Source organism: Nonomuraea sp. NPDC049714 (genome assembly GCF_044465295.1).
In the GTDB taxonomy this organism is placed as follows: Bacteria; Actinomycetota; Actinomycetes; order Streptosporangiales; family Streptosporangiaceae; genus Nonomuraea.
In genome coordinates this window covers 443,574-672,941 of sequence record NZ_JBITLM010000001.1, presented here as the reverse complement: position 1 = coordinate 672,941, position 229,368 = coordinate 443,574, and the positions used below count along the sequence as shown (strand labels likewise).

The 229,368-nt window shown below is 71.0% G+C and carries 198 protein-coding genes, 4 pseudogenes and 1 riboswitch (1 of these 203 cut by a window edge); of the genes and pseudogenes, 114 read left to right on the top strand and 88 right to left on the bottom strand.

The genetic code is table 11. The features are described 5' to 3' along the window. Positions 1-30 carry the beginning of an extracellular solute-binding protein gene (locus ACIBQX_RS03235; RefSeq protein WP_397000052.1) on the bottom strand. 1,371 nt of this gene lie to the left of the window's left edge, so only the first 30 of its 1,401 coding nucleotides appear in the window; its start codon is at positions 28-30; the stop codon falls past the left edge of the window. Positions 31-34: 4 nt separating this feature from the next. Further along, positions 35-1,246: a PfkB family carbohydrate kinase gene (locus ACIBQX_RS03230; protein ID WP_397000050.1), complete on the bottom strand. Its 1,212-nt coding sequence runs from the start codon at positions 1,244-1,246 to the stop codon at positions 35-37. A 132-nt stretch (positions 1,247-1,378) separates the two neighbouring features. On the opposite strand from ACIBQX_RS03230, the gene ACIBQX_RS03225 reads away from it, so the two are divergent. The 5 genes from ACIBQX_RS03225 (at position 1,379) to ACIBQX_RS03205 (ending at position 7,657) form a co-directional block, all read left to right on the top strand. Then, the gene (locus ACIBQX_RS03225) at positions 1,379-2,137 is read left to right on the top strand and encodes a DeoR/GlpR family DNA-binding transcription regulator (RefSeq protein ID WP_397000048.1); all 759 of its coding nucleotides are present in this window, start codon (positions 1,379-1,381) and stop codon (positions 2,135-2,137) included. Positions 2,138-2,147: 10 nt separating this feature from the next. Beyond that, a complete protein-coding gene (locus ACIBQX_RS03220; RefSeq protein ID WP_397000046.1) occupies positions 2,148-3,494 on the top strand; it encodes a 6-phospho-beta-glucosidase in 1,347 nt (448 codons plus the stop codon). A 90-nt stretch (positions 3,495-3,584) separates the two neighbouring features. After that, positions 3,585-4,778 carry an ROK family protein gene (locus ACIBQX_RS03215; protein WP_397000044.1) on the top strand — a complete coding sequence of 398 codons (1,194 nt, stop codon included), beginning with the start codon at positions 3,585-3,587 and terminating at the stop codon, positions 4,776-4,778. A gap of 37 nt (positions 4,779-4,815) precedes the next feature. Further along, positions 4,816-5,241: a hypothetical protein gene (locus tag ACIBQX_RS03210; protein ID WP_397000042.1), complete on the top strand. Its 426-nt coding sequence runs from the start codon at positions 4,816-4,818 to the stop codon at positions 5,239-5,241. 4 nt (positions 5,242-5,245) lie between these two features. After that, the gene (locus ACIBQX_RS03205; protein ID WP_397000041.1) at positions 5,246-7,657 is read left to right on the top strand and encodes a tetratricopeptide repeat protein; all 2,412 of its coding nucleotides are present in this window, start codon (positions 5,246-5,248) and stop codon (positions 7,655-7,657) included. A 9-nt stretch (positions 7,658-7,666) separates the two neighbouring features. Here ACIBQX_RS03205 and ACIBQX_RS03200 read toward each other — a convergent pair whose 3' ends face one another. The 3 genes from ACIBQX_RS03200 to ACIBQX_RS03190 are packed head-to-tail and all read right to left on the bottom strand — an operon-like array spanning position 7,667 to position 9,883. Further along, a complete protein-coding gene (locus ACIBQX_RS03200) occupies positions 7,667-9,082 on the bottom strand; it encodes a serine hydrolase domain-containing protein (RefSeq protein ID WP_397000039.1) in 1,416 nt (471 codons plus the stop codon). Positions 9,083-9,140: 58 nt separating this feature from the next. Continuing rightward, on the bottom strand, positions 9,141-9,386 hold the full coding sequence (locus ACIBQX_RS03195) for a helix-turn-helix domain-containing protein (protein WP_397000037.1): 246 nt from the start codon (positions 9,384-9,386) through the stop codon (positions 9,141-9,143). After that, a complete protein-coding gene (locus ACIBQX_RS03190) occupies positions 9,386-9,883 on the bottom strand; it encodes a DUF2975 domain-containing protein (protein WP_397000035.1) in 498 nt (165 codons plus the stop codon). The genes ACIBQX_RS03195 and ACIBQX_RS03190 overlap by 1 nt, the downstream gene beginning before the upstream one ends. Before the next feature lie 179 nt (positions 9,884-10,062). On the opposite strand from ACIBQX_RS03190, the gene ACIBQX_RS03185 reads away from it, so the two are divergent. From ACIBQX_RS03185 to ACIBQX_RS03175, 3 genes are read left to right on the top strand one after another with little or no spacing between them, the layout of a single operon-like run. Then, on the top strand, positions 10,063-10,893 hold the full coding sequence (locus ACIBQX_RS03185; RefSeq protein ID WP_397000033.1) for a hypothetical protein: 831 nt from the start codon (positions 10,063-10,065) through the stop codon (positions 10,891-10,893). After that, positions 10,875-12,500 (top strand): PQQ-binding-like beta-propeller repeat protein, encoded by a 1,626-nt coding sequence (locus tag ACIBQX_RS03180; RefSeq protein ID WP_397000031.1) that lies wholly within the window; start codon positions 10,875-10,877, stop codon positions 12,498-12,500. Before ACIBQX_RS03185 ends, ACIBQX_RS03180 begins: the two co-directional genes overlap by 19 nt. Before the next feature lie 42 nt (positions 12,501-12,542). Continuing rightward, the gene (locus ACIBQX_RS03175) at positions 12,543-13,244 is read left to right on the top strand and encodes a DUF4429 domain-containing protein (protein ID WP_397000029.1); all 702 of its coding nucleotides are present in this window, start codon (positions 12,543-12,545) and stop codon (positions 13,242-13,244) included. Here ACIBQX_RS03175 and ACIBQX_RS03170 read toward each other — a convergent pair. Next, a complete protein-coding gene (locus ACIBQX_RS03170) occupies positions 13,228-14,163 on the bottom strand; it encodes a GlxA family transcriptional regulator (RefSeq protein ID WP_397000027.1) in 936 nt (311 codons plus the stop codon). The genes ACIBQX_RS03175 and ACIBQX_RS03170 overlap by 17 nt on opposite strands. A 357-nt stretch (positions 14,164-14,520) precedes the next feature. Between ACIBQX_RS03170 and ACIBQX_RS03165 the strand changes: the two genes are divergently transcribed. From ACIBQX_RS03165 to ACIBQX_RS03125, 9 genes and pseudogenes are all read left to right on the top strand, one after another. Continuing rightward, on the top strand, positions 14,521-15,513 hold the full coding sequence (locus ACIBQX_RS03165) for an ArsR/SmtB family transcription factor (protein WP_397000025.1): 993 nt from the start codon (positions 14,521-14,523) through the stop codon (positions 15,511-15,513). Between the two features lie 40 nt (positions 15,514-15,553). Continuing rightward, a complete protein-coding gene (locus tag ACIBQX_RS03160; protein ID WP_397000023.1) occupies positions 15,554-17,023 on the top strand; it encodes a hypothetical protein in 1,470 nt (489 codons plus the stop codon). A gap of 15 nt (positions 17,024-17,038) precedes the next feature. Then, positions 17,039-17,224: a hypothetical protein gene (locus ACIBQX_RS03155; RefSeq protein WP_397000021.1), complete on the top strand. Its 186-nt coding sequence runs from the start codon at positions 17,039-17,041 to the stop codon at positions 17,222-17,224. Between the two features lie 222 nt (positions 17,225-17,446). Continuing rightward, positions 17,447-18,658 (top strand): P1 family peptidase, encoded by a 1,212-nt coding sequence (locus tag ACIBQX_RS03150; protein WP_397000019.1) that lies wholly within the window; start codon positions 17,447-17,449, stop codon positions 18,656-18,658. Further along, positions 18,541-18,999 (top strand): annotated as a pseudogene (locus tag ACIBQX_RS03145) (ADP-ribosylglycohydrolase family protein); the annotation flags it as partial. The gene ACIBQX_RS03150 and the pseudogene ACIBQX_RS03145, both read left to right, overlap by 118 nt. 9 nt (positions 19,000-19,008) lie before the next feature. Beyond that, positions 19,009-19,161, top strand: coding sequence for a hypothetical protein (locus ACIBQX_RS03140; protein ID WP_397001568.1), 153 nt, complete (start codon positions 19,009-19,011; stop codon positions 19,159-19,161). A 48-nt stretch (positions 19,162-19,209) separates the two neighbouring features. Further along, complete coding sequence (locus tag ACIBQX_RS03135) at positions 19,210-19,482, top strand: hypothetical protein (RefSeq protein ID WP_397000017.1); 273 nt, start codon at positions 19,210-19,212, stop codon at positions 19,480-19,482. Between the two features lie 31 nt (positions 19,483-19,513). Then, positions 19,514-19,915 carry a hypothetical protein gene (locus tag ACIBQX_RS03130; RefSeq protein WP_397000015.1) on the top strand — a complete coding sequence of 134 codons (402 nt, stop codon included), beginning with the start codon at positions 19,514-19,516 and terminating at the stop codon, positions 19,913-19,915. Positions 19,916-20,007: 92 nt separating this feature from the next. Next, positions 20,008-20,286 carry a hypothetical protein gene (locus ACIBQX_RS03125; protein ID WP_397000013.1) on the top strand — a complete coding sequence of 93 codons (279 nt, stop codon included), beginning with the start codon at positions 20,008-20,010 and terminating at the stop codon, positions 20,284-20,286. Positions 20,287-20,363: 77 nt separating this feature from the next. Here the strand turns inward: ACIBQX_RS03125 and ACIBQX_RS03120 are convergent, their stop codons facing one another. Continuing rightward, positions 20,364-20,873 carry a DinB family protein gene (locus tag ACIBQX_RS03120; RefSeq protein ID WP_397000011.1) on the bottom strand — a complete coding sequence of 170 codons (510 nt, stop codon included), beginning with the start codon at positions 20,871-20,873 and terminating at the stop codon, positions 20,364-20,366. A gap of 38 nt (positions 20,874-20,911) precedes the next feature. Continuing rightward, entirely contained in the window at positions 20,912-21,562 is a 651-nt protein-coding gene (locus ACIBQX_RS03115; protein WP_397000009.1) for a class I SAM-dependent methyltransferase, read from the bottom strand. A 65-nt stretch (positions 21,563-21,627) separates the two neighbouring features. Between ACIBQX_RS03115 and ACIBQX_RS03110 the strand changes: the two genes are divergently transcribed. Continuing rightward, the gene (locus ACIBQX_RS03110; protein ID WP_397000007.1) at positions 21,628-22,302 is read left to right on the top strand and encodes a helix-turn-helix domain-containing protein; all 675 of its coding nucleotides are present in this window, start codon (positions 21,628-21,630) and stop codon (positions 22,300-22,302) included. Between the two features lie 915 nt (positions 22,303-23,217). Next, a complete protein-coding gene (locus tag ACIBQX_RS03105; RefSeq protein ID WP_397000005.1) occupies positions 23,218-23,520 on the top strand; it encodes a hypothetical protein in 303 nt (100 codons plus the stop codon). Positions 23,521-23,709: 189 nt separating this feature from the next. Here the strand turns inward: ACIBQX_RS03105 and ACIBQX_RS03100 are convergent, their stop codons facing one another. Continuing rightward, entirely contained in the window at positions 23,710-25,239 is a 1,530-nt protein-coding gene (locus ACIBQX_RS03100) for a carboxylesterase/lipase family protein (RefSeq protein ID WP_397000003.1), read from the bottom strand. 391 nt (positions 25,240-25,630) lie between these two features. On the opposite strand from ACIBQX_RS03100, the gene pglW reads away from it, so the two are divergent. Together pglW and pglX are read left to right on the top strand one after the other, a co-directional pair. Then, positions 25,631-30,142 (top strand): BREX system serine/threonine kinase PglW, encoded by a 4,512-nt coding sequence (pglW, locus tag ACIBQX_RS03095; RefSeq protein ID WP_397000001.1) that lies wholly within the window; start codon positions 25,631-25,633, stop codon positions 30,140-30,142. Then, positions 30,139-33,735, top strand: a complete 3,597-nt coding sequence (pglX, locus tag ACIBQX_RS03090; protein ID WP_396999999.1) for a BREX-2 system adenine-specific DNA-methyltransferase PglX — start codon at positions 30,139-30,141, stop codon at positions 33,733-33,735. Before pglW ends, pglX begins: the two co-directional genes overlap by 4 nt. 15 nt (positions 33,736-33,750) lie before the next feature. Here the strand turns inward: pglX and ACIBQX_RS03085 are convergent, their stop codons facing one another. Continuing rightward, entirely contained in the window at positions 33,751-34,017 is a 267-nt protein-coding gene (locus ACIBQX_RS03085; RefSeq protein ID WP_396999997.1) for a winged helix-turn-helix domain-containing protein, read from the bottom strand. Positions 34,018-34,191: 174 nt separating this feature from the next. On the opposite strand from ACIBQX_RS03085, the gene ACIBQX_RS03080 reads away from it, so the two are divergent. Next, positions 34,192-34,593 carry a hypothetical protein gene (locus tag ACIBQX_RS03080; protein ID WP_396999995.1) on the top strand — a complete coding sequence of 134 codons (402 nt, stop codon included), beginning with the start codon at positions 34,192-34,194 and terminating at the stop codon, positions 34,591-34,593. Positions 34,594-34,645: 52 nt separating this feature from the next. Continuing rightward, complete coding sequence (locus ACIBQX_RS03075) at positions 34,646-34,930, top strand: hypothetical protein (protein WP_396999993.1); 285 nt, start codon at positions 34,646-34,648, stop codon at positions 34,928-34,930. 340 nt (positions 34,931-35,270) lie between these two features. Here the strand turns inward: ACIBQX_RS03075 and ACIBQX_RS03070 are convergent, their stop codons facing one another. Both ACIBQX_RS03070 and ACIBQX_RS03065 read right to left on the bottom strand, forming a co-directional pair. Next, positions 35,271-35,888 carry a DUF6461 domain-containing protein gene (locus ACIBQX_RS03070; RefSeq protein WP_396999991.1) on the bottom strand — a complete coding sequence of 206 codons (618 nt, stop codon included), beginning with the start codon at positions 35,886-35,888 and terminating at the stop codon, positions 35,271-35,273. A 71-nt stretch (positions 35,889-35,959) separates the two neighbouring features. Continuing rightward, positions 35,960-42,562 (bottom strand): DNRLRE domain-containing protein, encoded by a 6,603-nt coding sequence (locus tag ACIBQX_RS03065; RefSeq protein WP_396999989.1) that lies wholly within the window; start codon positions 42,560-42,562, stop codon positions 35,960-35,962. 127 nt (positions 42,563-42,689) lie between these two features. On the opposite strand from ACIBQX_RS03065, the gene ACIBQX_RS03060 reads away from it, so the two are divergent. Continuing rightward, positions 42,690-43,055: a hypothetical protein gene (locus ACIBQX_RS03060; RefSeq protein WP_396999987.1), complete on the top strand. Its 366-nt coding sequence runs from the start codon at positions 42,690-42,692 to the stop codon at positions 43,053-43,055. 312 nt (positions 43,056-43,367) lie between these two features. On the opposite strand, the gene ACIBQX_RS03055 is transcribed toward ACIBQX_RS03060, so the two are convergent. The 4 genes and pseudogenes from ACIBQX_RS03055 to ACIBQX_RS03040 form a co-directional block, all read right to left on the bottom strand. Further along, entirely contained in the window at positions 43,368-43,499 is a 132-nt protein-coding gene (locus ACIBQX_RS03055; RefSeq protein WP_396999985.1) for a hypothetical protein, read from the bottom strand. 97 nt (positions 43,500-43,596) lie between these two features. Continuing rightward, positions 43,597-43,902: a hypothetical protein gene (locus ACIBQX_RS03050; RefSeq protein WP_396999983.1), complete on the bottom strand. Its 306-nt coding sequence runs from the start codon at positions 43,900-43,902 to the stop codon at positions 43,597-43,599. Continuing rightward, positions 43,815-44,234: pseudogene (locus tag ACIBQX_RS03045) on the bottom strand (transposase); the annotation flags it as partial. The gene ACIBQX_RS03050 and the pseudogene ACIBQX_RS03045, both read right to left, overlap by 88 nt. 52 nt (positions 44,235-44,286) lie before the next feature. After that, complete coding sequence (locus tag ACIBQX_RS03040) at positions 44,287-44,757, bottom strand: DUF6444 domain-containing protein (protein ID WP_396999981.1); 471 nt, start codon at positions 44,755-44,757, stop codon at positions 44,287-44,289. A 291-nt stretch (positions 44,758-45,048) separates the two neighbouring features. On the opposite strand from ACIBQX_RS03040, the gene ACIBQX_RS03035 reads away from it, so the two are divergent. The 7 genes from ACIBQX_RS03035 to ACIBQX_RS03005 all read left to right on the top strand — a co-directional run bounded on the left by ACIBQX_RS03035 (position 45,049) and on the right by ACIBQX_RS03005 (position 57,874). Next, positions 45,049-48,975 (top strand): hypothetical protein, encoded by a 3,927-nt coding sequence (locus ACIBQX_RS03035; RefSeq protein WP_396999979.1) that lies wholly within the window; start codon positions 45,049-45,051, stop codon positions 48,973-48,975. Then, complete coding sequence (gene pglZ / locus ACIBQX_RS03030) at positions 48,972-51,755, top strand: BREX-2 system phosphatase PglZ (RefSeq protein ID WP_396999977.1); 2,784 nt, start codon at positions 48,972-48,974, stop codon at positions 51,753-51,755. The genes ACIBQX_RS03035 and pglZ overlap by 4 nt, the downstream gene beginning before the upstream one ends. Before the next feature lie 5 nt (positions 51,756-51,760). Continuing rightward, complete coding sequence (gene brxD / locus ACIBQX_RS03025; protein ID WP_396999975.1) at positions 51,761-53,074, top strand: BREX system ATP-binding protein BrxD; 1,314 nt, start codon at positions 51,761-51,763, stop codon at positions 53,072-53,074. Continuing rightward, positions 53,074-55,167 (top strand): DEAD/DEAH box helicase, encoded by a 2,094-nt coding sequence (locus ACIBQX_RS03020; RefSeq protein ID WP_396999973.1) that lies wholly within the window; start codon positions 53,074-53,076, stop codon positions 55,165-55,167. Before brxD ends, ACIBQX_RS03020 begins: the two co-directional genes overlap by 1 nt. A 115-nt stretch (positions 55,168-55,282) precedes the next feature. Continuing rightward, the gene (locus ACIBQX_RS03015; protein WP_396999971.1) at positions 55,283-56,521 is read left to right on the top strand and encodes an amidohydrolase family protein; all 1,239 of its coding nucleotides are present in this window, start codon (positions 55,283-55,285) and stop codon (positions 56,519-56,521) included. Between the two features lie 90 nt (positions 56,522-56,611). After that, positions 56,612-57,049, top strand: a complete 438-nt coding sequence (locus tag ACIBQX_RS03010) for a calmodulin-binding protein (RefSeq protein WP_396999969.1) — start codon at positions 56,612-56,614, stop codon at positions 57,047-57,049. Between the two features lie 381 nt (positions 57,050-57,430). Continuing rightward, positions 57,431-57,874: a calmodulin-binding protein gene (locus ACIBQX_RS03005; protein WP_396999967.1), complete on the top strand. Its 444-nt coding sequence runs from the start codon at positions 57,431-57,433 to the stop codon at positions 57,872-57,874. A 58-nt stretch (positions 57,875-57,932) separates the two neighbouring features. On the opposite strand, the gene ACIBQX_RS03000 is transcribed toward ACIBQX_RS03005, so the two are convergent. From ACIBQX_RS03000 to ACIBQX_RS02970, 7 genes are all read right to left on the bottom strand, one after another. Further along, positions 57,933-58,559, bottom strand: coding sequence for a restriction endonuclease (locus ACIBQX_RS03000; RefSeq protein ID WP_396999965.1), 627 nt, complete (start codon positions 58,557-58,559; stop codon positions 57,933-57,935). A 1,373-nt stretch (positions 58,560-59,932) separates the two neighbouring features. Then, a complete protein-coding gene (locus ACIBQX_RS02995) occupies positions 59,933-60,931 on the bottom strand; it encodes a hypothetical protein (RefSeq protein ID WP_396999963.1) in 999 nt (332 codons plus the stop codon). Between the two features lie 120 nt (positions 60,932-61,051). Continuing rightward, positions 61,052-62,266 carry an exo-alpha-sialidase gene (locus ACIBQX_RS02990; protein WP_396999961.1) on the bottom strand — a complete coding sequence of 405 codons (1,215 nt, stop codon included), beginning with the start codon at positions 62,264-62,266 and terminating at the stop codon, positions 61,052-61,054. Between the two features lie 164 nt (positions 62,267-62,430). After that, positions 62,431-62,808 carry a GntR family transcriptional regulator gene (locus ACIBQX_RS02985; protein WP_396999959.1) on the bottom strand — a complete coding sequence of 126 codons (378 nt, stop codon included), beginning with the start codon at positions 62,806-62,808 and terminating at the stop codon, positions 62,431-62,433. Continuing rightward, positions 62,805-63,311: a hypothetical protein gene (locus tag ACIBQX_RS02980; RefSeq protein ID WP_396999957.1), complete on the bottom strand. Its 507-nt coding sequence runs from the start codon at positions 63,309-63,311 to the stop codon at positions 62,805-62,807. Before ACIBQX_RS02980 ends, ACIBQX_RS02985 begins: the two co-directional genes overlap by 4 nt. Before the next feature lie 27 nt (positions 63,312-63,338). Beyond that, on the bottom strand, positions 63,339-64,082 hold the full coding sequence (locus tag ACIBQX_RS02975; RefSeq protein WP_396999955.1) for an SDR family NAD(P)-dependent oxidoreductase: 744 nt from the start codon (positions 64,080-64,082) through the stop codon (positions 63,339-63,341). Positions 64,083-64,099: 17 nt separating this feature from the next. After that, positions 64,100-65,077, bottom strand: a complete 978-nt coding sequence (locus tag ACIBQX_RS02970; protein WP_396999953.1) for an aldo/keto reductase — start codon at positions 65,075-65,077, stop codon at positions 64,100-64,102. 98 nt (positions 65,078-65,175) lie between these two features. Here ACIBQX_RS02970 and ACIBQX_RS02965 point away from each other — a divergent pair, with 98 nt between their 5' ends. Beyond that, a complete protein-coding gene (locus ACIBQX_RS02965) occupies positions 65,176-67,773 on the top strand; it encodes a DUF6493 family protein (protein WP_396999951.1) in 2,598 nt (865 codons plus the stop codon). Positions 67,774-67,877: 104 nt separating this feature from the next. Next, entirely contained in the window at positions 67,878-68,030 is a 153-nt protein-coding gene (locus ACIBQX_RS02960) for a hypothetical protein (protein WP_396999949.1), read from the top strand. 11 nt (positions 68,031-68,041) lie between these two features. Here the strand turns inward: ACIBQX_RS02960 and ACIBQX_RS02955 are convergent, their stop codons facing one another. From ACIBQX_RS02955 to ACIBQX_RS02940, 4 genes are read right to left on the bottom strand one after another with little or no spacing between them, the layout of a single operon-like run. Further along, positions 68,042-69,037: a LacI family DNA-binding transcriptional regulator gene (locus ACIBQX_RS02955; protein WP_396999947.1), complete on the bottom strand. Its 996-nt coding sequence runs from the start codon at positions 69,035-69,037 to the stop codon at positions 68,042-68,044. Beyond that, positions 69,034-69,927, bottom strand: coding sequence for a carbohydrate ABC transporter permease (locus ACIBQX_RS02950; protein ID WP_396999945.1), 894 nt, complete (start codon positions 69,925-69,927; stop codon positions 69,034-69,036). The genes ACIBQX_RS02955 and ACIBQX_RS02950 overlap by 4 nt, the downstream gene beginning before the upstream one ends. Beyond that, positions 69,927-70,820, bottom strand: coding sequence for a carbohydrate ABC transporter permease (locus ACIBQX_RS02945; protein WP_396999943.1), 894 nt, complete (start codon positions 70,818-70,820; stop codon positions 69,927-69,929). The genes ACIBQX_RS02950 and ACIBQX_RS02945 overlap by 1 nt, the downstream gene beginning before the upstream one ends. Further along, on the bottom strand, positions 70,817-72,139 hold the full coding sequence (locus tag ACIBQX_RS02940; RefSeq protein ID WP_396999941.1) for an ABC transporter substrate-binding protein: 1,323 nt from the start codon (positions 72,137-72,139) through the stop codon (positions 70,817-70,819). The genes ACIBQX_RS02945 and ACIBQX_RS02940 overlap by 4 nt, the downstream gene beginning before the upstream one ends. 166 nt (positions 72,140-72,305) lie before the next feature. On the opposite strand from ACIBQX_RS02940, the gene ACIBQX_RS02935 reads away from it, so the two are divergent. Next, positions 72,306-74,285 (top strand): beta-galactosidase, encoded by a 1,980-nt coding sequence (locus ACIBQX_RS02935; RefSeq protein WP_396999939.1) that lies wholly within the window; start codon positions 72,306-72,308, stop codon positions 74,283-74,285. 81 nt (positions 74,286-74,366) lie between these two features. Here ACIBQX_RS02935 and ACIBQX_RS02930 read toward each other — a convergent pair whose 3' ends face one another. After that, complete coding sequence (locus ACIBQX_RS02930; RefSeq protein WP_396999937.1) at positions 74,367-75,509, bottom strand: acetate/propionate family kinase; 1,143 nt, start codon at positions 75,507-75,509, stop codon at positions 74,367-74,369. A 134-nt stretch (positions 75,510-75,643) separates the two neighbouring features. Here ACIBQX_RS02930 and ACIBQX_RS02925 point away from each other — a divergent pair, with 134 nt between their 5' ends. Beyond that, complete coding sequence (locus ACIBQX_RS02925) at positions 75,644-76,468, top strand: alpha/beta fold hydrolase (protein WP_396999935.1); 825 nt, start codon at positions 75,644-75,646, stop codon at positions 76,466-76,468. 47 nt (positions 76,469-76,515) lie between these two features. After that, entirely contained in the window at positions 76,516-77,058 is a 543-nt protein-coding gene (locus tag ACIBQX_RS02920) for a DUF6328 family protein (RefSeq protein WP_396999933.1), read from the top strand. Positions 77,059-77,065: 7 nt separating this feature from the next. Here the strand turns inward: ACIBQX_RS02920 and ACIBQX_RS02915 are convergent, their stop codons facing one another. Genes ACIBQX_RS02915 through ACIBQX_RS02890 form a run of 6 tightly spaced genes read right to left on the bottom strand, consistent with a single transcriptional unit; the run spans position 77,066 to position 83,075 of the window. Beyond that, positions 77,066-77,359 (bottom strand): monovalent cation/H(+) antiporter subunit G, encoded by a 294-nt coding sequence (locus tag ACIBQX_RS02915; RefSeq protein ID WP_396999931.1) that lies wholly within the window; start codon positions 77,357-77,359, stop codon positions 77,066-77,068. Next, positions 77,356-77,616, bottom strand: a complete 261-nt coding sequence (locus ACIBQX_RS02910) for a monovalent cation/H+ antiporter complex subunit F (RefSeq protein ID WP_396999929.1) — start codon at positions 77,614-77,616, stop codon at positions 77,356-77,358. Before ACIBQX_RS02910 ends, ACIBQX_RS02915 begins: the two co-directional genes overlap by 4 nt. After that, on the bottom strand, positions 77,613-78,134 hold the full coding sequence (locus ACIBQX_RS02905) for a Na+/H+ antiporter subunit E (RefSeq protein ID WP_396999927.1): 522 nt from the start codon (positions 78,132-78,134) through the stop codon (positions 77,613-77,615). Before ACIBQX_RS02905 ends, ACIBQX_RS02910 begins: the two co-directional genes overlap by 4 nt. 8 nt (positions 78,135-78,142) lie before the next feature. Then, positions 78,143-79,693 carry a Na+/H+ antiporter subunit D gene (locus tag ACIBQX_RS02900; protein ID WP_396999925.1) on the bottom strand — a complete coding sequence of 517 codons (1,551 nt, stop codon included), beginning with the start codon at positions 79,691-79,693 and terminating at the stop codon, positions 78,143-78,145. After that, complete coding sequence (locus tag ACIBQX_RS02895) at positions 79,693-80,322, bottom strand: Na(+)/H(+) antiporter subunit C (RefSeq protein ID WP_396999923.1); 630 nt, start codon at positions 80,320-80,322, stop codon at positions 79,693-79,695. Before ACIBQX_RS02895 ends, ACIBQX_RS02900 begins: the two co-directional genes overlap by 1 nt. After that, positions 80,319-83,075 (bottom strand): Na+/H+ antiporter subunit A, encoded by a 2,757-nt coding sequence (locus tag ACIBQX_RS02890; RefSeq protein ID WP_396999921.1) that lies wholly within the window; start codon positions 83,073-83,075, stop codon positions 80,319-80,321. Before ACIBQX_RS02890 ends, ACIBQX_RS02895 begins: the two co-directional genes overlap by 4 nt. 174 nt (positions 83,076-83,249) lie before the next feature. On the opposite strand from ACIBQX_RS02890, the gene ACIBQX_RS02885 reads away from it, so the two are divergent. Next, positions 83,250-83,537 (top strand): hypothetical protein, encoded by a 288-nt coding sequence (locus tag ACIBQX_RS02885; RefSeq protein ID WP_396999919.1) that lies wholly within the window; start codon positions 83,250-83,252, stop codon positions 83,535-83,537. A gap of 3 nt (positions 83,538-83,540) precedes the next feature. Here ACIBQX_RS02885 and ACIBQX_RS02880 read toward each other — a convergent pair whose 3' ends face one another. Continuing rightward, complete coding sequence (locus ACIBQX_RS02880; protein WP_396999917.1) at positions 83,541-83,963, bottom strand: hypothetical protein; 423 nt, start codon at positions 83,961-83,963, stop codon at positions 83,541-83,543. Between the two features lie 72 nt (positions 83,964-84,035). Between ACIBQX_RS02880 and ACIBQX_RS02875 the strand changes: the two genes are divergently transcribed. Beyond that, on the top strand, positions 84,036-84,593 hold the full coding sequence (locus tag ACIBQX_RS02875; protein WP_396999915.1) for an NADAR family protein: 558 nt from the start codon (positions 84,036-84,038) through the stop codon (positions 84,591-84,593). Positions 84,594-84,597: 4 nt separating this feature from the next. Continuing rightward, complete coding sequence (locus tag ACIBQX_RS02870) at positions 84,598-86,910, top strand: DEAD/DEAH box helicase (protein ID WP_396999913.1); 2,313 nt, start codon at positions 84,598-84,600, stop codon at positions 86,908-86,910. Between the two features lie 26 nt (positions 86,911-86,936). Here the strand turns inward: ACIBQX_RS02870 and ACIBQX_RS02865 are convergent, their stop codons facing one another. Beyond that, complete coding sequence (locus tag ACIBQX_RS02865) at positions 86,937-87,893, bottom strand: carbohydrate kinase (protein WP_396999911.1); 957 nt, start codon at positions 87,891-87,893, stop codon at positions 86,937-86,939. Positions 87,894-88,064: 171 nt separating this feature from the next. On the opposite strand from ACIBQX_RS02865, the gene ACIBQX_RS02860 reads away from it, so the two are divergent. The 4 genes from ACIBQX_RS02860 to ACIBQX_RS02845 are packed head-to-tail and all read left to right on the top strand — an operon-like array spanning position 88,065 to position 91,856. Continuing rightward, on the top strand, positions 88,065-89,057 hold the full coding sequence (locus tag ACIBQX_RS02860; protein WP_396999909.1) for a sugar ABC transporter substrate-binding protein: 993 nt from the start codon (positions 88,065-88,067) through the stop codon (positions 89,055-89,057). Between the two features lies 1 nt (position 89,058). Continuing rightward, on the top strand, positions 89,059-90,030 hold the full coding sequence (locus ACIBQX_RS02855) for an ABC transporter permease (protein WP_396999907.1): 972 nt from the start codon (positions 89,059-89,061) through the stop codon (positions 90,028-90,030). Beyond that, positions 90,027-90,827 (top strand): ATP-binding cassette domain-containing protein, encoded by an 801-nt coding sequence (locus tag ACIBQX_RS02850; protein ID WP_396999905.1) that lies wholly within the window; start codon positions 90,027-90,029, stop codon positions 90,825-90,827. Before ACIBQX_RS02855 ends, ACIBQX_RS02850 begins: the two co-directional genes overlap by 4 nt. An 18-nt stretch (positions 90,828-90,845) precedes the next feature. After that, positions 90,846-91,856, top strand: coding sequence for a LacI family DNA-binding transcriptional regulator (locus ACIBQX_RS02845; RefSeq protein ID WP_396999903.1), 1,011 nt, complete (start codon positions 90,846-90,848; stop codon positions 91,854-91,856). 151 nt (positions 91,857-92,007) lie between these two features. Here the strand turns inward: ACIBQX_RS02845 and ACIBQX_RS02840 are convergent, their stop codons facing one another. The 3 genes from ACIBQX_RS02840 to ACIBQX_RS02830 are packed head-to-tail and all read right to left on the bottom strand — an operon-like array spanning position 92,008 to position 95,311. After that, positions 92,008-92,829, bottom strand: coding sequence for a PIG-L family deacetylase (locus ACIBQX_RS02840; protein ID WP_396999901.1), 822 nt, complete (start codon positions 92,827-92,829; stop codon positions 92,008-92,010). A gap of 11 nt (positions 92,830-92,840) precedes the next feature. Beyond that, positions 92,841-94,259 (bottom strand): tetratricopeptide repeat protein, encoded by a 1,419-nt coding sequence (locus ACIBQX_RS02835; protein ID WP_396999899.1) that lies wholly within the window; start codon positions 94,257-94,259, stop codon positions 92,841-92,843. Between the two features lie 47 nt (positions 94,260-94,306). Continuing rightward, positions 94,307-95,311: a glycerophosphodiester phosphodiesterase family protein gene (locus tag ACIBQX_RS02830; protein ID WP_396999897.1), complete on the bottom strand. Its 1,005-nt coding sequence runs from the start codon at positions 95,309-95,311 to the stop codon at positions 94,307-94,309. A 53-nt stretch (positions 95,312-95,364) separates the two neighbouring features. Here ACIBQX_RS02830 and ACIBQX_RS02825 point away from each other — a divergent pair, with 53 nt between their 5' ends. Further along, complete coding sequence (locus ACIBQX_RS02825) at positions 95,365-95,970, top strand: TetR/AcrR family transcriptional regulator (protein ID WP_396999895.1); 606 nt, start codon at positions 95,365-95,367, stop codon at positions 95,968-95,970. Next, on the top strand, positions 95,967-96,644 hold the full coding sequence (locus ACIBQX_RS02820; RefSeq protein ID WP_396999893.1) for a VC0807 family protein: 678 nt from the start codon (positions 95,967-95,969) through the stop codon (positions 96,642-96,644). The genes ACIBQX_RS02825 and ACIBQX_RS02820 overlap by 4 nt, the downstream gene beginning before the upstream one ends. On the opposite strand, the gene ACIBQX_RS02815 is transcribed toward ACIBQX_RS02820, so the two are convergent. From ACIBQX_RS02815 to ACIBQX_RS02795, 5 genes are all read right to left on the bottom strand, one after another. Then, positions 96,632-97,699 carry a spore photoproduct lyase family protein gene (locus tag ACIBQX_RS02815; RefSeq protein ID WP_396999891.1) on the bottom strand — a complete coding sequence of 356 codons (1,068 nt, stop codon included), beginning with the start codon at positions 97,697-97,699 and terminating at the stop codon, positions 96,632-96,634. The genes ACIBQX_RS02820 and ACIBQX_RS02815 overlap by 13 nt on opposite strands. Positions 97,700-97,718: 19 nt before the next feature. Continuing rightward, a complete protein-coding gene (locus ACIBQX_RS02810; protein WP_396999889.1) occupies positions 97,719-98,483 on the bottom strand; it encodes a DNA-formamidopyrimidine glycosylase family protein in 765 nt (254 codons plus the stop codon). 118 nt (positions 98,484-98,601) lie between these two features. After that, positions 98,602-100,119, bottom strand: a complete 1,518-nt coding sequence (locus ACIBQX_RS02805; RefSeq protein WP_396999887.1) for an acyl-CoA synthetase — start codon at positions 100,117-100,119, stop codon at positions 98,602-98,604. A gap of 40 nt (positions 100,120-100,159) precedes the next feature. After that, on the bottom strand, positions 100,160-101,305 hold the full coding sequence (locus ACIBQX_RS02800; protein WP_396999885.1) for a hypothetical protein: 1,146 nt from the start codon (positions 101,303-101,305) through the stop codon (positions 100,160-100,162). A gap of 55 nt (positions 101,306-101,360) precedes the next feature. After that, the gene (locus ACIBQX_RS02795) at positions 101,361-102,395 is read right to left on the bottom strand and encodes a helix-turn-helix domain-containing protein (protein WP_396999883.1); all 1,035 of its coding nucleotides are present in this window, start codon (positions 102,393-102,395) and stop codon (positions 101,361-101,363) included. Positions 102,396-102,648: 253 nt separating this feature from the next. On the opposite strand from ACIBQX_RS02795, the gene ACIBQX_RS02790 reads away from it, so the two are divergent. After that, positions 102,649-102,903 (top strand): hypothetical protein, encoded by a 255-nt coding sequence (locus ACIBQX_RS02790; RefSeq protein ID WP_396999881.1) that lies wholly within the window; start codon positions 102,649-102,651, stop codon positions 102,901-102,903. Between the two features lie 11 nt (positions 102,904-102,914). On the opposite strand, the gene ACIBQX_RS02785 is transcribed toward ACIBQX_RS02790, so the two are convergent. The 5 genes from ACIBQX_RS02785 to ACIBQX_RS02765 form a co-directional block, all read right to left on the bottom strand. Continuing rightward, a complete protein-coding gene (locus ACIBQX_RS02785) occupies positions 102,915-103,895 on the bottom strand; it encodes an LLM class flavin-dependent oxidoreductase (RefSeq protein ID WP_396999880.1) in 981 nt (326 codons plus the stop codon). Positions 103,896-103,914: 19 nt separating this feature from the next. Beyond that, complete coding sequence (locus tag ACIBQX_RS02780) at positions 103,915-104,928, bottom strand: hypothetical protein (RefSeq protein WP_396999878.1); 1,014 nt, start codon at positions 104,926-104,928, stop codon at positions 103,915-103,917. Continuing rightward, entirely contained in the window at positions 104,925-105,401 is a 477-nt protein-coding gene (locus tag ACIBQX_RS02775) for a SigE family RNA polymerase sigma factor (RefSeq protein WP_396999876.1), read from the bottom strand. The genes ACIBQX_RS02780 and ACIBQX_RS02775 overlap by 4 nt, the downstream gene beginning before the upstream one ends. A gap of 129 nt (positions 105,402-105,530) precedes the next feature. After that, complete coding sequence (locus tag ACIBQX_RS02770; RefSeq protein WP_396999874.1) at positions 105,531-106,508, bottom strand: adenylate/guanylate cyclase domain-containing protein; 978 nt, start codon at positions 106,506-106,508, stop codon at positions 105,531-105,533. A gap of 110 nt (positions 106,509-106,618) precedes the next feature. Beyond that, on the bottom strand, positions 106,619-107,383 hold the full coding sequence (locus ACIBQX_RS02765; RefSeq protein ID WP_396999872.1) for a FadR/GntR family transcriptional regulator: 765 nt from the start codon (positions 107,381-107,383) through the stop codon (positions 106,619-106,621). Between the two features lie 86 nt (positions 107,384-107,469). On the opposite strand from ACIBQX_RS02765, the gene ACIBQX_RS02760 reads away from it, so the two are divergent. The 10 genes from ACIBQX_RS02760 to ACIBQX_RS02715 all read left to right on the top strand — a co-directional run bounded on the left by ACIBQX_RS02760 (position 107,470) and on the right by ACIBQX_RS02715 (position 118,430). Continuing rightward, complete coding sequence (locus ACIBQX_RS02760) at positions 107,470-108,969, top strand: ABC transporter substrate-binding protein (RefSeq protein WP_396999870.1); 1,500 nt, start codon at positions 107,470-107,472, stop codon at positions 108,967-108,969. Then, positions 108,966-109,913, top strand: coding sequence for an ABC transporter permease (locus ACIBQX_RS02755; RefSeq protein ID WP_396999868.1), 948 nt, complete (start codon positions 108,966-108,968; stop codon positions 109,911-109,913). The genes ACIBQX_RS02760 and ACIBQX_RS02755 overlap by 4 nt, the downstream gene beginning before the upstream one ends. Beyond that, positions 109,910-110,752 (top strand): ABC transporter permease, encoded by an 843-nt coding sequence (locus tag ACIBQX_RS02750; RefSeq protein ID WP_396999866.1) that lies wholly within the window; start codon positions 109,910-109,912, stop codon positions 110,750-110,752. Before ACIBQX_RS02755 ends, ACIBQX_RS02750 begins: the two co-directional genes overlap by 4 nt. Beyond that, entirely contained in the window at positions 110,749-111,687 is a 939-nt protein-coding gene (locus tag ACIBQX_RS02745; protein ID WP_396999864.1) for an ABC transporter ATP-binding protein, read from the top strand. The genes ACIBQX_RS02750 and ACIBQX_RS02745 overlap by 4 nt, the downstream gene beginning before the upstream one ends. Continuing rightward, positions 111,650-112,450: an ATP-binding cassette domain-containing protein gene (locus tag ACIBQX_RS02740; protein WP_396999862.1), complete on the top strand. Its 801-nt coding sequence runs from the start codon at positions 111,650-111,652 to the stop codon at positions 112,448-112,450. The genes ACIBQX_RS02745 and ACIBQX_RS02740 overlap by 38 nt, the downstream gene beginning before the upstream one ends. Beyond that, the gene (locus tag ACIBQX_RS02735) at positions 112,447-113,625 is read left to right on the top strand and encodes a M20 family metallopeptidase (RefSeq protein ID WP_396999860.1); all 1,179 of its coding nucleotides are present in this window, start codon (positions 112,447-112,449) and stop codon (positions 113,623-113,625) included. The genes ACIBQX_RS02740 and ACIBQX_RS02735 overlap by 4 nt, the downstream gene beginning before the upstream one ends. After that, the gene (locus ACIBQX_RS02730) at positions 113,625-114,869 is read left to right on the top strand and encodes a P1 family peptidase (RefSeq protein WP_396999858.1); all 1,245 of its coding nucleotides are present in this window, start codon (positions 113,625-113,627) and stop codon (positions 114,867-114,869) included. The genes ACIBQX_RS02735 and ACIBQX_RS02730 overlap by 1 nt, the downstream gene beginning before the upstream one ends. A gap of 112 nt (positions 114,870-114,981) precedes the next feature. Continuing rightward, positions 114,982-116,409 carry an aldehyde dehydrogenase family protein gene (locus ACIBQX_RS02725; protein WP_396999856.1) on the top strand — a complete coding sequence of 476 codons (1,428 nt, stop codon included), beginning with the start codon at positions 114,982-114,984 and terminating at the stop codon, positions 116,407-116,409. A 231-nt stretch (positions 116,410-116,640) separates the two neighbouring features. Beyond that, a riboswitch (cyclic di-AMP (ydaO/yuaA leader) is annotated at positions 116,641-116,788 on the top strand. Positions 116,789-116,799: 11 nt separating this feature from the next. Beyond that, positions 116,800-117,456 carry a CHAP domain-containing protein gene (locus ACIBQX_RS02720; protein WP_396999854.1) on the top strand — a complete coding sequence of 219 codons (657 nt, stop codon included), beginning with the start codon at positions 116,800-116,802 and terminating at the stop codon, positions 117,454-117,456. A 134-nt stretch (positions 117,457-117,590) separates the two neighbouring features. Beyond that, complete coding sequence (locus ACIBQX_RS02715; RefSeq protein WP_396999852.1) at positions 117,591-118,430, top strand: fumarylacetoacetate hydrolase family protein; 840 nt, start codon at positions 117,591-117,593, stop codon at positions 118,428-118,430. Between the two features lie 4 nt (positions 118,431-118,434). On the opposite strand, the gene ACIBQX_RS02710 is transcribed toward ACIBQX_RS02715, so the two are convergent. The 3 genes from ACIBQX_RS02710 to ACIBQX_RS02700 form a co-directional block, all read right to left on the bottom strand. Beyond that, a complete protein-coding gene (locus tag ACIBQX_RS02710; RefSeq protein WP_396999850.1) occupies positions 118,435-119,199 on the bottom strand; it encodes an SDR family NAD(P)-dependent oxidoreductase in 765 nt (254 codons plus the stop codon). Positions 119,200-119,270: 71 nt separating this feature from the next. Beyond that, a complete protein-coding gene (locus ACIBQX_RS02705; RefSeq protein ID WP_396999848.1) occupies positions 119,271-120,437 on the bottom strand; it encodes a MalY/PatB family protein in 1,167 nt (388 codons plus the stop codon). Beyond that, on the bottom strand, positions 120,434-120,907 hold the full coding sequence (locus tag ACIBQX_RS02700; protein WP_396999846.1) for a DUF664 domain-containing protein: 474 nt from the start codon (positions 120,905-120,907) through the stop codon (positions 120,434-120,436). Before ACIBQX_RS02700 ends, ACIBQX_RS02705 begins: the two co-directional genes overlap by 4 nt. Positions 120,908-121,009: 102 nt before the next feature. On the opposite strand from ACIBQX_RS02700, the gene ACIBQX_RS02695 reads away from it, so the two are divergent. Next, complete coding sequence (locus tag ACIBQX_RS02695) at positions 121,010-121,564, top strand: CGNR zinc finger domain-containing protein (RefSeq protein WP_396999844.1); 555 nt, start codon at positions 121,010-121,012, stop codon at positions 121,562-121,564. A 15-nt stretch (positions 121,565-121,579) separates the two neighbouring features. Here ACIBQX_RS02695 and ACIBQX_RS02690 read toward each other — a convergent pair whose 3' ends face one another. Next, the gene (locus tag ACIBQX_RS02690) at positions 121,580-122,134 is read right to left on the bottom strand and encodes a GNAT family N-acetyltransferase (RefSeq protein WP_396999842.1); all 555 of its coding nucleotides are present in this window, start codon (positions 122,132-122,134) and stop codon (positions 121,580-121,582) included. 108 nt (positions 122,135-122,242) lie between these two features. Beyond that, the gene (locus tag ACIBQX_RS02685; protein WP_396999840.1) at positions 122,243-125,659 is read right to left on the bottom strand and encodes a S8 family serine peptidase; all 3,417 of its coding nucleotides are present in this window, start codon (positions 125,657-125,659) and stop codon (positions 122,243-122,245) included. A 130-nt stretch (positions 125,660-125,789) separates the two neighbouring features. Between ACIBQX_RS02685 and ACIBQX_RS02680 the strand changes: the two genes are divergently transcribed. After that, positions 125,790-126,773 (top strand): helix-turn-helix domain-containing protein, encoded by a 984-nt coding sequence (locus ACIBQX_RS02680; RefSeq protein WP_396999838.1) that lies wholly within the window; start codon positions 125,790-125,792, stop codon positions 126,771-126,773. Positions 126,774-126,825: 52 nt separating this feature from the next. On the opposite strand, the gene ACIBQX_RS02675 is transcribed toward ACIBQX_RS02680, so the two are convergent. Further along, on the bottom strand, positions 126,826-127,356 hold the full coding sequence (locus tag ACIBQX_RS02675) for a hypothetical protein (protein ID WP_396999836.1): 531 nt from the start codon (positions 127,354-127,356) through the stop codon (positions 126,826-126,828). A 32-nt stretch (positions 127,357-127,388) separates the two neighbouring features. Next, positions 127,389-128,084 carry a L,D-transpeptidase family protein gene (locus ACIBQX_RS02670; RefSeq protein ID WP_396999834.1) on the bottom strand — a complete coding sequence of 232 codons (696 nt, stop codon included), beginning with the start codon at positions 128,082-128,084 and terminating at the stop codon, positions 127,389-127,391. Positions 128,085-128,372: 288 nt separating this feature from the next. Here ACIBQX_RS02670 and ACIBQX_RS02665 point away from each other — a divergent pair, with 288 nt between their 5' ends. The 3 genes from ACIBQX_RS02665 (at position 128,373) to ACIBQX_RS02655 (ending at position 133,850) form a co-directional block, all read left to right on the top strand. Beyond that, a complete protein-coding gene (locus tag ACIBQX_RS02665; protein ID WP_396999832.1) occupies positions 128,373-128,951 on the top strand; it encodes a hypothetical protein in 579 nt (192 codons plus the stop codon). A gap of 163 nt (positions 128,952-129,114) precedes the next feature. Further along, positions 129,115-129,621 carry a methyltransferase family protein gene (locus ACIBQX_RS02660; RefSeq protein WP_396999830.1) on the top strand — a complete coding sequence of 169 codons (507 nt, stop codon included), beginning with the start codon at positions 129,115-129,117 and terminating at the stop codon, positions 129,619-129,621. Between the two features lie 161 nt (positions 129,622-129,782). Further along, complete coding sequence (locus ACIBQX_RS02655) at positions 129,783-133,850, top strand: hypothetical protein (protein ID WP_396999828.1); 4,068 nt, start codon at positions 129,783-129,785, stop codon at positions 133,848-133,850. A gap of 3 nt (positions 133,851-133,853) precedes the next feature. On the opposite strand, the gene ACIBQX_RS02650 is transcribed toward ACIBQX_RS02655, so the two are convergent. Continuing rightward, positions 133,854-134,129, bottom strand: coding sequence for a hypothetical protein (locus tag ACIBQX_RS02650; RefSeq protein ID WP_396999826.1), 276 nt, complete (start codon positions 134,127-134,129; stop codon positions 133,854-133,856). A gap of 213 nt (positions 134,130-134,342) precedes the next feature. Here ACIBQX_RS02650 and ACIBQX_RS02645 point away from each other — a divergent pair, with 213 nt between their 5' ends. The 4 genes from ACIBQX_RS02645 to ACIBQX_RS02630 all read left to right on the top strand — a co-directional run bounded on the left by ACIBQX_RS02645 (position 134,343) and on the right by ACIBQX_RS02630 (position 137,952). After that, positions 134,343-134,609: a hypothetical protein gene (locus ACIBQX_RS02645; RefSeq protein ID WP_396999824.1), complete on the top strand. Its 267-nt coding sequence runs from the start codon at positions 134,343-134,345 to the stop codon at positions 134,607-134,609. A gap of 28 nt (positions 134,610-134,637) precedes the next feature. Further along, positions 134,638-135,465 carry an alpha/beta fold hydrolase gene (locus ACIBQX_RS02640; RefSeq protein ID WP_396999822.1) on the top strand — a complete coding sequence of 276 codons (828 nt, stop codon included), beginning with the start codon at positions 134,638-134,640 and terminating at the stop codon, positions 135,463-135,465. 31 nt (positions 135,466-135,496) lie between these two features. Next, positions 135,497-136,492 carry a helix-turn-helix domain-containing protein gene (locus tag ACIBQX_RS02635; protein WP_396999820.1) on the top strand — a complete coding sequence of 332 codons (996 nt, stop codon included), beginning with the start codon at positions 135,497-135,499 and terminating at the stop codon, positions 136,490-136,492. 479 nt (positions 136,493-136,971) lie between these two features. Then, a complete protein-coding gene (locus ACIBQX_RS02630) occupies positions 136,972-137,952 on the top strand; it encodes an acetylxylan esterase (RefSeq protein ID WP_396999818.1) in 981 nt (326 codons plus the stop codon). 60 nt (positions 137,953-138,012) lie between these two features. Here the strand turns inward: ACIBQX_RS02630 and ACIBQX_RS02625 are convergent, their stop codons facing one another. Continuing rightward, on the bottom strand, positions 138,013-138,300 hold the full coding sequence (locus ACIBQX_RS02625; protein ID WP_396999816.1) for a HesB/IscA family protein: 288 nt from the start codon (positions 138,298-138,300) through the stop codon (positions 138,013-138,015). Positions 138,301-138,499: 199 nt separating this feature from the next. Between ACIBQX_RS02625 and ACIBQX_RS02620 the strand changes: the two genes are divergently transcribed. Both ACIBQX_RS02620 and ACIBQX_RS02615 read left to right on the top strand, forming a co-directional pair. Next, the gene (locus ACIBQX_RS02620; RefSeq protein WP_396999814.1) at positions 138,500-139,069 is read left to right on the top strand and encodes a DUF4142 domain-containing protein; all 570 of its coding nucleotides are present in this window, start codon (positions 138,500-138,502) and stop codon (positions 139,067-139,069) included. 152 nt (positions 139,070-139,221) lie between these two features. Further along, a complete protein-coding gene (locus ACIBQX_RS02615) occupies positions 139,222-140,253 on the top strand; it encodes a DUF2382 domain-containing protein (RefSeq protein WP_396999812.1) in 1,032 nt (343 codons plus the stop codon). Between the two features lie 230 nt (positions 140,254-140,483). On the opposite strand, the gene ACIBQX_RS02610 is transcribed toward ACIBQX_RS02615, so the two are convergent. After that, complete coding sequence (locus ACIBQX_RS02610) at positions 140,484-142,163, bottom strand: exo-alpha-sialidase (protein WP_396999810.1); 1,680 nt, start codon at positions 142,161-142,163, stop codon at positions 140,484-140,486. A 444-nt stretch (positions 142,164-142,607) separates the two neighbouring features. Here ACIBQX_RS02610 and ACIBQX_RS02605 point away from each other — a divergent pair, with 444 nt between their 5' ends. From ACIBQX_RS02605 to ACIBQX_RS02585, 5 genes are all read left to right on the top strand, one after another. After that, positions 142,608-142,883, top strand: a complete 276-nt coding sequence (locus ACIBQX_RS02605; RefSeq protein ID WP_396999808.1) for a hypothetical protein — start codon at positions 142,608-142,610, stop codon at positions 142,881-142,883. Between the two features lie 83 nt (positions 142,884-142,966). After that, complete coding sequence (locus ACIBQX_RS02600) at positions 142,967-144,373, top strand: FAD-binding oxidoreductase (protein ID WP_396999806.1); 1,407 nt, start codon at positions 142,967-142,969, stop codon at positions 144,371-144,373. Between the two features lie 196 nt (positions 144,374-144,569). Next, positions 144,570-146,126: an MFS transporter gene (locus ACIBQX_RS02595; RefSeq protein ID WP_396999804.1), complete on the top strand. Its 1,557-nt coding sequence runs from the start codon at positions 144,570-144,572 to the stop codon at positions 146,124-146,126. Further along, complete coding sequence (locus ACIBQX_RS02590; RefSeq protein WP_396999802.1) at positions 146,117-147,250, top strand: FAD-dependent monooxygenase; 1,134 nt, start codon at positions 146,117-146,119, stop codon at positions 147,248-147,250. The genes ACIBQX_RS02595 and ACIBQX_RS02590 overlap by 10 nt, the downstream gene beginning before the upstream one ends. 219 nt (positions 147,251-147,469) lie before the next feature. Then, positions 147,470-148,531 carry a fatty acid desaturase family protein gene (locus ACIBQX_RS02585; protein ID WP_397001516.1) on the top strand — a complete coding sequence of 354 codons (1,062 nt, stop codon included), beginning with the start codon at positions 147,470-147,472 and terminating at the stop codon, positions 148,529-148,531. On the opposite strand, the gene ACIBQX_RS02580 is transcribed toward ACIBQX_RS02585, so the two are convergent. Further along, the gene (locus ACIBQX_RS02580) at positions 148,511-148,867 is read right to left on the bottom strand and encodes a hypothetical protein (protein ID WP_396999800.1); all 357 of its coding nucleotides are present in this window, start codon (positions 148,865-148,867) and stop codon (positions 148,511-148,513) included. The two genes, ACIBQX_RS02585 and ACIBQX_RS02580, sit on opposite strands and share 21 nt — an antisense overlap. A 67-nt stretch (positions 148,868-148,934) precedes the next feature. Here ACIBQX_RS02580 and ACIBQX_RS02575 point away from each other — a divergent pair, with 67 nt between their 5' ends. After that, positions 148,935-150,068 (top strand): hypothetical protein, encoded by a 1,134-nt coding sequence (locus tag ACIBQX_RS02575; protein ID WP_396999798.1) that lies wholly within the window; start codon positions 148,935-148,937, stop codon positions 150,066-150,068. A gap of 56 nt (positions 150,069-150,124) precedes the next feature. Here ACIBQX_RS02575 and ACIBQX_RS02570 read toward each other — a convergent pair whose 3' ends face one another. The 3 genes from ACIBQX_RS02570 to ACIBQX_RS02560 all read right to left on the bottom strand — a co-directional run bounded on the left by ACIBQX_RS02570 (position 150,125) and on the right by ACIBQX_RS02560 (position 152,542). After that, positions 150,125-150,754 (bottom strand): pentapeptide repeat-containing protein, encoded by a 630-nt coding sequence (locus ACIBQX_RS02570; RefSeq protein WP_396999796.1) that lies wholly within the window; start codon positions 150,752-150,754, stop codon positions 150,125-150,127. Positions 150,755-150,890: 136 nt separating this feature from the next. After that, positions 150,891-152,051: a cation:proton antiporter gene (locus ACIBQX_RS02565; protein WP_396999794.1), complete on the bottom strand. Its 1,161-nt coding sequence runs from the start codon at positions 152,049-152,051 to the stop codon at positions 150,891-150,893. Positions 152,052-152,059: 8 nt separating this feature from the next. Continuing rightward, positions 152,060-152,542 (bottom strand): cation:proton antiporter regulatory subunit, encoded by a 483-nt coding sequence (locus ACIBQX_RS02560; protein ID WP_396999792.1) that lies wholly within the window; start codon positions 152,540-152,542, stop codon positions 152,060-152,062. Between the two features lie 200 nt (positions 152,543-152,742). Between ACIBQX_RS02560 and ACIBQX_RS02555 the strand changes: the two genes are divergently transcribed. The 4 genes from ACIBQX_RS02555 to ACIBQX_RS02540 all read left to right on the top strand — a co-directional run bounded on the left by ACIBQX_RS02555 (position 152,743) and on the right by ACIBQX_RS02540 (position 155,752). Then, positions 152,743-153,405: a response regulator gene (locus ACIBQX_RS02555; RefSeq protein ID WP_396999790.1), complete on the top strand. Its 663-nt coding sequence runs from the start codon at positions 152,743-152,745 to the stop codon at positions 153,403-153,405. 70 nt (positions 153,406-153,475) lie between these two features. Beyond that, positions 153,476-153,898, top strand: a complete 423-nt coding sequence (locus ACIBQX_RS02550; RefSeq protein WP_396999788.1) for an ATP-binding protein — start codon at positions 153,476-153,478, stop codon at positions 153,896-153,898. 46 nt (positions 153,899-153,944) lie between these two features. Then, on the top strand, positions 153,945-155,375 hold the full coding sequence (locus ACIBQX_RS02545; protein WP_396999786.1) for a PAS domain S-box protein: 1,431 nt from the start codon (positions 153,945-153,947) through the stop codon (positions 155,373-155,375). Then, positions 155,372-155,752: a response regulator transcription factor gene (locus ACIBQX_RS02540; RefSeq protein ID WP_396999784.1), complete on the top strand. Its 381-nt coding sequence runs from the start codon at positions 155,372-155,374 to the stop codon at positions 155,750-155,752. Before ACIBQX_RS02545 ends, ACIBQX_RS02540 begins: the two co-directional genes overlap by 4 nt. Here the strand turns inward: ACIBQX_RS02540 and ACIBQX_RS02535 are convergent, their stop codons facing one another. Then, positions 155,753-156,937 carry an acetate/propionate family kinase gene (locus tag ACIBQX_RS02535; protein WP_396999782.1) on the bottom strand — a complete coding sequence of 395 codons (1,185 nt, stop codon included), beginning with the start codon at positions 156,935-156,937 and terminating at the stop codon, positions 155,753-155,755. It abuts the gene before it with no gap. After that, entirely contained in the window at positions 156,913-159,216 is a 2,304-nt protein-coding gene (locus tag ACIBQX_RS02530; protein WP_396999780.1) for a phosphoketolase, read from the bottom strand. The genes ACIBQX_RS02535 and ACIBQX_RS02530 overlap by 25 nt, the downstream gene beginning before the upstream one ends. Positions 159,217-159,327: 111 nt before the next feature. Here ACIBQX_RS02530 and ACIBQX_RS02525 point away from each other — a divergent pair, with 111 nt between their 5' ends. The 5 genes from ACIBQX_RS02525 to ACIBQX_RS02505 all read left to right on the top strand — a co-directional run bounded on the left by ACIBQX_RS02525 (position 159,328) and on the right by ACIBQX_RS02505 (position 164,729). Then, the gene (locus ACIBQX_RS02525) at positions 159,328-161,034 is read left to right on the top strand and encodes an IlvD/Edd family dehydratase (RefSeq protein ID WP_396999778.1); all 1,707 of its coding nucleotides are present in this window, start codon (positions 159,328-159,330) and stop codon (positions 161,032-161,034) included. A 72-nt stretch (positions 161,035-161,106) separates the two neighbouring features. After that, a complete protein-coding gene (gene pgi, locus ACIBQX_RS02520; RefSeq protein WP_396999776.1) occupies positions 161,107-162,771 on the top strand; it encodes a glucose-6-phosphate isomerase in 1,665 nt (554 codons plus the stop codon). Positions 162,772-162,988: 217 nt separating this feature from the next. Beyond that, positions 162,989-163,405 (top strand): VOC family protein, encoded by a 417-nt coding sequence (locus ACIBQX_RS02515; RefSeq protein ID WP_396999774.1) that lies wholly within the window; start codon positions 162,989-162,991, stop codon positions 163,403-163,405. A gap of 299 nt (positions 163,406-163,704) precedes the next feature. Further along, positions 163,705-164,058, top strand: a complete 354-nt coding sequence (locus tag ACIBQX_RS02510) for a GerW family sporulation protein (RefSeq protein WP_396999772.1) — start codon at positions 163,705-163,707, stop codon at positions 164,056-164,058. A gap of 89 nt (positions 164,059-164,147) precedes the next feature. Further along, positions 164,148-164,729 (top strand): LysE family translocator, encoded by a 582-nt coding sequence (locus ACIBQX_RS02505; RefSeq protein ID WP_396999770.1) that lies wholly within the window; start codon positions 164,148-164,150, stop codon positions 164,727-164,729. 122 nt (positions 164,730-164,851) lie between these two features. Here the strand turns inward: ACIBQX_RS02505 and ACIBQX_RS02500 are convergent, their stop codons facing one another. The 3 genes from ACIBQX_RS02500 to ACIBQX_RS02490 form a co-directional block, all read right to left on the bottom strand. Beyond that, positions 164,852-165,574 (bottom strand): VIT1/CCC1 transporter family protein, encoded by a 723-nt coding sequence (locus tag ACIBQX_RS02500; protein WP_396999768.1) that lies wholly within the window; start codon positions 165,572-165,574, stop codon positions 164,852-164,854. A gap of 138 nt (positions 165,575-165,712) precedes the next feature. Next, positions 165,713-166,396, bottom strand: a complete 684-nt coding sequence (merB, locus tag ACIBQX_RS02495; RefSeq protein ID WP_396999766.1) for an organomercurial lyase — start codon at positions 166,394-166,396, stop codon at positions 165,713-165,715. Between the two features lie 124 nt (positions 166,397-166,520). Beyond that, positions 166,521-167,171, bottom strand: a complete 651-nt coding sequence (locus ACIBQX_RS02490) for a hypothetical protein (RefSeq protein ID WP_396999764.1) — start codon at positions 167,169-167,171, stop codon at positions 166,521-166,523. Between the two features lie 165 nt (positions 167,172-167,336). On the opposite strand from ACIBQX_RS02490, the gene ACIBQX_RS02485 reads away from it, so the two are divergent. From ACIBQX_RS02485 to ACIBQX_RS02460, 6 genes are all read left to right on the top strand, one after another. Next, positions 167,337-168,086, top strand: coding sequence for a Clp protease N-terminal domain-containing protein (locus ACIBQX_RS02485; protein WP_396999762.1), 750 nt, complete (start codon positions 167,337-167,339; stop codon positions 168,084-168,086). Between the two features lie 308 nt (positions 168,087-168,394). Next, entirely contained in the window at positions 168,395-170,569 is a 2,175-nt protein-coding gene (locus tag ACIBQX_RS02480; RefSeq protein WP_396999760.1) for a hypothetical protein, read from the top strand. Positions 170,570-170,718: 149 nt separating this feature from the next. Beyond that, entirely contained in the window at positions 170,719-174,069 is a 3,351-nt protein-coding gene (locus ACIBQX_RS02475) for a phosphodiester glycosidase family protein (RefSeq protein WP_396999758.1), read from the top strand. Positions 174,070-174,205: 136 nt separating this feature from the next. Beyond that, positions 174,206-175,357, top strand: a complete 1,152-nt coding sequence (locus ACIBQX_RS02470; protein WP_396999756.1) for an amidohydrolase family protein — start codon at positions 174,206-174,208, stop codon at positions 175,355-175,357. Then, positions 175,354-176,577 (top strand): M20 family metallopeptidase, encoded by a 1,224-nt coding sequence (locus ACIBQX_RS02465; protein ID WP_396999754.1) that lies wholly within the window; start codon positions 175,354-175,356, stop codon positions 176,575-176,577. The genes ACIBQX_RS02470 and ACIBQX_RS02465 overlap by 4 nt, the downstream gene beginning before the upstream one ends. 76 nt (positions 176,578-176,653) lie before the next feature. Then, on the top strand, positions 176,654-179,533 hold the full coding sequence (locus ACIBQX_RS02460; RefSeq protein ID WP_396999752.1) for a glycoside hydrolase family 2 TIM barrel-domain containing protein: 2,880 nt from the start codon (positions 176,654-176,656) through the stop codon (positions 179,531-179,533). A gap of 90 nt (positions 179,534-179,623) precedes the next feature. Here the strand turns inward: ACIBQX_RS02460 and ACIBQX_RS02455 are convergent. Continuing rightward, a pseudogene (locus ACIBQX_RS02455) lies at positions 179,624-180,281 on the bottom strand (NADP-dependent oxidoreductase); the annotation flags it as partial. Between the two features lie 261 nt (positions 180,282-180,542). Here ACIBQX_RS02455 and ACIBQX_RS02450 point away from each other — a divergent pair. Both ACIBQX_RS02450 and ACIBQX_RS02445 read left to right on the top strand, forming a co-directional pair. After that, a complete protein-coding gene (locus tag ACIBQX_RS02450; RefSeq protein WP_396999750.1) occupies positions 180,543-181,301 on the top strand; it encodes an SDR family NAD(P)-dependent oxidoreductase in 759 nt (252 codons plus the stop codon). A 225-nt stretch (positions 181,302-181,526) separates the two neighbouring features. Continuing rightward, positions 181,527-181,970: a hypothetical protein gene (locus ACIBQX_RS02445; protein ID WP_396999748.1), complete on the top strand. Its 444-nt coding sequence runs from the start codon at positions 181,527-181,529 to the stop codon at positions 181,968-181,970. Between the two features lie 136 nt (positions 181,971-182,106). Here the strand turns inward: ACIBQX_RS02445 and ACIBQX_RS02440 are convergent, their stop codons facing one another. Together ACIBQX_RS02440 and ACIBQX_RS02435 are read right to left on the bottom strand one after the other, a co-directional pair. Continuing rightward, on the bottom strand, positions 182,107-183,318 hold the full coding sequence (locus ACIBQX_RS02440) for an esterase/lipase family protein (protein WP_396999746.1): 1,212 nt from the start codon (positions 183,316-183,318) through the stop codon (positions 182,107-182,109). Positions 183,319-183,456: 138 nt separating this feature from the next. After that, the gene (locus ACIBQX_RS02435; RefSeq protein WP_396999744.1) at positions 183,457-184,299 is read right to left on the bottom strand and encodes an oxidoreductase; all 843 of its coding nucleotides are present in this window, start codon (positions 184,297-184,299) and stop codon (positions 183,457-183,459) included. On the opposite strand from ACIBQX_RS02435, the gene ACIBQX_RS02430 reads away from it, so the two are divergent. After that, on the top strand, positions 184,298-185,023 hold the full coding sequence (locus ACIBQX_RS02430; protein WP_396999742.1) for a DNA-binding response regulator: 726 nt from the start codon (positions 184,298-184,300) through the stop codon (positions 185,021-185,023). The genes ACIBQX_RS02435 and ACIBQX_RS02430 overlap by 2 nt on opposite strands. Before the next feature lie 69 nt (positions 185,024-185,092). Further along, positions 185,093-185,512, top strand: coding sequence for a hypothetical protein (locus ACIBQX_RS02425; RefSeq protein WP_396999740.1), 420 nt, complete (start codon positions 185,093-185,095; stop codon positions 185,510-185,512). Between the two features lie 329 nt (positions 185,513-185,841). On the opposite strand, the gene ACIBQX_RS02420 is transcribed toward ACIBQX_RS02425, so the two are convergent. Further along, entirely contained in the window at positions 185,842-186,048 is a 207-nt protein-coding gene (locus ACIBQX_RS02420) for a hypothetical protein (protein ID WP_396999738.1), read from the bottom strand. A gap of 208 nt (positions 186,049-186,256) precedes the next feature. Here ACIBQX_RS02420 and fxsT point away from each other — a divergent pair, with 208 nt between their 5' ends. From fxsT to ACIBQX_RS02405, 3 genes are all read left to right on the top strand, one after another. Beyond that, positions 186,257-191,326, top strand: coding sequence for an FxSxx-COOH system tetratricopeptide repeat protein (fxsT, locus tag ACIBQX_RS02415; RefSeq protein WP_396999736.1), 5,070 nt, complete (start codon positions 186,257-186,259; stop codon positions 191,324-191,326). 117 nt (positions 191,327-191,443) lie between these two features. Then, complete coding sequence (locus ACIBQX_RS02410; protein WP_396999734.1) at positions 191,444-192,379, top strand: DUF2332 domain-containing protein; 936 nt, start codon at positions 191,444-191,446, stop codon at positions 192,377-192,379. Between the two features lie 37 nt (positions 192,380-192,416). Further along, positions 192,417-192,953 (top strand): hemerythrin domain-containing protein, encoded by a 537-nt coding sequence (locus tag ACIBQX_RS02405; protein WP_396999732.1) that lies wholly within the window; start codon positions 192,417-192,419, stop codon positions 192,951-192,953. Positions 192,954-193,118: 165 nt separating this feature from the next. Here ACIBQX_RS02405 and tuf read toward each other — a convergent pair whose 3' ends face one another. Further along, positions 193,119-194,285, bottom strand: coding sequence for an elongation factor Tu (gene tuf, locus ACIBQX_RS02400; protein WP_396999730.1), 1,167 nt, complete (start codon positions 194,283-194,285; stop codon positions 193,119-193,121). Positions 194,286-194,586: 301 nt separating this feature from the next. On the opposite strand from tuf, the gene ACIBQX_RS02395 reads away from it, so the two are divergent. The 8 genes from ACIBQX_RS02395 to ACIBQX_RS02360 all read left to right on the top strand — a co-directional run bounded on the left by ACIBQX_RS02395 (position 194,587) and on the right by ACIBQX_RS02360 (position 205,397). After that, positions 194,587-196,515, top strand: a complete 1,929-nt coding sequence (locus ACIBQX_RS02395) for a S9 family peptidase (RefSeq protein ID WP_396999728.1) — start codon at positions 194,587-194,589, stop codon at positions 196,513-196,515. Continuing rightward, positions 196,479-197,801 (top strand): serine hydrolase domain-containing protein, encoded by a 1,323-nt coding sequence (locus ACIBQX_RS02390; RefSeq protein ID WP_396999726.1) that lies wholly within the window; start codon positions 196,479-196,481, stop codon positions 197,799-197,801. Before ACIBQX_RS02395 ends, ACIBQX_RS02390 begins: the two co-directional genes overlap by 37 nt. A 1-nt stretch (position 197,802) precedes the next feature. Then, on the top strand, positions 197,803-198,645 hold the full coding sequence (locus ACIBQX_RS02385; protein ID WP_396999724.1) for a serine hydrolase: 843 nt from the start codon (positions 197,803-197,805) through the stop codon (positions 198,643-198,645). Between the two features lie 26 nt (positions 198,646-198,671). Then, the gene (locus ACIBQX_RS02380) at positions 198,672-200,270 is read left to right on the top strand and encodes a PucR family transcriptional regulator (protein ID WP_396999722.1); all 1,599 of its coding nucleotides are present in this window, start codon (positions 198,672-198,674) and stop codon (positions 200,268-200,270) included. Between the two features lie 95 nt (positions 200,271-200,365). Further along, positions 200,366-201,949, top strand: coding sequence for an ABC transporter substrate-binding protein (locus tag ACIBQX_RS02375; RefSeq protein ID WP_396999720.1), 1,584 nt, complete (start codon positions 200,366-200,368; stop codon positions 201,947-201,949). Continuing rightward, positions 201,950-202,915 carry an ABC transporter permease gene (locus ACIBQX_RS02370; RefSeq protein WP_396999718.1) on the top strand — a complete coding sequence of 322 codons (966 nt, stop codon included), beginning with the start codon at positions 201,950-201,952 and terminating at the stop codon, positions 202,913-202,915. Beyond that, a complete protein-coding gene (locus ACIBQX_RS02365; RefSeq protein ID WP_396999716.1) occupies positions 202,915-204,714 on the top strand; it encodes a dipeptide/oligopeptide/nickel ABC transporter permease/ATP-binding protein in 1,800 nt (599 codons plus the stop codon). Before ACIBQX_RS02370 ends, ACIBQX_RS02365 begins: the two co-directional genes overlap by 1 nt. After that, complete coding sequence (locus ACIBQX_RS02360; RefSeq protein ID WP_396999714.1) at positions 204,711-205,397, top strand: ABC transporter ATP-binding protein; 687 nt, start codon at positions 204,711-204,713, stop codon at positions 205,395-205,397. Before ACIBQX_RS02365 ends, ACIBQX_RS02360 begins: the two co-directional genes overlap by 4 nt. Before the next feature lie 72 nt (positions 205,398-205,469). Here the strand turns inward: ACIBQX_RS02360 and menC are convergent, their stop codons facing one another. The 7 genes from menC to ACIBQX_RS02325 all read right to left on the bottom strand — a co-directional run bounded on the left by menC (position 205,470) and on the right by ACIBQX_RS02325 (position 212,108). Further along, on the bottom strand, positions 205,470-206,570 hold the full coding sequence (menC, locus tag ACIBQX_RS02355; protein WP_396999712.1) for an o-succinylbenzoate synthase: 1,101 nt from the start codon (positions 206,568-206,570) through the stop codon (positions 205,470-205,472). Continuing rightward, positions 206,567-207,334 (bottom strand): GNAT family N-acetyltransferase, encoded by a 768-nt coding sequence (locus tag ACIBQX_RS02350; protein ID WP_396999710.1) that lies wholly within the window; start codon positions 207,332-207,334, stop codon positions 206,567-206,569. The genes menC and ACIBQX_RS02350 overlap by 4 nt, the downstream gene beginning before the upstream one ends. Before the next feature lie 153 nt (positions 207,335-207,487). After that, positions 207,488-208,501 (bottom strand): M24 family metallopeptidase, encoded by a 1,014-nt coding sequence (locus tag ACIBQX_RS02345; protein ID WP_396999708.1) that lies wholly within the window; start codon positions 208,499-208,501, stop codon positions 207,488-207,490. A 10-nt stretch (positions 208,502-208,511) separates the two neighbouring features. Further along, positions 208,512-209,435 carry an ABC transporter ATP-binding protein gene (locus ACIBQX_RS02340; protein ID WP_396999706.1) on the bottom strand — a complete coding sequence of 308 codons (924 nt, stop codon included), beginning with the start codon at positions 209,433-209,435 and terminating at the stop codon, positions 208,512-208,514. After that, a complete protein-coding gene (locus ACIBQX_RS02335; RefSeq protein WP_396999704.1) occupies positions 209,432-210,217 on the bottom strand; it encodes an ABC transporter ATP-binding protein in 786 nt (261 codons plus the stop codon). The genes ACIBQX_RS02340 and ACIBQX_RS02335 overlap by 4 nt, the downstream gene beginning before the upstream one ends. Then, positions 210,214-211,089 (bottom strand): ABC transporter permease, encoded by an 876-nt coding sequence (locus ACIBQX_RS02330; RefSeq protein ID WP_396999702.1) that lies wholly within the window; start codon positions 211,087-211,089, stop codon positions 210,214-210,216. Before ACIBQX_RS02330 ends, ACIBQX_RS02335 begins: the two co-directional genes overlap by 4 nt. Continuing rightward, positions 211,086-212,108, bottom strand: coding sequence for an ABC transporter permease (locus tag ACIBQX_RS02325; RefSeq protein ID WP_396999700.1), 1,023 nt, complete (start codon positions 212,106-212,108; stop codon positions 211,086-211,088). Before ACIBQX_RS02325 ends, ACIBQX_RS02330 begins: the two co-directional genes overlap by 4 nt. Between ACIBQX_RS02325 and ACIBQX_RS02320 the strand changes: the two are divergent. Then, positions 212,068-212,202 (top strand): annotated as a pseudogene (locus ACIBQX_RS02320) (hypothetical protein); the annotation flags it as partial. The gene ACIBQX_RS02325 and the pseudogene ACIBQX_RS02320 overlap by 41 nt on opposite strands. 47 nt (positions 212,203-212,249) lie before the next feature. On the opposite strand, the gene ACIBQX_RS02315 reads toward ACIBQX_RS02320, so the two are convergent. Beyond that, the gene (locus ACIBQX_RS02315) at positions 212,250-213,824 is read right to left on the bottom strand and encodes an ABC transporter substrate-binding protein (protein ID WP_396999698.1); all 1,575 of its coding nucleotides are present in this window, start codon (positions 213,822-213,824) and stop codon (positions 212,250-212,252) included. A gap of 109 nt (positions 213,825-213,933) precedes the next feature. Here ACIBQX_RS02315 and ACIBQX_RS02310 point away from each other — a divergent pair, with 109 nt between their 5' ends. Next, positions 213,934-214,572, top strand: a complete 639-nt coding sequence (locus ACIBQX_RS02310) for an Lrp/AsnC family transcriptional regulator (protein ID WP_396999696.1) — start codon at positions 213,934-213,936, stop codon at positions 214,570-214,572. Positions 214,573-214,656: 84 nt separating this feature from the next. Here the strand turns inward: ACIBQX_RS02310 and ACIBQX_RS02305 are convergent, their stop codons facing one another. Beyond that, positions 214,657-215,016 carry a hypothetical protein gene (locus tag ACIBQX_RS02305; RefSeq protein ID WP_396999694.1) on the bottom strand — a complete coding sequence of 120 codons (360 nt, stop codon included), beginning with the start codon at positions 215,014-215,016 and terminating at the stop codon, positions 214,657-214,659. 364 nt (positions 215,017-215,380) lie between these two features. Between ACIBQX_RS02305 and ACIBQX_RS02300 the strand changes: the two genes are divergently transcribed. The 3 genes from ACIBQX_RS02300 to ACIBQX_RS02290 all read left to right on the top strand — a co-directional run bounded on the left by ACIBQX_RS02300 (position 215,381) and on the right by ACIBQX_RS02290 (position 217,726). After that, on the top strand, positions 215,381-216,148 hold the full coding sequence (locus ACIBQX_RS02300) for a hypothetical protein (RefSeq protein WP_396999692.1): 768 nt from the start codon (positions 215,381-215,383) through the stop codon (positions 216,146-216,148). A gap of 2 nt (positions 216,149-216,150) precedes the next feature. Then, the gene (locus tag ACIBQX_RS02295) at positions 216,151-216,864 is read left to right on the top strand and encodes a hypothetical protein (protein ID WP_396999690.1); all 714 of its coding nucleotides are present in this window, start codon (positions 216,151-216,153) and stop codon (positions 216,862-216,864) included. Between the two features lie 163 nt (positions 216,865-217,027). After that, on the top strand, positions 217,028-217,726 hold the full coding sequence (locus ACIBQX_RS02290; protein ID WP_396999688.1) for a DUF4291 domain-containing protein: 699 nt from the start codon (positions 217,028-217,030) through the stop codon (positions 217,724-217,726). A 64-nt stretch (positions 217,727-217,790) separates the two neighbouring features. On the opposite strand, the gene ACIBQX_RS02285 is transcribed toward ACIBQX_RS02290, so the two are convergent. Beyond that, positions 217,791-218,129, bottom strand: a complete 339-nt coding sequence (locus ACIBQX_RS02285; protein WP_396999686.1) for a TetR family transcriptional regulator C-terminal domain-containing protein — start codon at positions 218,127-218,129, stop codon at positions 217,791-217,793. Positions 218,130-218,220: 91 nt separating this feature from the next. Next, on the bottom strand, positions 218,221-219,069 hold the full coding sequence (locus ACIBQX_RS02280; RefSeq protein ID WP_396999684.1) for a LysR family transcriptional regulator: 849 nt from the start codon (positions 219,067-219,069) through the stop codon (positions 218,221-218,223). Positions 219,070-219,145: 76 nt separating this feature from the next. Here ACIBQX_RS02280 and ACIBQX_RS02275 point away from each other — a divergent pair, with 76 nt between their 5' ends. Further along, positions 219,146-219,916, top strand: coding sequence for an NADPH-dependent F420 reductase (locus tag ACIBQX_RS02275; RefSeq protein ID WP_396999683.1), 771 nt, complete (start codon positions 219,146-219,148; stop codon positions 219,914-219,916). A 210-nt stretch (positions 219,917-220,126) separates the two neighbouring features. On the opposite strand, the gene ACIBQX_RS02270 is transcribed toward ACIBQX_RS02275, so the two are convergent. From ACIBQX_RS02270 to ACIBQX_RS02260, 3 genes are read right to left on the bottom strand one after another with little or no spacing between them, the layout of a single operon-like run. Beyond that, the gene (locus ACIBQX_RS02270; protein WP_396999681.1) at positions 220,127-220,948 is read right to left on the bottom strand and encodes an MBL fold metallo-hydrolase; all 822 of its coding nucleotides are present in this window, start codon (positions 220,946-220,948) and stop codon (positions 220,127-220,129) included. Positions 220,949-221,001: 53 nt separating this feature from the next. Beyond that, a complete protein-coding gene (locus ACIBQX_RS02265) occupies positions 221,002-221,652 on the bottom strand; it encodes a TetR/AcrR family transcriptional regulator (protein ID WP_396999679.1) in 651 nt (216 codons plus the stop codon). Then, complete coding sequence (locus ACIBQX_RS02260) at positions 221,649-222,473, bottom strand: class I SAM-dependent methyltransferase (protein ID WP_396999677.1); 825 nt, start codon at positions 222,471-222,473, stop codon at positions 221,649-221,651. The genes ACIBQX_RS02265 and ACIBQX_RS02260 overlap by 4 nt, the downstream gene beginning before the upstream one ends. A gap of 141 nt (positions 222,474-222,614) precedes the next feature. Here ACIBQX_RS02260 and ACIBQX_RS02255 point away from each other — a divergent pair, with 141 nt between their 5' ends. Beyond that, positions 222,615-223,478: an SMP-30/gluconolactonase/LRE family protein gene (locus ACIBQX_RS02255; RefSeq protein WP_396999675.1), complete on the top strand. Its 864-nt coding sequence runs from the start codon at positions 222,615-222,617 to the stop codon at positions 223,476-223,478. A 13-nt stretch (positions 223,479-223,491) separates the two neighbouring features. Here ACIBQX_RS02255 and ACIBQX_RS02250 read toward each other — a convergent pair whose 3' ends face one another. Continuing rightward, complete coding sequence (locus ACIBQX_RS02250; RefSeq protein WP_396999673.1) at positions 223,492-224,055, bottom strand: DUF305 domain-containing protein; 564 nt, start codon at positions 224,053-224,055, stop codon at positions 223,492-223,494. 133 nt (positions 224,056-224,188) lie between these two features. Between ACIBQX_RS02250 and ACIBQX_RS02245 the strand changes: the two genes are divergently transcribed. From ACIBQX_RS02245 to ACIBQX_RS02230, 4 genes are all read left to right on the top strand, one after another. After that, complete coding sequence (locus ACIBQX_RS02245) at positions 224,189-225,271, top strand: FAD-dependent oxidoreductase (protein ID WP_396999671.1); 1,083 nt, start codon at positions 224,189-224,191, stop codon at positions 225,269-225,271. Positions 225,272-225,394: 123 nt separating this feature from the next. After that, entirely contained in the window at positions 225,395-227,077 is a 1,683-nt protein-coding gene (locus tag ACIBQX_RS02240; protein WP_396999669.1) for a protein kinase, read from the top strand. Positions 227,078-227,220: 143 nt separating this feature from the next. Then, positions 227,221-228,243, top strand: coding sequence for a coiled-coil domain-containing protein (locus ACIBQX_RS02235; RefSeq protein WP_396999667.1), 1,023 nt, complete (start codon positions 227,221-227,223; stop codon positions 228,241-228,243). Between the two features lie 7 nt (positions 228,244-228,250). Next, a complete protein-coding gene (locus tag ACIBQX_RS02230) occupies positions 228,251-229,246 on the top strand; it encodes an RNA-guided endonuclease InsQ/TnpB family protein (RefSeq protein ID WP_396999665.1) in 996 nt (331 codons plus the stop codon). The last annotated feature ends 122 nt before the right edge of the window (positions 229,247-229,368 follow it).

Here is a 229,368-nt window from a genome sequence, read left to right as displayed (position 1 = left end):
GAGCATCGAGGCGAGCATCGAGGCGAGCATGGTGCTACTCCTTCTGCGCAGGCACGCGAGGCGTGTTCGGGCCCCCGTTCTCGGGCTCATCGGGCTCATCAGGGGTCTCGGCCGCCTTCTGCGGCGTCCCCCCGACGTCGGCGTACCGGGCGATGGTGGCGACCGCGCGGCGTACGGCGCCCACCGGGACGGTGGGCACCAGCCGGTCGAGGAAGGCGTAACGGCGGGCCAGCGAGCTCCCGTAGGCGCCGCCGCGGTCGGCCGCGCTGCGTGCCTCGTGCCACCAGTCGGCGATGTCCCCCCAGCCGGGCGCGGCCAGCGAGCCGCCGAACTGCTGCACCGCCAGCGCGGCGCAGAGCCCGGCGAACGCCAGCCGGTCGGTCAGCGGCCAGCGGCACAGGGTGCCGAGCACGATGCCCGCGCCGAAGACGTCGCCCGCGCCGGTCGGGTCGAGCGCCGTCACCCGCGGCGCGGGGATGAACGCCTCCTCGCCGGTCGTGGAGTCGATGGCCATGGCGCCGTTCGCCCCGTCGGTCACCACGGCCAGCGGCACCCGGTCGGCGATCGCGTACAGCGCGTCGCGAGGGGTGTCGGTGCGGGTGTAGGCCATCGCCTCGCTCGCGTTGGGCAGGAACGCGTGGCAGACGGACAGCTGGTCGAGCAGGGAGCGCGGCCAGGCGCCCGACGGGTCCCAGCCGACGTCCGCGAAGATGAGCGCGCCGTCACGGTGCGCCGGCTCGGCCCAGTTGCACGGGGAGCCGGGCGAGCCGAGCGGCTCCTCGGGCGAGAGCGTCACGATCGCGGCCCTGGAGCGGGGCGGGGTGCCGATCATCTCGGCGGCCGGCAGCGGCGCGGGATGGCCGTGCGTCACCATGCTGCGGTCGCGGTCGACCGCCATGGACACCGTCACCGGCGAATGCCAGTGCTCGAAGCGCCGTGACCGCGACAGGTCGACCGCTTCCTGCTCCTCCAGGGTGCGCCAGCAGAAGTCGCCGTAGTCGTCGTCGCCGAACGCGGCGGCCAGCGACGTGCGCAGGCCCAGCCGGCTCGTCGCGATGGCCAGATTGGCGATGCCGCCAGGGCACGAGCCCATCCCGTCGGCCCAGATCTCCGTCCCGGCGGCGGGCATCGCGGGCAGACCGGTGAAGACGATGTCGAGGAAGACGGTGCCCGCCAGGAACACGTCGAACTGCGGCCCCTCTGGGGTCCGCTCGTGGGCGAGAGGGTCGTACGCCTGGGCAGCCACGGGATTGGATCCTCCTCGACACAGCGAGATGTGCGCAATCTTGCACGTTTACTCGCACAGTTCAAGTCTCCCGTGAGAGTTTGTGAAGCAAGATGCTCGCATGTGCGCGAATTTGCCTGATACACTCGCGCCGTGCTTCAGCGCCTCAGGCATGCCGAGATCATGCGCCGGGTGCGCCTGTCCGGCGCCACCAGCGTTCGAGATCTCGCCAGCCAGCTCGGCGTGAGCCCGTCGACCATCCGCAGGGACCTTGAGGTGCTCGACCGCGACGGCACCCTGCGGCGCGTCCGTGGCGGCGCCCTGGCCGACGCCGACACCGACACCGACCGGCCCTTCGCCGAGGTGGCGGCGGTCGACGAGCAGGACAAGGAGGCGGTGGCCGCCCGCGCCGCGCGGCTGGTCGGCGACGGAGACGTGGTCCTGCTCGACATCGGGACGACGACGATGCGGCTGGCCCGCCGGCTCCGCGGCCGCCGCGTCACGGTCGTCACCTCCAGCCTCGCCGTCCTCGACGCGCTCCGCGCCGACCCGGTGGTCGAGCTGCTGCTGCTCGGCGGCATGGTCCGCAGGCCCTACCACTCGCTGGTCGGCGTGCTGACCGAGGCCGCGCTGAGCCAGGTGGTCGCCGATCGGGTGTTCCTGGGAGCGAGCGGCGTGCGGCCCGACGGGCAGCTCGTCGACACCACGCTCGCCGAGGTGCCGCTGAAACGCGCCATGATCGCGGCGGCCGGGCAGGTCGTGCTGCTCGTGGACCGGCACAAGTTCCCCGGCACCGGGGCCCTGCGCGTGTGCGGGCCCGAGGACATCGACGTGATCGTCACCAACGAGGGCGCCGACGAGACCACCCTGCGCAGCTGCGCCGCCGCGGGCGCCGAAGTGCTTCTCACGTGAAGGGGGCCGGATGAGACTGGCCGTCCTCGGCGGCGGGGGCTTCCGGGTCCCGCTCGTCTACGGTGCGCTCCTGCGCGACACGGGCAAGCCGCGGGTGGAGGAGGTGATCCTCCACGACGTGTCCATCGACCGGCTGGAGGCCATCCGGCACGTCCTGCGCCGCCTCGCCGCAGGGCATGACGACCCGCCCCGGGTCTCGATCACCACCGACCTCGACACCGCGCTGCGCGACGCCGCCTTCGTCTTCTCCGCCATCCGTGTCGGCGGCCTGGCGGGCCGCACCGCCGACGAGCGGGTCGCGCTGGAGCTCGGCCTGCTCGGCCAGGAGACGACCGGCCCCGGCGGCATCGCCTACGGCCTGCGCACCGTCCCGGTCGCGACGCACGTGGCCGAGCGGGTGGCCGCCGTCGCCCCGCAGGCCTGGGTCATCAACTTCACCAACCCGGCCGGCATGATCACCGAGGCGATGCGGCGGGTGCTCGGCGACCGCGTGATCGGCATCTGCGACTCGCCGGTCGGCCTGATCCGGCGGGCCGCCACCGCGCTCGGCCTCGACCCGGGCCGCGTGTCGCCCGACTACGTGGGGCTCAACCACCTGGGCTGGCTGCGCGGCCTCACCCACCAGGGCCACGACGTGCTCCCCGGCCTGCTCGCCGACGACGTGGCGCTCCGCGAGGTCGAGGAGGCCCGCGTCTTCGGCGCCGACTGGGTGCGCACGCTGGGCGCGATCCCCAACGAATACCTGTACTACTACTACTTCACCCGGGAGTCGATCGCCGCGATCTCCGGCCGGACCCGCGGCGAGTCCCTGCTGGGGCAGCAGGAGCGGTTCTACGAGGCCGTACGGGCCCGCCCGGACGACGCCCTCGCCTCGTGGCGGGCGGCACGCGAAGAGCGCGACGCGACGTACATGGCGGAGACCCGCGACGTCGCCGACGCCGGTGAGCGCGACGCCGCGGACCTGGCGGCGGGCGGCTACGAAGGCATCGCGCTCGCCCTGATGGCCGCCATCGCCCGCGGCGGGTCCACCACCATGATCCTCAACGTGCGCAACGGCACCGCGGTGGCCGGGCTGCCGGCGGAGGCCGTGGTGGAGATCCCGTGCGCGGTCGACGGCGCCGGCGCCCGGCCGCTGGCCACCCGCCCGCTCCCCGGCCGCTTCCTGGGCCTGATGCAGCAGGTGAAGGCCGTGGAACAGACGGCCATCGAGGCCGCCCTCTCGGGCTCGTCCCGGCTGGCCGTCGAGGCGTTCGCGCTGCACCCGCTGGTCGACTCGGTCACCACGGCGCGCAGGCTGCTGGACGGCTACCGGGCCCGCCTCCCGGACCTCGCCGCCGTCCTGCCCGGCTCCGCCTGACGAGATCCGAACGCATCCGTCCGCTCGGCAGGCCTGCCGGAGTATCGTCCGGTTGAGACGCGCGCCACCCAGATATTTCCGGAGGTCGGGTTGGTCCAGGAGGAGATCCGCCGGCGTAACGTCGGCGCGCTGCTCCGGCACGTACATCTGGGCGGTTCGGTGTCCCGCACGGAGCTGGCCGAGCGGATGAAGCTGAACCGCAGCACCATCCTGGCCCTGACCGCGGAGCTCACCGCGGCGGGGCTGGTCCGCGAGGAGCTGCCCGCGGACACCGGCCGGGCGGGACGGCCGTCGCTGGTGGTCCGGCCCGAGCCCGGCCGGGTGTACGTGCTGGCCTTCGACGTCGCGGTGGACCGGTTGGTCGCCGCCCGGGTCACGTTGGGCGGGACCATGCTGGACCGCAGGGAAGCGGTCCGCCTGCGCGCCGGGGCCGACCTCGACCGCGTGGTGGAGGTGCTCGCCCGGTTCGGCCGCCAGTTACATGAGTCGGCGCCGCCCGATTCCGTGTGCGTCGGCGTCGGCGCGTCCTACTGCGGCATGATCCGGCCCGGCGACGGCCTGGTGCGGTTCGGGCCCGACATGGGCTGGGTGGACCAGGCGTTCGGCGCCGAGCTCGACCGCCGGCTGGGGCTCGGCCTGCCGGTGTCGGTGGGCAACGAGGCCCACCTGGGCGCCCTGGCCGAGCAGCAGCGTGGCGCGGGCGCGGGTTTCCAGAACCTGATCTACCTGCACGGCGACGTCGGGGTGGGCGGCGGCATCATCGTCGGCGGCGACCTGCTCGACGGTGAGAGCGGCTACGGCTGCGAGCTCGGGCACATGGTGGTGAACCCGTACGACGGACGCCCCTGCGGCTGCGGCTCGCATGGCTGCCTGGAGGCGGAGGCCGGCGAGCGGGCCCTGCTCGACGCCGCCGGCCGGCCCGCCGACCTGTTCGGCCGCGACGCCGTGCGGGCCGTGGTGGACGACGCCGACCGCGGCGATCCCGCCGCCCAGGAGGCGCTGCGCCGCATCGGCGACTGGCTCGGCATCGGAGTGGCGAACCTGTGCAACCTGTTCAACCCCGGCATGGTGATCTTCGGTGGCATGCTGCGGGACATGTACCCGGGCGCGGCGGCCCAGGTGCGCGCCCGGATAGCCGCCAACGTGCTGCCCGTCGCCCGTGAGCGGGTCCGGCTGCGCACCTCGGCGCTGGGCGACGACGCCACCCTGGTCGGCGCCGCCGAGCTGGGCTTCGCCGAGCTGCTGGCCGACCCGCTGGGCGTACTCACCCGTACGGGGGCGTAGGGCTCGCGTGCGGCGACCGGTCCAAGACGATGGAGGCATGGTGAGGCGGAAGAGTCCGTGGGCGTGGATCCTGCCGGTGGCCGGCGGGTTGGTGGCAGGCGCCCTGGGGGTGACCTTCATCGTGCTGGATCTGGAGGAGGCCGACCAGCTGGCAAGCGTGGTCGGCGTGTTCGTCGCCCTGGCCGGGTTGGGTGTGTCCGTTCACGGAGTGATGCCGGCTCGACGCGGCGAAACGCGGAACCGGCCCTCTCCTCCGGCGTCGGCCGGCGACGACCTCGCCACGAGCGGAGACCGATCGGCCGCACCACCGCAGGCCGGTGAGGCAGGCGGGCAGGCCGCGATCGGGCGGACGGGTGACACGCACAACACGATAAGCGGCGGCACCTTCCACGCGCCCGTGACGATGGGCCGGGACTTCACCGGGCCCGCCGCGCCCGCTGACGGTCGGGACGGCGCGGAGTAGCCCGATGAGTGAGCGCGCGGACGGCGATGAGACCGGTGGCGACGCCACCCGCAACGAGATTCACGACGGGACGTTCTACGGGCCGGTGACCTTGGCGCGCGACGTCACCATGCGGATGAGCGGCCCGGCTCCGCAGGCTCTGGCGGGCCTGCCGGCCGCGCCGGCGGGCTTCGTCGGCCGCACCGACACCCTTCGCGAGGTGCTGGCCTTTCTGGATCCCCAGGGGCCGGGCGAGCCGGGGGTGCTGGTGTCGGCGGTGGCGGGAATGGCGGGGGTGGGCAAGACCGCGCTGGCGCTGGTGGCCGCCCATCAAGCGGTGGAGCGGGGCTGGTTCGGGGGTGGGGTGTTCTTCCTCGACCTGCGCGGCTACACCCCCGATCCGGCCGAACGGGTCTCGGCCGCCGCCGCGGCGGGCCAGTTGCTGCGCGCCATGGGCATCCGCGACCACGACCTCCCGCCCACCGGCCCGGAGCGGCTGGCCCTGTACCAGTCGGTGCTGGCCGACCGGGCCCGGCGGAAGTCGCCGGTGCTGGTGGTGGCCGACAACGCCGCCGTCAGCGGCCAGATCGAGCCACTGCTGCCGGCCCAGCCGTGCCACCGGCTGCTGGTCACCTCCCGGCATTCCCTGACCCTGCCCGCCCACCTGATCGACCTGGCCGTCCTGCCCGAAGCGGAAGCCCTCGACCTGCTGCGCGCCGCTCTGTGCGTAGGAGGGCACGACCAGCGTCTCGAAGCCGAATCGGAACACCTGGCGGAGATCGCCGGGCTCTGCGGCCGGCTGCCCCTCGCCCTGCGGATCACCGCCGCTCTGCTCCGCACCGAACCAGGCCGCCCGCTGGCCGACATGGCGGCCGAGCTCGGCGACGCCCGCCGGCTGGACGCCCTCGACAGCGATGACCTGGATCAGCACGGCCGGCGCATCGCCGTGCGTGCCACGTTCGACCTGTCCTACCAGCACCTTCTGGACAGCCGGCCGGACCAGGCCCGGCTGTTCCGGCTGCTGCCGCTCAACCCCGGCCCTGACATCTCCCTCGAGGCCGCCGCCGCTCTCGCCGGCACACCCGAACGCGTGGTGCGCAAGCAGCTGGCCGCGCTGGTCCGGGCCCACCTGCTCAGCACGCCGACATACGCCCGGTGGAGCATGCACGACCTCATCCGTCTGTATGCCGGCGAACTCGGCCACGCCCAAGCCACCGCGAACGATCGCGACAGGGCGCTGGAGCGGCTGCTGAGCCATTACCTCTCCGTTGCCCGCGCCGCCCGCGCCCACCTCATCGCCCTGCCCCGTCATCCCGTCCCCGGCCGCTTCACCGGGCGGGACGCCGCCATGGCCTGGCTGGACGTCGAACGCGCCAACCTGGTCGCCGCCGTCACCTTCGCCGCGGGGGCGGCCGACCGCCACGAGTCCGCCATCGAGCTGGCGTTCTGCCTCAACGAGCATCTGGAATGGCGCCGTGCCCTCAACGATCGCCTGACCGTCAACACCGCCTCCGTCACGGCCAGCATCCGGCTGGGCGACAGGCGCCGTGAAGGCGGATCGCTGAACAACCTCGGCAACTCCCTGTATGAGATGCGCCGCTTCGACGAGGCCGTCACGGTCCATCAGTCCGCCATCACCATCTTCCGGGAGCTCGGCGACCGTCGTGGCGTCGGGACGGCCTCGGCCAATCTCGGCAACGCCCTGCACCAGGTGGGCCGCTTCGACGAGGCCATCACCGCCCACCGGACCGCGGCCGCCATCTTCCGGGAAGTCGGCGACCTTTACACCCTGGGCCTGGTCACGGGAAACCTCGGCACCGCCCTGCAAGAGGTGCGCCGCTTCGACGAGGCCGTCACGGTCCATCAGTCCGCCGTCGCCATCTTCCGGGAGCTCGGCGACCGTCGTGGCGTCGGCACCGCCTTGGACAATCTCGGCAACGCCCTGCACCAGGTGGGCCGCTTCGACGAGGCCATCACCGCCCACCGGACCGCGGTCGCCATCTTCCGGGAAGTCGGCGACCGCCGCGGCGAAGGCATGGCGCTGAACAACCTCGGCACGGTTCTGCGCGAGCTGGACCGCTGCGACGAAGCCCTCGCCGCTCACCGGCAGGATCTGCTCATCTGCCGCGAGATCGGCGATCGCCACGGCGAAGCCCAGACACTGAGCAACCTCGGCAGTGTCCTGCGCCAGATGCGGCGCTTCGCGGAGGCCTTCAACGCCTTGCGAGACTCCGTCGCCATCTTCCACGAGCTCGGCGACCGCCGCCGCGAGGCCGCGGGGCTGATCAACCTTGGCGACGCCCTGAAGGAGGCGGGTCGCTCGGACGAAGCCGCCGCTGTATACGAGAAGGCCGAAGAGGTCCTGGCCGCCATGACGGCCCACGGGAGCCGCGAGCCACCGCCGGCAGCCGGTCCAAGGGAGGCAACCCCCAGCTGAGAGAGCGGGTCAAGGGCGACTGCGAGGGGCTCCGCGCGTCCGTACGGCTCCGTACAGGCGTGCCGTCACCACCGCCGTGCCCGCGATCGCGGCGGTCACCAGCCACAGCATGAACGTCGGATAGAGGTAGACCACCTGAATCCACATGATGTCGCCGCCCCGGGCGAGCACCCGGAAGATCGGGGCGATGGACGCGCACAGCGCGAGCGGCGTCAGGTAGGGCAGGAGCCGCCACCGCTGCAGGCCCGTACGACGGATGGCCCACCGCCGGGAGCGGGCCACGCCGCGCACGGCCAGGCCGGCGGTCACCAGGGTGAGCAGGACGAACAGGAGGTCGGTGGCGAGGTAGTGCGGCGCGGAGGGGATCTCCGGGGTGCCGCCCTCGATCATGGTGACGATGCCGTCCATGAGAGCCTCGGCGTCGGCGAAGGCCATGCCGGTGTTGGCCATGACGGCGACGCCGTACCCGGAGCCCGGCATCAGCAGCTGGCCGGCCGTGGAGGTGAACAGGTCGCCGCCGTGCTCGATGACGGGGGTGCCGCGTTCGGTCTCGCCGACGAACCAGCCGAGGGCGTAGGTCCCGCTCTGTTCGGAGGGGGTGCGCATCTCCTTGACGCCGGCGGGGGAGAGGATGCCCTCGTTCTGCGCGATCAGCCACCTGGCCATGTCGCCGGCGCTGCTGAGGACCCCGCCGGAGCCGTTGCCGAACCCGGCCGGCTCCGGCAGGGCGATCGCCTGGCCGAGGACGTACAGGTGGCCTCGGGCTGCGGCGGGCAGGTCGCGGTCGGTGTCGATGGTGCTGCTGTGCCGCATGCCGAGCGGCGTGAACACGTGCGCGCGCAGGTAGGCCGCGAACGGCTCGCCGCTCACCACCTCGACCAGCCGGGCGGCGACCTGGTAGTTGGTGTTGTGGTAGCTGAAGGCGGTCCCCGGTTCCGTGGCCAGTCGTGCCCCCTTGAGCCGTGCCACGGCGCCTTCGAGCGTGTCGGGCTGGGGCAGGCTCTTCTCGTGGAAGGTCGAGTCGGCCATGCCGGACGTCTGGTGGAGCAGCTGCCGTACGGTGATCCGGGCGGCCCGGGGATCGGCCATGGCGAACTCCGGCAGATACGCACGCACCGGCCTGTCGAGCTCGACGTCACCCCGCTCGACCAGCTGCATGACGGCCAGTGAGGTGAACGACTTGCTGACCGACGCCACGGCCATGGGCGTGTCCGCCGTCACCGGTTCGCCGGACGAGGTCTCGCCGTACCCCGCGACGTGGACGACCCGGGTCCCCTTGGTGATCGCGAGTGCGACGCCGGGCAGTCCGGTCGCCTCCCGGTAGCTCTCGACGAAGGCGTCCACCGACGCGGGGGTGATGGCGGGTGCGGGCGCGGGGACGGGGAGGAGGGCCAGGAAGATCCCGGCGAGGGTGGTTCTGAGCACCAGCCGACGCTAGTGACGACCCGCCTCCCGGCACCATTGCGGCGCTCCTCCGCGTTCTTTACGGGAAACCCCCACCGGAGGCGTCGGAGACCGCGCTCTTCTCGGACTCCCAGCGCAGCAGGTCTCCCGGCTGGCAGTCGAGCACCTCGCAGAGCGCCTCCAGCGTCGTGAAGCGCACGGCCTTGGCGCGGCCGTTCTTGAGCACCGCCAGGTTGGCGGGCGTGATCCCGACGCGCTCCGCGAGCTCGCCCACCGACATCTTCCGCTTGGCCAGCATCACGTCGATGTCCACGGCGATCGGCATCAGATCACCTCTTCGAGCTCGGCCTGCAGCTGCGCCGCCTCAACGTCGCGCGCGACGGCCTGTGCGAGCAGCATCCGCAGCACCAGCACGACGAGCGCGACTCCCATGATCGCCAGGGAGGCCCCGCAGATCAGCAGCACGATGCCCGGCGCGACGGCCTCGCCCGGCGCCAGGACGACCGCGAGCGCGAACATCAGGACGGCGGCCGCCACGACCGCGCCGATCACGATGTGCACGTACCTGAAGGCGGCGTGGGAGAACACGGTGCCGCGCCGCACCATCGTCACCAGCCGCCACACGCAGACCAGGACGACCTGGACCGTCACGATGCCCAGCAGCGTGATCGTCAGGAACGGGACGCGCAGGTGCGCGACCTCGGGGCCGAGCTCCTCCAGATCCTTCGCCAGCAGCGGCACCATCACCGCCTGCACGAACACCGACCCGGCGCCCAACGCCGCGAGCACGGCGCGCAGCGCGAGCACTGTCAGCTTTCCCATCGACTCTCCTCCGATCGATCAACGATGGAAATATATCGATATTCGATAGCCTTGGCAAGGAGGCGTCCGCCGTCGCCGGGCCGGGCTCGGCGACGTTCCCGGACTCATCGTCACCCTGTGTGGTCGATGCACTACATTGTTGCTCCGAAAGTCAGCCGATCTGCGAGGAGACCGTTCCCGTGCCGGAGAGCGACGACAAGGGGCCGGGCAAGCTCGCCAAGGTCCTGCTGTGGCTGGGCGCGCTGCTCACCGCGGTCGTCACCGCCTGGCTGACCGACGCGTTCAGCCTTCTCGTCCGGCCGGCCGACCTGATCGGCGCGGGACAGCCGCCGATCCTGGCCACGGTGCTCAACGGCACCGGCGGCGAACAGGACCTGGCCGTGACCGCCCTGCCCACCGCGCCCCGTGACCGCGCGGCCTTCCTGGGCGGCCGCTTCGGCGACCGGGCGTTCGGCGACGTGGTGGCGCGGCTGGGCGGCGCCCGGGTGGGCCGGACCAAGGTGCGCGTGATCTTCGAGTCCCGGCGCGACCTCGTCCGCGTCACCGATGTCCGGGTGAAGGAGGTGGCCCCGGAGCAGCCGGTCGTCACCGGCGCCTTCGTCGAACACCCCCGTCAGGGCGGGACGGACAACCCGCAGCTCACCGTCAGCCTCGACTCCCCGGACGCGTTCTTCGCCCGCGTCGGCGAGCCCGGCCGCCCCTTCTTCGGCCCGCACAGCCTGCCCCTGAAGCGGGGAGAGCAGACCGAGCTCAGCCTCCAGATCGAGGCGCGCAAGCACAGCCACACCTTCCTGCTGGAGGTCGAATACGTGGAAGCCGGGAGCGGGCAACGGCGGACCTTCACCGTCGAAGACCCCGACGGACGGCCGTTCCGGGTCACCGGCGCCCCGGCGGCCTACACCGGCTACGGAACGATCTACCGCAACACCGGCGCCGGTCTGCGGGCCGTCACCGGGCGGGCCGCCTGCGAGCTCTTCCGGCCGGAGCGGGCATGCGTCTCCGCGCGCTGATCGCCGGCCTGCTCGCCGCCCTGTGCGTGCTCGCCGGCGCCGCCGGGAGCGGGGTCGCCCCGCAGGCACGCCCCGCGTTCACCGTCGCCTGGAGCGCCGAGCTGGGCGACCTCGGCAGCGACGGCGCCCACCTCAGCGTGCCCGTGGCCACGATCGGCGGCCGGTCCCTGCTGGCGCTGCCGTCGGTGCGAGCCTCCGCCATCCAGCTCCATGACGCGGCGACAGGCGCGGTCGTCCGCGCCTTCCCGTTCGCCCGGCCGTGGGAACATACGGGTTTCGTCGGTGAGCTGCTCGCCGTGCGCACCCGCGAGGGCCTCAGGGAGCGGATCACCGTTCACGATCCCGTCACCGGCCGGACGACGTGGTCGCGGCTGCTCCCGTACGCGGACGCGGCGACCCGCTCCTACTTGAGCAGATCGGTCATCACCCCCACCGGCATCGCGTGGGCGGCGAACGACGGCCTGCACGGGCTCGACCCCGCGTCGGGCCGGGACGCCTGGACGGTGCCGTGGCCGGGCGGGTGCCGCGACCGCCAGCTGTTCGCATCCGAGCTCGCGGTCATCGCCGCGCATTGCGCGGACGGGACGCTGACCTTGCACGGCGTCGACATGCGCGCCGGGCGTCTCATCTGGACGCATCGGGTCCGAGGCTCTCGCGAGAACCTCGCGGACGCGAAGATCTCCACCACCCGCCTGATCGTCGCCAGGGAGCCGGGGAACGTCACCGTTCTGGACGCGTACGGCCGCCGGGTCGCCCGGTCGCGGATCACGTACCCGGACGTCACGTCGCCGACCGCGGTCGGCGACGCCGGCCTTACCCTGCTGATCCGCAGCGTGGGCGGCGTCCGGGAGATGACCGCGACGCGCCCCCGTGACGGGCGGGTGATCTGGCACGCCTCTCTCCGGCCGCGGACCACGCCGGGCACCCCCGAGGGATACGCGGGCGACGCCGACACCCTGACGGCCGGCCACACCATGGGCTCCATGGCCACCGAGCTCGCACCCCTCATGATGGAGGTCATCTCGCTGCGGGACGGCACGCGCGACGTGCTGCCCCTGCCCGTGGGCGGGCGTGCGGGCATGGTCGTCGCGGGCACGTCACGCGACGTGCTGGTGTACGAGAGGCACCCCGGCGGCGACCGGGTGACGGCCTACACCTTCCACGACGGACCGGGCGCGTCCTCGCCGCTGGCCGTGCCACCGGACCGCTGGCCCGACGCGTGCGCGCTGCTCGACACCGCCGCGCTGCCGGGATACGTGCCGGTCCCGGCCACCGTGGAGCATCTGCGGGTGCGCTGGCCGAAGCCGAACGTGTGCGAGTTCGTACCGTCCGACGACGCGGGGGCGCTGGTGCGGGTGGCGGTCACCTGGGTCGCCGCGACGGACGCGGACGCCGCGCGACTCGCCCGCACGACCCTCGCCGCGGACGCGGGCGCCCTGCGGCTCGGGGAGGGGGCGTACCTGAGATCCGACGTGGGCAACGACGATCGGCGTACGTTCGCGTGGGTCACCGGCGGGCGGGTGCTGGCCGAGGTCCAGGCCACCGGGGACTCGGCGCTGACCCGTCGCGCCGCCCTCGCGGTGGCCGCCCGTCTGCGCGGCCCCTGACCCTGCGTGAAGCCGGTGCTCAGGCGCCTATCCTTGGGTCCCATGAGTGACGTACTGAAGGGGCGAGGTTGCGCATGGGAGTTCGAGGACGGGGGGCTGCGCATCACGCCTGAGCCGGGTAAGGCGTCGAAATTGAGCATGGAGCTCGGTGAGCGGTTCGTGCCGTACGACGCGCTGGCCGATGTCGTGCTCGCGCCGGATGCGCGCGGCAGGGTGGTGCTGCGGGTGGTTCCCCGGCAGGGAGCCGATCCGGTCACGTCCGCGGCGGCGGGGCAGCTCCAGGACTCGCTCGATCCGTACCGGCTGGTGCTGCCCGCCGCCAAGGAGACGCTGGCCGACCACTACGCCGAGAAGATGCGGGCGGCCCTCTCCGAGCGCGGCCCGGCCGAGCGGTTCCTGATCGCAGGCCCTTCGGTGCCGCGCGCTTTCAAGGCATGGGACGGCGAGGCCGCCTTCGACGGGCAGGCCGTCACGTTCACCTGGTTCCTGTCCGGAGCTTCCCCGGCCAAGTACACGGCAGGTGACCGGCGCTATCCCGTTACGGAGATCGAGGACGTCGAGTGGCACGCGCTGGAGGACGCCAGCGGGTCGTTGCGGCTGCACATCCGTGGCCACCAGGCCCCTTCCGACCCCAACAAGGATCCCGCCTCGGTGGTGTTCGGCATCGGCCATGGAGCCACCCATCACTCTCTGCCCTTCGCCGCCGCCGTGCTGGCCGCGGTACAAGCTACTTCTGCTCCTTGAGCCGATCGGACCGAGGGCTGCGCATTCCATGGGCCGGTGCTCGTAGGCCTTGCTGGAAAGCGTTGCGATAAGCGCTCGGGGAGACGCCATGGTGTTTCGTGAACTGAGCCCGCAGGACATTGCTGGAATGAAAGCCGACCCGTGCCGTGATGGCCTGAATTGACAAGTCGGTCGTTTCCAGCAGCTCTCTCGCGCGGTCGAGTCGCTGGGCGGCCAGCCAGGCGTAGGGGGTCGTGCCGGTGGCGGCCCGGAACCGGCGGGCGAAGGTGCGGGAGCTCATCAAAGCCTGTCTGGCCAGGTCGTTGACGGTCATGGGCTGGTGCAGGCGAGTGCGGGCCCAGGCGAGCAGGTCGGCCAGGCGGTCGGCCTCGTCGCCGGTGCCGGTCAGGGCGGCGTCCGAGGGGCTGGGCAGATACTGGGGGTGCCCGCTCCCGTGCCGAGGCGCGACCATCCCCTCCCTGGCCACCGCGTTGGAGACGGCCGGGCCGTGTTCGCGGCGCAACAGATGGAGGCACATGTCGATGCCCGCGGCTCCACCGGCGCCGGTGATCACCTGGCCTTCGTCGACGTACAGGACGTCAGGCTCCACGGTGATGGCCGGATGGCGTCGTACCAGCTGGGCGGCGAGGTACCAGTTGGTGGTGGCGCGGCGGCCGTCGAGCAGGCCGGTTCCGGCCAGCAGGAACGAGCCGGTGCAGTAAGCCGCGATGACGGCCCCTCTGCGGTGGGCATCGACGATCGCCTCTTCGACCGGGACGGGCAGGGTGAGCGGCCCGTCCTCGGCGGGCAGCACGATGATCAGGTCGGCGTTCGCCATCGCCTCCGGCCCATGCTCGACCTGCAGGCACAGGCCGAGGTCGGTGCGCAGGGTGCCCACGCGGTCGGCGCAGATGGCAAGGTCGAACCGGGGCAGACCCATGCCGCTTCGATCGGCGAAAATGTTGCTGACCGCGCTCAGACCGAACGAACTGACCCCCGGCGAGGCGTACGCGAGCACCCTCCGGAAAGGCGTCCGCGCTTTTCCGGTGAACCGTGCGGGCGGCCCTTCATCGTTCCACTGCCGTAAGCCGGCTCTTCTCGCAGGGGATCGCCATTGCACTTCTTGCAGGTCGCTCATGGTGTCCTCCAGAAGGCGAATGCCGGGCTCGGCTCACGCGTGGGCTCACTACGATCAATGCGCTCACTTTGGCAGGAAGAAATGGCGCGCCGCGAGGCTTGTAAGTCATGGCTTAACGGTGCCGGTCGGCGGCATGCCGCCGGGCGCGTGGGGGAGCGGATGCACAGAATTCACTTCACGACCGCCGACTTGGCACGGGTGCGGGTGGCGTCGACGCTGGGGCCCATGGGCGAGGCCCTGTTCAGCCTGACCACGTTACGCGGGCGGAGAGAGGAGACGCTGTTCGGCGCGTGGCGGCGACGGGTGCGCGGGGCTCTGGACGCGCGGTTCGCGGTCCTGGCCGCCATCGCGCCCGCGCGACCGCCGAGGTTCGACATGGCCATCCTCGCCGCGCCGGGCCGCGACCTGGCCGAGAGCGCCGAGGCCTTCCTGTCCAGCCCCCGGCCCGCCGTCCAGGCGGAGCTGGACCACTACGCCGGCCATCATGCTCGCGTGCCGGCCGCGCTGGCCGGGCTCGTCGACAGCCTCGCCGTCCGGCGGGAGCTGCTGGCCACGGTGGAGGCGTACCATCACGCCGCCGTCGGCCCGCATTGGACAGGCATTCGCGCCCATCTTGACGCCGAACGCGCCCGGAGCGGCACGATCCTGCTCGACCAGGGCGTCGACGGTCTGCTGTCCAGCCTGCACCCGAGCATCCGGTGGACGTCGCCGACCCTCCACGTCCGCTGCAGCGACCACCTCGACGCCGACCTCTTCCTCGACGGGCAGGGGCTCCTGCTGGTGCCGTCGTTCTTCGTACGAACTCCCACCGTCATGTACGACGCGACCGATCCCGCCGACTGCATGCTGCTCTACCCGGTCACGGTCGGCCTCGACCATGCCACGGGCATATGGGCGGGTGGCGCATCGAAGGGAGCGCTGGCCAACCTCCTCGGGCGCACCCGCGCATCGGTGCTCACCGCCATCGCCGACGGCGTGGTCACCACCGGCGCCCTGGCCCGCCGCCTGGACGTCTCCTCGGCGGCGGTCAGCCAGCACACGGCCGTGCTCCGCGAAGCGGGGCTGATCACGACGCGCAGGCATCACAGCAGCGTCCTGCACAACCCCACACAGGTCGGCCTGACCCTCCTCGACCGGCGCGACACGCCGTGAGCGGGTCGAAGGACCAGCTGATGTGCGTACGATCGGCCGCGTGGGTGAAGACATCGCGGGACTCATCTGGCTGCTGGGTGTCCTTGCGGCGTTACTGAGCATCCCCGCGCAGGCGGGCGGATCCGTCGCGCTGGCGATGCTGTCGGCGCCCCGCGACCGGCGCACACCGGTGCAGGGGAGCCGCCTGCTGTGGGGAGCGGTTATCGCCGTGGCCGGTCTCTCGGTGCTGGCACGCATCGCATGGGCCACGCATGAGGAACGCTTCTACGAAGAGCTCGAACCGGGCTTGCTCATGCTGGCAGGCATGGTGGGCGGCTCGCTGCTCCTCCTCGGCCTGGGCCCGTTCGTGTCGTGGGCGCTGACACTCCCCGCCCGGCTCGCCGTACGGCTGCCGCGTCCGTTACGGTTGCCGGCCCGCCGGCTCGCCGATCATCAGCCCGGTACGGCCGGCGGGGTCGCGATGACGATGGTGGCCACCGCCGTGGCCACCGCGGTAATGATCGTCGCGGCGGCCCAGACAGCGCAGGACAGGTCCTTCTCCCCTCCCCAGGCCCCGTACGGAGCCCTTGTCGTGCGGGTGTCCTCCGAGCAGGAGGCGAAAGCCGCCCGCGCGGCCCTCCGGGAGGAGATTCCCTCGGCCCCCATCGTCCAGAGCGAGGGCACGGTCAAGGGATACCTCGTCTACCTTCACAATGACCTGTCGGGGATGGACCCCCACATCGGTGACCAGGCTTTGCTCGGCTACCTGACAGGCGACCCGTCCACGCCGTACGACGAAGGCACGGCCGTACTCGTCACCTCCGAAGACGTCGGCGACACCCCACTGGATATCGGCTACAGCCTGGACACCCCTTCGGGTGAGACGTTGCGCAGAACCCTCCCCGCGATCGCGGTGAAGCCCGCGGACCCAGGTAGGACGGACCTCTTCATCCCCGCGAAGGTCCTGCGCGACCTCGGCGTCGGCTTGGCGCCGAATCGACTGATCATCGACCCCGCCTTTCATCGCACGTCGGCCGCCGAGCAGGAACGCCTCGATCACCGGTTGGGCGTCGGCATGCCCAGCTACGTGGAGCGGGGATTCGAGGCTTCGACCGGTTGGCTGTTCGTCTTCGTGCCGATGATTCTCGTGGCCCTCGTCGGTGCGCTGGTCGCGACGGGCTCGGTGGCCGACAGCCCGCGGTGGCGGCGCGTGCTGCTGCGCGTCACCGGTGGCTCGAGCGTCCGGCTGAGGTCGTACGCCATCTGCCGCACATGGCTGGCCACAGCCTGCGGAACGGCGTTGGGCGTGGCGGCGGGCACCGCCACGGGACTGCTGCTGGCGTGGCCCGGAACCGCTGAGAACGGATATGACCCATTGCCACGCGTGGCCTTCGACACCCCGTGGCTGCCGATCGCCGCCCTGGTCGTGGGCTTCCCGCTGCTCGCCGCGGCATTCGCGGCCCTCCTCCCGATCGGATCACGGCCGCCGATCGAGAGCGGGCACGGTCGTCCGACTTCACGTTCAGCGTAGGAAGACCTCGTTCAGGTGCCCCAGGGCATCGCGGTGCGGGCGATCACGGCTCTGCTGGGGGAGCGCGATCCGCTCCCCGGCGCGTTCGTAGAACTGGCGGCCATTGCCGAACTCCTTCCGGGCGGGGAGAAGGAGGTGTCGCGAAGTAGTACGCACCCGATCACCGGATCGCCGGCCGGGGCGATCGGCTGCTCGCGGTAGCGGCCGACCCGGCTGATGGGGCGGCGCGCAGGAGCCGAATCCCAGAACTTCCCAAAAAGGGATCTTTACCTAGGCTGGTCTGACCAGTAGCCTCAGTGCACTCAGTAGCGCTCTCGCTCCCGTACGACCTCAGCCCCATACCCCCACACCCCACCCCCCGCGGGGTGAGCCCACGGGCACGGGCGGCCCCCTTGCCCGGCACCTCACTGGAATGAGGGATCCATGAAGCCACGCCTCGTCGCACTACTGGCCGGAGCACTGATGCTCACCGTCCCCGGAAGCGCGTCCGCACACGCCGCCGCGGCGAACACCCCCGGACTTCCCGGCCCCCACAACGCGATCACCGACGTGCCCGGCATCAAGGTCGGGCAGGTCCAGTCGGCCAGGGCGCCCTATCTCACCGGCACCACCGTGATCTACACCCCGACGATGTCGGTGACCGGCGTCGACCAGAGCGGCGGCGCGCCCGCCACGAAGGAGACGGACCTGCTCGACCCGCTCAACTCCAACCCCGGCGTGAACGCGGTGATGCTCGGCGGCAGCAGCATGTACGGGCTGTCCGCCACGGACGGCATCATCCGCTGGCTGGAGGAGCGCGGCGAGGGCGTCAGTGTCGGCTCGGGAGTCGCGCCGATCGTCCCGGCCGCCGACATCTATGACCTCGGCAGGGGCGGCGACTTCAAGGCCCGCACCACGCCCGAGTGGGGCTACCTCGCCGCACAGGCCGCCAAGGAGGGGCCGGTACGGCAGGGCGTCGTCGGCGGCGGCACCGGTGCCCGCGCCGGCGGGCTGAAGGGCGGCGTCGGCACCGCCAGCATGGTCCTCAGCGACGGCACCATGGTCGGCGCCATCGTGGTGGTGAACTCGGCCGGCTCGCCGGTCGACCCGCGGGACTGCTCGCTGTTCGCGGCCCGGTACGAGGTGGCGGGCGAGTTCCGCGGCCTGGAGACGCCGAAGGCGAAGGAGTGCCGGCAGGAAGCCAAGACGGACGCCCCGTCGTTGAACACCACGATCGCCGTGGTGGCTACGAACGCGCCGCTGGAGAAGGCCGCCGCCGCGCGGATGGCCGGCAACACCCAGGACGGTCTGGCCCGCGCGATCAGCCCGATCCATACGCTGGGCGACGGCGACACGATCTTCGGCATGTCGACCGGCACCGGCACCCCGCTGCGGGTCAACAACCCGGCCGACTCGCGCCGGCTCAACGAAATCTTCAACGCCGCCACCGACACGCTGACCCGGGCCACCGGCCACGCGATGCTGAACGCCACGTCCGCCGGTACGACCCTGAACTACTGCGACCGGTACCCGTCGGCCTGCAAGAAGGTGAAGCCGCTGCCGCAGAACAAGCAGGGCGAGGCGCCGGAGGTGACCCAGGCGTCGCTGGTCGCCACCGCGGAGAAGTTCCGCAACGCGCCCGCCGTGCCCGAGTAGCCAACCCTGGAGCAGGTCGTGCCGGTGGTCCGGCACGATCTGCTCCACGTACGGGCGCTCACGAACCGAAATCGCCGACACAACGGGTCGCTTCCATCGAAAAGACCTTAAAGTGGCGGCATGTCAGGAGTGACGTACCGGAGCCGGGTTCGCGGCTGCGTGCTGGGCGGGGCGATCGGCGACGCGCTCGGCGGGGCGATCGAGTTCGACTCCATCGGCGGTGTCCGTTCCCGTCACGGCGGGGCCGGGGTCATATCGCCGTCTACTGCGCGCTCGCGTACGAGAAAGACTTCCCGGCGGCGCTGCTGCTGGCCGTCAACCACTCCGGCGACAGCGACTCCACCGGCTCGATGGCCGGCAACCTGCTCGGCGCGGTGCACGGCGAGGACGTTCTGCCGGAGAGCTGGCTGGACGTCCTGGAAGGCCGCGGCACCATCGCCGAGTTGGCTGACGACTTCGCCGGCCGCGGGCGCGCCGACCCGGCCAAGTATCCGCCCGGCTAGAACCCGTACAGGGCCGAACGCGTCCTCAGCCGGAACCCGGCGGCGAGTGTGGAGCAGATCACCGAGGCCGCCGGGATCGCCCGTACGATTGTGCACCGCCGCTTCGCCTCACGCGACGCGCTCGTGGACGCGATGGCCGCCTGGGCGATGCGGCGGTTCGCCGAGGCCGTTGAGCCGGCCTGGACGACCACGACCACGGCTCCGGCGCTGGTCACGCTGCATCAAGCGACCGCCAACGTACTTCGCGTCAAGATCGACTGGGGATACGTGATGAGCCTGGCCGCTTCGGCACCTTGCTGCACCGTTTCGGCGATTAGCTAGTGGTTCGCCTTCAGCGTAGGAGCGGCTGAGCATGCATTGGCACGCGTACCAATGGGTCGATGCGGGAGCAGGCCGGGGCGATGAGGCCGTGCGGCGGACGTTGCCGCCTGAGCGTGTGACGTCGGTGCTGTCGCCGGTGCGGGCTGGTGTCCGGCGGGCCGGGCCGGGGTCGGGGATGGCGGCGACCTTTGGGGAGGTGTGGCTGGCGGTGGTCTGGCTGGCCGGTGCGTACGGCAAGATCCGCGAGGAGTTGCCACTGCCGGGGGTCCTGCTGGAAGAGCGGCTGGAAGCCGCCCTCGACCTGCTGCCCCGTGGCGTGGACGTGCGATGGGGCGAGTGGCTGCACGACGGCCGGTTCGTCACGATCGGCGTGGCGTGCCGCCCGAACCGGCACGTCCCCCATCCCTGCCCGATGCGCCGCCCCGCCCGTTAGCGACCAGGCGACCAGGCGGCCTGGCACGTCGTCCCGCGCGTCGCCGGCCTGGTTCTTCGACAGCACGATCAGCCTTGGAGGTCGGCACGGCCATGATGGAATTGCACGGCGTTCACCTGAAACCCCTGCGCGAGGGCTACGTCCCGATCGATTGGTCCGACCTGTCGCCCAGATGCGACTCGGTCAGGGTCCGGGCCCACACCTGCGACTGCGTGCTGACCACGTACGAGTTGTGCTCGGCAGGCGGCCTGGCCCACATCCGCCGAACCGTGCGGTCGGCCAAGAGCGCCCGGATCAGTGAGAGCCCTTGGCTGCGGGCCGCCGAAGCGCCCCGGTTGTGGGAGGGGCTGCTCGACGACCGCGCCCGATGAACCGCGTGCGGGCCGATGGCACAGATGGTGGCAGACGACGGTGTCGTGAACGTCGTCCTGCCATGCGCGATGAGCTGTCAGCGGCCGGTGGAGCCGTCGATCTGCTCGCGGAGGATGTCGGCGTGGCCCGCGTGCCGGGCGGTCTCATCGATCATGTGCACCAGGGTCCACCGCATCGTCGGCGCCGGTCCCCGGCGCGGAGGCCGTGGGCCGGGGTGGGTGAGGTCGGTGCAGGCGTCGATGACCTGGTTCGCTCGTACGATGGCCTGCCGGTAGCCGGCGAGCACGCTCTCGATCGTGTCCTCGGGGGACGGACGCATGGTCTGGCCCCAGTCATCGGCTTCCTCGCCCAGGAAGTAGAACCGCTCGACGAAGGTCAGGTGTTTGACCAGCCCCAGAAGGCTGGTGCCAGAAGGCACGCCGCCGGTCCGGACCTGCGGTTCCGGCACGCCCGCCGCCTTGTTCGCGATCGCGTCCCGGAGGTGGTCGAGGAATCCCCGCAGGGTGGCCTTCTCATCGGCGCCGGTCCGTGGGGGGCCGGTGTCCCTGGCCCGTGGCCTGGGCTGCCGCGTACTGCCTGGTGGCATCGTGTCGCTCCGTATCGCTTCGTGTGGTCAGGCGGTCATCAGGGGTTCCGGCGGAGGACGAGGACGTTGTCGGTGACCGTGGCGGCCTCGCCGGCGGGTCCGGTCGCCCGGCGTCGGGGCATGTCCGCGCGCAGGACCGGCCACTGCTCGGGGTCCAGGTTCAGCTCGGCGGCGATCTCGGTGGGTGTGGGGTAGTGGGTGTCGGGATCCTGGTTCCAGGACCAGGGCGCGGTGGAGCCGTGGTCGACGATCAGCAGCAGGCCGCCGGGGCGCAGGGCATGGGCGGCGGTGCGCAGTACTTGGCTGCGGGGCAACGTGAACGAGGTGTGGAAGTACTGCGCGGAGACGAGGTCGAACTCTCCGCCGGGGAAGCTTCGGGCCAGGTCGTGCTGTTCGGTGGCGACCTGGTTTTCGAAGCCGAGCTCGCGGGCGCGCTCCCGCACCTGTTCGACGGCGGTGGTCGAGATGTCCACGGCGGTGACCTGCCAGCCGTGCCGGGCGAGCCAGATGGTGTCGCCGCCCGCGCCGCAGCCCAGATCCAGAGCCGCGCCGGGAGGCAGGTGCTCGACGGTCTCGACGAGCAGCGGGTTGGCGCGCTCACCCCACGTGCGCCGGGCCGCGTAGTGCTTCTCCCAGAACGACTCGGCCTCGTCGCCTGCGGCATCCCTGTGATTTCGGGTGGTGTCCATGCGGACATCGTGGCCACGATGATTCCTGGCTTGCAAGAAAAGTTGCGGATCCGCAAGATAGCGTCATGAGCAGAACTGAACAGGACGTGCTGGCCGGGGTCGGGCCACGCCTTCGGGCCCTGCGCCGGGCTCGAGGAGTGACGTTGGCGGGCCTGTCCGCGGAGACCGGCATCACGTCGAGCACGCTGTCGCGGCTGGAGAACGGGAAGCTCCGGCCTACGCTGGAGCAGCTGCTCCCGTTGGCACGGGCGCACGGCGTCCCGATCGAGGACCTGGTGGAGGCGCCGCTCACCGGTGACCCCCGCATCCACCTGCGGCCGATGCGGCGTTTCGGGCTGACCGTGGTGCCGCTGACCAGGCGCGCCGGGGGGATCCAGGCTTACAAGGTGATCTACCCGCCCGCCTCCCGGGCGCGGACGACGGGCCTGCAGACCCACGAGGGATACGAGTGGTTCTACGTCCTCAACGGTCACATCCAGTTCGTGCTCGGCGACCAGGAGTTCCGGCTCGGCCCCGGCGAGGCGGCCGAGTTCGACACCCGGGTGCCGCATCGGATCGGCAGCGCCGGAGAGGAGCCCGCGGAACTGCTCACGTTGTTCGGCCCGCAGGGAGAGCGCGCCCACCTGTCGACGGACAGGACTGACCAGCCGCACCGGCGGCGGCTCTGGTCATCAGGCGCGCGTGCGGCCGACCCCCACGTTCCGGGTGGGGAGGCGGGCGTCCGCGGTAGCTCCGGGTAACTGCTCCGCCCAGCCGTCGTCGGCCTCGCCCTCCAGAGCGGACGCATTGGAGCCCATCGGCAGGTTGATGATGAGCCACATGGGGATGCCGGCACAGCGGGGCGTGCGGGTGGTGCGAGCTGAGCCCCGGCGACGAGGGCAGCCGGTCACCGTCGAAGAACGACTTCTCAATTCTCAGAGGATCGTGATGGAGTCGACGTGCGGCGGCCTGTTCGGAAATTTCATAATGGTCCGGCGCTATATGCGGACCTTGGCGCCGTTGTAGTCGAGGTACCGCAGTCAACCATGTTGATGGCGTGGGCGGTGCCGGCCGGTAAATTCACGGCGAAAACGGCGGCTCAGGCCGCCGCGGCGAAAGATTGCGTATCTTCTCGATCCCAGACATTCTAAGGTTCGCCGCCGCGCTGCCGGAACGGCTGGCGGTGACGACGGTAGCGGCCAGGCCGGCGGACTTCGAGGGGGCGCGGGCGGTGTTGGCGGAGCCGACCCGCCTTCAGTTCGCGTGAGCCGCTCACCGAGCTGTCCCCGGACCGCTTCACGATGGCTCGCCCTTCTAACGCGGCATGGTGTCCGCCGCGACGTCTCCTCGCCTGCCTCGAAGTGGTGCCGGAAGGTACCGCAGAGACGGCGATGGGGTTCGGATGCCACGGTTGAGCGGCCGGTGGAGCCGCCGATCTGCTCGCGGACGATGTCGGTGCGATGGACCCGTTCACCGTGACTTTCGCTGTCCGGCCGTCGACATCGATGTGGCGCTTCGGCTAAGTGCGATCAGTCGCAGTGATGCGCCTGATGCCCTGGCTCATCAATTGACAGAGACTGTCGATTATATCGTAAATCTCCCTCATGGCGCGGCGGGGATCGCACGCCCCCTCTCGTACGCTGGGCGAGTCGGAAATCGAATGATCAGGAGGCGAAATGGTGCAACAAGTCCAACTCGACCAGCAAACCTGCCCGGGTATGTACAGTCAGTGGATCTCCTATCCCCTGAGCGCGAGCGCGCTGGGGATAGGCTTCCAGAATCACGATTATGCCCAGAACTTCTGGGTGTCTCAGATGTTCATCTCAGCCGATGGGTCATATGCTTTCTGGCAGGTGAACAACACAAGCCTGACGGACACCTATTGGTGGCCGTACATCACCATTGATGTTTCAGAAGACTTCGACGCCAGGAAAGCGGTCTCTGAACCCACGATGCGGACGCAGCAAATAGTCAAGTGATCCTTCTTCGCCTCCGCATCCGCGCCAGGGGCGGCGCGTTCTCGGTTGGCGCGACGGTCACATAAGGGCGCCCCGGTGCGGAGATGACAAACCCGGCCCCTCCTGATCGCCGATCGTCCAGGCAAGTCGATCAGGAACAGGGGCCGCGTTTGCCTATCGTCGCGGACGAGGTGGCGAGAGCTGCCGCATTCACCGCGCGAGCAGCGGGAGCGCCGGGAAGATGTGGTCCTGCCACAGCAGTCGCGAGGTCTCTTCCGGGTAGGCGGTGACCAGCGACGGCGTGTCGAAGAGCTGTGCGAGGCGGTGGCCGGTGTCGTACGGAGGCCAGCCCGGGTCGCCGTGAGCGGCGAATGCTGTCCACGCCCTGCGGATCTGCGCGGACAGCTCCTCTGCCGCGGGGGAGGGCGGGTCGCCGATCAGCATGGCGGGCTGACCGCTGCTCAGGTTGCCGAAGACGAGCGGCACGTCCAGGCCGTGGCAGGCGCCGAGGTCACCGCCCAATCCCGGGGCGGACCAGGTCAGCTCGTAGACGTGGGCGTGGCCGCCGCCGGCGATCTGCGCGTCGGCGAGATGAAGGCTCGGCATGCGGAACAACCAGTCCGCGTTGACCAGCTCGTACAGCTCCTCTTCGGCCGCGCCCGGGAATGCCTCCCGGTAGCGGCGTGCGCCGTCCGGGCCGGGGGCGAGCATGTGCAGAGCGGTTTCGGTCTGCTCGTGCGTGACCTGGCCGAGCACGCCGTCGATCAGGCTGAACAGCCGGTGCTCGTCACGAGTGTGCCCGACGAGAAGCCCGATGTCCCGGGCGGCCCCGTCGGCCAGCGCCTGCCAAGGCGTCGCCGGCAGGACGTCACCGTCGACGACCGGCGCGAACGGGATCGGCCGGTGGGTGATCTGCCCCCAGCGCTCCCGCCACTGGACCGTCCTGGCGAGGATCGCGTCGCCCGCGGCGGGCAGCCGGGCCGGGGCCACCGCCGACAGACCGGACACCGTGGGCCGTACCCCCAGCTCGGCGGCGCAGGCGGCGGCGATGTCGGCGGCCAGTTCGGGGGAGAAGAACGTCCCCGGCACGCTCTGCGCGACCGCCCGGCTGAAGAGCCCGGCGGCACGCGGCATGGCGAGCAGCGCGGCGACCGATCCGCCGCCCGCCGACTGCCCGAAGACCGTGACCCGGTCCGGATCGCCGCCGAACATCCGGATGTTGTCCCGTACCCACTGCAAGGCCGCGACCTGGTCGAGCAGCCCCCGGTTGGCCGGGGCTCCGCCGATCTGCGCGAAACCCTCGATGCCGAGACGGTAGTTGAGGGTCACGACTACGACTCCGCTCCCGGCCAGGTGGCCGGCGTCGTACTCCGGGAGGCTGGAGCCGCCCATGGCGTAACCGCCGCCGGGGATCCACACCATCACCGGGAGTCCTGCCGTCGGATCCGGTTCCGGTGTCCAGACGTTGATCGTCAACCAGTCGTCCCCGGCGGTGTCCTGGGACACCCCGAGCACGCCGGACTGCGGGGGCGGCGGGCCGTACGCGACCGCCGGGCGCACACCGTCCCAGCTGCGCACCGGCTGCGGCGCGGCGAAACGGAGGGCGCCGACCGGCGGCTCGGCGAACGGGATACCGCGAAAGACCGCCAGGCCCGCCTCCCGGCCGCCGTGGAGGACGCCGGCGGTCGTGCGGACTTCCGGCTCGGACTCGGACGGCTTGCTGGACGAGGTGACGGCCACTTCGCGGCTCCCTCTTCGTTCCGGCTACGGCCGAGCATCCCAGTCCGCGCCATCCGCGGGCAAAGCATTTAGGGAGTGGCCATGCCGAACTGGTCGTGAGGAAGGCTCGGGAGCTGAAGGATTGGTCCCCAAAGGGGTACCGACCTGGTGCGAACCAGGTGAGAAGGAAGCCCGCGAATGGCCTCACGACCAGGATGCGAGGAGAGCGGGAAGGCTAGAACTTTAAGGAGTGTGAGGAGGAAGCCCTCCCATGGCCTCACGATCGTCACCGTATCAGGCGGGGATCAGCTCGAGAGGTCCGCATTCGTCGCACCCGGCCGATACGATCCAAGCCTGAGGATCCGGCCCGGTGCGGCGGCCGATCACACCTCTCGATCAGCGGAGTGAGCGCATGCTCGAAGGCCGGTGGACCACCGTCACCGAGTCCGAGTTCGACCATGAGCGCCGTGGCCTGGAGGCCATCCGCGAGCGACTGCCCGACGCCGAGCCCTGGCGGGCCTGGTCCAACTTCACCTTCACCGCCCAGACCGGCCACGTACGCGAGGTCGACCTGCTGATCGTCGGCCCCGGCGGCGCGTACATGATCGAGCTCAAGGACTGGCACGGCAGCCTCACCACCGAGAACGGCACCTGGGTGCAGACCGCCCCCAACGGTCGCCGCATCTCGCACGGCAATCCCCTGCACCTGGTCAACAAGAAGGCCAAGGAGCTGGCGGGCTTGCTGGCGCGGCACGGCAAGCGCGTGTGGATCGCCGAGGCCGTCTGCTTCACCGACGACGCCCTGCGGCTGCGCCTGCCGGCCCACGACCAGAACGGCGTCCACACGGTCGGCCAGCTCCTGGACGTGCTCCGGCAACCCCCGCGAGACGAGCGCTGGCGGATCACCGCGACCGACTCCCGCATGATCAAGGGCGCGCTGGAGCAGGTCGGCATCCGCCGCAGCGACGCCGAGTACAAGGTCGGCCCCTATCTGCTGGAGCGCAAGTCCTTCGACACCGGCCCCACCTGGGCCGACTATCTGGCCAACCACAGCGAGCTGCCGGAGCCCGCCCGGGTCCGCGTCTATCTGCGCGAGCGGGGCGCCGACGCGTCGATCCGCAGGTCGGTGGAGAACGCCGCCCGGCGTGAGGCGGCGGTGCTGCGCCGCTTCCGCCACCCCGGCGTCGTCCAGCTCAAGCAGTACGACCCGTCCGGGCACTCGGCCGGCCCCGCGCTGATCTTCGACTATCACCCGCACACCCTGCGCCTGGACGAATACCTCGTCCAGCACGGCGACAAGCTCGACATCCTCGGCCGGGTGGCGCTGGTCCGGCAGCTCGCCGAGACGATGCGGTCCGCGCACTCCAGCCGGATCCACCACCGCTCGCTCGCCGCCCGGTCGGTGCATGTGATTCCGCGCAACCGGGGCCGCGAAGGTCAGGCCATCGGGGAGGAAGCGGCCTGGCTCGCCCCGTACCTGCAGATCTCGGACTGGCAGATAGCCACGCAGCGCGCGCCGCAGGGCGTGACCAGGCACGCACCCACCGCCCTGTCGGCGATCCACCTGGCCGACGACGCCGACGCCTACCTCGCTCCCGAGCTGACCGCGGTCAGCCCCGATCCCATCGCCCTGGACGTCTACGGGCTGGGCGTGCTGACCTACCTTCTGGTGACCGGCGAGGCCCCGGCCTCCAGCCAGGCGGAGCTGCTGGCCAGGTTCGAGGCGGGGGAGGGGCTGCGGCCGAGCGCGATCGTGGACGGCCTGTCGACCGACATCGACGAGCTGGTGCAGGCGGCCACCGCCTACAAGCCCGAGCAGCGGCTCGCCACAGTCGCCGAGTTCCTGGACATGCTCGAATGCGTCGAGGACTCGCTGACGGCCCCCGAGCCCGAGCTTGAGGAGAAGGACCCGCTGGAGGCGGTCACGGGCGACGTGCTGGCCGGCCGCTGGGAGGTACGCCGCCGCCTGGGCACGGGTTCGACGAGCCGCGCGTTCCTCGTACGGGATCTGCACGCGGGAGAGCGAGGACGGCCGCTGCGCGTGCTGAAGATCGCCCTGTCCGACGGTCGCGGCGAGATCCTCGTCCGTGAGGCCGAGGTGATGGGCCGGCTGCCCGCGGACTCGCGCGTCATCCGCCTGGTGGAGCCGGAGCCGCTGGTCATCGGCGGCCGCACCGTGCTGGCTCTGGAGTATGTCGGCATCGAGCGGGAGGACGAGGATCCGGCCGAGCCCGGCAGCAGGCCACGCCGCCGCGAGGAGACCGTGGCGCGGCAACTGCGTGAGAGCGGCCGTCTCCAGATCGACCAGCTTGAGGCGTACGGCGACTACCTGTTCGGCGCGGTCGACTTCCTGGAGGGCGAGGGCGTCTGGCACCGTGACATCAAGCCGGACAACATCGCCATCCGGGTGCGCCCCAACCGCACCCGCCAGCTCGTGCTGATCGACTTCTCCCTGGCCGGTTATCCGGTGCAGGAGACCGACGCGGGCACCGACGGCTATCTCGACCCGTTCATCGGGACGCTGACCCGTTCGGTGTACGACGCGCACGCCGAGCGTTACGCGGTGGCCGCGACCCTGCACGAGATGGCCTCGGGCGAGCTGCCCCGCTGGGGTGACGGCAAGGTCTCACCCCGGCAGACCGACGAGGCGTATCCGGCGGTGGCGGCCGACGCGTTCGATCCGGCGATCCGAGACGGGCTCGTCGGCTTCTTCCGCAAGGCCATGCACCGCGACGCCGGGCAGCGCTTCGGCGAGCTCAAGAAGATGCAGGACGCCTGGAAGAAGATCTTCCTGGACCTGGCGGAGACCACCCCGTCCGCGGGCCGCGCCAGCCGACATCCGGCTCCCGAGCAGGCCCCGGCCATCGCGGACGCCGAGCCGGAGTCCGTCGAGCGGCAGCGTGACCGGCTCGCCGCCGAGGCCACCCCGCAGACCCACCTGTCCGCTGCCGGGCTGACCCCGGCCGCCGAGTCGTTCCTGTACGGCCTGGGCCTCACGACAGTCGGCACCTTGCTGGACTACAGCCAGCGCAACCTCGTCAACGCCCCCGGCCTGGGCGCCAAAACCCGCAGTGAGATCCAGCACCGGCTCAGCGACTGGGGCAGACGCCTGCGCGAGACGCCCGTCTCCCCGCTCAGCCCGGAAGGCCGGCGTGAGGCCAAGGAGGAGCTCAGCGCCGCCGAGTCCGTCCTCGTCGGCGATCTGGCCGCCGCCGAAGGCGCTGAGCTGCTTCCCCAGCGCGCCTTGCGCTCGGTCAGCCTGGACACCCTGGCCACACTCTTCGTCCCGCCGCTGAAGAAGGACGGCGCCAACCGCAACGAGGTCGAAGCCGTACGGCTGCTGCTGCGCCTGCCCGACGAGCACGGCGAACTGCCGGGGCAGACGGTGTGGCCCAATCAGAGGGCCGTCGCCGAGACGCTGGGGCTCAGCCGCCAGCGCATCCCCCAGATCGTCAAGAGCCAGCGCACCCGGTGGAAGAAGTCCCCCGCCGTCCAGGCGCTGCGCGAGGAAATCCTGGAGTTGCTGGCCGGGCTCGGCCGCGTCGCCTCCGTCGCCGAGATCACCGATGCGCTGACCGTACGGCGCGGCACCCGCCTGCACCGGCGCGACCAGCGGCGGGCACTCGCGCTGGCCGCCGTGCGAGCGGTCGTCGAGGTGGAGCAGCTCATCCCCGAGGAGGGACGCTTCCGCCACACCGCCAACCGCGAGGCGGCCGACTCCGGGCTGCTCGCCCTGGAGGTGTGCGAGGACGACCCGCCCAACACGCCGTCCGCGCCGGGCCTGCTCGACTACGCGCACCGGCTGGGCCGGGTCGCCGACCGCCTCGCCAGGCTCGACACGCTGCCCACCGCGAGCACCGTGCTGGCCGAGCTGCGCGCCATCACCCCGCCGCAGGGGGTGCTCGACTGGGACGAGCGCCGCACGGTGCAACTCGCCGTCGCCGCCTCCAGGAACGCCGCCGCCACCCCGCGTCTGGAGATCTACCCGCGCGACCTGCTTCTGGTACGCGCACTCCGGCTCACCCAGGCGGGCCTGGTGCGACTGATTCCGGGGGTGCCCGAGCCCCGGCAGCCGGGGCTGACCGTCGAGGAGGTTCATGAGCGCGTACGGGCCCGCTTCCCGGAGCTGACGGACGGCGGGCTGCCCAGCGGGCCGCCGTTGACCAAGGCGCTGCGGGAGGCGGGCTTCGACCTCAACCTGTCCATGCGGGAAGGCACCGGCACGCAGCGCTATCTGCCCGCCCGCCTGGATCTGGCCTCCAGTTACCTGACCGCCTACGCCGGGCGGCACGCCACCCGGGCCGGCGCGATCACCCGCTACGCCGACGACCCGCAGCTCGCGGCAGCCGTCCGGGCGGAGGAGCGGCTGACCGCCGCGGCCCGGCGGGACGGCTTTCGTGCGTTGACCGTACGAGCGGGGCTGACCAGGGAAGCGGTGGCCGAGCTCATCGGGGAGCGGTTCGGCGCGCGGCAGGTCTCGGTGACCAGGTTGTTCCTGGAGGCGATGCACGAGCTGGTGCCGCCGGGCACGAAGCCGACGTGGGACACGATCCTGCGGGCGGACGTCGCCGAGCCGGGCAGCCGGGCGGCGCTGAAGTTCGCCGAGTACGCCCGCACGTCGTGGGGGCGGATCGAGCCGGAGGTCCGCGCGCTGCTGGAGTCGGGCGCGGGGCCGGTGCTGCTGACCGAGGCGGCGGTGTTCGCGCGGTACGACGCGATGGGCGTGCTCGACCGGCTCGCGGCGGCGGCCCGGCTGGGCGGGCGGGGGCTTTGGCTGCTGTGCCCGCAGGGCGACCCGGCGCGTGAGCCCCGGCTGGGCACGGTCGCCGTGCCTCACCAGGCGGGGCTGGGGGAATGGATCGAGCTTCCGGACTCGTGGGTGACCAACACCCACCGGGCCGGCCTGACGTTGGAGGCCAGATGATCGACCGTAAAGCGGTGCTGGACGACCTGAAGCAGCAGGTCAAGGCGGTCGAGGCCGATCTCGGCAGGCAGGTGAAGGCGCTGCCCGAGGTGGGGGCGCGGCTGCGGGCGGAGTACGACCAGGCGCGCAAGCTGGGGCGGACCGCCGCCACCTGGGGGTCCTGGCTCGACGAGCGGGTCACGCAGGTCGCGGCGGCGTGGGTGCTGGGGACGGTCTTCGTACGGTTCTGCGAGGACAACCGGCTGATCGAGGAGCCGTATCTGACGGCGCCTGAGCCGGATCGGCGGGATTTGGCGCAGGCGCGGTATGAGGCTTATGTCGAGACTGACGAGGACCCGACGTATCGGGGGTGGCTGCGGCGGGCGTTCGAGGAGCTGGGGGAGGGGCAGGCCGGGAAGCTGCTGTTCGATCCGGTGCACAATCCGCTGTTCCAGATTCCGCTCAGTCATGATGGGGCTGGGGAGCTGGTGGAGTTCTGGCGGCGGCGGGACGAGGCGGGGGAGCTTGTCCATGACTTCGCGCATCCGCTGAACGAGGACGGGACCGAGGGGTGGGACACCCGGTTCCTGGGGGATCTGTATCAGGATCTGTCGGAGGCGGCGCGGAAGACGTACGCGCTGTTGCAGACGCCGGACTTCGTGGAGAAGTTCATTCTCGACCGGACGATGGATCCGGCGGTGCGGGAGTTCGGGTATCGAGAGCTGAAGATGATCGACCCTACGTGTGGGTCGGGGCACTTTGTGCTGGGAGCGTTCCAGCGGCTCGTCCGGCTGTGGGGGGAGCGGCCGTTGGGGTTGGAGCGGCGTGAATGGGTGCGGGCGGCGTTGGATTCGGTGCACGGGGTTGACCTGAATCCGTTCGCGGTGGCTATCGCGCGGTTCCGGCTGTTGGTGGCGGCTATGGCGGCGGCTGGGGTTCGGACTATGAAGGAGGCTGCCAAGTATGAGTGGCCTATTCATTTGGCTGTGGGGGACTCGCTGATCAAGGCTCGGCAGCTTCCACTGACCTTGGGTGATGAGGTGCCCGGGGATCCGCTGGCTGACTTCGCTTATGCGACGGAGGATGTGCACGAGCATTCGCGGATCCTGGAGGAGGGGCGCTACCACGTTGTGGTGGGGAATCCGCCATATGTCACTGTCAAGGACAAGAGGCTGAATGAGCTATACCGGAGGTTGTATAGCGCCTGCGGTGGGAAGTACGCGCTCTCCGTGCCGTTCGCCCAGCGATTCTTCGAGTTGGCCGCGCGAGGTGACGCAGACGGGCGCGGCTACGGCTTGGTCGGGCAGATCACAGCCAACTCGTTTATGAAGCGGGAGTTCGGTGCCAAGCTGATCGAGGAGTTTTTCGCCCGCAAGGTCGAGATTACAGAGGTCATCGATACTTCTGGGGCATACATTCCTGGGCACGGCACGCCGACGGTCATCCTTATCGGCACGCGGCGTATGGGGCGCGATCGATCGGCGACTGTCCGGACAGTACGTAGTGTTCAAGGCGAGCCTTCTACGCCTGAGGCAGGAGAGAAGGGGTTGGTCTGGCGCGCGATTGTTGACCAGGTGGACAAGCCAGGTTCAGTCAGCCAATGGGTCTCTGTAGACGATCTCGGGCGCGAGCGGTACTTCGGCAAGCAGCCGTGGATTCTCAAGGACGGCGGTCTAGAGATGGCCGAACAGCTTTCCAAGCACGCAGTTTCAAGCATTAAGGCCGTCGCGACAGAAGTCGGTATAGCGTCGGTGACAGGCGAAGATGATTTGTATCTATTGCCTCGCAATGGCAGCGCCACACGCCACGGCCTAGAAGGTTCTACCCCGATGATTTCGGGTGACATCGTTCGCGACCATCAGTCAACGGTAGCTCTCGACGCCGTGTGGATCTATGACTCCGGCTTCAAGCTTCTTCCACTAACGCAGCTTCCTGCCACCGCTAGATACCTGACCCCATATCGAACCAGTATCTCGCGCCGTCGGCGCTTTGGTACACCCATGCTAGAGCGTGGACTGGCCTGGTATGAATGGCAGGAGCTCTACGCAGCGAAGCTTAGAACGCCACTGACAATCGCGTTCGCCGAAGTAGCGACGCATAACCACTTTGTGTTGGATCGAGGTGGGAAGGTCTTCAACCGGACTGCACCTGTGATCAAGCTGCGAGAGGGGGCGAGCGAGAAGGAGCATCTGCGCTTGCTCGGGCTGCTCAACAGTTCCACGGCTGCACTGTGGCTGAAGTTGAACTGCCACGATAAGGGGATTCGTGGTGAAGGGGGTGGTTTCACCAGCGGCGAGTGGGAGCGCTTTTATCAGTTCAACGGCTCCAATATCGAGCGTTACCCGCTTCCCGCCGAATATCCCACTGAGCTGAGTGAAGCCCTGGAGAAGCTAGCCCAGCAGTTCGCCGCCACGGCTCCATCCTCGATGGTCGCCATTCAGACTCCAACAGCAGCAGGCCTCCGCGATTCCAGTGCCCAATGGAAATCCTTGCGCGCCCAAATGATCACGCTTCAGGAAGAGCTGGACTGGCAGGTCTACTCGCTTTATAACCTTTTCCCTGAAGATCTGCGCGCGCCTGAGGATGATTTGCCGAAGCTGGCGCTTGGGGAGCGAGCCTTCGAAATCGTGCTCGCTCGCCGGGTCGCCAAGGGTGAGGCGCCCGACGAGTGGTTCAGGCGGCATGGGTCAACGCCGATCAAAGAGATCCCCGCCCACTGGGCGGAGTCGTACAAGCAGGTCGTTCAGAAGCGCATCGACGCTATCGAATCGTCCCGTGCCATCGGCATGGTGGAACGTCCCGAGTACAAGCGGCGCTGGGCGACCGAGGGTTGGGATGTCCTTCAGGAGAAGGCGCTGCGGTCCTGGCTGTTGGATCGGATCGAGGCGCGCGAGCACTGGTATGACGAGAACGGCCAGCCCGCCATTCTCACCCTTGGCAGGCTCGTTGATGCGCTCTCCCGTGACGAGGACTTCGTCTCCGTGGCTACCATCTATGCTCCTCGTCGTGAGTTGTCGACCGTCGTCTCCGATCTGGTGGCCGAGGAGCATGTCCCGTTCCTCGCCGCGTTGCGGTACAAGCCGACCGGCCTGAAGAAGCGGGCCGACTGGGAAGAGGTCTGGGACCTTCAGCGCAAGGAGGATGCCGCGCCGGACGAGCCCGCCAAGCGGAAGATCCGGGACTCGATTCCCGTGCCGCCGAAGTATGGGCAGGCTGACTTCCAGCGGACGTCGTACTGGAGAGCACGCGGCAAGCTCGACGTGCCCAAGGAGCGTTTCATCTCCTACGGCCAGGTGAACACCCAGACCCCCGACCTGTACGGCTGGGCCGGTTGGGATCATCGGGAGCAGGCGCAGGCGCTGGCCACGTACTTCACCAACCAGGCCTTGACCAGCGAGGAGATCACCCCGTTCCTCGCCGGCCTGCTCGAACTCCAGCCCTGGCTCTACCAGTGGCACCACGACTTCGACCCGATGTACAGCGGCTCCCCGGCGGACTTCTTCGCGGGTTACCGCCAGCAGATCCAGGGAGAGCACGGACTTACGGACGACACTCTGCGTGAGTGGCGTCCGACTGTGGTTGCGCGCGGAGGACGTACCAAGAAGAGCAGTTGAGCTTGTACGTGAGGCTCAGGATCCGGCGTCGCTACGGCGCACGACGGATCCTCTGCCGGGCTTGGTGATGATCAGCCCGCGCTCGCGAAGGATCGCGAACGCCTTGCGGATGGTGCCACGGCCGACGCCGAAGTACATCTGAAGCTGTATTTCCGACAGCACGGTACGCGGCGGATAGACCTCGTCCTGGATGCGCTCCGCGATCCAGTCGGCAATCTGCTCGTAGCGGTAGAACTCTGGGTTCCAGTCGTCGGCGTTCCAAGCCTTGTCGGGCACGATCATAGGCCGGACTCTAAACCGCCATTGACGTCCATAGGTAGACCAACCAGTATAAGAAACGGTCGGCCTGGGACTAGACGGCACGGTACAGGTCGGCCTAGGATTTGCTCGTGACGGTATCGCATGCCCAATGCGGAGACCCGCCACAGTCCGGAGAATCTACGGGAGCGGCTGAGCATGCATTGGCACGCGTACCAATGGGTCGGTGCGGGAGCCGTCCGGGGCAACGAGGCCGTGCGGCGGCCGTTGTCGCCTGACTTTCCGACGTCGGTGCTGTCCCCGATGCGGATCGGCGACTGGCCGGCCGGGCCGGGGCCGCAGGTGGCGGTAACCTTTGCGGAGGTCTGGCTGGCAGTGGTCTGGCTGGCCGGTGCGTACGGCAAGATCCGTGCGGAGTTGCCGCTGCCGGGGGTCCTGCTTGAGGAGCGACTGGAGGCCGCCCTCGACCTGCTGCCTCGCGGCGTGGACGTGCGCTGGGGCGAGTGGTTGCGCGGCGGCCGTTTCGTCACCATCGGCGTGATCTGCTGCCCGAACCGGCACGTCCCCCATCCGTGCCCGATGCGCCGCCCCTGCCCGTAGCGTGCGGCGGCCGTACTGACTCTGACCGCACGATCGGCCTTTGGAGGTCGGCATGGCCATGCAGGAATTCCACGGTACGCACCTGAAACCCCTGCGATGGGGATACATCGTGATCGACTGGTCGGAGTCGGTGCCCAGATGCGGTTCCGTCAGGATCCGGGCCTCCACCTGCGACTGCGCGCTGACATCGTACGAACTGTGCTCGGCAGGCGGCCTGGTCCACATCCGCCGGACGGTGAGATCGCTCGACGGCAACGACGTCAGCGAAAGCCCCTGGCTCCGGCCCGCCGAGGCGGCCCGGCTCTGGGAAAGCCTTCATGACGGCTTCGCCGGGTGACCACGCAGCCAAGCTCCAGCGAAACGGCCTGCGGCTCGTCTTGGCGTCACCGGGTCAGCCTGCAGGCGGCACGGTCTTCTGGTCGCGGATCTCTGTCCGGTGCATAATGATTGAACGTTTCCCGGTGATCGTTGATCACGCTGTGTAGTTTCTGGCACTCCGCGTCTTCTGGCCTCAGACATAGGCGAAGCCCCGCAGCCGCTGCGCCTCCGCTGGGAAGTCCGCGCCGACATCCACGAGGCCTTCCTCGAACTGGCCTGCGCGCTCGTCTTCTGGCGACGCCTCACTTCATTGCGTCAGGCGCTCTTGGGACCAGATTGATCAGGTACAGAGGCTGAGGCTACTCGAAGTCGTTGGCCGGCACGACATACGTCGTGTGGATGGCTTCCAGCCATTCCCGGTCGAGTTGGTGGCCGACAACACGGCCGATGGCGGTCAGCGCGGAGGTGAAGCTCTCGTCGAGGTAGATCGGGGGTTCGCCGGGCAGGTCGTCGTCGATGTTGAAACGGAGGCCATGAAGGTAGGGGTCGAGCGCGTCCGGAGCGCTTCCGGAGCGTTCATCGGTGTCGAGGACATCGAGAACGGTGATCAGCTCACCGTCCTTCGCATACTTGAGCAACGTTTGGCTGTCACAATCCCACTCAATGGCCAGAACCCGAGCACCGTGACGCGACAAAGCAAGCAGAGTATCGTCCATTGTCAAACGGTAGTCGCCGATCATCAGTGTCCATTCGCCGATCGGTCCCACCAGCAGACCGCCCGGCTCATCGCCGCTACCGTCGGAGCCGGAACCCCACCCGGCGAAGCTGTCGGGTGTGCCGGTGGCCGGATCGCCATTCAGCACGACGATTGCTTCCTCGACAGGGATGGCTTCCACCCATACGGCGTAGAACTGCTGCATCGAGACGTCGCTGGGGTCGTATGAGCGGAGCAGTTGATACAGAGCGTCTTCCGGCATGAGATCAGCCTCCTGATCGATCGGTCACGAGGAACCCACCCGGCCCGCTCGGGCCGGGTGGGGTAACTGGGTCAGGGCGAAGGAGTGCCCTTAACGCTCACCCAGAATCGGTCGCCGGTAGGCCGCTTTATGCCTTCCGGGATAAGAACCCGGTATCGAGCATAGAACACTGAGAGATACCAGCCGTCACTCTTGTTGTTACTTGCGGGAACGCCCTGAACAGAGAAATTGCCGTCCCCCCATCCAGGACCCTCCTTGACTGAATTGAAGGGGAATTCGTCGCAGTCTCCGACCACCTTTGCGGTCCGACATGCCTTACGGCGTTCCGATACCTGGACCTGCTTCCATGTGCGATTCTTGGGGTCGCCGGGACGTAGCTCGTTCTCGTTGATCCTGGTCAGTGCAGCTCGAGTGCCGGGTGTCTTCCCGTTCCAGTTCCCTGGGATCACTTTCTGTCCCGGCGCCTTCTGGGGATTGGTGGCGTCGGGGGTGTTGAACGCGGCCCAGATGTGCGCGGCGACCGGTCCTCGTTTGACGTGATCCACGTCCGTCTGGTAGATGCGGCTCACATCAGGGAAGATGCAGGCACCCGTATACCGGACCCGCTTCTCCTCCGGCCAGTTCCCGGGAGAGCCTGGGCCCAGGGTCTCGTCGTCGCAGCGAACGGTCGGCGGAGTCCAGATGCCGTTCTGCCGGTCGTTCTTGAGTTTGTCCCAAAGCGGGAAGCTCGACGGCCCGACATTGGTGACAAGGTCCTTGATCTTCGCCGAGGGGAATACCGTACACCTGCGTATGTCCTTGCCAGGACTCTGCGACTTGAAGCGGTAGTACCGTATCGTGTTGTTCCAGTCCCTGATGCGGGCTTCCCTGTCGCCGTTCACCGTCTTCTGACACGTCGACGTGCTCGAGTCTGGCTTGGACGTCACCGACAGCTCGAGACGCGCATTACCGATGCCGGTCAACTCGTCGTAATCGACCTGATCGAACGCGACCCACATCGAGAATTCATGAGGGGTCAGCGGACCGGTCACGCCATCACTTCCCGGTTTGCGAATTCCGGCTCCGTCACGCGTGCCCAGATAGGTGTTCATGACGGTGGTCGAACGCATCATGAGGTCCATGCCGTCTTGGCCGTCCGGCAACTTCAGCCTGACCTTCTTCTTCATGCCGGTGTCGGGGTCGATGTCGTCGAACCACATACTGATCCCGAACCATCGAACGGAGCAGCCACTGAAAACGGTGGCGTCCGTCCAGATCCCCCAAATGGCCTCCTTGGGAGCCTTCGTCCGGCAGGTGTCGAGGGTGAAGTGCCGATACTCGACCTCGTACGGATTGGGCTCGTCCAGAGCGGCGAGTCCGCTCACCGCGGCTCTCGGGACGGACGTCGGCGCGGCCGGACCCGTGGCGAGGGCACCGACCTCGCTTGCGCTGAGCGCCCGCTGATACGTGCGTGCCTCGTCCAGATCTCCTCGAATGCTGGTTCCCAGCGTCAGGGCCTGCGGGGCGTGCCATGCTGCGAGGTTCAACGGCTGGGCCTTGACGAGATATCCGTTGAGGTACAGCGAGGCGGTCTTGGCAGTCGCGTCGTACACGCCGACCAGGTGGAACCACTCATTGACCGGTGGCTCGACATCGGACAGCACGCCTTCGACCGTCGCATCCGTGGTGTCGGCGCTGGTGAAGGTGAACACCAGACCATGATCGGCGGTGTTGCCGAGCCGGAAGGGTGCCTGGTGGGTGCCCTTCTGCTCGAGGACGGTGTAGTCGCCGTCCTTGTCGCTCCAACGCAGCCAGGCGGCGGCGGTGAAGCTCTGGTCAGTGCGGATCACCGGTCCGGCCGTACGGGCCAGGGGCTCTTCGCCGGGCTGGGTGACGTCGACGGTGACCTGCTGCCAGTCCGACCATGCCGAGGCGGCCTGGTCGGTGACCGCGCGCAGGCGCCAGCGCACCTTCCACCCGTCGGCCAGCTTGTCCGCCGGGACCGCGATGCTCGCCTGGGTGCCGGAGGCCACGTTATCTACGGCACCGGTCCAGATCTGGCCGGGGCCCTGCCCAGTAGCCGTCGGGTCGTGTTCGATTTCGGCTTCGGCCCGTAAGGCCTGGCCAGTCGGGTGGGTGAGGGTGGCCCGCAGCGTGGGGGTGAGCGTATCGGTCACCGTCACGCCGTCCACCACCTTGGACGGGGTGACGGCCAGGCCGGTGGCGGTGGGCCTGGGCAGGCCGACGGTGAAGGACTGCCAGTCCGACCAGGCGGAGGCGGCGGTGGTCGAGACCGCGCGTGCCCGCCAGCGAACCTTCCAGCCGTCGGCCAGGGTGCCAGCCGGGACGGTGATACTCGTCTGGGTGCCAGCCGGGATGTTGTCGGCGTTGCCGGTCCAGATCTGGCCGCTTCCCTGGCCTTCAGGTGCGGCCGGGTCATGCTCGAGTTCGGCTTCGGCGCGCAGCGCCTGGCCAGCTGGGTCGCTCACCTGGGCCAGCAGCGCCGGAGTCAACGTGGGGGCGACGGTGACGCCGTCCACCTGCACGGACGGGGTGACCTGCAGCGCTCCTACGGCCGGTTCGGAGACCGGGTCCGGCAAATCCACGATCAGAGCCTGCCAGTCCGACCACGGCGAGCCGACCGTGGTGGCGGTATTGACCGCCCGGACCCGCCAGCGCACCTTCCACCCGTCGGACAGCTTCCCATCCGGGACGGCAAGGCTGGCTTCGGAGCCCGAGGCAATGCCGTCCACGGCATCGGTCCAGATCTGGCCGGTGCCCTGCCCCGTCGCGGCCGGGTCGTGCTCGACCTCGAACTCAGCCCGCAGCGGCTGCGCAGCCGGGTCGGTGACCATGGTGCGCAGGGCCGGAGTCAGGCTGGTGGCCACCGTGACGCCGTCGACCACCTGGGAGGGGGTGACCTGAAAGGCGCCGACTGTCGGGTTCGGCACATCGACCGTGGCTGTCTGCCAGCCCGTCCAAGCCGAGGTGGTGGATGCGGCGGCGTTGGCCGCGCGGGCCCGCCAGCGGATCTTCCAGCCGTCGGTCAGCATGCCCGCCGGGACACTCACCGTGGCCTGGCCTCCGGAGGTGACCTCTGATGAGGCGCCGGTCCAGATCTGGCCACTGCCCTGTCCAGTGGCGGCGGGGTCGTGCTCGACCTCGAACTGGCCGGTGAGGTTGCCGCCCGCGGTGTCGGCGACGGTCGCAGCGAGTTGCGGGGTGAGTGAGGTCGTCACCGTGGTGCCGTCCACCGTGTGCGCCGGTGTGATGGCCGGGGCCGAGACCGCCGGTTGCGATGCCGGTCCACTGGTGGTGACGGTCAGCGTCGGCGGCAGGTTGAAGTCGGTTTCTTCGGAGGAGGTGAACACCCGGTAGTTGTTGATGTTCGCCTCGCCGGGCGACTTGAGCACGAGGCCGTGGTTGGCGGCGCCGGCGGCCCAGTCCTGGGCGATGCCCGTGACGTTCCAGTCCATGCTGTCCGGGTAGGTGTCGCAGTTCTGGTCGACGCCCTTGAAGTTGGTGGAAGCGTCCTCGGTGGTGTGGGCTGGCTTGTTGGCCCAGTACAGGTTCGCGGGGTCCCACGCGCCGGTGAGGCGGGCGACTTGGATGCCGTTGGCGAGTGCGGCGCCGCAGTTGTGGCTGTCGATGGTGTTCATCGACAGTGTGGCGTCGGTCACCGTGGTGCCCTGCAGACCCGTGGTATCGAACCGCAGGTGCACCCGGGCCTTCGTGCCGCCCGTCATGGTGCCGGCGAGCATGTACGGGTTGTCCGGGAGTGCGGGCAAGCCGTCCGAGCTGACGTCGATGTCGGCACCGAGGGGCAACGTGACCGCTGCGGCCACCCGCACCGGATAGGTGGTACCGGCGTTCACCAGGAACGCCTGATCTGGCTTGACCACCAACTCCGTAAGACCACCCTTGGTGACCACATCCGTGCCTGCCTTGACACGCTTGGCCATCGCGGGGCGGTCCTTGCCGCTGCCGTCCGACACGATCGGACGTGTCCCTGTGACCACCAGCTTCTTGTCCTTGCCCTTCAGCAGCAGCCGGCCGCCCTTTCCTTCCGACAGGGTCAGCCCTTCATCTTCGACGCCGATCCTCAGCTCCACCTGCTTGGCGGGCCGCTGTCGCAGCACCACCTCATGCCGGAACCCGGTCGGCAAGGCCGTTACTACCAGATCGGCCCCGACACCTGCGGCGTCGGTGTAGGTGGCGACACTACCCTTGACCGTCGGCTTCTGCAGCGGCGTCGGCCAGCGAAGCGCGTAGGACTTGCCGTCGGCGGACATCTTCACGAACGGATCCGTGCCACCTGCGGAGAGCTCCACGAGAGCGCCCTCGGCGAGGGCCTTAGGCCGCAGTTTGCCGCCCTGCTCGGCCAGGGTGGTGTCGACCGGCACCCAGCCGTCGCCCTGCCTGGCCCGCACCGGACCGGCCGCGACCTCGGTCTTGAACGTCTTCCCGTCTGGCTGGGCGTAGGTGATGCTGGTCGCGGTCGTCTCGTCGGCGACCTCGACCGCCTTGCCCTGCTGGGCGGCGGACCGGGAGGCGGCGATCCGCGCCTGCGACGGCAGGTTGGAGACCGCGTTCCCACTCTTGCCGTCGATCCAGGCTGCGGTGTCGCTGAGGGTGGCCGGATGCCTGCCGAACGAATCAGCAGCAGTCTTCCCCATACCCTCATCGAAGGACCAGCGCGCACCGCCTTCTGTCTGGAAGGACCATCGGAAGGGGGTCATAGGGTTCGCCGAAGCGTCGGTCGCTTCCGAGACTTCCACAGTGTAAGTGGTGCCGACCTTCAGCGGTTGTGCAGGAGTAAAAGTAAAAACCTTGTCGGCAGAGTCACCGGATACCGTCCCGTCAATGACCGTCCCATCCATGTTCTTCAATGAGAACGCCGGCTCCCACACCGGCTCGTCAAACGTGGCCTGGATGGGGGTGCCTACCGGGGCTTGCCGCGATTCGGCGACGGGAACCGTACTCGTCACCGTAGGAGGGATCGTGTCGGCAGGACTGCCATCCTCGACGGTGGTGCCATCCCATGAGTCCTCACCGGACTCACCGGTGAAGGGCTCCAACTCGGCGGGCGAGATCTCCACCGCATGGTTGGGGCGAGCTGCGAGAGCCTGCTCGTCAGCGACGGTCATCGGCGGGAGGTCCGGGATGTCTCCCGGTGTGTCGACTCGCATGGCCACGGCTTCTTCGTACGTGGGCTGCGTCGCCCTTCGGGGCCCCTCGTAGGAGTAGACGATCACCTCCGGAGGTGATGCGGGCACCTCGAAGTCGACGGTGAGGATGGGCGGGTGGAGGGTGCCCAGGCAGTCTTGCCGCGGGGGCGTATTGCAGCCGCCGGCCTCGTTGGTCCGGTAGCGTCGCCAGTTCCTGAGGTCCGACTCGTTGCCGGCGGTGAGTTGGAAGCCGTAGTTTGGGTCGCCATCCGCCCATTTTTGGACGATGTCGTCAACGGAGTGGATGAGGTCCCATGGGTGGTTCATGGAGCTGGTGCAGTTTTCGCTGGCGTAGCCGCCGTATTCGGTGTCTGCTCCGGTGGTGGTGACGCGCGGCTGGGAGCTCCACGTCAGGGTGGAGACGTCCCATCGTTCCGTCACCTGATAGGCGGTGATGCCGGATCCGACGAAATCGCCACAGTCGCTGGAAAAATAGTTCCACAGGGCCAGGTCAGCGTTCTGGACCGTTGCGCCCCGTAGCGGGTGGTCGGCCGGGATCTCGTCGAACCGGAGGTAGCCACGCCAGCGGACGGTTCCGCTGTCGGACTTTCCGACCAGGATCCGGTCCAGCCCGCTGTTGGCGTAGCCGTCGGGGTAATCGGCGTTGTTGACGAAGGTGTCGTTGCCCAGGTCGGGCTCCCACCAATCGTCGTCGAACGCGGTCAGCGTGACCGGGTAGGCGACGGCAGGGTCGGTGAGGTAGGCGGGGTCGGGCGTATAAACCAGCGCCGAACTGCCCTTGTCCAGGGTGACGGTGGCTTTGCCTACCTTGCCCGCGTCGATGTCGCTCTCGGGGTCGGTCGCGACCGAGTCGAGAAGCAGTGCCGGCGGCAGATCGGCGAGCTTCTTACCGTCAGTAAGCAGTGTCGGCTTGCCTGCGGTGTCCTTGCCGAGGGCCATGTTCTTGGGCACCGTCGTAGGGATGCGGAAGCTGACCGGGCCGGTGATCCGCTCACGCAGGACGATCTCCTGCTTGAAGCCCGTCGGGGTGGCGGTGACGACCAGGTCTATGCCGTTGCCGTATACCGAGGGGTAGGTTGCGGTGCTGCCGTTGATCGTGGGTTCGGGGAGTTTGCCGGGGGTGCCGATCGTTGCCGAGCCCTTGGCGCTCTTGCTCTTCACCACGAATGCGTCGTCGCCGGCTGACAGGGTCAGATCGCCTTTGACGACTTTCGGCTTGATGACACCGTCGGTCTCGACCAGCGTGGTGTCAACAGGTATGAAACCGTCGCCTTTGGCGTTCTTGACCCGGATGGGCTGCAGGTGCTGTTCCATCCGCAGGGTCTTGCCATCGGGATTGGCATAGTACGTGGTGGTTTCGGACTGTATCGACTCGATCTCGACGCGCCGGTTGTCCTTCTTGGCCTTCGCCAACGCCTTGCCGGTGGGAGTGGTGGGTGTGCTTGGCGGCGACGTCGTGGCGGTTGGGGCTGGCGTGGGGTCCTGGGCGATCGCGGGCGCGCTCATCAGTGAGAGCGGCAGCGTCAGAGCCGCGATCAGGGCAGCGTGGCGGCGCGTCCGGGCGGATAAGCCGGACGCTGTTCGTAATGTGTTCACTCCAGCCTTTCGAACAGATGTGCAAAACGGAGTGATCATGACACGTGTTGTGATCTATGTAAAGATCTTTTCAGTGAGGGAAAAGGTGGATTCCGTGACCGCGGGACGTGAGGGAGCGTCAACGCTGCAGAGGGTCTGTGGGCAGGTTGCGAAGGAGACGTCCAAGCCGGATATGGATGCGGGCTTTAGGCGCTTTCCGGTTGTGGTGCTTGGGCTTGGCAGGAGTGGGAGCCCGGTCTTCTGGGTAGATTTCTTTTTCATGCTCGGTAATGAGAGTCGCCCGAATCGTGCGGGCCTGCCGGTAGAGCTCTCTGCCGGTCTCTTCATGGCCTTGTTGATATCTGGCCCGGAGGATCAGGAACTGCCCGGACTGGCAGGCCCATTCGTACTTTCCGCAGCATGAGGTCTCGGTGACACGGATGCGGTGCCTTGCGGGACGTAGGTACGGCTCCCACGGCGGGACCGGCTCGTCGGGAAGCCGCACCACGTCACTTTGATGCTGAATACAGTCAGGTGGCGGAAGGCTGTGCGCCGGCTCCGCTGCCACGCGCAGGACGCCAGGTGCTGGTGTGTGTTGGCCATTAGTTCCAACCGGAGGGTAGGCATTCACGCCCTGCGCATTCTGGTGCCGGATGATCGCGGGGACTGATCGTCTTTAGGCATGGCTGGCCGTAAGCAATCAGAAGGATCTGTGACGCTGGGCGATTTGCGCTGATCAGGCGTCGAAGGCCGACAGGCCGTGCTTGCGGGCGCTGTCGAGGTAGGACCGGATGGTCAGCCAGGCGGCGGCACCGGCCTCGGACTGGTGGCAGCCCGAGATCTTCGCCTGGGTCTTGACCGGACGCATCGCTCCGCTCAGCGGCGTTGTTCATGAACGCCACCCAGCCGGGAAATCGGCGAAGCGCAGCGCGTCAGCGGCCCGGCGTTGGAGGCGTTCCAGCAGGTTACGGGCCGGGGACTGTTTGCATCCGGGCGCACGAGGATGAAACGACAGCCCGACGCGGATGCCGTGGTGGAAGGATTCGAGGTAGACCTTGGCCCGTTCGGGTGGAATCTCGATCAGTCCGTCCGCGCGCGCTGGCGGCCCGTTCGTTCAGCTCCGCGAGAGCCCAGCGGATCTGGGTGGGCCGCCGCTGGCCGGGATGGTCCTCAGCCACGGCCGTCAGCTCTCTGACCAGATGTGATCCGCACAGTTGGTGGCGGGCACCGGGGTAGCCGTTGTAGAGCGACAGCGAATCGTGGACCAGCACCCCCGAAACTCGGGCGGGACGCCAAGGGCGTTCGCGCCGTCGCGGGAGCGGTCGCCCAGGCCGAGCAAGGTCAGTGTGGTTGTACAGGCCACGTGCAGCCAGCGGCGCGTCGTCCTGATCCTCGTGGTGGTCTCATCGCCGTGCAGCACATGGGTGAGCGTCGAGCGGATCAGCATGACACTGTCGGCGACCAGAGTCTCCGCCTCGCCGAGGACCGAGCTTACCCAGCCGGGCGAAACCTGCGCTCCGGTGACGTCGGCGATCAGCCGCGCGCAGCGCTCCACCGGAATGTGCTGGAAAACGAGCAGGTAGGCGGCGAGTGCGCGCAGGTTCGGCCGTACGACGACGGCGACCTCGCCGCCTGCTCAGGCAGAACCACCGCCGTCACCCGGCCACAGTCGCCACACCGGTACCGATGCGCGCGATACTCCCCCTCACGGTGACCAGGGGAATGTCGCGGACCTGACGCCGCGCGAAGCCAATGCTGTCGTCCGCCGACAACCTCTTCCCGCAACCCCTGCACGCGTCCGGGACATGCTCTCCGACCTGGTCCGGGGTCTCGACCATGGCCAGACCCGCGCGCGGCGCGCCCGGCTGACGGCCCCGCTTCCTCCCGCTCTTGACCGGCGGCTTGCGCTTCGGCCGGACGAAGGTGTCGCTGGACGGACGTAATGAGGAGTTCTCCGAGTTGCGGCCCAGCCTGCGCTCCAGCTCCGCGATTCGCGAGGTCAGCCGATCGACCATCGCCTCCAGCTGAGCGACCGTCTTGCGCTGGGCCTCGATCGTGGCCATCTGCCGGACCACCAGCGCAGCCAGCTCGTCATATGACGGGCGGCGATCCGGGGTCTTCGGCACCACAAGATCATCCCACCGCGAGAGCGGGGTCCCGCCATCACGATCTTGAGCTGCTGAATGCTTACGCCGAAGCGCCCCGGGGACATTGGCCGGCACACGCTGAACCGGTCCATTGTCACCTGCGGGAGGAGTAGGCTGAGACGGCCGTTCGAGCGGCACAGGCTTATCCGGGGCCACGGCCCCCCAGAGGGCGCGATCGTCGAGATCGCGCCCTCTGTTTTTTGCCTCTGGCCCCAGTGTCGGGATCGTTCGGTATCGTCGAGCGCGGCGTCGAAGGAGAGGTCACCCCCCATGGTTCAGCAGCCCCTGCTCCGCGAGGTCATCGACATCAAGGAGTCGATCTCCACCTCGGATTTCGTGCTGAGCCTGGCGGAGGCGGTGACGCCCGAAGGGGCCGAGCGGGCGCTCAAGGACTACGTGGTCACCGAGCGCCTGCTGGAGAACTTCGACGAGGCGATCGGGCTGATCAAGTCCGCTCTCGACGGGCGTACGTCGAAGGCGGCCTACCTGCACGGCTCGTTCGGCTCCGGCAAGTCGCACTTCATGGCGGTGCTGTACGCGCTGCTCAGGCACGACCGGGCCGCCTGGCGGCGCTCGGAGTTCGATCCCGTCCTCACCAGGCACGAGTGGCTGGAGCGCGAGGGTAAGAAGTTCCTGCTCGTGCCGTACCACATGCTGGGGGCCAAGGCCCTGGAGCAGCGGGTGCTCGGCGGCTACGTCAGCCACGTCAAGAAGCTGCACCCGGACGCGCCCACCCCGCAGGTCTACCGGACGGACGCGCTGTTCGCCGACATCCGGGCCATGCGCGAGCGGATGAGCGACGACGCCGTCGTCAAGGGGCTGGGGTTCGGCGACGAGGGTGACGACGAGTGGGGGGAGTCGTTCGCCTGGACGCCCGCCCTGCTCGACACCGCATTGGGCGCGGAGGAGGCGCACGACGGCGGTGCCCCGCTGGACCTGGTCCATCCGGCCACGCCGGCCGAGCTGCGGGCCAAGCTCGTGCAGGACGCGAGCACCAGCCTGCTGCCCGGCTTCGCACGGAACGCGGTCGAGGACGAGCATGGGTTCATCTCGCTGGACGCCGGACTGTCGGTGATCGCCGAGCACGCCAGATCGCTCGGTTATGACGGGCTCATCCTCTTCATGGACGAGCTGATCCTCTGGCTGGCGACGCTCATCCACGACCAGCGGTTCGTCGCCCGCGAGGCCAGTAAGATCACGAACTTCGTGGAGGGCGGCGACGCCCGGCGGGCCATTCCCATCATCTCGTTCATCGCGCGCCAGCGTGACCTGCGCGAGCTGGTCGGCGAGGAGGTGTCGGGCGCGGCCGAGGCGTCCATCCAGGACACGCTCAACCTCGCCTCCGGGCGCTTCGACAAGATCACCCTGGAGGATCGCAACCTCCCGCAGATCGCCCACGCCCGCGTGGTCAGGCCGATGGACGACCAGGCGGCGGCGCTGGTCACCGCCGCGTTCGAGCGGACCAAGAAGGTCGGGCCGCAGGTCTGGGACACGCTGCTCGGCTCGGACAAGGGCAGCACCGGCGCGGACGAGGAGTCGTTCCGGCTGACCTACCCCTTCTCGCCCGCGTTCATGGACACGCTGGTGCACATCTCCTCCGCATTGCAACGTTCCCGGACCGGTCTGAAGCTGATGGGACAGCTCCTCGCCGACCACCGCGACCACCTGCGGCTGGGCGATCTGGTCCCGCTGGGCGACCTCTACGAGGTGATCGCCGCGGGCGGGGACAAGCCGTTCGTGGACAGCCTGAAAGTGGTCTTCGAGGCCGCCGACCGGCTCTACAAGACCAAGCTCCGGCCCTACCTGCTCGGCGTCAACGAGGTCACCGAAGACGACGTCGAGCGCTTCCTGCACCGGCCCGAGACGGTCACCGATCCCGGGCTGGCCCAGCGCTGCCGGGTGTTCGTCGGGGACAACCGGCTGATCTGCACGCTGCTGCTGTCCGCGCTCGCGCCCAGCGTGCCCGCGCTCAGCGACCTGACGATCCGGCGGCTCGGCGCGCTCAACCACGGCTCGGTGACCGCGCCCATCCCGGGCAGCGAAGTCGGCATCATCAAGGCCAAGGTGGCCGACTGGGCGGCCCGCTTCCCCGAGATCAAGGAGACGGGCACCGACGCCAACCCGGCCGTGCGGCTGGAGCTCACCGGCGTCGACGTGGACTCGGTCCTGGCCAACGCCGCGGTCAACGACAATCCGGGCAACCGGATCGCGCTGGCCAAGAAGCTTCTCGCGGCCGAGCTGGGCGTGGACCGTCCCAACGGCCGGCTGGGGGCCGACGAACTGCGTCTGGTGTGGCGCGGCTCCGAACGCACCGTCGAGGTGATCTTCGGGAACATCGCCGACGAGAGCGAGATCGAGGACCACGACCTGCAGCCACAGCTCGACGGGCAGTGGCGGATCGTCGTGGACCTGCCCTTCGACGAGGGCGACTACGGGCCCGTCGACGACGTCAACCGCATGCGCGACCTGCGCGAGCGTCCGCGCATGGGCAAGGCGCCGCTGACCGTCGGCTGGGTGCCCGCCCACCTGTCAGTGCAGCGGATGGCGGACTTCAAGCGGCTGGTCGTCATCGACAAGGCGCTCTCCGACGAGCACCGCTTCGCCACCCAGTACGCCGGCCACCTCAACGCCGACAACCGCGCACGGGCCAAGGGCCTGCTGGAGACGCAGCGCGACGCGCTGCTCAAGCAGGTCCGTACCGCCTTCAAGGGCGCGTACGGCCTGGACGCGAAGAAGGCGGCCGACGTCGAGCTGGGCTTCGACGAGCATTTCGCGCCCCTGCCGGACCTGGCCGGGCTGACTGTCTCCTTCGGGCAGTCGCTGCGCGACGCCATCCGGCACGTCGCGGGCCAACTGCTCGCCCACCAGTTCCCCGCCCACCCCGAGCTGGACCGGGACGCCACCGGCGTCGCGGTGAAACAGTCCGACGCCAGGACGGTGTTCGGCCATGTCCGGGCCGCCGCCGAGGCCCGTGACGGGCGCGTGGAGGTGCCGGCCAAGGACCGCAAGCTGATGGAGCGGCTCGCCGGGCCGCTCGGGCTCGGCCGGCAGAAGGAGGCGTACTTCGAGCTGTCCACCCGCTGGGCCGACCACTTCCGGCGGGAGGCGCAGCGCGAAGGCGTCACCGGCGACCTCAGCGTGATCACGCTCACCGACTGGACGGACCGGCCGGAGCGGCGCGGCCTGGAGACGTTCCTGGCCAACCTCGTGGTCGCGGCCTTCGCCGAGATGGACGACCGGGTGTGGGTGCGTGAGGGCGTGCCGCTGGAGCCCGCGCCCGAGCTCTCACAGATCAAGCCGCGTGACGGGCTGCGCAGCCAGCCGCTGCCGGACGAGGCCGACTGGACCGAGGCCCGGCAGCGGTTCGAGGTAATCTTCGGCAACAAGGCGCCGACGCTGCGTCGCGGCCGCATGGTCAACCAGTTCGCCCGGCAGATCTCCGAAGCCGCCCGCGAGCACCGCGAGACCGCTGCCGGACTGGTCCGGCAGCTGGAGGCGCACGCGGGCTTCCTCGGGCTGGACGACACCGACGAGAGTGGGCGGCTCGCGCTGGCCCGCCGCTCGGTGGACCTGCTCGCGGCGCTGCAGGAAGCCGGACGTGGCGCGGGTGGCGCGAAGAAGGTCATCGAGACGCTGGCCCGCTTCGACCTGGGGCAGGTGAGCGCCGACCGCTACGGCAGCTCGGTCAAGCGGGCGCAGGAGGTCGAGCGGGCCCTGGCCGGAGCAGCCTGGGACACGCTGGAGCTGGCGCAGGGGCAAGGCGCGGAAGGACTGGCGCTGCTGGAGTCCCTGCGCCGGGTGGCGAACGCCGACCCCCGGACGGCGGACCTCGCCGATGCGCTCAGCGGCACGCGGGGCAAGGTCACCGCCCTGATCAAGCGCAACCAGCCGCCCGTCGTCAGCCCCCGCCCAGCCTCCGTCGGCACGGCGAGCGGGAACGGCTCTGCGGTTGAGACGGGCCTGGTGGGGGAAACCCGCCCGGCAGGCGGAAGTGGACCGGCAGGTGATGCGGGTGGGCTCGACGACATGGACCAGTCCGGCCGAACGCCGGACAGAGCCCATACACCCAGCCGTTCGGGACGGAAGCGCATGAAGGCCTCTCAAGTCGTGGCGGAGCTGAGAGCGGAGCTGGCCGAGCTGGTGGACGCCGAGCCCGATGCCCTCATCGAGGTCTCCTGGCAGGTCGTGGAGCGATGAGCACAACGATCACCGTCGCGGTGCGGCTGAACGCCGTGACCGTCGCCCAGTATCTGTCCTCCCAGTCATCACTGACCGGCTCTGCCGGTGAACGGCGGCGCGTCGTCCTCCTGCGCTCCGCGCCCGCGTGGGACGGGCCGGGCGAGCTGGAGTTCGGCGACGGGCTACGCGCGCGGGTGGCCACCGCGCCGTCGCCGCTCGCCGTACACGAGCTGGCGCTCGGCCACCTGGCCGGAAAGGCCGGGCCCGCGGTGCTGGTCGTGCTGACCGACCGGGAGCAGACCGAGCTCGACCCGGCGATTCTCGCTCGGGCGCACAAGCAGCGCGTTCAGACCGTGGACAGCTGGAGCGTCGTACGGGAGGCGTTCGGCGCCGAGCAGGTCGACCCGCGACTGCGTGCGGACGACTGGGCGGCCGAGGCGCTGCTGGACGCCACTCCGCCGGGCGGCTGGCCACCACTAGCGGGCGGGGTGCTGTCCCGGCACACCGCACTGTCGACGCTGGCCCTGCGCCGGCTCGGGCTCGGCCGCTACAGCGAGGATCCGCTGGCTGACGACGAGGGCCTCGACACCCACGCCCTGCTGCGGTGGTCGCTTCTCCCCGGCGCCCCGGAGCGGCTGCTGGCTCTGCGCGGGCCGGAGCGCGCAGGTCTCGTGGCGTTCCTGGGTGAAGAGGATCAGGCGGGCCGGGCGCTGTTCGCGCTGGTGGCGGCCGAGCACGGGCCGGACGCGGTGGCGTTCGGGCTGGTCTGCGCGGCGCTGTGGCTGCGATCCGACGCCGACGAGCAGACCTACCGTGCCCGAGGCCGGGCCGAGCGCTACTTCGGCGACGCACCACCCGCGACGGGAGAGGCCCTGGACGCGCTGGTCGTCCCGTTCGGCAGGGCCTGTGAGGAGTACGTGACCGCGCTGCTGGCGGCAGGCCGGGTCGACACCGACGAGGAGCACACCCGCCAGGTGCGGCGGATCACGAGCAGGGTGCTGGACCGGGCCGGCGGGCTCGCCACGCACTTCGGCGCCGAGAGCGCGGTGGCCGCGAGCCTCGTCCTGACCGCCGGACTCGACGCCCGGTTCGCGGCGGCGGGCCGCGCACTGGCGGGCGGGGACGCGCGAATGATCGCTCGCGCCGTCCGGGAGCTGGGAGCACACAGTCTGGCCGCCGACCCGGACCCGCGCGTGCGGATCACCCGGGCCCGGATGGGGCAGCGGCTCGCCCAGTGGCTCGCCACCGACCCGCCTGCGGAGGCGGCGACGGTGGCGGCGGCGATGGAACGCCACCTGTCCGAAACCGGATGGGTGGACCAGGCGCTGGAGCACCTTGAGTCGGGCGGCGACCCCGAACCCGCGCTCAGGGCGGCCTACGACCGGCTGGGTGCCCGCGTCCGCGAGCGACGGCGGGCGATCGACCACTCCTTCGCCAGGAGACTCGCCGCGAGCACCGACCCCGGTGGCATGCTCGCCGTCGAGTCCTTCCTGACGCGCGTGGTCAAGCCCGTGGCCGTCAAGGGGGAGCGGCGGGTGATGCTGCTCGTCCTTGACGGGATGAGCGCAGCGATCGCCACCGAGCTGGGGGAGGAACTGCGGCGGGACTGGGCCGAGTACGATCCGCTGCCGGACGAGAGGGCACCCCGGCGGCGAGCGATGGCCGCCGCCCTGCCCACCCTGACCACGATCTCCCGCACCTCCCTGTTCGCCGGGAAACTGATGAAGGGCACGCAGGCCGAGGAGAAGCGGCTGTTCCCCGCGCACCGCTTCTGGGGAAGCGCTCAGGCGGCCGTGTTCCACAAGGACGACCTGCGGGGTGACGGCGTTGGCGACGCCTTCGGACCGGAGCTCACCCAGGCGCTGGCCGATGAGGACACCCACGTCGCGGTCGTGCTGAACACGATCGACGACCGGCTCGGCAAGGAGCAGAAGCTGGGGGACGCCGCCTGGCGGCTCGACCACATCGGCAAGCTGCGCGAGCTGCTGCGGGTGGCCGCCGACCAGGGCAGAGCCGTCATCGTCGTCAGCGACCACGGGCACGTCGTGGACCGGCACGGCATCAAGCTCGACGGCGACGGGATCGCCTCCGCCCGCCACCGCACCCCCGGCGGGCCCGTACGAGAAACCGAGATCACGCTCTCCGGCCCCCGGGTGGTGTGGCCGCAGCCGGGCGCCGAGATCGTCGCGCTGTGGGACGCCGACTCCCGCTACACCTCGCAGAAGGCCGGCTACCACGGAGGCGCGGCGGTCGCCGAGTTCACCATTCCGGTGCTGGCCTTCCTGCCCTTCGGCGCGGAGCCGCCCAAAGGCTGGCGCGAGCTGGGCGACCAGCGCCCAGCCTGGTGGTCCCTGGAAGAGGTACGGCCCAACGCCCCGGCGACACCGCCGAAGAAGGCGCCGAAACGGTCGAAGTCACAGCCCGCACTCGGTGACGCGCTGTTCGACGTGACCCCCGCACCGGCCCCCGCACCCGGGCTTCCATCGCCCGCCGACCGGCTGGCGGACGCGCTCCTGAGCTCGCAGACCTTCGAGGAGCAGGTGAACACCCTGGCGCGCAAGCCGCCCATGGACAAGGTCGACCAGGCGATCCGCGTCCTGCTCGACGCGGGCACCCTCCCAGCCACCGCCCTGGCCCAGCGCATCGGCTACCCGGTGACCCGGGCCGACGGCTTCGCCGCCGTGCTGCGCCAGCTCCTCAACTACGACGGGGTCCAGGTCCTGGAGACCCTTCCGGACGCGCGGACGCTGCGACTGCACACGACACTGCTGCGGGACCAGTTCGAGCTGGGACACTGACCTACGTGAGTGTCACCAGATCTGCCCAGGTCAGCGCCGGGCGCCGGCGAGCGGTGATCGACGCGTTGCGGCGCGGCGCGGTGCCGGAGAGCGGGCTCGACCTGCTCGCCACCGGCCTGGGCCGGTTCGAGCCGGCGCTCGACGCGGAGCTGGACGCCGTCGCGGGAGGCGGATCGGTGTTCAAGGCGGTCCGGGGAGAGTACGGCTCCGGCAAGACGTTCTTCTCCCGATGGCTCGGCGAGCGCGCCAAGCGCCGGAACTTCGCGGTCGCCGAGATCCAGATCTCCGAGAATGAGACGCCGCTGCACAAACTGGAGACCGTCTACCGGCGGCTGACCGAACGGCTCACCACCGCCAGCTTCCCGCCGAGCGCGGTGCGGCCGGTGGTGGACGCCTGGTTCTACGCGCTGGAGGAGGACGCGCTCGCCGCCGGAGCACGTGAGGACGAACTTCCCGGTGAGGTGGACAAGCTGCTGGCCGCGCGCCTCGCCGAGGTGTCCCGGCAGGCGCCCTCCTTCGCGACCGCGCTGCGCGGCTACCGGGCCGCGCTGCTCGACGGGGACGAGGCGACGGCTGCCGCCGTACTGGCGTGGCTGGGCGGGCAGCCCCACGTGGCCGCGGCCGCCCGCCGATCCGCGGGAGTGCGCGGCGACCTCGACCACTTCGGCGCGCTCGGCTTCCTGCAAGGGCTGCTGACCGTGCTGCGCGACAGCGGCCATCCCGGGCTTCTCGTCGTGCTCGACGAGGTCGAGACCCTGCAACGCGTACGCTCCGACGCCCGCGACAAGGCGCTCAACGCGCTGCGGCAGCTCATCGACGAGGTGCACTCAGGCCGCTTCCCCGGCCTCTACCTGGTGATCACCGGCACTCCGGCGTTCTACGACGGGCAGCAGGGCGTGCAGCGGCTCGCGCCCCTCGCCCAGCGGCTGGCCACCGACTTCAGCACCGACCCGCGCTTCGACAACCCACGCGCCGTGCAACTCCGGCTGCCCGGCTTCACCCTGGAGTCGCTGGTGGACCTGGGGCTGACCATCCGCGACCTGTACGCAGCCGGTGCCGTCGAACGCGTCAAGGTCCTCGCCGACGACGCGTACGTCTCCGAGCTCGCACGGGCGGTCGGCGGGGCGCTCGGCGGCAAGGTCGGGGTGGCGCCCCGGCTGTTCCTGAAGAAACTCGTGGGAGACGTACTCGACCGGATCGACCAGTTCGAGGACTTCGACCCGCGACAGCACTACCGGCTCACCCTGGCGGGCAGCGAGCTCACCGACCTTGAGCGCAACCTCATCGCCTCGGCCGACGACCTCGACCTGGACCTGTGATGACCGACCCGGTCGAGCGGCTCGACCCGGTCCTGCTGCACCACATCGTCAACACCCTCGGCTGGCCCGATCTCCGGTCCATGCAGCGAGCGGCGATCGAACCGCTGATGAACGGCGAGGACGCGGTGCTCCTGGCCCAGACGGCCGGCGGCAAGACCGAGGCGGCCTGCTTCCCGCTGCTGTCCGCGATGACCGCACAGCGCTGGACCGGCGTGTCAGTGCTGTACCTGTGCCCGCTGAAAGCCCTGCTCAACAACCTGGTCACCCGGATCGACGGCTACGCGCAGTGGCTCGGCCGGCGGGCCGCTCTCTGGCACGGGGACACGCGCGAATCGCAGCGGCGCCGGATCCGTACCGACCCGCCGGACATTCTGCTCACCACGCCCGAATCTCTTGAGGCGATGCTGATCGGGTTCACGACCGATCACGATCACCTGCTGGGACAAGTCCGGGCGGTGGTGGTGGACGAGGTGCACGCCTTCGCCGGAGATGATCGCGGCTGGCATCTCCTCGCCGTGCTGGAGCGGCTGGAGCGGGTCACCGGGCGTCCCATCCAGCGCATCGGCCTGTCGGCCACCGTGGGCAATCCGCAGCATCTGCTCACCTGGTTGCAGGGCGCCGCCGTAGGCCGGCGGGCCGGGCAGGTGATCGCGCCGGACCTCGCCGCGTCGTCTTCGCCGGGTGACATCGAGCTCGACTACGTCGGCTCGCTCGACAACGCGGCGAGGGTGATCGCGGCGCTGCATCGTGGCGAGAAGCGGCTGGTGTTCTGTGATTCGCGACGGCAGGTGGAGCACCTGGGGGCGGCGCTGCGTGCTCGTGAGGTGAACGTGTTCCTGTCCCACGCCTCCCTCTCAGCCGATGAACGGTCGCGTTCGGAGCAGGCGTTCGCGGAGGCGCGCGACTGCGTCATCGTCTCCACCTCGACGCTCGAACTCGGTATCGATGTGGGCGACCTGGACAGGGTCATCCAGATCGACGCGCCTCGCTCCGTCGCGTCGTTCCTGCAGCGCCTCGGCCGCACGGGGCGCCGCGCGGACACCGTACGCAACTGTCTGTTTCTCACCACCAGCAAGGAGAGCCTGCTCCAGGCGGCAGGGCTGGCGGTGCTGTGGGGGAGGGGATGGGTGGAGCCGGTGTCAGCACCCCCCGAACCTCGCCACCTGGTCGCGCAGCAGCTGCTCGCCGTCACGCTCCAGCGGCACACGATCGGTGATCGGGTGTGGCCCGCCGAATGGAACGGGCTCGCGCCCTTCGACCGCTCGGCCGAGCCCATTCTGCGGCACCTGGTGAGCCAGGGCTACCTCGAAGAGGACGGCGGGCTGCTGTTCATCGGCCCCGAGGCCGAGCGGCGCTTCGGCCGGCGGCACTTCATCGAGCTGACCTCGTCCTTCACCGCTCCACCCCAGTTCACCGTGCTGGCGGGACGCCAGGAAATCGGGCGGACCGACCCCTCGGTGCTGACAGAGGAACGGCCAGGCCCCAGGCTCCTGCTGCTCGGCGGCCATAGCTGGCGGGTGACGTTCATCGATTGGACCCGCAGGAGAGCGTTCGTCGAACCCGCGGACAGCGGTGGCGTCGCCAAGTGGACCGGTGGCGTGGTCACCGGACTGTCGTACGCATTGGCTCGCGCCATGCGCGAGGTGCTCCTTGGCGCCGATCCACCGGTGACGCTCACCCGTCGCGCGCAGGCGGTCCTGGCCGAATGGCGCGAGGACCAGGCGCCCGGCCTCGTTCATCCGGGCGGGACGCTGGCGACCAAGGTCGGTGCGGACATCCGGTGGTGGACGTGGGCCGGCTACCGTGCCAACGCGACGCTCGCCGCCACGCTGCCGTCGGTCGCCGATCCTGTCCAGCGGGCGACCGACCTTTTCGTACGGCTTCGTACAGATCTCACGGTGGCCGCCTGGCGCGAAGCCCGCACCGGAGCCGCGCTCGTCCTGCCGGAGGTCGATCGGCGCGCCGCGCATGGGCTGAAGTTCGCCGCCGTGCTGCCGGAACGGCTGGCGGTGGCCACGGTGGCGGCCAGGCTGGCGGACTTCGAGGGGGCTCAGGCGGTGCTGGTGGAGCCGGTGCGGCTGCAGCTCGGGTGAGCCCCCGGTTGTGCCGCGCCACGAAGAACGCGGCCCGTATTGACCCCCAGCCCGTCGCCGCAGCACCCTTCGGTGGGCGATCCTGGGCCCACCATCACCTGAGGAGGAGCGACCGATGCTGGTACTGCATGGCGGCACGATCATCGACGGAACGGGCGGCGACCCGGTGACGGGGTCGGGGCTGCGGCTCGACGGCGATCGGATCGCGGGCTTCGGCGCCGACGGCGGCACGGTCACCCTCGACGCCGACGGCTTGACCGTGCTGCCTGGACTGATCGACCTGCACTCCCACCTCGGCCTGGTCGACTTCGGCGAGGTGGGGACGCCGCCCGCGTTGCTCGCGGCGGCGGCCTTCGCCAACCTGGAGTTGTGCCTGGACGCCGGGTTCACCACGGTGCGCGAGCTCGGCGGGCTGGACGGTGGCATGGTGGGGGCGCTGCGGCAGGGGCTCGTCCGAGGGCCGCGCCTGCTGCCTTCCGGGCCGTTGCTGTGCCAGAGCGGCGGGCACGGCGACCTGGGGCCGTCGTTCCTGCCGCACAGCCACGACGTGCCCAGCATCCCCGGCCTGATCCAGCGCAGCCAGGTCTGCGACGGCCCCGACGAGGTGCGCAGGGCCGCGCGGATGGCGTTCCGGCACGGCGCGACGCAGCTCAAGATGTGCGTCTCCGGGGGAGTGGTGTCGCACAACGACGCGATGGAGGACACGCAGTTCAGCGTCGCCGAGATGCGGGCGGCGGTGGAGGAGGCGCGGGCCAGGGGAACGTACGTGACCGCGCACGCGCACAACGCCGCCGCCATCCGGATGGGGCTCGAAGCCGGGATCGAGTGTTTCGAGCACGCCACCTACCTCACGGAGGAGGTGGCGGCGCAGGTCGCCGCCGCGGGCGCCGCGCTGGACTTCACCGTCTCGATCTGCGAGCTGCTGCGCGAGCAGGCCCCCGAATGGGGAGTGCCGGAGACCGGGCTGCCCAAGCTGGAGGGCGCGGCGAAGGCCGCCGGAGAGTCGCTCCTGATGGCCCGCGAGCACGGCATTCTCGTCGGCTCCGGCTCCGACCTGCTGGGCAGGAGGCAGAACCGGCGCGGCCTGGAGATCGCCCACCGCGCGCGGCTCGTCGGCGCCATGGCGGCCATCGTCACCGCGACCGCGTCCAACGCCCGCATCCTCCGCCTCGATGACCAGATCGGCACACTGCAGGCGGGCAAGCGCGCGGACGTGATCGCGGTGAGCGGCGACCCGCTGGCCGAGCCGGAGCTCTTCGACGACCCCGCCCGGGTGGTGCTGGTGATCCAGGACGGCCGGATCGTCAAGGACACGCTCAACCTGGCCGGCAAGAGCCCCGTCGTCGGGTCGTGAAGCAAAAACCATAGACACTTACGGTAATCGTCAAGTTACAGTGTGTGACAAGCGGCCGTGCTCACGGCCCGACACGCACCGGAGATGCCCATGCGACGTATCATCCCCAAGGTCGCCGCGCTCGTAGCGATCGCGATGCTCGCCCTCGCCGCCCCCGCCCAGGCCCAGCGCGCCGCAGCCGCTACGGAGGCCTACTTCGAGTTCACCGACATCACCCGTTCGACGGCCGTCCTCAAGCTCACCGACCCCGCCAAGATCCAGCACGCCAGGGACCTGGTGAGCGGCGCCACCACCGACAGGCCCCACGTCCTGGGCAGGATCATCAAGCGCTCCGCCCCCTATAACCCCCGGTGGTCCTACCACTACAGCCCCGAGACGGTCGACTTCTTCGACGTGGCCATCGAGGTGTGCGACGCCACCATGCCCTACGTCGAAGACCACCTGGACGAGGCGGGCGGCGCCTTCCTGCCCGGCCTGGTGTGGTGCCCCTGGAGCTCGCGCCTGGTGCGCGAGGTCCCCGCACCGTAAGACGCTGACGTGAGCCCGGGCCAGTGTGTCCGGGCTCACACAGGACGCCTCGGCACGCTGAATTCGGGCAAGCGCGCGGACATGATCCGGTGGCTGAGCTGGAGTCCTTCGACGGCATCCCGAGTGGGTTGTGGTGATCCAGGGTGGCCAGATCGTCCAAGAGGCACTTCTGGAACTGGGCGGAATGGGGCTGATCGGTGGTCTCGTCGAGGATTTGATGGTTTGCTGTTAAGGCAGTTGCGAAGGGGTGTCAAGCGACGGGGTTTCGGGGCAACCGCAGGGGGCCTGACCCCGCTTCGCCATGGGCGCCCTGAGTAATGGCATGGTAACCGTACGCCACGTATGGCCGCGCTCGCGGCCCGAACACGCACGGGAGATGCAATGCGACGTATCACCTCCAAGATCGCCGCCCTCGCGGCGATGGCAATGCTCGCCTTGATCGCACCCGCCTTACCCGCCCAAGCCCAGCAGACAGCCGCTGCGGAGGCCTACTTCGAGTTCACCGACGTCACCGGTTCGACCGCTGTCTTCCAGCTCACCGACCCCGTCAAGATCCAGCACGCCAGAGACCTGGTGAACGGCACCACTACCGAGAGAGCCCAGGTCATGGGCACGATCGCCAAGACCACCGCTCCTTACAACCCGCAGTGGTCCTACCACTTCGTGCCCGAGACGGTCGACTTCTTCGACCTCGCCGTCGAGGTGTGCGACGCCACGATCCCCTACGTCGAAGAGCACCTGGACGAGGCAGGCGGCGCCTTCCTGCCCGACCTGCGGTGGTGCCCCTGGAGCTCACGCCTGGTGCGCGAGGTCCCCGCACCGTAGGACGTTGAGTGAGCCCGGGCCGGCGGTCCGCGGCCCGGGCTCCCGCGGTCTCGCTCGCTCAGGGAATCTCGACGGACAGGGTCCGGCCCCGGCGCAGCCGCGCGAGCCACGACAGCGACGACCTGCCCGGCCCGAGCCGGTAGACCTCCAGCAGCCAGTCGGCCAGCCTGTCCCGGTCGATGACGATCAGGTCCTGCTCGCGGGCCGTCTCAGCCGCCTGCGTGCTCAGGTAGTGGGAGATCACCAGCACCCCGCGATGCTCTCTGTACGGAGCGGCGCGCAGGGCCCCCACGAAGTCGCGCACGCCACCCGGCCCCAGCGGGCGGGTGTAGTACTTGCATTGCACCGCGTACGGCCTGCCGTCCGGCGCGACCCCCAGGACGTCGACACCCCGATCCCCGGCCCCGCCGACCACCCGCACCTTGCGGAACCCGTCGCGGCGCAGCAGTTCCGCCGTCAACTCCTCGAAGCGCCGGGGGTCGAGCCGATCCAGCCCGGCGCGCAGCAGTGCGTCCCGCCGGTAGCCCGCCCCCAGGCGGCGCACCACGACGACGGCCGCGACCAGCAGGGCGACCAGTGAGACCAGGGCGGCGGTCAAGGGCACCCACGACGATTTGAGGAAGTCGAGCACCCAGGGCAGTGCGAAGGCGGCTGCGATCGGCAGGGCGAGCCACCCCGGATGCACCTGCCCGCGGCGTCTCCTGCGGGTGGGACGTCCGCGTGCTGATGTCCGGCGCCTCGCCATCGCGACCTCCAGGAAGAAGGGAAGACACTCGCGAGTGTGAACGGCGGGACCGACAGAATCCACCGCCTCGCTGGCGGGACCTGTGTTCCGGCCCGAGTCAGCTGATCAGAGCGGGGTGGACGGCTTTCGGGCAGGTTCTGTGCGCCGGATGAAGGGCTGTGCTCGGGAGACGGCCTGCCGAGTGAACCGGGCCGGTGGTAGGGACCGATTCCTTTTTCGGAGATCCGCCGTCATATGGGCAAGAAATCTGACATCACGCCCGAACGGAGCACCACCCCATGCCCGCGACCACCTCCGACACGGTCATCTCCCGCGACGGCACCGAGATCGCCTTCGAGCGGCTCGGCGCCGGTCCCGCCGTCATCCTGGTCTCCTCGGCGCTCGCCGACCGGAAGGACACCGCCAAGCTCGCCACCCTGCTCGCCGCCCACTTCACCGTGATCAACTACGACAGGCGAGGGCGAGGAGCGAGTGGCGACAACTACGACAGGCGGGGGCGAGGGGCGAGTGGCGATGCCGCTGACAAGCGGGGCCCGAGCGGCGACGTCTACGACGGCCACGGGCGGACGGGGAGCGGCGACGCCGCTGACCTCGTCGTGGAACGCGAGGTCCAGGATCTCGCGGCGCTCATGGACCACGTCGGCGGCTCGGCGTCGCTGTTCGGCAGCTCATCCGGTGCGGTTCTCGCCCTCCGCGCCGCCGCTGCGGGGCTGAGCGTCGACCGGCTGGCCCTGTACGAGCCTCCGTTCGTGGTCAGCGGGGACGGCTTCGGACCGCCCGAGGACTTCGGCCGGCACATCGACGCGCTGCTCGCCCGGGGAAAGCGCGGTGAGGCGGTCAAGTACTTCATGACCCAGGCACAGGGCATGCCGGCGTTCGTGGTGGCGATGATGCGGCTGATGCCCGGCGTGTGGTCCGGCCTCACGAAGCTGGCGCACACGCTGCCGTACGACATCGCCGTCATGGGCGGCACCCAGCAGGGCAGGCCGCTGGAGGCGGCCGAGTGGGCGGGCGCCACCGCGCCCGCCCTGGTGCTGACCGGCGGTAAGAGCCCGGCGGGGTTCCACGACGCCGCGGGCGCTCGCCGAGGCGCTGCCCGGCGCCACGCACCGCACCCTGCCCGGACTCGACCACGGCGCCGTGATGATGGCGCCGAAGAAGCTCGCGCCCACGCTTATCGAGTTCCTCGGGCCCTGGCGCGCGTAGCGGCCCGGCCCGGCAACGACCGAGATGACGGGACGGCCCCGCCCCCTGATCGAGGCCCCGGCCGCCTGATCGGGGCCCGGCACCGGTCGGCGGCGTGCGTACCCGGATCAGGAGGTGGCGCGCGCTACCGCGATCACGCTGGAGCCGCGCTGCCCGGCCTCGTAGAACATGTACGCGACGCCGCGGTCGGTGCCGAACGCGGGAGCCGCGGACCGCGCCGAATCGGGAGCCCCGGTCAGCGGGGTGTGGAACACGCCGAGGTGCACCTCCCTGTCGAAGGAGTCGCCCACCTCGGTGAGGTACATCTTGCCGGAGCTGCCGTGATAGACCACGTATGTGGTGTTGTTGCGGCGTAACAGGTGAGGCCCGCTCAGGTCGGTCAGCCCGTCGCCGGCCGGGGAGACGAGCGGCTGGGGGTCGAACCGCCAGGTCCGCGCGTCGGCCGACCAGCCCCAGAAGATCTTGCGCGTGCCGCCCTGGTTGCCCATGAAGACCATCGCGTAGCGGGAGCCCAGCGCGGCGATCGAGTGGTCGAAGACCCGCGCGTAGGAGGCCTCGGAGATGCCGGGCACCATCGAGGTGTCGAGCACCACGCCGTGGTAGGTGAAGGTGATGCCGTCGGCGGACGTGGCCAGGCGGGTCGTGCTGTTCTCGCCGTGGAAGTACATGTACCAGCTCCGGCCGGCCGTGTGCCAGAGCACGTGCGGGGAGGAGACGTGGCTGACCTTGTAGTGGCCGGCCCAGGTCGAGCCGATGATCGGGTTGGCCGGGTACTCGGTGAACGGCCCGGCGAGCGAGTCGCCGTACGCCAGGCAGATGCCGCCGGGTCTGTCGTGCGGCGCGTAATAGAGGTAGTACCTGGCGCGTGCGCCGGACATGCGGTCGTAGGTGCCGCGCACGCAGGGGAAGATCAGCTCGCCGGTCGGGTTGTACCGCAGGGCCGCGGAGTTCAGCGGCCGGCCGAGGTAGGCATAGGAAGGGAAGCCCGCGGGGCCGGCGGCCAGCGCCGTCGCCGGGGCGGAGAGCGCGGTGAGGCCGGCCGCGGTGAAGGTGGTGCCGAGGGCGGCGCGGAGGACGGTGCGGCGGTCGAGGACCGGTTCGGACATGCTCTGCCCTTTCGTCGTCACACCGCGAAGGTGTGGCTGTGATCACAGAGCATCGATCAGCGAAAATCGCCCGTCAACCTGATAATACGAATTACCTCAGCGGGAACGTGCGCCCGGCGATCAGTCTCGCAAGCCGATGGCGCTCTCCCAGAACCAGTTCCAGCGGATCTCGTCCCGGAAGCGAGCCGCGCCCGCCTCGTACAGGACACCGATCGCGCCGTTGCCGATGAGGGTCATGTCGGAGTATCCGGCGTGGTCGCCGTCGATCCGCACGCCGGCCTCGCCGGCGGTGTCGTCGTGGTCACGCCAGGTCGTGCCCTCGTCGAAGGAGGAGCGTACGTTCATGCCCACGGGGTTGTTGCCGGTCTTCGGGGTCGCGGGAGCCGACAGCAGGATGCGGCTGTAGGGGCCGCCGTCCCAGCGCTGGCGGAGCAGCGCGGGGTGGGTGGGCGGCGCGGTGATGGCGGGGTCCGCCCGGAACTCGCCGTCGAAGGACTCGCCGCCGTCCGTGCTGACGCCCCGGGCCAGCCCGTGCACGGAGGTCTGGTCCGGCACCGCGCCGTTGCGTGCGATCACCAGGATGCCGCCGTCGGCCCGCTCGACCAGGGTCTGCTCGCCCAACTGCAGCACGGACTTGTCGTACGTCGCCGTCGCGCCGATCCGCCAGGTGCCGCCGTGGTCGTCGCTGTAGATCAGCCGTACGCTCTGCCGCGCGCCCACGGCGTAGTAGACCGGCACCACCAGGCGTCCCGCGTGCGGGCCGCGGGTCAGCTGGATCCCGTGCCCCGGCCCGGTGGCGAACCAGTCGCCGTCGCCCGCCGGCGCCTTGATGACGCCCGACAGGTTCTTCGGCGCCGACCAGGTGCGCCCGTCGTCATGGCTGACCTGGACCCACGGGGTGCGCGGGGTGGTCCGGGTCGCGGTCGGCTCGGACGTGGTGAACAGGAACACCGGCCCGGCCGAGTCCGCGACCAGGGTGGCGTTGCCCTGCAGGACCGCACCCTGGGTGCTGGCCAGGACCGTCCGGCTCGCCTGCCAGGTGACGCCGTCGTCGGTGGAGCGCCGCATGACGACGTCGAACGCGCCATGGTCGGCGCAGTTGTTCCGGTTACGCCGCTCGGCGAACGCGAGCAGCACGTCGTTGCCCGTCCTGACCACGGCGGGGAGCCTGAAGCAGGTCGTCACCCGCGCCCCGGTGCCCGGATCCGTCGTCGTGTACTGCTTCCACAGGGTCTGCCGGTGGAAGGTGTACGTGGGCGGCTCCGCCAGTGCGGGCGACGTGCTGACCGCCAGGACGACGACGAGCGCCGCCCCGAAAAGCCGTAATCCAGCCATGCGCGCTCCCTCGTCCCCGTCATGATGGCACCTAGATCTTTAGTTGGACATACGCGCGCCGACCCGCGCTCCGCGGGACCACGAACAGGTAGGCGTTCGCCCCGGTCGGGCGACGGCCTGGCCGGAGGGTTGGGCAAGGTCGCCATGGATCCGCCGGATCCCCGTCAGCGAGCGGTCGGTGTCGTCCTGCCGGATGCCAGCGCCGCCTGGACGATGCGGATCGCCTCCCCCGGGCCGAGGCCGACGCTGGCGATCACGGCCGCGTAGTCGGCGGCGGCCCGGCGCGCGCGTTCGAGCCCCTCCTCACCGGCGGCCGAGACGAACGAGCCCGCCCGTCCGCGCGTCTCGATCAACCCCGCCTCCTCCAGCTCCCGGTAGGCCCTGCCGACCGTGTTGACGGCAAGGCCGAGGTCGGCCGCGAGATGCCGGATCGTCGGCAGCCGGGCGCCCACGGCCAGCTCGCGGTCCTGGATCTGCCTGGCCAGCTGGGCGCGTAGCTGCTCGAACGGCGGAACGGGTGAGGCCGTGTCGATGACGATCATCGGGCGTCCATGGCCTGCCGGGCCACCGTCGCGATCGGCGGAGTCCTCGCGGGGACGAGGAAGAGCGCGACCAGCCACAGGACCATGAGGCCGAGCGCGGCGACGTTCCACCAGCCGGGCGCCGAGCCGAAAAGCAACACCATGGGCAGCACCCACGCCACCGTCGTCCTGTTGAGGTCGCGGGCGTCCTCGACGCGCATGACGACGTCCGCCATCAGCGATGTCTCGTCCTCGGCGACGATCGGGCGCAGCAGCACGTCGCGCAGCCGCAGGACGAGGCCCGCGGCGACTCCGGCCAGCCCGACCAGCGTGATGAAGGCCGCGTACCCGACGGTGAAGTCCCGGATGGTCAGGGCGCTCACCGCCAGCGCCGCCGCGCCGGTGAGGGTGGCGGCGGTGAAGAGGGCGTGCGGCAGGCCGAGCAGGGCTCGCCAGCCGGGCTGAACCGGATGGGCGGCCCGCCGGGACAGCGCCGCGCCGGCGCGCCGGTCGACACGCCGCACCCACCAGTTGCGACAGAGTCAAGCCGCCTACCGGAGGTAACTGGCGCCGTTGAGGTCGATGATCGTGCCGCTGGCCCATTCGGCCAGGGGAGAGGCGAGGTAGACGACCGCTGCGGCGATCTCCTCGGGCCGTGCCACCCGGCCGTACGGGCTCTGCGCCCGGATCGCCTCCCCGCGAGGCGGCTTGAGGTGCTCGTTGGTCATGTCCGTCGCCACGAAGCCCGGCGCCACCGTCCCCACCGCGATGCCGCGCGGGGCCAGCGCCACGGCCAGGGACTGGCCGAGCGCGTTGAGGCCGGCCTTGCTCGCGCCGTACGCCGGGCTGTCCGGCTCGCCGCGGAAGGCGCCGCGCGAGGACACGTTGATGATCCGTCCGCCGGACGGCATGTGCTGGAGCGCGCACCAGATGACGTTGGCGGCCCCGGTCAGGTTGACGTCGAGCGTCCGCCGCCAGGCCGCCTGCCACTCCTCGTAGGACAGCTCGGTCACCGGGTGGTGCAGGAAGACGCCGGCGTTGTTGACCAGCACGTCGATCCCGTTCAGGGCACTCGCCGCCGCGTCCACCATGCGCCGCACCTCGTCCGGGGCCGCCAGGTCGGCCCGCACGATGGCGTGCCCGGTGCCGGGGAGCTCGCCGAGCAGGCTCTCGGCCGGCTCGGGCGAGTCCCGGTGGTGGATCGCGACCCGGTCGCCCTCAGCGGCGAACGCGGTCGCGACCGCCCTGCCGATCCCTCTCGACGCCCCCGTCACCAGCACCGCACGTCCGCTCATGCGGGCACACTAGGGCACTACCAGCGGTCGTGCACCTGCGGACGGATCAGCTCGTCATAGACATCCTGTACGGCCTGCGTCGTCGACGCGGGAAGCGGCTCCAGCGCGGCGGCCGAGGCGTTGGCCTTGGCCTGGTCCGGGTTGCGGGCGCCGGGGATGACGACGGAGACGCCGGGCCGGTCGAGGATCCAGCGCAGCGCGAACTGCGCCATCGTCGCCCCCTCCGGCACCAGCGGCGCCAGGCGGCGGACCGCCTCCAGGCCGGTGGCGAAGTCCACGCCGGAGAAGGTCTCGCCGACGTCGAACGCCTCACCGTGCCGGTTGTAGGTGCGGTGGTCGTCGGGTGCGAACGTCGTCCGCTCGTCGTACCGGCCGGACAGCAGCCCGCTGGCCAGCGGGACGCGCGCGATGATGCCGACGCCCGCCTCGCGGGCGGCGGGCAGCACCCGCTCCAGCGGCTTGAGCCGGAAGGCGTTGAGGATGATCTGCACGGACGCGACGCCGGGGCGGGCGATGGCGGTCAGCGCCTCCTCGCAGGTCTCCACGCTGACGCCGTACGCGGCGATCTTCTCCTCGGCGACCAGGGTGTCGAGCGCGTCGAACACCGCGTCGGTCGAGTAGACGGCGGTGGGCGGGCAGTGCAGCTGGACCAGGTCGATGGTGTCGACGCCGAGGTTCTGGCGGGAGCGCTCGTTCCAGGCGCGGAAGTTCGCCATGACGTAGTTGTCCGGCAACTGCTCCACGCGGCGGCCCATCTTGGTGGCCACGGTGAGCTCCGGCCGTCCCTTGGCGAAGCGGCCGACGATCTGCTCGCTGCGGCCGTCGCCGTAGACGTCGGCGGTGTCGATGAACGTCACGCCCTCGTCTACCGCCGCCGACAGCGTGGCGACGGCGTCGTCCTCGCTCACGTCGCCCCAGTCGGCGCCGAGCTGCCAGGCGCCGAGTCCGACCACGCCGACCTGGCGTCCAGTGCGTCCCAATACGCGGTGTTCCATAGGCCGTAACTCTTCCACATGGCCGTGAACGCTCAACACGGCAAGGTGCAAGGTTCGGGAAAGCGGGATTGTCGGGAGGCGTCGGTAGGGTCCGCGCCATGGCTGACGCAGTGGCGCAGGAGACCGCGCCGACGACCCCCGGGACCGCGACGGTGTCCCACAGGCCCTGGCCGGAGCTGGTCAGGCTCGTCCGGGCGGGTGACACCCAAGGGACCGTCCGGCTCGTGGCCGGACTGGACGAGGCGGGGCGCAGGGCCGTCGCCGCCGAGCTGCCCGCGTACATCACGGCGCGGAGACGGATGATGGCCGGCTGGTGGGAGTGGCGGCGGGAGTTCTCGCCGCTGCTCATGGCCGGGGTCGGCTGCTTGGGCGGCGCCGCGGCGGTGACCGGCTGGCTGTTCCGGCGGGAGTTCAGGTGGCGGCAGGAGGATGCGCGTGACGCCCGATGGGTGCTGGAGCTGCTGCGGGACCGGCCCGAGCAGTGGCGGGCGGACGCGGCGAGCCGGATGGTCGTGGGGCTGCGCACGGATGACGCCCAGCAGTGGGACATCGTCGCCGCCCTGGTGCGGGAGACCGGGATCGAGCCGCCCGCCGGCGACCTGTTCGCGACCGGCTGGCTGCGCAGGCTCGATCCGGTCACGGCAGGCGCGGATCCGCTGTTCCCCCATCTCGCTCCGCGCCTGTTCGAGATCGACGGCCTCGCGGAGGCGTTCTCCGGACGGCAGAGCCGGGGCATCCACCGGCTGGTGGAGGACGGGCTGCTGAAGCGGGCCGACGTCATCGACGGCATCCTGGGGCGGCTCCTGCGCGACGGGCCGTCCGCGGTGGTGCCGCTCGCGGACCTGCACGATCGGCTCGGGCTCGGCCTGGAGGAGGTGACGCCGCGGGTCAGGGACTACGTCCGGCTGCTGCCGGTGGCTCCCGTCGCGGTGGCGAGCCTGGCGCTGGCCCAGGTCCAGCGGGTGGAGGCGGCGGGTCTGCTGGCGGACGAGCTGTTCGCGGAGGCGGTCGACGGGCTGGCGTTCCGGCCGGAGAAGAAGCTGCTGCGGGCCACCGTCACATGGATCGGGGAGGCCGTGGGCAGGGTGCCCGGCCGCGCCGACGCCGGGCTCGGCGCGCTGGCGGTGATCCTCGGGCAGGACGTGCTGGATCTCCAGGAGCGCGCGACCCGGCTGGCCGTACGGCTCGCCGCGCGGGCGGGCCGGCAGGGGCGCGAGGCGATCACCGAGGCGGCGGGCGGACTGCCCGCCGACCTGCGCGAGAAGATCTCCACGGCGTACGGCGAGCCGATCGCGGAGGAGGCGGCCGAGGCGCAACCCCTGGTGGCCAGGCCGGGCCCGGGGCTTCCGCCGCCGATCGCCTCGCCCGAGGAGCTCGCGCGGCAGGTCGCCGCCATCAGGTGGCCTCTGGGGGTGTACGAGTTCGAGCGCGTCCTCGCCGGCCTCGTCGAATGGGCGGACCGGGAGCCCCAGGAGCTCCGCGAGGCGCTGCGGCCGTGGGCGCGGCGGATCGACCCGGGGAGCCTCGGCTTCTACGGCCGGCAGTCCATGGAGCGGACGTACGAGCTGCTGCACCGGGTCGTCTACGCGTTCGCCGAGCCGGAGGAGAGCGCGAAGCTCTCGGGGCAGGTCGCCGCGAGCGACGTGCAGGTGGACGGGTCGGGGCCGCTCGACCGGCTGTTCCAGCGACGGGCACGGGAGCTCGTGGCGTGCTTCGAGTCGGGGGGCCGCTGTCCCGTCCTGCTGGCGGTGCCGACGTCGGGCACCGGGCAGGTCGATCCGGTCGTCCTGCTCGACCGGTTGGAGCGGCTGGAGGCCGCCGGGGTGGAGGCGCTGCCGGTCGATCTCGCGCAGGCGATGCTCCGGCTGCCCCGGGAGATCGCCCCGGCGGTGGTCGAGCGGGCCGGCACACTGACCTCGGACGCGGGGCGTGCCTGCGCCGCGTGGCTGCGGGGCGGGAGGCCGGCCGACCCCGACGTGACGTGCTGGGTGCACAGGCAGCGTGGCTATCAGGGGCACGATTTCGCGGAAGTCCGCGCCGAGCCGAGCCGGCCTCCGGCGGAGACGCCCGCCCCGCTCGGCGAGCTGTTCACGCCGGGCAGCGGGCACTCCTACTCCGTGGCGTGGTGGCCGCTGGTGCTGCCGTCGCACCGCGAGGTCGTGGCGGCGCACCTGCTGTCCTCTCTGCCGGCGTCCCTGGAGAGCAACGATCGCCAGGTCAGGGTGCTGGCCGACCTGGCGCACGGCGAAGGGCCGGTCGGTCCCGCGATGGCGTGGGCGCTCGCCTGCGGCATGGGCCACCGCAACGCGGCGGACCGGGCGGCGGCCGTCGACGCCCTGGTGACGCTCGCGGCCCGCGGCGAGGCGCCGGTCGCGGCGCTGGGCGAGGCGGTGGCGGAGCTGGTCGCGGCGGAGGTCGTCAAGCTCAGCCGGGTGATCTCCGCGCTGGACGAGGCGACCCAGTCCGGCGCCCACGCGGCGGTCTGGGCGGTGATCGCGGACCTGCTGCCCCGCCTGCTGCCCGCCGAGGGGGAGCGGCCCCGCAGTGGCCTGGCCGACCTGATGGCGGCCGGCGCGAGGGCGGCCAGGCTCGCCGGCACGCGCGGCGACCTCCCCGCGCTCGCGGCGGTGGCCGCGCGCAAGGGATCGAGCCGGCTCGCGCAGGAAGCGCGGAGGTTACGAGCCTTGCTCACCTAGGACGGGTGAGTCCGGCCCTGTTCCGCCGTGGCCGGAATAGGGCGCGGGAGGGCGCTGTTAAGGAGGCCAAGTTTAAAATTAAACTTCTTTGCGAAGGGAACGTCATGGAGATCGTCTTCATGTTCGTCATGGTAGGCCTCGTCGGCACCCTCCTCACCGGCGCCACGGCGGCCCTCGTGCTGACCGGCATCAGGGACCACCAGTGGCCGGTGCTCCGGCGCCGGCGGGTCGTCTACCGCGGCTTCGTGCCCCGCTGACCCCGGCGCCCCTACGCGGACTCGCGGATCACCAGCTCGGTGGGAAGTATCACCGGCTCCACCTGACCGGCGCCGTCGATGAGCGCCAGCAGCAGATCCATCGTCCGATTGGCCATCTCCGCCAGCGGCTGCCTGATCGTGGTCAGCGGCGGAAGGGTGGAGGTGGCCACCGAGGAGTCGTCGAAACCGCCCACCGCCACGTCGCCCGGCACCGAGCGGCCCGCGGCGCGCAGCGCGGTCAGCGCGCCGGCGGCCATCAGGTCGGAGGCGACGAACACCGCGTCGAGGTCCGGGGAGCGCTCCAGCAGCTCGGCCATGGCGCGCTCGCCGCTGGCCTGGGTCCAGTCGCCGTGCGCGATGAGCTTGCTGGACGCCTTGCGGCGCAGCACGTCGGCGAAGCCTTCGAGCCGCTGGATGCCGCCCGGCGTGTCCATCGGCCCGGTGATCATGGCGATGCGGCGGCGGCCCTGGCTCACCAGGTATTCGGTCATCTGCCGGGCGCCGAGCCGATCGTCGGCGCCCGCGTACGGGATCACGCTCTCGCGGCCGATGACGGCGCCGCAGGAGACCGCGGGGGTGACGGAGCCGAGCGCGCTGACCAGCGGGTCGCCCGCGTGGGTGGAGACGAGCAGGACCCCGTCGGCGTGGCCGCCGCGCACGTAGCGCACCACGCGTTCGCGGTCGCCCTCGTCGCCCGCCAGCATCATCACCAGGGACAGGTCGCGCTCGGCGAGCCGGCGGATGGCGACCCTGATCAGGGTGCTGTAGTTGGGGTCCTCGAAGAGCTTCTCGTGCGGCTCCGACAGCACCATGACGATCGAGCCGGTCCGCTGGGTGACCAGGCTGCGGGCGGCGCGGTTGACGACGTAGCCGGTCTCCGAGATCGCCCGTTCGATGGCGACGCGGGCCGCGGGGCTGACGTAGCGGTCGCCGTTGAGCAGCCGGGACACCGTGCCGCGGGAGACTCCCGCGGCGGCGGCGACGTCATGGATCGTGGGGCGTTTCATTTCACGGCTCCGGAGGACAGGTCGGTCCTCCAGTATCGCTGCATGGTGAGGAACAGTGCGATCAGCGGGATGATCGAGAGCAGTGTCCCGGTGAGGATCAGGTTGTACAGCGACGGCTGGTTGGCCCCGGCGGCGAGCAGCGTGTAGAGCCCGACCGTGAGCGGGAACTTGCCGTCGTCGCCCAGCATGATGAACGGCAGCAGGAAGTTGTTCCAGATGGCCACGAACTGGAACAGGAAGATCGTCACCAGCCCCGGCACCATCAGCGGCAGCGCCACCCGCGCCAGCAGTCGCCCCTCGCTCGCCCCGTCGATCCGGCCGGCCTCCAGCAGCGAGTCCGGGATGGCGGCGGTGGCGTAGATCCGGGCCAGGTAGATGCTGTACGGATGCAGGATCTGCGGCAGCAGGACCGCCCAGTAGGTGTCGGCCAGGCCGATCTCGGAGAACAGCAGATACTGCGGGATGGCCAGCACCACGGCGGGCACCAGGATGCCGCCGATGAGCAGGTTGAAGATCAGCGTACGGCCCGGGAAACGGTACTTGGCCAGCGCGTACCCCGAGATCGCCGAGACCGCGGTGGACAGCAGCGCGCCGCCGCCCGCGTACACCAGCGTGTTCCCCAGCCACAGCCAGAACACCCCGTCGCGGTAGGCGAACAGCTCCGTCACGTTGCCCAGGAAGCCGGTGCCGAACGCCAGCGTGGGCGTGGTGAACAGCTCGCCCGGCGACTTGGTCGAGGCGATCAGCACCCAGCCCACCGGGAACAGGCAGTAGAGCGCCCCCAGCAGGAGCAGCGCCGTGGGCACGAGCCCCGCGCCCCGGCGTGCCCGACTGCCGGCGCCCCGGCGTGCTCGACTGCCGGCGCCCCGGTGTTGTGCGATGGCGGCCATCAGCCCTCCCCGAAGGCGCGGTCGCGGACCACGCGCAGGAAACCGAACGACAGGACGAGCGAGATCGCCGCGATGAGGATCGAGGTGGCGGCGGCCGAGTACAGGTCGCCGGTGACGAAGGCGTCGCGGTAGACCTTCATCAGCGGGCTCCACGTCGAGCTGATCGTGTTGCTGAACGGCCGCAGCGCGGTCGGCTCGGTGAACACCTGGATCGTCGCGATGATCGAGAAGACGGTCGTCAGGATGATCGCCGGCACCAGGATCGGGATCTTGATGCGTAGCGCGATCTGCAGTTCCGAGGCCCCGTCCAGCCGCGCGGCCTCGTAGTAGTCGCGCGGGATCGCCCGCAGCGTGGTGTAGAGCACCAGCATGTTGAACCCGGTCCCGCCCCACACCGCCACGTTCGCCATCGAGTACGTGACCGTGGTCGCGCCGAGCAGGTCCACGTCCAGGACCGCCCGGATCGGGCTGAGCGAGGGAAGGTACAGGAACCCCCACATCAGCGACGCGGCCACACCCGGCACCGCGTACGGCAGGAAGATGGCGATCCGGCTGAACCGGGCCAGCCGCACCCGCGCCGAGTCCAGCAGCAGCGCGAACAGCAGAGCCAGGCCCAGCATCACGACCAGCACCAGCGCGCCGTACCCGAGCACCCGCAGCCACCCGGCCCACAACTCGCCGTCGGTCACGGCGGCGGCGAAGTTGTCGAAGCCGACGAACACCTCACGCCGCGCCCCCGCGCCCAGGCCCAGCCCGGACACCTGGGTGCGGCGCATCGCCAGATAGACCGTGTAGCCGATGGGCAGCGCCAGGAACAGCACGAACAGGACCAGGGCAGGGGTGAGGATGACGTACGGGGCGAACGGGACGCGCCTCTTGGGGGTGGGCGTCATGACGCGAGCGTGAACCCGGACTTGCGCATGTCGGCGACGGTGGCCTCGTGCATGGCCCCGACCGCGTCCGAGAACGACGTCCCGTCCTGCAGCGCCTTGTCGAAGCCGTCCTTGAAGGCGTTGTACGTGACGCTCACGTTCGGGCCGAAGGTGAAGCCGCGCGCCCCGGCCGAGACGGTCGCCGCCTGCTGCCAGAAGTCGGGCTGGTTGGCGAAGTACTCGGGCGCCGTGCCGAGCGCCGACTGCGCCTTGGCGGCGGCCGGGTAGATCGCCGCCTCCTTCACCAGCAGGTCGAGCGCCTTCGCGTCGGTGTTGAGCCAGGTGGCGAACCGGGCGGCGGCGGCCTTGTGCGGCGTCTTGGCGGCGACCGCCACCGAGGAGCCGCCCCAGAAGCCGCTGAGGCTCTCACCGGCGTTCCACTGGGGGAGCGGGGCGACGGCCCACTTGCCCTTGGCCTTGGGCGCGTTGCTCGACAGCACGCCCGGCGCCCACACGGCGGACGGCCAGGTCAGCAGCTTGCCGTCGTTGAGCGCCTTGTTCCACTCGGGGGTGAAGAACGGCGTGTCGTCGATGGCGCCCTCCTTCACCAGGCCGCCCCAGAAGTCGGCGACCTTCCTGGTGGGCTCGTCGGCGATGTTCACCTTCCAGGATTCGCCGCTGATCGACCACCACTGCGCGCCGGCCTGCTGGGCCAGCCCGGTGAAGGCGCCGGGGTCCTTGCTGGAGAAGGTGCCCAGGTGCGCCTTGGGATCCTTCTTCCTCAGGGCACGGGCGGCGTCGCCGTACTCCTGCCAGGTCTTCGGCACCTCCAGGCCGTACTTGTCGAACAGGTCCTGGCGGTAGAAGAGCATCATCGGGCCGCTGTCCTGCGGCACCGCGTAGACCGCGTCGGTGCCGAGCGTGACCAGCCCCCAGACGCCCTCGCCGAACTCGCCCTTGATCGCCGCGGTCTCCGCCTTGAGGTCGGCCACGGCGCCGGCGGCGATGAACGACGGCAGGTGCTGGTACTCCGCCTGGACCAGGTCGGGCGGGTTGCCCGCCTTGGCCGCGGTGAGGAACTTGGCCGCCGCGTCGTCGCCGCCCGCCTGCTTGCTGACGGTGACCTGGATGTCGGGGTGGTCCTTGTTCCAGACCGCGACGATCTTGTCCATGTTCGGGGCCCAGGTCCAGTAGGTGAGCTTGACCGGTCCCTGCGGGGCCGCCGGGCTCTGCGACGCCGCCTCGGAACCACCGGCGGGCTCGCTGGAGCCGCACCCGCCGATCGTCAGGGTGGCCGTGAGCGTGGCGGCCAGGACGGCTCCGAGGCGTGTGGCACGCATGCATACCTCCAGAAGTCTCTGTGAACGTGCACAGAGTGGAACAGTGCCGCATCTCCGGTCAATGGTCGTTACGTTCTCGTTAACCCGGGGAAATTCGCCCGGATGTTCTCAGTCGAGGCGTGGGACGCTACTGTGCACGTTCACAGAGTTTTCTCAAGGGGGATGGATGTACCCGGAGCGTCCGGCCGGTATCGCCTTCGGCGGGGATTACAGCCCTGAACAGTGGCCACGCGAGGTGCACGAGGAGGACGTGGCGCTGATGCGCGAGGCCGGGGTCAGCCTGGTCAGCCTCGGCATGTTCACCTGGGCGCTGATGGAGCCGGAGCCGGGCCGCTACGAGTTCGGCTGGCTGGACGACGTCATCGACCGGCTGCACGCCGCCGGCGTCTCGGTGAACCTCGCCACTCCCACCGCCGCGCCGCCCGCCTGGTTCGTCGCCGAGCACCCCGACGCGTTGCCGGTGACCAGGGACGGCACCCGCATCGGCTTCGGCGGCAGGCAGAGCGCCTGCTCCAGCGCGCCGGCCTTCCGCGCCGCCACCGCCGCCCTGGTGCGCGCGCTCGCCGAGCACTACCGCGGCCATCCCGCCGTGGTCATGTGGCACGTGCACAACGAGTACGGGGCGCCGCTCGGCGAGTGCTACTGCGAGCACAGCGTGCGGGCCTGGCGCGACTGGCTGCGCCACACCTACCTGGATCTGGCCACGCTCAACGACGCCTGGGGCACCGCCTTCTGGGGACAGCGCTACACCGACTGGTCGCAGATCGACGCCCCCCGGTTCAACCACACCGCGGTCAACCCCGCCCAGCGGCTCGACTACGCCCGCTTTAGCGACGGCCAGCACCGCGAGCACTACATCCTCCAGCGCGACCTGCTCAAGGAGATCACCCCCGGTCTGCCGGTGACGACCAACTTCGCCGGGACGGTCAACTGCAAGTCCACGGACCTGTGGCAGTGGGCCCGAGAGCTCGACGTCGTCGCCAACGACCATTACCTGCGGGCCGAGCAGCCGGACAACCACATCGACCTGGCCATGTCCGCCGACCTGGCCCGCTCGGTGGCGGGCGGCAAGCCGTGGATGCTCATGGAGCACTCGGCCGGCGCGGTCAACTGGCAGCCGCGCAATCTCGCCAAGCGGCCCGGCGAGATGCGCCGCAACAGCCTCGCGCACGTCGCCCGCGGCTCGGACAGCGTGCTGTTCTTCCAGTTCAGGGCATCGCGGTACGGCGCGGAGAAGTTCCACTCCGGGATGGTGCCGCATGCCGGCACCGGGTCACGGCAGTGGCACGAGGTGCTGGAACTGGGGGCCGACCTGCGCAGGCTCGCCGGCGTCCGGGGCAGCGAGGTGACGGCGGACGTGGCGATCGTGTGGGACTGGGAGTCCTACTGGGCGCTGGAGCTGGACTGGCGGCCGTCGGTGGACCTGACGTTCCGGGAGCGGGTGGACGCCTTCTACGAGGCGCTGTGGCGGGAGCACGTCACCGTGGATTTCGTACACCCTTCCGCCGTTATTTCGGGATATCGGGTGGTCGTCGCGCCGAGTGCCTACCTGCTGACCGACGCCGCCGCCAAGAACCTGCACCGGTACGTCGAAGCGGGCGGGCACCTGCTGGTGTCGTACTTCTCCGGGATCGTGGACGAGCACGACGCCATCCATCCCGGCGCCCACCCCGGCGCACTGCGCGAGCTGCTCGGCCTGTCCATCGAGGAGTTCCACCCGCTGCGCGAGCACGAGACGGTGACGACCACCGCCTCCGAGGGCCGGATCTGGTCCGAGCGGATCCACCTGGCGGGCGCGCGGGCCGTGCAGTGCTTCACCGGCGGCCCCGACGCCGGGCACCCCGCCGTCACCCGCCACGACCTGGGCGGCGGCGCCGCCTGGTACCTCGCCACGGCCCCGGTCACCGGCCTGCGCGAGCTGCTGTGCGAGGTGCTCGACCGCGCGGGAGCGACCCGGCCGCGCGACCTGCCAGACACCCTGGAGCTGGTACGGCGCGGCCGTCACCTGTTCCTGATCAACCACGGCGACGAGCCGGTCACGGTGGAGGGCGTGACCGGCACCGGAGTGCTGGACGACGCACGCCACGAGGGGACGGTCACCGTCGCGGCCGGTGGCGTCGCGGTCATCCTGGAAGAGCACCCATGACCTTCGCCGCCGGTAAGCCCCCGGTAAGCCCCCGGTCGCCCCCGGTAAGCCCCCGGTCGTCCCTGGGAAGGCTCGGGACAGCTAATCCTTCGCGGGACCGTACAGCTCCTCCAGGCACTCGCGCGCGAGCTGGAGCTCCTCGTGCACCTCGACGACCAGCACGGGGACGGTGGCGCCGGGCGCGCTGACCGGCCCGTCGTCGTCGCGGTTCCCCTGGACGGGCGGCTCGACGCCGAGCAGCCGCAGGCGGCGGCAGATCGCCTCGCGCACCTCCGGCTGGTCCCAGCCGATCTCGCCGGTGAAGACCAGCGCGTCGATCCGGCCGAGCGAGGTGGCGACGGCGGCGATCTCCCGGCTCACCCGATGGCAGAACACGGCCAGCGCCAGCGCCGCCCGCTCGTCGCCGTCCCGTTCGGCGGCGACCAGGTCGCGGGTGTCGCCCGAGCGCCCGCCCGACAGGCCGAGCAGCCCCGAGCCACGTTCGAGGCCCTCGCGCAGCTCCTCCCGCGTCAGCCGGCCCTCCTCCAGCAGCCACAGCAGCATGCCGGGGTCCACCCCGCCCGACCGCTTGCTCATCGGCACGCCGTCCAGCGGGGTGAAGCCCATCGAGGTGTCCAGGCTGCGCCCGCCCGACACCGCGCACACCGACGAGCCGCCGCCCAGGTGCGCGAGCACGAGCTCCAGCTCGGCGGCGGGGCGGCCGAGCAGCTCCGCGGCCCGATCCAGCGCCCAGGCGTAGGACAGGCCGTGGAAGCCGTAGCGGCGCAGGCCCCACTTCTCGCGCCAGGGGCCGGGCAGCGCGTAGACGGCGGCGGCGTCCGGCAGGCCGGCGTGGAAGGCGGTGTCGGGGCAGAGCACGTGCGGGACCGCGGGCAGCAGCTCGCGGGCCGCCTCCAGCAGCGCCAGCGCGGGTGGCAGGTGCAGCGGCGCGAGGTCGGTGACGCCGCGCAGCGCCCGTACGACGGCGTCGTCGGCGACCGCCGGGGCGCGGACGAGGTCGCCGCCGTGCACCAGCCGGTGCGCGACGGCCGCCACGTCGCGGTCCAGGTGGCGGCCGAGGAACTCCGACAGCTCGGCACGGGCCGCGGCCGGGTCCATGGCCCGCTCGGCGTGCGCGCTGTCGACCACGCTGCCGCCGTCCACCAGATCAAGGCGCAGGCTGGACGAGCCGGCGTTGACCGTGAGCACCGCCGTCGACTCGCCTGCCGCCCACTCCTGACCCATCTCACCCCTTGTGCCGTTTGTCGCCATTCCCGCGATACCCGTCAGAGATGTGGCGACACGTTCACCCGCTGACGTCTTTACAGGGTGCGCCGGAGGTACATGATGGGGACGCGGACGGTGCCGGAAGGGGCGCGATGATCGAGTTCGGCTATGCCAGGACCCCCTACGGGCAGATCCACTACGCCGAGTGCGGCAGCGGGGACCCCGTTCTGCTGCTGCACCAGACGCCCCGGTCGTGGGACGAGTACCGCGAGGTGCTGCCGCTGCTGGGCGGCTCGCGCCGGGTGGTCGCGATGGACACGCTCGGCTTCGGGGCCTCGGCGGCGCCCGCCGCGCACACCATCGAGGACTACGCGCAGGGCGTGCTCGCCCTGATGGACGCGCTGGGCCTGGACTCCGCCGCGGTCGCCGGCCACCACACCGGCGGCGTGATCGCGATCGAGGTCGCGGCCCGCGCCCCGGAGCGGGTCACCCGGCTGGTGCTGTCGTCCACGCCGATGGTCGACGCCGCGTCCAGGGAGCGGCGGCGGCGCGGCGGCCGGCCGGTCGACAACGCCACCGAGCGGGAGGACGGCGCGCACCTGACCGAGCTGTGGGCGAGCCGGGCCGCCTTCTACCCGCCCGGCCGTCCCGACCTGCTGGCCCGTTACGTGCGCGACGCGCTCACCGTCTGGCCGGGCGTCGGGCTCGGCCACCAGGCGGTCGGCGCCTACCTGATGGAGGAGCGCCTCGGCCTGATCCGCTGCCCGGTGCTCTGCGTCGGCGCCACGGGCGACCCGTTCGGCTTCCCCGAGCTGCACCGGCTGGCCGTCCCGCTGAACGCGGCCACCGCCGTCATCGAGGGCGGCATGATCCCGCTGGAGCTGCGGGCCGACGAGTTCGCCCGGGTGGTGGCGGCGTTCCTGGACCGGCCGGGCCGCCCGGATCACCGTGCTCAGCAAGCGGATCACAAGTTTTGATCTCCGTCGCCAAGGAAGTGGTAGTGCCTGGGTGACGATGGTGGGAGGTGTTGGACGTGGAGCAGGTGCCGGAGTCGGACAGGGAGACGAGCAAGGAACGCGCCGACCGTAACTTCACCGAGCTGCTGCAGGGCGCCAGGGTGGCGGTGACCGGGGTCCAGGTGCTGTTCGCCTTCCTGCTGACCGTGCCCTTCTCCCAGGAGTTCGTGAAGCTGCGCGAGTTCGACCGATGGCTGTTCTACGTGGCCCTGGTGAGCGCCGCGATCGCGTCCATCTGCTACATCGCCCCCGCGAACCAGCACCGGATGCTGTTCAGGCAGGGGCTGAAGGAGAAGCTGGTCCGCCGCTCCAACTACTACGGCATCGCCGGCGCGCTGGCGCTGGGCCTGTCGATGACGGCGGCCACCATGCTCGTGGTCGACTTCCTGTTCCACTCCACGCTGGCGCTGGTCACCGCCGGTGGGCTCGCCCTGCTGGTGGTGTGGGCCTGGTTCGGCCAGCCGGCGATCAACCGCCTCAGCCGCTCCGACGACGTGCCCACGCGGGAGCAGGAGGAAGGCCGGCGAGGAGACCCCCACAGGACGGAGTGAGCGCGTGTCACTCGGACCCGTCGTCACGCCGGTAGGCGGCGCGGGCCACCACGTAGGCGGCCACCGAGATGGTGATGATCTGGGCCACGCCCGCGATGATCAGCGGCCCGGCGGTGGCCCAGGTGGGGCGGTGCAGCCACATCGCCAGCAGGACCAGCAGCACGCTCAGCACCTGCGGTTTGGTCGCCACGTGCATGCGGTCCAGCAGGGTGCGGAAGCGGATCAGCCCCACCCCGGCGGACAGCGCGAGCCCGGCGCCCGCGAGCAGGCAACCGGCGGCGGCCATGTCCAGCACGCTCACCGGGCGCCGCCGGAGAAGTAGCGGGCGATCGTCACCGAGCCGACGAACCCGAGCAGCGACAGCACCAGCAGGATCGGCAGGTCCGCGTAGTCGTCGGTGACCACCGCGTACGCGCCCACGGCGCACATGGACAGCGACGTCAGCACGTCCAGGGCGACCGCCAGGTCCAGCATCGAGGGCCCGCGCCCCGCCCGGTACAGCGTGGCGGCGGCGCCGCAGGCCAGCAGCCCGAGCGTCACCAGGCCGACGACCGTCATCGCAGCTCCTCCCGATCGGCGCGGGTGCCGAAGGCCGACACGATGCGCGACTCCAGCCCGCTCACGTCCCGCTGGGCGAGCGTCGTCAGGTCCCCGGTACGGCCGAGGACGTGCAGCACCAGCTCCCGGCGGTCCGGGTGCACCTCCAGGACGAGGCTGCCGGGCACGGTGGACACCGCCACCATGATCATCATGACCATGGACTCCGACGACGTCCGCAGCCGCACCCGGACGATCCCCGACGGGGGCGAGCCGGTGCGCAGCACCCAGAACACCACCCGCGCGGTGGAGCTCACCAGGTCGGCGGTGAACCACAGCAGGAACGACGCGGCCTTGAGCGGCCGGATCCTGATGCCGGGATCGAGCACGGGCAGCGGCAGCAGCCACGTGGTGATCGCCCCGGTCAGCAGCCCGCCCAGCACGGTCCCCACCGACACCTCGCCCCACAGCATCACCCAGATCAGGGCCAGCCACCCGACCAGCGCCGGCGGCACCGGCCTGCCGAACGGCCGCGGCACGAACCCCTTCACCCGCCACCCCCCAGGACGGCCGAGATGTACGGCCCCCGGGCCATGAGCTCCGCGGCGGCCCGCGCCGCGAGCGCCGACAGCGGCCCGGCCAGCACCGTGAACGTCAGGCCGAGCACCACCAGCGCCGCCGTGGCCCCGAGCAGGGGAGCGGGCATCGCCGTCGTGGTGACGGTCGCATCCGCCCCGGTGGCCTCGTCGCTCTCCACCACGGTGCCCGCCCGGCTCACCTGCGGCGCCCGCCAGAAGGCCTTGTTCCAGACCTTCGCGACGGCGTACAGGGTGAGCAGGCTGGTGACGAGGCCGGCCGCGACCAGGGTCAGCGCGAGCGGGCTGCCCTCGGCGAGCCCCGCCTGGACGAGCGTCAGCTTGCCCAGGAAGCCCGACATGGGCGGGATGCCGGACAGGTTCATGGCCGGGACGAAGAACAGCACCGCGATCAGCGGCGTGGCCCGCATCAGCCCGCCGAGCCGGTTCACCGATGTGGTGCCGGTGCGCCGCTCGATCAGTCCGGTCACCAGGAACAGGCCCGTCTGCACGGTGATGTGGTGCACCACGTAGAAGACCGCGCCGGCCAGGCCCTGCACGGTGGACAGCGCGACCCCGAAGACCATGAAGCCGATGTGGCTGACCAGGGTGAAGGAGAGCATCCGCTTGATGTCGGTCTGCGCGACCGCGCCGAGCACCCCCACCAGCATCGTGGCCAGCGCCGCCCACATGAGCAGCGTCGCGACCGGCCCGCCGGGGAACAGCAGCGCCTCCAGCCGGATGATGGAGTAGACGCCCACCTTGGTCAGCAGGCCGGCGAAGACCGCAGTGGCCGGGGCGGGCGCCGTCGGGTAGGAGTCCGGCAGCCACGCCGACAGCGGGAAGATCGCCGCCTTGATCGCGAAGGTCAGCAGCAACGTCAGCTCGATCAGCAGCCTGACGTGCACGTCCAGCAGAGCGAACCGGACGGCGAGCTGCGCGATCGACAGGGTGCCCGTGGCGGCGTACACGATGGCCAGGGTGAACAGGAACAGCATCGAGGAGGCCAGCGCCATCACCGTGTAGGTGGCCCCCGCCCGGATCCTGGACAGCGTGCCGCCGAACGTGAGCAGCACGTACGACCCGCTCAGCAGCATCTCGAACGCCACGAACAGGTTGAACAGGTCGCCCGACAGGAACGCGTCCGCCACCCCCGCGATCATGATCAGGAACGCCGGATGGAAGATCGCCATCGGCGCGTCGTGCTCCTGGTCGGCGTAGGCGTTGACCACCGAGTACGCCATGACGCAGAGCGTCACGGCCGACGACACGACGAGCATCAGCGCCGACAGCCGGTCGGCCACCAGGCAGATGCCGACCGGGGCCGCCCACCCGCCGAGATCGGTGACCATCGGCCCGTGCGCGTCGGCCTCGACCAGCAGCGCGAACGACACCAGGACGGTGACGGCCAGCGTCGCGATGCTGATGAGCGCCTGCAGGCGGCGCAACCGGCCGCCGATCGCCAGCTTCACCCCCGCCGCCAGCAGCGGCAGCAGCACCGGCACGGAGATCAGGCTCTCCACTAGTCGTCGCCCTCCGTCTCGGCGTCGAGGGCCAGCGCCTGGCGCTCCCGCTCGGCTCGGATGGCGTGCCGCATCTGCCTGCGCGCCTCCCGCTGGCGGATGCGCAGTTTCCGCCGCTGCGCCTTCTCCTGCGCGTCCTGAACCCCCTGGGCGCGCTCTGCGTGCTCGGCGCTCCCGGCGGACAGCCGGTCCAGCTCGGCGCGCTGCTCGGCCACCAGCCGCCGATACTCCTCCCGCCTGGCCCGCACCGCGTCGATCAGCTCGCCGCGCCGGGCGCGCAGCCGCACCCGGCGGTCCTCGGTGTCGTCCTGGACCTCGTCGCTGCCGGTGAGCTGCCACAGGCGGTGCACCATGGCCAGCAGGAACGCCGAGACCCCCAGCGTGAGGACGATCGCGGTGAGCACCATGGCCTGCGGCAGCGGATCGGCCATCAGCGCCGGGTCGGACCGGCCGAGCAGCGGCGGGGCGCCCGCGTCGCCGCCCGCGGTGACGATCAGCAGGTTGATCCCGTTCCCCAGCACGATGACGCCCGCCAGGACGCGGGCCAGGCTCCGCTCCAGCAGCAGCGTCACCCCGGTGGCGATCAGCGTCCCGGAGGCGGCCAGCGGCGCCAGCGCGATCGTCGTCACCGCTCCTCCATCTGCCGGTCCAGCTCGGCCCCCAGGGCGCGCAGCACGTCCTGCACCATCCCCACCACCGACACGTACACGCCGAGGTCGAACAGCAGGCTCGTGCTCAGGTGCAGCGTCCCCACCAGCGGGATCGTCACGTCGGCGGCCAGCATGCGCAGCGCCGCCCCGCCGAACAGCAGGCCGGCCAGGCCCGTGCACGTGGTCAGCGTCAGCCCGGCCCCGAGCAGCACCCCCGCGTGCACCGGCAGCGCCCTGGCCAGCTCGTAACGGCCGCCCGCCAGATAGCGGACGGTGATGGCCAGGCCCGCCACGATGCCGCCCGCGAACCCGCCGCCCACGCCGCTGTGCCCGACGAACAGCAGATACACCGACAGCACCAGCACCGTGTGGAAGGTGAGCCGGGCGGCGACCTCGAACGCCAGCGCCCGCTCCGCCCGCGGCAGCACCGAGGCCAGCCACGGCGTGCGCGCCGGCTCCACGTCGTCGTCCCGCTCGATCGCGTACGACCTGCGCCGCAGGAAGACCAGACTGGTGACGCCCAGCGTGAGCACCACGATCACCGTGCTCTCGCCCAAGGTGTCCCAGGCCCGGATGTCCAGCAGCAGCGCGCTCACGATGTTGCCGCCGCCCGCCGCGCCGGCCATGAGCCCGCCGACGGGCGCCTGGGTCCGGGCGTTCATCGCCAGCATGCCCGCACCCATCGCGACCACCCCCACCACGACCCCGAGCGTCAGCCGGAACCAGAACGGCAGCCTGCCCGTCACCGGCCGCATCGGCAGCCGGCGCAGCACCAGCACGAACACCACCAGGCTCAGCGTCTCGGCGAGGAACTGGGTGAGCGCCAGGTCGGGGGAGCCGTGGGCGAGGTACAGCAGCGCGGTGCCGTACCCGGTGAGACCGGCGAAGACGGCCAGCACCACGTACGCGCGCGCCCGCAGCGCCAGCACGACCCCGGCCGCGATCAGCACGGCGAGCACCGCCTGCTCCGGCCGCTCCCAGGCGACGACGGGCGCCACCAGGCCCGTCAGCGGGTCGTACAGGAGGGAGAAGACGCCGACGGCGGCCAGGGAGGCGAGCGTGATCAGCACGTAGTCCGGCACCGAGCCGCGCTGGGTGATGCCGGTGACCTGCAGTGCGACCAGGTCCAGCCGCCTCAACGCGGTCCAGAACACCACCCCGGAGTCGGTCACGTACAGCGTCGAGCCGAGCCTGGCCACCGGCTCCCGCGCCAGGAACAGCAGCCCGCCCGCCACGAAGATCAGCAGTGACAGCAGGAGCGGCACCGGCGCGCCGCTCCACAACGCCAGGTGGGTGACGTGCCCCGGGTCGCGGAAGCCGCCCGTGTACGCCGCCATGGCCGCGCCGTACACGCCGGCCAGCGGCGCCAGGACCAGCCCGAGCGCCGACAGCAGCGCCGGGGGAGCGAACATGGCGGCTCCGACGCGGTGCGCCGGGGTGGGGTCCAGGCCCGGCTTGGCGGCGAACGCCCCCCACAGGAAACGCAGCGTGTACGCGACGGTCAACGCCGACCCCAGCACCACCGCCGCCAGGGCGAACAGGCCGGCCGGGTCCCCGGTCAGCAGCGACTCCAGCGCCGCCTCCTTGGCGACGAACCCCGCCAGCGGCGGCAGGCCCGCCATCGAGGCCCCGGCCAGCACCGCCACCGCGCACACCCACGGCATCGCCCGCCCCACGGCGCTGAGCGAGCGCAGATCCCGCCCGCCCGCCGCGTGGTCCACGACTCCGACCACCAGGAACAGCGCCGCCTTGAACAGCGCGTGCGCCAGCAGCATGGCCACCCCCGCCAGCGCCGCGGCCTCGGTGCCCGCCCCGAACAGGATGGTCAGGAAGCCGAGCTGACTGACCGTGCCATAGGCCAGCAGCCGCTTGAGGTCCGTCTCACGCAGCGCCCGCCAGCCGCCCAGCGCCATCGTCACCGCGCCGAGCAGCACGGCCGGCGCCCGCCACGCCACCAGGTCCCCGAACGCGGGCCCGAGCCTGGCCAGCAGGTACACGCCCGCCTTCACCATCGCCGCCGCGTGCAGGTAGGCCGAGACGGGCGTCGGCGCCGCCATCGCGGCCGGCAGCCACGAGCTGAACGGGAAGATCGCCGACTTGGCCAGCGCCCCCGCCAGCACCAGGGCCAGCGGGACGGCCAGACCGCCCGCGGGCGGCCGGGCGACGATCTCGGAGATCCGGTACGTTCCCGCCGCCTCGCCGATCGCGACGAACCCCGCCAGCATCGCCAGCCCGCCGAGCGTGGTGACGATCAGCGCCTGCATGCCGCCGCGCCTGCTCGCCCGGCTCAGCGGGTCTTGACCGATCAGCAGGTACGACGCGACCGTGGTCAGCTCCCAGAACACGTACAGCAGGAGCAGGTCGTCGGCCGTGACCAGGCCCAGCATCGCCCCCGCGAACGCCGACATGACCGCGCCGAAACGGCCCAGACCGGGGTCGTCACGGTCCAGATAGCGCGAGCTGTAGACCAGGACGAGCGCGCCGACGCCGGTGACCAGCGCCATCATCAGCACCCCGAGCTCGTCCGCGCGGAACGACAGCGACATGCCGAGCGCCGGTGCCCAGGCGTGCGCCGACACCCGTGGCAGGCCCGCCGCCACCGCCCACACCGTGTAGCCGAACCCGGCGGCGGGCGCCAGCGCCAGCACCAGGAGGGCGTCCCGGCCCAGGCGCCTGGTGAGCCAGGGAGCGCAGATGGCGGCGGCCGCGTGCAGGATGAGCAGCGACTCCATGGTCTCCCCGGGGCGGACTGGCGCGTCCCCCCAACCTGCCGCGCCGGGCCCCCGCCGCTACGCAGGCGCGGCGCGCATTGACCCGAACCTCACCGATCCCTCACCGATCCGTCACCAGGGCATCATCAAGGGCGTATGGGGGTACGGACGAGACGACTCCGAGGGAGTGGTCCCATGTCCCAGCCCACCGTGCGCATCCTCACCACCACCGACCACGAGGTCATCCGCAGGTGGGCGGAGGAGCGCGGCGCCCTGCCCGCCACCGTGCCGGGGACCGAGTGCGACGACCGGCGCTGCGTGCTCAGGTTCGACTTCCCCGGCTGCGGCGGGGAGGACCTCAAGGAGATCTCCTGGGATGACTGGTTCGCCCTGTTCGACCGGCGTGGCCTCCGCTTCGTCTACCACGAGGGCAGCAGGGACGACCAGCACGGCAACTACTTCAGGCTGCGCGAGCCGGGCTGAGCCTCAGCCCGATGACCGCGCGCCGACCTCGTCCGACAGGCGGCGCAGCGAGTCCTCCAGCATCCCCTGCACCTCGTCCGCCCGGCTGCGCGAGGTCTTCTCCACGGGCTCGTCGAGCAGCGAGATGTGCACCGTCACCTCGCTCGTGCCGCTCTCGGAGTCGGACACCTGCAGCCAGCCGGCGTAGCCGGGATGGTCGCGCCCGCCCCACTCCACCCGGAGCTGATCCGCCGAGACGTCGAACAGGCCCTCGTGCCTGCCGTCGCCCGGCACCACGTCGCCGCCCGCCTCCAGCGTGTTCGGGCCGCTGTCGCGCACCCACAGCCCGTGCGGCAGCCACCGGTTGAGCCGCTCGATGTCGGACGCGACGCCGAACACCACCTCGCTCCCGGCCGGCATGCCCTTGGTCGCCTCGTACTCGGCCATCAGACCACCCCCTCGGCTGGCCTGCCCGGACGCCCCGACCGCAAACCGCCGTCCTGTGGGACAGTGAGCCCCATGCCCGACAAGCTTCCCCGAACGGTTCCCGAGGCGGTGGCCGCGGAGCAGGCCGGCCGGTCGCTGCGTTACCTGCACTTCTGGGGGCACCGCCCGGCCCGCGACGGCGGCCCCGGCCGCGGCTGCCTCAGCCAGTGGTGGCCGGCCGACTTCACCGAGGACGGCCGCGTCTACCACTCCGCCGAGCACTACATGATGGCGCACAAGGCCCTGCTGTTCGGCGACGAGGCGACCGCCGCCGAGATCGTCGCGACAGCCCACCCCAATGCGGTCAAGAAGCTGGGCCGCCGGGTGGCGGGCTTCGACGAGGACACCTGGGTCGCGCACCGCTACGAGATCGTGGTGCGCGCGAACCTCGCCAAGTTCGGGCAGCACCCGGAGTTCAAGGAGTTCCTGCTCGGCACCGCCGCGTGCGTCCTGGTCGAGGCCAGCCCGGTCGACCGGATCTGGGGCATCGGCCTGGCGGCGGACGATCCCGCCGCCGCCTCCCCGGCGACCTGGCGAGGGCTGAACCTGCTCGGGTTCGCCCTCATGGACGCCCGCGACCGCCTGCTCTGATCCCGTGGCATCGGACAAGACCGCACCGCGCGGCAAACACGCACGCGAGCTGCTGAGACGGGCCGGACGGCTGCTCGCCGACGCGCAGGCCCTGCGGCAGGAGCACGACGGGGCGCTGCACGCGGTGCACACCGCCCTGAACGCGATCCGCGAGCGGCAGGCCAGGGCCGAGCTCGCCGGCATCCCCCTGTCCAGGCTCAGGGACGTCACCGGAGGGCGGCTGCGGCTCGGGACGCTGGAGAAGGCGGGATACGCCACGGTGCTCGACGTGCTGAACGCGACGCCGTACGAGCTGCAGCGCCTGCCCGGCGTCGGCCCGCACACGCAGCGGCAGGCGCACGCGGCCGCCCGGCAGATCGCCGGCGCGGCGCAGGAGGTCGCCACCGTCCACATCGACGTCGAGCGGCAGGACGATTCCGGCACCACCGCGCTGCTCGTCGCCCTGCACCGGCTGGTGGACGCCGGACCCGAGCTGACCCGCGCCCGCCGCACGGCCGCGACGGCCGAGGAGCGGCTCGGCGGGCTGATCCCGCGAGCCCGCCCGGCGGGCAGCTGGTGGCGCGGGCTCCTGTCCGGCCGCGCCCGCCGCGACGAGGCGGCCTCGGCCGCCGCAGAGCTCGCCACCCTGCTCGACGGCGACGGTGGCGGCGACGGCGACGGTGGCGGCGACGGCGACGGTGGCGGCGACGGCGACGGTGGCGGTGGCGGTGGCGGCGACGGCGGCCATGGCGATGGCGGCGGCGAAGCAGGGATGCGGCTGCTCATCGCGCAGGCCACCACCGACCTGCTGCGGCCTCCCGCCGACGAGGTCGCCGCCTGGATCGACTTCGAACTGCGCGCGGCCGACTACTACAACCTGCTGGCCGAGCTCGCGGCCGTGGAGCCGCACGACCGCGTCGCCGCCGAAGGGTTCCTGCCCGACGAACTGGCCGACCGCGTCCGGGCGCAGACGCTCGACGACACCTGCCGACGCGTGTCGCTGCGCGGCTACCAGGCCTTCGGCGCCCGCTTCGCGCTCGCCCAGCGAAGGGTGATCCTCGGTGACGAGATGGGGCTCGGCAAGACCATCCAGGCCATCGCCGCACTGGCCCACCTCGCGGCGGACGGCGCCACCCACTTCCTGGTCGTCTGCCCGGCCAGCGTGCTGGTCAACTGGGTACGCGAGGTGGAGGCCCGCAGCACGCTGCGGGCCTATCGGCTGCACGGCGCGGAGCGCGCCATGGCGCGGGCGGAGTGGGCCGAGCGCGGCGGCGTCGCGGTGATCACCTTCGACGGGCTCCGCGGGCTGGACGGCGCGCCGCCGCTCGGGATGCTCGTCGTGGACGAGGCGCACTACGTCAAGAACAGCGAGACCCGCCGGTCCCGGGCCGTCGCCGGCTGGTGCGACCGCGCCGAACGGGTGCTGTTCATGACCGGCACGCCGATGGAGAACCGCGTCGAGGAGTTCCGCACCCTCGTCGGCTACCTGCAGCCCGACCGGCTCGCCGACGTCGATGGCAGTGACGCCGCCGCAGGCGCCCAGGCGTTCCGGCGCGCGGTGGCCCCCGTCTACCTGCGGCGCAACCAGGAGGACGTGCTCACCGAGCTGCCCGATCTGGTGCGCGTGGACGAATGGGAGACGTTCAGCGCGGCCGACGAGGGCGCCTATCGGGAGGCGGTGGCGGCGGGCCGGTTCATGGACATGCGGCGGGCCGCCTACGCGGTGCCGGAGAAGTCCGCCAAGCTGGAACGCCTGCGCGAACTCGTCGAGGAGGCCGCCGACAACGGGCTCAAGGTGGTCGTCTTCTCCTACTTCCGCGCCGTGCTGGACGTCGTCGGGCAAGCGCTCGGTCCCCGCGTTCTCGGCCAGATCTCCGGCAGCGTGCCGCCCGAGCGCCGCCAGCAGGTGGTGGACGCGTTCACGGCGGCGTCCGGGCACGCGGTGCTGCTGGCCCAGATCCAGGCGGGCGGGATCGGGCTCAACCTTCAGGCGGCCTCCGTGGTGATCATCTGCGAGCCGCAGGTCAAGCCGACCACCGAGAGCCAGGCCGTGGCCCGCGCCCACCGCATGGGGCAGGTACGGCGCGTGCAGGTGCATCGGCTGCTGTCGCCGGACAGCGTGGACGAGCGGATGCTGCGCATCCTGCAGGCCAAGAGCACGCTGTTCGACGCCTACGCCAGGCGCAGCGCCCTAGCCGAGTCGACGCCCGACGCGGTGGACGTGTCGGAGCGGGACCTGGCCCGCCAGATCGTCGAGGAGGAGCAGCGACGCCTCGCCGTCGGCCCCGCGAGCCCCGGACGCGCGGCGAGCCCCGAAGACGGCTCACCGCCCGGCTGAAGCTCGGGGCTCAGCTCACGGCCCGGCTACAGCTGGTGGCTCCACGGTGGGTTGGCGCCGGCCACGGTGCAGGTGAGCGCCGCGACGCGGGCCGCGAACACCGCCGCCCGCGCGGCCGTCTCCAGGTCGAGCCCGTCGAGCCGCCCGCCGAGCAGGCCGAGCCCGTCCAGCCGGTGCAGGAACCCGGCGGTGAACGCGTCACCCGCGCCCACCGTGTCCACCACGGTGACCCGGGGCGCGTCCACCTCCATCCGGTCGCCGTCCAGCGAGACCAGCGCCCCGGCCGCGCCCCTGGTGACCACGATCAGCCGTGCCCCGGCCGCGTGCCAGGTGTCGCAGACCCGCTCCACCGGCTCGCCGGGCCGCAGCACGCGCAGGTCGTCGTCGCTCAGCTTGAGGATGTCGGCCAGGCCGCACCACCGGGTGACCGCGTACGCCTCACGGGCGGCCAGGCTGGGTCGTACGTTCGGGTCGATCGAGATCGTCGCGTGCGCGCGCGCCGCGGCCGCGAACGCCTCCACCGCGCCCCGCCCAGGCTCCCGCACCAGCGCCAGCGAGCCCGTGTGCAGGCAGGACACGCCGGTGAGATCGAGTGCGGCGAGCTCCGCCGGGGTCCACTGCCAGTCGGCGGTCCCTTCGGCGTGGAAGCCGTAGGTGGCCTGCCCGCTCGCGTCCAGCGAGGCGACCGCGAGGGTGCTCGGCTCGGCGGCGTCCACGCACGTGCTCAGGTCCACCTTCGAGGCCGTCAGATGGTCGCGGAAGAGCGAGCCGAACACGTCGCCGGACAGCCGGCCGAGGAACCGTGTCGCGGTGCCGAGCCGGGCCAGGGCGACCGCCGTGTTCGCCGGCCCCCCGCCCGGCAGCACCCGCAACGCCAGCTCCACCGGCCCGCCCGGCACCGGAGGCCGCTCCCTGGGTGCGGTCGCGGGGTGTTCGCCACGCGCGTGTTCTCCCGGCGCGTGGTCCGCGAAAGCGTCCGCCACGCACTCACCCAAGACCGCGATCATCAGTCTGCCTTTCCGGCGTGTTGCCGATTCGTTACGCCACCAGGGCATTGACGTTTCCCGGCTCGGAGTCCATCATCGCAACACAGCGAATGTCAACGTTGACATATGTCAACGATGACATTGGATCCCCCCTGATAGGAAGCCACCATGAACTCTAGGCTCTCAGCCGGTCTGCTGGCCGCAGCGCTCCTGGTAACGGGATGTGGCGGCGGCGGACAGGACACCTCCTCCACCACGACCGCCGCCGCCAAGGTCGGCCTGATCACCAAGACCGAGACGAACCCGTTCTTCGTCAAGATGAAGGAAGGCGCGCAGAAGGCGGCCCAGGCGGAGGGCATGGAGCTGATGAGCGCCGCCGGCAAGTTCGACGGAGACAACGCCTCCCAGATCACCGCCATCGAGAACATGGTCGCCGCCGGGGTGAAGGGCATCCTCATCACCCCGAGCGACACCAAGGCCATCGTCCCGGCCATCAAGAAGGCCAGGGACGCCGGAGTCCTGGTGATCGCCCTGGACACCCCGACCGACCCGCAGGACGCCACCGACGCGCTGTTCGCCACCGACAACCTCAAGGCCGGCGAGCTCATCGGCCAGTACGCCAAGGCCGCGATGGCGGGCAAGCCGGCGAAGATCGCCACCCTCGACCTGGCGCCGGGCGTCACCGTCGGGCAGCTCAGGCACGACGGCTTCCTCAAGGGCTTCGGCATCAGCGAGGGCGACCCGTCCATCGTCTGCTCCCAGGACACCCAGGGCGACCAGTCCAAGGGCCAGACCGCGATGGAGAACTGCCTGCAGAAGGACCCCGACATCAACGTCGTCTACACCATCAACGAGCCCGCCGCCCTCGGCGCCCACACCGCGCTCAAGGCCAAGGGCCGTGACAAGGACGTGCTCGTCGTCTCCGTCGACGGCGGCTGCACCGGTGTCAAGGCGGTGCAGAGCGGGCAGATCGCCGCCACGTCGCAGCAGTACCCGCTGAAGATGGCCGAGAGCGGCGTCAAGGCCGTCTCCTCCTTCGCCAAGACCGGCCAGAAGTCCTCCGGCTACACCGACACCGGCGTCACCCTCATCACCGACAAGGACGCCGCCGGTATCGAGGCCGAGGACACCGCGTTCGGCCTGGCGAACTGCTGGGGCTGACATGTCGGCCATCGAAGCGACGCTGCCTCGCCGCCTGCTGTCCACCCCCATCGTCGGACCGCTGGCCGCCCTCCTGGTGGCCTGCGTGTTCTTCTCGCTCAACACCGAGCAGTTCCTCAGCGGCGGCAACTTCTCCCTCATCATCCAGCAGGTCATGGTCGTCGGCACGCTCGCCATCGGCCAGACCCTGATCATCCTGACCGCCGGCATCGACCTGTCCAACGGCGCCATCATGGCCTTCGGCGGGATCGTGATGACCAAGCTGGCCGTGGACGGCGTGCTGCCGCCGCTGCTCGCCATCGCCGCCGGGCTGGCCGCCTGCGCCGTCTTCGGGCTGGCGAACGGCCTGCTGGTGACCCGGATCTCGCTGCCGCCGTTCATCGTCACGCTCGGCATGCTCAACGTGGTCTTCGCGCTCACCCACATCTACTCCCAGGACCAGACGGTCACCGAACTGCCCGCCGTGATGACGTTCCTGGGGGAGACCTTCCAGCTGGGCGGCACCAACGTCACCTACGGCTCGCTCCTGGCGATCCTGCTGTTCCTGCTGTTCGCCTACCTGCTCGGGCAGACGGCGTGGGGCCGCCACGTGTACGCGCTCGGCAACAGCCCCGACGTGGCGCGCCTCACCGGCATCCGCACCCAGCGGCTGACGATCAGCGTCTACACGATCGCCGGGCTCGTGTACGGCATCGCCGCGCTGCTGCTGGTGTCCAGGACCGGCGTTGGCGACCCGCAGGCCGGGCAGACCGACAACCTGGACAGCATCACCGCGGTCGTGCTCGGCGGGACGAGCCTGTTCGGCGGGCGCGGCCTGGTTCTCGGCACGCTGGTCGGCGCGCTCATCGTCGGGGTCTTCCGCAACGGCCTCCAGCTCATGGGCGTACCGTCGATCTACCAGACGCTCATCACCGGCATCCTGGTGATCCTCGCCGTGACCGTGGACCAGCTCTCCCGCAGGAGGACCCGATGACGACCCCCGTCCTCCAGGCCCGTGGCCTGGTCAAGCGCTACGGCCACGTGACGGCGCTCGACGGCGCCGACTTCGACCTGATGCCCGGCGAGGTCCTGGCCGTCATCGGCGACAACGGCGCCGGCAAGACCAGCCTGATCAAGGCGCTGACCGGCGCCGTGCAGCCGGACGAGGGCGAGATCCTGCTCGACGGCCGTCCCGTCCGCTTCCGCGGCCCGCTCGACGCCCGCAAGCACGGCATCGAGACGGTCTACCAGGACCTGGCCGTGGCCGCCTCGCTGGACATCGCCACCAACATGTTCCTCGGCAGGGAGCTGCGCAAGCCCGGCCCGCTCGGCACGATCTTCCGCCTGCTCGACAAGAAACGCATGCGGGAGGAGTCCGCCAAGCACATGGCGGACCTCAAAATCGGGCTGCGCTCGCTGACCCAGGCGGTCGAGACCCTGTCCGGCGGCCAGCGCCAGGGCGTCGCCGTGGCCAGGGCCGTCGCCTGGGCCTCGCACGTCATCGTGATGGACGAGCCCACGGCCGCGCTCGGTGTCAAGGAGTCCGGCCAGGTCCTCGACATGATCAGGCGGGTCCGTGACCGTGGCCTGCCCGTGGTGCTGATCAGCCACAACATGCCGCACGTGTTCGAGCTCGCCGACCGCATCCACGTCCAGCGGCTCGGCCGCCGGGTCGCCCAGCTCAAACCGGCCGACTACGACATGGCCGAGGTGGTCGCCATCATGACCGGTGCCCTGCAGGCGAAACAGGGCGAATCGGTGCTGGCGGACAAGGACGTCGGCCACTCGTGAGCCACTAGCATGGTCGAAATGCGGCGCCCCACCATGACAGACGTCGCCCGCGAGGTCGGGGTGACGGCCAAGACCGTCTCGCGGGTGCTCAACGACGACGGCCCGGTCGCCGTGGAAACCCGCGAACGCGTCATGGCGGCCGTGCGCAAGCTCGGCTACCAGCCCAACCTGATGGCGCGCAACATGCGCGTCGGCGCCAGGGACGCGGCGATCGGCCTGGTCATCCCGGAGATGGGCAACCCGTTCTTCGGCACCGTCGCGGGCGGCATCGAAAGCGCCGTCCGCGCCCGCGGCCTCACCCTCATCGTCGGCTCCAGCAGCGAGACCCCCGAGCTGGAGCAGTCCCTCATCGCCACCTTCCTGGCGCGCCGGGTCAGCGCCCTCATGATCGTCCCCTCGGCCGCCGGCGACCACCGCCACCTGCGCTCCGAACGCGTCGCCGGCCTCCCCATCGTCTTCCTCGACCGCCCCGCCGTCGGCCTCACGGCCGACAGCGTGGTCAGCGCCAACCGCGAGGGCGCCCGCTCCGGCGTCGCCCACCTCATCTCGTACGGCCACCGCCGGATCGGCTTCGTCGGCGACGTCCCGCCCGCCCTCTACACCCGCCGCGAACGCTTCCAGGGTTACCGGGACGCGCTGGAGGCGGCGGGCCTGCCCTTCGACCGCGCCCTCGTCGACACCGGCCACGACGCCGACGCCGCCGCCCAGGCCACCCTGCGCCTGCTCGCTCTCGCCGACCCTCCGACCGCCCTGTTCGCGGGCAACAACCTCGCCGCCATGGGCGCCGTGGTGGCGCTGGCCAGGTCGGGCCGCAAGGAGGTGGCGCTGGTCGGCTTCGACGACCTGCCGCTGGCGGAGGTGCTGGACCCGCCCCTGACGGTCGTCGCCCAGGACCCGGAGGCGATCGGCGTGGCGGCGGCCGAGCGCGTCCTGTCGCGCCTGGACGGCGACCGATCGCGAGCCCACCGGTTGCTGGTCCCCACCCGGCTGGTCGTCAGAGGCTCGGGCGAACAGCCCCCACGGGGGTGAGCGTCGCAGCGACGCCGGCGGGCCGACCACCCGGCGGTGGACCATCACGTCGAACCACCGCGACCGGGCTCGCCCGGCAGGTGATGCGGCTCCCGCCGCCTGCGCGGCGGGAGCCATACCGTACGGCGCAGCCGCGACCGAGCTCGGCCGGCTAGGGGCGCAGGCCCTCGAACAGGTCCACCTCGTGGTCCGGCGTCTTGACCCGGCTCAGGACGCGGGTGAAGGCCTCATGGGAGAACGCCGCCCGCTGGGCCTCCGGCGGCATCTGGAGCAGGGAGATGCTGTCGCCCTGGCTCGCGTGCGACTGCAGCGCCTTGAACTTGTGCTCGATGAAGGGCGTCACGTCCACCACAGTGGTCACCAGCTCGTCGGGGGTGCCGAAGTCGTCGCCAGGCTCGAAGTCGATGCCCGTGCCGCTTTCCCGCATGAGCTCGACCATGCGCTTGATCGCCGACTTGGGGATCGCGGTGTAGTAGAACTTGGCCGGGATGCCGGTGGCCTCGACGGCCGCGACCGTGATGCGGTGCGCTTGAACGTGGTCGGGATGGTTGTAGCCGCTGCCGCCGGTCTCGTCGTAGGTGACCACGACGTCCGGGCGGTAGCGCTCCATCAGCTCCGCCAGGCGGCCGGCGGAGACGTCGAGGGGGACGTTGGTGAACGCGTCGGGGTGCTTGTTGGCGTCCCAGCCGTCCATGCCGGAGTCGCGGTAGCCGAGCAGCTCCAGGTGGTCGATGCCGAGGTGCTGCACCGACTGGCGCAGCTCACTGAGCCTGAGCTCGGCGACTTTGGCGTCGTCGTGGCCTGGGTCGCCGGGCTTGACGCCGCCCGGCCCGTCGCCCTGCTCGCCGTTGGTGCAGGTGACCAGCACCGTGCGAATCCCCTCGCCGGCATAGCGGGCGAGGACTCCGCCGGTGCTGAGGCACTCGTCGTCGGGGTGGGCGTGCACGGCCATCAAGGTGAGTTGCCGATCCATGCTCGGAGACACTACTCGCCGCCTGTGACAAACGCGGACGAGACCTGGCGCATGAGGTCGCCCGCCCGGAGCCGGGCCGCCGTGGCGGCGGCGCTGTCGCCGATGGCCTCGGCCAGCGTCCCCTGCTTGAGCCAGTTGAACGGGCTGCAGGGCCGTACGTTGATCCGCTCGCTGACGAGGACCCGCGCCAGGTCGTGCCGGCCGCCCCTGATCGCCGACTCCAGCAGGGTCTTCTGCACGGCGTCCCGCTGCGCGTGGCTGCCGCCGAACTCGTTGACCCGGTGCCTGATCGGGTAGAGCAGGTCCACCACCTGCCGGTGGTCGCCCCGGCCGAACGCCACCAGCGCCTTGCACACCGGCAGGCCGACCCGGGCGGTCATGGCGTGGTTGCTGACACCCGGCAGGGCATGACCGAGGTACGCCTCCCGGCCGGCGATGAGCTTGTCGGCGTCGCCGATGCGGTCCGCGCCCACGTACGACATGACGGCGTGCGCGTCGTTGAAGGCGTAGAACGGCTCGTGCACCCGGGCGGGCCAGGCGTCGGCGAGCGCCTGCCACCGCTCGTGCCGGATGTCACCCTCCAGGTAGAGCCGCCACAGCAGGGCGGCGGCGTCCAGCAGCTCCATCGACGACCGGCCGGCGGCCAGCACCGCGTCGTAGATCGCCAGGGCCCGCGCGTGGTCGCCGGCCTCCAGCGCGTACAGGGCGTAGTGCCACCAGTTGTGCACGTTGAAGAACGTGCCGGTGGACCAGTCGCCGACCCGGGCGTCCAGGTAGCGGATGCCCTCGGCGAACCTGCCCTGCATCTCGTAGGTGTGCACGACCGCGTGGATGCCCCACACGTCGCGCGCGTTCAGCTCGACGGCCCGCAATCCGACCTCTTCCGAGCGGTCGTAGTGCCCGGCCTCCTCCAGCCCGAACGCGTACATGCCGAGCACGTGCCCGTAGTGCCTGTCGTCCTCGTGCCAGGCGCTGAGCGCGCCGCCGATCCGGTCGCGCAGCGAGCGCGCGTCACCGACGAAGAAGTCGATCTGGTGCCCGGCGGCCAGCGCGAGCGCGTCGCGCGGGTGCTGCTCGGTGATCCGCGCGAGCTGCGAGCCGCAGCTCGCGAAGTCGCCGTCGAGCAGCGCCTGCACCGCTTCCACATGCGCCCGCTCGCGGGGGAGCAGCGCGGCGTGGTCGACCCTGGCCCGGAAGGCGGCGAAGCTCCGCCTGGCCTGGCGCGCGTCCTCGGCCTCGGTGGTGAGGAGTCCGAGATAGGCGCTCAGGACGTTGCCCATCGGCGAATCCGGCGCCTCGGCCAGCACCGCGCCCGCCTCGTCCTCGACCTCCATCCGGAAGTGCAACAGATGGTCGATCGCCTGATCGTAGTGGCCGGCGGCGCTCCCGCCCGTGCCGCTCAGTGTCAGTCCATGCTGGTCGGTGGTCATCTTCCCAGCTTAGGAAGGGTGCGCGGAGCTGTCTGTGTAAAAGGGCGCTACCGAGCCCAGTGGCTCACCACGGCCCGGCCCATGGCGGGATCGTCGCAGAAGGCCCCGTCGACGCCGAGCTCCAGCAGCCGCGACAGCCACCCCGGCACGTCACCGGTGGCGCGGTCGTAGTGCGGACTGCCGGGGTCGCCGAGCCGGAAGTCGGCGGGCAGCTGGGAGTTCTCGTTGCGCACGGTCCAGACGTGCACGGCCAGCCCCTCGCGGTGCGCGTCCGCCACCAGCGTGGTCGCCTTCCCCAGTCTGCCGTCCGGGCCGGCGGGCAGCACGCGCCGGGTGTCGACGCCGATCCCCTGCGCGTACCCGGCCACCTCGCGCAGCCCCTCCGGGGTGACGAGGTCGTCATAGGCGCGGGTGCCGCCCGCGGCGATCCAGTCGTACGGCGCGCCGCCGGCCGCGACGAGCTGGATCAGCGGCAGGTCGGTCCGGCCGCTGAGCGCGCGCAGGTTCGCCGTCTCGAAGGACTGGATGTACGCCTTCCGCACGCGATGCCGGTCGAGCACGTCGAGCAGCGGCTCCTCCAGGGGCAGGCCGAGGGCGGCGAAGTGCGTCGGATGCTTGGTCTCGGGGTAGACGCCCACGTCGTGCTCCTGCGCGAGCCGTACGACCTCCTCGAACGTGGGGATCAGGGCCAGTCCGTCGAAGGCCGTGTTACCGGGCCGCAGGCCGGGCACCCGCTCCCTGGCCCGCAGCGTCCTGAGCTCGGCGAGCGTGAAGTCCTCGGTGAACCAGCCGGTGACGACCCGGCCGTCGATCGTCCTGGTGGCGTGCCGGTCGGCGAACTCGGGCCGGTCGGCCACGTCGGTGGTGCCGGAGATCTCGTTCTCGTGCCTGGCCACCAGCACGTGGTCCCTGGTGGAGACGAGGTCGGGCTCGATGTAGTCGGCGCCCATGGCGATGGCCGCCTCGTACGACAGCAGCGTGTGCTCGGGCCGGTGCGCGCTGGCCCCCCGGTGCGCGATGACGACAGGGGAGGCGGGAGACGGGATCACCACGAAGAAGACCGTACAGCTTCACCGAAGTTACTCAAATGAGGTAGCTTTTACTCATGCAAGTAAGAACATTCACCGGGAACGCCCGGCGGGCCCAGATCATCGCGGCCACCGTACGGATCCTCGGCGAGCACGGCTACGGCCAGACGTCGTTCGCCCGGATCGCGAAGGAGGCAGGGCTGAGCAGCACGCGGCTGATCTCCTACCACTTCGCGGGCAAGGACGAGCTGATGAGTGCCGTCGTCGGCCACGTCTACGGCATGCTCGGTGACTTCATGACGGAGCGGGTCGGCCCGCAGCCGGACGCCAGGAGCCGGCTGCGGGCCTACATCACCGGCCTGGTGGAGTTCGTCGCCGCGCACCGCTCCGAGATGCAGGCCCTCATGACCATCTTCCTGAGCTGGCGGGAGAAGACCGGCGAGAGCCGTTCGTACGGCCCCGAGGAGGAGCGCTCGTCCCTCGGGCACCTGGAGGCGATCCTGCGCGACGGGCAGAGCAGCGGGGAGTTCAGGGCGTTCGACACCTTCATCATGGCGGCCACCGTCCAGCGCTCGCTCGACGGGCTGCCGTTCCTCCTGCAGGCCAGGCCCGAGCTGGACCTGGAGGCGTTCGCGCGGGAGCTGGCGACGACCTTCGACCTGGCCACCCGGAGCGCCTCATGAGACGCCGCGCCCTGTCCTTCGCCGTCAACCTCGTCATCCCCGTCGCCGTCTACTACGGGCTGCGGGCCGCCGGGGTCAGCGTCTACCTCGCCCTGCTGGCCGACGCCCTGGTGCCGGCCGCGTTCACCGCCTACCAGTTCGTCAGGGGGCGCACGCTGGACGGGCTCGGCCTGTTCATGACCGGCATGCTCGGGATCGGCGTCGCCGTCGCGCTGATCGGCGGCGACGAGCGGTTCCTGTTAGCCAAGGAGGGCCTGGTCACAGGGGCGGCCGGGCTGTGGTTCCTGGCCACGCTCAGGGCCGGCCGGCCGATGGCGTACGTGTTCACCCGCCCGCTGGTGGAGCGCAAGCTGCCGCACGGGCCCCGGCGCGAGTCGTGGGAGCTCTACTGGGAGCGGCTGCCGCGCTTTCGCGCGATCTGGCGGGTCTCCACCGCCATCTGGGGCGTCGCGCTGCTCCTCGACGCCGCGGCCCGGGTCCTCATCGCCTACGTCCTGCCCGTCGACCTCGTCCGGGTGACCGGGGCCGGCCTGTACGTGGCCGTGACGCTCCTCACCATGGTCATCACCAACGTCCACTACTTCGCCACCGGCCTGTTCAACGGCTGGAGCCGGCTCTACGCGCCCCTGCGCGAACAGGAGCCGCCGCACCCTGCGGTGACTCAGAACGCGTAACGGACGCGGCAGAAAGGCAGGCGGTCGGCGATCAGGCCGGTGAGGGCGGCGACGTAGCGGCCCTTGTGGCCGGTGCGGTAGCGCACGTTCCAGCCGCCCGTCTGCGAGCGCTTCGGCTGCTGCAGGTCGGGCCGCCAGAGCACCTCCTCGGCCCGGGGATGCCAGCCGAGGTTCACCTCGTGCAGCCGGTCGTTGTGGGTCAGGAAGATGACCTCTGCGGCGAGCTGCTCGCGGGCGGCCGGCGACAGCGCGTCGCCGAGCCGGTCCAGCAGGTGCGCCCAGTCCTCCAGCCAGCCGTCACGCACCACGACAGGGCTGAAGTTCACGTGCACCTCGTAACCGGCCTTCACGAAGTCGTCGATCGCGGCGATCCGCTCGTCGATCGGCGAGGTGCGGATGTCGAGCAGCTTGGCGTCGGCGGCGGGCATCAGGCTGAAACGGATCCTGGTGTGGCCCCGCGGATCCCAGTCGAGCAGGTCCCGGTTGACGTACTTGGTGGCGAAGCTGGCCTTGGCGTTCGGCAGGCCGCGGAACAGCTCGACCAGGTCGCGGACGTTGCGCGAGATGGTGGCGTCCACCGAGCAGTCGGAGTTCTCGCCGATGTCGTAGACCCAGGCGTGCGGGTCGACCTGGTTCGGCTCCGGCTTGACGCCCTGGCGGCCCGCGTGCCGGCCCAGATAGCCGGTGATCTGGTCGATGTTGGCGAACACCGTGATCGGGTTGCTGTACCCCTTGCGGCGCGGGACGTAACAGTAGGCGCAGGCCATCGCGCAGCCGTTGGCGGTGGAGGGCGCGATGAAGTCGCTGGAGCGGCCGTTGGGGCGCGCGGTCAGCGACTTCTTGACGCCGAGCACCAGCGCCTCCGTCTTGATGCGCACCCAGCGCGCGACGTTCGCCTCGTCGCCGTACAGCTCGGGGATCCGCTGGTGGCTGTCCACCTCCACCCGCTCGGCGGCCGGATAACGGTCGAGGATCTCCCGGCCACGGGCCAGTTCGGCTGCCGCGGGCTCCAGGTAGATCCGCCGGACGTCCAGAAGCTCTCGAGTGTTCCGCACACTGGTCCAACACCGGTCGTCACGCGAGTCTTCCCAGGTCAGCGGGCTGATCAAGGGGGCAGGCGTAGGCCGTCCTGGCGGCCAGCGTCCACGTCCGCACGGCGGTCCCGCAGCGGCGGCACGTCTCCCGCTTGTACACCCACCGCTCGTCCGGCGCCTGCGGATCGCTGACCACCTGGCCCGCGTCCCGCCCCAGGGCGAGATGGCGCACCGCCACGTCCCACAGCCGCGCCGCGGTCTCCGTCCCGACGTCCCGCGCGCCGGGGTCGAGCCCCGCGAGGAACAGCAGCTCCGCCCGCCACGCGTTGCCGATCCCCGCCCACACGCGCTGATCCAGCACGGCCGCCCCCACCGGCCCCGGGAAGCCGGCCAGCCGCAGCGCCGCCTCCTCACGATCGGCCTCCGCGCGCAGCGGGTCGGGCCCCAGCGACACCCTCAGCGCGGCGACGTCCTGCCGGCCCAGCGCCTCACAGCGGGAGGGCGCGATGAGATCGAACGCCACCTCGTCCGTCGCCAGCCGCAGCCGGGCGCCGCGCCGCGGCTCCGCCCCAGGATCGTCATGGCGCAGGAACAGCCCGCGCATGCCCAGATGCACGTGGATCGTCGCCGCGCCGTCGAAGTGGTAGAGCAGATGCTTCCCGACGGCCTCCACGCGCGCGACGACCCGCCCGTCGTACGGTCCGGCGTCGAACCTGCCCTGCGGACTCCCGGCCCGCACCGGCCGGCCCGCGAGCGCCTCGTGCTGCTCGCGCGCGTAACGATGGGTGAGATGCCCTTCCGGCATACACCGGCACGTACCCCCTCCCGCCCCCCGCCACCCCGCCTCATGAGGCCACCCCGCCGACACCCACCCGTCACGCGCACGAGCCCGTCACGCACCGGGCACCGGGTCCCGGGCCGGATCAGAACGCCTCGCGGAGCTCTCGCTTGAGCACCTTGCCGCTGGCGTTCTTGGGCAGCGCCGCCACGAACTCCACCCGCTTCGGCGTCTTGAACGGCGCCAGGCGCTCGCGCAGGAACGCGGTGAGCTCCCCGGCGGTGAGGGTCGCGTCCGCGCGCAGCACGACGGCGGCCGTCACCGCCTCGATCCATCGCTCGTCCGGCATCCCGAACACCGCCGCCTCCGCGACCGCCGGATGCTGGTAGATGGCCTCCTCCACCTCCCGGCTCGCCACGTTCTCGCCACCGGACTTGATCATGTCCTTCTTCCTGTCGACCACCGACAGGTAACCGTCGGCGTCCATCACGCCCAGGTCGCCGCTGTGGAACCAGCCGCCCCTGAACGCCTCCGCCGTCCTGTCCGGGTCGTTCCAGTAGCCGAGCATGGCGTGCGGACTGCGGTGCACGATCTCGCCCACCACCCCCGGCGGCACCGGCTCGCCGAGGTCGTCGACGATCCTCGTCTCGACGTTCAGCGCCGGCCGACCGGCAGAGCCGAGCCTGGTCAGCTGCTCGTCCGGCCCCAGGATCGTGGCCACCGGCGCCATCTCCGTCTGGCCGTAGAAGTTGAACAGCCGCACCTCCGGCAACCTGGCCGCGATCTCCTTCAGCACCTCCACCGGCATGATGGAGGCGCCGTAGTAGCCCTTGCGCAGCGACGACAGGTCCCGCCGGTCGAAGTCGGTGTGGCGCAGCAGGCCGATCCAGACCGTCGGCGGGCAGAACAGCTTCGTCGCGCCCTCCGCCTCGATCGCCGCCAGGATCGCGGCCGGGTCCGCGCCGGGCAGCACGATGTTGGTGGCGCCCAGATAGATCCCCGGGGTCAGGAAGCAGTGCAGCTGCGCGCAGTGGTAGAGCGGCAGCGCGTGCACCTCTACGTCCGCGCCGCTCATCTCACCGTCGACGACGCAGGTCACGTACTGGGAGACGAGGCTCCTGCTGGACAGCGTGGCGCCCTTGGGGCGGGACTCGGTGCCGCTGGTGTACATGAGCTGGATCGGGTCGTCGTCGCCGATCTCCACCTGCGGCTCGGCGTCGTCGTCGTGCGCCATCCAGTCCGCGACCGGCTCCCAGCCCTCGGCCCGCCCGATCACCCCGCGCACCGTCACGCGGTCGCTCACCGCCCGCGCCGCGACCGGCGCCAGGGCCTCCTCCACCAGCATCCCGGTCGCGCCGGAATGCTCCAGGATGTACGCCACCTCGTCGGCACCCAGCATGAAGTTGATCGGCACGGAGATAGCGCCCAGCCGGGCCAGGGCGAAGTAGGTCACCACGAAGGCGTGGTGGTTGTGCGACAGGACGGCGAACCGGTCGCCCTTGCCCACCCCGCGCTCGGCCAGGGCGTTGGCGGTGCGGTTCACCACCTGGTCCAGGTCGGCGTAGCTCTGGCGCAGATCGCCGTACACGATCGCGGTCTTGGCGGGGAACCGGGCGGCGGTACGCCGCAAGAGGTCACCGATGGCATGCTGGCGAGTGGTCATCCAGGCACATCCTCACTAGGCCGAACTATGTTCGGTGATCCTAGTCTCCTCGCCGCGCGCTTCCCAGAGCTCGTTTGCGGGTACGCAGATGCACGTTCGTGGCCGGATGGCCGGGGCGCGCGAGCAGGCGCAGCGCCTGGCGGACGGATCCGGCGCGGGGGAGACACTCCACGAAGTCCCGCCACACCTTGAGATCGGATCGCCACGCGTCGACATAGCGGGAGCACAGGTCGGGCCGGATGAGCATGAGCCGCCCCAGCGAGGCCCGCAGCGCCTCCTCCACGCGCCGCCGCTCACCGTGGCCGAGGTTCGCCCCGGGGAGGCGGTCGAGGATGCCGAGGATGAACCGGCGCCGTCTGGCCAGGAACTCCGTCCAGTGCGGGTCGTGCGCCTCGTCGATGGTCCGGCCCTCGTCCAGCAGCCAGAAGATGCCCTCGGCGAGCACGTCGCCGAACTCCTCCTTCCTCGCCCGGTCGGGGGTGCGGAAAGGATCGTAGGGTGCCTGCCTCACCTGACCGGTCACGGCCAACGGCCGCAGCCCATCCGATTCGAGCATATAAAACCAGTCTTCATTATAAATATCGGGGAAAAAGGAGATATTTCGGCTTATCTCCACGGCGAGTGCGCCGCCCCCGATGAAACTCTCCTGTTCTCCGCCAACGGCACGATAGGCGTGGCATACGACGGAATTATCGGGAAATCCGCCAATTGACAGCCCGACCGCGTCGAAGTCGTCGAGCAGCCCGGCCGCCTGCCGGAGATCGTCGGGCGCGCCGACCTCGATGTCGTCGTCCAGGAAGACGATCCGCTCCCAGCCCAGCACTCTCGCCAGGGCGAGCGCCAGGTTGCGCTTGGCCGCCGTGTCGGTGCCCCGGCGGAAGACGGCCGGCAGGACCGACGACGTCTCGAAGCGAGGCAGGATCAGCGACTCCACGCTCGTGAGGTCGATGGCGATGATCTCCGCCTCGGGGTCCGCCAGGGCGCGCACCCGCGCCGCGTCGGTCCACTTCCCGCTGCAGAGCGCCACCAGGGGGCACCCCAGCTCCACCGACAGCCGGACGGCGTGCTGGAGATACAGGCTGGGGCGGGCGGTCGGCACCACGATCGCGTCGATCCTGGCGTGGCTCGCGGGCGCGCCGGCGGACGGCAGCAGGTGCCTGTGGGAGGCGTGATGATCGCTCGACATCAGGGAAACACTTCTTGAGCTCCAGGGCGGCGGCCGGGACGGTGACGGGACTGCGCTATTCAGGCCATTCGACGAGTCTCGACGCCTCGGCCGACCAGTCGGGCGTGATGACGAGACCGCTGAGCACGGAGACCCGGCTGAGGATCGCGTAGGACCGCTGATCGCCGAAACGCCGAATGAGGAATTCGGCGTTCCGGTCCCTGAACCGGCTGTCGGTAAGAGCTCGTACCACACCCAGGGTGCCGCGCCCGTACATGCCATTGCAAATGGTGAGGGTGCGTTTCCTGTTGAACGGATTGGGGCCCCGATAGAACAGCGCCACGTCCTCGTGCAGTTGCCCGTCCGACAGCTTGGGCCCGTAGCGCTCGGTCCCGGCCGAGAAGTACGCGCCCGCTTCGCCGTTCCAGTCGTTGACCTGCTTCACCGGCAGGCCGAGCTGGTAGAAGACGTCCGTGGTGACGTCGTTCCAGTCGACCCCGCCGAGGAGCACCAGATGCGTGGTGAGATCGTCCGGCTCCAGCTCCTTCGCCGTGTGCCGTCTCACCTCGCTCGCCGGGTTGCACGCGCGGATGTGGCCGTGCAGCTCGAACAGGGCGTCGAGGTCGGCGTAGGTGTAGAGCTCGATGTAGTCGGGGTCGTCCGGGTCGACGTACGGCATCCGCGCTAACAGCTCCGGCGGGAGCCGCCCGCAGACGATGGTGACGGGCTTGCCGTCGCCGAACTGCCAGGGGTCCGCGGCCGGCTGGACCGGCTCCGCGCCGGCCTGGCCGAGCGCGGTGGCGCGCAGGCTGAGCAGTTCCAGCAGAAGCCCGTCGCGGAGCTGGAGCTCCTCGTCGGTCAGGTCGCCCTCGTCCAGCGGGGTGAGCTCGCCGTCCCGGATCGAGCGGGGTGTGCAGAAGAGGGTGGCGTAGGCGTGCAGGCGCGAGGCCGGCGGCACCTTCGGCGCGGTCGACGACTCCCACGACGAGATGAGCGGCACGCTGACGTCCAGCGCACGGGCCAGCTGCGGCTGGGTGATCCGCATGTCAGGCCACCGGCTGATACGCAGCGAGCGGAGCCGCTGCCCTAGGGCTTGACCGGAACTCGCCATGAGGACACCCCCATCTGACTTCAGTGCCTTCAGTTAATCTCTACTGATGCTGCGAAGCGCAGCCTATATCCCCAGGCCAGCCCTGGAACAGTGGATTCGCGCTACAACAAAGTCATCATTGTAGGCCAGATGCGTCCGCATTGCCCGGGATTAACCGAACCTCAGTCCGGGCATGAAAACTTTAGGAGCTGCTGTAGCTCTGCTAAAGGTTAACTAAATCTTCATCGCGGCGCGTCAACCACTGGGACTCGACATGCTCGTAACCACACTCTTGTCCGCCGACATGACGACGGGCATCGCCAGCCCCGAAGGCGTCGCCGCCGCGCGCGGCTTCCTCTACCTCTGCGCCCTGCTCGCCATCTGGGCGCTCGTCCTCGCCGTCCGCCAGGTGGCCAGGGCCGTCACCACCCTGCTCCGCATCCTGCTCGTGGTCACCGCCATCGCCGCGCTCGGCGCGGCGGCCGTCGCGATCATCGGGCAGGTCGCGCTCAGCATCGGGCTCTCCTGAGCGGCCACCGGTCAGGCGAGCCCGGCCAGGCGGCGGTAGGAGTCGAGCCGTTCGTCCAGGTCGTAGGTGTTCATCGTCACCAGCACCTCGTCGGCCCCCGTCACCTCCACCAGATCACGCAGCCGCATGCCCACCTCGTGCTCGGTGCCGCTGATCTGACCCTTGCGCGACTCCTCGAACAGCGCCCGCTCCCGCTCGGTCATCTCCATCCGGACGACCTCCTGCGCGGGCAGCAGCGGGGGGAAGACGCCATGGGTCCGCGAGTGCGCCGTCGACCACGCCTCCGGCACCTGCAGCAGCGCCGCGCGCTCCGCCGTCTCGCCGACCGCGATGTTCGCCGCCACCATCACGTACGGCGCGGCCGCCCACGCCGAAGGCCGGAAGGCGGTCCGGTAGCGGCCGATCGCCTCGCGGAGCCGATCGCCGCCTCCGCCGATCACCAGCGGCAGGCCGTGCTCGGCGGCCACGTCCGCGCCCGCCCCCATGGCCAGCACGAACACCTCGGGGCGCAGGCCCTCGGCGGGCACCGCGTGCACGCCCTCCCGCCCGCCGGTGAAGAAGCCGAGCAGCTCCGCCAGCTGGTCGCCGAAGCGGTCGGCGGCGTCCTTGTCGTGGCCGAGGGCCCTGCGGATGCCGCCGGTGAAGCCCACCGAGCGGCCCAGTCCCATGTCGACGCGGCCGGGGTGCAGCGACTCCAGGACGCCGAACTGCTCGGCGACCACCAGCGGGCGGTGGTTGGGCAGCATCACGCCGCCGGTGCCGACCCGGATGCGAACGGTGGCCCCCGCGACGGCGGCGGCCAGCACGGTCGGGGCCGAGCCCGCCACGCCCGGCACGCTGTGGTGCTCGGCGACCCAGAACCGGTGGTAGCCGAGCTCCTCGGCCTGCCGCGCGAACCGCACGGTCTCGCGCAGCGCGGCCGCCGGGTGGTGCCCCTGCCGGACGAGGGAGCGGTCGAGGATCGAGAGCCTGGTCACGTATCTGTGCAACACGGATCAGACGGAAATGTTCCTACTTGCTGTAGAGGCCGAAGGACCAGCGGACGGGGCGGTTGGTGCTCTCCCCGATCATGCTGATCCTGACGGTGACGACCATGCGCTCACCCTTGGGCACGGCGGGGAACTCGGTCATCGCCATCGGGAACGGGCCCTTCTTCCATTCGGCGCAGGTGGTGCTCTGCGGTGCGCCGCCCAGGCCCGTGGACGTGTGCACGAGCAGCCGTGAGGCCAGGTCACCGCCGCAGATCTGCTCGAAGGCGAGCTTGCGCCCGGTGCCCGCGATCTCGAAGCGCGCCGTGGTGTCCCGCGGCCAGACGCCGGTCTTCGAGGTCGTCAGCTCCCAGCCGTCCAGCCGCCGGGGCAGGTCCTTGACCGGGCCCGGCTCGACCGGCTGGGCGGGGGGCGTCCACTCGTACACGGCCAGGGACCAGTCTCCGCGCTCCGCCTTCACCGGCTCGCAGGGCCCGCCCGAGCGGGCCCGCACGCAGGCCGTGCCTCGTGTCGTCGTGTCGAAGGTGACCGTCACCTCCCCGGCGGTCGCGGGCACGGGCAGCGGGTGGAGCTGCATGGCCTTCGTGCACCCTCTGAAGCCGATCGGCGTGGTTCGCGCGCCGGCCGACACCCGTAGCGGGCCGGCGTCCGCCCCTTCGCAGACGCCCGCCACGTCCAGCGGCCTGCCGGAGAACGGGACCGTGACGACGGCCTTGCCGTCACCGGCCGCCTCGATGGCCGTCGTCGCGACGCGCCGGTACTCGGTGCCGTCCGGGGCGGTGAAGCGCTCGGGCAGCTTCGCGACGGCACCGGTGGCGATGGTGGCCTTCTGCGGCTGCTCGGCCGCGCCGGGCACCAGCCAGGCGCCGAACAGCACCGCCGCCGCCGTCACGCTCGCCGCCGCGCCACCCGCCACCCGCCTGCGCCGGCGGATCCTGCGGATGTGCGCGCCGACCTGCTCGGGGCGCGCCGGGTTCGCCGGCGACGGGCCCTCGGCCCGCTCACGCAGGACGTCCCGCAGATCTTGTACGGTCATCGCCGCAGCTCCTTCACGATCGTCTCGTCCACCCGCAGTTTGGCCAGCGCCTTGGCCGTCTGGCTCTTGACCGTGCCGGTGCCGCAGCCCACCAGCCGGGCCACCTCCGCCACCGGCAGGTCCTCGTAGAAGCGCAGCACGATCACCGCCCGCTGCTTGGCGGGCAGCCTCCCCACGGCGTCCCAGAGCTCGTCATCGGGCAGCGCGTCGACGCTGGGCGTGTCGGGCAGGCTGTCACTCGGCAGCTCACGGCGCCACCTGCGGCGCCACCAGGACGTGTACGTGGTCACCAGCACCCGGCGGACGTAGGACTCGGGCTCGTCCACGCCCGGCCAGGCGAACCACGCCTTGGCCAGCGACTCCTGCAGCAGGTCCTCGGCGATCGCCCAGTCGTGGGTGAGGAGATAGGCCGTGCGTAACAGCCGGTCGGACCTCGCGATCACGAAGTCCTGAAATATCGCCCTGTCTGCCAATGGATCGCCTTTCCCGTCAGAGCTCGCGACGGTACAGACGCATCCAGGCCGGTTCCGGGTTGCCCGAGCGCGGGAAAGGGCGGGAAGCGCGCCGCCCCCGCGCACCGGTCAGCCGGCCCCGCGCACCGGTCAGCCGGCCCCCGGGCGGTCCACGGCCCTGGTCACGGTGAACGGGGCGAGTTCGCCGAGTCCCCGGACCGACAGGCGGTCGACGCAGCGCAGCATGAACGCCCGGTCGCCGTCGAGCTCCTTGGCCAGCTCCGGGTCGGCGAGGATCGTGTCGGGCCGGGCGAGCGCGGTGAGCCTGCTGGCGAGGTTGACCGTGGTGCCGAACACGTCGCCCATCCGCCAGATGACCGGCCCGGCCGCCAGGCCCACCCGCAGCTCGGGCATGCCCTTGTCCCTGGCGTGCGCCTCCAGGAGCAGCAGCCCGATCTCCGCCGCCGTGTGCGACGTGTCGGCCACGAACAGCACCGAGTCGCCGAGCGTCTTGATCACCCGGCCGCCGTTGGAGGTCACCACGTCGGCGGAGCGCGCCTCGAACGTGTCGACCAGGGTGGCCAGCTCGGTCTCGGTGATCTGCCTGCTCAGCCGGGTGAACCCGACCAGGTCGGCGAAGCCGACGGCCAGCCGTACCGTGCTCATGTCCTGCACGGCCAGCCGCCCGGCGGCGGCGGCGAGCTGGCGCTGCCAGGAGTAGACCAGCAGCCGCGCGAGGTCCGGCACCACCAGCTCGGCCCGCCTGCGCCAGGCCCTGGGCCGCTCGGCCAGCGGCACGCCGGCCTGGTCCAGCGCCTCAAGGCCGATCTCGGCCTGCGACTCGGCCAGCCGCGTCGCGGCCCTGCCGAGGGAGCGGGCGATCTGCAGCACGTGCTCCTCGTCGTAGACGCCGGAGCTGACCATGCCGAGCAGCGTCTTGAGCGCCACCACGTCGGACTCGGTGAACTCCACGGCTTCGTCGGCCACGTTGGCGAACCCGAGCGCCCGCCAGAACCGCCTGGCCCGGTAGACGGGCACGCCCGCCATCTCGGCGACCTGGTGGCTGGTGTAGCGGCGAGGCTCGCGTAGGAACGCCTCCGCCACGTCGCTGGTCTCCTCCTCGGCCACGGGTGCAAGATAACACTCCCACCAGGCGTTCAGCACAGACACGACTCTTGTGACGTAAGGGATTTCTCTGGCGGAGGGCGGAGGGCGGAGGGCGCGCGTCGGCCGGGCGGCTACTCCAGCAGGGTCCGCAGCGCGGGCCGCTCCTCCTCGGGCACGTAGCCGACGTAGTAGTCGTACATCGCCTGCCGGGACAGCCGCGCCGCCAGCTGGCCCGCGCCGGCGCGGATCGCCGCCAGCACGTCCTCGTGGTGGCGGATCGTCTGCCGCATGAGAGCCTCCCGGTCGGCCGCCGCCGCGAGCTTCTCGGCGATCAGGTCGAGGACGATCGACCTGACCACATCCGTACAGATCTGGATGAGCTTGTTGCGGCTGGCCCGCGCCACCGCGTCGTGGAAGGCCACGTCGGCGGCGCTGAACTCGTCGTAGCCGGCGGAGGCGGACGCGGTGACCGCCGCGCGCATGCGCTCGATCGCGCTCTCCATCTCCGTCAGCTCCTCGCCGGTGCGCAGCCGCGCGGCCAGCAGGTTGGCCGAGGCGTCCAGCACCATCCGGAACTGCACCAGCTCGCCCAGCGACAGCTCGTCCACCCGGGCCAGCGTGGTCATCGACTTGTGTAATGCGGCGGGGGAGAAGGGCAGCACCTCGGCGCCGTGCGGATCGCCGGGGCGGGACCTGACCAGCCCGCGGGCCTGCAGCACGCGCAGCGCCTCGCGGACGGTGGAGCGGCTCACGGCGAACTGCGCCATCAGCTCACGCTCGCTGGGCAGCCGCTCCCCGGGCTGCAGCGAGCCGGACTCGACGGCCTCCTCGATCTGCTCCACGATCCGCTCGTACGCGCGAACGGTTCGCACCGGCTCGAACCGTGGACCACCCATGAAAGCCCCCTTGACCTCAGCCCTCGGGGGCTGGCAAGGTGCAGCCTACTGGTCAGACCAGTGCACTAGCCAGGAGGCTGAAAGACATGAGGCGAGTCGGGACATGGATCGCCGTGGGCGGTCTCCTGCTGAGCATGAGCGCCTGCGGCGGGGGCGGCGGAAGCTCGGAGAGCACCGGTGAGCAGCCCGCCAAGGCGGAGGCGCTCTCCGTCGGATTCGTGGCCGAGCCCGCCAACCTGGACTTCACGGCGACCGAGGGCGCGGCCATCCCGCAGGCGCTGCTGGTCAACGTCTACGAGGGCCTGGTCAAGCTGGACCAGGACGGCAAGATCCAGCCGCTGCTCGCCGAGAAGTGGGAGGTGTCGGAGGACCGCAAGACCTACACCTTCACCCTGCGCGAAGGCGTCACCTTCACCAACGGCGCCCCCTTCACCGCCGACGACGTGGTCTTCTCGCTCGACCGGGTCCAGTCCGACTGGAAGCTGAAGATCAAGTCGCAGCTCGACATGGTCGAGGACGTCGAGAAGAAGGACGACACCACCGCCGTCGTCACCCTCGACCGGCCCAGCAACGGCTTCCTCTACACCATGGCCACCCGGCTCGGCGCGATGTTCAGCCGCACCGGCGTCGCGGACCTGGCCAACCAGCCCGTCGGCACCGGCCCCTACAAGCTGGGCGAATGGCGGCGCGGCGACTCCATCCGGCTGGACGCCAACACCTCCTACTGGGGCACGAAACCGGCGATCCCCGGCGTGACGCTCAAGTACTTCAAGGACGCCACGGCGATGAACAACGCGCTGCTGACCGGCGGCATCGACGTCATCTCCAGCGTCCAGGCGCCCGAGTCGCTGCAGCAGTTCGCCGACCCCGGCCGCTTCGAGACGATCGAGGGCAGCACCAACGGCGAGGTGGTGCTGTCGATGAACAACGCCCGCCCGCCGTTCGACGACGAGAAGGTACGCCAGGCCGTCCGGCACGCCATCGACCACCAGGCGCTGCTCGACACCGCCTGGGCCGGTCGCGGGCAGCTCATCGGCTCGATGGTCCCGCCCACCGACCCCTGGTACGAGGACCGCACCGGCGACTACCCCTACGACGTGGCCAAGGCCAAGGAGTTGCTCGGCGGCAAGACGTACACCGTCAAGATGCGCATCCCCAACCTCCCCTACGCCGTGGCCGCCGCGCAGGTGGTCAAGTCGCAGCTCGCCCAGGTGGGCATCACCGCCGACATCGAGCCGCTGGAGTTCCCCGCGCGCTGGCTCGACCTGGTCTTCACCAAGGGTGACTACGACCTGTCGATCATCAACCACGTCGAGCCGCGCGACATGAGCATCTTCGCCAACAAGACCTACTACTTCGGTTACGACAACCCGGAGTACGGCAAGCTGCTCGCCTCCGCCGACCAGGGCAGCGAGCAGCAGCAGATCGAGGACCTCAAGCAGGCCGCCAAGCTGCTGTCCGAGGACGCCGCCGCCGACTGGCTGTTCGGCTTCCCGAACCTGATCGTGGCCAAGAAGGGCATCACCGGGCTGCCGAAGAACGCCATCTCCGAGTCCTTCGACTTCACCGGGCTCGCCAAGCAGTGATCCTCTACCTCCTGAGACGGCTGGTGGTGTTCGTCGCGAGCACCGCCGTCGCCGGGGTGCTGGTGTTCGCCTTCATGGCCGTGCTCCCCGGCGATCCCGCCGAGGTCGCGCTGGGCGTCAACGCGACGCCCGACGCCGTGGCGGCGCTGCGTGAGCAGTTCGGCACCGACCGGCCTGCCGTCACGCAGTTCTTCGACTGGTTCGGCGGGCTCGTCACCGGCGACTTCGGCACCTCCTACGTGACCAGTTCGCCGATCGGGCCGCAGATCGCCGACCGCCTCGGCGTCACCGCGGTGCTGGTGCTCGGCGGCATGGTCATCGCGCTGGTCATCGCCGTGCCGGCGGGGACGTTCGCGGCGGTGCACCACCGCAACCCGCTCGGCGCCGCCATCAGCGCCTTCAGCCAGGTCGGCATCGCCGTCCCGGCCTTCCTGGCGGGCATCCTGCTGGTGTTCGTCTTCGCCGTGCAGGCACAGGCGCTGCCGTCCGGCGGCTACGTGCCCATCGCCGACGACCCCGTCGAGTGGCTGCGCAGCCTGCTGCTGCCCTGGCTGTCGCTCGGCCTCGTCCAGGGAGCCGTGCTGACCCGATACGTCCGCTCGGCGGTGCTGGACGTGATGCGCGAGGACTACCTGCGCACCGCCCGCGCCAAGGGCAGGGGCCGGATGGGCGCCCTGTGGCGGCACGGCCTGCGCAACGCCTCCATCCCCGTGATCACGGTGCTCGGCCTGCAACTGGCCACGCTGCTCATCGGCGCGGTCGTGGTCGAGCGCGTCTTCGTCATCCCCGGCCTGGGCGACCTGCTGCTGAACGGCGTCGCGGGGCGCGACCTGCTGCTCGTCCAGGGCGTCGTCATGGTGCTGGTGGCAGCCGTCCTGCTGATCAACTTCCTGGTGGACGTGGCCTACGCCGCGCTCGACCCGCGGCTGCGGGGGGCACGATGAGGGGCCGGATCAACGCGGGCCTGATCACCGGGGGCGTCCTGGTCGGCCTCGTGGTGCTGCTGGCGCTGCTGTCGTTCGTGTGGACGCCGCACGACCCCGTGCTCGTCGACGCGGCCGGCAAGCTGCGCGACCCCGGCGGCGGCTACCTGCTCGGCGCCGACAAGTTCGGCCGCGACACCTTCAGCCAGCTCATGGTGGGCGCCCGCACCACCCTCTACGTCGGCGTGGTGGCCGTCGGCATCGCCGCCGTCATCGGCACGCCGCTCGGCGTCATCGCCGGGATGACGTCGGGCTCCGGCAGGCTCGGCTGGCTGTCCGAGCTGATCATGCGGGTCAACGACCTCGTCTTCGCCTTCCCCGCGCTGCTGCTGGCCATCATGCTCGGCGCCGTCTACGGGGCCGGCACGCTCACCGCCATGATCGCCATCGGCGTGGCCACGGTGCCCGCCTTCGCCCGCGTGTCCAGGGCCGCCACGATGCAGGTCATGGTGACCGACTACATCCTCGCCGCGCGGGCGGCCGGGCGGCGGCGCACCGCCGTGGCGCTGCGTCACGTGCTGCCGAACATCTCCTCCGTGCTGATCGTCCAGGCGTCGGTGTCGTTCGCCATCGCGATCCTGGCCGAGGCGGCGCTGTCGTTCCTCGGCTTCGGCACCCGCCCGCCGATCCCGTCGTGGGGCCGGATGCTCCAGGAGTCGCAGGAACTGCTGTTCTCCACGCCCCGCCTGGCGCTCTGGCCCGGGATGGCGATCGCGCTGGCGGTGCTCGGCTTCAACCTGCTCGGCGACGGCCTGCGTGACTATCTGGACCCCAAGCTCAGGAAGATCGGGGAGCGGTGAGCGACCGAGTGAGCACGTTGAGCGTTGAGGGGCTCACCGTCCGGGCCGGCTCGATCGAGCTGGTCCGGGACGTGTCGTTCGAGATCGGCCCCGGCGAGCGGGTCGGGCTGATCGGCGAGTCCGGCTCCGGCAAGTCGCTGACCGCGCTGTCGCTCATGGGCCTGCTGCCCGAGGGCGTGCACGCCGCCGGCCGCGCCCGCGTACGCGACCGCGACCTGGTGGGCGTCCCCGAGCGGCGGCTGAAGGACCTGCGCGGCCAGGACGTGTCCATGGTGTTCCAGGAGCCGATGACCGCGCTCAACCCGCTCATGCGGGTCGGCGCGCAGGTCGCCGAGGTCATGACCCTGCACGGCAGGCCCGCCGGCCAGGCCCGCGCCCGCGCCGTCGAGCTGCTCGGCCGGGTACGCCTGCCGCAGCCGGAACAGGTGGCCCGCGCCTACCCCCACCAGCTCTCCGGCGGCCAGCGCCAGCGCGTCATGCTCGCCATCGCCCTGGCCAACGAGCCCGGCCTGCTCATCTGCGACGAGCCGACCACCGCGCTCGACGTGACCGTGCAGAAGCAGATGCTCGACCTGATCGCCGAGGTGGCGCCGGCCCTGCTGTTCATCACCCACGACCTGGCCGTGGTCGCCTCGGTGTGCGAGCGGGTCCTGGTCATGTACGGCGGGCGGGTGGTGGAGAGCGGCCCGATCCGCGAGGTCTTCGGCAACCCCCGGCACCGCTACACCGAAGGCCTGCTGGCCGCCTCCAAGCTGACACCGCGCGGCACCAGGCTGCCCACCATCGCCGGCAACGTCCCCCCGGCGGGACACTTCCCCGGCGGCTGCGTCTTCAGAAACCGCTGCCCGCACGCCACCGCGACCTGCGAGCGGGAGCCCGCGCTGACAGGAGAGGGCCATGCCCACGCATGCTGGCACCCCGCTGATCGAGGCTGAGAACCTCAGCCGCGTCTACCATCGGCCGCGCACCTCGCTCACCAAGCCGGCCCAGGCGGTGTACGCCCTGCGCCGGGTGTCGCTGACCGTGCGCCGAGGCGAGCGGTTCGGCATCGTCGGCGAGTCCGGCTCCGGCAAGTCCACCCTGCTGCGCCTGCTGTGCGCGCTCGACCAGCCCACCAGCGGCTCCATCCGCTTCGACGGCCAGGAGATCACCGGCAGGCCGGAGCGGCGGCTGCGCTTCCTGCGGCAGAGCCTGCAGATCGTCTTCCAGGACCCGATGAGCTCGCTCGACCCCCGCATGCGGGTGCGTGACCTCGTCGCCGAGCCGCTCGTCGCCCTCGGCGAGCCTGTCGGCGGGCGGGTCGCCGAGCTGCTCGACCAGGTCGGGCTGCCCGCCTCCGCCGCCGACCGCTACCCCCACCAGTTCTCCGGCGGGCAGCGCCAGCGCATCGCCATCGCCCGCGCGCTCGCCCCCCGCCCCAAGGTGCTGGTCGCCGACGAGCCGGTCAGCGCATTGGACGTGTCCGTACGCGGGCAGATACTCAACCTGCTGGCCGACCTGGTCGACGAGCTGGGCCTCACCCTCGTCTTCGTCTCGCACGACCTGTCCGTCGTACGGCATGTCTGCGAGACGGTGGCGGTGATGCACAGCGGCGAGATCGTGGAGACCGGAGCCGTCGACGACATCTGGGCCGAGCCACGCCACGCCTACACGCGCACGCTGCTGCGGGCCGTACCCACGCTGGAGGGATTTCTGTGATCGAGGTGGACGCCCGCGGGGTGGTCGAGTTCACTCAGGCGCTGGTCCGCGTGCCGAGCACCAACGACCCGGCGCGCGGGCGCAGCGAGCAGGCCGCCGCCGACCTGGTCGCCGCCAAGATGCGCGAGTGGGGCTGGCAGCCGAGCGTGTACGAGGCCGCCCCCGGCCGGCCGAACGTGGTCGCCGTCGTCGAAGGCGGCGGCGGGGACGGGCCGACGCTGATGTTCGAGGGCCACACCGACGTCGTCACCGAAGGCGACCTGTCCACCTGGACGGTGGACCCGTTCGGCGGCGAGATCCGCGACGGCAGGCTGTGGGGGCGGGGCAGCGCCGACATGAAGTCCGGCCTGGCCGCCACCCTCTACGCCACCCGGGCGCTGCAACTGGCTGGACCGTTCCCGGGGCGGATCAAGGTGTGCGCGCTGGCCGACGAGGAAGGTCTCATGCTGGGGGCCCACCACTTCGTCGCCGAAGGGCTCGGCGCCGACGTGGACGGCGCGATCGTGGCCGAGCCCGAGGCCGGTGAGATCTGCGCCGTCGCCAAGGGGGCGCTGCGGCTGCGGGTCGACCTCACCGGCAAGATGGCGCACGGCGCGATGCCGCAGCACGGCCGCAACCCCATCCAGGCGGTGGGCGCCCTGCTGACCGGGCTGCGTGCGCTGGAGCGGGATCTGCAGGAGCGCCACCCCGCCCACGAGCACCTCGGCGAGGTGTACGTGACCCCCACCGTGGTCCGCGCCGGCACCGAGGAGCAGGTCAACGTCATCCCCGCGACCGCCTCCGTCTTCGTCGACGTTCGCACCATCCCCGGCCTGGCGCACCAGGCGGTCGCCGACCGCGTCGCCGACCTGGCCGCCTGGGACGGGATCACCGCCGAGGTGTCCGTCCTGGTCGACCGGCCGCCCGTGGACGTCCCCGTCGACGACCCGGTGGTCGCCGCGCTCGCCGCCGCCCACCGCGACGTCACCGGCGCCGAGCCCGTCTACGGCGGCGTCCCCGGCTCCACCGACGGCACCGTACTCACCCACTGGGGCGGCATCCCGTCCGTCGTCTACGGGCCCGGCGGCAAGTGGATCGCCCACCAGTCGGACGAGTACGTCGAGGTGGCCGAGATCGTCCAGTGCACCCGCGTCTTCGCCGAAGCGGCCCGCCGTTTCCTCACCCGGAGCCGGTGATGAGCGGCCCGGACGGCCCTTCGCTCCCCGGCCCCGCCAACTCGCTGCAGGACGTCGCGGGTCTCCGCGTCGGCCACGCCCAGCGGACCGGTGACGGCTACCTCACCGGCACCACCGTCGTCCTGGCCCCGCCCGGCGGCATGGTCGCCGGAGTGGACGTGCGCGGCGCGGCCCCCGGCACCCGCGAGACCGAGCTCCTGGACCCGCGCAACCTGGTCGAGCGCGCGCACGCCATCGTCCTGTCGGGCGGCAGCGCCTACGGGCTGAGCGCGGCCTGCGGCGTCATGGACCGGCTCGCGGACGGCGGCGTCGGCTTCCCGGTGGAGGGCGGCGTCGTCCCCATCGTCCCGGCCGCCGTCATCTACGACCTCGGCAGAGGCACCCGCTTCCGCGCCACCCCGGACGCCGCCTTCGGCCACGCCGCCTACGACGCGGCCACGTCCTCTCCAGACCCCCTCGGCCAGGCCTTTCCAGGGGCCGGCCGTGGGAAGGAGGGCGGTGGCGCTCCGGGCGAATCCAGCGGAGTGGCGGCCCGGGCGAATGAGGGCGGTAGCGCTCTAGGGGGATCCATCGGGGCCGGCACCGGCGCCATGGCGGGCGGGCTCGCCGGGGGGATCGGGGGCGCGAGCGTCGTGCTGCCCTCGGGGGTGACCGTGGCCGCGCTCGCGGTGGTCAACGCCGCCGGGTCCGTCCTCGATCCGGGGACCGGGGTCCTGTCCGGCGCCCGTTACGGGCTTCCCGGCGAGTTCGACCACCTGGGGGAGCCGTCGGCGGAGGAGGTCGCCGCCTGGCGGCCCGCCGGGGTGACCTCGCTCAACACCACCATCGGCGTCGTCGCCACCGACCTGACCCTTACCAAGGCCCAGTGCGGCAAGCTCGCCGGGGTCGCGCACGACGGGCTCGCCCGAGCCATCCGCCCCGCGCACACGATGGTCGACGGCGACACCGTCTTCGCCGTCTCCACCTGCGCCCTGCCCCCGCCACAACCCGGCCGGACCCCGTACGGATCCCGCCCCGCCGCCGTGAACGGGCCTGGACCTGGTGGGAAGTTCCAGGACGGCGCCGTACGTCGAGCGCCCTGGGACGGTACGGCGCCCGAGGGGGTGCACCTGCACGACCTGCTCGCCGCCGGGGCCGATGTGTTCAGCCGGGCCGTGGCGCACGCGGTGCTGGCCGCGACCGGGCGGGCGGGCGCGCCCGCGTATCTCGACGTGTTCCCGAGCGCCCTTCGGCGAACGCCATGACCCGATCGCCATGACCCGATCGCCATGACCCGATCGCCATGACCCGATCGCCATGACCCGATCGCCATGACCCGCATGCCATGACTCGATCGCCAGGACAAAGGGGGAAACAGTGACTTACGCAGGCTCGTGGCCGTCCGGCCTTCCGGTGGGGGAGGGGTGGGCCGAAGCCCCGGCGTACGCTGACGTGATCTTCCCGTACGACGGCTCCGTCGTGATGAGCGCGCCCGTGGGGGACGCGGCGCTGGCGGCGCGGGCCGTGGAGGAGGCGCTCGCGGTCGCGCCCGCGATGGCCGCGCTGCCGTCGCACGCGCGCCGCGCCGCGCTGACGAGCGCGCACGACGCGGTCGCCGAGCGGCGCGAGGAGTTCGAGCGGCTGCTCGTGCTGGAGACCGGCAAGCCGCTGGTGGACTGCCGGGTCGAGGTGGCGCGCACGCTCGTCACCCTGGCCACCGCCGCCGAAGAGGTGGCGAGGCTGCACGGTGAGACGGTGCCGCTGGACCTGATGCCGTCGGGAGAGGGGCTGATCGGGTTCTGGACGCGGCGACCCATCGGCGTGGTGGCCGGAATCACCGGCTTCAACTATCCGCTGCTGCTGGCCGCGCACAAGATCGCTCCGGCGCTGGCGGCCGGCTGCCCGGTCATCGTCAAGCCGGCTCCCGCCACGCCGCTGGCCACGCTCTGGCTGGTGCATCTGCTGCGCTCGGCGGGCGTGCTGCCCGCCGCCGCGGTGCAGCTCGTCACCGGGGACGTGGAGGTCGGCCGCACGCTGGTGGAGGACCGGCGGATCGGCGCCGTGTCGTTCACCGGCTCGGCCGCCGCGGGGCACGCCATCGCCCGCGCCGCCGCCCCCACCAAGGTGCTGCTGGAGCTGGGCTCGAACGCCGCCCTCGTGGTCGCCGCAGACGCCGACCTGGAGGCCGCCGCCGACGCCGTGGTGCGCGGCGGCTACTACGCCTCGGGGCAGGCGTGCATCTCGGTGCAGCGGGTGCTGGTCGAGGAGGCGGTGCACGAGAAGTTCCTCGGGCTGCTCGCCGCGCGCATGAAGGACGTCGCCGTGGGCGATCCGCGCTCGCCCGGGACGCGGGTGGCGCCGCTCATCGACCCGGCGGCGACGGACCGGGTGCTGGACTGGATCGGATCCTCCGGCGCCAGGCTCGTCACCGGCGGCGTGCGTGACGGCCGGGCCATCGCGCCGACCGTGCTGGCCGACGTGCCCGGCGGGGCCGCCGCCTGGGACGAGGAGATCTTCGGTCCTGTGGTGTGCGTACGGCCGGTGCCCGACCTGGACGCCGCCTTCGCCACGGTCAACGCCTCCCGGTACGGCCTGCACGCCTCGGTCTTCACCCGCTCCCTGGCCACGGCGTTCGCGGCGATCGAGCGCATCGAGGCCGGGGGAGTGGTGGTGAACGAGGTGCCGGGCTTCCGCGCCGACAACATGCCCTACGGCGGCGTCAAGGACTCCGGCATCGGCCGGGAGGGCCCTCGGTTCGCCATCGAGGAGTTCACCGTCACCCGAATGGCGATCATCCGGCCCTGAATGGGCGCTTTTCTGTCCTCGTCAAACCCGGAGAAAGGTAAAGAATGGAGGGCTGAATCCCTTGCGTGACAGGGGATTCCGTGAGGGAGTCAAGCCCTGCACTTGCATCGTTCTATGCCGTTCACTTACCTTTGAGTCATCCGCGGTACACGCCAGGGTCTTTCACATGCCCGCGTGGCCGTTGCAATCGCCGAGACCGTGGCTGACCTGTGCCTCTGTTCGATCACAGGTCTGCCGCGGCCGCCGAATCCGCGAAACTCGCGAAACCGGGGACCCACGTATTTCTGGGGTGAATCGGTTGCTCTCTCCTGAGGCATCCGTAGGGCACTTCCACGCCCGAACCCGTCAGCTAACCCGGTAGGCGGCATGGAAGTAAGGAGCACCCCCAGAATGGCAAAGAACATCCTCAAGCGCGCTTATAGCCGGTCCAACATCGTCACCTTCGCTCTTGGACTGAGCGTCGCCGCCGGCGCCACCCTGGGCGGCACCGCCGCCATGGCGGCCGAGCACCCGTCGCAGCAGAAGGCGGTCCCCGTCGCCGAGACCGGCAAGGTCAGCACGCAGACCCTGCTGCGGGTCGCCGAGTCCCAGATCGGTGTGAAGGAGAACGCGGCAGGCGGCGGCACGCCGTACCACAGCTGGTACATGTCCTCCCCGCGCGCCACCGAGACCCTGGCCCGCGACGGCGGCGGCCGGCCGCAGCTGTACGCCAACGCCCCGTGGTGCGCGATGTTCGTCTCCTGGGTCGGTGAGAAGGCCGGCGCCCGGACCTCGGTCGGCTGGGACGCCTACACCGTCACCTACGCCGACTGGTTCAAGGCCAACCAGCGCTGGGGCACCGTCGCCAAGCCCGGCTCCGTGGTCTTCTACGACTGGAACGGCGCCAAGACCACCAGCGCCATCGACCACGTCGGCCTGGTCAAGAAGGACAACGGCGACGGCACGATCACCACGATCGAGGGCAACACCGGCAACGGCAAGGTCGAGGAGCGGGTCCGTCCCACGTCGCAGGTCGTCGGGTACGGCTACCCCGAGTTCGCGGCCTGACGCGGGCACAGCACCGGAAAAGCGCTTGAGTAGGCTGCCGGACATGGCGAGCCCGGCGCGGGCACGCCGTGACCTGGACGGGCCCCGGCCGGGGCCCTGACCGGGAGCACTGTTCGCTTGACAGGAAGGCGCTCATGCACCTCGTTCGTTGCTCTCGTTCCTCCCGCTGGGCGGTGCGCGCCGCGGGCGGCGACCGCGCGCTGCCCGCCGGCTTCTCGCTCGGCGACGCGCTCTCCGCCGACCTCGATCACTTCCGTACGCTGCTCGAAGCGGCTTCCGAGCCGATCGACGAGGTGACGCCCGCCGCGCCCGTCGATCCCGACACCGAGGTGTGGGCGGCCGGCGTCACCTACCGGCAGTCCCGCGAGGCCAGGGTCGAGGAGAGCACCGAGCCCGACATCTACCAGCGGGTCTACGACGCCGAGCGCCCCGAGCTGTTCTTCAAGTCGATCGGCCGGCGGGTGCGTGCGCATGACGAGGCCATCGGCGTGCGGCCCGACTCCACCTGGGACGTCCCCGAGCCGGAGCTGGCCGTGGTCGTCACGGCCAGCGGCGAGATCGCCGGCTACACCGTCTGCGACGACGTCAGCTCCCGTTCCATCGAGGGGGAGAACCCGCTCTACCTCCCGCAGGCCAAGATGTTCGCCGGCGCCACCGCGCTCGGCCCCGGCATCCGCCCCGCCTGGGAGGTCCCCGACCCGTACGCCCTGGAGATCGAGATGACGATCTTCCGTGGCGGCGAGGTCACCTGGGAGGGCACGGCCGCCACCTCGCAGCTCCACCGCCGCCTCGACGACCTGGTCGGCTACCTGTTCCGGGCCGACCGGCACCCTCGGGGCGTGATCCTGTCCACCGGCACCGGCCTGGTGCCCGGCCAGGACTTCACCCTGACGCCGGGCGACCGGGTGCGGATCCGGGTCGACGAGGTCGGGACGCTCGCCAACGACGTGCTGCCCGCCATGGAGATCCGCTGACGGCTCACCGGGGCGGGTCGAAGCGGCCGTCCACGGCGGTCCAGCCGCCGTCCACGTAGAGCACCGAGCCGGTGACGAAGCCGGCGGCGTCGCCGGCCAGGTAGACCACCGCGCCGGCCATCTCCTCGGCGGTGGCCCAGCGGCCCAGCGCGCTCTTGGCCGCGTACGCGTCGTACCAGGCGGGGTCGTCCTTGATCTGCTGGGTCAGGGGCGTCTCCACCACGCCCGGCGCGATCGCGTTGACCCGCACCCCGTGCGGGCCGAACTCGGCCGCCGCGGTGCGCAGCAGTTGCACGAGCCCGGCCTTCGTCGCCGAATAGACGCTCTGGCCGGGCTCGGTCACGCTGGCGCGGATGGACGCGAAGCCGATGATCGAGCCCCCGCCCCGCGCCACCATGCCCGCGCCGAAGGCCCGCAGCACCTCGAACGAGGCGCGCAGGTTGAGGTGCACGACCCGGTCGAACTCCTCGCTGGAGTAGTCCAGCAGCCGCTTGCGCACGTTGGTGGCGGCGGTGAACACCAGGACGTCGGCGGGGATCTCGTCGGCGCATGCCCGGACCGCCTCGGTGTCCAGCACGTCGAGCAGCCGCGCCGTGCCGCCGCACTGCCCGGCGGTGTCCTGCGCGGCCGCCAGGTCCTTGTCCGCGCACACCACCGAGGCGCCGTGCGCGGCCAGGGCGAGCGCCGCCTCCCTGCCGATGCCGCTCCCGGCGCCGATGACCACCGCACGCCGCCCGTCCAGGCGGAACAACCGCTCGTATGCCGTCATGGGAAGCACCTTAACGACTGGTCTGACCAGTGCACCAGGTGCCCTGGCATGCGTCTTCCCGTAGGTGGCGGTCAGAGGGCCGCGAGGCGGGCCAGGATCTCCCGCAGCAGGGACGGGCTGGTGGCGAAGTTGAGCCGGGCGAACGCGGCGCAGTCGACATCGGTGCCCTGGGCGAACTCCGCCCCCTCGCTGAGCTTGACCCGCGCCCTGTTGAGCACGTGCTCGGCCGGTGCGCCGGCGCCGATCGGCGTGCCGGTGAAGTCGAACCAGCTCAGATAGGTCGCCTCCGGCGAGTGGTAGCGCAGGTCCCACGGCAGCGCCGCCGCCCACTCGGCGACGAGGCCCCGGTTGTGCTCCAGGGTGCGCATCAGCTCCGCGGACCAGGCGTCACCCTCGCGCCAGGCCGCCACGGTGGCGACCCGGCTCAGCGTGCTCGGCGTGCCGAAGTAGTCCAGCGGGGCCTCGGCCAGCGACCGATGCACCCGTTCAGCCCCGACGTGCGCGACGGCGCAGCGAAGCCCGGCGATGTTGAACGCCTTGGTGGCCGAGGTGGTGGTGATCGTGCGCGCCGCGGTCTCGTCGCCCAGCGAGGCGAACGGGATGTGCCGGGCGGGCCGGAACGTCAGGTCGGCGTGGATCTCGTCAGCCAGGACCACCAGGTCCAGCTCCGCGGCCACCTCGGCGAGCAGCGCCAGCTCGGCGCCGGTGAACACCCTGCCGGTGGGGTTGTGCGGGTTGACCAGCACCAGCATCCGGCAGCCCTGGGCGCGCAGCCGGTCGGCCAGGCCGTCGCCGTCGAAGTCCCAGCCCGCCTCCCGCCACCGCATCGGCAGCGGCACGACGCGCCGCCCCGACCTGACGATGCTCGCCAGGAACGGCGGATAGGCGGGCACGTGGATCGCGACGGCGTCGCCGGGCCGGGTCGCGTGCTCGATCATCACCTGCAGGACCTGGATGAGATCGGTGAACACGCGAGTTCGTCCCGGCTCCGGCCGCCAGCCGTGCCGGGTGGCCATCCGGTCCTCGAACGCCTCGATCACCGGATCCCCGTCCGGCCAGAACGGGTACCCGAAGTCCTGCCGTTCGGTGACCCGCAGGATGCTCTCCCGCACCGCGGGCGGGACCCCGAAATCCATGTCGGCGACCCAGGAACCGAGGGTGCCGGGCGGCAGCGAGCCCCATTTGACGCCATGGCCCGCGCGCAGCCGATCGACGTCCACGCGTTGGAAGGCGGTCATGCCCTGGCCCCCGCCCCGGCCAGGATGGCGTCCCGGATGATCTCCATCTGGCCGTGGTGCTGGGCGAGTTCCTCGTACACGTGCAGCAGCGCCGCGCCCTGGGTCAGTTCGCGGTCGGGGCCCAGGAAGCCGGGCGGCGGAGTGCCGCGCAGCGGGCCGGAGGGGACGGCGGCGTGCGCGTCCTCGGCCAGCGCGGCGCGCACCGCCGCCGCCCGGTCCAGCAGCGGGCGCACCGGGCCGGAGGCGGTGAACTCGGCGTCGCGGTCGCGCGCCACCTCACGCCCCGCCACCAGGGCGCCGGCCCAGTACGAGACCACGCCGAGGCAGTGGGTGAGCAGCGCGTACGGGCTGTTCGCGCCGGGGAGCGGCGGCCGGACGTTGGCGAGCTCGTCGCCGAGCCCTGCCACGATGCCGATCATGCCGTCCAGGGCCCGGCGGGTGAAATAGAGGTAGTCGTCGTCAGTGATCAATGCGAGCTCCGGGGACGGGCGACGACCTCCCGCGAGAGCGTCACCGGCTTGACAGGTGACGCCACCATTGCGCCCGCCCGCGTCACCTGTCAAGGTGGTGACATGGGTTTCGTGTTCGTCAGCGGCGACCTCGCCCTCGACCTGGTCGGGACGCTCAAGTGGCGGCGGAGCGATCCCGAGGAGCTGCTGGCCACGCCCGCCGATCTGGCCCGGTGGTCGGTCGAGGCCGGGGTTCTCAGCGAGGAGCCGCCGGTGGACGCCGCCGGGCTGCGGCGGACGGTGGCGCTGCGCGAGGTCGTCTACCGGCTGGCGCGCCACGCGATGGACGGCCGGCCCTGGCCGGAGGACGACCTGCACGAGCTCAACCGGGCGGCGGAAGGCCCGGCGCCCCGGACGACGCTCACCCCCTCGGGCATGATCCGCGTCGGCGACGTCACGGCGGTCGCCGCCGAGGTGGCCAGGACGGCCATCGCGCTCCTGGCCGGCCTCGATCGGTCGCGCATCCGCGAGTGCGGCCACCCCGACTGCACCCGGATCTTCATCGACCGGTCCCGGGCCGGCAACCGGCAGTGGTGCGGCATGGAGGAATGCGGCAATCGCGTCAAGGCGGCCAATTACCGCTCCCGGAAGAGCAGGGCCGTGACCGCCGACCGATAGGCATGCGCGTGCGTGCTACGCCGTGGCGGTGTCCCGGCTCGCCCGCCAGTCGTCGCGAAGCAGCTCGTACTCCACGTCGCCCTGCTCGGAGCCCTCGATGGTCTCCGGCCAGTCCTCGAAGAAGGTACGGACATGGCGCAGGCCGCACTTGGTCATGACGCGGCGGGAGCGGGTGTTGACGGTCATCGTGCGGGCGAAGACGCGGCGGGCGCCGAGCTCGGTGAAGGCCCTGTCGATGAGGGCGAGGGACCCCTCGGTGGCGTAGCCCCGGCCCCAGACCCGCTGGTGCAGCCGGTAGCCCAGCTCCAGCTCGTCGGCCGGGACGCCTTCGGGGGCCCGCAGGTGGAACCAGCCGGCGAACTCGCCGGTCGGGCGGACGATCGCGGCGAAGAAACCCGACGCGACGAACCTGGGCAGCGTCTCGCCGACGATCACCGCGCGGGGGATCGGCCGGCCGCCGTTGATCAGGCGGGTCACGGCGGGGTCGTTGTGCAGGTCGTACAGGGCGTCGGCGTCGGCGTCGGTGAAGCGACGCAGGATCAGGCGGTCGGTCTCGAGAACGGGGCGCACCGGTCGAACGGTAGCCAGTGGCCCCGCCCCGGCTCGACCTGTTTTCGCGCGAACGGCAGATGGCAGGAGCGCCGGTGAGGTGCGCTCCTGCCAAGTCCTGCCGATCCGTCAGCGCTTGACCTGGAACTCCCCGTTGAGCGGGCCCAGCGTGATCAGGTACGTGCCCTGCTCGCCGCGCCGCACGGTGAAGCTGATCCGCGTGTCCCGGTCCGGGCCCAGCTCGACGCTCCGCCGCTGGTCCACCTCCCCGTTCACGCGCAGCACCGCGTCGTAGGAGCCCGCCCGCTCGCCGACGTTCTTGACCCTGGCCTCGATCCGCACCGATCGGCCGGGCCGGACGGCGGACGGCCTGATCTCAAGCTCGCTCACCGCGAACCTCGGCTCGGGGCCGGGGACCCGGTCGTGGAGGAAGACGTCCGAGCGCCGGTTGGTGTCGCCCTCCACCAGGTTGGCCGCGCTGCTGGAGTACGCGACATACCGGCCGTCGCCGCTGATCGACGGCGAGTCGGACCAGCCGTCGGCCTCCACCCCCTTCGGGCCGAGGGTGATCCGCTCGGTGGTGCGGGAGTCGAGATCACGGACGAACACGTCGTACCCGGTGCCCGTGTCGCCCTCGACGAGGTCGGACGCCTCGCTGTAGAAGGCGACCGTGCGCCCGTCGGCGCTGAGGGAGGGGGCGAAGAACATGCCGTGGGCCTCGTCGCCGGCCGGAGTCGCCGACACCAGCTCGTTCACGCCGGTCTCCAGGGTGTGCGCGTACAGGTGGCCGAGTCCGACGCCGTTGCTGAAGACGACCACGCGCCCGTCCGCGCTGATCTGCGGGCCGACGGTCTGGGTCGCCGGGTGCGGCGCGGTGACCAGCTTGGTGGTCCCCGTCCGCAGGTCGCGGACGAAGACGTCGGCCACGCCGTTGGTGTCGCCCGGCACCAGGTTGGTGGCGTCGCTCTGGAAGGCGACGAAGCGGCCGTCGGCGCTGATCGTCTCCTCGCGGGAGTTGGCGTCGGCCTGCGCGCCGTCCTGCCCGACGGAGATCCGCTCGTTCTTCCCCGTCTGCCGGTCGTAGAGGAAGACGTCCGTCATGCCGTTGGTGTCCCCCGGCACCAGGTTCGTGGCGTCGCTGTTGTAGATCGCGAAGCGGCCGTCGGCGGTGAAGGCGGGCGGGTAGGAGGAGGCGTCGGCCTGGGCGCCGTCGTGCCCGACGGAGATCCGCTCGGTCCTGCCGGTCTGCCGGTCGTGCACGAAGCTGTCGGTCTGGCCGTTGGTGTCGCCGGGCACCAGGTTCGTGGAGTTGCTGTTGAAGCCGACGTACCGGCCGTCGGCGCTGACCGTCGGCGACAGGTGGAAACCGTCGCCCTGCCCGCCTTCCGACGACACCGAGACCCGCGTGGTCGTCAGGGTGCGCACGTCGGTCGCGAAGATGTCGAGCTGGCCGTTGGTGTCGCCGTCGGCGAGGTTGCCCGCCGGGCTGGCGAAGACCACCACGCCGCCGTCGTCGCTCAGCTCCGGCCACCACGCCTCGTCGTTGCCCTGCCGTCCGTCGGAGCCCAGGGAGGCCCGCCCGGTGGCCGGCGGCCTCGGGAGGGACAGGTCCGCCGTCCCGCGCGCCCGCCGGCCGTCCACACTGACGTCCACCGGGTCGGACCTGGACACGCCGGCGGCGAAGGCGCTGACCCGGTAGTCGCCCTCGGGCACGTTCTCGATCCGGTAGCGGCCGTGGCGGTCGGTCCGCGCGGTCAGCGGATCGGGCACGTCGAGAACCCTGACCGTGGCGCCGGGCACCGACGAGCCGGTCGGGCCGTAGACCACCTGGCCCGAGACCGTGCCCCAGCGGGTGCGCGCCAGCCCCGGCCGCACCTCGGCGAACCGGTCCGCCTGGACCCGCACGTCCATCGTCCGCGCGTGGTAGCCGAACCGGGACAGCTTCAGGTCGTGCTCGCCCGCGGGCAGGCGCATCTCGAACCGGCCGTCCTCGTCGCTCGTGACGCTCCTGCCGTCCGCGCGGGTGACCGTCACCCCGGCGAGCGGCTCACGGTCGCGCTCGTCGATCACGGTTCCCCGGACGCCGCTCGTCAGCGCCGCCTCGGTGACCGCGGCGTAGGCGTCGATCCGGCCGTGGCCGTGCCGTGGGTTCGGCAGCTCGCCGTAGCGCTCGTCGTGGAAGGAGGTGCCGATGAGGGTCTCCAGGGCCTCCTCCACGGTGAGCCCGGGGCGGGCCTGGAGCATCAGCGCGACCGTGCCGGACACGTGCGGCGTCGCCATCGAGGTGCCGTCGTAGTAGGCGTACCCGCCGTCGGGCACGGTGGAGAGCACGCCGACGCCCGGCGCGGAGACGTCCGGCACGACGTAGGTCTCCGGCCAGTCGGCCGGCGCGCCGGCCCAGTCGGTGCGGTTGACCGTGCCGCCGCAGGAGAAGTCGGCCACGTCGTCGTTGACGTCGGTCGCACCGACGGCCACGGCCTCGTACACGTTGGCCGGGCTCGACGAGGCGCCAGGGGGGCAGTTGTTGCCGATGGCGAAGGAGGGGAAGGCGCCGGCGCGGACGATGTTCCTGGCCGGTTCGATGAACTCCGAGCCGTAGCCCATCCCGCCCAGCGACATGCTGATGACGTCCGCGGGCTCGCCCGCCGCGGTGCCGTCGGCGGTGTACGGCGCGAGCGCCCACTGCATGCCGGCGATCACCTGGGCCAGCGTTCCGCTGCCGCCCGGGGTGACCAGGCCGACCATCATCCTGGCGCCGGGGGCGACGCCGATCTGGGTGCCGGAGGCGTTCCCGCCGACGATCGTGCCCGCCACATGGGTGCCGTGGGTGGCGCTGTCATGCGGGCCGGACGGCACCGGCTTGCCGTCAGGGCCGAACTCGAGCCAGCCGCCCGGATGGCGGGGGTCCGACGCGTCGTCGGTGACGAGCTTGCCCGCGAGGTCGGGGTGGGTGATGTCGATGCCGCTGTCGAGCATCGCCACCAGCACGCCCGCACCGGTGAGCCCGGTCTCGGTCTGCAGCCGGTCGGCGCCGATCTTCGTCAGGCCCCAGGTGAACGGCTCGGCGGCGGCCTTCGCGCCGGCCGGCGACTTCGGCGTCTCCGGGACGGTCAGCCGGAAGTTGGGGATGATCCGCTCGACCAGGTCGAGCGCCGCCAGGTCCTCCAGCGTCGCGGGCGTGGCCCGTACCAGCACCATGTTCTTGATCCAGAAGGTGTTGACCACCTGGTCGCCGCGGGACTCGACCAGGTCGGTCACGGGGCTCTGCGCGGACTCGGCCGTGCGGGTCAGCGCTGTGCGCATCTCGGCCGGCGCGGCCTTCGTCGTGGGCGGGACCTGGTGGGGGCGCAGGATGACGGCGGCCTCGATCCGCGCGCCGGCGGCCCGCATCTGGCCGGTGAGCGCGCTGTCGATCTTCGGGTTCGCGGGCGGGTCCACGGCGGCAGCCACCGGGGTCGCGGGCGTCAGCGCGGCCAGCAGTCCGAGTGCCAGCAGCGCGGCTGGTAACAGGCGTCGCCCGAATGGCCGGCGGGGGGACAGCGGCATGACACTCCTTCGTTCAGGTGACCACGGGGGTCGATGATGCAGATGAACGCTGACATCTCCGGATATTTCCTGACAAGGTGTGTCGGGGGCGAGTTCCTGCCAGGTGGCGGATGTACGACAGGAGGCCGGGATGCTGGAAGCGATCGGGTTGAGCCGTCAGGACGAGGCCGTGTACGACGCGCTCGTCCGCCGGACGCAGGCGACCGTGTCGGAGATCGTCCACGACTGCCACCTGCCGGAGTCGGCCGCCAGGAAGACGCTGCAGTCACTCGTCACGCTCGGCCTGGCCACCCGCTCGACCGCCCGCCCCACCCGCTACGTGGCCGTTTCGCCGGACAGCAGCCTGGAGGCGATCGTCCGCGAGCGCGAGCGCGCCCTGCACGACGTGCGCTCACACGTCCGCTCCCTGATGGACATCTACCGGGCCAACACCCGTTTCGCCCACCCCGGCGAGCTGATCGAGGTGATCTCCGGGCGCGACGAGGTCAACCACCGCTGGGTGCAGATGCAGCAGAACACCCGTGCGCAGATGCGCGGCTTCGACCGGCCGCCGTACGCCGCCCCACAGGAGCACACCGAGCCCAACCGGACCGAGCTCAGCCTGCTCCGGCGGGGCGTGAAGTACCGGGTCATCTACGACACCAGCGTGCTGGAACTGCCCGGCTGGCTGGACGACGTCACGACCGGGATGCGGCAGGGCGAGCAGGCCAGGATCGCCGCGAACCTGCCGATGAAGCTCGCCATCTCCGACGACCGTCTCGCCATCATCCCGCTGCTGCGGGCCGGGGACGACGCGGTCGCCGCGTCGTACCTGATCCACCCGTCACCGCTGCTGGACGCGCTGCTCGCACTCTTCGAGGCGCTGTGGGAGCGCAGCGTCCCGGTCCGGCTGACCGAGCACGGCGCCGGCGGCCCGGACACGGCGGAGCCGTCGGAGGACGAGGCGAGGCTGCTGACGCTGCTGGCCTCGGGGGCGACGGACAAGGCCGCGAGCCGGGCGCTGGGGTGGAGCGAGCGGACCGTCCAGCGGCACATCACCCGGCTGATGAGGCGGCTCGGGGCGCAGACGAGGTTCCAGATCGCGATGGAGGCCACCCGGCGCGGCTGGCTGTGACGCCGGGATCCCGGCCTGATGGGCTCTGCCGAAACGGTGGTCGCCCCGGACGTCAGCGCCAGCCGACCGCGTCGAGCACCGCGGCGGCCACCGCCGTCGCGGGGCGATCCGCCGCCTCGACCACGACGTCCTCGACCGAGGCGGCGTCCAGGATCCGGTCGAGCTCGCCCGAGCGCTCGACGTGCCAGCGCAGGCCGGCCTCGTCGCCCTCGTGACGGCGGGTGAGCCGGCGGTGCACGGCGGGCAGGGCGACCCGGAGCCGGCAGACGGTGAGCTCGGCGGCGAGCGTCTCCTCGTAGCGCCGGCGCTCCGCGCGGCTCTCCACGACCCCCGCCAGGACCAGCCGGGAGACCCCGGCCGCCAGGTAGTTGCGGGCGACGTCGCGCAGGTTGCGCAGGGTCATCGCGGCGTTGAACGGGTCGCCCGGCGGGGACGGCCACGAGCGGCGGAGCCAGTCGAGGTCGACCACCGCGTTGGGGATCCCCGCGTCGGCGAGCAGGCCGCCGAGGGCGTCGGCCGTCGCCGTCTTGCCCGACCCCACCGTGCCGGTGATCAGCAGGGCGCGCGGCTCAGAGGTGATCACACGATCATTCTGGCCCAGCGGCGCAACGGGTTTTACCTCCGGCCGGGCACCACGATGGACTTGCCACGGACGTATACGGGCTCGCCGATGCCGACCAGGTGGTAGAGCCGGTCGGCCGCCTTCATCGGCAGGCGGACGCAGCCGTGCGACGCCGGCCACAGCGGCACCTTGGTCGAGCCGTGCATCGCCACCCCGCCGACGAAGTACAGCGAGTTGTACATCGAGCCGAGCGGCCCGGTCGTCCAGCCGGGAGCCCGCGTGGTGACGCGGAAGTCGCCCACCGGGGTCGTCGCCGTCCGGCAGTAGCCGCCGTTGCAGAAGCGCACGCCGGCGCCGCTGGACATGTGGGTGATCAGCACCGGGCGGCGGCTCCGGTAGACGATGAGCATCTGCCGGCGCAGGTCGATCTCGACCCGGTCGCCGGCTCCCCTCGGCACCAGGGGCCGTGGTCTGCGCGGACGCTCCAGCGCCCGCCACACGGCGTGGTCGACCTTCGCGCGCGGGCGGATGCCGTGGAGCTTCTGGAACCCCCAGACGGCGGCCGTGGTCTGGTCGTCGTACACGCCACTCACCCGGCCCCAGAGATAGCCCTCCTCGCGCAGCAGCCGCTGAAGCCGCTTGACGCTGTCACCACGGTCGCCGGGACGCAGGACGATCTCCAGCGGCGTGGTGTCGGCGACGGCGATGCCTGGAACGACCGGGAGCCCCAGGCAGAGGGCGAGAATCAAAGGTCGGTGAACGTTGATCACAAGCGGTTCGTTACCCGAATCACCAAATGGCCACCCCATGAAAACTGATTTTTCCGCCAAGGCCCGTGTGGCGACTTTGTCGGGTGAAATTGGGTCATAGGGCATATGTGCAATCGGTGGCCGCCGGAAATGGCGAGACTTTGAGTGCACATTACATTTATGCAAGATAAAGCGGATGATCGACAGGGGTATGTCTGGCGGAGTGGCGAGGCGTTCGAGTCGGCGCCCGCTTCCAGGTCGATAAACCCATGAACGGAACGATCGCCCATGAAGAATGAAAGTCGAGTGCATCGCGCGCTCTTCTCCAAGCGAGCCGTCACTCTCGCACTCGCGACGGCGGCGGCGAGCGTCATGCTCCTCCCGGCCGCGCAGTCGGCCAGCGCCGGCGAGCTGCGGGTGGCCGGCGCGGCTGTCCAGATGACCACGCTCGGCGAGAAGCCGACCGTGGGCTGCAAGCACCGCGGTTGCGGCCACCGCTGGTGGGGGTGCCGCCACCACCACTGCCACCACCACGGTCATCACCACGGCCGCCACCATGGCCACAAGCACGACGACCACCACAACAGGGGGCCCCAGGGGCCGGTGGGTCCGCCCGGACCGCAGGGTCCTGAAGGTCCGCCCGTGGAAGTCCCCGATGACGATAAGGACCATGGGGACGACAAGGATCACGAGGACGACAGGGATCACAAAGACCACAGCGACCACGGCGTCCACAGGGGTCACAAGGACCACAAGGACGACGACAAGAATCGGTGGTGGGCGGGCGACCGCGAGCACGACACGTGGTGGGCCGACGAAGATGGCGGTCGTGGCTGGCCTGAGCGCCGCGGTGACGACGAGTACTGAGCCAGGTCGAGAGGCCGGCTGGCGATAAATCTCAAGGCAAATGCCGCATCCGTCCGTGGGTGCGGCATTTAGCCGTTTGTAGAGGGATATATCCGAAAAATGTTGACGGCTGCTTTTCGCTGTGCCTAAACTCATCATGGAATGAATTCCATGGAGGTGGGTCATGCGCAGGACTCCGGCCGCCGTCGGCAGCGCGTTGTTCTTCGCCGCCGCTCCCGGGACCGTCGCGGTCCTGATCCCCTGGTGGATCACCGGCTGGCAGCCTCGCGCCCCGCTTCCCGTGGCGCTGATGCTCCCGATCCGGCTGGTGGGAGCGCTGCTGATCCTCGCCGGGGCCGTGGTCCTGGTGCACGCGTTCGTCCGGTTCGTGGTCGAGGGCTTCGGCACCCCGGTTCCGGTGGCTCCGCCGGAGCGGCTGGTCGTCGGTGGTTTCTACCGGTACGTACGCAATCCCATGTACGTGGCGATCTTTTCGGTGATCATCGGTCAGGCCATGCTGCTCGGCCGGTCCGAACTCCTCGGATACGCCGCGGTGGTCGCCGTCGTGGTGACGGCCTTCGTCCGCCGGCGCGAGGAGCCGCTGCTGCGCCGCAGGTTCGGCGCCGAGTACGACGCCTACCGAGCGGCCGTGCCTGGCTGGCTCCCACGCCTGCGCCCCCACGACCCCTGACCCCGCGCCTGCGCCCATTGAGCCTGTGCCCATCGAGCCTTCGCTCCGAAGAAACTGGAGCCCCATGTCCTCAGGGGTTTGACGACAAGTCACTATATGTGGTCAGCTCGTAACTTCTGTTGCTGATGGGTTGATTTACACCGCTTCGGGGGAACTTCTTCATGCCTTTCAGGCACGCCCTCGTACGCGTGCTCGCGTCCGCGTCGCTGGCAGCCGTCGTCCTGGCACCGCTGCCCTCCGCCGCCGCCCGTACGACCGCTGATGCCCGTACGGCAGGCGAAGCGCGTACGGCCGGCGAGGCACAGACGACCGGCGAAGCGCGTACGGTCAGGGACGCGCGTGCGACCGCCGTCGACGTCAAGCCGGTGCCTCCGGTGTCCCAGCCGGGCCCCGCGCAGGTCGACGTCCCGATGGAGCCGTCGTCGGCCACCGTCGCGGCCGGGGACGACGACCGCCGGGTCGGACCCGAGGCGCCCGAGGTGACCACGCCCGCGGGCCCCGCGCTGGTCCAGCGGATCGAGGCCGAGGCGAGCGAGCGGGCAGGCGGGCCGGGCCCGGACCCACGAGCCGTACTGCCGGACACCTCCCAGGCCTCCCCTCTCAAGCTGAGCACCCCGCTGGCGGGGCTGTTCAACCAGGTCCGGCTGCCGGCCGGCCCGCTGACCTACCGCCTGTGCGTGGAGAGCGCCGAGGTGCCCGTCTCCTGCTCGGGAGGTCAGCCGCTGATCAAGCCGGTCGCCGCCGACGTCACCGGCGACGGCGTCGCCGACCTCGCGGCCAGGCTGCTGCCCGCGACCGACCGGCAGAAGATCGCCGGGCTCGACTTCGCGGTCAAGCGCCTCCCCGGCCGTCCCGAACTCCGGGCGCGCGTATGGGCGGAGTACGACGAGCGTTTCTCGGTCGGCTTCGACGGCATGCGCGAGGGCTCGGCGCTGTCCGCCTCGGACCGGGGCACGTTCACCCTCGATCCGGCGGGCAAGCGGGTCAAGGCCGACGTCGAGCGCACCGATCCCGGCGCGTCCGCCGCCGTCGTGGCGGGGCTGACCGGGCGCACCCTGGTGAGCCTGCGGCAGACGCCCGCCACCGAGACCCTCACGATCGACGCCACCCTCGACGCGACCAGGCTGGATCTCACCGCCTCGGCGCCCGCGCGGCTGGACACGCTGGTGGTGACCGGCGACCGGCTGACCAGGGCGGTGCTGGACCGCATGCCCACACGCGCGCGGGTGACGATGAAACGCGGGGACGGCGACACCGAGATCCGCCTGACCGCTGCCGCCGCCATCGGCCAGGCCGAGGTGCACGACCAGTCCTACGCCGACGGGCGGCTGTCCAAGCTGGCGAGCGTGACGTTGGAGGACGTGCCGCCCGCCTTCACCGCCAGGTACGGCTCCTCCGGCGCGAAGCAGACGCTGGCCCTCGACACCCGGCTGCACCGAGCGGGCACGGTCCGGGCCCTCTACTTCGACCGGGCGGCGGCCAGGACCGTGCTGCGGGCCGAGCTGAGCGGTCTGCCCGCCCGGCTGCGCCTGACGAGCGACCCGGCGCAGCACCGGGTGCGGCACTCGACCAGCTCGCCTGTCGGCCGGTTCGCGATGGTGGCGCAGCGCGGCGAGGGCGCGATCTCCACCCCGCGCGGCGGCCACGTCACCATGATCAAGAACGGGTCCGCCGTCGGCGTCTCGGTGCTGCTGTCCGGACTGTCCGGCTTCGACGTCACGTACGGCGCCGAACCGCACGCCCGCCTCACCGCCGCCGCGAGCGGCCGGTCCTTCGTCGGCGCCGCCAGCATCGACGGCACCCACCTGGCCAGGCTGGAGATCTCCAACACGCCCGCCTGGGTCGACGTGACGCTCGACCCCGCCGCCAGGAAGGCCGTCTACCGGGCCAGCGGCGACATCGGCAAGCTGCGGGCCGCCTACGCCAACACCCGCCAGGGCCCCACGATCGAGGCCACCGTCCGCGGCGTGCGGGGCGACGTCAGCGCCTCGTGGGCGCTGGGGGAGCGGTCGACGGTCGCGTTCACCAGCTCCTCCCCGTTGCCGAAGGTCCAGATCTACGCGAACAGGAAGTACGTCACCGCGCCCGGCGGCGAGGACGTCCAGGCCACTATGGACGGCGTCGGCAAGCGCGCCGAGCTGGTGGCGGACACCGCGGCCAGGACGCTGACCTGGACCGCGGACGCCCCCGTGCGGTCGGTGACCGCGCTCGCCCGCGTCAAGCTGCAGGGCCGCGAGGTCAGGGCCGCCGCCCGGGTCACCGGCGTGCCCGCCAGGTTCGACGCCTCCTGGAACCCGGGCGACTACCACTTCCGCGGCCTGTCGGGCCCGGTCGGCACGGCGGCGCTGGCCTTCACCAACCACGACGGCGCCAAGGCGCCGGTGGGCCCCCACCTCGCGGCCCACTACGACGAGGCCACCGGGGACCTGGACGCCAGCGTGCGGATCAAGGGCCTGTCGACGGTCCGGCTCAGCCCCGCGGGCGAAGGGTTCACCGCCGACTTCCGCGCGGCCGGGCAGCGCGTCGCGATCGACGCCGACGTCACCCGGGGCGATCTGCGCTTCGGCATGCTCGGCACACTCGGGCCGATCCTGGAGAAGGGCAGCCGCCTCACCGTCACGGCCGCCGGCTCGACTCTCAGCTACGCGGGCACCCGCCTCGACGTACGGGCCCGCGCCTGGCTCGGCAAGGCGGGCGCGCTGCGGCGGATGCCCGCGGCCCCCGTGGTGGAGGGCGGGCTCTCGATGGTGGACGGCGGCTGCGCGGCGGGATCGCAGGGATGCGCGCCCGGTCCGTTCTGTACGGCCAGAGGCTGCTACGGCATCCAGGGATACCTCGACGTGACCGGGTTGCCGGAGCGGGTCACGGTCGACCTGGCGGCCAGGACGTTCACCTTCGACGGCTACCGGCCGGGCAGCCGGGGCCTCGGCGTCTACCTGGCCAGCACCGTCCTGGCCCCGGTGCCGATCAAGGCCACCGCCAGGCTCACCGGCCTGCCCTCGAAGATCACCCGGATGTCGCTCGGTCCCTTCGAGGTGACCGGGCGCGACACCGTGCGGGCCTTCTACCGCATCGAACCGGCGGCCACACTCGGCTCCCTGTCCGTGCACGCCCAGGCGGGCGACCTGCGCGGGCGGCTCACGGTCGAGCCGGTGCCCGCCGTGGTCGCCGTACACGGAAGCTACGGTGCGAAGACCCGCGTCCGCGTGCAGAACTCCGCGGCCGTCGACCGGCTCACCGCGAAGGTCACCCTGCCCGGGGCGGGCACCGGCGAACTGCGGCTGAAGGACGTGCCGGCCACCTTCGGCGTGGACGCCGACGCGGCCGGCGGCGGGGTGCGCGTGCCCGCGCTCACCTACAAGGCCGTGGGAGGCGTGAGCACCCTGGACGGCTACCTGGGCGTGGAAGGCGGCCTCGTGGACCGGTCGGGCAGGCTCGGGGCCGTGTCGGTCGCCGTGACCGACCTGGCCGCGGACACCACCGTCAGGCTGAAGCCCGACCTGTCGCTCGACCTGGTGTCGAAACCGGTGCCCACCGGGCGCATCGAGCTGCACGCCGGGCTGACCGTCGACCCGGTCGCGCGCCAGCCGATCACGCTGGCCAAGGAGGTGCCCAACACCAAGGGATTCCTCTCCTATCACGTGGGCGGCGCCTTCGCGCTCGGCAAGAGCACGATCGAAGATCTGTCACTGTCGGTGCGGCGGGTGTCCTGGCTCAAGATCCGGCCGGGCAGGATCCCGTTCGGTCTGAAGGGGCCGCGCGTGGCCGGCTACCTGACGCCCGGCTTCGAGGGGGACTACGCCCGGCTCGACATCGGCGCGGAGGGCGTGAAGCTGCGCCCCGACGTCACTCTTGGCCTCAAGCTGACCAAGGACGTCGGTGGCGACGTGTTCCGTGAGTCGGTGCGGATCGGCCCCACCACCTCGCTCGCCCTGCGCCGCTACGACCAGCGGATGCGGCGCATCGGCGCCAAGCACGAGGTCAGCGCGGGCGGGGTGCGGCTGGCCTGCCTGGCGGTCAACGCCAAGCCGGGCTTCGCCGGGAAGGGCAAGACGAACTCGATCACCCTGCGCGGCTCCGGCGGCCCGCAGATGGTCTCGCTGCTCGACGCGGGCGGCCGGGTGCCGGACTACGCCGTCGACCTGCTGACGCACTTCATGTCGCCGTTCCCCGGGGCGGACTGGAAGGTCGCGGGGGCGCGGGCGGGCGGGTGCGCCGCCCCGGCCTGACCTTCACCGGAAGGGCTCGCCCAGCCGGACCAGGCGCCGCCCGTCCTGTTCGAGCACCTCCCGAACCGTCCACAGCCGCTCGGCGACGACGGTGCCGTCCATGGTCATGTAACCGCCGACCCGGACCAGGGGACGCCCGCCGTCGTCGCGGATCAGCTGCGCCCGCGTCTCGGTGTCGTCGCCGAAGTCCAGGAGGAAGTCGTCGTCATAGGCGGGGGCGTCCAGGACCATGCCGGGGGAGAGGTGGGTGCTGGTCGTCTGCACCAGATACGCGTCCATACCGCCCACTACCCGGAATCCGCGCGATCCTGCCTTAAGGCCCTCCGCTCCCGAACATGTCCTCAGCCGCCAGGTAGCGGAGTGAGACATCACGATTGCGATTCGTGATCCTCTCGGAGCGGTGAATGTGGCTGGTTCGGTGGGATTGCTACTTGATCGTGTTCGTGTCGGAGACGGTCGCGTGGAGAGCGGGTTCGGGTGCGGCGGGAGTGAGTGCCGGAAGAGCTGATCGCAGCGTGGACGCTGCTGGACGGCGACTGGGAGCTGGTAGGGAACGAGACGGGGGCGACCCGCCTGGGGTTCGGCCTGATGCTGAAGTTCTTCGAGCAGGAGGGCCGGTTCCCGCGGCACGTGGGTGAGCTGCCCAAGGCCGCGGTGGACTACGGTTTCCCGATGACCGCTAACGCACGGCAACCCCGACCAGACGATGGTGGCGGACGGTCGGCCTTCAACTCCGCGGGAACATTTGTCCAAGACTGATAGTCGACCGCCCGTGCACAGTCTCCGCATGAGTGAATACGACATTGAACGTTCGCATGGGATGCACGTGGTCCATGACGGCCCGCGGCAGGCGCCACCGTTGCTGCTCATCCACGGGTCGGGGGCCTCGGGCGGTTTCTGGGGTCCGGTGGTCCCGGCGCTGGCCGGTCACCATCACGTCATCCGGGTCGACCTCCCGGGTTGCGGCCAGTCCCCGCCCGCGCCGTCGTATGACGTGCCCGCGCAGGCGGGTCAGGTGGCGGCGCTGCTGGACGACCTCCGGCTTCGTCACGTCGCCGTGGCCGGGCACTCCAGCGGTGGCTACGTTGCCACCGCGCTGGCCGAGCAACGTCCAGACCTCGTGCGTTCGCTTACGTTGATCAGTAGTGGCCCGAGTCCGGATGCGCTCCTCCGGCAGCCGTTCATCCTTCGGGTGCTGCTGGCCCCGCCGCTGGGCCCGCTCATGTGGCCGAGGCGTTCGGATGCGATGATCCGCAAGGGGATCAGCGCGACGGCCGTTCGCCCCGTGGACCTCCCGGACGACGTGGTCGCCGATGTACAGGGCATCACCTACCGCGTGATGAGGACGGTGCTGCGCCAGAGCACCGCGTACATCGCCGAACGGAGCGTGCCCGAGCGGCTCGCCGCCCTCAGAGCCCCCGTGCAGGTGATCTTCGGTGCTGCCGATCCCCGTTGGGAGCCGTCGTCGGCGCACCGATACGACGCGGTGCCGGGCGCGCGGGTCGAGCTGCTACCCGGTGTCGGGCACCTTCCCATGCTGGAAGCACCCGAGACGATCGGCAAACTGCTGCTGGACTTCACGGCGGCGGGGCCGACGACGACCCGTAATCCCTGATGCCTAGACTGGCCACGTGTCGCCTGCCGGAATGCCATCTGACCAGGCGTGGGTGGACATCGCAGTCCCACGCCCGTCGGTTCGGCTGCCGGGGGTCAGCATGGCCGGGTTCTGCCATCGTGCCCCGGCCTCGGTGGACATCTCCATGATCGCCTACCCGTCCGTCACCCTGCTCGTCGATCTGGGTGAGGGAGAAGGTGCCGTCTACGAAGCCTCTGGCCGGCACGAGCGCGGCAGCGTCGTCGTCGGGCTAGTCCCCGGCGATCTCCAGGCAACTGGCCGGGGAGCCGGACAGTTGCTCCAGATCCGGCTGGATCCGGTCGCGGCGGCTGCGTTGCTGGGCGGCGCATCGGCCGAGCTCAGCGGGACGGTGGCAGCTCTTGAGGACGTCTGGGGCCGCGACGCCGGGCAAGCCGAGGACAGGCTGCGCACCGCCACGTCGTGGGACGAACGCTTCACGATAGCGGTGGACATCGTAGGTCGGCGGCTGAGTGACCACCCGCCGGTCGACCCCCAGGTCGCCCACGCCTGGCGGCGGACGCTGTCCAGCCGGGGCCGGGTGCGGGTCGACGGCCTGGCGGACGAGGTCGGCTGGAGCCGCAAGCGCCTGTGGTCCCGCTTCCGGTCCCAGCTCGGCATCACGCCCAAATGCGCCGCCCGGCTGGTGCGCTTCGACCACGCCGCCCACCTTCTCGCGGCGGGTCACGCCGCCGCCCGCGTAGCCGCCGAGAACGGCTACGTCGACCAGTCCCACCTTCACCGCGAGGTCGCGACGTTCGCCGGGCTCACGCCCACGGCCCTGGCGGTCGCGCCGTGGCTCGCGGTCGATGACGTCGCGTGGCCGGCTTCATCGCCCGCCGGCGCAAGCACGCCTTCCTGCGATGGGCCACACGCGCAAAGCTCCCGCCTCGGAATGACCCTCCCACACCGGCCATCATCCACCCCATGCCCACCAACCAGAACTCCCGGCTCTTCCGCTCGATCTCCGCGGTTCACCCTGACAGCAGCGTCGCTTCGTGGTCCTTGATCGCTGCTGTGACCAGGCTGCGTGCGTCCCCAGATGATGGCCTCCCGTTCGGCCTGGGGCTCCAGGCCGCGGACGTCACGCAGGACGATCTGCGCCTCCCAGTCGACCACGACGGTCAGGGCCGAGATCAGGCGCTGAAACGACTCCTCGCTCAGGGTGCCGCGGAGCGGTTCGCAGGGCTCGCTCCAGCCATTCCACCCGGCGGGGTTGCGTCGCTGGCCGGTCAGCTCTTCACCGTCGCCGACCCTTTCAAGATGATCCCAATGTGGGTTTTGGGCTTATCGAGGCTGTTGCCTGACAGGCCAATCCGGCTACGACAAACGCCCGCACAGGGCCCTGCCCCCCTCAAGCGAGCGATCACTGCGCTACCTGACGGCTGGGGACACGTTCGGGAGCGGAAGGCCTTCAAGGGGGTGGGATGGCACCGACGCCAGCCAATACGGTGAAATATCACCATCCTCTACTGGCTGGAGTTATCAGTGCCTCTGTTCGACCTGCCGCTTGAGCAGCTTCGCGACTACCGCCCCGAGCGCGACGAGCCCGCCGACTTCGACGACTTCTGGTCCCGTACGCTCACCGAAGCGCGAGAGTTCCCCCTGGACGCGACCTTCACCCCGTACGAGGCTCCGTACACCAACGTCGAGGTGTACGACGTCTCCTTCGCCGGGTGGGGCGGGCATCGGATCAACGGCTGGTTCCTGACGCCGAGCGGCGCCGAGGGGCCGCTGCCCTGCGTCATGCACTACATCGGCTACAGCGGCGGGCGCGGGTTCCCGCACGACCACCTCATCTGGCCGGCGGCCGGTCACGCCGTGTTCGTCATGGAGACGCGCGGCCATGGCGGCGCCAACACGCAGAGCCCCGGCGCGACCGGCGACCCCCACGGCAACGACTCCCCGCAGGCGCCGGGCATGATGACCCGCGGCATCCTGGACCCCGACGACTACTACTACCGGCGGGTCTTCACCGACGCCGTGCGGGCCGTCGAGGCCGCCGCCGGGCATCCCGCCGTGGACGCGGAGCGCATCATCGTCTCCGGCGGCAGCCAGGGCGGTGGCATCGCGCAGGCGACGGCCGTGCTGCACCCCGGCGTGCGGGCCGCGCTCATCGACGTGCCGTTCCTGACGCACTTCCGGCGGGCCCTGGAGATCACCGACAAGGACCCGTACCAGGAGCTCGTCCGGTTCCTGGCGACCCGCAGGGACGCCGCCGACCAGGTCTTCACCACGTTGTCGTATTTCGACGGCGTCAACTTCGCCGCCCGGGGCCGGGTGCCCGCGCTGTACTCGGTGGCGCTGATGGACTTCATCTGCCCGCCCTCCACGGTCTTCGCCGCCTACAACCACTGGCAGGGAGCCAAGGAGATCACGATCTGGCCGTGGAACGGCCACGAGGGCGGGAGCGGCTACCAGCGTGAGGAGCAGCTGCGTTACCTGCACAAGCTGCTCGCGGCCGGCTGACCGCAGCCTGGCCGGCCGCCGGTCCGGTGCGGAGCCGGGCACCGGACCGGCGCTGGCGGGTCAGGCCGGGCGTTCGGTGACCAGGAAGGAGACGGCGCCCTGGTCGTCGGCGCCCGCGTCGAGGGACTTGTCGTCCAGCACCGTCGCGGCCACCGGGTCGAGGTAGACGCGGGCGCCTTCCGCCTCCACGACCTCGTCGGCCGGCTCGGGAGCCGTGGCCAGCGAGAGAGTCAGCGAGTTGGCGCCCTCCCCCTGGGACGAGATGCGGATGCCACTCTGCGTCGGCTCGGGCGCCGCCGCGGTCAGGTCTCGGATGGCCTGTGCTGCGTTGGCTGTCAGGGTGAGCACTAGGGCTCCTCCTCGCGTTCGACGTACATGAATTGCCTGCCATTCCCCTGTCTGCCGAGCCCAACCGTCCGTCGCGAAATTCTTTGCCGATCCGTCGGCGGTCACCGGCGTGGCACGGCGGGCGGAGGCGTACCGGTTGTGATTACTGTACGTGACTGACCTGCCGCTGACGGTAGGCAAGCTTATTCGGGGGACAGTCATGACAATTCAGCGTTCGTATCTCCTTCCGCTCGCGCTCGCCGTGGCCACGGCGACGGCGGGCTGCGGCCAGGCCACCACCGGGGCCGGGATGGCGCCGGCCGCGTCACCGCAGGGCTCGGCGGCCGGTCAGGTCGCGCCGTCCGACCAGGACAGGATCTGGATGAAGAAGATCCACCGGGACTACCTGGCCGAGAAGCTGGCGGGCGGCCTGGCCGAGCGCAAGGGCGCCGCCGCCGCCGTCAGGGAGCTGGGCGCGAAGCTGGTCACCGCGCACGCCGAGCTCGACGCCGAGCTCACCCAGGCGGCGGCCCGGCTGGGGGTCGAGCTGCCGGCCGCGCCGTCGGAGGAGCAGGAGAAGGCCGGCAAGGCGCTGGAGGAGGCCTCGGGGAAGGACTTCGACAAGGCGTTCCTCACCGCGATGCGCAAGCGGCACGCGACCGCGATGGGTCAGACGCGGACGGAGATCAAGAAGGGGAGTTCGCCCGAGGTGAAGGCGATGGCCAAGAGCGCGCTTCAGGTCATGCGACACCATTCACTCCTGACCAAGAAGGCGCTGGAGGAGAGCTAACGTCGCTTTTGTAGGAATTGTCGTGAAATGCCGATAAAGGGCAAAGTCTGAACAATGGGTGTGCGCTTGTAGGTGTCTGGGGTATTTGTCCGTCTTGAACCACCCGCCGGCGTGTGAATCGGCCGGCGGGGACAACGATTCGGGGGATCGTCGTGTCTACGCAAACAGAGATCCGCAGCCTGCTCGACTGTCGTGTCGTGGGCTCGGACGGCCAGCAGATCGGCAAGGTCGGACAGGTATACCTCAGCGACCGCACGGGCGAACCCGAGTGGGTGACGGTGAAGACCGGGTTCTTCGGCACGAAGGAGAGCTTCGTGCCGCTGACCGGCGCACACCGCAGCTCGGGCATGCTCCGCGTGCCCTTCGACAAGGAGAAGATCAAGGGCGCGCCCGCCATCGACGACTCGGACGACCGCCTGACCCTGGAGGAGGAGGCCGGCCTCTACCGCTACTACGGCATGCAGCCATCGAGCGTCCCGCCCCAGCGCCAGGAGGGCCAGGGGAGAGGCCCGGCCACCGGGACGGCGAGACCGGAGACAGGGCGACCGGAGACAGGGCGACCGGAGACAGGGCGGCAGGACGCTGGGCGGCAGGAGATGGGACGGCCGGGGATGGGGCGGTCGGAGGCGCCGCGGCCCGAGGCGCCCCGGCCGGGTCCGGGAACCGGAGCCGGCACGGGCGCCGCCGCAGGGATGACCGGTGCCACCGGCCGGAAGCCCGGAACGGCACGCGACCGCGACGACGACGTCGACATGATCCGCTCGGAAGAGCACATGCGCGTCGGGAAGGAGAGAAGGGAGTCCGGGCACGTACGGCTGCGTAAGTACGTCGAGAGCGAGAACGTCGAGGAGACCATCCCGCTCGAGCGCGACGAGGTGGTGATCGAGCGCGAGCCCATCGTCGGTGGCCAGCCGATTCACGGACGCGAGTTCGGCGAAGAGGAAGAGGAGACGTTCACCCTCTACGAGGAGCGCCCTGTCGTCGGCACCGAGAGCACGCCCGTCGAGCGGGTGCGGATGCGCAAGGAGAAGGTCAGCAGGGACGAGACGGTGCACGGGAAGGTCCGCAAGGAGCGGTTCGAGGTCGACCAGGACGGCGAGACCCTGGACCAGGGCGACCAGCCGCAGCGCGACCAGCCGCAGCGCGACCGGCCTCTGCGCGACCAGCCTCGCCGCGACCGCTGACGGCCGGCGCGAACCGCGCGGCGCGCGCGGCGGGAGCGCGGCACCCGCCCCACCGGGGTGTCAAGGATGTGCATCCGCGCTCCCGCTGCCCGGTGCGCCGGGATATTTCCTGTGGAAAATTTGACTATCACCAATTGTCCCATCAATAAGGATGTCTCTCCATTGTCAAGAAAAGTCAATTTCTCTGTCAAGGGCATGATTCTTATGCGACATGTGGCATTTTACTGAGGTTATGCGCGCTTGGGCCTCGCATATAGTTCCACCTCGTTCAGCATCGCGCAGGTGCGGCCGATTTCCGGGTCGCAGTTCCCGGTGGCATCCAGTTCGATCTTGACGTGGCGGCCTTTGACGGGCGTGGTCAGAGCCTGGTGGCGCAGCGCGTAGTCGGTGCGGCCGGTCACCCGCACGACCGGGGAGCCCCAGGAGCGGCCGTCCCGCGAGACGAACACGCGGGCGCTCGCGGCGTGCCCCCGGCGCAGGCTGAGCCCGATCCGGGTGAAGGCGCGCACCCGGTTCAGGTGCAGGACGTACCGGCCGGGCCCGGCGGCGACGGCGCTGGACCAGTAGCCGGTGCTGCCGTCGAAGGCGCCGCCGGGACGGGCGCGCGGACGGCGCGGGCTGGTCCACGTCATCGTGGTGTTCACTGTGAGTTTCCCGGACCGGTGCAGCGCCGCCAGATCCAGCCTGCCGGCGCCGGGGGGTGGGATGTCCAGATGGCGGCGTTTGATGGCGTACCAGCTGCCGTGCTCGAACAGGCCGCTCGCCGGGCAGGCCGTCTCGTTGAGCGAGCCGTCCCGGCGGGCGCCCGGCAACTTGCAGTTGTCGAAGACCTGCAGCAGCCGGTACGGCCCGACGGCCGCGATGCCGGTGTAGCCGGACGTGCCGTGCGCGTCGTAGACCCCGTCCCGGTTGTGGTAAGTCACCCGCTGCCGGTCCCACCGCCCGCCCAGCCCGTCGAAGGACAGGGCGACCCAGACGTCGGGGCGGCCCGCGCTCAGCACCAGGACGCCGCCCGGCATCAGCAGCAGCCGCGGGGCCACGCCGCGCACCAGGCAGTCCTGGCCGGGCAGCCGCAGGTCCTGCGGGGGAGACCAGGTCACGCCCGCGTCGGTGGAGCGGCTGTAGGCCAGGGTGGCGTAGGCGCCGCCGCCCTCGCGGCGCAGCACCGCCAGCAGGCTGCCGTCGGCCACCTGCTCGATCGCGGCCTCGTTGTAGGCGTACCGGCCGTCCGGCCGGCCGATCACGCCGCGCCGGGTGAAACTCCTGCCGCCGTCCGCGCTGCCGTACACCTCGGACTGGTCCAGGCCGGTGTCGGCGTAGCGGCCGTACACCGTCACCAGGATCGTGCCGTCGGCCAGCTGGATCGGCCGGCCGTGCGCGACGCCGCCGCCCGCGAGCTCCTCCGGGGTGCCGAAGACGGCCTCGGCGCGGGCCCAGCTCTCGCCGCCGTCGGCCGAGGTGAGGATGCCCAGGCTCGCCGTGTGCGCGCTCACGCCGGTCAGGTAGTACTCCGTGGCGAACAGGCGGCCGTCGTGCAGCTGGACGGGCGCCTCACGGAGCGGCGTCCGGGCCGGCGGGCCGAAGGTGCGGCCGTCGTCGCCGGAGGTGGCCGCGGCGCTGACGTACGGCATGACCACGTCGATGTTCTTGGAGTAGGTGACGATGGTGTGGCGTCGAGGTGAGCCGTCCGGGCCGACCGTGTCGATGGCCGCCGCGTTCGGGAATCCCGCGTAGTCCCGCCGCTGCTCGGCGGTGGGTTCGGGCTCCCGCGGCGGCGGGCTGGGATAGATCCAGGACACCGCGCCGGCGCCGGTCGGCTCGTCCTCCGGCAGCGGGCAGTACGCGACGCCCGCCGCCGCGGGGGACGCGGGCAGCGGCCACAGCAGGCACGCGACCGCCATGGCGGTCATCGACACAGTGCGAGCGGGCTTCGTGGCTGTAGCCGGAAGGTCGGCTTTAGCGAACCCCAGGGAACGTCCACCTATCCTTTGCGCCATATCGCGGACTGTAGATCATGGATGGTCCGCCGAGCCGCATTCACCTTCCGAGTCCTGCCGAAACGGCGGACTGACGCGGCGGGAGCGGCGGGCGTGCCGCCTCGTGACGGACGGGGGCGCACAGGTCGGGCGAGGGGCCCCGGCGCGTCCCATACGTAAAGTGGCAGTTGACAGAAAGGGGGCACCTGGCAGGATCGGGGTGCACGCAATTAGTCAGGGTTTACACATAGCACCCCGGCGAGGGCCTTGGTGGGAGGTGGCATCCAGATGAACGTTCATCCGCATCACCACCCCGTGGATGCCGCCACGACGTCAAGGCCGACCGCACTGAGATCACCGTTTGGTAGGAGCCCCGTCATGCACCTCCAGTCCGACCTCGCCCGGCGAGCGTCCCAAGAACCCGCTGCCACTCCGCATCACGCACCGGCCGAAGAGGCCTACCGCCACCCTTACGGCGGCGACCGGCGCCAGACGCCCCGCAGGGCGCGCCTCGCCGTGCTCGACGTCCAGGACGAGACCATGCCTCCGCCGCAGGAGCCGGAGCCCCACGTCAACCAGCGCCTGCAGCAGATCCGTGAGATGTCCAACCGGGCCATCGGCTCGATAGACGACCTGCTCCAGCGCACCGCCTGATCGAGGGACCAGCGGGGGGACCCGCGGCGGAGGCGAATCTCCGCCAGGGAACCGCACAAGAGACTTCAGCCAAGAGGAGTGTCATGCAGGGTCAATCGCGACTGGCGCCGGCAGTGCGCGACGTCGGAGCACACCGCCCCCGGGCGATCGCAGGCGAAGTACGGCCGCAGAGCGTCGCCGAGGTGAGCGCCCTCGTACGGTGCGCCGCCGCGGACGGCCGCCGTCTCTTCCCGTACAGCACGGGCCGCAACTGGGGCATGGGATCAGGTGTCCCCGCCACCGATGAGAACATCGTCGTCGACCTCGGCGGCATGAACCGCATCCGCAGCCTGGACCTCGAGAACGGCTTCGCCGTCGTCGAGCCGGGCGTGACCCAGGCCCAGCTGGCCGAGGAACTGCGCGAGACGCCGTGGCTGCTGAACGTCACCGCCTCCTGCGCCGACACCTCCGTGCTCGGCAACGCCCTGGAACGTGGCGACGGCTCGGTCCGCTCCCGCGTGCACGACGTGGTCGGCCTCGAGGCCGTCATGCCCGACGGCAGCGTGATCACCACCGGCGGCCTGGACACCTGGGGCCGCTACCGCGGCCGCGTCGCGGGTCCCGACCTGACCGGCGCGTTCGTCCAGCACAACCTCGGCATCGTCACCGCGATGGCCATCGCGCTGGTGCCCCGGCCGCAGGCCTTCGGACTGGTCTGGGCCCGCATCCCGCGCGACCAGGCCGAGCGGGCCGTCAGCGCCATGGGAGCGTTCCTACGGCGTGGCAACCCGGCAGAAGGCCTGATCCGGGTGCGCGAACTCGCCCTGGTGCCCAGCCGCGGCGAATGGACGCTGCCGGCCGGGGTGGACCCCGAGCTGTTCACCATCGTCGGACCGCTGATCGGCAGCGGGGAGACGGTGCGCCTGGCCGAGGAACTGCTCCGCAAGGCGCTCCTGGAAGTGGAGGGCGCCGAGAACCTGCAGGTCCTGGACGCCACCGCCGTCAGGCCCGACGACCCGCTGTACAACCGGGCCCTCATGGCCCAGGGCATCCCCACCTGCACCGGCGTGCACAAGGCGCTCGGCCTCAGCTCCTGCGACCAGGTCGACAGCGGGCGGATGGGCTTCCTCGCCCTGCTGCCGCAGCTGCCGATGGACGCCCGCTCGACCGAGAACATCCTGCAGGTGCTGCGGGCCGCCGTGGAGGTCAACGGCACCGCCGGCCTGCTGGAGTGGAACCTGGTCAGCAGGAACCTCGCCAACGGCGTCCTCCAGATCTTCTTCGACCGTGACGTGCCGGACGCCCCGGCGCGCGCCCACCGGCTCCGCCAGGAGGCGGGCGGCCTGCTGCGCGGCTACGGCTGCGTCATCTACCGCTCCGACATCGACAACTCCGCCGCGGACGTCTACGCGCAGAGCAGCCCCGGCACGATCAGCATGCTCCACCGGCTCAAGGGCGCCTTCGACCCGGGCGGCGTGATCTCGCCCGGACGCTACAGCATCAGCGCCTGAAACGACTCCTCTCTCCCCCGGCCTGCTGGCGCCGGTACTCGACCGCGCCAGCAGGCGGACCACATAGAGCTCTCATGGAGGTGGCCACGTGCGTTCGTCCCCAGCGGCCGTGCAGCCAGGTTCGGTCCCTGGTCCCGACGCCCCCCGGCGCGCGACATTGCTACGGCTGGTCGCTGCCGGCGTCATGTTCACGGTCATGGCCGACACCACGGCCACCACTCTCGCCGTCGGCCTGATGCGCAACAGCGCCGCCGGCAACGGCATGCCGCTCAACGACCTGGTCTGGCTGACGAGCGCGGCCTTCGTGCCGATCGCCTCGCTGCTGGCCACGGCAGGCCGGTGGGCCGACCTGTTCGGGCGCAGGCGGGTGCTGGTCATCGGACTGCTGGTGTTCATCATCGGCGGGATCGCGACCCTCACCGTACCCTCCTGGCCGGGCGTGCTGGTGGCCCGGGCGATCCAGGGCGCGGGCGCCGCGGCGATGATCCCCGCGAGCCTCGCCGTCCTGCTCGGCGAACTACCGGAACAGCAGCGGCGCGGCGCCATCGCACTGTGGAGCTCCGCCTCCGGCGTCGGCTGCCTGCTCATGCAGGCGGCTGGCGGCTGGCTGGCGGCCGGATTCGGCTGGCGTGCCCTGTTCGCGCCGGTCGTCGTGACCGGCGTGCTCCTGCTCGTGGCCTGCGCCTGGCTGCCCCGAAGCACCGACCGCCCCGCCGTGCGCGCCAGCCGGCCCGACATGCTCGGCGGCTGGCTGCTCGCCGCCTCGATCGCGACCATCGTGCTCGCCATCTCCAAGATGACGACATGGGGGATGGACGCGGCCTGGCTGGCCTGCGCCAGCCTCGTCCTGCTCCTCGCCGCACTGGCGCAGGCCCGCCGCCACCGCGTGCCCGCCATCGACCTGACCCTGTGGCGCCGGCCCGGGTTCGCCTGGGGCTGGGTGGCCACCTGGGGATTCGGCGTCCTGTCGTACGGCCTGCTGACCCTCCAGCCGCTCTACCTGCTCCAGCTCGGCTTCCCCATGGTGGAGGTGGCCCTGTGGCTGACCCCGACCTCGGTGGCCGTGGCCGTCACCGCCTGGCTCGGGGGCAAGGTCGTACGCAAGATCGGCCCGTACGGACTGATCTATCTCGGCGCGGCGGTGTGCGGCGGCTCCTGCGTGGTGGCGCTGGCGCAGACCTCGCCCACCCTGTGGGGCCTGGCGGCCAGCGTCGGCGTCGGTATCGGCGTGGGCGCGCTGGCCCCCGGCACCTCGATGGCCACCACCTTGACGGCGCAGCCGCATCAGTACGCCTCCGCGGTCGGCGCGGCGGTCATGTCCCGGATGGTCGGCGGAGCCGTCGGCGTCGCAGCCGTGTCGGTCCTCATCGACCACCCGTTCATGACCGGGCCACTGGGCGGGCTCGCCAGCGCGCTCGCCATCTGCGTGGCCGTCTCCGTACTCGTCGGCGCCCTGGCCCTGATCAAGATGCTCCGGATGCCGCACGCCACCGGCGAGGTCATGGTCCTGGTGCCGCGCCGGATGCTGCTGGAGCTTCGCACCACCCTCGCCACCGTCGCGGCCGAGGCGGACGCGCTGCTGCCCGCGCAGCAGACCGGAGAGAGCCCCGTAACCAGTCCCACCACCGCCATTCCACAGCAGCGGCGAGCCACCGCCCCCGCCCCCGCCATGAGGGCCACCGCCGGCTCGCCCACCCGTCCCCTCGGGGGCACGCTTGTTCGATCACCAGAAGGGCTCTCATCATGGCAGTGACATCCTGCGACGTAGCGATCGTCGGCGCCGGCCTCGGCGGCTGCTTCCTGGCACTCCTGCTGGGCCGCAGCGGCAGACACGTCGTCGTCGTCGAGCAGGGACCGTCCGTCCCGACCGCAGGCGCCGACTTCGTCAAACGCCCCGGCATGCAGGTGCTGGCCCGGCACGGGCTCGTGAGCCTGGTCGAACGGCACGCGCTCAAACGCGACATCGTCCGCTACTACCACGACGGCGAGTCGATCCAGGAATGCCGTTACCCCGACGGCTTCCTCATCCGCCCCTACCGCGAGCTGGTCGAGGTCATCTACTCCTCCTGCGCCATGCAGGGCGTGGAGTTCTGGTTCGACTCCCAGATCGACCACCTGGCCCGCGACGGCGACCGCGTCGAGCACCTGTCGCTCGCCGACGGCCGCGAGCTCCAGGCGAACGTCGTCATCGGCGCCGACGGCACCCGCTCGGCCGTGCGCCAGGCGCTCGGCATCGAGAAGGAGAGCACGTCGTACCCGCACCTGCTGCGGGTCGCCACCGTGCCGCTGACCGCCAGCGTCGCCCAGCTCAACCGGCTCTACTTCAACTCCGACGGCTGGTTCAGCTACCTGTACCCGGTCAACCACGACCAGGCCCGGGTCTTCGTCGGCCTGCCCGCCGACGCCGACCGCGAGGTGTTCGGAGCCGGCGCGCCGGCGCTGCTCGACGCGCTCGGCGGGCTCGTCACCGACAACGCCGACGCCTACACCGTGCTGGGCTCCGCCTCCTGGCAGTCGATCCCCATCGCCGCCCTGCGCGTGGCCGCTTACCACAAGGGCAACGCCGCCCTGCTGGGCTCCGCCGCGTTCGCCACCCACCCGATGACCGGCATGGGCATGAGCTACACCCTGCACGACGCGGAGATCCTCGCCGAGATCATCTGCGCCGCCGAGGGCGACCAGGACCTGTTGGACAAGATGCTCGAGACGGGGTACGAGCCCCGCAGGCACCGGCACGGCGAGCTCATCGACTACGGCGACGCGCTGTCCGGCACCTTCCACGACAGGACGTCCTACCTGCGGGCCTTCCGCCAGGACCTGCACGTCTTCGGCGACACCGAGCCGATCGGGGAGGAGTTCGTCAAGGTGATGCGCTGAACCGATGACCTGTCCAGGGTGAGTCCTTGGGGCTCCTCGGCTCGCACTGGACGGTCCGCGGCAGGTCGCGGCGGGACCGCGGCCTGCCGCGGTCTTTTCTGCCCGGCCGCTCCGCCGGATGGTAGGGCGGGCACTACCACGAATATGGGTGATAGCGGCAGTTCGCCCACGCCGACGGCTCAACGATGCTTGGCTTGGACCCCGTCGAGCATCGGAGCGATTTTGGCAGACAGCACGATCGAACGCGCGCCCGTGAGCCCGGAGAGGAGAGGCAGTGACTTCTCCCAGCTCTCCCGCCGCATCGTCCAGGAGGGGCTGCTCGATCGCCGGCCCGTCTACTACACGGTCAGGATCGCCACGGTCGTGACCTGCTTCGTCGGCGGCTGGGTGGCCTTCGCCCTCGTCGGCGACTCCTGGTGGCAGATCCTCGTCGCGGCCTTCCTCGCCGTCGTGTTCGCCCAGATGGGGCTGCTGGCCCACGACCTGGCGCACGGGCAGGTGTTCCGCTCCCGCCGCCCCAGCCGGATCGCCGGCCACCTGGTGGGCAACCTCGGCATCGGCCTCGGCTACGGCTGGTGGACCGACAAGCACACCCGCCACCACGCCAACCCCAACCACGAGGACCACGACCCCGACGTGGCGCCCGACGTGCTCATCTGGTCCGCCAAGCAGGCCGAGGTCAGCACCGGCCTGCCGCGCCTCATCGGCCGCTGGCAGGCGTTCCTGTTCTTCCCGCTGCTCACGCTGGAAGGCCTCAACCTGCACGTCTCCAGCCTGCGCTCGCTGCGCAAGCCCACCCTCAAGCACCGGCGCACCGAGGCGGTGACGCTCATCGTCCACGACCTCGCCTACCTCGGCGCCGTCTTCGCCGTGCTGCCGATCGGCAAGGCGCTGGTCTTCCTAGCCGTCCACCAGGCCCTGTTCGGCGTCTACCTCGGCTGCACCTTCGCCCCCAACCACAAGGGCATGCCGGTGCTCACCGGCGAGGACCGGCTGGACTTCCTGCGCCGCCAGGTCCTCACCTCCCGCAACGTCCGCGGCGGCCACCTGATCAACACGGCGCTGGGCGGGCTCAACTACCAGATCGAGCACCACCTGTTCCCCAGCATGCCGACGCCCAACCTGCGCAAGGCGCAGCCCATCGTGCGCGAACACTGCGCGGCGCTCGGCGTCGAGTACGTCGAGACCGGGCTCATCGCCTCCTGGGCACAGGCCATGCGCTCCCTGCACGAGGCCGGCCGCTCGCTGCGCGGCGGCGGCTCACCCGCCCCCGTCGGCTGACCGTACGGACACCACCGTCAGCTGCGGACGCTCGCATTCCTCCTCCACGACGAAACCCGCGTCGGTGAGGATCGTCCGTAACGCCAGCCGTACGGCGGTGAGCAGGGTGTCGTGCCTGCCCCGGTGCTCGGCGGGCGGCTCGTCGGGCGCGCCCCAGCGGACCAGGACGCCGCGGCCGGGCTCGTGCCAGACGCCGAGCCCGCCGTCGGCCGGTATGAGGGACGGCTCGACGGTGAAACCCGCGCCGGCGAGCTTCTGGCGGACGAGGTGCTCCAGCTCAGGCCCCTCGATCGCGGCGGTGTCCATCCCTTTCCGCTGCCCGATCAAGGCCGCCACGAACCTCCCCTCCGGCGCGAACCCGCCTGCCCGGGGTAGGGTTCGTTGCTGTGCTGGGAGGCCGTTGATGCTGATCGAGCGAGCCAGGCGGATAGCCCGGCAGTGGGTGCTCGACGAGGGCGCCCGCCTGCCGGGCTTCGCCGGCGCCCTCCTCACCGGCTCCGCCCTGTGGGCCCACCCGGACACGACCCTCCCCGACAGCTCCGACGTGGACGTCCTGGTCGTCCTGAACACCCCCTCGCCCCCACCCGCCGCCGGCGGCAAGTTCCTGTACGACGGCGTCCTGCTGGAGGTGTCCTTCCTCTCCTGGCAGGACCTCGCCCCAACGGCGAACCCCGAAGGACGCGACCCCGGTCCGACGACGAACTCCGTAGGGCGGGAGCTCGATCGGACGGCTGAGGCCCTAGGGCGGGAGCTTGGTCCGGCGGCGGATCTGGGCGAGCAGGCCGAGGCGGTGCTGGGGCATTATCACCTCGCCGGTGCCTTCCATCGGCCCGGGGTGCTCGCCGACCCGACAGGGCGGCTCACCGCGATTCAGCGGGTCGTGGCGCGGCACTTCGCCGACCGGCGCTGGGTGCTGGAACGCTGCACGCACGCGGAGAACAGGGTGCGCGGCTGGATCACCGGCATGGACGATCGGGCGTCGCTGCCCGAACAGGTCGCCGCGTGGCTGTTCGGCACCGGGGTGACGACGCACGTCCTGCTGGTGGCGGGCCTGCGCAACCCGACCGTCCGCCGCCGGTACGAGGCCGTGCGCGAGCTGCTCGTCGAACGCGGTCTGGCCGGCCACCATGAGCACCTGCTCGACCTGCTGGGCTGTGCCGAGCTGAGCCCGGAGCGGGTGCGGCATCACCTGCACGTCCTGGAGCGGGTCTTCGACCTGGCCAAGCGGGTGCGGGCCCCGTCCTACCGCTTCGCCTCCGACATCACCGAACAGGCCGAGCCCATCGCCATCGGCGGCGGCCACGACCTCGTCGACAAGGGACTGCACCGGGAGGCCGTCTTCTGGCTGGTCGCGACCCATGCTCGCTGCCTGGCCAAACTGTCCGCCGCCGGTCACCCCGCTCCGGCGGACGGCCTCACCGAACTGCTCGCCGACCTCGGCGCCGAGACTTCCGCGGACCGCCGCCGCCGTGGTGACCGGGTCATGGCCGCCCTGCCCGGCCTCCGCCACCTCGCCGAGTCCCTCGCCCCGCCCTGATCCCTCACCCTGGTCCCTCACCCTGATCCCCAGGCGCCGCCCACCCGCCGACCGCCTCAGACCGCGCTCTGGTCGCGGACCTCCAGACCCAGGGCGGTGGCTACGATCGTCGCCTGGTAGGGGTCGATGATGGCCTTGTTGAGCTTGACCGTGTGCGGGTCGAGGCCTCCCAGGTCGCTGCCGCGCAGGTCGCAGCCCGTGAGGTCGGCGCTGTGCAGCCACGCCCCCGACAGGTCGCACCGCCGGACCTCGGCGCCCTCCAGCCTGGCCCCCGTCAGGTCGGCCTCGCGCAGTCGCACCCCGTGCAGGGCGCTGCCGCGCAGGTCGGCACCGGGCAGCCCGACGAAGGACCAGTCGCCGCCGTCGACCTTGAACAGCCCGTAGGAGCAGCCGTCGAACATGCTCCCGGTCAGCTTGCACCCCTTGAACGTCGCGTCGAAGAACGAGCAGCGGGAGAAGGTGCAGTTGAGGAAGAGGGCGTCCTCGTGCTCGGACACGTTGAAGCGCACATTGCGGAACGTGCACTCCTCGAAGGCCGAGCCGCGGTCGATCAGCTCGGTCATGTCCACGTCGACGAACAGCACCCGCCGGTAGGTCTCCCCGGTCAGGTCGCGCCCGTCCCAGTCGGCGGACCTGACCGTGGTCTCGGTCGGGGGTGCCGGGATGCCGTGCTTGCGATCGGCCATGTGCCCTCCATGTGATGCCTCGTCGACGCCATGAAAGGACGTCTGGGGGAGCCTGCCACCCGCCACCGACAGAACGGCCGCCGCGCTCCGGCCTGCCCCTGCCCGCCGGGTGCGAGCCGAAGCGCTGGGAAAGGGGTCAGGCCCGCTTCGCGATGGCCTCGATCATGGGCTGCACGGCCTTGGCCGCCAAGGGCCCGAACGCCGCCAGGATGAGCACGTACGCCGCCGCCAGCGGACCGAGGTCCGGGTGGACTCCGGCCGCCACCGCCAGACCGGCGATGACGATGTTGAACTCGCCTCGGGGGATCAGCGCGATGCCGGCCCGGGCCTGACCGGCCTTCGCGATCCCGGCCCGCCTGGCCGCGTAGACGCCGGTCAGCAGCTTGGTGATCATGCTGATCAGGGCCAGCAGGGCGGCCAGCCCGGCGACCGGGAGGATCTTCGCGGGGTCGGTCTGCAGACCGAAGAAGACGAAGAACACGGCCGCGAACAGGTCCCGCAGCGGCGACAGCAGCGCCTGCGCGTCGTGCGCGAGCTGGCCCGACAGCGCGATCCCGACCAGGAAGGCGCCGACGGCGGCCGACACCTGCAGCTGCTGCGCGATCCCGGCGACCAGCAGGGCCAGCCCGACTATCTTCAGCAGCAGCACTTCGTTGTTGGGGCTGGACACGAACGCCTCGATGAAGCGCCCGAACTTGAGCGCGACGACCAGCACCACGCTCACCGTGCCCAGCGCGATCGCCACGGTCACCGCGCCGCTCACCAGGCTGAGCCCGGCGAGCATGGCGGTCAGGACCGGCAGGTAGACCGCCATCGTGAGGTCTTCGAACACCAGCAGAGACAGGACGGTGGGGGTCTCGCGGTTACCGATCCACCCCAGGTCGGACAGCACCTTGGCGGTGATGCCGGAGGAGGTGGCGTAGGTGACGCCCGCCATGGCGACGGCCGCGACCGGCCCCCACCCGAGGAGTAAGGCGCAGATGGCGCCGGGCGCCGCGTTGATCACCAGGTCGACGATGCCCGCACGGGCGTTGCTCTTGAGGCTGGTCACTAACTCGTCGGCGTTGTACTCCAGGCCGAGCGTGAGCAGCAGCAGGACGACGCCCATCTCCGCGCCCACGGAGATGAACTCCTCGCTGGTGGCCAGCGGAAGCACGCCGCCGGTGCCGAACGCGAGGCCGGCGATCAGATAGAGAGGGATGGGCGAGATGCCGGCGCGCAGGGCCAGCGCGCCCAGAATCCCCAAACCGAGAAGTACCGCTCCGACCTCAAGGAAAAGTATTGCCGTGTGATGCACCCGCGGCCCTAACCTTCAGCCAGGATGTCTGCGACTTCGGACGTGCTGTCGGCGCTGCCCACGACGACCACGATGTCGCCCGCGGCGAACACGAACTCCGGCCCCGGGCTGGCGAACACCCGCCCGGCGCGGACGATCGCGACGATCGAGGCGTTCGTCCGGGTCCGTACACGCGCGTCACCCATGGGCCGGTCGGCGTACGGGGAGGTGGCCGGAATCGGCAGCTGGAGGCTGACCAGCCCTTCGACCTGCTGGTGCGCCTGGTTGAGCCGCTGCACGATGCGCGGGGCGCCGAGCAGCTCGACCAGTGCGTCGGCCTCTTCGTCGTTGAGCTTGACGACCTCGCACGCCCGATCGGGGTCCTCGCGGTCGTAGATCACCAGGTCCCGGCGGCCGGTCCGATGCGACACGACGCCGATCCTCTTACCCGACTGGGTGGTGAAATCGTGGCGCAGGCCTATCCCTGGCAGCGCCGTCTGTTCGACCTCCACCGCTGAATCCCCACCCATCTCATTTGCGAACAAGCGCGCTAACCCTACCAATCCTCCCTGATGACCGCGTTGTGGAGAAGGAGCAGGCAGCGTCAAGAGGGAATCTACCTTCGGCCTGCCAACACCCCACGGGAGGAAAGGAGTACGGAAAGCGGGACAATGGTGTGACCAGCAACCCGCATCGGGGGGAGTCCTTCACCATGTCGCCCTTATCTGACCCCCTGGCGGTCGTCCCCATCCGCCTGGTGCTGGTCGAGGACCACGACATGGTGGCCGAGGCCATCGGCATGGCGCTCGGTCACGCCCCCGGCATCGAGGTCGTGGCCAGGTCCGGCTCGATCGCCGGGGCGGTGACCGACGCCCGCCGCTGGCGGCCCGATGTGGTGGTGCTGGATCGCCGCCTGCCGGACGGCGACGGGATCTCGGCGATCGGCACCATCTCGGCGGCGGCTCCGGAGGCCCGGGTGCTGGTGCTGACGGGGGAGGCGTCCGCCTCGGTGGCCGTGCGCGTGGTGGAGGCCGGGGGCGCCGGTCTGGTGGAGAAGTCGTCGGGGCTGCAGGAGCTGGAGTCGGCGGTGCGCGAAGTGGCGGCCGGCGGGGTGGTGTTCGCGCCGGGCCTGCTGCCAGGGGTGCTGGACCGGCTGACCGGTCGCGCGTGGACCGCGGGCGCGGGGCTGACCGGACGGGAACGGGAGACGTTGCTGCTGCTGGCGGAAGGCGTGAGCACCGAGCAGATCAGTGCGCGGCTCGGGGTGGCGCGTAACACGGCGCGCAATCATGTCCAGCGGGTGCTGGAGAAGCTCGGCGCCCGGTCGAAGCTGGAGGCGGTGGCGATCGCCAGGCGCGAGGGCCTGCTCGACTAGTGCACATGCACCAGGCGCTCTGGCACGCCTGCGTCTCGTGACCCGCTCTCGGTTGTCCGAGAGTGAAAAGATGGGCAGCCATACTGAGTCGTTCACGGTGGAGCGCCACCTGACCGAGGAGATGGGCAGCATCACCGTGGCACGCCAGATCGTGCGCGACGCCCTGGCTGCCTGGGACTACGCCGGGCAGCACGAGGACGTGTTGCTGGTGGTCTCGGAGCTGGTGACCAACGCGCTCATGCACGGGGCGGGGGCTCCCGTGCTGCGGATGACCAAGGAAGCGACGCACATCCGGATCGAGGTCGGCGACTCCAGCGAGGAGGCGCCGAAGGCACGCGAGCCCGGCCCCGCCGACGGTTGGGGCATGCACGTCATCGGACGACTCTCCTCCCGCTGGGGGATATCACACCGCGAAGGCGGAAAGGTGGTCTGGTGTGAGCTCGCGACACCGTTCGCTGCCTTCGCTCCTGATCCGGGCGGCCTCAGAGCCTGACTCCAGGGCGTTGGCGCATCGCGGCGCCGGCGTGCGAAGCTGCCGTATGCCCGAGTACGAGCACGTCGACCTGGACCTGCTGCTTCAGGGTGTGGTCGACTACGCCATCTTCATGCTGGACCCGGCCGGTCACGTGGTGAGCTGGAACACCGGCGCGCAGCGGATCAAGGGGTACGACGCCGAGGAGATCATCGGGAGTCACTTCTCGGTGTTCTACCCTCCCCGGGAGGTGGCGGCGGGCTCGCCCGAACGTGACCTGGCCACCGCGGTCGCGGAGGGGCGGCTGGAGGACGAGGGCTGGCGGGTGCGCAAGGACGGCACCCGGTTCTGGGCCAACGTGGTCATCACCGCGCTGCGCGACGCCGAGGGGCGGTTGCGCGGCTTCGGCGAGGTCGTCCGGGACATGACCGAGCGGCGCGTGCGGGAGTGGTCCATCCGCGACAGCGAGGATCGCTTCCGGCTGCTCGTCCAGAACGTCCTCGACTACGCCATCTTCATGCTGGACCCGGCCGGTCACGTGGTGAGCTGGAACACCGGCGCGCAGCGGATCAAGGGGTACGACGCCGAGGAGATCATCGGGAGTCACTTCTCGGTGTTCTACCCTCCCCGGGAGGTGGCGGCGGGCAAGCCGGATCGCGAGCTGGCCACGGCGGTCGCGGAGGGGCGGCTGGAGGACGAGGGCTGGCGGGTGCGCAAGGACGGCACCCGGTTCTGGGCCAACGTGGTCATCACCGCGCTGCACGACGCCGAGGGGCGGTTGCGCGGCTTCGGCAAGGTGACCCGCGACATGACCGAGCGGCGCACCGTCGAACGCGCGCTGGACGAGCGCGGCCAGCTGCTGGCGCATCTGGTGCGGGCCCAGGAGATGGAGCGGCGGCGCATCGCCTGGGACGTGCACGACGACACCATCCAGTCCATGGTCGCCGTCGGCATGCGCCTGCAACTGCTCGCCACCAAGGCGCCCGGCGAGCACGCCGCCGCGCTGCTGCGGCTCAACGAGACGGTCAACGCCTCCATCGGCCGCCTGCGCAATCTCACCTTCCGGCTGCACCCGCCGGGCATCGACAGCGACGGCATGGTGCAGGGCCTGGCCAGCTATCTCGACCAGGTGGTGGCCGGGGCGGGGCTGACCTACGAGCTGACCCACGACCTCGACGCCGAGCCGCCGCCCGAGACGGCGATCACCGTCTTCCGCATCTGCCAGGAAGCTCTCACCAACGTCCGCAAGCACGCCAGGGCGAGCGTGGTGAAGGTCTCTCTCACCTCGGCCGACCAGGGGGTACGCGTCCGGGTGGTCGACGACGGCGTCGGCTTCGACCAGCCGGCGGACAGCCAGGTCAAACACGGCCACTTCGGCCTCGTCGAGATGCGCCAGCGCGCCGAGGTCGCCGGCGGCTGGTGGAGCCTGCACAGCGAGCCCGGCGCCGGCGCCACCGTCGAGTTCTGGGTGCCGGCCGTGCCGCTCGAGGCGCCATGAGCGAGCGGCGCGAGCGGCTCACCGTGCTCATCGGCGACGACGAGCCGCTGATCCGCGAGGTGCTGAGCGAGGTGCTGGCGGCCGAGCCCGACCTGGACGTGGTCGCGACCGCGAGCCACGCCGACGAGGCCATCGAGCTCGCGGTCCGGCACACCCCGGCCGTCGCCATCCTCGACGTCCGGATGCCGGGCGGCGGGGCCTGGGCGGCGCGCGAGATCCGCCGCCTGTCCCCGCGCACCCGAGTCATGGCCTTCTCCGCGTACGGCGACTCGGGGTCGGTCGACGAGATGCGGCGCGTCGGCGTACAGGAGTATCTGCTCAAAGGCCTGCCCAACACCGACATCGTGGCGGCGGTACGGCGGGTCGCGGCGGTGTGATCAGCCGATCAACGCCAGCGCCTGCCTGGCGATCTCCCACTCCTCGTCGGTGGGGACGACGAGCACGGCGACCTCCGAGCCGGGCGGCGAGACGGCCCGTTCGTCAGCGCGCGCGGCCTCGTTGCGCTGCCGGTCCACGGTGATGCCGAGCCTGTCGAGCCCGGCCAGTGCGGAGGCCCGGGTGGCGGCGTCGTTCTCACCGACGCCGCCGGCGAACACGACCGCGTCCACCCGGCCGAGCACGGCGTAGTACGCGCCCACGTACTTGCGGATGCGCCGGCAGTAGACGTCCAGGGCGAGCCGCGCGTCGGCGTCGCCGTCCGCGGCGCGGCGGCGCGCCTCCCGCATGTCGCCGGTGCCCGCGAGCCCGAGCAGGCCGCCGCGGTGGCCGAGCGCCTGCTCCATCTCCCGCGCGTCCAGGCCGGCGACCCTGGCCAGATAGCCGCACAGGGCCGGGTCGACGTCCCCCGAGCGGGTGCCCATGACCAGCCCTTCGAGCGGCGTCATGCCCATGGAGGTGTCGACGCTGCGGCCGCCCTCGATCGCGGTGGCGCTGGCGCCGTTGCCGAGGTGCAGCACGATGAGGTTGACCTCCTGCGGGTCGCGGCCCAGGAAGGCTGCCGCTCGGCGGGACACGTACGCGCACGAGGTGCCGTGGAAGCCGAAGCGCCGCACGCCGAGCCGCTCGCGCCACTCGCGCGGCACCGCGTAGGTGTACGCCTCCGGCGGCAGCGACAGCTGGAAGGACGTGTCGAACACGGCCACCTGCGGCACGCCGGGGAAGGCCTCCTGCGCCACCCGGATGCCGGTGACGTTCACCCGGTTGTGCAGCGGGGCCAGCGGCGCCAGCTCCTCGACGGCGGCGATCACCTGCTCGTCCACCAGCACCGCCTCGCGGAACCGGGTTCCGCCGTGCACCACCCGGTGCCCCACCGCGACCGGGTCGAGCGCGGGTCCCGCCGTCCGGAACGCCTCCAGCACCGCGCGCAGCCCCTCCGCGTGGTCCGCGAACCGCCCCTTCCTCTCGTACGGCGCGCCGTCGGCGAGGTGGTGGGCCAGCAGGCCCTCGTCCTCGCCGATGCGCTCGACCAGCCCCCTGGCCGGCCGGGCCCGTGAGGCGGCGTCGATGAGCTCGTACTTGATGGAGGAGGAGCCGGTGTTCAGGACGAGTATGTGCTGGGCCATGTCCACCCACTGATCTCGGGGGCGTCCTCGCCGTGGATGCGGGTGTAGGCGCGGGCCTGCAACCGGGCGTCGGACATGCGCTGGCGCAGGTGGGCGGCCTTGCTGCCGAGGCCGCTGACCCGGTCGATCACGTCCATGACCAGATGGAAGCGGTCGATGTCGTTCAGCATGGCCATGTCGAAGGGCGTCGTGGTGGTGCCCTCCTCCTTGTAACCGCGTACATGCAGGTTGGCGTGGCCGTGCCGGCGGTAGGTGAGCTGGTGGATGAGCGTGGGATAGCCGTGGAAGTTGAAGATGATCGGCCGGTCCGTCGTGAACAGCGTGTCGAACTCGTTGTCGGGCATGCCGTGCGGGTGCTCCGAGGAGGGCTGCAGGCGCATCAGGTCGACCACGTTGATCACGCGGACCTTCAGCTCGGGCATTTCCTCGCGCAGGATGGCGGCGGCGGCCAGGGTCTCCAGCGTCGGCACGTCCCCGGCGCTGGCCAGCACGACGTCGGGCTCGACGCCGTCGTCGGTGGAGGCCCAGGGCAGGATGCCCAGGCCGCGGGTGCAGTGCGCGATCGCCTCGTCCATGGTGAACAGGTCGAGGACGGGCTGCTTGCCCGCCACGATGACGTTGACGTAGTCGCGTGAGCGAAGGCAGTGGTCGGAGACCGACAGCAGGGTGTTGGCGTCCGGCGGCAGGTAGACGCGCACCACCGAGGCCTTCTTGTTCACCACCACGTCCAGGAAGCCCGGGTCCTGGTGGCTGAAGCCGTTGTGGTCCTGCCGCCACACGTGCGACGACAGGAGATAGGTGAGCGAGGCCACCGGCCGCCGCCAGGAGATCTTCTGCGATGACTCCAGCCACTTGGCGTGCTGGTTGAACATCGAGTCGATGATGTGGATGAAGGCCTCGTAACAGTTGAACAGGCCGTGCCGGCCGGTCAGCAGATAGCCCTCCAGCCAGCCCTGGCACAGGTGCTCGCTGAGCACCTCCATCACCCGGCCGCCGGGGGCCAGATGCTCGTCGGTGGGCAGCCGCTCGGCGTTCCAGGCGCGGTCGGTGGTCTCGAAGACCGGGCTGAGCCGGTTCGAGGCCGTCTCGTCGGGGCCCATCAGCCGGAAGGTGCGCGGATTCGCGGCGATCACGTCGCGCAGCAGCGTGCCCAGCACCTTGGTCGGCTCACTGGACTGACCGGCGGGCGACTTGACCTCGACGGCGTGCGTACGGAAGTCCGGCAGGCGCAGCGGCGACAGCAGCTCGCCGCCGTTGGCGTGGGGGTTCGCGCTCATCCTGCGGGCGCCCTCCGGCACCGTCTCCAGGATCGCGGGAACCGGGCGGCCCCGCTCGTCGAACAGCTCCTCCGGCCGGTAGGAGCGCATCCACTCCTCCAGCAGCGCCAGGTGCTCGGGGTTGTCGCGAACCTTGGCCAGAGGCACCTGGTGGGAGCGCCAGGTGCCCTCCACCGGCAGGCCGTCGACCTCGCGAGGGCCGGTCCAGCCCTTCGGCGTACGCAGGATGATCATGGGCAGGCGGGCGTCGTCACCGGCTCGGTAGGCGGCTATCTCGCCGAACACCTCGTCCAGGGTGCCCGCCATCTCCGCGTGGTCGGGCCCCACCAGGTGCGGCCGGTAACCGTACCCCTCCAGGAGCTTGAACAGGTCCGCCTCGGGGATGCGCGCCAGGACGGTCGGATTGGCGATCTTGTAGCCGTTCAGCGCCAGGATCGGCAGCACCACCCCGTCACGTTCGCGATCGAGCAGCTTGTTGGAGTGCCAGCTCGCCGCCAGCGGGCCCGTCTCCGCCTCGCCGTCGCCGATCACGCACGACACCACCAGGTCGGGGTTGTCGAAGGCGGCGCCGTAGGCGTGGGCCAGGGCGTAACCGAGCTCGCCGCCCTCATGGATGGAGCCGGGCGTCTCGGGTGCGACATGGCTGGGGATGCCGCCGGGAAAGGAGAACTGCCGGAACAGCCGCCGCATGCCCGGCTCGTCCTGGCTGACGTCGGGGTAGCGCTCGCTGTAGGAGCCCTCCAGCCAGGAGTGCGCCACCGCCGCCGGGCCGCCGTGCCCCGGACCGGCGATGTAGATCATGTCCTGGTCGCGCTCACGGATGACCCGGTTGAGGTGGGCGAAGCAGAAGTTCAGGCCAGGGGTGGTGCCCCAGTGCCCCAGCAGGCGCGGCTTGATGTGCTCCGGCCGCAGCGGCTCGGTCAGCAGCGGGTTGTCCAGCAGGTAGATCTGGCCTACGGACAGATAATTGGCCGCACGCCAGTAGGCGTCGATATGTTCCATGATGTGCACCTCCCCGCTCGACGCCCGGATAGACCTGGTGGGTTCCGCGGCGTCGGTCCGCAGACCGGGGGCGGCTACCGCCCGGCCCGCCCGGCTGGTTAAGGTGCGGCTATGGCCCTGCGCAGCTCGATTTGGTATTCCGGCGACGACAGAAACTCCTACATGCACCGTGCCTGGATGCGGCGCGGCCTGCCTCGCGAGGCGTTCGACGGTGAGCGGCCGCACATCGCGATCGCCAACACCGCCTCCGACCTGACCCCCTGCAACTCCCACCTGAACGAGGTGGGAAAGAGCGTCGAGCAGGGCATCTGGGCCGCCGGCGGCATCCCGCTCAATCTGCCGGTGGTGTCCCTCGGCGAGACGAACGTCAGGCCGACCGCCATGCTCTGGCGCAACCTCGCCGCCATGGCCACCGAAGAGATGCTGCGCGCCAACCCGATCGACGGCGTGGTGCTGCTCGGCGGCTGCGACAAGACCATCCCGTCGCTGCTCATGGCCGCCGCCTCCGTGGACCTGCCCGCCGTGGTGATGCCCGGCGGCCCGATGCTGACCGGCACCTTCCGCGGCACCCCGCTCGGCTGCGGCACCGACGTGTGGCGGCTCAGCGAGGAGGTACGCGCCGGCACGCTCTCCCGCGAGGCGTTCCTCGACTCCGAGTCCGCGATGATCCGCAGCCGCGGCCACTGCAACACGATGGGCACCGCCTCCACCATGGCCTGCATGGCCGAGGCCCTCGGCATGACCCTGCCCGGCACGTCCGGCACCCCGGCCCCCGACAGCAGGCTGCTCGAACGCTCCCACGAGACCGGCCGCCTCGCCGTCGAGATGGTGCGCGAGGGACGCCGCCCGAGCCAGGTGATGACCCGCGGCTCCTTCCTCAACGCCATCGTCACCCTGGCCGCGACCGGCGGCTCCACCAACGCCGTCATCCACCTGCTGGCCATCGCCGGCCGCCTCGGCGTCGAGCTCGACCTGGACGACTTCGACCGCACCGGATCCGGCGTGCCGCTCCTGGTCGACCTCCTGCCGGCCGGACGGCACCTGATGGACGACATGTTCCGGGCGGGCGGGCTGCTCGCCGTGTTCAAGGAGATCGCCGACCTGCTCGACCCGACGGCGGTGACCGTCACCGGCCGCCCCCTCGTCGACTACCTCGCCGAGGCGGACATCTGGGACGAGAGCGTCATCAGGCGCCGCGCCGACCCGCTGCTGCCCGACGCGGGCATCGCCGTACTGCGCGGCAACCTCGCCCCCAACGGCGCGGTCATCAAGCCCGCCGCCGCCTCGCCCGAGCTGCTGCGCCACCGTGGCAGGGCCGTCGTCTTCGACAGCGTCGAGGACGTCTACGCCCGGCTCGACTCCCCGGACCTCGACGTCGACGAGACCTCGGTGCTCGTCCTGCGCGGCTGCGGCCCCAAGGGCTATCCCGGCATGCCGGAGGTCGGCAACCTGCCGCTGCCCGCCAAGCTGCTGGCCAAGGGCGTGCGCGACATGGTACGGATCAGCGACGCGCGGATGAGCGGCACCGCCTACGGCACGGTCGTGCTGCACACCTCGCCCGAGGCCGCGGCGGGCGGGCCGCTCGCCAGGGTGCGCACCGGCGACCAGATCGTGCTCGACGTGGCGGCCAGACGGCTCGACGTCGACGTGCCGGAGGCCGAGTTCGCCGCCAGGAAGCCCGCGATGGAGGGCCACGCCGAGCCCGTCCGCGGCTGGCAGCGCCTCTACATCGACCATGTCACACAGGCCGACCGGGGTGCCGACCTCGACTTCCTCATCGGGTCCAGCGGAGACGCGCCCGGCCGCGAGTCCCACTGACCGCGCGCCCCGGCGGACACGCCGCTCCGCCATGCGCGGAATCAGGCATGCCGGGTACGAGGTTACGGGACCATGGATCGCAGTTTGACGGCGCGAGGAGGAAACGTGAGCAGCGACATCACCCAGAGCCAGGAGTGGGCGGCGCTCGGCAAGCACCACGGTGAGCTGGCGGGCAGACACCTGCGGGAGCTGTTCGCGGAGGACCCGGAGCGGGCCGCCCGGATGACGGTCACCGCCGGCGACCTCTACCTCGACTACGCCAAACACCGCGCCACCGGCGAGACCATCGGCCTGCTCGTGGCCCTCGCCGAGCGCGCCGGGCTGCGCGACCGCATCGAGGCGATGTACACCGGGGAGCACATCAACGTCAGCGAGGACCGCGCGGTGCTGCACACCGCGCTGCGCGCCCCCGCCGACGCCGGCCTCGTCGTCGACGGGCAGGACGTGAGCCGCGACGTGCACGCCGTCCTCGACAAGATGAGCGCCTTCGCCGACCGGGTCCGCTCGAAGGAGTGGCAGGGCGCCACCGGACAGCCGATCTCCACCGTCGTCAACATCGGCATCGGCGGCTCCGACCTCGGCCCCGCCATGGCCTACGAGGCGCTGCGCGACTACGCCGACGCCGGGATCCAGGCCAGATTCGTCTCCAACATCGACCCCGCCGACATCACCGGCAGCCTCGCCGACCTCGACCCGGCGACCACGCTGATCGTGGTCAGCTCCAAGACCTTCACCACTCTGGAGACCCTCACCAACGCCAAGGTCGCCCGCCAGTGGCTGACCGGCGCGCTCGGCGAGGACGCCGTCGCCAAGCACTTCGTGGCCGTGTCCACCAACGCCGCCAAGGTCGCCGAGTTCGGCATCGACACCGACAACATGTTCGGCTTCTGGGACTGGGTCGGCGGCCGCTACTCCTACGACGGCGCGATCGGGCTCTCCCTGATGATCGCCATCGGGCCGGTTCGGTTCCGCGAGATGCTGGCCGGCTTCCACACCATGGACCAGCACTTCCGCACCGCGCCCTTCGAGGCCAACATGCCGGTGCTGCTCGGCCTGCTCGGCATCTGGTACACCGACTTCTTCGACGCCCAGACCCGCGCCGTCCTGCCCTACAGCCAGCGCCTGCACCGCTTCCCCGCCTACCTCCAGCAGCTCACCATGGAGTCCAACGGCAAGTCCGTGCGCGCCGACGGCACCCCCGTCACCGTCGACACCGGCGCCATCTACTGGGGCGAGCCGGGCACCAACGGCCAGCACGCCTTCTACCAGCTCCTGCACCAGGGCACCCGCCTGGTGCCGGCCGACTTCATCGGCTTCGCCGAGCCGTACGAGGACCGCGAGGGCATGCACGACCTGCTGATGGCCAACATGCTCGCGCAGACCTCGGCGCTGGCGTTCGGCAAGACGGCCGAGGAGATCGCCGCCGAGGGCACGCCCGCCGACGTGGTGCCGCACAAGGTGATGCCCGGAAACCGGCCCACCTCCACCATCCTCGCCCCCAAGCTGACCCCCTCCACCCTCGGCCAGCTGGTGGCGCTGTACGAGCACATCGTGTTCGTCGAGGGGACGATCTGGGGCGTCGACTCCTTCGACCAGTGGGGGGTCGAGCTCGGCAAGAAGATGGCGATGGACCTGGCACCCGCGCTCACCTCCCAGGAGTCGCCGACGACCTTCCCCGACCCGTCCACCGAGCACCTCGTCCGCCACTACCGCGAGCTACGCGGCAGGCGCCCCTGACCCCGGGGGCCGACGGACCGTGAGCGGACACCGCGCCGTTCATGTTCGTTCGTCGCCGATGGAGCCGGGTCCGTGGTCCAGTAGGCACGCGGGCCCGCGGCGACCGCCGACGTCACGCTCGGCGACCCGTCCGGAGTGGCTGCTCCACTACGTCGAAGACTGATCATGGACATGGACTCGCAGGACATCAGGCCGTCAGGCCGTCAGGGAGATGACCGTGCGCACCTTGCTCGTCGGAATCCGCGTCACCGACCTGGATCGCTCTCGGGCCTTCTACCAGGCACTCGGCTACACCGTCGTCGGAACCGTGCCCGACACCCCGTTCGGCAGCCTGACCATGCTCCGGCTGCCGGACGACCCGTTCGTCACCATCGAGCTCGTGCACGACCCCGCCCGGCCCGTCACCGAGACCGGTGGCCTCAACCACCTCGCCATCAGGGCGGACGACCTGTACGCCACCATCGCCACCCTGGCAGCCCACGGCATCCAGGCCGATCCGGCGCGGCCGACCGCCGATCCCGATGATCCGCTGGTCACCATGGTGCGCGACCCCGACGGCTATCTGATCGAGCTCGTCCAATGGCCGGAAGGACACGCCGACGGGCTCACCGCCGACGACTTCGACAGCGGGTGACCGGCCGCTCTGGTCGGTCGGCTGGTTCGGGATCCCTTACCTCCCACAGTGCTTGAGCCGGGCGGCTAGGGGAGGGCGCAGGGCCTGAGCAGCCATGGTCAGGGTGAGCAGTTCGGTGTCGGTCAGCTCGGGGGTGCCCATGCGCGGTTCATGGCCGAGCCGGTCGTCGACGCTGACGTACAGCTGGTTCGCGTCCGCCGGTCATCAGGCCCGGTGCCGGCGGCTCTGACCCGAGGAACCGGTCCTGTGTGGCGTCACCCGGACTCGCCGGATGGCCGCCGCCGGGTGACCATGGGGGAATGGACATCAAGGAACTGGTCGAGCAGGCCAAGGATTCCGCCACGGTCAAGCGCGTCTTCGGCGATCCCGTACAGCATGGGGACATCCTGGTGATCCCTGTCGCCAGGGTCGCCCACGGCGGCGGCGGGGGCAGCGGCGAGGGGCGCAAGCCTGCGGGGGAGACGGGCAGCGGCGGAGGAGGCGGCTACGGTGTCGGCGCGACGCCCGCCGGGGTGTTCGTCGTCAAGGACGGCGACGTCCGCTGGCACCCTGCCGTCGACGTCAACCGCATCGTCCTCGGCGGCCAGATCGTCGGCATAGTCCTGCTCCTAACCCTGCGCTCCATCTTCAAGCGCAGCCGCCACAAGCGCTGACCCACCCCAGCTTGGGTGGGGCCTAGGGTTGAGGGATGAGTTCTTTGGCACAGGTTGTGGCCTTCGGGGGCGTTGTGTTGCTTGGGGCGATGTCGCCTGGGCCTGACTTCGCCGTGGTCGTGCGGCGGTCCGCCACTTCTGGGCGGGCGCACGGGATGGTGGCGGCGGTGGGGATCTCGGTCGGGGTGTTCGCCTGGGTGGTGGCGGCGGCGACCGGGGTCGCGGCGTTGCTGGCCGCCTCGGCGGTGGCGTTCACCGTGGTGAAGATCGTGGGTGCTGTCTATCTGCTCTACTTGGGGGGTAAGGCGTTGCGCTCGGCCTTGCGCGGTGACGGGGGGCTGCGGTTGGACGTGGCGGACCCCGGGGGGAGGAGTCCGTGGGCGGCGTTCGCCGAGGGGCTTCTGACCAACGTGCTCAACCCCAAGGCCGCGCTGTTCTTCGTGGCGCTGGTGCCGCAGTTCGTGACGCCGGAGGCGGCGTTGGCGGACACGCTGGTGCTCTCGCTGATCGCGCTGGCGGGGACCGTGGTGTGGTTCCTGACCGTGGCCAACGTGGTGGGCGCGTTGCGCGCGGTGTTCGCCAAGCGTGCCGTCCGCCGCGTCGTCGACGGGCTCACCGGCGTCGCCCTGGTGGCGCTGGGCGTGAACCTGGCCGCCTCCGGCCGCCCCTGAGTCTGCCTCGGGTTCGCGCCCGCAGGAGCGGAGAGGCGCTGAGCCCGAGGCAGGGGTCAGGACAACAACCGGGGTCAGGACAGCAGGGGTCAGGACAGCCGAGGTCAGGACAACAGCCGGGGTCAGGACACTGTGACGCCCAGGAGGTGGCCGAGGCCGAAGGTCACCGTGGCCGCGCCCACGCCGAGCGCGAGCTGCCGCAGCCCGCCCAGCCACCAGGGGCGGGCGGTCATGCCGGCCACCATCGCCCCGAAGACGAACAGGCCCACCACGCTCAGCACCACCGCCGCCACCAGCCCGGACGCCCCGAACAGGAACGGCACCAGCGGCACCAGCGCCCCCGCCGCGAACGCGCAGAACGACGCCGCGGCGGCCTGCAGCGGGGACGGCAGGTCGTCCAGGTCCACGCCGAGCTCTTCGCGTACGTGCACCCGCAGCGCCTGCTCGGGGTCGGCCGACAGGCCCGCCGCGACCTTCTCCGCCAGGTCGGCTTCGAGGCCGCGGGCGCGGTAGAGAGCGGCGAGCTCGGCCTGCTCGCCCTCGGGGTTGCGGGCCAGCTCGCCGCGTTCGACGGCGATCTCGGCGCGCATCAGCTCGGTCTGCGACTTCACCGAGGTGTACTCGCCCGCCGCCATCGAGCAGGCCCCCGCCGCCAAGCCGGCGAATCCGGCCAGGACGGCTCCCCGCCCGGCCCCCGCGGCCCCCACCACTCCAGCGATCAGCGCGAAGTTGGAGACGAGTCCGTCCATCGCCCCGAACACCGCCGGCCGCAGCCAGCCGCCGGTCACGTCCCGATGGCTGTGATGCTTCTCCGGCGAGTGTGTCCGCTCAAGCTCGATGGTCATGAAAACCCCTCCTCACAACAGCTATTCGTCCGACATTTAGACATAAATGCCAATGATCCGCAACGAAGGAGAGGCTTGCCTGACGTGCGGATCCACCGCCCGGCCAGGCATGATCTCGAATGTGGTGTCGAAAAAACGCTAGTCTGAAGGCAGTCCCCAGAAGGGGCCGCGCAGACCCGCGGCGGCGAAGTGGGCGGCCGCCGACGAGGGATCGCGGCGGACATGGCCCCGCTCCAGACGCCCGTCGTACCAACCGCGCGCCAGCCGCCACAGCGTGGGCAGGTCCATCACGTAACCGCGCTCGCGCCCGGTGCGCTTCAGCCAGGCGTCGACGCAGCCGGTGGAGCAGAACAGGCGCTGGTGCCCGCAGGTGCGCACGACGTCGTCCCACATGTGCGTGACGGGGACGAGAAAGTGGGCGACCTGATCGCCCGGGGGAGGGGTATCGCGGCGGGCGACCCAGGCGTGCGGCGCGTCACAGGCCGGGCAGCGGGTGGCCACCAGCACGTCCGGCTCGTCCCGGAGCAGGTGCGGGATCGCGAAGGAGTCCCACGCGCAGCCGCCCCACCACAGGGTCCGCGAGCCCATGACGGAGAACCCGAGCGGCACCGAGGAGAAGGGGTGCGCCATGACGATGTCACCGGTGGCGGTGTCGATCACCAGGGCGCGGGTCCGGTGCAGGAGCTCCAGCGCCTGCCGTACCTCCCGGTTGTCGAACCCGGTGCGGGCCGCGAGCTCGGCCGCGCCCGGTGCGCGGCCGATGCGGGCGAATCCGCCGTAGACGGCCAGGCGGACCTCTTCGGCCCGCTCTGTCTCGGACATGTCGGCTTCCTCTCGCGGGGGCGGCGTACGGGAGCTGCGGGTGTCCGCGTCCGCCGAACCCGGCGCACGACTCCCGCAGACGGATCCTGACAGATCCTGTACGTGAACCGCGCGTCGAGGAAGGTCAGCCCCCTGGCTTCGCGAACGCCGGGGCGGGCGCGACCGTGGCGGCCGGGCCGCGGATCAGCTGCCGGCAGTCGGCGATCGCGGCGGTCAGCAGCTCGCGCAGCAGCGTGTCCGGATCGGGGATGCACGCCTGGACGATGCCCACCACCGACAGCTGCACCGCGTTGGGCGCGGCGTAGCGGCGGAAGCCCTTCTCGGTGATCCGCGCCGCCCGGCTGAACCTGCGTGCCTGGGCCGCCGCCTGCGGGACCTGGTCCATCGCCTCCTGGCTCCGCGCGCTCAGCTGCCCTGGCGGCAGGCCGTCGAGCCGGGCCAGCATCTCCTCGGCCGCCAGGATGGACACCGCCAGGGCGAGCTGACGCTCGGCGGCGGCCACCGGCAGCGCCGTGGTCGAGCAGCGCAACGCGAGCCGGGCGTCGACCCGCAGGTCGTCGCTGGACAGGCCGATGATGGACGGGACGAGCCCGATGAGCCGGCTCCGGTTCTCGTCCGCGGTGTTGTCGTTGACCAGGCGGGCGAGAGCGGCCAGCAACGGGTGGGTGCAGGCCGGGTGGTCGCTCCACCGCTCTCCGGCCAGGTAGGACGCGAGCTCCATGAAGCAGGCGCCACGTTTCGGGTTGCGGTGCTTGCCACGAGAGAGAACCGGCATGTGATCAAGGTGGTTGTCCACGGGTGCTCCACTGGTTCGCGGGATCGCCGTCTTTCCAGTCTGCGCTGTCGTGCGCGTCAATACCAGTGATCGGATGTCTTTTCCGCCAGTTGTGCATAACCCCTTAGGGGTTATAGTGGGGGTACTCAATGGTGGAGGTGTGCGATGCCGAAGATCAACGTGTATCTGCCGGACGAGCTGGCGGAGGCGGTCAAGGAGGCGGGCGTGCCGGTGTCGGCCGTCTGCCAGCGGGCTCTGGAGCAGGCGGTGCGCAGGGTGACCGCCATCAGGGAGACCGTGCTGACCGATCTCGACCTCGAGGTGCCCACCGGGGCGCTGGTCCACCTGACGGACAGGACGCGTACGGTGCTCAAACTCGCCGCCGACCGGGCCGGCGCGGACGGCGCCGCGGCCGTCGGCACCGGGCACCTGCTGGCCGGCATGCTCGACGAGGGCGGCAACCTCGCCCTGCACGTGCTGCGCGCCATGGACATCGAGCTCGACCAGGTACGACGCGACCTCGCGCAGCGGACGCCCGCGGCCCCCGGCGAGGCCGGGCAGGCGCGGCGCTTCAGCGGGACGGCGGCCAACGCGCTGGAGTTCGCCGTCACGGAGTCGACCTCGCTCGGTCACAACTACGTCGGCTGCGAGCACCTCCTGCTCGGCCTCGTCGCCGAGCCCGACGGGACCGCCGGACAGGTCCTGCGCGGGCTGGGCGCCGACCCCCGGCTGGCGAGACGCGCCGTCGTCGCGGCCCTGGCGGGGTACGTCCACCTGCGCGGGCAGGCGCAGCAGGCGGCGCAACCGGCGGACGTGGCCCAGTTGCTGGCCACCACGGTGCGCGACCAGCTCCAGCCTCTCCTCCAGCGCATCGCCCTCCTGGAAGAACGCGCCGGCCTCGGCCCCGAGGCCTGAGGGGCCACCCTCATGAGGAGCTCTCGGACACGGATGGCGGTGTTCCGCTACGCCGTGGTGGCGATGCTCGTGGCCGGCGTGGTGATCGGAGCCCTGTGGTGACGGCCGGCCCGCAGCCGGGACCATGCGGGTCGCCTCCGGCCAGGTGATCGGGCATCGGCCCCCTAATCCATCCGGTTCGGGCATCTGCGCGGGGAAGTCAACAGGGGCCGGCTCGTGCTAGGTTGCCCACGTTTCCTGACATGAGCGCCGCGGTCGGGCGGGGTCATCTCCGACACGCGGGCTCCTTCTCCGTATGGGGGCCAACGGTGAGGTGGGCGCTGTTCCTGCTGGTCGCGTCGGCGTTGTGGTGGGCGGTGCCCGCGGGCGCCGCGGCGGCGGCGACGCTCGCCGACAGCCCCCCGGCCGCCGGCACGTCGGAGGTCTCCGAGAGCGCCGCCCCCGGCCGGGTGGCGTTCGTGGGGGTGCCCGGCCTGCACTGGGACGACGTCGACCCGAGGCTCACCCCCAACCTGTGGCGGCTGGCCGGGCAGAGCGACCTCGGCTCGGTCTCGGTGAAGACCCTCGGCACCGTGGCCTGCCCGTTCGACGGCTGGATGACCGTCTCGGCGGGCATCCGCTCCGCCTACGGCCAGACCTGCGGCCTGCCGCCCGTCCCCGAGAAGCTGGGCGAGGGCGCGACGGTGCCCGGCTTCGCCGACCTGCTCGCCAAGCGTGACGGCGGCTACGTGGGCACGCTCGGCTCCGCCGTGCACGCCGCGGGCCAGTGCACCACGGCCGTCGGCAGAGGCGCCGCGCTCGCCCTGGCCGACCGCGACGGCAAGGTGGACGTTTACGCCGAGGAGCCGGCCGCGCTGACCGACTGGACGCGCTGCCAGGTGCTGGCCGTGGACGTCGACGAGCTGATCACTCCGTACCTCGTGGACGGCAAGCTGGCCAAGGAGCCGGAGGTGCTGCCGGCCGACGCGCGCCGGGAGGCGGTGCGCGCCGCCGACGCCGAGGTGGGCGCGGTGCTGGCCAAGCTGCCCGCCGACACCCAGGTGGTGCTGGCCGGGACCGGCGACCACGGGTCGGTGCCGCACCTGCGGGTGGCGATGTGGAAGCGCGCGGAGGCGACGGGCGCCTACCTCGGCACCCGATCCACCCGGCGTGACGACATCGTCATCCTCACCGACATCACGCCCACCGTGCTGTCCGCGGCGGGCATCGCGATCCCGTCCACGATCATCGGCCTGCCGTGGGAGGCGGGGGAGCGAGCCACCCTGGAGGAGGCGGTGGCCGAGCTGCGCGACGCGGACCTGATGGGCACCAGCGTGCGCAGCACGACCGGCCTGTTCTTCACCGGGTTCGCGATCACGCAGGTGGCCTTCTACTCGATCGCCTACTACGTGCTGTCCCGGCGCAGGAAGGCCACCGCGGTCGGGGTGGCGGCGCTCGGCATCGCCTCGATCCCGGTGTCGACCTACCTGGTCAACCTGCTGCCGTGGGTGCGCGGTGACCAGCCGGTGGCGCTGCTGGTCGGCGGGGTGATCGCCATCGCCGTGGTGATCATGGGCGTGGCCGTGGCGGGTCCGTGGCGGCGCAGCGCGCTCGGGCCGCCCGCGGTGGTGGCGGCGATCACCGGGGCGGTGCTCGTCGCCGACCTGCTGACGGGGACGACGCTGCAGTTCAACAGCCTCATGGGCTACACCGCCGTGGTGGGCGGGCGCTACTACGGGCTGGCCAACATCCCGTTCGCGCTGCTGGCCACCGCGGTGCTGATGACGACCGCCGTGGCCGCCGACCATCTGGTCCGCGTCGGGCGCCGGCGGGTGGCGGTCGGCCTGGTGGCCGGGCTCGGCGTGGCCGCGATGCTGCTGGCGGGCTGGCCGGGGATCGGCAGCGACTTCGGCGGGGTGATCGCGTTCGTGCCGGGCATCGCGGTGACGGCGCTGCTGGTGGCCGGTCAGCGGGTGTCGGTGGTGAAGTTCGTCGGGTTCTGCGCGCTGGGCGGGCTGGCCGTGTCGGTGATCGCGGTGCTCGACTTCCAGCGGCCGCTGGCCCAGCAGACGCATCTGGGCCGGTTCGTCGGTCAGGTGATCGACGGGACCTTCCTGCCGATGATCTTCCGCAAGCTGGGCGCGATGCTCAGCACGATGCTCTCGCCGAACCTCATGCCGATCGTGATCGCCGGCCTGGCGTTCCTGATCTTCGCGATCATGCGGCCCGGCAAGATCAGCGCCGGGGTGGTGCCGCTGGCGTTCGCCCGGGCCCCCATGCTGCGGGCCGGGTTGATCGGCGCGCTGGTCAGCGGTGTGGTCGGCATGCTGGTCAACGACTCGGGCACCGCCGTGCTGTCCATGGTGGTGGCGCTGGCGGTGCCGCTGGTCCTCTACGCCGGGATCAACTCCGCGCCGGAGGAGGCGCCGGTGGCCGGAGACGTGGCGGACGACGCCGCGAACGAGAGCGACGGGCACGCCGGAGTGGTGGCGGGCAAGGCATAGGCGGGGAGTAGGGCGGGGCGGCTCGCGTACGGGGGCTGAAATTATCTTTTAGTTCACGCTCAAGCCTTGAAACTTATATCCATGGGCGATTGAGTTCGGTCGTGCAGACCCTCCGTTTACTGGCCGCCGCTGCGCTCGTGTTAGGGCCCATGTCCCTGACCGCAGCCCCCGCGCAGGCCGATCCCCCACCCCCCGCCGAGGACGCGCCCAAGGCGTCGTCCTACCCGCCCCCCTCGGTGATGCTCACCGCGGCCGAGCCCGGCGACGGCCTGGACACGGTCAAGAAGACCAGGCCGGTCGCCCCGGGCATCTCCCTGACCTCGTTCGACCGGTTCGACGCGCTCGGCTGGCTGAGGGCCGACGCCCTCACCGCCGACCTCGGCGGCGGCGCCCGCGCCGACTACGTCTTCTCCGGTGAGGTGTCCAAGACCGAGCCCCTGTCCGGGCCCGCCAGACGCTCGCGTGCCGTCGCGGCCGTCAACGGCGACTTCTTCGACATCAACAACTCCGGCGCCGCCCAGGGCGTCGGCGTCCAGAACGGCAGCCTCGTCCAGTCACCCGTCGCCGGCCACGAGAACGCGGTCGCGATCACCGGTGACGGCGTCGGCCGGGTGCTGAAGATGTACTTCGAGGGCACCGCCACCCCGGACGGCGGCTCGCCCGTCAAGCTGACCCAGTTCAACCAGATCGTGCAGAAGGACGGCGTCGGGCTGTTCACCCCGCTGTGGGGCTCCTACACCAGGGCCCGCGCCGTCGAGGGCGCGACCGCCGTCACCGAGGTCGAGCTCGTCGACGGGAAGGTCGCCGCCGTGCGGCAGGCGGCCGGCGGCGGACCGATCCCGGCCGGGACCACGATCCTGCTCGGCCGCGACGCCGGGGCGACCGCCCTGGCCGCGCTCCGGCCGGGCGACGCGGTCGAGGTCGCGTACCAGCCGAAGGCCTCCGACGGCAGCCAGGTCAAGGCCGCGGTCGGCGGCAACTACGTGCTGGTCAAGGACGGCCAAGCGCAGCACTCCACCGACCAGGCCGCGCACCCGCGCACCGCCGTCGGCTTCTCCGCCGACGGCACGAAGATGTACCTGCTCACCGTGGACGGCCGTCAGGCCGACAGCCGCGGCGTCACCCTCGACCAGCTCGCCGCCATGATGATCGAGCTGGGCGCCGCCAACGCCCTCAACCTCGACGGCGGCGGCTCCTCCACCATGCTCGCCCGCGAGCCCGGCCAGGCCGACGCCCAGGTGGAGAACAGCCCGTCCGACGGCGGCGAGCGGCATGTCCCCAACGGCCTCGCGCTCTACGCGCCCGAGGGCAGCGGCACGCTCAAGGGCTTCTGGCTGGAGACCGCCAGCGACCCGGCCAAGGCGCCCGGCGCCGCCCCGGTCGGTGGCGGGCGTCCCGACCGCGTCTTCCCCGGGCTCACCCGCCGGCTCACCGCCGCCGGATACGACGAAACGTACGGACCGGCGAGCGGGACACCCCGCTGGCGCTCGACCCCGGCCGTGCACGGCGTCATCCGCGACGGGAAGTTCCACGCCCTGGTGCCCGGCACGGCGGAGGTCACCGCCTCCAAGGGCAGGGCCAAGGGCAGCATGGAGCTGACCGTGCTGCAGCCGCTGCAGCGGCTCGGCGCCACCGCCGACCGCGTCGGCCTGCCCGGCGCCGACGGCACGGCCGCCTTCGGCGTCGTGGGTTACGACCGCAACGGCAACTCCGCGCCCATCGAGCCGGACGATCTCACCCTCGACTACGACCGCGACCTGTTCGAGGTGGCCCCGGCCGAGCAGGGCCACTTCACCGTCAAGGCCAAGCGGGACACCGGGTCCGGGCTCATCACCGCCAAGGTCGGCAAGCTGAGCACGGCCGTGCCCGTCACGGTCGGCTTCGAGGACCGGCCCGTCGCCGGCTTCGACGACGCCGCCTCGTGGACCTTCGCCGCCGCGCGCGCCATCGGCTCGCTGTCGGCCGCGCCGGGACGGGACGGCGGCGGGCTCAAGCTCGCCTACGACTTCACCCGGTCCACGGCCACCCGCGCCGCCTACGCGAGCCCGCCGCAGCAGATCGTGGTGGAGGGGCAGCCGCAGGCGTTCGGGATGTGGATCCACTCCACCGGCAAGGGGGAGTGGCCCAGCCTGGAGTTCTACGACGCCACCGGGCAGTCGCAGGTCCTGCGCGGGCCGTACCTGACGTGGACCGGCTGGAAGTACGTCGAGTTCACGGTGCCGGCGGGTGTCAGTTACCCGCTCAAGCTGCGGCGCTTCTACGTGGCGGAGACCAAGGCCGACGCGAGCTACACCAACGAGATCCTGATCGACGGGCTGGTCGCCAAGGTGTCCCCGTCGGTCGAGACGCCGCAGCCGGTCAAGGTGGCCGACCCGGTGGTCAGGCCCCAGGTGGCGGACATGCCGTGGCGGTTCGCGGTGATGTCCGACGCCCAGTTCGTGGCCCGCGACCCCGACAGCGACATCGTGCGCAACGCCCGCCGCACCCTGCGGGAGATCAAGGCGGCAGAGCCGGACTTCCTGCTGATCAACGGTGACCTGGTGGACGAGGCGTCGCCGGAGGACTTCGCGCTGGCGAAGAAGATCCTCGACGAGGAACTCGGCGGTGAGCTGAAATATCACTACATCCCGGGTAACCATGAGGTGATGGGCGGCAAGATCGACAACTTCAAGGCCGCCTTCGGCGACACGTACCGGAGCTTCGACCACAAGGGCACCCGGTTCATCACGCTCGACACCTCCAGGCTCAACCTGCGAGGCGGCGGGTTCGAGCAGATCGCGCTGCTGCGCGCGCAGCTGGACAAGGCGGCCGAGGACCGCTCGGTCGGCTCGGTCGCGGTGCTGTTCCACGTGCCGCCGCGCGACCCGACGCCCGGCAAGGCCAGCCAGCTAGGCGACCGTAAGGAGGCCGCGCTGGTCGAGGGCTGGCTGGCGGACTTCCAGCGGGAGACCGGCAAGGGCGCCGCCTACATCGGCGCGCACGTCGGCACGTTCGACGCCGCCCGCGTGGACGCGGTGCCGTACTTCATCAACGGCAACTCCGGCAAGAACCCCGCCACCGCGCCCGACGACGGCGGCTTCACCGGCTGGTCCCTGTGGGGCGTGGACCCCGTGACGGACCAGGAGGCCGCGCACGTGCGGCGGAACTGGTTCGTCGACGCGCCCACCTGGATCGGCGCCCAGGTCCGCCCGCACGTGGACGACCTCACACTGACCGCGCCCGCCACGGTCGCGATCGGCGCCCCGGCGCGGGTGAGCGCCACCGTCCGGCAGGGCACGCGGGTGGTCCCCGTGGCCCATCCGGTGTCGGCGCGCTGGTCGGGCTCGCCCAACCTGCACGTCGGTCCCCGGTCCACGGCCAAGCCGTGGCACATCGCCGTGCTCGACCCCGCCGGCGGCACGCTGACGGCCCTGCGCAGCGGGAACGTCACCGTGGCGGTGACGGTCAGCGGCGAGACCAGGCAGGCCGGCGTCGCCCTCACGGCCAGAGCGGCGGCCTGACAGCGGAGGGACGGGCGCGGCTTTCGTGCCCGTCCCTCACGTTCGTCCGCCTCGGTGGCGGGCACGGTCTGGTTTTCGCCACCGAGGGTAGGACGTTGCTGTATGACCGACGAGATCAAGGACCGGGCGGGCGCACATGGCCGCTGACCTCACCGTCCCTCCCGGCCTGCACCGGATCATCGAAGACCTGCCGTTGGTCGATCACCACGCGCACGGCGTCAGCGGCCACGACCTGTCGCGGGTCGAGTTCGAGCAGCTGATCACCGAGTCGGACCGGCCGGTGCCGGAGTGGATGACGCAGTTCGACTCCCAGCTGGGCTACGCCATCCTCCGCCACTGCGCGCCCGTGCTCGGCCTCGAACCGCACACCTCGCCCGAGGCCTATCTGGCCCGCCGTGCCAGGCTCGGCGCCGACGAGGTGAACCGGCGGCTGCTCACCGCCTCGGGCGTCGGCCACTATCTGATCGAGACCGGCCACCGGGCCGAGGAGATCCTCGGCCCGTCCGCGATGGCCGACGTCACCGGTGTCCCGGTGGAGGAGGTCGTGCGCCTGGAGGCCGTCGCCGAGCAGGTCGCCGCCACGGGCGTGACGGCCGCCGGGTTCGCCACGCGCTTCGCCGAGGTGCTGTGGGAGCGCACCCGGTCGGCGCGCGGGCTCAAGACCATCGTCGCCTACCGGCACGGCCTCGACTTCGACCCCGCGCCGCCCGAGCCCGCCGAGGTGACCGAGGCGGCCGGACGCTGGCTGGCCGCCGGGGGCACCCGCCTGAACGACCCGGTGCTGCTGCGCCACCTCATCTGGGCCGGGCTGGAGCGGGGGCTGCCGCTGCAGTTCCACATCGGCTACGGCGACCCCGACCTGGACCTGCGCCGCTCCGACCCGCTGCTGCTGCGCGGCCTGATCGAGCTGGCCGAGCCGGCGGGCGTGCCCCTGATGCTGCTGCACTGCTACCCGTTCCACCGGCACGCCGGCTACCTCGCGCAGGCGTACCCGCACGTCTATTTCGACGTCGGCCTGGCCCTGCACCACACCGGCGCCAGGAGTGACGCGCTGGTGGCCGAGTGCCTGGAGGTCGCGCCGTTCGCCAAGCTGCTGTTCTCCTCCGACGCGTGGGGGCCGGCCGAGCTGCACCACCTCGGGGCGGTGCTGTGGCGGCATGCGATGGCCCGCGTGCTCGGCGGCTTCGTCGCCGACGGCGAGTGGTCGTCGGAGCAGGCGGTGCGGGTGGTCACCATGGTCGGCGGCGGCAACGCGCGGCGCGTCTACGGTCTGGGGGTGCCCGCGTGACGGGCGCACATCACCGCGACGTCCTGCTGCGCGAGGTGCTGCGCGCCGAGCTGCACGCCGCCCAGGAGCTCAGGCGGGAGCTGCACGCCCAGCCGAGACTGTCGGGCAAGGAGGGGCCGACGCTCAAACGCGTGCTCGAAGCGCTCCCGGACGGGCACGTCGAGTACGTCGCCGGCACCGGCGCCATGCTCCGGGTGGGCGGCGGCGGCCCGGCCGTGGGCGTGCGCGGCGAGCTGGACGCGCTGCCCCTGGTCGAGCGCACCGGCGTATCGTGGGCGGCCGCCAACGGCGCCATGCACGCCTGCGGCCACGACGTCCACCTGGCCGCCGTGGTGGCGCTCGCCCGCACGGTCGACAGGGTCGCGTGCATCCTGGAGGCGCACAGGACGCGGCACGGCGACCTGGAAGCGGTGGCGGACGGCGCTGACCGGGTCGCGCCGCTGGTCGTGGTGCTGCAGCCGCGCGAGGAGAGCTTCCCGTCCGGGGCCAGGGACATCGTCGAGGCGGGCGCGCTCCAACGCCTTCAGGTGAACGCCATGGTCGGCGCGCACGTGCAGCCCGTGCTGGACGCCGGGGTGATCGCCTGCACGCCCGGCGCGGTCAACGCCTCCGCCGACGAGTTCCGGGTGACGATCAGGGGAAGGGACGGGCACGCCGCCTACCCGCACCTGGCCCGCGATCCGGTGGTCGCCATGGCGCAGGTCATCGTCGCCGCGCAGCAGCTCGTCAGCCGGGTGACCGACCCGATGGTGCCGACCGTGGTGACGTTCGGCACGGTGCACGCGGGCACCGCGCCCAACGCCATCCCGGGCGAGGCGGTGGCCAGGGGGACCCTGCGGACGCTGTCGCGGAGCTGGCGGGAGGCGCTGCACGCGCGCTTCGCCGAGCAGGTGCGGGAGGTGGCCGGCGCACACGGCTGCGAGGCCGAGGTGCGGGTCTTCCCGGGCGAGCCGGTGCTCGTCAACGACACGGCGCTCGCCGTACGGACCGGGGAGCTGCTGCGGGAGCAGGGGCACACGGTCAGCGAGGAGCTGCGCTCCTGCGGCGGGGACGACTTCGCGCAGTACGGCGCGGTGGTGCCGTCGCTGATGATGTTCGTCGGCGTCGACACCGAGGCGGGGCTGCACAGCCCCGACTTCCTGCCCGACGACTCCAGCGTGGCCGCCGTCGCCGAGAGCCTGCTCGCGGGCTATCTCGCCGCGTCCGAGGAACGGCCCTGAGCAAGCGGACCGGCCAGAAGTACGCACGGAACTCATTGCTGACGAAACCCTGCCGAACCTCTAGGCTCTTGCGGCGATGGAATGCGAAGACTTCACCCCTGGTTCCGGCCGCCTCGCCCCTCGGGTGGCCCTGCGCTCCGACGCCCCCAGCCTCGACCTGAACGGCACCTGGCGCTTCCGCCTGTCGCCCACGGCCGGCGCCGCTGAGGACTTCGCCGAGCCCGGCTACGACGACTCCACCTGGGCCGAGCTGCCCGTGCCGGCGCACTGGCCGCTGCACGGGCACGGCGCGCCCGCCTACACCAACGTCGCCTACCCCTTCCCGATCGACCCGCCGCACGTCCCCACGGAGAACCCGACCGGAGACCACCGCCGCGTCTTCGACCTGCCGGACGACTGGACCGGCGGCCGGCTGCGTTTCGAAGGCGTCGAGTCGTACGCCAAGGTCTGGCTGAACGGGCACCTCCTGGGGTTCACCACCGGCAGCCGGCTGCCCGCCGAGTTCGACGCGGGACCGTGGCTGAAGCCGGGGCGCAACGTGTTGGCCGTTCGGGTGCACCAGTGGTCGGCCGCCAGTTACCTGGAGGACCAGGACATGTGGTGGCTGCCCGGCATCTTCCGGGAGGTGACGCTCACCCGGTCGAGCGCCGACGTGTTCGTGCACGCGGGCTTCGCCGGCGGGCGTGGCACGCTCAGCTTCGACGGCGACGGCCTGCTCAGCGTTCCCGAGCTCGGGATCAGCGGCCTGGAGCCCGGCGTCGAGGTCACCGCCGACGTGGAGCCGTGGACCGCCGAGACGCCCCGGCTGTACGAGGGCGTGTTCGTCACGCCCGAGGAGAGCGTGCGGGTGCGGATCGGGTTCCGGACGATCAGCATCGAGGACGGGGTGCTGCTCGCCAACGGGCGGCCGCTGCTGTTCAAGGGGGTCAACCGGCACGAGTTCCACCCCGCGTACGGGCGCGCGGTGCCGTACGCGACGATGCGCGAGGACGTGCTGCTGATGAAGCGGCACAACGTCAACGCCGTCCGGACCAGCCACTACCCGCCGCACCCCGACTTCCTGCACCTGTGCGACGAGCTCGGGCTGTGGGTGATCGACGAGTGCGACCTGGAGACGCACGGCTTCACCCAGGTCGGCTGGCGGCACAACCCCAGCGACGACCCCCGCTGGGAGGAGGCGTACCTCGACCGGATGCGCCGCACGGTCGAACGCGACAAGAACCACCCGAGCGTCGTCATGTGGTCCCTCGGCAACGAGGCGGGCGTGGGCCGCAACCTCGCCGCCATGGCCGCCTGGACCCGCGAGCGCGATCCGTCGCGGCCCATCCACTACGAGGGCGACTGGTCGTGCCCGGACGTGGACGTGTACTCGCGGATGTACGCCTCGCACGCCGAGGTGGAGGCCATCGGGAAGGGCGTCGAGGACCCGCTGGACGATCCGGCGCTGGACGCGCGGCGGCGGGGGATGCCGTTCCTGCAGTGCGAGTACGCCCACGCGATGGGGAACGGGCCCGGCGGGCTCGCGGAGTATCAGGAGCTGTTCGAGCGGTATCCGCGGCTGGCGGGCGGCTTCATCTGGGAGTGGATCGACCACGGGCTGGCCCACCCGTCCCTCGGGTACACCTACGGCGGGGACTACGGGGAGCCGGTCCACGACGGGAACTTCGTCATCGACGGGCTGGTGTTCCCCGACCGGACGCCGTCGCCCGGGCTGCTGGACCTCAAGAAGGTGTACGAGCCGGTCCGCTTCGGGTTCCCGGACGGGGCGGTGGTGGTGTCCAGTTTGTACGGATTCCGCGATCTGTCCCACCTGGCCTTTTCCGCTGTCGTTGAGGTGGACGGGGTGGAGGTCGGCGGGTTTCCGTTGGAGGTGGCTTCTGGTGGGGGTGAGGTGAGGCTCCCCGACCTGCCGGAGGGCGACGGCGAGCGGTGGCTGACCGTGCGGGCGGTGCTGGCTCGTGATGAGGCGTGGGCCTCGGCGGGACATGAGGTGGCCTGGGGGCAGGTGCGGCTGTCCTCGGGTGGGGCGCCGACTTCGGGTGGGGTGCTGTCCTCGGGTGGGGCGCCGTACGAGCGCGCCGAGGATGCCCGTACAACGTCCCGCCGCGTCGGCGCGGGGTCTGGGGTGGTGCGGGACCGGGACGGCGCTGTCGGGGAGGTCGCGGTCGGGGGTGGGGTTTTCGACGCGGCCAGTGGGCGGCTGGTGCGGTTGTTCGGGGTCGAGGTCGACGGGCCTGCCCTGGAGCTCTGGCGGGCGCCGATCGACAACGACCGGTACAGCGGCGCGGAGGCCCGCTGGCGGCTGCTCGGCCTGGATCGGCTCACCCATCGGGTGGACACGGTCGAGGCGGGGGACGGGGTGGACGGGATGGTCGTGCGCACCCGGGTGGCACCGGCGGCGACCGACCTCGGGATGCGGGTCACGTACCGGTGGATCGCCGTGGGCGAAGGGCTGGAGCTCGTCGTGGACGTCGAGCCCGACGGCGAGTGGAGCGAGCCGATCCCCCGGCTCGGTGTCGCCATGTCCCTGCCGGGCCGGTTCGACCGGGTCACCTGGTTCGGGCGAGGACCGGGGGAGGCGTACCCGGACACCGGGATGGCCGCCAGGGTCGGCCGCTGGAGCGCGAGCGTCGACGAGCTGCAGACGCCGTACGTGTACCCGCAGGAGAACGGACAGCGCGCCGACGTCCGCTGGGCGGAGCTCACCGGGGGCGACGGCCCCGGTGTCAGGGTGACGGGCGGCCCGGTGTTCGGGCTGACCGCCCGCCGCTGGAGCACCGCCGACCTCGACCGCGCCACCCACCTGCCGGACCTGGTGCCGGGGGATCGGGTGCACGTCAACCTGGACCTCGCCCAGCACGGCGTGGGCACCGCCGCGTGCGGCCCCGGCACGCTGCCGCAGTACGAGCTGGCGGCTCGGGCGGTGACGCTCCGGCTCCGCTTCGACCCGGTGTAGGCCTCGGCTGAGAAGGCCGCCGGGTTCCCTCCAAGGGCCCGGCGGCCGGTCGGCGCCTGCCCAGGGGCTCAGTCAGAGGCCGTGGCGTCCTTCGCCGCCGAGTTCGCCGCGCGAGATCCGTACACCCAGCTTGGGGGCGGTGAAGTCGGCGATCGTGAGGACCGAGGCCGTCGCGCCGGTCAGTGCGATGAGCTCGGGCAGCGAGCCGGCGCCGGCGACGTCCAGCGCGAGATCGGCCCGCACGCCGAGAGCGCGGACGCGCTCGGCCAGCCCCGGCCCGTAGGCGGTGGGGATCGCGCCCAAGCCGGCGAGGAACGCCTGGCTCTCCGGACGTGCCGTGCCGATGACACGGGCGCCGCGGGCGACCGCCAGTTGGACGGCGACGCTTCCGACACCGCCTGCGGCGCCGTCGATCAGGAGCGTCGTTCCCGCGCGCACGTCGAGCACGTCGAGCGCCCGGGTGGCCGTCTCGACACTCGTGCCGGCGGCGCCGGCTTCCGCCCAGGACATCGACGGCGGCTTCGAGCTCCAGAAGGTCAGGACGGCGAACTCCGCGCTCGCGCCGCCGAGCCGGGAGACGTCGACCGTGCCGAAGACCTCGTCGCCGGCCCCGGACCCGGTCACTCCCGTACCGACCTCGTCGATCACTCCGGCCGCGTACTTGGCCAGGACCTGTGTGCGGCTCGGGGAACGGCCCGAAGGTGAGCACTTCGGGAGAACCGAACCGGTCGAACTGAACGGCGAACATGATGGCGTTCTGCACCTGGCTGACACGAGCGCTACTACGCCAGACAGCGGCCGGACCTCATCGGCGCCGTGCTCACCGAGCAGGTGACCGACTGCGGCGCGGCGATGCGGGCCGCCACTGGCCGACCCCCGAAATCGGGAGGATCAGGCAAGCTCTTAGGAACATCGTTCTAACGTTCAGGCAGCTCAAGCTGGTCAAATGAAAGAGAAGTGATTCCCACAGAGTATGAGTTTCCTCCATGAATGGACAGGTGTACGTACGATGAAAATCGCCATTGTCGCCGGTGCCAGCTCCGGCATCGGGCAGAGCGCTGCCATCCAGATCGCCCAGCGCGGGGACGGGGTGATCCTGACCTACAACGGCAACCAGGCCGGCGCGCGTGACACGGTCGCGATGATCGAGAAGGCGGGTGGGCAGGCCGTCGCGCTGCCTCTGGACGTCGGCAGGAGCGAGACCTTCCCGGCCTTCCGCGAGAGCGTCGTCGCGGCGCTGCGCGACGTGTGGCGAAGGGACACGTTCGACTATCTGGTCAACAACGCCGGATTCGGCCGGATGGCGCTGTTCGAGGACACCACCGAGGAACTCTTCGACGAGTTCGTGCGGGTCCTGCTCAAAGGGCCGTACTTCCTGACCCAGACCCTGCTGCCGCTGCTGGCCGACGGTGGCGCCATCGTCAACACCACCAGTAACGCGGCGCTGCCCTCCGGCCTGGAGGAGGGCTATTCGGCCTACGGGACCATGAAGGGCGGCGTGACCGTGCTCACCCGTTATATGGCCAAGGAGTTCAGCAAGCGCGGCATCCGCGTCAACTCCGTCGCCCCCGGCGCCACCCGGACGCGGATCGGGGACAACGCCTTCGAGCGCTACCCGGAGGTGATCCCGGCCATCGCCGCGAAGACCGCCCTCGGCCGCCTGGGCGAGCCGGACGACGTCGGCATGGTGATCGCGATGCTCCTCTCGGAGGAAGGCCGCTGGATCACCGCCCAGAATCTCGAAGCCTCCGGCGGCTACGGCCTCTGATTCCGTTTTAATAAGTCGAAGAAGCGTAAATGGGGCTGGCGATGGAATGGCACGCCGCCGAGGCGGCAATGCGTTGAAGTGTGTACGGATGACTCCGAACGCGTCGCAAGCCTACCGTGGATAGTGCATGATGCTCACAAGGAAAGGTGGCTTAGTTTCATATCATAAGTGGAGGTTTGGGCTATGTTGCGCACATATGCCAAAGGCGTCGGGCTGGTCAGAATTATGCCTGCGCTGCTGGGCATGCTGTTGCTTCCGGGGTGCGCGGACTGGGCTCCCAGAGTCGTGGAGGCCGACCAGGTCGCACTCGACGAGGTGCTCAGTATCGGCACGGTGGTGGCGCGGACCACGGACGACCAGATGTCCGACGAGGACATTCAACGGATAGATGTCCTGATCACGGACGTCGGAGCCGCCTCTTTCGCCGAGGCGCTCGACAGGGCGGAGGCGCGCCTCGCGAAGCATGGCTGGAAGACCACCTTCAAGAACGCCGACTCCATGAAGATGAGCTCGGGCAAGTGGGAGCACACTGAGCTGGTGGCCCGGCGATTCGCGGGTGCCGATTCCTTCTTCCTCGAAGTGCAGCAGCAGTTGGAGAAAGGCCTCAAGGCCGATCCGTCGAAGTGGGAGAAGTATCTCCTCGTGCACGTGTCGAAAGCGGACGGGTGAATATCGAGGTGAAGAGGAACAACGGATATGCGCAGCAGTGCTCTCGCCCCCGCAGAATGCTCGGGAGGCTCTGGAGTGCATATCCGTTGAGAATTCCGTCCATATGGCCGAGATCCCGGCACGGGCTCTCAATCGATCATGATGACGCCGGCTTCGGGAGCCGGCCGAGGATCCAGGTGCAGAGCTCTTCGGTGATCAGCGTGTGCCCTTCGTTCTGGGAGGCACACAGGAACTCGTCCAGCTCGCTCGCCGACGCGGGCAGGCTGCTGATGTCCGCGTACACATCGTCCTGTCCGAGATCGCGGATCGCCACGGCGCTGACCGCGGGGACGAAGCAGACAGAGCGGTAGTACACCTCGGCCTGGCCATGCTTGTTCAGGGCATCGGCCAGAATGCCGAAGGACTCCAGAGTGCCGCCCGGTGCGCCGTCCAGCTCGGCGAGCCCGTTGGTCTGGACGTTCTTGGCGCCGAGGATGCTCTTGAGCACGGCCACCTGCTGCTCGTCCCCGGTGGACTGGGTGTAGAGCACGGTGCCGTTGAAGAGCAGGCCGGTGCACTTGAGCGCTTCGACGCCGGCGGAAACCCCGTTGCCGGTGCCGTTCCCCGCACCATTGGCGACGCCGATCTTCTTCGGGATCATCGGCCACGAGCCGACCTCGCTCAGCCGGGCGAGGAAGTCGTCACGCAGCGCGTCCTGCCGCGCGTCGCCGGTGACCTCGGAGATGTGGCTGCACAGCAGCTGGCGTGCGGCTGGGCTGTTGATCTGGCGGGAGAAGGTGGGGTTGCCCTTCCTGATGAAGTGCGCGAACGCCTGCAGGGAGATCGGGATCCACGCGCCCCGATGCGGACTGTCGTAGGAGACGTAGAGGGCCGTCTGGTGGTCGAGTCCCTCGTGCTCCATCTTGGCCAGGGCGTAGCGGGTGACCAGGCCGCCCATGCTGAAGCCGCCGACGGTGAGCGGCGTGTTCCCGTGCCGTTCGGTGATGGTCTGGGTGATGGCGGCGATCGCGGCCTGCGCGTTGTCCAGGATCGAGGCGCTGCGCTCGGCGAAGCCGAGGAGGACGACGTCGTGACCCCGGCCGCGCAGCTCGCCGATCAGGGGGTACGCCTGCCGCTCCAGATAGTGCCAGGACTCGTCCAGGTCGGACGGGCCCATGTTGAAGCCGTCGGCCAGGATGACCGGATTGACCAGATTCTGGTGGCCTTCACCGTAGTACACCCAGGCGGTGCCGCCGGGAAGCTCCCACACCCTGTCCGGCGTGGGCGCCGGTGCGGGGGCCTCCAGCGGTGCGATCAGACTGATCGGTCCGATGGCCTGCTCCGCCTGTGTTACTTGCTCTACGCTCATCCGTTTCCCTCTCCGGTGCGTCCAGGTGACCGGGCGGTCGTGCCTGGTCACTGCGATGATGACGCTCCGTGAGAGGGTGAACGCCGATCGACATGGCGGAGAAGGGTAGGGATTCCCTATGCGTCGTAAATTGATCGTTTAGCCTCGCAGGTCGGACAGGTCCTCATCGGTGAGACTGAGATCGTTCGCCGCGCAATTCTCCTCCAGGTGATCGAGACGGCCGGTGCCCGGAATCGCCAGCACCGACGGCGAGGTCGCCAGCAGTGAGGCGAGCGCGACCTGCGCGGTGGTCGCGCCCAGGCGTGCCGCGACCTTGCCGAGCCGTGCGGTGTCGAGCGGCTCGACACCACCGCCGAGCGGGAAGTACGGCACGTACGCGATGCCCGCCTTCTCGCATGGGGCCAGCAGCCCCGGACCGTCGGTGTGCCGGTTCTGCACCGCCGTGACGGGTGCGATCGCCTGGGCCTCGGCGAGCTGGGCGGCGTCGACGTTGCTCACGCCCAGATGCCGGATCAGCCCCTGCGCGCGGAGTTCGGCCAGCACCGCGAACCGCTCGGCGATCGACTCGCCGCCCGGCCCGGTCATTCCGCCGACCCGCAGATAGACCAGATCGAGCCGATCCAGGCCGAGGGCGCGCAGATCCGCCTCGACCAGGCCGCGCAACTGATCAGGCGCCGCCTGCCCGGTAGGCACCCCGTCCGGCCCGGGCAACGGCCCGACCTTCGTCGCGATCACCAGGCCGTCACGGTAGGGGGCCAGCGCCGTACGGATCAGCTCGTTGGCCCGAACATCGCCCCTGCTGTAGAAGCCGGCCGTGTCGATGTGGTTCACGCCCAGCTCCACGGCGCGCCGCAGCACCGCGATGCCGCTCCGCGGCGCACGAGGCGGGCCGCCGAAGGTGGCCGTCGCCAGCCGCATCGCGCCGAAACCGAGCCGGTTGATGGTCAGGTCTCCGCCGAGGGAGAAGGTTCTGTTCGTCATGACGCTCATGGTGTCCGCCGCCACGACCCCCGGCGAGCTCGTGGCAGCATGCTGCCAGACTGGAAGGATGCGGAACGAGCAGGTGTTCTCGGTGCGAGGGGACGCGGAACTGATCGCGCGTGCCGGTCATCTCTTCGCGTCCGCGCGGACCGAGTTCCTGTGCGCCGCCCGGGATCTCCAGACCTGGTCGCAACCCCAGGCCAGGGCCGCGATCAGGAGCCGGATGCACGCTCCGGACTTCACCTCCCGCAAGCTGCTGAGCCCGGTCGCGCTCGCCGACGAGGAGGCCCGCGCGCACCTGCGGCAGGTGCGCGACAGGGGAGGACTCGTCCGGATCAGCGGCTCACGGTTGCCGTACGAGACCATCCTCATCGACCGGCGGGTGATGATCCTGGCCGGCCAGGAGAGCCCCACCGGCCGCGAGTACACCGTGACCACGTCCCAGAACCTGGTCAACGGCGTTCACTCCCTGTTCCAGGCCATCTGGGACACCGCCGCCGACCTCGACGCCTATCTGCGGAGCGACGTCCCGGACCTCGATGCCGACGGCCGCCTGATCCTCGAAGCCCTCGCCTCGGGACGCACCGACGCATCGGCGGCCAAACGGCTCGGCATCTCGCTCCGCACCTACCGGCGGCGCGTGGCCGAGCTCATGGCCAGGCTCGATGCCGACTCCCGCTTCCAGGCGGGGTTGCGGGCGGGCGAGCTGGGACTACCCCGCTGAGACCGCGGTCTGCCTGTCGAGCGCAGCACCCGGGGGTCTGACCAGCGGAGTCGGACCAGGCAAGGGCGAATGGTTGATCTCGCCGACCAACATCAAATATCGTTGAAGCGTCAATACTTGAAGAAATCAATATCTGAAGGTCCGTCGCTCGACGAGCCCGGCCACGCCGGCCGGCTCCGCGACCGGTGGACGATCGACCGCAACGACGCCGTCGACCGCCGCACATCAAACGGAAGGAAGCCGAACATGCAGCTCAAGAAGCGAGTCGTCGTAGTCGCGACCCTCGTCGCCTCCGGCGTCGGCCTGTTCGCCGCCCCGGCGCAGGCGGCCACGCTGGTCAGCACCTTTGCCAACAGCGAGGCCGGTGGACTCTTCTGCCACGCCGTGGAGGGCGTCTTCGAGGAACGGCAGGCCGAAGCCGCGGGCCACCCCGGGGACTGGTACTACTGTGAGCAGTCGCCCGCCAAATGGTCCCTGTACAAGCGCTGAGTCACCCCTGATCTGCTGACCGGCAAAGGCTATGATCCCGCTCTTCCGTCACCCCTTGCCGGTCGGTGCGCAACCCACCATGTTGTGGGCGGCGCGGTCACCTGACCTGGGGGACCGCGCCGCCAACCTCGGTTTCATGGGGCCGACTACCCACGATCCCCCGAACCGGCAGCCGCGTTGCATCTCCACCACGTGCCCAGCCATGGCAGCCGGTCCACGCTTGCCGATCTCCTCCAGCAGCCGCATTTCCCGATGTCCTTGCCCCAGGGAGGCGTCGTACGGCTCGGCATGGTTTCTGTCGAGGAATCGGATGCGTTCCTCTTCGACGATCAGCTCGTCGCCGGCCGCGGGGAAGAGCGTCGCCTCGTACTCGTCGGGTGCGACATCGCCGCCACGATCGAAGCGGCCTGCGCCGGGGCATTCACTCTGCGCTGGTCGGCGATCGCCACGTGCACGCCGACCAGCGCGCCCAGGCCACAGCGGCCGGCGAGCCGCGTCACCGGCGCCAGCCCGGCGTACGCGATCACATGTTCCACATCGAAGATCGCATGGGTCTTGGAAGCGTCAGAACTCCCACCATCCCAAATCAAAGAGAACCCTATTCCTCGTTCAAGGCTTTTGAGTCAGAGATAGCTCGGTGGATCGAGGCGGCTGAGCTACCACGAGCTCGGCCGAATCGGGATGCCCTCGAATGGGTTTCCATGACGACGACCCCGAAGCGACGGTGTGACCTATCCTGTTTATGTGGGTGCTCCGATCTGGCTGGATTACGGAGATAAGTTCGCCTCGATCGTAGGTGCAGCCTCGGGAGTTATCGGATTGGCGGTCGCCGTATTCGGCGGGCGCGAAGCACTGTTCGCTGGGGGCGAAACAGGGATCACCCAACCGGGCCGGCGATGGTTGCGAGTGGCCGCGGTGTTGGGGGCGGTCGCCCTGCTGATGGTTACGCTGCGCGGGCTCGGCCTGCTGCCGCGGCCGTGGCAGTGGCCGGCATCATCAGCCGCGCTGGCGGTGAGCGGCCTGGCATGTGTGGCCGCGTTCGTCTCCTATGTGGCCTTCCGGCGGGAGAACATTCCTCTTCCTACGGCCATTCGGTCCTTGCTGACCGAGCAGTGGCAGGACGCCCGTCGGCATCAGTACGAGTATTTCGTCGGGGACGCTCCGCCGCTTCCGGAGATCTATGTCGAACAGAAGGCCGAGAGCGTGCAGCCTGTGGCCGGCGCTGTGTCGAGCGTTGCCCGGCTGTACACGATCCGGCAGATGATCTACGGCTTTCGCAACACCCTTGTCGTCGCCGAGCCGGGGATCGGCAAGTCCACAGCCGTGGCCCTGGTGTTGCGGGAGCAGTGCCGATGGTGGCTCGACGCCCGCCGTTCGGACCACTTGAGCGGGGCGCCGTATGGGAGCGTCGTTCCGATCCTGGTCCCGGCGGAGTTGCTGGCGGACATGACCGTCCCGGAGGCGATGGCTGCGCATTGCCGGCAGGTGACCGGTTGCTCGATGACCGCCCAGCTGTTTGACCGGCGTCCCGATCACGCCGACGCGTGGCTGGTGGTGGTGGATGGGATCGACCAGGTGCTCAGCACGAAGCGGCGATCCCGGGTGCTGTCCCGGCTCGGTGACAGCGTCTCGAACAACCTGCCTCATCACCGCTTCATGATCACGACACGGCCGTTGATGCTGGGCGACCTCGGCAATCTCGGGGGTGAGCACCTCACCCGCTTCACGTTGCGCAGATTTGACCACCACGATCTTCGGGCGTTCGCCGAGCGCTGGGTCGACCACAGAAGCCGGATCTACTCGCCGCAGATGGAAGCCGAGCCGATCACCATTGAGAGATTCTTGGCCAGCGTGTCGTCCTCCCGGCTGTCGGCGATCGCCCGGGTCCCGCTCATCGCCACCATCACTGCGCTGATCCTGGAGGCCGACCAGGACAGCGCGCTCCCGACCAGTCGCGCGGGACTGTACGAGCGGTTCATCCAGCATCTGCTGAACTCCCGGCAGGTGAGCGGCGAGGAGCGGGACCGGCTTGTCGCGGAGTTCACCCGACACGGCGAACAAGGTACGCAGGCCTGGATCTGGCTCAGAGACAACCTACGGAACCTGCTCGAGGGCACCGCGGACATCTTCCTGTCCGGATCGGGAGGCCGGGTCACGACCGCAGCTGTGCTGTGGGTGAAGGGCCACGCGCCACCGGGATTGTTCGAGGGGCTTGCGGGCTGGGAAACCTCGCTGCGCGGCGTCCTGACCGCCACCAGCCTGGTCGTGCCCAGAACAGGCGGGCTGCAGTTCGTGCATCCGAGCTTCGCCGAATATTTCGCCGCAGGACCCCGGTCACGCGACTTCGACCAGAGCACCTGGCTGGCCGACGCGCGCAGCCCCGACAGCCGCAACCTCGCGCTGTTCACCCTCGCCCGCAGCACCTATTCAGTCGACCCTCTGGTGAGGATACTGCTGGAGCGCGGCGGCACCGACGCCTGTATCGCAGGTGAAATCGTCGCAGACGGGATTACCGTGGGCACGGCCCTGCGTCGCGAAGTGATCAACACCATGTTCGAGCAGCTGGCCCGGGATGATCGAAGCGCTCCCGAGGCCCTTGCCGTGCTCATCAATTTGACCTCGGACCGGTACGTCAACGATCGGCTGGCCGGACTCGCCGAAGATCCGCGCCATCCGATATGGGTACGAGCGTTCACCGCCGACGCCCTGTGCAGTGTTAGCGCCGAAGGCGCACGCCTGCTGCGAGCCGTACTCGACAGCGCATCCGTGCCCGGCAGCACGTCCGGGGACGACGTGCGACGCTGGCTGCTCGAACGGCTCGCCGCCCGAGGATGGACGACCGAGCAAGACCGGACCCAACTGGCCGCACTGGCCCCCGCCAACGTCGGAGGCACCAGCGCGAGCGCGATGGCCGCACAGTGGTACCGGCAGATCGCACAAGACTCAGACGCCGACCCCGGCCACCGTCTGCGCGCGCTGCTCGCCCTGGCCGAGGGCGGCTACACCGAGGCACTCGGCCCGCTCGAAAGTGTCCTCGTCCACCCTGCGCTGACCCCGCAGGCCCGGCTGGACGGAACACGCGTGATCCTGCAACTCGACCTCGACGAGCAGGCCGAGGTCCTGCGCCACATCTCCCGCCACTCCAGTCACGAGCTGGAGATCCGGGTCCCGGTCCTGGCCGCCATGGCCGGAGCACGCGACACCGAGGCACGGCGACTCCTCGATTCGCTCGCCGTCCAGGGAGGAGAGGCGTTCACGGCACGGTTCCCGGCCCTCGACGCGTGGTCACAGGAGACTGGGATCCGTAGCTCCGAAAAGGACGCCGACAGCGGCCCCAGGGGCTGGGAAGGCGTTCCGCCTCGCAACATCTACTTCACCGGCCGCAGTGACGAACTGGAGGGGTTGAGGCAGGCCTTCGCAACCTCGCCGACCCAGGTGGTGTACGGGTTGGGAGGAGCCGGCAAGACCCAGCTGGCGATCGAATACGCTTATCGCCACCGCGCCGACTATGACGTGATCTGGTGGATCCCCGCCGACCAGCTCCCACCGCTGCACGCCGCCCTGGCCGCCCTGGCCCCGCATCTCCGATTGCCCCCTGCCTTCGACGTGGGAACGCCAGCGGGCATCTCCGCCGTACTCGCCGCACTCCACCGAGGGGAACCCTACTCCCGATGGTTATTGATCTTCGACAACGCCGATGATCCCGATCAGCTCCACCCCTACCTTCCCCAAGGTCCAGGACATGTGCTCATCACATCCCGGAATTCACGATGGGAACTGCTTCCGGCCCAGCCGCTGGATGTCTTCGTCAGAGACGAAAGCCTGAAGTTCTTACACAGACGGCTGCCCGGGATCACCGACGGAATCGCTGATGAGATCGCCAGCGAACTGAGCGACTTTCCGATGTCGCTGGAGAATGCCGCAGCGCTCATGGCGGAGACCGGATCATCTCCAGAAGGCTATCTGAAGCAACTCCATGGCGAAATCGCTGGCGCCCTCGAGCGGGGTAGGCCGCTGGAATATCCGGCGTCGCTCATTGCTAGCCATAAGGCGTCAGTGGACCGACTGCTACAGGAGGACCCGGAGGCGGTGGTGGTGTTGAACCACTGCGCTCTTTTCGGTCCCGACCCCATCCCCTACGATGCCCTGAGCATGCCGGACGAATCATCTGCACCAGCACTGAGCAGGGTCAGTAAAAATCCCGTTCGCCTGCTCTCGGTTTTTGACCGGCTATCGCGATATGGTCTCATCGCCATTAATCACAGGCTGCGTACGGTCCAGCTCCCCCGGCTCGTCGGCGCGCTGATCCGGACCGAACTGCCGTCCGAAGAACTGAAGCGCATACGGCATGGCGTGCACCTCATGCTCGCCAACGCCGCCCCGGATGATCCCGAGGATCCCGCCAGTTGGCCGTGCTACGCCGAACTGGTCCCCCACATCGCTCCGACCGGCCCCGAGCAGTGCGCGGACCCGAGAACACGGGATCTCATGACGAAGATCGCCCGATACCTTGCCAACACCGGCGATCACGCCTCATGCCTGAGCATCATCACCACCACCATCGACACGTGGGAGCACGATCTCGACCCCACCCATTCACATCTGAGGCAGGCGCGCAGCCTCCAGGCGATCGCCCTTCGAGCCGGTCGCGACTACACCGGGGCCCGCAAGGTCAGCCGCGCTGCCTTCGAGGCAGCCGAGGATCAGGAGATCCATTACAGGCTGGCCGCCGCCCAAGACTTCGCCATTGACCTGAGGCTCACCGGGCTTTTCTCGGCTGCGCTCGAACTGGACCAGGACGCAGCCGCACACCTCCGCGAACTACGGGGCGAGACACACGACGCAACCCTCCACGCGCAGTACCGCCTGGCCCTCGACCACGAACTCACCGGCGCCTACAGACGCGCGCATGATCTGTACATGGGCATCCGTCGCAAGGCCTTCACCGCACCCGCATCACGGTACAGTCGCCTGTCGCTCCTGGCCCTGAACGGCGCCGCGCGCACCCTGCGATTCGCTGGCGGCTACGCTGCGGCTGTCGGGCTTGCCGCCGACGCCCACGCGCTGGCCGAGTCGTTCGCTCCCGCCAGCAATCTTGACAAGCTCCTCATCCACAAAGACCTCGTTGTCGGCGTGCGCATGGCCGGCATCCGTCACGTGCTGCAACCCGGTGACCCCCTCAAGACGCTCGCCAAGCTGACCGCCGACTTGCGCGACGCCGTCACATCCGGGCATCCCCATGAACTGGCCGGATCGATAAGCCTTGCCAACGCCCTGCGTAGGAGCGGACACCTGGACCAAGCGGCCGAGCACGTCGAACGAGCCCTCGACGGATACCAAGCCAGCTTGGGGGGCAACCACCCCTTCACCCATTGCTGCGCGAGCAACCTGGCCATCATCCACCGCCTGCGTGGAAACGCCACTGCAGCGCGCAAGCGCGGCCTGTCCGCGCTTCAGGGACTGCAAGAGACACTCGGCCCTCGTCACCCATACACTTTGATCTGCGCGGTGAACCTCGCGAGCGACCACTCCAGCCTGGGAGATAACGAACGAGCGGTTGACCTCGGCCGGGCGACCCTTCCCTCTCTCCGCACGACCCTGGGGGAGGATCATCCACTAACGCTGGCCTGCGCGCTCAACCTCTCCCTCGATCTCGGCCGGGCAATTGACTGCCAAGCCTCCGACGACCTGTACGCCCAGACGCTGGACCTGTACCGGCGCTCCCTACCTGCTGATCACCCCGACACACAGGCCGCGAACCAGCGCCGGCGGCTGAATCCCGACATCGAACTCTCCCCACTCATAGATCTTTGAGAGGGTCTTTGACCTGAGTGGATGCGCACCTCCACCTGGGAGGTCCTGACAAGATGATCCAGGACCGCGTCAGCCAGTGGAGGTGAGTGCGGGGGAGTTCGCTGCGATCATCGGCATATGACGATCGCTGCGATCTACGCCGAGTTCGCCGCGCGCGAGGCGCGCGGCATATCGCCCGCGTACGAGCGCCTGGCCTCCGCGGTGACCCGGGATCACAAGCTCCTGGCCCTAATCGCCGCGCTTCCGCCGGCCAAGCGGCAGCCGAACCTGCTGTTCGGAGTGGTCCGGTTGCTCGGCGGGCCGGTCGAGGACCCGGCCGCGTTCCATGACTACACGGTCGCCAACTGGCCGGTGATCGAGGCGGAGGTGCGCAGCCGGATCACGCAGACGAACGAGGCCGGACGGTGTGCCGTCCTGCTGCCGGTGCTCGCCGCGCTTCCGCAGCCGCTCGCGCTGCTGGAGGTCGGCGCGTCCGCCGGGCTGTGCCTCTACCCCGACCGGTACGCCTACCGCTACGGCGATCATCAGGTCGGCTCCGGTGACCCGGTCCTGGCCTGCACGGCCACCCATACGGTGCCGCCGACCGGCCTGCCCCAGGTGGTGTGGCGGGCCGGCCTGGACCTGAACCCCCTCGATGTGACCGACCCCGCGGATCTCGCCTGGCTCGACGCCCTCATCTGGCCGGAACACACGCATCGCCGCGCCCGGCTGCGGGCGGCGGCGGCCGTCGTCGCAGCCGACCCGCCGCTGCTCGTACGGGGCGACCTGGTGGACGACCTGCCGGCACTGGCCGCGCAGGCCCCGCCCGACGCGACGCTGGTGGTGTTCCACAGCTCGGTGCTGCACCACGTGCCGGCATCGCGACGGGTAAGGTTCGCCGAGGTGGTAAGCGGACTATCCGGACATTGGATCGCGAACGAGGGGCTGGACGTGCTGGCCTACGACACGCTTCCGATGCCGCCGGGCGAGGCGCTGTACAACGTGCTCGCACTGGACGGGATCCCGCTCGCCTGGACCCGATCGCACGGGCAGGCGATCACCTGGTTCGCGTGACGTGCTTGGACGACCGTAACCCATGTTAAGGAAGAGTATGGATGCACGATCCGAGGCGGGCAGCCGTCTCACCGCCATGGGCACACAGTTACTCGAAGTGCATATCTGGCTCCGCGAGATGCTGGAAGACCTCCAGGACAGCGTCGACGATTACTTCGACGGCAACGGGCTGCCGCCCCGCGACCTGCGTGCGCACTGCCTTTCCTTCTGCACGGCGTTGACGCGTCACCACACCGGCGAGGACAGGGGCGCGTTCCCGGCGATCGCCGAGGAGTTCCCCGAGCTGCGCAAGGTGCTCTCCGACCTGCGCGCCGACCATAACCAGCTGGACTGGCTGCTGGGGAATCTACAGAAGCTGCTCGAGTCCCTCCCGGAGGAACCGGATCCGGCCACGGCCGCCAAGGTACGCGAGGAGGTGGTGGCGTTGTCGGCGGTCATGCAGACGCACTTCATTTACGAGGAGAAGAAGCTGTTCTCCGTGCTCAACTCGATGGACGTGCCCGAATGGCGCGAGAACCGGCCCGACTTCCTGCTGATCGACGACGAGGACGGATCTCGGACGTCTTCTCGGTGAGGTTCCGGACCGCCACCTTAATATGGGGAAGAGGCCGGATGGCCGTGTCAATGCTTCAGAAGATGGGGTCCTGAACAGAGCCTTGGAGACGATGACTCCTGCCTCAGCTCGCATCCGAGCTGAGGCAGGAGTCAAGTCGAGCCCCTGAGGGCAGCGGGCGTTACCTCAGTCCGTGACGGTGAGCACAGTGCCGGCGCCCACCGTCAGTCCGCCCTCGCGGATGGCGAAGCCGAGCCCCGGCTCCAGCGCCACGGCCTTGCCCAACTGGATCGGCACCTCGATGGTGTCGCCCGGCTCGGCGGGCTCGGTCAGCAGCAGCTCGCCCGGCACGTCCGTCGTGCGCAGGTAGAACTGCGGCCGGTAGCCGGAGGCGACCGGCTTGCGCCGCCCGCCCTCGTCCGCCGTGAGCAGGTAGACCCGGGCGGTGAACGACCGGTGACCGCGCTGACTGCCCGGAGCCGCCAGCACCATCCCGCGCCGCACCTCCCGGCGCTGCACGCCGCGCAGCAGGACGGCGGCGTTGTCGCCGGCCTCGCCGCGCTCCATCGTGCGGCCGAACGTCTCCACGCCGGTCACGACCGCGGTGACGCCGGTGCCGAAGCCGACGGCCTCCACCGTGTCGCCGACCTTGACCGCGCCGCGCTCGATGGCCCCGGTGACGACCGTGCCACGGCCGGTGATCGTGAGCACGTTCTCCACCGGCATCAGGAACGGCGCGTCCACGTACCGCACCGGCACCGGGATGTGGTCGTCCACCGCCTGGAGCAGCGCCTCGATCGACGCCGTCCAGACCGGGTCGCCCTCCAGGGCGCGCAGCCCGGAGACGCGGACCATCGGGGTGCCGGAGTAGCCGTGCTCGTCGAGCAGGTCCTGCAGCTCCAGCTCGACCAGGTCGGTGAGCTCCGGGTCCGCGCCGTCGGCCTTGTTGACGGCGACGACCAGGTGCTCGACGCCGACCCGCCTGGCGAGCAGCACGTGCTCCCTGGTCTGCGGCATGATGCCGTCCCGCGCGGACACGACGAGGATGGCCCCGTCGAGCTGCGCCGCCCCCGTGATCATGTTCTTCACGTAGTCGGCGTGGCCCGGCATGTCCACGTGCGCGTAGTGCCTGCCGGCGGTCTCGTACTCGACGTGCGAGATGTTGATCGTGATGCCCCTGGAGGCCTCCTCCGGGGTGCGGTCGATCCGCTCGAACGGCGTGTACGTCGCCTGCCCGCGCTCGGCGAGCACCTTCGTGATCGCCGCGGTCAGCGTGGTCTTGCCGTGGTCGACGTGGCCCATCGTGCCGATGTTGAGGTGCGGCTTGCTGCGCACATAGGCCTGCTTGGCCATGATCCCTTCCTTACGACTCCTGGATGCGTGGTGACCCGTGACAGGGCCGCTACCTCCCCCCGCCGGGTCACTCTCAGGACTTACGGGAAGAGGTCAGCGCTCCAGGCCGTCGCAGGCATGCCCGAACGCGCCCGCGATGGCGGGCGTCGTCAGCTGAGCGTGCCGGATCATGAAGACCATAGTGACGATGTGAGCAATCGCCGACAACGGATTATTCCGTTTGGCCGGGCGGACAACTCGGGCGGGCGCGTTCGTCCTGCAGACCGAAGCAGGCGGGGCGGTGCTCGCCTAGCGTTCGCCTATGCCCCGCCTCTCGCTGGACGACCTCTTCCGGATCACCGTGCCGTCCGACCCCCAGCTGCGGCCCGACGGGGGTGCCGTCGCCTACACGCTGACCGGTTCCCGGAAGGATCCGGACGAGAACCGTACGGAGATCTGGCTCGCGGGCCCCGGCACGGAGCCGCGGCGGCTCGCGGAGGGATTCTGCCCGCGCTGGTCGCCGGACGGCCGGGCGCTGGCGTACCTGAAGCCCGTGGACGGCGTCCCGCAGATCCACCTGCTGCCCATGGACGGCGGCGAGCCCGCCGCGCTCACCGCCGCGCCGCTCGGCGCGGGCGCGCCGGTGTGGTCGCCTGACGGCACTCTCATCGCGTACGCCGGCGCGCACGGCGAGGTCGAGCCGCACGCGCCCGTGGTGACGGACCGCCTGGACTACAAGGCGGACGGCGCCGGACTGCTGCGCGGCGTCCGCACCCATCTGTTCGTGATCCCGGCGACCCCACGCGAGAGCGCGCCCGGGAAAGAAGCCGGCTCCGAAGGCCGGGCAGGGGTTGAACGAGCGGGCGGCGCGGGTGAGGGTGGGGCGGTGCGGCTCACCGAGGGGGACTTCCACGTCGGCCCGCCCTCATGGTCGCCCGACGGCCGGCAGCTCGCCTTCACGGCCGGGATGGAGCCCGACGGCGACGTGAACCTGTCCAGCTCCGTCTACACCGTCGAGCTGACCGGAGGCGAGCCCAAGCGCCTGTCCGCCGACGGGGTGGTCTGCACCGGCGTGTGGTGGCTGGGCGAGCGGCTGGTGGTCGCCGGGCTGCTCAGCCTGGTCGGGCACACCAGGCTGTTCACCCTCGAACCGGACGGGCTGGTGGAGCTGGAGACCGGGCTCGACCGCAACGTCATGACCGGCGGCCCCGGCTACCCGGGCGCCCCGCCGCAGCTCCGCGGCGAAGACCTGCTGTTCACCGCGAGGGACGCGGGCTGCACGCACCTCTACTCGATGCCCGTGACGCGTCCGGGTGAGGCGGCCAAGCTGATAGGCGGGGACGTCTCGATCTCCGGCATGAGCGCCGCCGCCGGACAGATCGCCTATGTCGCCACAACCCCGCACACCGCCGGAGACGTCCACCTGACAGACGTGGAGGGGCCGATCGCCGCGTACGGCCTCGACGGGGTCGAGCTGTACGTGCCGCGCCGCCGTACGTTCACCGCGCCCGACGGCACCCCCGTCGAAGGGTTCGTGCTGCGCGACGAGACGCTGGAAGGGCCGTCCCCGCTGCTGCTGGACGTGCACGGCGGCCCGCACAACGCGTGGGCGCCCGTCTTCGACGGCGCCCACCTCTACCACCAGGTGCTCGCCGCCCGCGGCTGGACCGTCCTGACCGTCAACCCGAGGGCCAGCGACGGGTACGGCGAGGCCTTCTACACGGCGGCCGTGGGCGCCTGGGGACTGGCCGACGCCGACGACTTCCTGGCGCCGCTGGACGACCTGGTCGCCGAGGGAGTCGCCGACCCCGACCGGCTGGCCGTCACCGGCTACAGCTACGGCGGCTACATGACCTGCTGGCTCACCACCAGGACCGGCAGGTTCAGGGCCGCGGTCCCGGGCGGGGCCGTGACCGACCTGACCAGCATGGGCGGCACCTCGGACATGGGGTATCCGCTGCAGAAGTTCGAATGCGGGGGTGACGTCGTCGCGCAGTCCCCGTTCACCCACGTGGCGGACGTGACCACCCCCACCCTCATCCTGCACGGCGAGAACGACGACCGGTGCCCGGTGGGCCAGGCCGAGCAGTGGTTCGCGGCGCTGCGCGTGCACGGCGTGCCCGTGCGGCTCGTGCGCTATCCCGGTGCGTCCCATCTGTTCCTGCTCAACGGACGCCCCTCACACCGACTGGACTACAACGAGAGGATCATCGCGTGGCTGGAACAATGGGTCACCGGCTCGCCGAGCTGATCGCCGAGTACGAGGTGCCGGGAGCGGCCCTCGCCTACCTGCACGACGGTCAGGTCCACGAGTTCGCCGCCGGCGTGCTCAACACGGACACCGGCGTGGAGACCACCACCGACTCGCTCTTCCAGATCGGGTCGGTCACCAAGGTGTGGACCGCCACCATGCTGATGCAGTCGGTCGAGCGGGGCGAGCTGACCCTGGACACGACGGTGGCCGAGGTGCTGCCCGAGTTCAAGGTCGCCGACCCCGAGGTCACCAAGACCGTCACCATCAGGCACCTGCTGTCGCACACCAGCGGCATCGACGGCGACCTGTTCCTGGAGACCGGCCGCGGCGACGACTGCGTGGAGAAGTACGTCGCCGCCTGCGCCGACCTGGCGCAGAACCACCCCCTCGGCGTCACCCAGTCCTACTGCAACTCCGGCTTCACCGTCGCCGGGCGCATCCTGGAGAAGCTGACCGGCAAGACCTGGGACGAGGTGCTGCGCGAGCGGATCATCGAGCCGCTCGGCCTCACCCACACCGCCACCCTGCCGGAGGACGTGCTGCGCTTCCGCGCGGCCATGGGCCACGTCGAAGGCGGTAAGACCGCCCCGGTCTGGGGCCTCATGCGCTCGGCCGGGCCCGCCGGGCTCATCTGCGCCCGCCCCGCCGACGTGGTCGCCTTCGCCCGTGCCCACCTCGAAGGCGGCCTGCTGGACGACCCTCAGGCCATGTGGGAGCCGCAGGCCGACGTCCCCAACCCGCACACGCTCGGCAAGCAGTGGGGCGTCGGCTGGATCCTCGACGAGTGGGACGGCCGGCGGGTCGTCTCGCACGGCGGCAACACCATCGGCCAGCACGCGATGCTGTGGCTGGTGCCCGACACGGGCACGATCGTCTGCGTGACGGCCAACGGCGGCCACAGCGGCGCCTTCACCAAGGCGGTCGCCACCGAGCTGTTCGCCGAGCTCGACGGCCTGACCGTGCCGCCCACGCTCGGCCCGCCGCAGACGCCGGTCCAGGTCGACGTGGCCCGCTACGCGGGTGTCTACGAGCGGGCCGGATCGCGCATGACGTTCACCGAGCGCACAGGTGAGGAGGGCGGGCTGCGGCTGCTCATGGAGCCGACCGGCCCGCTCGCGGCCCTGCAGGGGCCGGAGGAGATCGACTTCGTGCCCGTCGACGAGGTCACCTTCGTCGGGCGCAGGAAGGGCGACCCCGACTGGCTGTCCGCCGTGTTCTACCAGCTTGAGGACGGCGCCCCGTACGTGCATCTGGGCGCGCGCGCCACTCCCAAGAGGGGATGACGTGCGGCAGATCTTCGACGACGCGGGCGCGCGCGGCTTCGTGCACGCCCGCGAGGTCGACGGCGACGCCGAGGTCGGGCTCGACCCCGACGAGCCGGTGGTGCTCGCCTCGGTGTTCAAGATCCCGGTGGTGCTGGAGTACGCCAGGCAGGCCGCGGCCGGGGAGCTGGAGCGCACCGAGCGGCTGACGGTGACGGCGGCGGACAAGGACGGCGGCATCGGCACCTCGGGCTGCGCCGACGACGTCTCGCTCACGCTCCGGGACCTCGCCCACTTCACGCTGACGATGAGCGACAACGCCGCCACCGACGTGCTGCTGCGCCGGGTCGGCCTGGACCGGGTGCACGCCACCCTCACCGAGCTCGGGCTGCGGCGCACCAGGCTGATCGGCGGCTGCGCCGAGTTGTTCGCGCAGGTGGAGGCCGAGCTGGGCACCGTGGAGGTGGACGGGATGGCGCGCGAGCTGATCGAGCCGCTGGCCGTGCGCGACCCCGGGCGCACCACCTCCAGCACCCCCCGCGAGACCACCACGCTGCTCGCCCGCATCTGGCGGGACGAGGCGGGGCCCGCCGAGGCGTGCGAAGAGGTGCGCAAGATCATGGGCGAGCAGGTCTGGCCGCACCGGCTCTCCTCCGGATTCCCTTCGGAGGTGCGGGTCTCCGGCAAGACCGGCACGCTCTGGGGGATCCGCAACGAGGCCGGCGTGGTGGAGTATCCGGACGGCGGGCGGTACGCCGTCGCGGTGTTCCTGCGCACCCATGACCTCGGCGGACGCAATCCGGCGGCCGACGCGGCGATCGGGCGGGCCGCCCGCCTGGCGGTGGACCGGCTGCGGGCCGGATGACGCTGTACGACGCCTATGGTGAGTGGATGAGCAGCCGTCCACGCGCCAGCCTGGGAAGGATCCTGCACGACCTGGGCAGCACGGTCCTCGACGTGGCCGCCTCACCCGGCGACCTGGACGCCGAGGTCACCGGGGTGCACATCTACGACCCGCTCGACGAGCTGCTGGTGCCGCCGGGCGGGATCGTGCTGGCCGTCGGCATCCACCGTGCCGAGGACATCGGCGCCCTGCTGCGGTCCGCCGGCCAGGCCGCCGGCATCGTGGTGAAGGTGCCCGTCGACGTCGACGAGCTCGTCCGGGCGGCGGTCGCGGAGACCGGGGTGGCGGTGCTCGGCCTGACCAGGGCCGCCTCCTGGGCGCAGGTCGCCGCCCTGCTGCGCTCGCTGCTGGCCGAGGGCGAGCTGGCCGAGCCGGGGGAGGAGCCGCACGGCGACCTGTTCTCGCTGGCCAACGCTCTCTGCGCGCTGCTCGACGCGCCGGTCACCATCGAGGACAGGTCCTCGCGGGTGCTGGCCTACTCCGGGCGTCAGGACGAGGCCGACGCCGGCCGGATCGAGACCGTGCTGGGCCGCCAGGTGCCCGAGCGCTACCAGCGCATGCTGGACGAGCGCGGCCTGCTCAAGGAGCTCTACCAGAGCCGCGAGCCGGTCTACATGGAGCTGCCCGGCGACCTCACCAACAGGACCGCCATCGTCGTGCGGTCGGGCGACGAGATCCTCGGCTCCATCTGGGCCGCCGTCCACGAGCCGCTGACCGAGCAGCGGCACCGCGCGCTCGCCGACGCCGCGAAGGTCGTCGCGCTGCGGCTGCTGCGCGAGCGGGCCGGGGCGGACACCCAGCGGCGGCTGCGCGCCGACCTGCTGTCCACCGTGCTCGCGGGCGGCTCGGGCGCGGCCGAGGCGGCGGGCCGGCTCGGCGTCGCCACCCAGCGGCTGTGCGTGCTGGCCGCCCAGCTGACCGACACGCCCGAGGCCGACCCGGCGCGCGGCGAGAGCGACCGGCAGCGCTTCTGCGACGCGCTCGCCCTGCACGTGGCCACCATCCACCCCAAGGCGGCCGCCGCGCTCGTCGGCTCCGTCGCCTACGCGGTGCTGCCGATCACCTCCGGCGACGGTGACGGCGGCGCGGACGAGGAGGCGCGGGCCGTGCGCATCGCCCAGGACTTCCTGGCCAGGGTCGGCCCCCGCCACCCGGCCAACATCGGCGTCGGACGGCTGGCCGCCAGCCTCGGGCAGGTGGCCAGGTCGCGCGCCGACGCCGACCGGGCGCTGCGCGTGCTGCGCGCCCGGGGCACCTCGGGCGAGGCGGCCGGCTACACCACCGTCCACTTCGAGTCGCTGCTGCTGCAGGTCGCCGACGTCGCCAGCGCCGAGGAGCAGACGCCCACCGGCCCCTACCAGCGGCTGCTCGCCCACGACCAGGAGCACGGCAGCGAGCTGGTCGCCACGCTGCGGGCCTACCTCGACGCGTTCGGCGACGTCAACCTCGCCTCCGCCCGCGTCCACGTCCACGCCAACACCTTCCGCTACCGGCTCAAGCGGCTCGTCGAGATCAGCGGGCTCGACCTGGCCGACCCCGACGCGAGACTCACCGTGACCCTGCAGATGCGGATCTTCGGGCCCTAGCACCAGATCGGTCGGACATTTCGTCACCGGGCACGAAGAACGCGGCGCAACCAGCGGACAAGGTGGGGCATCACCTCCCAGTTCCCGGAGTTCCCATGAAAAAAGCAGCAGCGGCCCTCTCCCTGGCCCTGTTCGCCACGGCCTGCGGCGGTGCGGACGCCCCCGCGGACGCCCCCGCGGCCGGGCCGGTCTCCACCAGTGGCACCTTCACCTACGCGATCGCCGCGGACCCCGGCGCGCTCGACCCCGCCACGGGCGTGCTGTCGGTCACCAACACGGTGCTCTCGCTCGCTTACGACAGCCTGCTCAACACCGCCGCCGACGGATCGCCGGCTCCCGGGATCGCCGAGAAGTGGGAGGTGAAGCCGGACGCCGTCACGTTCACCATGCGCAAGGACGTCACCTGCTCCGACGGTTCCAAGCTCACCGCCTCCAACGTGGCCGACACCGTCAACCACATCGCCGACCCGGACACCAAATCGCCCATTTACGGCGTGTTCGTGCCCACCGGCATGAAGGCCGAGGCCGACGACGCCGCCGGGACCGTCACCCTCGCCACGCCCGAGCCGTTCTCGTTCATCCTGCAGACCGCCCAGTCGCTCTTCATCGTCTGCGGCGAGGGACTCAAGGACCGCTCCAAGCTGACCCGCGGCACCTCGGGCTCAGGCCCGTTCGTGCTGACCGAGGCCGCGCCGGGCAACCAGTACACCTTCAAGGCGCGCAGGGACTACGCCTGGGGCCGTGACGGCGCCACCGGCAAGGACCTGCCTGAGCAGGTCGTGGTCAAGGTCGTGCCGAACGAGCAGACGGCCGCCAACCTGCTCATCGCCGGCAGCATCAACGCCGCCCAGTTCTACGGCCCCGACCGTACCCGGCTGGAGGCCACGCCCGGCATCAAGAAGGTCCTGCCGCCCTCCGGCAACGGCCAGTTCTTCTACCACCAGGGCGACGACCGGCCCGCCAAGGACCCCGCCGTCCGTAAGGCGCTCACCCAGGCCATCAATCTCCAGGAGCTGTCCGGCATCGCCTCCAGCGGCACCGGACGGCCTCCGACCGGTCTGGTCCTCGACCCCCGCCCCTGCAAGGGCGACACCGTGACCGGCCACGTCCCCGCGTTCGACGCCGCGGCGGCCACCGCCGCACTCGACGCCGCCGGGTGGAAGGTCGGCGCCGACGGGATCAGGGCCAAGGACGGCAAGAAGCTGAGCCTGCGCCTGCTCTACGCGACCACGAGAGGGCCGGGCGTGCAGGCCGCGACCGAGTACATGGCGGCCGCCTGGAAGAAGATCGGCGTCGAGGTGAAGCTGGTCGGCCTGCTCGACACCAAGCTCGCCGAGTCGCTCAACGTCACCCAGGACTGGGACGTGTTCTGGCTGCCGATCGCGGTCACGCTGCCCACCCAGCTCGTCGGCTTCCTGTCCGGACCGGCCGCCCCCAAGGGCGCCAACTTCGCGCACCTGAAGAACGACCGCTACGAGAAGCTGGTGACCGAGGCGCAGAAGACGCCCGGTGAGGCGGGCTGCAAGCTGTGGCTGGAGTCGGAGTCGGCGCTGTTCGAGAACGCCGACCTGGTCCCCGTCGTGGAGAACACCCTGCTGCTGGCCTCCAAGAACGCGACCTTCGAGATGATGGGCGGCCTGTTCGCCGCCTCCACCATCCGGCTCACCCAGGGAAGCTGAGTGGCCGCGACCATCCTTACGGGCCCCACGAGCCGTCCGGTCCTCCGGCGGCTCGTGCGGTTCGCGGTCTCGCTCGTGGTGCTGGTGCTCGCCTCGTTCGCGATGATCCACCTGATCCCCGGCGACCCCGTGCGGGCCTCGCTGGGCCCGGCCGCGCCGATCGAGCTGGTCGAGGCCCGCCAGGCGGCGCTCGGCCTGGACCAGCCGATCCTCACCCAGCTCACCACCTACGTCTCCGGGCTGCTCACCGGCGACATGGGCACCTCGTTCCTCACCGGGGAGCCGGTCGTCGAGGTGATCGCCGTCAGGCTGCCCAACACGCTGGCGCTCGCCCTGCTCGCCACCGTCATCGCGCTGCTGGCCGCGATCCCGCTCGGCATGTGGGCCGCCGTACGGACCGAGAACGGCCGCAACCGCGGCACCGAGGCCGGCTTCGGCACGGCCACCAGCGCCGTCGTGGCCGTGCCCGAGTTCCTGTACGCCATCGCGCTGGTCACCGTGTTCGCCATCAGCCTCAAGCTCTTCCCGCCGGCCGGGAAGGACGGGCCGGAGTCGTACGTGCTGCCCGTGCTGGCGCTGGCCGTCGGGCCGATCGGGATGATCGCCCGCATCGCGCGGGTCGAGACGCTGCGCGTGCTCGGCACCGACTACGTGCGGCTGGCCAGGGCCAAACGGCTGCCCGCCGGCCGGCTGCACCTGCGGCACGTCCTGCCCAACACGCTCACCGCCACCCTTACCCTGGGCGGCCTGCTGCTGAGCTCGCTGATCGCCGGCAGCGTGCTGGTGGAGTACGTCTTCGCCTGGCCCGGCCTGGGCATGAAGATCGTCGAGGCGATCACGCAGAAGGACTACCCGGTGGCCCAGGGCGTCATCCTCGTCTACGGAGCGATCGTGCTGCTCGTGAACCTGCTGGTCGACGTCGTCCTCGGGATGAGCGACCCGACCTCCGCCATCAAGGAGTCGTGATGTTCCGCACTCCCTCGGCGATCGCGGGCACCGTTCTGGTCGGCCTGATGGTGGTGCTGGCCGTGATCGGGCCACCCATCTGGGGCGAGCAGGCGGCCCTCATCGACGCGGGCTCCATCCTGCAGGGCTCCTCGGCCGCGCACCCGCTCGGCACCGACAACCTGGGCCGCGACCTGCTCGCCCGGGTGCTGGTCGCGGGCCGGTTCTCGCTGCTGCTGGCGCTGGCGGCCGCTGCCATCGGCGCCGTCGTGGGCATCGTGCTCGGCGCGCTGCCGTCGGTGCTGCCCACCAGGCTCGGCCGGTTCGTCACCGGCACGGTCAACGCACTGGTGGCCTTCCCCGGGCTGCTGCTGGCCATGTTCACGGCGGTCGTCGCCGGGCTCGGCGCCCGTGGCGCGGTGCTCGGCATCGGCGTGGCCATCGCGCCCGGCTTCGCCCGGCTCACCCAGACGCTCGCCGCCTCCGTGGCCGGCGCCGACTACGTCTCCGCCGCCCGCATGCTGGGCGTGCCCCGCCGCCGCATCCTCCTGCGGCACGTGCTGCCCAACATCGCCGAGCCGCTCATCCTCCATCTCACCCAGGCGCTCGGCGGCGCGCTGCTCGGCCTGGCCGGCATGTCGTTCCTCGGGCTCGGCGTGCAGCCCCCGTCGTACGACTGGGGGCGGCTGCTGTTCGACGGGTTCGGCAGGATCTACGTCACCCCCGAGGTGGCGATCGGGCCCGCCGTCGCCGTCGCGCTCGCGGGCATCGGGTTCAACCTCCTCGGCGACACCCTGGCCAGGAGGGCCGCCCGCACGACCGTACCCGGAAAAACGTCCACCACCCCCGTGGCGGCGGACCCGGGGGAGCCCGACGAGGACGCCGTCCTGGAGGTGAAGGACCTGACCGTCACCTTCCCCGGCGGCGTCACCCCGGTCCGGCAACTCTCGCTGAGCGTACGGCCCGGCGAGATCGTCGGGGTGGTCGGCGAGTCCGGCAGCGGCAAGTCGCTGACCGCGGCCGCCGTCGGCGGGCTCGTCCCCTACCCGGGAACCGTCGCCTACGGCCGCCTGCGGCTGTGCGGCAAGGACGTCACCGAGCTCAGCCGCAAGGAGCTCGGCACCTCGCTCGCCATGGTGTTCCAGGACCCGATGGCCTCACTCAACCCGGCGCTCAAGGTCGGCGGCCAGCTCGCCGAGGTGGCCGTCGTGCACCAGGGAGCCGGCCGCGAAGAGGCGCGCAAGCGCGCCGTCGACCGGCTCGGCCACGTGCACCTGCCCGAGCCGGGAGAGCAGGCCAAGAAGCATCCGCACGAGCTGTCCGGCGGCATGCGCCAGCGCGCGGTGATCGCGATGGGCCTCATGGGCACCCCCAGGCTGATCATCGCGGACGAGCCGACGACCGCGCTCGACGTCACGGTGCAGCGGCAGATCCTGCGGCTGCTGCGCGAGGTGACCGAGGAGACCGGCGCGGCGGGCCTGTTCATCTCCCACGACATCGCCGTCGTCGGCGAGCTGTGCGACCGGGTCGTGGTCATGTACGCGGGCCGGGTGGTCGAGGAACTGCCCGTGAACCGGCTCGCCACCGGCGCCGCCCACCCGTACACGCGGGCGCTCATCACCTCGCTGCCGGACATGGACACCGACCGGACCCTCCCGCTCGCCAGCATCCCCGGCCGCCAGCCCGGCCCGGCCGAGGTCGGCGACGGCTGCGCCTTCGCCCCCCGCTGCCCGCTGGCGACCGCCCGCTGCTCGGCCGACCGTCCCCTTCTGTCCGTGTACGGCGACGCGCACCAGGTCGCCTGCTGGGAGGCCAAGTGAAGATCGAGGACCTGTCCGTGCGCTTCGGCGCGTTCACCGCGGTCGACTCCGTCACGCTGGAGGTCCCGCCCGGCCGGATCGTCGGGCTGGTGGGCGAGTCGGGCAGCGGCAAGTCGTCGCTGGCCAAGGCGGTGAGCGGCCTGGTGCCGTATTCCGGGACCATCACCGGGGTGTCCAGGGTGCAGATGGTCTTCCAGGACCCGTACGCCTCACTCGACCCGCGGATGAAGGTCGGCGAGTCGGTGGCGGAGGGGCTGCTGCGGCTGCCGGCGCGGGCCCGCGTCACCGAGGTGGCGCGGCTGCTCGACCTGGTGTCGCTGCCGGGCGAGGTGGCGGGCCGCTATCCGCGCGAGCTGTCCGGCGGGCAGCGGCAGCGGGTCGCCATCGCGCGCGCCCTCGGCGCCGAGCCCGACCTGCTGGTCGCTGACGAGATCACCAGCGCGCTGGACGTGTCGGTGCAGGGGGCGGTGCTCAACCTGGTGCGGTCGCTGCGGGAGCGGCTGGGGCTGCCGATCCTGTTCATCTCGCACAACCTGGCCGTGGTGCGCTATGTGTGCGACGAGGTCGCGGTGATGCACCGCGGCCGCATCGTCGAACACGGGCCCACCCTGGACGTGGTCTCCGCGCCGGCCGATCCCTACACCCGCATGCTGCTGGAGGCGGTGCCCCGGCTGCACCGCTGACGGGCGGCGCATCCCGCGTGGCGGTCGACGACCATGCCCCCTGCGGCCGGAAGCCGCAGGGGGCATGTCCTTTCAGAGGGCTATCCACTCCTTGGACGTGGTGACCTCGTCCAGGATGTCCGGGATCGGGTCCACGCCGATGCCCGGTCCCGTGGGCACCGCCAGGTGGCCGTCCGACAGCTCGAACGGCTCGGTGATGTCCGTGGCGTAGTAGCGACGCGAGCTGGACGTGTCGCCCGGCAGGGTGAAGCCGGGCAGGGCCGCCAGCGCCACGTTCGCCGCCCGGCCGAGGCCCGTCTCCAGCATGCCGCCGCACCACACCGCGATCCCGTTGGCCCGGCACAGGTCGTGGATGCGCCTGGCCTCCAGGTAGCCGCCGATCCGGCCCGGTTTGATGTTGACGATCGAGCACGAACCGAGCGCGATCGCGGCCGCCGCGTGCTCGGCCGACTCGATGGACTCGTCCAGGCAGATCGGGGTGCGCAGCAGCTTGGCGAGCTTGGCATGCTGGACGAAGTCGTCGTTGGCCAGCGGCTGCTCGATGAGCAGCAGGTCGAAGTCGTCCAGCCTGGCCAGCTGGCGGGCGTCGACGAGCGTGTACGCGGCGTTGGCGTCCACCTGCAGCAGGACGTCGTCGCCGAACCGCTCGCGCACCGCCCTGACCGGCGCCACGTCCCAGCCGGGCTGGATCTTCAGCTTGATCCGGACATAGCCCTCGTCCAGGTAGCCCGCGACCGCGTCGAGGAGCTGCGGGACGGAGTCCATGATGCCGACCGAGACGCCGCACGGCACCCGGTCCCTGGTCGCGCCCAGGAACCGGCCGAACGACTCGCCGGCCGTCTTGAGCTGGGCGTCGAGCACGGCCGTCTCCACCGCCGCCTTGGCCATCCGGTGGCCCTTGACGTGCTCCATCGCGCGGCCCGCGGACTGGGCGTCCACGGTGTCCGGCAGCGCGGGGAGCAGGAAGCGGCGGATCACCTCCGCCGCGCCGTCCACGTACTCGGAGGAGTAGAGCGGCTCCGACATCGCCACGCACTCGCCCCAGCCCTCGGCGTCCGCCGTCACGACCCGGACCAGCAGCACGTCGCGGACCGTCTCGGTGCCGAACGAGGTGCGGAACGGCGCGACGAGCGGCATCGCGATCCGGCGCAGCTCAACTCCTGTGATCTTCACGCACTCTCCACTACATAGAACGATTTGTCGTGAAATCCGGTGATTTTTCGTCCAGCTGCCAGCATGCCGCCCAAGACATCCCGTACGGCATGCCGCCACGCCTTCGCCGTTCCCGGGTCCGCGCGTCGCAACCCCTCGACGTCCACCGGCACGGCCACCAGTACGGTCGCGGCGCCCTCGTGCGGCCGGTACACCGGGCGACCCTTCTCATCGGCCAGCGCCACCACCGCCCCCTCGGGCAAGGCGACCGGCACGGCGCCGCGCCGTACCAGAGACTCGACGTGCGGCGCGGTGAGCGGCCAGACGGCGAGCACCCGGTCGGACTCGTCACCCTGGTTGATCGCGTCGTCCATGACCCCGTAGAAGGCCGGCAGGTACTCCTCCGGCCTGGCGCCGAGCTTGGCCAGGTTGAAGTGCGCGTTGCGGCGCACCAGCGGATCGAACGTCCAGGTGATCCGCTCCAGCCCGCGATCGAGCGCCCAGCGCCGCTGGTGCAGCTTCAACGCCAGCCCCGCACCGGGGACCCCTGACACGCCCGTGATGTGCGAGTGCAGCGCCGAACCCGCCGCGAAGAACGCCACGGACGCCCCCACCAGGCGGTCGCCGACGAAGGCGCCCGACACGTAGTTGCCCGCGTGCGCCAGAGCCAGCATCAGCTCCACGGTGATCGGCTGCCCGCCCGGATCGAACTGCCAGATGTCCTCGAACAGCGCCATGACCTGCTCGAACTCCCCGATCTCGTGGAGCTCCCTGATGGCGATCAATGCCGTCGTCCCTCTCGGTGCATCGGATGTCATCGCGACGGTACGCGACGGCGCGCGCGAGGGATTCGTGCCAGACCACCAAGAGGGCGACGGTCTTCGTCGGGGCGTCCTACGCGCCCAGCCTCCCAGCGGCCGAGTCTCAGCGGCCTGATCTCAGTGGTCGAGGACGCGCAGTGTGTGCGGGCTCGTCGTCAGCACCGTGGCCGCCTCCCCGGTGCAGGCCGCCACGTCCGCGAGCCGCGCCCCGAACAGATCGGGTACGTAGATCGCCGGCTCGACGCAGAGCGTCATCCCGGCCGCCAGCACGGTGCCGTCGCCGGGACGCAGACGCGGGCCCTCGTCATGGCCGAGGCCGACGCCCCGGCCGGCGCACGGGGCCGCGAACCGGCCGTAGCCGCTGCCGTCGATCACGTCCGCGACCGCCGCGGCCACCTCGTCGGCCGGGACGCCGGGCCGTACCGAGCGCAGGGCCGCGTGATGAGCGGCGAGCACCACCGAGTACATGGCCTCGAAGTCCTCCGGCGGCTCGGCGACGGCGAAGACGCGCGCCACCTCCGCGCAGTAGCCGTCCCACCGGCCGCACAGCGACACCAGCAGCGCGTCACCCGGATTGATCACCCGCCCACCCGGCAGGTGGCCGGGCCGGGCGGTGTGCTCGCCCGCGGCCACCCGCACCGACAGGACCTCCTCGCACCCGGTCTCCAGCAGCAGCGCCCGCAGCCTGGCCGCCATGGCCCGCTCGGTGGCGCCGAACCAGGCCAGCTCGCCCGCCCCGTCCAGCACCGCCTCCGCCGCCCGCGCCGCCCGGCTCACCGCGTCGACCTCTCCCGGCAGTTTGCGCAGCCTGAGCGGCTCCAGCACGGTGGCGGCCGGCACCAGCTCCGCCTCGATCGCCAGCCCGAACAGCTCCCGGACCCGCATCTCCGGATCGACGCCCACCCGCCGCGCGTCATCGGGCACGTACGGCGCGGGGTCGCCCGTCTCGGCCACCTCGTCCATGGTCACCACCAGGAAGCCCGCCCCCCGCCCGCCCAGGAACCGGAAGTCGGGCGAGGGCCGCAGCACCAGCGCGTCCACCCCGTCCCGCGCCATGGCCGCCCGGACGGCGACCAGCCGGTCCCGCACGGCCCGCGCGCCCGGATCCGGATACGTGGCGTCTACGGTCATGGCAGGCCGTTCACGCGGTCCCGGCAGGGGACGGCTCGTGCAGCCAGCAGGCGACCGGGCCGAACTCCGGCTCCTTGACCCGGCACACGTCCATGACCTGCGGGCAGCGCGGGTTGAACCGGCAGCCCTGCGGCGGATCCGCCGGATCCGGCACGTCGCCCGGCAACTCGGCGGGCAGCACGCCCATCCCGTCGGGCTTCGGGATGGCTCCCAGCAGCGCCCGCGTGTAGGGGTGGCGAGGGTCGGCCCACACCTCGGCGGTGTCGCCCACCTCGACGATCCGGCCCAGGTACATGACCGCGATCCGGTCGGCGATCAGCCGCACCACCGACAGGTCGTGGCTGATGAACAGCAACCCCGCGCCGGAGTCCACGGCCAGGTCCCGCATCAGGGTGGCGACCTGCGCCTGGGCGGAGGCGTCCAGCGCGGAGATCGGCTCGTCCCCGATCAGCAGCCGCGGCCTGGCCGCCAGCGCCCTGGCGATGGCGATGCGCTGCCGCTGGCCGCCGGAGAACTCGTGCGGGTGCCGCCCGGCGAAGTCGCGCGGCAGGCCGACGCGCTCCAGCAGGTCGGCCGGTTCGGTGGCGGTGTCGCCCGCGGTGCGCAGGCCGTCGGCGATCTGGTCGCCCACCCGGCGGCGCGGGTTCAGGGACGCGTACGGGTCCTGGAAGACCATCTGGATGCCGGTCAGCTTCCTGCGCCGCAACCCGAGCGGCGTCACCGGCTCACCGTCGAAGGCGATCCGGCCCTCGGTGACGGGGTTGAGGCCGCAGACGGCGCGGGCCAGCGTGGACTTGCCGCAGCCGGACTCGCCGACGAGGCCGACGACCTCGCCCGCGTTCACCTCCAGGCTCACGCCCGCCACCGCCCTGACGACGGGACGGCCGGGGGAGCGGTGCTCGACGACCAGGTCATCGATGGTCAGCAGGCTCATCGAACCCCCTCATCAGTGGCGGTATCGGGCAGGGAGGCGAGCAGGGAGCGGGTGTACGGATGCGAAGGCTCGCGCAGCACCCGGCCACGCGGGCCGCTCTCCACGACCAGGCCGTCCTTCATCACGCTCACCTCGTCCGCGACGGCGGACATCACCCCGAGGTCGTGCGTGACGAGCAGCACGGCCAGGCCGAGCTCGTCGCACAGCCCGCGCAGCAGCCGCAGCACGCCCGCCTGCACGGTCACGTCCAGCGCGGTCGTCGGCTCGTCGGCGATCAGCACCTTCGGCGAGCAGGCCAGTGCGATCGCGATGGCGATGCGCTGTCGCATGCCGCCGGAGAACTGGTGCGGGAAGCGCCCGTACGCCTCCTCCGCACCGGGGATGCGCACCTTGGCGAGCAGCTCCACCGCCCTGGCCCGAGCCTCCTTCTTGCCGAGGCCCAGGTGGTGGCGCATGTGCTCGGTGAGCTGCCGGCCGATGGTGAGCATCGGGTGCAGGCTCGTCGCGGGATCCTGGAACACCATGGCGACCTCGCCGCCGCGTACCTGGTTGAGCTCCTTGTTCGCGAGCGTGAGCAGCTCGCGCCCGCCGAGCGCGATGCTGCCGGTGGCGCGCGCGCCGTGCGGCAGCAGCCCGAGCACGGCCAGGCCGGTCATGGTCTTGCCCGATCCGCTCTCGCCGGCCAGGCCGTGCACCCTGCCCTCCTGGAGTGACAGGTCGACGCCGCGCAGGATGTCCTTGCCGCCGATGGTCACCTTCAGGTCGGTGATGGCCAGTGTCACAGCGCACGCTCCTTGATCGCCCGGGCGGTACGCGGGTCGAGCGCGTCGCGCAGCGTGTCGCCGAGGAAGTTGAACGCCAGCACCACGGTCAGGATCGCCAGGCCGGGGAACGTCGCCACCCACCAGCTGTCGAAGACCTCGACGCCCGACGACACCATCGCGCCCCACTCCGGGGACGGCGGCTTGGCGCCCAGCCCCAGGAACGACAGGCCCGACAGCAGCAGCAGCGCGGTGCCGATGTCCAGGGTGGCGAGCACGAGGATCGGGCCGGTCACGTTCGGCAGCACGTCGACGCGGAGCGACCGCCAGGCGGAGAAGCCGAGCAGCCGCCCGCTGAGCACGAACTCGCGCTCCCGCACCCCCAGCACCAGCCCCCGGGTGACGCGGGCGTACGCGGGCCAGGCCACGACGAGCACGGCCAGCACGGCGTTGGTCAGGCTGGGCCCGAGCGCCGCGGCCACCACCATGGCCAGGATGACCGTCGGGAAGGCGAACACGAGGTCCGCCAGCCGCATGATCGACTCATCCACCCATCGGCCGAAATATCCGGCACAGGCGCCGAGCAGGCCGCCGATCACCAGCGACAGCGCCACCAGCACCACGGTCAGCGGAATCGACACCCGCGCGCCGTACATGACCCTGCTCAGGATGTCGCGCCCGAGCTGGTCGGTCCCGAACCAGTGCCCGGGACCGGGCGCGGCGAGCCGCGGCAGGTCCTGGGCGAGCGGGTCGTGCGGAGCCAGGACCGGCGCGGCCAGCGCGATCACCAGCCAGCCGAGCGCGATCACCACGCCGGCCACCGCCAGCGGCTGCCGCCACGCCTCGGGCAGTCGCCTCAGCAGGCCCTTGCGGGCCAGAGGATCCCGTTTCACTGCAGCCTCACTCGGGGATCGATCACGCCGTACAGCACGTCCACGATCAGGTTGATGGCGAGATAGACCACGCCCACCACCAGGCCGACGCCCATCACCGCGGGCAGGTCCAGGCTGGTGGCGCTCTTGTAGGCGTACTGGCCGATGCCGGGCCAGGCGAAGATCGCCTCCACCAGTACGGTGCCGGACAGCAGGCTGCCGAACGCCAGGCCCGCCACCGTGATGATCGGCACCAGCGCCGAGCGCAGCACATAACGGAACAGGATCACCCTGCCGGGCAGCCCCTTGGCCCTGGCCGCGCGCACGTAGTCCTGGCCCAGCACCTCCAGCACCGCCGACCGGGTGAAGCGGGTGAGCAGCCCGATCGTGTAGAGCGCCAGCACCAGGGCGGGCGTGATCAGGTGGCCGACGGCGGAGGTGAAGATGTCCCACCGGCCCGCCAGCAGCGCGTCCACCGTCTGCAGCCCGGTCACGCCCGGCGGCGCGCCCAGCGCCGGATCGACCCGGCCGCTGCCTGGCGTGATCTGCAGCCGGTAGAAGAACACGTAGAAGGCCACCAGCGCCAGCCAGAACGTCGGCACCGAGATGCCGACCAGGCTCAGCACGCGCAGCACGTGGTCCGAGAGCCGGTCCCGGCGCAGCGCGGCCACCACGCCGAACGCCACGCCGAGGATCAGTGAGATGACGATGGCCACGCCCGCCAGCTCCAGCGTCGCGGGCACGTACTCGGCCAGGTCCTCGCTGACCGGGCGGTGGCTCTGCTGGCTCATCCCGAGGTCACCCTGCAGGACGCCGCCGAGGTGCAGCACGTACTGCTCCCACAGGGGCTTGTCCAGGCCGTGCTCGGCGCGCCACTGCGCGACGATGGCCGGATCGCCGAGCGCCCGCTGGCCCAGGTTCGCCGCCACCGGGTCGCCCGGGACCAGGTTCGTCAGCACGAACGTCACCAGCGTGATCCCCCACGCCAGCAGGACGGCCATGAGGATCCGCCGGATCAGGAACCTGGCCAGCGGCGGCACCTCACGCCGCCGCCTGACCGGGCGCGGCGCCGCCGCGACCGCCACGCCTTTATCGGGTACGCCCCTATCGGGTACGTCCTTCTCAGGTGCGTCCTTCTTGGGCGCCTGCTTGTCGGGCACGTGCTTGTCGGGCACTGTGCGCTACTTCGCGCCCAGGTCGGCCACGTCGACCGTCCAGACGGGGTGGTACTCCAGGCCCGTCACCGAGGCGGCCGTCACGATGTTCTGGCCCGGCTGGATGAGCGGGATGAACGGCCCGGCGGCGTTGAGCTTGGTCTGCACGTCGAAGTAGGCCTCCTTGCGGGCCTCGTCGCCGATCGCGGCGCCCGCCTTCTCGCCCGCCGCCTCGATGTCCTTGGCCGCGCCGCTCTGCCAGCCGGCCCGCTTGCCGACCGTCTGGCCGGGCAGGAACGCGAGGTAGTCGTTCGGGTCCGGGTAGTCAGGGCCCCAGTACCACAGGCCCATCTCCTCCTTGCCGTTGCGGTAGTTGTCCAGCGCCGTGGTCACCGGGGCCGGCTGCAGGTCCACCGTGATGCCGACCTCCTTGAGGTTGGCCTGGATCCGCTCGGCCAGCGGCTGGAAGGACAGGCCGTTGACGGTCAGCTCCGTGGGGTACTCCAGCTTGACCGTCGGGTTCGCCAGCCCGCTCGCCGCCAGCGCCGCCTTGGCGCCCTCGACGTCGCGCTTGACCGCCTGGTCCGCGGGCAGCGCGCCGAGCAGCTGCGACGGGATCACGCCCGGCGCCTGCGTCGAGCCCTCACCGGCCAGCTCCAGCAGGCCCGTGTAGTCGACGCCCTTGCGCACGGCCTCCACGAACTTCGGGTTCGGCGTGGTCTTGCTGACCGCGGAGTCCTGGTTGGCCAGCAGGAAGATGACGTTCGCCGAGGCGGTCTTGTTCACCTGCAGGGTCGCGGGCATGTTCGTGACCTGGTCGCCGGAGAGGTTCAGCGCCACCTGGCTGTCGCCGCGCTGCACGTTCAGCTTCTGCGTGGCCGCCTCGACGTTGCGGATCACGACCTTCTCGTAGGCCGGCTTGGTCCCGTGGTACTTCGGGTTCGCCTTGAGCACGACCTGGCTGCTCACGTTGAAGGACTCGATCAGGTACGGCCCGGACCCGGCGGAGTTCGCGTTGAGGTACTGCTCGGCCTTGTCCTGCGGGTCGGTCGTCGCGCCGTTCTGCTTGGCGACATCGCTGTTGAGGATGCCGAGTGCGGGGTTCGGCAGGATGTACGGCAGCGCCGCGTTGGCCTTCCCGGACGTCAGGGTGATCGTCGAGTCGTCGGTCTTGGCGATCTCGACCCCGTCCAGCAGGAACGACGGGGTGCCCTTCATGTCGCGCACCCGGGTCAGCGAGAAGACCACGTCGTCCGCGGTGACGGCGGAGCCGTCGGCGAAGGTCGAGCCCTGCTTGAGCTTGAGGGTCAGGACCTTGCCGTCCTCGGACAGCTCGTAGGACTCCGCGAGCGCGGGCACCGGCTTCGTCACGTCGCCGCCGTCGAAGGTGAGCAAGGTCTCATACGTCGCCTTGCCCACGATCAGACCGGTCGGCTCGTACGTGCGTCCGGGGTCGGCCGTCTTGAGGTCGAAGGACGTGTCGATGACGAGGGTCTTGCCGCCGCTCTGCGCGGCGGGGGCCTGTGCGCCGCCGCTTCCGCAGGCGGCGAGGGCGAGTGCACCGGCGAGCAGCACAGCCGCCGTCTGCGAGCGGGTCGCCATGGTGAGTCCTCCAGATGGACGGTTGGAACGAAGACGTCCAGGATTGTCCGGCAGAATGTCCAGGCTCCGTGCGGTCCCCAAGACGGATATAAAGGGCCAGGAGGTAACTGTGAGTGAAATTTCCAGAAATGGTGGCAGCGGTGGCGGTCAGTCTGGACGGATCGGCATCGGTCTCGAACTGGACGCCACCCATTTGAAGATCCTCGAGGTCCTGCGCGAGAACGGCAGGATCTCGGTCGCGGCACTGGCCGAGCGGGTGGGCATCTCACGGGCGAACGCCTACACTCGCTTCGAGGCGCTGCGCGCGGACGGGGCGATCAAGCGGTTCACCGCCGAGATCGACCCCGTCAGGACGGGGCTCGGCATCACCGCACTGATCTTCGTGACGGTACGGCAGCAGATGTGGAAGCAGTTCAGGGCCGAGCTGGCGCGGATGCCGGAGGTCGAGTACTGCGCGATCACCACGGGGCAGCACGACGCGATGATCCTGGTCAGGATGGGCGACGTCGCCGAGGTGCACGCCATGGTGACCGACCGGCTCGCCAACATCCCGGCGGTGAAGGCCACCGAGACCGTGTTCATCCTGGACGAGGTGCTCAAACGGCCGTACGTGCTGCCGAGCGACGGTGAGAAGGCCAGACCCGCCCGGCGCCCCGCCCAGGAGACGCCGGGCGGCGAGGTGCCACTCGGCAAGATGCGCTTCGTCGGCGCGGCCGAAGGCAGGGCGGCCCTGCAGAAGGACACCTGACACGAGGGTCCAGGCGGTGCTGCAGACAGTGCTTCAGGCGGTGCTTCAAGAAGTTTCGGACAGTTTCAGGCGGTGCTCAGGTTTTCAGGCGGTGGGTTCTGAAGTGGTGACCACCTCGGTGCACACGCTCACGTGCCGGGTGTCGTCGCCCTCGAACCGGAACTCCTCCACCAGGCGCAGTCTGCCGTCGTCCTCCGTCTCGACGCGGCTGTCGCTCTGGCCGCCCGCCTGGCCGCCCGCCTTCAGCGCGTGCACGTACGAGATCGTGACCTGGTCGCCGTCCCGGGTGCCGACGAAGCGGCCGTGGATCACGGTGTCGCCGGTGTAGCTGCCCCACACGACGCCGTCGGCCTCCCAGTAGAGGAACTCGGTGGGCCGCTCCGGGTCCACCACGCTCGCCGTCGAGCTCACCATCACGAATCTGCGGCCGTTGAGAAGGTTCACGGTCCCTATGCTCGCGAGGTCTCGCGGGGGCGCGGTGCGCCGCTGGACGGATCGTCGCGCACCCCCTGACCCGGCCGGCGATCCGTCCAGCAGGCCCCGCCGGGCCGCCCGCACGCGAGCACGACGGTCCATCGGCACTCCAGCCCCGTCGCGTAACGCCGACCACCCACACCCGCCTCCTCAGGCCGGCGCGCTCGTCCATCGGCGCTCCTGGCCTCGGCGCGTAACGCCACCCGTCCAATCGCCTCCGTGGGCTCGCCCGCAGCACGTCCACCAGCACTTCGGCTCCGGGGCGTAACGCCAAGACTTCGTAGTGTGATAGTCATGTGACTCTACGTGGTTCATCAGGTTGGGGGAGATCTTCATGCTGACGTACCTGTTCTCGATCGTCGCGGCGGTGGGCGTGGTGGCGGTCGCCGCCCTGTCCTTCAGGCTCGCGGGCAAGGGCAGCGACGACGGCGCCGCGGACGGGCCCTCGGCCGGCCACGCGGGCGCCATGCTGTCGGCGCTGTTCCTGGTGGTCTTCGCCATCGCCATCATCGTGCCGTGGACCACGGCCGACGCGGCCCGGCAGAACACGCACGCCGAGAGCCGGGCCGTGATCGACGCCTACTGGGCGGCCGCCGACCTCCCCGCCGACGGCGTCGCCCCGATCCGCACCGGACTGCGCGACTACGCGTCGTTCGTGGTCAGAGACGAGTGGCCCGTCATGGCGGAAGGGAAGATGGAGGAGGCCGGAGCCGAGCGGCTCGACAAGCTGCGCGCTGACGTGCTCCAGCTCAAGGCCGACACCGACGGTGAGCTGGAGGCCAGGGGGGTCGTGCTCGACCATCTCGGTGTCGTCGCGGCGACCCGCGCCCAGCGTGCCGCCGACGCCGCCGCGACGCCTCCGGAGGGCCTGCTGTGGCTGACCATCCTCACCGGCCTGGCGGTCATCGTCTTCCCGTTCCTCGCCGGCGCCCGGCCGCGCGGGGCGGCGCTGCTCCCGCTCGTCGCGATGGCGGCCATGCTGGGCTTCGGCGTCCACCTCACCTGGGAGATCGCCCACGCCTTCGCCGGGCCGCTGGCCGTGGGTCCCGAGGCGTTCAGCGGCGCGCTGCAGGAGCTCACCCGGATCGCCGGGGGAGTGTGACCGTGGCTGCCAGGCACAAGCCGCTGCCGGCCGCTGCCGGACCCACCATCGTCGGGTCGGCTGATGTCGCGCCGGCCGCTGTCGGGTCCACCGTCGTCGGGCCGGCCGCTGTCAGGCGTACCGTTGTCGGGCCTGCTGTCGTCGCGCTTGTCGCTGTCGCGCTCGCCGCGGCCTGCGCGAGCGCGCCGGCGGCGGCCGAACCGCGCCCGCCCCAGGTCCCGAACATCCCCGACGTACACGTCTCCGCGCCGGGGGTGTCGAAGCACGGGGTGAAACTGCCCGGGGTGTCGATCGAGCGCAAGGCGGAGCCGCGGGTGTCGGTGCCCGGCGTGTCCATCCTGGACGACCCTCGGCCCAGAAGGATGCGCCCGAAGCCGGAGGTGTCGACGCGCGGCATCAAGGTCTACGACGACGCGGTCTGCGTGGACGGGCCCACGGGCAGCGTCCTGGTCGGACGGTGCGGTCCGATGAGGGAGCCCGTCAAGACTCCGCGTGCGCCGGTCCCCACGCGAGGGCCGGTCCTGATGGTGCCTGACCTGGTCCGGCCGACCCCCTCGCCGACGCCCACCCCGTCGGTGAAGGACGTCCGCGCGTACGCGCCGCACCCGATCGCGCCGCTCAAGCGCCCCAACCCGCTGGCCACCGTGCTGATCATGGTCGTGCTGACGACGGTGATCGCCTCGACCACCGCCGTCGCCTTCGGCGCCGTCCGCTGATGCGGCTACCGGGTGGGCCGGAGATCGTCTGATCCGGCTACCCGGTGGCACTTTGATGCGGCTTCCGGCTGGGGCCGGGGATCCTCTGATGCGCTTGCCGCGTGGAGTTGGGGACGGCCTAATTTGATTGCCGGGCGGGCCGGAGGTTGTCAGGCTGGCCGGCATGAACCCGCCCTACCGGCAGATCCGTGCCGCCTATGACGAGGAGTCCATCACTGTTTACCAGGCCTATGACCCGGCCCTCGCCGACCCGGCCGTCGCCGCGCAGCGGTTCGTCGCGCCGTTCAAGCGGGAGCGGATGACCTGGATCAAACCGTCGTTCCTGTGGATGATGTACCGCTGTGGCTGGGCCACCAAGCCCGGCCAGACCCGCGTCCTGGCGATCGCCCTCACCCACGAGGGCTTCGCCTGGGCACTGGCGCACTCGTGCCTCAGCCACCCTGACACAAGCTCCAGTCCAAGCCCAGGCACTAACCCCGACCCCAGTCCCAGCTTTAGTCCAGGCCCCGGAGCCGCCGTGACGCGCGCCGATGATCGTGCCGGTCGGGTGGGCCAGGAGATCGGCCGCAGGGAGTGGGCCGAGCGGCTGCGGCGCAGTCCCGTGCGCATCCAGTGGGATCCGGAGCGGGACCCGCACCACAACGCGCTGCCGTACCGGTCGATCCAGATCGGCCTGTCCGGCGAGGCGGTCACCCACTACATCGAGGAGTGGACCCTGTCCATCACCGATGTCACCGAACGCGTCCATGACCTCCACACCGCCCTGCGCGCCGGGCAGGACATCGCTCCCCGGCTTCCGGTGGAGCGGGCCTACTCGCTGTCCGACGATCTGGCGCGGACGATCGGCGCCACCCGCCCCTGAGCTCTCAGCCGCTCGTCGGCGAACCGGGCCGAGGCCAGGGGGTCTGCGCCATATCCGGCCGAGGTCAGCGGGTCGGCGCCGTGTCCGGCCGAGGCTCAGAAGGCGCCGCACGCAGAAGATCAAGCTCGTGGCGGAGGCTTTCCCGGAAGTCCTCCGCCGACAACTCGTTCGGGTACGTCGCGGCGTGCAACGTCAGCCCGTCCACGAGCACGTGCGACCGACGGGCGTGCCCCTCCAGTCCGGAGCCCGCGATCTCCTCGCCGATGACCTCCGGCAGGCGCATGTCACGGCGGGAGGCGACGGAGAGGCGGCAGATGTGGCGTTCGCCCGTCCACGCCGCCGCGCGCAGCTCCGCCGGGGACTCGTCGACGTGCGCGCGCACCAGGCAAAGAAGGGCGTTCACCAGGAAGACCACGACGACGGTGCCGACCAGCGTGACGAGGCCGACCGTTCGGGCGTAGTCGCTGGGGCCTGTTTCTCGTCTGCCTGGACGCTCAGTCCGCGAACGCGGCCACGTACGACGCCACACACGGCTCCGGCGTGGCGAGTGACGTCACGACGTGGCCGTCGACGGGCACCGGCGGGTCGAGCGGCACCTGCAGCACCCGCTCGGAGCGGGACCCGGCGAGTTGCTCGGCGGGTAGCAGCGTCCAGCCCTCGGGGTCCCGGCCCACCTCGAACAGCACGTTGAGCAGGTCCCCGGCGGGCGGCCGCAGCGGCGCCCGGGGCAGGGCGGCGAGGATCGCGTCGTGCATCGGCGGGTCACTGTCGCGGGCGGGGAGCCGCAGGCCGTACGGGTCGAGGTCGTGCAGGCTGACCGCGGGCTTGCCGGCGGCGGGGTGTCCACCGGACAGCACCGCGTGCAGCGGCTCGGACCAGGCGCGCACCACCGTCATCGACGTTGACGTGAGCGCGCCGCGGACCAGGGCCAGATCCAGTTCGCCATCGCGTACGGCGTCGAGGCGCGCGGTCACCGGCAGGTCGATGAGTCTCGGCTCGGCGGGGCGTTCGCTGTCTCGCAGGCGAGTCAGCGCGCGGTCGAGCCGTTGGGTGACGCAGGACGCCACCCCGATCCGCAGGGCGGCTGCCGGTTCCCCGGCGACCACCCGTACGCGGGCCGCCGCGGCCAGGGTCTCCCGGGCCGCGGCGAGCACTCGTTCGCCTGCCGGAGTGAGCCGTACCCTGCGTGACGTGCGGTGGAGCAGGCGCACGCCGAGGTCGCGTTCGAGCCGGGTGATCTGCTGGCTCACCGCCGGCTGCACGATCTGCAGCCGTTGCGCCGCGCGGCCGAAGTGCAACTCCTCGGCGACGGTCACGAAGTACTGCAGCGCCCTTAGTTCCATGTGTCCTGATCTATCACATTATGTGATCGCTGCCGATGGGTTCTGATCATTGTTCGCGCTGGTCAATCCGGCTGTGATGGATACGAGCCCATCGGAACGGAGAACAGAAGTGAACACATCGACCCTCGGCATCATCGGCACCGGAATGGTCGGCGCAGGGGTCGCCCGCCGGGCCGTGGACGCCGGCCTCGACGTCGTGCTGAGCAACTCGCGCGGCCCCGAGACACTGGCCGGTCTCGTCGCCGAGCTCGGCCCGCGGGCCCGCGCGGCCACCCCGGCCGAGGCGGCGCGCGCCGCCGACCTGGTCCTCGCGTCCCTGCCGTTGGCCGCCCACGAGCGGCTGCCCCGCTCGGAGCTCGCCGGCAAGACCGTGATCGATCCGATGAACTACGCGCCGAAGCCCGGATGGCGAATCCCGGAACTCGACAGCGACGACCTGACCTCCAGCGAGCTGGTGCAGCGCTACGTCGCCGGCGCCCGCGTGGTCAAGGCGCTGCACAACATCGGCCCCAGGCAACTGCTGGACCTGTGCCGGCCGGCCGGCGCCCCCGACCGCAGCGCGCTGCCGCTGTCCGGCGACGACCCGGCCGCCAATGAGGAGGTGACCGACCTTCTGGACGTCCTCGGCTTCGACGCGGTGGACCTCGGCACGCTGGCGGAGAGCTGGCGCAGCGAGCCCAACACCCCGCTGTACGCCTTTCCGTACGTGGGACAGCCGCCGTCCGGCCTGACCGTGCCGGAATTGGTGGCCTGGGTCCAGGGAGCACCCGGCGTGCCGGTACCCGCCGCCCAGGTCAAGGACCTGGCCGCCGCTGCGGTGCGCGGGCCTGCCGGTTTCCAGATGTAGCGGGCAGATCGCGATCCCCGGCAGGCCGGCTTGGCGGCCGTCAGCGCGGCGTCCGCCGCCGGGTCGGCGAAGTCGGCGTCCCGGGCGCCCATGACGACCAGGGCCGGCTGGGTGACCTCGGCGTAACGGTTCTGGACGCCGGACAAGGAGATCTCGATCTGTGCCCACAGCGGGGCCAGGCGGTCCGGGGCTTCGGCTGCTGTGCGACGGTCAGGTGTGGTGCGGTGTCTGGCGGCCGGTCAGGTCGTGGCTCTGGCCGCGTTCCAGATAGACCACCCGGTCACCGACCCCCGCCTGCTCGGCGTACTGGCGGAAGTCGTGCAGAGGTGAGGCGAACACGCCGTAGTCGTCGTAGTGGATCGGCACCACCGTGCCGGGGTTCATCAGGTCCACCCAGCGGGCGCCCTGCTCGCCGTCCATGGTGACCGTCATCAGGCCGAGCAGTTTGGTACCGCCCAGGTGCACGAGCGCCACGTCGATGTCCGGGAAGTGGCGCGGGATCGCCTCCAGCCAGGGGTCCATCAGCGTGTCGCCGCTGACGAGCAGCCGCAGGTCCACCTGCCCGGCCGGGTCGCGGAACTCCAGCATGGTCCCCATGACCGGCGGCAGCAGCGTCTCGACGATGCCGGGCGCGTGGCGGGCCGGCAGGGATGTGATCTTCAGTGTGCCGCCGGGTCCGCGCAGCTCGTGCGCGCGCCAGGTGCCCAGCCCCAGCGCCTGCCCGAACCCCTGGTGGCCGAGCCGGCGCGCGGCGTGCGGGGTGGTCAGGATCGGCGTGTCCCGATCCAGGCCCCTGCGGGTGACGCGGTCCCAGTGGTCGCCGTGCATGTGCGACAGCACCACGGCGTCCAGCGCAGGGAGCTCGTCGATCCGCATCGCGGGGTCGGTCAGGCGGCGCGAGCTGAGCCCGTAGCCGAGATAGGCGCGCTGCCCTCGGTGCAGGAAGTTCGGGTCGGTGAGCAGGGTGAACCCGTTGTACCGGATCAGCACGGTCGCGTTGCCGATGAACGTCAGGCTTCCATGGCCGGCCATGGTGGCCTCCCTTGGTTCGGCCTTTTTCCCGCCCCTGCCACGAGGGCCCCGCGTCAAACTCCTCCCGTTCCGGCCTGCTTCGGGGCGATGCCTCGCAGGCAGGTGGCGACCAGGTGGTCGGCGAAGCCGGGGGGAAACTCGATCTCCGCCGCCGGGGTGCCGTGGAACAGGTGGGGGAGGATGAGCTCGTGGCAGGCGCCCACGATCATGGTGGCCGCGGCGTCCGGGTCGGCATCCGGGGCAAGCCGGCCGAGGGCCTGCTCGGCATGGAGGTAGGCGGTCAGCGCGGCGCGCAGGTGCGGCCCCTGGGCGACCGGCATGCTCAGCTCGGCGAAGCGGTGCAGGATCCGGGGGTGCGCGACCAGCCCGGCGAAGGCGGGCAGGATCGCCAGGTGCAGCGCCAGCCCGTAGGTGACGTACGCCCGCAGATTGTCCTCCAGCGTCCCCGAGCCCGCCGCGGTGGGCAGCGGCGGGAGGCCCTCCTCGACCGAGCGGACGTGCGCCTGCAACGCCAGCGCGATCAGCTCCTCCTTGTCGGCGAAGTGGTTGTAGAGCACCCCGTCGGCGACCTGGGCCTCCTTGGCGATCGCCCGTACGGTGAGGCCGGCCGCGCCGTGCCGGGAGAGCAGCCGCCCCGCCGCCGCCACCAGGTGGGCGGACAGCGTCTCGCCGTCGCGGGCGGTCGCGGGCTTGCGTGGGGTCACGGCCGTCCGGCCGTGATCAGGTAGGCGCCGCCGCGCAGCCGTACGGCGCCGTCTCGCTCGTACGGTGCCAGGGCGGGAACGAGCGCGGCCGTCGCGCGAGCGGCGGCGGCGGGCTCCGCGTGGCTGAGATGGAAGCGGGTGGGGCCCCAGGCGGCGAGGAAGTCGGCGGCGTCCTGAGCGTCCCGGCCCCAGATCTGCTCCGCCTCGACGGGGGTGGCCGCGACGTCGGTGTATCCCGCGGCGGTGAAGATCTCATGGATCCGCGCGGGGTCGGACAGCGAGGCAGGGGAGGTGCCGTCGGGGGAGGCGGGGGGCGGGGGCAGATGCTCGGCCATGGCGGCGAACACGCGGCCGAGGTCGTTGCCGGCCAGGGCGCGCATGCACAGGAACGCCACCCGCCCGCCGGGGCGCAGCGCGCGGCCGATGTTGGCGAAGGCGGCCACCGGATCGGCGAAGAACATGATCCCGAAGCGGCTGATCGCCAGGTCGTACGACTCCGCGGGGAAGGGGTGGACCTGCGCGTCGCCCTGCTGGAAGTCGACGTTGGCGACGCCTTCCGCCGCCGCGAGGGCGCGGGCCCTGCTCAGCATGGGGGAGGACAGGTCGACGCCGGTGGCGCCGCCGGCCCTGCGGGCGGCCAGCCTGGTCACCTGGCCGTTGCCGCACCCGATGTCGAGGACCCGGTCCCCGTCGCCGGCGAACCGGAGCAGGTGGTCGTTGAAGCCGGCGTTGAGCGCGTCGTAGCGGTCGTGGTGATCCGCCCAGTGGGTGCCTTCATAACCGTTCCACGCCTCGGACTGGTGGGTGTTGACGATCGTCACGCTGGTCTCCCTAAGGTATGAACGTACGTTCATGAACGTACGTTCATGACGCGCTCGGGTCAAGAGCGTGGCCGGAGGGTGAAGTGATCAATATCCTGTTACGGCACTGCCTCCGGGGCAGGGAGCACCAAGGAGGCAGTCATGGCCATCGCCGCGTACACCGTGACCGGACCGCATGCCGAGCACGGCGAGGGGCCGGTGTGGTGTGCGCGCTGGGGCGGGTTGCGGTGGATGGACATGCTGGCCGGCGACGTGCTGGCCCTCGACCCCGACGGCACCGTGCGGCGCCGGCGCGTGGGCGTGCTCGCGGCCCTCATCCGGCCGCGCGTCACCGGCGGGTTCGTGGTCGCGACCGAGCGGGAGCTCCTGCTGTCCGACCACGACGACCTCGACGCGCCGCTGCGGTCGCTCGGGGAGGCGTGGCGCGACGAGTCCATCCGGATGAACGAGGGCGGCTGCGACCCCGACGGCCGCCTCTACGTCGGCTCGATGGCCTACGACCAGAGCCCCGACAAGGGGACGCTGTACGTGGCCGCGCCGGACGGGACGCTGGACGTGGTGCTGCCCGCCGTCGGCGTCTCCAACGGGCTGGACTTCAGCCCGGGAGGGGAGCTCGCCTACTACGCCGACACCGTGACCGGGCGGGTCGACGTGCTCGACTACGACCGGGAGCGGGGGCTGACCGGTCGCAGGCCGTTCGTGCGGGTGGATCCGGACCAGGGCGCGCCCGACGGGCTGACCGTCGACGCCGAGGGCGGGGTCTGGGTGGCGCTCTGGGAGGGCTCGGCGGTGCACCGCTACACCCCGGAGGGCAAGCTCGACGCGATCGTCCCGGTGCCGGTGCGCAAGGTCACCGCGGTCGCCTTCGGTGGCGATGACCTGGACCGGCTGTTCATCACGACCTCCGCGATCGGCGCCGACCGGACCCGGGAGCCCGACGCGGGAGCCGTCTTCGCCGCCGACCCCGGAGTCCACGGCCGCCCGGTCCTCCCCACCACCCTCTGACCGCCGCCGCCCGTTACGTCAGCTTCTCCAGGCGGGCGAGTTGGGTGGTGCGAGAGCGTTCGACGTCGGTGGCGAGGGCCAGGGCGCGCGGGTCGGCGCCGGAGCCGCGCTCGCCGCGGGTCACCAGGACGGACTGGTCCAGGTGGTCGCGCAGGCAGCGCAGGAACAGCCCGTCGAACGCCTTCCCGTCGGCCGAGCGCATGGCGTCCAGCTCCGACGCGGTCACCATGCCCGGCATGTCATGACCTTCATGGACATTGACGTCGGATAACCCCGCCGCCCGCCGCAGCTCGGTCAGGCGGGCCAGCTCGGCGCGGTGCGCGGTGGCGAGGGACGACGCCAGCCGGCCCACCGCCGGGTCGGCGGCCTGCCGCGCGCCCAGGTCCAGCATGGGCAGGGTGCGCTCGATCATCGGGATCATGAGCTGCACCCACGCGGCGTCGGTCCCGTTGAAGCCCCCGGCGGGGGAGGAGACGGTGGAGGCCGGGGTGGGGTGGCCTCCGGGGACGGGGACCTCGCCTTGGCCGCATCCGGCGACAGCGAGCAGGAGGACGAGCAGCAGGCCGGTTCGCTTCATCTCAGGTCGTTGTCCTCGTCGGGGGGGGTGTCCGCGGGGGCGGCTGGTACTGGTCGTAGCCGCGCGGGCCGCACGGCAAACCGTCGCCGGCGCAGCGGGGAAGACAGCGAGGCCCGCCGCTGTTCGCAGGGAGGTGGACGAGATCGACGTGGTGGTGATCGGGGCAGGGCAGGCGGGCCTGTCCAGCGCCTACTATCTGCGCAGGTTCGGTTACGAGCCGCTGGTGCTGGACGCCGCCGACGGGCCCGGCGGGGCGTGGCGGCACCGGTCGCCGACGCTGACCATGGACAAGGTGCACGGCATCTTCGACCTGCCCGGCGTCAGGCGCGACCCGGACGACGGGCGGTCCGGCGGCCGGCCCGCCGCCGAGGTCGTGCCCGCCTACTACGGCGACTACGAACGGCGGCTCGACCTGCCCGTCCTGCGCCCCGTCAAGGTCACGGCCGTCGCGGGCGAGCGGCTCGCCGGTCCCGAGGACGGGAGCCGGCTGATCGTGACGGTGGACGCGGGGGAGTGGGCCGCCCGCGCCGTCGTCAACGCCACCGGCACCTGGACCCGCCCCTACTGGCCGTACTATCCGGGTGCGCGCGACTTCCGGGGCAGGCAGCTGCACTACGCGTCCTACCGGGGCCCGGCGGAGTTCGCCGGGCGCCGCGTGATCGTGGTGGGCGGCGGGCACTCGGCCGCGCACGTGCTGTCGGAGCTCGCCGGCGTGGCCGCGAGCACGCTCTGGGTGACCCGTGGCCTGCCGGCCTTCCGCGGCGACGACTTCGACGAGGAAGCCAGGCGCGCGGCCGTCGCCCTGGTCGAGGAGCGCGTCCGTGCCGGGCTCGTGCCGCACAGTGTCGTCAGCGTCACCGGGCTCGGCCACACCCCCGTGGTGCTGGACGCCCTGGCCAAGGGGGCGATGGAGCGGCTGCCGATGTTCGAGCGGATCACCGGGCACGGCGTGCGCTGGGCGGACGGGCGGAGCCACGAGGCCGACACGATCGTGTGGGCCACCGGCTTCCGCTCCGCCCTGGACCACCTGGCTCCGCTGCGCCTGCGCGAGCCCGGCGGAGGGATCATGGTCGACGGCACCCAGGCCGTCAAGGAGCCGCGGCTGCAGCTCGTCGGCTACGGTCCATCGGCCAGCACCATCGGCGCCAACCGGGCGGGCCGCACGGCCGCGGAGAACGTCCGCCGCTTCGTGACCGGCGGCCTGGTCCGTCCCTGAAAGGCGGGCCGGGCCGCACGAACCATACTGACCATGGTGACAGGGTGAAATATCTCGACACGTCCTGTGACGGTGGTCTAGCGTCCTCTGCGAAGGATCTTTCCGGAGCCGGAGGTGTCACGCATGGAGGTTCCCGGCTACACCGAGGTCCGGGAGCTCGGACGCGGTGCCACCGGTCACGTGATGCTGGCCGTACGCGACTCCGACGGTGAGCCCGTCGCGATCAAGCACCTGTCCGCCGCGTTACGCGCGGACGGCGACTTCCTGGAGCGCTTCCGCGCCGAAGCGGCGGTGATCGGCGAGCTCGACAGCCCGCACACGGCCCGCCTGCTGGACTACGTCGAGGACCCCGGCGACGCCGCCATCGTGATGGAGCTCGTCGACGGCATCCCGCTGCGCCGCCTGCTGCGCCAGGAGGGCGGCACCGGACCCCAGGCCGCCTTGAGCGTGCTCAAGGGCGCGCTGCTCGGGCTGGCCGAGGCGCACCGGCGCGGCATCGTGCACCGTGACTTCAAGCCGGAGAACGTGATCATCACCGAGGAGGGCGGCAGCAAGCTGGTCGACTTCGGTGTCGCCGCCCACGCGGGCGAGCAGGCGCCCCTGATCGGCACCCCCTCCTACATGGCGCCCGAGCAGTGGGACGGCGCACCGGCGGGGCCGTCCGCCGACATCTACGCTGCGGCCGTGGTGTTCTACGAATGCCTCACCGGGCGGCGCCCGTTCGCCGCCGGCGAGGTCGCGGCCCTGGCCTACCAGCACCAGCACGCCGCGCCCGACCTGGACGGGATCGACGAGGAGATCCGCGGGCTGGTCCGGCAGGGCCTGGCCAAGGACCCCGCCGACCGGCCCGAGTCGGCCGAGGCGTTCCTGGCCGAGCTGGAGGAGACCGCCGCGGAGGCGTACGGCCGGCGCTGGGACGTGCGCGGGCGCGCCAGGCTCGCCGCGCTGACCGTGCCGTTCCTCATGACCCGGCCGCTCGCGGAGCCCGTGCCCGAGGTCGGCACGACCCTGTTCCAGTCCACGTTCGCGCCCGCCACCAAGATCGCACTGACCGGTGGGCTGGTGCTGGCGACGGCGGTGGCCGTGGTCTCGGTGTTCCTGATCTGGAACGAGAGTCCGCAGCAGGAGAGCGGCGCGTCACCGCCGGCCGCGCTCACGACCTCGCGCCCGCCGACCCCGAGCCTGACCGCGCCGCCTCCGACCGGATCCGGTACGGCCACCCCGCCTGCGACCCCGACCAGCGGCTTCCCGACCAGCGGAGACCCGGCCCTGACCACGGGGCCCACGCGGGCACCCGACACCGGCCGCACCCCGGCGCGTGAACCCGGCCGGACGAGGGCGCCCGCCACGTCGGACCCGCCACGCGAGCCCACGAGCCGCCCGACCACGAGCCGCCCGACGACAAGCGCCACGAGCCGGCCCACGAGCCGGCCCACCAGCCGCCCCACCAGGACGCCCGCCGAGCCGACGCCAGACCGGCCCACGCGGACGCCCGAGGAGCCGGAACCCACCGGCCCGTCCGACCCCGGCACGGATCCGCCGCCCGCCAGGGCCCACGAGCCGCTCATCTCGGTGTCGGTCAAGGTGTCGCTCGACGTGCCCGTGCTCGGCGGCAGGGGAGACGGCCTGCTGGACGCCGACGTCGGCCTCGGCGTGGGCACCGGCCCGCTGGGCGTCGACGTCGGGCTCGGCGTGGGCACCGGCCTGCTGGGACTCGTGGTCGTGCCGGGGTCCGTGCTGCTCGGACGCCACCTGGTGTTCCGCAGGACCCGCCGCCCCCGCGACCCGGAGCCGGGCGACGAGTGAACGGCCGGTCACACACGATAGAGCGATAAATCATACATTCACATGCCGACACGCAAGATCCCCTACTATCTTGCAGAGGGCGTTCCCGGTCTGGGTTACTGGCTGACCGAATCTCGCCCTGCGGCTATGGGCAAAGGAGAAGTGTGGCGGTTGCGTCTTCCGCCGACCGGCGGCGCGGCCCGCTCCGAGCTCGCACCACAGCTGCCTTCACGGGGCTGACGGCCGGGTTCGTCGTGGCGTTATCGCTGCTCATGCCGGCGACGGCGGGACATGCGGACCCCAAGCCCTCGGTCAAGCAGCTGGAGAAGGAGCTGGCCGAGCTCGGCAAGGAGTCGGACAAGCTGATCGAGGACTACTACCACGGCCGCCGCGAGCAGCAGAAGGCGGAGAAGGCCGAAAAGGCCGCCCGCGAGAAGCTGGAGGCGGCCCAGCAGGTGTACGACAGGGAGTCGACGCAGTTGAGAGCCATGGCCGTCTCCGAGTACATCGGCGGCCGGCCCAGCCACCTCACCCTGATCGCGGACTCCGGGCAGTACACCTCCACGATGAGCAGGATGGCGCTCAGCGAGTTCCTCGTCTCGCAGCAGGAGGCGAGGCTGAGCGGCTTCGCCCGGGTCAGGGACGAGCACGAGCGGGCCCAGCGGGAGGCGGCCGACCGTGCCAAGGAGCTCGACGCCACCGCCGACGACATCGACGAGCGCCGGAAGAAGGCCGAGAAGCTCATCGAGAAGATCAAGGACAAGATCGACCAGCTGCACAAGGCGCCGGGACGCCGCTCCGACGGCACCTTCCTGCCCCAGCTGCCCGGCGGCTCCGACAACATCACGCCCAGGATGCGCCTGGTCAAGACGCTCATCGAGAAACGCTTCGACGTCCCGTTCGGGATCGGCTGCTACCGGGCCATCCAGGACGGCGGGCAGCACCCGCTCGGCAGAGCCTGCGACTTCATGCTCAGCCGCGGCGGCATGATGCCCACGGCGGCGGAGATCGAGCGCGGCCACGAGATCTCCGAGTGGGCGATCAAGAACGCCCGCAGGCTGGGCATCATGTACGTCATCTACCGGCAGCGGATCTGGCACGTCAGCACCGGCGGCTGGCGCGTGATGACCGACCGCGGCGGCACCACCGCCAACCACTACGACCACCCGCACATCTCGGTCTACTGAACGCCGCGTGCGGAACGCGGTCCCGAAGATGGGCCTGCCGGTGTTCAAGTCGCGCTGTGATCACCGTCAGTCGGCTCGGTTCACCAGCAACGCGTTCAGGCTCCGCTCCGGCGGTACTCAAGGCGCGGAAGGCGTCCTGTATCTGGCGAAGATCGGTGAGATCGAGGTGCGGTGGTCGCGGGAGCTGCCCGCCGCGCCGTCCAGCGTGACGGTTGTCAAGGACGCGGCGGGCCGGTATTTCGCATCGTTTGTCGTTGACGTGCCGGACGACGGCCGGACCCTTCCGCGCTGTGATGCGGAGATGGGGATCGATCTCGGTCTGGCCCATTACGCGGTCACCTCCGACGGCGAGAAGATCGCCAACCCGAAGTGGCTGCGCCGCAGAGAGCGCAAGTTGAAGAAACTCCAGCGTGCCCTGTCACGTAAGCAGCAGGGCAGTGTCAACCGCACCGAGGCCCGCATCAGAGTAGCCCGTCAGCATGCCAAGGTCGGCGACGCGCGCCGGGATTTCCTGCACCAGACCAGCACCGTGATCGTCCGTGAGAATCAAGCGGTGGCGGTCGAGGGGCTGGCCGTGCGGGGCTTGGCGCGGGGCCGGCTGGCCAAGAGCGTCAACGATGCCTCCTGGGGCACGTTCCTGCGCCTGCTGGAAGGCAAAGCGGCACGCTACGGCCGCGGGTTCATCGCCATCGGCCGCTGGTTTCCCTCCTCCCAGCTGTGTCCCTGCTGCGGCCACCGGATCGGGAAACTGGGCTTGGACGTCCGTGCCTGGGACTGCCCCTCCTGCGGCGAGCACCACGACCGTGATGTCGCCGCCGCACTCAACATCCTGGCCGAAGGCATCCGCCTGAAGGCCCAGAACGACCTGATCGATGTGAGGTCGGTGCTCAACGTGGCCGCCGGGCTGGCGGACACCCGAAACGACTGTGAAGGGCAGGTAAGACCAGGAGAGGCGATCCCAATCCTGGCACCGCCCGAAACCTCCACCGCGCAAGCGGCGTAGAAGCAGCACCGGCCTGCCCGAGTAGGCCGGTGAGCAGGGCGCGCCCGCTTGTCGTGGGGGGGGGGGGGGGGGGGGGGGGCCCGCCCCCCCGCGGGGGGGGGGGAGAAAAAAGAGGGATAAAA

Excerpts from the sequence above, each read along its gene's own strand:
- ACIBQX_RS02650 (WP_396999826.1), bottom strand. The coding sequence starts at position 134,129 with ATGGACGCGTATCTGGTGCAGACGACCAGCACCCACCTCTCCCCCGGC.
- ACIBQX_RS02935 (WP_396999939.1), top strand. The coding sequence starts at position 72,306 with ATGTACCCGGAGCGTCCGGCCGGTATCGCCTTCGGCGGGGATTACAGC.
- ACIBQX_RS02635 (WP_396999820.1), top strand. The coding sequence starts at position 135,497 with ATGCCATCTGACCAGGCGTGGGTGGACATCGCAGTCCCACGCCCGTCG.
- ACIBQX_RS02925 (WP_396999935.1), top strand. The coding sequence starts at position 75,644 with ATGATCGAGTTCGGCTATGCCAGGACCCCCTACGGGCAGATCCACTAC.
- ACIBQX_RS02695 (WP_396999844.1), top strand. The coding sequence starts at position 121,010 with ATGGGTTTCGTGTTCGTCAGCGGCGACCTCGCCCTCGACCTGGTCGGG.
- ACIBQX_RS02795 (WP_396999883.1), bottom strand. The coding sequence starts at position 102,395 with ATGGCGAGTTCCGGTCAAGCCCTAGGGCAGCGGCTCCGCTCGCTGCGT.
- ACIBQX_RS02975 (WP_396999955.1), bottom strand. The coding sequence starts at position 64,082 with ATGAGCGGACGTGCGGTGCTGGTGACGGGGGCGTCGAGAGGGATCGGC.
- ACIBQX_RS02715 (WP_396999852.1), top strand. The coding sequence starts at position 117,591 with ATGCACCTCGTTCGTTGCTCTCGTTCCTCCCGCTGGGCGGTGCGCGCC.
- ACIBQX_RS02750 (WP_396999866.1), top strand. The coding sequence starts at position 109,910 with ATGAGGGGCCGGATCAACGCGGGCCTGATCACCGGGGGCGTCCTGGTC.
- ACIBQX_RS03075 (WP_396999993.1), top strand. The coding sequence starts at position 34,646 with ATGGCCATGCAGGAATTCCACGGTACGCACCTGAAACCCCTGCGATGG.
- ACIBQX_RS02990 (WP_396999961.1), bottom strand. The coding sequence starts at position 62,266 with ATGGCTGGATTACGGCTTTTCGGGGCGGCGCTCGTCGTCGTCCTGGCG.
- ACIBQX_RS02720 (WP_396999854.1), top strand. The coding sequence starts at position 116,800 with ATGGCAAAGAACATCCTCAAGCGCGCTTATAGCCGGTCCAACATCGTC.
- ACIBQX_RS03115 (WP_397000009.1), bottom strand. The coding sequence starts at position 21,562 with ATGGACACCACCCGAAATCACAGGGATGCCGCAGGCGACGAGGCCGAG.
- ACIBQX_RS02475 (WP_396999758.1), top strand. The coding sequence starts at position 170,719 with ATGTCCCTGACCGCAGCCCCCGCGCAGGCCGATCCCCCACCCCCCGCC.
- ACIBQX_RS02510 (WP_396999772.1), top strand. The coding sequence starts at position 163,705 with ATGGACATCAAGGAACTGGTCGAGCAGGCCAAGGATTCCGCCACGGTC.
- ACIBQX_RS02315 (WP_396999698.1), bottom strand. The coding sequence starts at position 213,824 with ATGGCGACCCGCTCGCAGACGGCGGCTGTGCTGCTCGCCGGTGCACTC.
- ACIBQX_RS02500 (WP_396999768.1), bottom strand. The coding sequence starts at position 165,574 with ATGACCATCGAGCTTGAGCGGACACACTCGCCGGAGAAGCATCACAGC.
- ACIBQX_RS02275 (WP_396999683.1), top strand. The coding sequence starts at position 219,146 with ATGGATACGAGCCCATCGGAACGGAGAACAGAAGTGAACACATCGACC.
- ACIBQX_RS03085 (WP_396999997.1), bottom strand. The coding sequence starts at position 34,017 with ATGATCGTGCCCGACAAGGCTTGGAACGCCGACGACTGGAACCCAGAG.
- ACIBQX_RS02780 (WP_396999878.1), bottom strand. The coding sequence starts at position 104,928 with ATGACCGTACAAGATCTGCGGGACGTCCTGCGTGAGCGGGCCGAGGGC.
- ACIBQX_RS03035 (WP_396999979.1), top strand. The coding sequence starts at position 45,049 with ATGGTTCAGCAGCCCCTGCTCCGCGAGGTCATCGACATCAAGGAGTCG.
- ACIBQX_RS02340 (WP_396999706.1), bottom strand. The coding sequence starts at position 209,435 with ATGAGCCTGCTGACCATCGATGACCTGGTCGTCGAGCACCGCTCCCCC.
- ACIBQX_RS02505 (WP_396999770.1), top strand. The coding sequence starts at position 164,148 with ATGTCGCCTGGGCCTGACTTCGCCGTGGTCGTGCGGCGGTCCGCCACT.
- ACIBQX_RS02985 (WP_396999959.1), bottom strand. The coding sequence starts at position 62,808 with ATGATCGTCATCGACACGGCCTCACCCGTTCCGCCGTTCGAGCAGCTA.
- ACIBQX_RS02930 (WP_396999937.1), bottom strand. The coding sequence starts at position 75,509 with ATGGGTCAGGAGTGGGCGGCAGGCGAGTCGACGGCGGTGCTCACGGTC.
- ACIBQX_RS02835 (WP_396999899.1), bottom strand. The coding sequence starts at position 94,259 with ATGACCACCGACCAGCATGGACTGACACTGAGCGGCACGGGCGGGAGC.
- ACIBQX_RS02730 (WP_396999858.1), top strand. The coding sequence starts at position 113,625 with ATGAGCGGCCCGGACGGCCCTTCGCTCCCCGGCCCCGCCAACTCGCTG.
- ACIBQX_RS02435 (WP_396999744.1), bottom strand. The coding sequence starts at position 184,299 with ATGACGAACAGAACCTTCTCCCTCGGCGGAGACCTGACCATCAACCGG.
- ACIBQX_RS02290 (WP_396999688.1), top strand. The coding sequence starts at position 217,028 with ATGAACCCGCCCTACCGGCAGATCCGTGCCGCCTATGACGAGGAGTCC.
- ACIBQX_RS02660 (WP_396999830.1), top strand. The coding sequence starts at position 129,115 with ATGCGCAGGACTCCGGCCGCCGTCGGCAGCGCGTTGTTCTTCGCCGCC.
- ACIBQX_RS02940 (WP_396999941.1), bottom strand. The coding sequence starts at position 72,139 with ATGCGTGCCACACGCCTCGGAGCCGTCCTGGCCGCCACGCTCACGGCC.
- ACIBQX_RS02890 (WP_396999921.1), bottom strand. The coding sequence starts at position 83,075 with ATGGAGTCGCTGCTCATCCTGCACGCGGCCGCCGCCATCTGCGCTCCC.
- ACIBQX_RS02995 (WP_396999963.1), bottom strand. The coding sequence starts at position 60,931 with ATGTCCGAACCGGTCCTCGACCGCCGCACCGTCCTCCGCGCCGCCCTC.
- ACIBQX_RS02855 (WP_396999907.1), top strand. The coding sequence starts at position 89,059 with ATGTCGGCCATCGAAGCGACGCTGCCTCGCCGCCTGCTGTCCACCCCC.
- ACIBQX_RS02430 (WP_396999742.1), top strand. The coding sequence starts at position 184,298 with ATGACGCTCATGGTGTCCGCCGCCACGACCCCCGGCGAGCTCGTGGCA.
- ACIBQX_RS02680 (WP_396999838.1), top strand. The coding sequence starts at position 125,790 with ATGCTGGAAGCGATCGGGTTGAGCCGTCAGGACGAGGCCGTGTACGAC.
- ACIBQX_RS03140 (WP_397001568.1), top strand. The coding sequence starts at position 19,009 with ATGGCCGGCAACCTGCTCGGCGCGGTGCACGGCGAGGACGTTCTGCCG.
- ACIBQX_RS02960 (WP_396999949.1), top strand. The coding sequence starts at position 67,878 with ATGGAGATCGTCTTCATGTTCGTCATGGTAGGCCTCGTCGGCACCCTC.
- ACIBQX_RS02885 (WP_396999919.1), top strand. The coding sequence starts at position 83,250 with ATGTCCCAGCCCACCGTGCGCATCCTCACCACCACCGACCACGAGGTC.
- ACIBQX_RS02820 (WP_396999893.1), top strand. The coding sequence starts at position 95,967 with ATGAGACGCCGCGCCCTGTCCTTCGCCGTCAACCTCGTCATCCCCGTC.
- ACIBQX_RS02965 (WP_396999951.1), top strand. The coding sequence starts at position 65,176 with ATGGCTGACGCAGTGGCGCAGGAGACCGCGCCGACGACCCCCGGGACC.
- pglW (WP_397000001.1), top strand. The coding sequence starts at position 25,631 with ATGCTCGAAGGCCGGTGGACCACCGTCACCGAGTCCGAGTTCGACCAT.
- ACIBQX_RS02880 (WP_396999917.1), bottom strand. The coding sequence starts at position 83,963 with ATGGCCGAGTACGAGGCGACCAAGGGCATGCCGGCCGGGAGCGAGGTG.
- ACIBQX_RS02410 (WP_396999734.1), top strand. The coding sequence starts at position 191,444 with ATGACGATCGCTGCGATCTACGCCGAGTTCGCCGCGCGCGAGGCGCGC.
- ACIBQX_RS03130 (WP_397000015.1), top strand. The coding sequence starts at position 19,514 with ATGCATTGGCACGCGTACCAATGGGTCGATGCGGGAGCAGGCCGGGGC.
- ACIBQX_RS03015 (WP_396999971.1), top strand. The coding sequence starts at position 55,283 with ATGCTGGTACTGCATGGCGGCACGATCATCGACGGAACGGGCGGCGAC.
- ACIBQX_RS02610 (WP_396999810.1), bottom strand. The coding sequence starts at position 142,163 with ATGACCGCCATGGCGGTCGCGTGCCTGCTGTGGCCGCTGCCCGCGTCC.
- ACIBQX_RS03180 (WP_397000031.1), top strand. The coding sequence starts at position 10,875 with ATGCGTCTCCGCGCGCTGATCGCCGGCCTGCTCGCCGCCCTGTGCGTG.
- ACIBQX_RS02240 (WP_396999669.1), top strand. The coding sequence starts at position 225,395 with ATGGAGGTTCCCGGCTACACCGAGGTCCGGGAGCTCGGACGCGGTGCC.
- ACIBQX_RS02860 (WP_396999909.1), top strand. The coding sequence starts at position 88,065 with ATGAACTCTAGGCTCTCAGCCGGTCTGCTGGCCGCAGCGCTCCTGGTA.
- ACIBQX_RS03105 (WP_397000005.1), top strand. The coding sequence starts at position 23,218 with ATGGTGCAACAAGTCCAACTCGACCAGCAAACCTGCCCGGGTATGTAC.
- ACIBQX_RS02555 (WP_396999790.1), top strand. The coding sequence starts at position 152,743 with ATGTCGCCCTTATCTGACCCCCTGGCGGTCGTCCCCATCCGCCTGGTG.
- ACIBQX_RS03220 (WP_397000046.1), top strand. The coding sequence starts at position 2,148 with ATGAGACTGGCCGTCCTCGGCGGCGGGGGCTTCCGGGTCCCGCTCGTC.
- ACIBQX_RS02250 (WP_396999673.1), bottom strand. The coding sequence starts at position 224,055 with ATGAAGCGAACCGGCCTGCTGCTCGTCCTCCTGCTCGCTGTCGCCGGA.
- ACIBQX_RS02805 (WP_396999887.1), bottom strand. The coding sequence starts at position 100,119 with ATGACCACTCGCCAGCATGCCATCGGTGACCTCTTGCGGCGTACCGCC.
- ACIBQX_RS02655 (WP_396999828.1), top strand. The coding sequence starts at position 129,783 with ATGCCTTTCAGGCACGCCCTCGTACGCGTGCTCGCGTCCGCGTCGCTG.
- pgi (WP_396999776.1), top strand. The coding sequence starts at position 161,107 with ATGGATCGCAGTTTGACGGCGCGAGGAGGAAACGTGAGCAGCGACATC.
- ACIBQX_RS02540 (WP_396999784.1), top strand. The coding sequence starts at position 155,372 with ATGAGCGAGCGGCGCGAGCGGCTCACCGTGCTCATCGGCGACGACGAG.
- ACIBQX_RS02950 (WP_396999945.1), bottom strand. The coding sequence starts at position 69,927 with ATGGCCGCCATCGCACAACACCGGGGCGCCGGCAGTCGAGCACGCCGG.
- ACIBQX_RS02605 (WP_396999808.1), top strand. The coding sequence starts at position 142,608 with ATGCACCTCCAGTCCGACCTCGCCCGGCGAGCGTCCCAAGAACCCGCT.
- ACIBQX_RS02875 (WP_396999915.1), top strand. The coding sequence starts at position 84,036 with ATGCCCGACAAGCTTCCCCGAACGGTTCCCGAGGCGGTGGCCGCGGAG.
- ACIBQX_RS02470 (WP_396999756.1), top strand. The coding sequence starts at position 174,206 with ATGGCCGCTGACCTCACCGTCCCTCCCGGCCTGCACCGGATCATCGAA.
- ACIBQX_RS02440 (WP_396999746.1), bottom strand. The coding sequence starts at position 183,318 with ATGAGCGTAGAGCAAGTAACACAGGCGGAGCAGGCCATCGGACCGATC.
- ACIBQX_RS03010 (WP_396999969.1), top strand. The coding sequence starts at position 56,612 with ATGCGACGTATCATCCCCAAGGTCGCCGCGCTCGTAGCGATCGCGATG.
- ACIBQX_RS02665 (WP_396999832.1), top strand. The coding sequence starts at position 128,373 with ATGAAGAATGAAAGTCGAGTGCATCGCGCGCTCTTCTCCAAGCGAGCC.
- ACIBQX_RS02280 (WP_396999684.1), bottom strand. The coding sequence starts at position 219,069 with ATGGAACTAAGGGCGCTGCAGTACTTCGTGACCGTCGCCGAGGAGTTG.
- merB (WP_396999766.1), bottom strand. The coding sequence starts at position 166,396 with ATGTCCGAGACAGAGCGGGCCGAAGAGGTCCGCCTGGCCGTCTACGGC.
- ACIBQX_RS02970 (WP_396999953.1), bottom strand. The coding sequence starts at position 65,077 with ATGGAACACCGCGTATTGGGACGCACTGGACGCCAGGTCGGCGTGGTC.
- pglX (WP_396999999.1), top strand. The coding sequence starts at position 30,139 with ATGATCGACCGTAAAGCGGTGCTGGACGACCTGAAGCAGCAGGTCAAG.
- ACIBQX_RS02485 (WP_396999762.1), top strand. The coding sequence starts at position 167,337 with ATGCCGAAGATCAACGTGTATCTGCCGGACGAGCTGGCGGAGGCGGTC.
- ACIBQX_RS02525 (WP_396999778.1), top strand. The coding sequence starts at position 159,328 with ATGGCCCTGCGCAGCTCGATTTGGTATTCCGGCGACGACAGAAACTCC.
- ACIBQX_RS02595 (WP_396999804.1), top strand. The coding sequence starts at position 144,570 with ATGGCCGACACCACGGCCACCACTCTCGCCGTCGGCCTGATGCGCAAC.
- ACIBQX_RS02765 (WP_396999872.1), bottom strand. The coding sequence starts at position 107,383 with ATGGGTGGTCCACGGTTCGAGCCGGTGCGAACCGTTCGCGCGTACGAG.
- ACIBQX_RS02445 (WP_396999748.1), top strand. The coding sequence starts at position 181,527 with ATGCCTGCGCTGCTGGGCATGCTGTTGCTTCCGGGGTGCGCGGACTGG.
- ACIBQX_RS02535 (WP_396999782.1), bottom strand. The coding sequence starts at position 156,937 with ATGGCCCAGCACATACTCGTCCTGAACACCGGCTCCTCCTCCATCAAG.
- ACIBQX_RS02570 (WP_396999796.1), bottom strand. The coding sequence starts at position 150,754 with ATGGCCGATCGCAAGCACGGCATCCCGGCACCCCCGACCGAGACCACG.
- ACIBQX_RS02405 (WP_396999732.1), top strand. The coding sequence starts at position 192,417 with ATGGATGCACGATCCGAGGCGGGCAGCCGTCTCACCGCCATGGGCACA.
- ACIBQX_RS02800 (WP_396999885.1), bottom strand. The coding sequence starts at position 101,305 with ATGTCGAGCGATCATCACGCCTCCCACAGGCACCTGCTGCCGTCCGCC.
- ACIBQX_RS02550 (WP_396999788.1), top strand. The coding sequence starts at position 153,476 with ATGGGCAGCCATACTGAGTCGTTCACGGTGGAGCGCCACCTGACCGAG.
- ACIBQX_RS02375 (WP_396999720.1), top strand. The coding sequence starts at position 200,366 with ATGAAAAAAGCAGCAGCGGCCCTCTCCCTGGCCCTGTTCGCCACGGCC.
- ACIBQX_RS02620 (WP_396999814.1), top strand. The coding sequence starts at position 138,500 with ATGACAATTCAGCGTTCGTATCTCCTTCCGCTCGCGCTCGCCGTGGCC.
- pglZ (WP_396999977.1), top strand. The coding sequence starts at position 48,972 with ATGAGCACAACGATCACCGTCGCGGTGCGGCTGAACGCCGTGACCGTC.
- ACIBQX_RS02760 (WP_396999870.1), top strand. The coding sequence starts at position 107,470 with ATGAGGCGAGTCGGGACATGGATCGCCGTGGGCGGTCTCCTGCTGAGC.
- ACIBQX_RS02600 (WP_396999806.1), top strand. The coding sequence starts at position 142,967 with ATGCAGGGTCAATCGCGACTGGCGCCGGCAGTGCGCGACGTCGGAGCA.
- ACIBQX_RS03080 (WP_396999995.1), top strand. The coding sequence starts at position 34,192 with ATGCATTGGCACGCGTACCAATGGGTCGGTGCGGGAGCCGTCCGGGGC.
- ACIBQX_RS03150 (WP_397000019.1), top strand. The coding sequence starts at position 17,447 with ATGAAGCCACGCCTCGTCGCACTACTGGCCGGAGCACTGATGCTCACC.
- ACIBQX_RS02705 (WP_396999848.1), bottom strand. The coding sequence starts at position 120,437 with ATGACCGCCTTCCAACGCGTGGACGTCGATCGGCTGCGCGCGGGCCAT.
- ACIBQX_RS02845 (WP_396999903.1), top strand. The coding sequence starts at position 90,846 with ATGCGGCGCCCCACCATGACAGACGTCGCCCGCGAGGTCGGGGTGACG.
- ACIBQX_RS02395 (WP_396999728.1), top strand. The coding sequence starts at position 194,587 with ATGCCCCGCCTCTCGCTGGACGACCTCTTCCGGATCACCGTGCCGTCC.
- ACIBQX_RS02270 (WP_396999681.1), bottom strand. The coding sequence starts at position 220,948 with ATGGCCGGCCATGGAAGCCTGACGTTCATCGGCAACGCGACCGTGCTG.
- ACIBQX_RS02530 (WP_396999780.1), bottom strand. The coding sequence starts at position 159,216 with ATGGAACATATCGACGCCTACTGGCGTGCGGCCAATTATCTGTCCGTA.
- ACIBQX_RS03060 (WP_396999987.1), top strand. The coding sequence starts at position 42,690 with ATGACACGTGTTGTGATCTATGTAAAGATCTTTTCAGTGAGGGAAAAG.
- ACIBQX_RS02255 (WP_396999675.1), top strand. The coding sequence starts at position 222,615 with ATGGCCATCGCCGCGTACACCGTGACCGGACCGCATGCCGAGCACGGC.
- ACIBQX_RS02380 (WP_396999722.1), top strand. The coding sequence starts at position 198,672 with ATGAGCAGCCGTCCACGCGCCAGCCTGGGAAGGATCCTGCACGACCTG.
- ACIBQX_RS02710 (WP_396999850.1), bottom strand. The coding sequence starts at position 119,199 with ATGACGGCATACGAGCGGTTGTTCCGCCTGGACGGGCGGCGTGCGGTG.
- ACIBQX_RS02490 (WP_396999764.1), bottom strand. The coding sequence starts at position 167,171 with ATGCCGGTTCTCTCTCGTGGCAAGCACCGCAACCCGAAACGTGGCGCC.
- ACIBQX_RS02825 (WP_396999895.1), top strand. The coding sequence starts at position 95,365 with ATGCAAGTAAGAACATTCACCGGGAACGCCCGGCGGGCCCAGATCATC.
- ACIBQX_RS03055 (WP_396999985.1), bottom strand. The coding sequence starts at position 43,499 with ATGCGTCCGGTCAAGACCCAGGCGAAGATCTCGGGCTGCCACCAGTCC.
- ACIBQX_RS03110 (WP_397000007.1), top strand. The coding sequence starts at position 21,628 with ATGAGCAGAACTGAACAGGACGTGCTGGCCGGGGTCGGGCCACGCCTT.
- ACIBQX_RS03170 (WP_397000027.1), bottom strand. The coding sequence starts at position 14,163 with ATGGGTCTGCCCCGGTTCGACCTTGCCATCTGCGCCGACCGCGTGGGC.
- ACIBQX_RS02300 (WP_396999692.1), top strand. The coding sequence starts at position 215,381 with ATGCTGACGTACCTGTTCTCGATCGTCGCGGCGGTGGGCGTGGTGGCG.
- ACIBQX_RS02545 (WP_396999786.1), top strand. The coding sequence starts at position 153,945 with ATGCCCGAGTACGAGCACGTCGACCTGGACCTGCTGCTTCAGGGTGTG.
- ACIBQX_RS02910 (WP_396999929.1), bottom strand. The coding sequence starts at position 77,616 with ATGACGGTCGTCGGCCTGGTGACGCTCGGGCTGCTGGCCTGCGGCGCC.
- ACIBQX_RS02345 (WP_396999708.1), bottom strand. The coding sequence starts at position 208,501 with ATGACCGTAGACGCCACGTATCCGGATCCGGGCGCGCGGGCCGTGCGG.
- ACIBQX_RS02740 (WP_396999862.1), top strand. The coding sequence starts at position 111,650 with ATGCCCACGCATGCTGGCACCCCGCTGATCGAGGCTGAGAACCTCAGC.
- ACIBQX_RS02790 (WP_396999881.1), top strand. The coding sequence starts at position 102,649 with ATGCTCGTAACCACACTCTTGTCCGCCGACATGACGACGGGCATCGCC.
- ACIBQX_RS02685 (WP_396999840.1), bottom strand. The coding sequence starts at position 125,659 with ATGCCGCTGTCCCCCCGCCGGCCATTCGGGCGACGCCTGTTACCAGCC.
- ACIBQX_RS02575 (WP_396999798.1), top strand. The coding sequence starts at position 148,935 with ATGCTGATCGAGCGAGCCAGGCGGATAGCCCGGCAGTGGGTGCTCGAC.
- ACIBQX_RS03020 (WP_396999973.1), top strand. The coding sequence starts at position 53,074 with ATGACCGACCCGGTCGAGCGGCTCGACCCGGTCCTGCTGCACCACATC.
- tuf (WP_396999730.1), bottom strand. The coding sequence starts at position 194,285 with ATGGCCAAGCAGGCCTATGTGCGCAGCAAGCCGCACCTCAACATCGGC.
- ACIBQX_RS03165 (WP_397000025.1), top strand. The coding sequence starts at position 14,521 with ATGCACAGAATTCACTTCACGACCGCCGACTTGGCACGGGTGCGGGTG.
- ACIBQX_RS02450 (WP_396999750.1), top strand. The coding sequence starts at position 180,543 with ATGAAAATCGCCATTGTCGCCGGTGCCAGCTCCGGCATCGGGCAGAGC.
- ACIBQX_RS03190 (WP_397000035.1), bottom strand. The coding sequence starts at position 9,883 with ATGGGAAAGCTGACAGTGCTCGCGCTGCGCGCCGTGCTCGCGGCGTTG.
- ACIBQX_RS03065 (WP_396999989.1), bottom strand. The coding sequence starts at position 42,562 with ATGAGCGCGCCCGCGATCGCCCAGGACCCCACGCCAGCCCCAACCGCC.
- ACIBQX_RS02810 (WP_396999889.1), bottom strand. The coding sequence starts at position 98,483 with ATGCCGGAAGGGCATCTCACCCATCGTTACGCGCGCGAGCAGCACGAG.
- ACIBQX_RS03205 (WP_397000041.1), top strand. The coding sequence starts at position 5,246 with ATGAGTGAGCGCGCGGACGGCGATGAGACCGGTGGCGACGCCACCCGC.
- ACIBQX_RS02365 (WP_396999716.1), top strand. The coding sequence starts at position 202,915 with ATGTTCCGCACTCCCTCGGCGATCGCGGGCACCGTTCTGGTCGGCCTG.
- ACIBQX_RS02945 (WP_396999943.1), bottom strand. The coding sequence starts at position 70,820 with ATGACGCCCACCCCCAAGAGGCGCGTCCCGTTCGCCCCGTACGTCATC.
- ACIBQX_RS03005 (WP_396999967.1), top strand. The coding sequence starts at position 57,431 with ATGCGACGTATCACCTCCAAGATCGCCGCCCTCGCGGCGATGGCAATG.
- ACIBQX_RS02460 (WP_396999752.1), top strand. The coding sequence starts at position 176,654 with ATGGAATGCGAAGACTTCACCCCTGGTTCCGGCCGCCTCGCCCCTCGG.
- ACIBQX_RS02850 (WP_396999905.1), top strand. The coding sequence starts at position 90,027 with ATGACGACCCCCGTCCTCCAGGCCCGTGGCCTGGTCAAGCGCTACGGC.
- ACIBQX_RS03120 (WP_397000011.1), bottom strand. The coding sequence starts at position 20,873 with ATGCCACCAGGCAGTACGCGGCAGCCCAGGCCACGGGCCAGGGACACC.
- ACIBQX_RS03210 (WP_397000042.1), top strand. The coding sequence starts at position 4,816 with ATGGTGAGGCGGAAGAGTCCGTGGGCGTGGATCCTGCCGGTGGCCGGC.
- ACIBQX_RS03125 (WP_397000013.1), top strand. The coding sequence starts at position 20,008 with ATGATGGAATTGCACGGCGTTCACCTGAAACCCCTGCGCGAGGGCTAC.
- ACIBQX_RS03175 (WP_397000029.1), top strand. The coding sequence starts at position 12,543 with ATGAGTGACGTACTGAAGGGGCGAGGTTGCGCATGGGAGTTCGAGGAC.
- ACIBQX_RS02590 (WP_396999802.1), top strand. The coding sequence starts at position 146,117 with ATGGCAGTGACATCCTGCGACGTAGCGATCGTCGGCGCCGGCCTCGGC.
- ACIBQX_RS02640 (WP_396999822.1), top strand. The coding sequence starts at position 134,638 with ATGAGTGAATACGACATTGAACGTTCGCATGGGATGCACGTGGTCCAT.
- ACIBQX_RS03070 (WP_396999991.1), bottom strand. The coding sequence starts at position 35,888 with ATGCCGGAAGACGCTCTGTATCAACTGCTCCGCTCATACGACCCCAGC.
- ACIBQX_RS02955 (WP_396999947.1), bottom strand. The coding sequence starts at position 69,037 with ATGAAACGCCCCACGATCCATGACGTCGCCGCCGCCGCGGGAGTCTCC.
- ACIBQX_RS02840 (WP_396999901.1), bottom strand. The coding sequence starts at position 92,829 with ATGGATCGGCAACTCACCTTGATGGCCGTGCACGCCCACCCCGACGAC.
- ACIBQX_RS03195 (WP_397000037.1), bottom strand. The coding sequence starts at position 9,386 with ATGCCGATCGCCGTGGACATCGACGTGATGCTGGCCAAGCGGAAGATG.
- ACIBQX_RS02425 (WP_396999740.1), top strand. The coding sequence starts at position 185,093 with ATGGTTGATCTCGCCGACCAACATCAAATATCGTTGAAGCGTCAATAC.